Annotated in this window: 212 protein-coding genes, 4 pseudogenes and 1 riboswitch (1 of these 217 running past the window's edge); of the genes and pseudogenes, 100 read left to right on the top strand and 116 right to left on the bottom strand. The window is 58.5% G+C overall.

All coding sequences use genetic code 11. From position 1 onward, the window contains the following. The 4 genes in view from ACIQJ2_RS25415 to ACIQJ2_RS25400 are tightly spaced (at most 41 nt apart) and all read left to right on the top strand, a layout consistent with a single transcriptional unit that may run on beyond the window. On the top strand, nt 1–986 hold the 3' portion of the coding sequence (locus ACIQJ2_RS25415; RefSeq protein ID WP_400671348.1) for an aldo/keto reductase. The gene continues 4 nt to the left of window position 1, outside the view; 986 of the gene's 990 nt are visible here — the last part of the coding sequence; its start codon lies off the left edge, out of view; the stop codon is at nt 984–986. A 26-nt stretch (nt 987–1,012) separates the two neighbouring features. Continuing rightward, the gene (locus ACIQJ2_RS25410; protein ID WP_400671351.1) at nt 1,013–2,218 is read left to right on the top strand and encodes an arabinose transporter; all 1,206 of its coding nucleotides are present in this window, start codon (nt 1,013–1,015) and stop codon (nt 2,216–2,218) included. Further along, nucleotides 2,215–2,955 carry an SDR family oxidoreductase gene (locus ACIQJ2_RS25405; RefSeq protein ID WP_400671354.1) on the top strand — a complete coding sequence of 247 codons (741 nt, stop codon included), beginning with the start codon at nt 2,215–2,217 and terminating at the stop codon, nt 2,953–2,955. Before ACIQJ2_RS25410 ends, ACIQJ2_RS25405 begins: the two co-directional genes overlap by 4 nt. A gap of 41 nt (nt 2,956–2,996) precedes the next feature. After that, nucleotides 2,997–3,707, top strand: coding sequence for a carboxymuconolactone decarboxylase family protein (locus tag ACIQJ2_RS25400; RefSeq protein WP_400671357.1), 711 nt, complete (start codon nt 2,997–2,999; stop codon nt 3,705–3,707). 436 nt (nt 3,708–4,143) lie between these two features. Here ACIQJ2_RS25400 and ACIQJ2_RS25395 read toward each other — a convergent pair whose 3' ends face one another. After that, nucleotides 4,144–4,512, bottom strand: coding sequence for a VOC family protein (locus ACIQJ2_RS25395; protein WP_199144349.1), 369 nt, complete (start codon nt 4,510–4,512; stop codon nt 4,144–4,146). Between the two features lie 497 nt (nt 4,513–5,009). Between ACIQJ2_RS25395 and ACIQJ2_RS25390 the strand changes: the two genes are divergently transcribed. Next, nucleotides 5,010–5,714 (top strand): helix-turn-helix transcriptional regulator, encoded by a 705-nt coding sequence (locus ACIQJ2_RS25390; RefSeq protein ID WP_400671359.1) that lies wholly within the window; start codon nt 5,010–5,012, stop codon nt 5,712–5,714. A 254-nt stretch (nt 5,715–5,968) separates the two neighbouring features. On the opposite strand, the gene ACIQJ2_RS25385 is transcribed toward ACIQJ2_RS25390, so the two are convergent. Next, the gene (locus tag ACIQJ2_RS25385) at nt 5,969–6,436 is read right to left on the bottom strand and encodes a hypothetical protein (protein ID WP_199144345.1); all 468 of its coding nucleotides are present in this window, start codon (nt 6,434–6,436) and stop codon (nt 5,969–5,971) included. 935 nt (nt 6,437–7,371) lie between these two features. Between ACIQJ2_RS25385 and ACIQJ2_RS25380 the strand changes: the two genes are divergently transcribed. The 5 genes from ACIQJ2_RS25380 to ACIQJ2_RS25360 are packed head-to-tail and all read left to right on the top strand — an operon-like array spanning nt 7,372 to nt 12,626. Next, on the top strand, nt 7,372–8,373 hold the full coding sequence (locus ACIQJ2_RS25380) for a 3-oxoacyl-ACP synthase III family protein (protein ID WP_400671364.1): 1,002 nt from the start codon (nt 7,372–7,374) through the stop codon (nt 8,371–8,373). 5 nt (nt 8,374–8,378) lie between these two features. After that, nucleotides 8,379–9,362: an NAD-dependent epimerase/dehydratase family protein gene (locus ACIQJ2_RS25375; RefSeq protein WP_400671367.1), complete on the top strand. Its 984-nt coding sequence runs from the start codon at nt 8,379–8,381 to the stop codon at nt 9,360–9,362. Beyond that, the gene (locus ACIQJ2_RS25370; protein ID WP_400671370.1) at nt 9,359–10,183 is read left to right on the top strand and encodes an MBL fold metallo-hydrolase; all 825 of its coding nucleotides are present in this window, start codon (nt 9,359–9,361) and stop codon (nt 10,181–10,183) included. The genes ACIQJ2_RS25375 and ACIQJ2_RS25370 overlap by 4 nt, the downstream gene beginning before the upstream one ends. After that, a complete protein-coding gene (locus ACIQJ2_RS25365) occupies nt 10,180–11,478 on the top strand; it encodes a F390 synthetase-related protein (RefSeq protein ID WP_400671373.1) in 1,299 nt (432 codons plus the stop codon). The genes ACIQJ2_RS25370 and ACIQJ2_RS25365 overlap by 4 nt, the downstream gene beginning before the upstream one ends. Beyond that, on the top strand, nt 11,475–12,626 hold the full coding sequence (locus tag ACIQJ2_RS25360; protein ID WP_400671376.1) for a hypothetical protein: 1,152 nt from the start codon (nt 11,475–11,477) through the stop codon (nt 12,624–12,626). Before ACIQJ2_RS25365 ends, ACIQJ2_RS25360 begins: the two co-directional genes overlap by 4 nt. 10 nt (nt 12,627–12,636) lie before the next feature. On the opposite strand, the gene ACIQJ2_RS25355 is transcribed toward ACIQJ2_RS25360, so the two are convergent. The 10 genes and pseudogenes from ACIQJ2_RS25355 to ACIQJ2_RS25310 form a co-directional block, all read right to left on the bottom strand. Then, nucleotides 12,637–13,629: a Rieske 2Fe-2S domain-containing protein gene (locus ACIQJ2_RS25355; RefSeq protein ID WP_400671379.1), complete on the bottom strand. Its 993-nt coding sequence runs from the start codon at nt 13,627–13,629 to the stop codon at nt 12,637–12,639. Beyond that, nucleotides 13,626–14,633 (bottom strand): GNAT family N-acetyltransferase, encoded by a 1,008-nt coding sequence (locus ACIQJ2_RS25350; protein WP_400746621.1) that lies wholly within the window; start codon nt 14,631–14,633, stop codon nt 13,626–13,628. The genes ACIQJ2_RS25355 and ACIQJ2_RS25350 overlap by 4 nt, the downstream gene beginning before the upstream one ends. Before the next feature lie 798 nt (nt 14,634–15,431). Then, nucleotides 15,432–15,896 carry an anthrone oxygenase family protein gene (locus tag ACIQJ2_RS25345; protein ID WP_400671385.1) on the bottom strand — a complete coding sequence of 155 codons (465 nt, stop codon included), beginning with the start codon at nt 15,894–15,896 and terminating at the stop codon, nt 15,432–15,434. A gap of 288 nt (nt 15,897–16,184) precedes the next feature. Continuing rightward, nucleotides 16,185–16,382, bottom strand: a pseudogene (locus ACIQJ2_RS25340) (AraC family transcriptional regulator); the annotation flags it as partial. A gap of 213 nt (nt 16,383–16,595) precedes the next feature. Then, nucleotides 16,596–17,363: a DJ-1/PfpI family protein gene (locus tag ACIQJ2_RS25335; RefSeq protein WP_400671388.1), complete on the bottom strand. Its 768-nt coding sequence runs from the start codon at nt 17,361–17,363 to the stop codon at nt 16,596–16,598. A gap of 1 nt (nt 17,364) precedes the next feature. Further along, nucleotides 17,365–17,967 carry an SCO family protein gene (locus tag ACIQJ2_RS25330; RefSeq protein WP_400671391.1) on the bottom strand — a complete coding sequence of 201 codons (603 nt, stop codon included), beginning with the start codon at nt 17,965–17,967 and terminating at the stop codon, nt 17,365–17,367. Beyond that, complete coding sequence (locus tag ACIQJ2_RS25325; RefSeq protein WP_400671394.1) at nt 17,964–18,650, bottom strand: copper chaperone PCu(A)C; 687 nt, start codon at nt 18,648–18,650, stop codon at nt 17,964–17,966. The genes ACIQJ2_RS25330 and ACIQJ2_RS25325 overlap by 4 nt, the downstream gene beginning before the upstream one ends. An 89-nt stretch (nt 18,651–18,739) precedes the next feature. Beyond that, nucleotides 18,740–19,147 carry a hypothetical protein gene (locus ACIQJ2_RS25320; protein WP_400671396.1) on the bottom strand — a complete coding sequence of 136 codons (408 nt, stop codon included), beginning with the start codon at nt 19,145–19,147 and terminating at the stop codon, nt 18,740–18,742. A gap of 374 nt (nt 19,148–19,521) precedes the next feature. Beyond that, entirely contained in the window at nt 19,522–19,839 is a 318-nt protein-coding gene (locus ACIQJ2_RS25315; protein ID WP_400671399.1) for a putative quinol monooxygenase, read from the bottom strand. Between the two features lie 13 nt (nt 19,840–19,852). Beyond that, on the bottom strand, nt 19,853–20,233 hold the full coding sequence (locus ACIQJ2_RS25310; RefSeq protein WP_400671402.1) for a hypothetical protein: 381 nt from the start codon (nt 20,231–20,233) through the stop codon (nt 19,853–19,855). Between the two features lie 168 nt (nt 20,234–20,401). Here ACIQJ2_RS25310 and ACIQJ2_RS25305 point away from each other — a divergent pair, with 168 nt between their 5' ends. Together ACIQJ2_RS25305 and ACIQJ2_RS25300 are read left to right on the top strand one after the other, a co-directional pair. Next, nucleotides 20,402–21,193, top strand: coding sequence for a helix-turn-helix domain-containing protein (locus ACIQJ2_RS25305; RefSeq protein ID WP_400671404.1), 792 nt, complete (start codon nt 20,402–20,404; stop codon nt 21,191–21,193). A gap of 306 nt (nt 21,194–21,499) precedes the next feature. Further along, a complete protein-coding gene (locus tag ACIQJ2_RS25300; RefSeq protein WP_400671406.1) occupies nt 21,500–22,387 on the top strand; it encodes a GyrI-like domain-containing protein in 888 nt (295 codons plus the stop codon). 150 nt (nt 22,388–22,537) lie between these two features. Here the strand turns inward: ACIQJ2_RS25300 and ACIQJ2_RS25295 are convergent, their stop codons facing one another. Next, the gene (locus ACIQJ2_RS25295) at nt 22,538–23,179 is read right to left on the bottom strand and encodes an NrsF family protein (RefSeq protein WP_400671409.1); all 642 of its coding nucleotides are present in this window, start codon (nt 23,177–23,179) and stop codon (nt 22,538–22,540) included. Beyond that, on the bottom strand, nt 23,166–23,723 hold the full coding sequence (locus tag ACIQJ2_RS25290) for a sigma-70 family RNA polymerase sigma factor (RefSeq protein WP_400671411.1): 558 nt from the start codon (nt 23,721–23,723) through the stop codon (nt 23,166–23,168). The genes ACIQJ2_RS25295 and ACIQJ2_RS25290 overlap by 14 nt, the downstream gene beginning before the upstream one ends. A 259-nt stretch (nt 23,724–23,982) precedes the next feature. Here ACIQJ2_RS25290 and ACIQJ2_RS25285 point away from each other — a divergent pair, with 259 nt between their 5' ends. From ACIQJ2_RS25285 to ACIQJ2_RS25275, 3 genes are all read left to right on the top strand, one after another. After that, nucleotides 23,983–24,594, top strand: coding sequence for a hypothetical protein (locus ACIQJ2_RS25285; protein ID WP_199144302.1), 612 nt, complete (start codon nt 23,983–23,985; stop codon nt 24,592–24,594). A gap of 128 nt (nt 24,595–24,722) precedes the next feature. Then, nucleotides 24,723–25,583: a cytochrome b/b6 domain-containing protein gene (locus ACIQJ2_RS25280; protein ID WP_400671415.1), complete on the top strand. Its 861-nt coding sequence runs from the start codon at nt 24,723–24,725 to the stop codon at nt 25,581–25,583. Further along, complete coding sequence (locus ACIQJ2_RS25275; RefSeq protein WP_400671418.1) at nt 25,580–26,356, top strand: molybdopterin-dependent oxidoreductase; 777 nt, start codon at nt 25,580–25,582, stop codon at nt 26,354–26,356. The genes ACIQJ2_RS25280 and ACIQJ2_RS25275 overlap by 4 nt, the downstream gene beginning before the upstream one ends. 695 nt (nt 26,357–27,051) lie before the next feature. Here the strand turns inward: ACIQJ2_RS25275 and ACIQJ2_RS25270 are convergent. Together ACIQJ2_RS25270 and ACIQJ2_RS25265 are read right to left on the bottom strand one after the other, a co-directional pair. Further along, entirely contained in the window at nt 27,052–27,702 is a 651-nt protein-coding gene (locus ACIQJ2_RS25270; RefSeq protein WP_400671421.1) for a ChrR family anti-sigma-E factor, read from the bottom strand. Beyond that, a complete protein-coding gene (locus tag ACIQJ2_RS25265) occupies nt 27,699–28,277 on the bottom strand; it encodes a sigma-70 family RNA polymerase sigma factor (RefSeq protein WP_400671424.1) in 579 nt (192 codons plus the stop codon). Before ACIQJ2_RS25265 ends, ACIQJ2_RS25270 begins: the two co-directional genes overlap by 4 nt. A 218-nt stretch (nt 28,278–28,495) precedes the next feature. Here ACIQJ2_RS25265 and ACIQJ2_RS25260 point away from each other — a divergent pair, with 218 nt between their 5' ends. Continuing rightward, nucleotides 28,496–28,993, top strand: a complete 498-nt coding sequence (locus tag ACIQJ2_RS25260) for a TspO/MBR family protein (protein ID WP_400671427.1) — start codon at nt 28,496–28,498, stop codon at nt 28,991–28,993. A 249-nt stretch (nt 28,994–29,242) separates the two neighbouring features. Continuing rightward, nucleotides 29,243–29,392 (top strand): annotated as a pseudogene (locus ACIQJ2_RS25255) (ISKra4 family transposase); the annotation flags it as partial. Between the two features lie 49 nt (nt 29,393–29,441). On the opposite strand, the gene ACIQJ2_RS25250 reads toward ACIQJ2_RS25255, so the two are convergent. Next, on the bottom strand, nt 29,442–30,152 hold the full coding sequence (locus tag ACIQJ2_RS25250) for a GntR family transcriptional regulator (protein WP_199144290.1): 711 nt from the start codon (nt 30,150–30,152) through the stop codon (nt 29,442–29,444). Between the two features lie 263 nt (nt 30,153–30,415). Here ACIQJ2_RS25250 and ACIQJ2_RS25245 point away from each other — a divergent pair, with 263 nt between their 5' ends. From ACIQJ2_RS25245 to ACIQJ2_RS25225, 5 genes are all read left to right on the top strand, one after another. Further along, on the top strand, nt 30,416–31,504 hold the full coding sequence (locus tag ACIQJ2_RS25245) for an ABC transporter ATP-binding protein (protein ID WP_400671431.1): 1,089 nt from the start codon (nt 30,416–30,418) through the stop codon (nt 31,502–31,504). A gap of 38 nt (nt 31,505–31,542) precedes the next feature. Continuing rightward, nucleotides 31,543–32,844 carry a PotD/PotF family extracellular solute-binding protein gene (locus tag ACIQJ2_RS25240; RefSeq protein ID WP_400671434.1) on the top strand — a complete coding sequence of 434 codons (1,302 nt, stop codon included), beginning with the start codon at nt 31,543–31,545 and terminating at the stop codon, nt 32,842–32,844. A 103-nt stretch (nt 32,845–32,947) separates the two neighbouring features. Next, nucleotides 32,948–33,850, top strand: a complete 903-nt coding sequence (locus tag ACIQJ2_RS25235) for an ABC transporter permease (RefSeq protein ID WP_400671767.1) — start codon at nt 32,948–32,950, stop codon at nt 33,848–33,850. A gap of 1 nt (nt 33,851) precedes the next feature. Beyond that, nucleotides 33,852–34,670: an ABC transporter permease gene (locus ACIQJ2_RS25230; RefSeq protein WP_400671437.1), complete on the top strand. Its 819-nt coding sequence runs from the start codon at nt 33,852–33,854 to the stop codon at nt 34,668–34,670. Further along, a complete protein-coding gene (locus tag ACIQJ2_RS25225; protein WP_400671439.1) occupies nt 34,667–35,431 on the top strand; it encodes an aspartate/glutamate racemase family protein in 765 nt (254 codons plus the stop codon). Before ACIQJ2_RS25230 ends, ACIQJ2_RS25225 begins: the two co-directional genes overlap by 4 nt. A gap of 599 nt (nt 35,432–36,030) precedes the next feature. On the opposite strand, the gene purU is transcribed toward ACIQJ2_RS25225, so the two are convergent. Genes purU through ACIQJ2_RS25205 form a run of 4 tightly spaced genes read right to left on the bottom strand, consistent with a single transcriptional unit; the run spans nt 36,031 to nt 41,135 of the window. Next, a complete protein-coding gene (gene purU, locus ACIQJ2_RS25220; RefSeq protein ID WP_400671769.1) occupies nt 36,031–36,915 on the bottom strand; it encodes a formyltetrahydrofolate deformylase in 885 nt (294 codons plus the stop codon). Between the two features lie 41 nt (nt 36,916–36,956). Continuing rightward, entirely contained in the window at nt 36,957–37,886 is a 930-nt protein-coding gene (locus ACIQJ2_RS25215; RefSeq protein ID WP_400671442.1) for an electron transfer flavoprotein subunit alpha/FixB family protein, read from the bottom strand. A 27-nt stretch (nt 37,887–37,913) separates the two neighbouring features. Next, nucleotides 37,914–38,663 (bottom strand): electron transfer flavoprotein subunit beta/FixA family protein, encoded by a 750-nt coding sequence (locus ACIQJ2_RS25210; protein WP_400671444.1) that lies wholly within the window; start codon nt 38,661–38,663, stop codon nt 37,914–37,916. A 30-nt stretch (nt 38,664–38,693) separates the two neighbouring features. Next, the gene (locus ACIQJ2_RS25205; RefSeq protein WP_400671447.1) at nt 38,694–41,135 is read right to left on the bottom strand and encodes an FAD-dependent oxidoreductase; all 2,442 of its coding nucleotides are present in this window, start codon (nt 41,133–41,135) and stop codon (nt 38,694–38,696) included. A 92-nt stretch (nt 41,136–41,227) separates the two neighbouring features. On the opposite strand from ACIQJ2_RS25205, the gene ACIQJ2_RS25200 reads away from it, so the two are divergent. Beyond that, nucleotides 41,228–42,172: a LysR substrate-binding domain-containing protein gene (locus tag ACIQJ2_RS25200; RefSeq protein ID WP_400671449.1), complete on the top strand. Its 945-nt coding sequence runs from the start codon at nt 41,228–41,230 to the stop codon at nt 42,170–42,172. 317 nt (nt 42,173–42,489) lie between these two features. On the opposite strand, the gene ACIQJ2_RS25195 is transcribed toward ACIQJ2_RS25200, so the two are convergent. The 6 genes from ACIQJ2_RS25195 to ACIQJ2_RS25170 form a co-directional block, all read right to left on the bottom strand. Beyond that, nucleotides 42,490–43,635, bottom strand: coding sequence for an aldo/keto reductase (locus ACIQJ2_RS25195; RefSeq protein ID WP_400671452.1), 1,146 nt, complete (start codon nt 43,633–43,635; stop codon nt 42,490–42,492). A gap of 30 nt (nt 43,636–43,665) precedes the next feature. Then, nucleotides 43,666–44,400 (bottom strand): aspartate/glutamate racemase family protein, encoded by a 735-nt coding sequence (locus tag ACIQJ2_RS25190; protein WP_400671454.1) that lies wholly within the window; start codon nt 44,398–44,400, stop codon nt 43,666–43,668. 62 nt (nt 44,401–44,462) lie between these two features. Further along, complete coding sequence (locus tag ACIQJ2_RS25185) at nt 44,463–45,302, bottom strand: transporter substrate-binding domain-containing protein (RefSeq protein ID WP_199150863.1); 840 nt, start codon at nt 45,300–45,302, stop codon at nt 44,463–44,465. 22 nt (nt 45,303–45,324) lie between these two features. Further along, nucleotides 45,325–45,987 (bottom strand): amino acid ABC transporter permease, encoded by a 663-nt coding sequence (locus ACIQJ2_RS25180; RefSeq protein ID WP_400671456.1) that lies wholly within the window; start codon nt 45,985–45,987, stop codon nt 45,325–45,327. Continuing rightward, a complete protein-coding gene (locus ACIQJ2_RS25175; protein WP_199150865.1) occupies nt 45,987–46,631 on the bottom strand; it encodes an amino acid ABC transporter permease in 645 nt (214 codons plus the stop codon). Before ACIQJ2_RS25175 ends, ACIQJ2_RS25180 begins: the two co-directional genes overlap by 1 nt. Next, on the bottom strand, nt 46,628–47,392 hold the full coding sequence (locus tag ACIQJ2_RS25170; protein WP_400671458.1) for an amino acid ABC transporter ATP-binding protein: 765 nt from the start codon (nt 47,390–47,392) through the stop codon (nt 46,628–46,630). The genes ACIQJ2_RS25175 and ACIQJ2_RS25170 overlap by 4 nt, the downstream gene beginning before the upstream one ends. A gap of 854 nt (nt 47,393–48,246) precedes the next feature. Between ACIQJ2_RS25170 and ACIQJ2_RS25165 the strand changes: the two genes are divergently transcribed. The 4 genes from ACIQJ2_RS25165 (at nt 48,247) to dhaL (ending at nt 53,535) form a co-directional block, all read left to right on the top strand. Beyond that, nucleotides 48,247–49,191 (top strand): substrate-binding domain-containing protein, encoded by a 945-nt coding sequence (locus tag ACIQJ2_RS25165; protein ID WP_400671460.1) that lies wholly within the window; start codon nt 48,247–48,249, stop codon nt 49,189–49,191. 77 nt (nt 49,192–49,268) lie between these two features. Next, nucleotides 49,269–50,780, top strand: coding sequence for a sugar ABC transporter ATP-binding protein (locus ACIQJ2_RS25160; RefSeq protein ID WP_199150868.1), 1,512 nt, complete (start codon nt 49,269–49,271; stop codon nt 50,778–50,780). Beyond that, complete coding sequence (locus ACIQJ2_RS25155) at nt 50,770–51,732, top strand: ABC transporter permease (protein WP_199150869.1); 963 nt, start codon at nt 50,770–50,772, stop codon at nt 51,730–51,732. Before ACIQJ2_RS25160 ends, ACIQJ2_RS25155 begins: the two co-directional genes overlap by 11 nt. 36 nt (nt 51,733–51,768) lie before the next feature. Next, on the top strand, nt 51,769–53,535 hold the full coding sequence (gene dhaL, locus ACIQJ2_RS25150) for a dihydroxyacetone kinase subunit DhaL (RefSeq protein WP_400671463.1): 1,767 nt from the start codon (nt 51,769–51,771) through the stop codon (nt 53,533–53,535). 12 nt (nt 53,536–53,547) lie between these two features. On the opposite strand, the gene ACIQJ2_RS25145 is transcribed toward dhaL, so the two are convergent. Then, nucleotides 53,548–54,504, bottom strand: coding sequence for a sugar-binding transcriptional regulator (locus ACIQJ2_RS25145; RefSeq protein WP_400671465.1), 957 nt, complete (start codon nt 54,502–54,504; stop codon nt 53,548–53,550). Between the two features lie 579 nt (nt 54,505–55,083). On the opposite strand from ACIQJ2_RS25145, the gene ACIQJ2_RS25140 reads away from it, so the two are divergent. The 5 genes from ACIQJ2_RS25140 to ACIQJ2_RS25120 all read left to right on the top strand — a co-directional run bounded on the left by ACIQJ2_RS25140 (nt 55,084) and on the right by ACIQJ2_RS25120 (nt 60,160). After that, the gene (locus ACIQJ2_RS25140; RefSeq protein ID WP_400671467.1) at nt 55,084–56,208 is read left to right on the top strand and encodes an ABC transporter ATP-binding protein; all 1,125 of its coding nucleotides are present in this window, start codon (nt 55,084–55,086) and stop codon (nt 56,206–56,208) included. A gap of 37 nt (nt 56,209–56,245) precedes the next feature. Continuing rightward, on the top strand, nt 56,246–57,379 hold the full coding sequence (locus tag ACIQJ2_RS25135; RefSeq protein ID WP_400671469.1) for an extracellular solute-binding protein: 1,134 nt from the start codon (nt 56,246–56,248) through the stop codon (nt 57,377–57,379). Nucleotides 57,380–57,439: 60 nt separating this feature from the next. Continuing rightward, nucleotides 57,440–58,264 carry an ABC transporter permease gene (locus tag ACIQJ2_RS25130; RefSeq protein WP_400671471.1) on the top strand — a complete coding sequence of 275 codons (825 nt, stop codon included), beginning with the start codon at nt 57,440–57,442 and terminating at the stop codon, nt 58,262–58,264. A gap of 83 nt (nt 58,265–58,347) precedes the next feature. Beyond that, entirely contained in the window at nt 58,348–59,109 is a 762-nt protein-coding gene (locus ACIQJ2_RS25125) for an ABC transporter permease (RefSeq protein ID WP_400671771.1), read from the top strand. 10 nt (nt 59,110–59,119) lie between these two features. Then, on the top strand, nt 59,120–60,160 hold the full coding sequence (locus ACIQJ2_RS25120) for a LacI family DNA-binding transcriptional regulator (protein WP_400671473.1): 1,041 nt from the start codon (nt 59,120–59,122) through the stop codon (nt 60,158–60,160). Between the two features lie 526 nt (nt 60,161–60,686). Here the strand turns inward: ACIQJ2_RS25120 and ACIQJ2_RS25115 are convergent. From ACIQJ2_RS25115 to ACIQJ2_RS25095, 5 genes are all read right to left on the bottom strand, one after another. Next, entirely contained in the window at nt 60,687–61,739 is a 1,053-nt protein-coding gene (locus tag ACIQJ2_RS25115) for an ABC transporter ATP-binding protein (RefSeq protein ID WP_246762485.1), read from the bottom strand. An 18-nt stretch (nt 61,740–61,757) separates the two neighbouring features. Next, nucleotides 61,758–62,558, bottom strand: coding sequence for an ABC transporter permease (locus tag ACIQJ2_RS25110; protein WP_199151429.1), 801 nt, complete (start codon nt 62,556–62,558; stop codon nt 61,758–61,760). A 10-nt stretch (nt 62,559–62,568) separates the two neighbouring features. After that, on the bottom strand, nt 62,569–63,453 hold the full coding sequence (locus ACIQJ2_RS25105; protein WP_400671477.1) for an ABC transporter permease: 885 nt from the start codon (nt 63,451–63,453) through the stop codon (nt 62,569–62,571). Between the two features lie 5 nt (nt 63,454–63,458). Then, nucleotides 63,459–64,499: an ABC transporter substrate-binding protein gene (locus ACIQJ2_RS25100; protein WP_400671480.1), complete on the bottom strand. Its 1,041-nt coding sequence runs from the start codon at nt 64,497–64,499 to the stop codon at nt 63,459–63,461. Between the two features lie 91 nt (nt 64,500–64,590). Further along, nucleotides 64,591–66,060: an aromatic amino acid lyase gene (locus ACIQJ2_RS25095; RefSeq protein WP_400671482.1), complete on the bottom strand. Its 1,470-nt coding sequence runs from the start codon at nt 66,058–66,060 to the stop codon at nt 64,591–64,593. Nucleotides 66,061–66,339: 279 nt separating this feature from the next. Between ACIQJ2_RS25095 and ACIQJ2_RS25090 the strand changes: the two genes are divergently transcribed. Continuing rightward, nucleotides 66,340–67,104 carry a DNA-binding transcriptional regulator gene (locus ACIQJ2_RS25090; protein WP_400671484.1) on the top strand — a complete coding sequence of 255 codons (765 nt, stop codon included), beginning with the start codon at nt 66,340–66,342 and terminating at the stop codon, nt 67,102–67,104. A 2-nt stretch (nt 67,105–67,106) separates the two neighbouring features. Here the strand turns inward: ACIQJ2_RS25090 and ACIQJ2_RS25085 are convergent, their stop codons facing one another. The 3 genes from ACIQJ2_RS25085 to ACIQJ2_RS25075 form a co-directional block, all read right to left on the bottom strand. After that, a complete protein-coding gene (locus ACIQJ2_RS25085; RefSeq protein WP_400671486.1) occupies nt 67,107–67,985 on the bottom strand; it encodes an amidohydrolase family protein in 879 nt (292 codons plus the stop codon). Between the two features lie 81 nt (nt 67,986–68,066). Continuing rightward, nucleotides 68,067–68,876, bottom strand: a complete 810-nt coding sequence (locus ACIQJ2_RS25080) for a hypothetical protein (RefSeq protein ID WP_400671489.1) — start codon at nt 68,874–68,876, stop codon at nt 68,067–68,069. 10 nt (nt 68,877–68,886) lie between these two features. After that, complete coding sequence (locus tag ACIQJ2_RS25075) at nt 68,887–69,537, bottom strand: flavin reductase family protein (RefSeq protein ID WP_184708868.1); 651 nt, start codon at nt 69,535–69,537, stop codon at nt 68,887–68,889. Here ACIQJ2_RS25075 and ACIQJ2_RS25070 point away from each other — a divergent pair. Together ACIQJ2_RS25070 and ACIQJ2_RS25065 are read left to right on the top strand one after the other, a co-directional pair. After that, nucleotides 69,536–70,576, top strand: a complete 1,041-nt coding sequence (locus ACIQJ2_RS25070) for an HpcH/HpaI aldolase/citrate lyase family protein (protein ID WP_400746618.1) — start codon at nt 69,536–69,538, stop codon at nt 70,574–70,576. The genes ACIQJ2_RS25075 and ACIQJ2_RS25070 overlap by 2 nt on opposite strands. Nucleotides 70,577–71,072: 496 nt before the next feature. Further along, nucleotides 71,073–71,780, top strand: a complete 708-nt coding sequence (locus ACIQJ2_RS25065) for a nucleoside deaminase (protein ID WP_199150147.1) — start codon at nt 71,073–71,075, stop codon at nt 71,778–71,780. A gap of 288 nt (nt 71,781–72,068) precedes the next feature. On the opposite strand, the gene ACIQJ2_RS25060 is transcribed toward ACIQJ2_RS25065, so the two are convergent. The 8 genes from ACIQJ2_RS25060 to ACIQJ2_RS25025 form a co-directional block, all read right to left on the bottom strand. Further along, complete coding sequence (locus ACIQJ2_RS25060; RefSeq protein ID WP_400671494.1) at nt 72,069–72,695, bottom strand: hypothetical protein; 627 nt, start codon at nt 72,693–72,695, stop codon at nt 72,069–72,071. Between the two features lie 270 nt (nt 72,696–72,965). Continuing rightward, nucleotides 72,966–73,631 carry an HD domain-containing protein gene (locus tag ACIQJ2_RS25055; RefSeq protein WP_400671496.1) on the bottom strand — a complete coding sequence of 222 codons (666 nt, stop codon included), beginning with the start codon at nt 73,629–73,631 and terminating at the stop codon, nt 72,966–72,968. Nucleotides 73,632–73,643: 12 nt separating this feature from the next. Beyond that, nucleotides 73,644–74,291 (bottom strand): HAD family hydrolase, encoded by a 648-nt coding sequence (locus ACIQJ2_RS25050; RefSeq protein ID WP_400671499.1) that lies wholly within the window; start codon nt 74,289–74,291, stop codon nt 73,644–73,646. Then, nucleotides 74,288–75,391 (bottom strand): ABC transporter ATP-binding protein, encoded by a 1,104-nt coding sequence (locus tag ACIQJ2_RS25045; RefSeq protein ID WP_400671502.1) that lies wholly within the window; start codon nt 75,389–75,391, stop codon nt 74,288–74,290. Before ACIQJ2_RS25045 ends, ACIQJ2_RS25050 begins: the two co-directional genes overlap by 4 nt. A 10-nt stretch (nt 75,392–75,401) precedes the next feature. Next, nucleotides 75,402–76,661, bottom strand: coding sequence for an extracellular solute-binding protein (locus ACIQJ2_RS25040; protein ID WP_400671505.1), 1,260 nt, complete (start codon nt 76,659–76,661; stop codon nt 75,402–75,404). Nucleotides 76,662–76,690: 29 nt separating this feature from the next. Continuing rightward, nucleotides 76,691–77,536, bottom strand: coding sequence for a carbohydrate ABC transporter permease (locus tag ACIQJ2_RS25035; protein ID WP_400671507.1), 846 nt, complete (start codon nt 77,534–77,536; stop codon nt 76,691–76,693). Further along, nucleotides 77,533–78,456 (bottom strand): carbohydrate ABC transporter permease, encoded by a 924-nt coding sequence (locus tag ACIQJ2_RS25030; protein ID WP_400671510.1) that lies wholly within the window; start codon nt 78,454–78,456, stop codon nt 77,533–77,535. Before ACIQJ2_RS25030 ends, ACIQJ2_RS25035 begins: the two co-directional genes overlap by 4 nt. Continuing rightward, nucleotides 78,453–79,289, bottom strand: coding sequence for an MBL fold metallo-hydrolase (locus ACIQJ2_RS25025; RefSeq protein ID WP_400671774.1), 837 nt, complete (start codon nt 79,287–79,289; stop codon nt 78,453–78,455). Before ACIQJ2_RS25025 ends, ACIQJ2_RS25030 begins: the two co-directional genes overlap by 4 nt. A gap of 134 nt (nt 79,290–79,423) precedes the next feature. Between ACIQJ2_RS25025 and ACIQJ2_RS25020 the strand changes: the two genes are divergently transcribed. Next, nucleotides 79,424–80,350 (top strand): LysR family transcriptional regulator, encoded by a 927-nt coding sequence (locus tag ACIQJ2_RS25020; RefSeq protein WP_400671513.1) that lies wholly within the window; start codon nt 79,424–79,426, stop codon nt 80,348–80,350. A gap of 411 nt (nt 80,351–80,761) precedes the next feature. Here ACIQJ2_RS25020 and ACIQJ2_RS25015 read toward each other — a convergent pair whose 3' ends face one another. The 3 genes from ACIQJ2_RS25015 to ACIQJ2_RS25005 all read right to left on the bottom strand — a co-directional run bounded on the left by ACIQJ2_RS25015 (nt 80,762) and on the right by ACIQJ2_RS25005 (nt 84,916). Further along, entirely contained in the window at nt 80,762–82,192 is a 1,431-nt protein-coding gene (locus ACIQJ2_RS25015) for an NAD-dependent succinate-semialdehyde dehydrogenase (protein WP_199150137.1), read from the bottom strand. A gap of 403 nt (nt 82,193–82,595) precedes the next feature. Then, on the bottom strand, nt 82,596–83,765 hold the full coding sequence (locus ACIQJ2_RS25010; protein WP_400671517.1) for an ABC transporter substrate-binding protein: 1,170 nt from the start codon (nt 83,763–83,765) through the stop codon (nt 82,596–82,598). A gap of 218 nt (nt 83,766–83,983) precedes the next feature. Continuing rightward, on the bottom strand, nt 83,984–84,916 hold the full coding sequence (locus ACIQJ2_RS25005; protein ID WP_400671520.1) for a LysR substrate-binding domain-containing protein: 933 nt from the start codon (nt 84,914–84,916) through the stop codon (nt 83,984–83,986). 179 nt (nt 84,917–85,095) lie between these two features. Here ACIQJ2_RS25005 and ACIQJ2_RS25000 point away from each other — a divergent pair, with 179 nt between their 5' ends. From ACIQJ2_RS25000 to ACIQJ2_RS24990, 3 genes are read left to right on the top strand one after another with little or no spacing between them, the layout of a single operon-like run. Beyond that, complete coding sequence (locus ACIQJ2_RS25000) at nt 85,096–86,250, top strand: FAD-dependent oxidoreductase (protein ID WP_400671523.1); 1,155 nt, start codon at nt 85,096–85,098, stop codon at nt 86,248–86,250. Nucleotides 86,251–86,305: 55 nt separating this feature from the next. Further along, on the top strand, nt 86,306–87,094 hold the full coding sequence (locus tag ACIQJ2_RS24995; RefSeq protein WP_400671525.1) for an alpha/beta fold hydrolase: 789 nt from the start codon (nt 86,306–86,308) through the stop codon (nt 87,092–87,094). Nucleotides 87,095–87,117: 23 nt separating this feature from the next. Then, on the top strand, nt 87,118–87,993 hold the full coding sequence (locus tag ACIQJ2_RS24990; RefSeq protein WP_400671528.1) for an alpha/beta hydrolase: 876 nt from the start codon (nt 87,118–87,120) through the stop codon (nt 87,991–87,993). Between the two features lie 60 nt (nt 87,994–88,053). Here ACIQJ2_RS24990 and ACIQJ2_RS24985 read toward each other — a convergent pair whose 3' ends face one another. Then, nucleotides 88,054–88,965, bottom strand: coding sequence for a LysR family transcriptional regulator (locus tag ACIQJ2_RS24985; protein ID WP_400671531.1), 912 nt, complete (start codon nt 88,963–88,965; stop codon nt 88,054–88,056). A gap of 335 nt (nt 88,966–89,300) precedes the next feature. Here ACIQJ2_RS24985 and ACIQJ2_RS24980 point away from each other — a divergent pair, with 335 nt between their 5' ends. The 8 genes from ACIQJ2_RS24980 (at nt 89,301) to ACIQJ2_RS24945 (ending at nt 96,316) form a co-directional block, all read left to right on the top strand. Further along, the gene (locus ACIQJ2_RS24980; protein ID WP_400671534.1) at nt 89,301–90,254 is read left to right on the top strand and encodes a dihydrodipicolinate synthase family protein; all 954 of its coding nucleotides are present in this window, start codon (nt 89,301–89,303) and stop codon (nt 90,252–90,254) included. 41 nt (nt 90,255–90,295) lie between these two features. Further along, the gene (locus tag ACIQJ2_RS24975; protein WP_199147080.1) at nt 90,296–90,841 is read left to right on the top strand and encodes a 3-hydroxyanthranilate 3,4-dioxygenase; all 546 of its coding nucleotides are present in this window, start codon (nt 90,296–90,298) and stop codon (nt 90,839–90,841) included. Nucleotides 90,842–90,902: 61 nt separating this feature from the next. Next, nucleotides 90,903–92,072, top strand: a complete 1,170-nt coding sequence (locus ACIQJ2_RS24970) for an ABC transporter substrate-binding protein (protein ID WP_400671537.1) — start codon at nt 90,903–90,905, stop codon at nt 92,070–92,072. A gap of 67 nt (nt 92,073–92,139) precedes the next feature. Then, entirely contained in the window at nt 92,140–93,054 is a 915-nt protein-coding gene (locus tag ACIQJ2_RS24965) for a branched-chain amino acid ABC transporter permease (RefSeq protein ID WP_199147077.1), read from the top strand. A 17-nt stretch (nt 93,055–93,071) separates the two neighbouring features. Beyond that, a complete protein-coding gene (locus tag ACIQJ2_RS24960; RefSeq protein WP_400671540.1) occupies nt 93,072–94,055 on the top strand; it encodes a branched-chain amino acid ABC transporter permease in 984 nt (327 codons plus the stop codon). Then, nucleotides 94,052–94,810: an ABC transporter ATP-binding protein gene (locus tag ACIQJ2_RS24955; protein ID WP_400671543.1), complete on the top strand. Its 759-nt coding sequence runs from the start codon at nt 94,052–94,054 to the stop codon at nt 94,808–94,810. Before ACIQJ2_RS24960 ends, ACIQJ2_RS24955 begins: the two co-directional genes overlap by 4 nt. Then, nucleotides 94,804–95,505, top strand: a complete 702-nt coding sequence (locus tag ACIQJ2_RS24950; RefSeq protein WP_400671546.1) for an ABC transporter ATP-binding protein — start codon at nt 94,804–94,806, stop codon at nt 95,503–95,505. The genes ACIQJ2_RS24955 and ACIQJ2_RS24950 overlap by 7 nt, the downstream gene beginning before the upstream one ends. After that, nucleotides 95,492–96,316, top strand: coding sequence for an aspartate dehydrogenase (locus ACIQJ2_RS24945; RefSeq protein ID WP_400671549.1), 825 nt, complete (start codon nt 95,492–95,494; stop codon nt 96,314–96,316). The genes ACIQJ2_RS24950 and ACIQJ2_RS24945 overlap by 14 nt, the downstream gene beginning before the upstream one ends. Before the next feature lie 177 nt (nt 96,317–96,493). Here ACIQJ2_RS24945 and ACIQJ2_RS24940 read toward each other — a convergent pair whose 3' ends face one another. Continuing rightward, entirely contained in the window at nt 96,494–97,201 is a 708-nt protein-coding gene (locus ACIQJ2_RS24940) for a YitT family protein (RefSeq protein WP_400671552.1), read from the bottom strand. Between the two features lie 186 nt (nt 97,202–97,387). After that, nucleotides 97,388–99,124: an amidohydrolase family protein gene (locus ACIQJ2_RS24935; RefSeq protein ID WP_400671555.1), complete on the bottom strand. Its 1,737-nt coding sequence runs from the start codon at nt 99,122–99,124 to the stop codon at nt 97,388–97,390. Between the two features lie 194 nt (nt 99,125–99,318). Here ACIQJ2_RS24935 and ACIQJ2_RS24930 point away from each other — a divergent pair, with 194 nt between their 5' ends. Beyond that, nucleotides 99,319–100,221, top strand: a complete 903-nt coding sequence (locus ACIQJ2_RS24930; RefSeq protein ID WP_199147068.1) for a LysR family transcriptional regulator — start codon at nt 99,319–99,321, stop codon at nt 100,219–100,221. A gap of 12 nt (nt 100,222–100,233) precedes the next feature. Here ACIQJ2_RS24930 and ACIQJ2_RS24925 read toward each other — a convergent pair whose 3' ends face one another. Together ACIQJ2_RS24925 and ACIQJ2_RS24920 are read right to left on the bottom strand one after the other, a co-directional pair. Next, nucleotides 100,234–100,404: a hypothetical protein gene (locus ACIQJ2_RS24925; RefSeq protein ID WP_400671558.1), complete on the bottom strand. Its 171-nt coding sequence runs from the start codon at nt 100,402–100,404 to the stop codon at nt 100,234–100,236. Between the two features lie 228 nt (nt 100,405–100,632). Beyond that, nucleotides 100,633–101,067, bottom strand: a complete 435-nt coding sequence (locus tag ACIQJ2_RS24920; RefSeq protein ID WP_400671561.1) for a VOC family protein — start codon at nt 101,065–101,067, stop codon at nt 100,633–100,635. Between the two features lie 81 nt (nt 101,068–101,148). Between ACIQJ2_RS24920 and ACIQJ2_RS24915 the strand changes: the two genes are divergently transcribed. Next, nucleotides 101,149–102,066, top strand: coding sequence for a LysR family transcriptional regulator (locus ACIQJ2_RS24915; protein ID WP_400671564.1), 918 nt, complete (start codon nt 101,149–101,151; stop codon nt 102,064–102,066). Between the two features lie 262 nt (nt 102,067–102,328). Here the strand turns inward: ACIQJ2_RS24915 and ACIQJ2_RS24910 are convergent, their stop codons facing one another. After that, entirely contained in the window at nt 102,329–102,730 is a 402-nt protein-coding gene (locus ACIQJ2_RS24910) for a heme-binding protein (RefSeq protein WP_199147062.1), read from the bottom strand. Continuing rightward, nucleotides 102,723–103,499, bottom strand: coding sequence for an SDR family oxidoreductase (locus ACIQJ2_RS24905; protein WP_199147059.1), 777 nt, complete (start codon nt 103,497–103,499; stop codon nt 102,723–102,725). Before ACIQJ2_RS24905 ends, ACIQJ2_RS24910 begins: the two co-directional genes overlap by 8 nt. An 86-nt stretch (nt 103,500–103,585) precedes the next feature. Here ACIQJ2_RS24905 and ACIQJ2_RS24900 point away from each other — a divergent pair, with 86 nt between their 5' ends. After that, on the top strand, nt 103,586–104,494 hold the full coding sequence (locus ACIQJ2_RS24900; RefSeq protein ID WP_400671568.1) for a LysR family transcriptional regulator: 909 nt from the start codon (nt 103,586–103,588) through the stop codon (nt 104,492–104,494). A 222-nt stretch (nt 104,495–104,716) separates the two neighbouring features. Here the strand turns inward: ACIQJ2_RS24900 and ACIQJ2_RS24895 are convergent, their stop codons facing one another. The 4 genes from ACIQJ2_RS24895 to ACIQJ2_RS24880 all read right to left on the bottom strand — a co-directional run bounded on the left by ACIQJ2_RS24895 (nt 104,717) and on the right by ACIQJ2_RS24880 (nt 108,164). Continuing rightward, entirely contained in the window at nt 104,717–105,058 is a 342-nt protein-coding gene (locus ACIQJ2_RS24895) for a hypothetical protein (protein ID WP_400671571.1), read from the bottom strand. A 192-nt stretch (nt 105,059–105,250) separates the two neighbouring features. Beyond that, nucleotides 105,251–105,382: a cytochrome bd-I oxidase subunit CydX gene (gene cydX / locus ACIQJ2_RS24890; RefSeq protein WP_199147056.1), complete on the bottom strand. Its 132-nt coding sequence runs from the start codon at nt 105,380–105,382 to the stop codon at nt 105,251–105,253. A 19-nt stretch (nt 105,383–105,401) separates the two neighbouring features. Further along, complete coding sequence (gene cydB, locus ACIQJ2_RS24885) at nt 105,402–106,556, bottom strand: cytochrome d ubiquinol oxidase subunit II (protein ID WP_400671573.1); 1,155 nt, start codon at nt 106,554–106,556, stop codon at nt 105,402–105,404. Between the two features lie 24 nt (nt 106,557–106,580). Beyond that, nucleotides 106,581–108,164 (bottom strand): cytochrome ubiquinol oxidase subunit I, encoded by a 1,584-nt coding sequence (locus ACIQJ2_RS24880; protein WP_400671576.1) that lies wholly within the window; start codon nt 108,162–108,164, stop codon nt 106,581–106,583. 101 nt (nt 108,165–108,265) lie between these two features. On the opposite strand from ACIQJ2_RS24880, the gene ACIQJ2_RS24875 reads away from it, so the two are divergent. Genes ACIQJ2_RS24875 through hemN form a run of 3 tightly spaced genes read left to right on the top strand, consistent with a single transcriptional unit; the run spans nt 108,266 to nt 112,811 of the window. After that, nucleotides 108,266–109,870 (top strand): ATP-binding cassette domain-containing protein, encoded by a 1,605-nt coding sequence (locus ACIQJ2_RS24875; RefSeq protein ID WP_400671579.1) that lies wholly within the window; start codon nt 108,266–108,268, stop codon nt 109,868–109,870. Further along, entirely contained in the window at nt 109,867–111,468 is a 1,602-nt protein-coding gene (locus ACIQJ2_RS24870; RefSeq protein ID WP_400671582.1) for an ATP-binding cassette domain-containing protein, read from the top strand. Before ACIQJ2_RS24875 ends, ACIQJ2_RS24870 begins: the two co-directional genes overlap by 4 nt. Beyond that, on the top strand, nt 111,465–112,811 hold the full coding sequence (gene hemN / locus ACIQJ2_RS24865; RefSeq protein ID WP_400671585.1) for an oxygen-independent coproporphyrinogen III oxidase: 1,347 nt from the start codon (nt 111,465–111,467) through the stop codon (nt 112,809–112,811). The genes ACIQJ2_RS24870 and hemN overlap by 4 nt, the downstream gene beginning before the upstream one ends. Before the next feature lie 186 nt (nt 112,812–112,997). Here the strand turns inward: hemN and ACIQJ2_RS24860 are convergent, their stop codons facing one another. Together ACIQJ2_RS24860 and ACIQJ2_RS24855 are read right to left on the bottom strand one after the other, a co-directional pair. After that, nucleotides 112,998–114,920: a PAS domain S-box protein gene (locus ACIQJ2_RS24860; RefSeq protein WP_400671587.1), complete on the bottom strand. Its 1,923-nt coding sequence runs from the start codon at nt 114,918–114,920 to the stop codon at nt 112,998–113,000. A 19-nt stretch (nt 114,921–114,939) separates the two neighbouring features. Further along, a complete protein-coding gene (locus ACIQJ2_RS24855; protein WP_400671589.1) occupies nt 114,940–115,689 on the bottom strand; it encodes a Crp/Fnr family transcriptional regulator in 750 nt (249 codons plus the stop codon). A gap of 134 nt (nt 115,690–115,823) precedes the next feature. On the opposite strand from ACIQJ2_RS24855, the gene ACIQJ2_RS24850 reads away from it, so the two are divergent. Both ACIQJ2_RS24850 and ACIQJ2_RS24845 read left to right on the top strand, forming a co-directional pair. Next, nucleotides 115,824–116,549, top strand: a complete 726-nt coding sequence (locus ACIQJ2_RS24850) for a response regulator (RefSeq protein WP_400671591.1) — start codon at nt 115,824–115,826, stop codon at nt 116,547–116,549. Nucleotides 116,550–116,802: 253 nt separating this feature from the next. Then, on the top strand, nt 116,803–117,498 hold the full coding sequence (locus ACIQJ2_RS24845) for a CBS domain-containing protein (RefSeq protein WP_400671593.1): 696 nt from the start codon (nt 116,803–116,805) through the stop codon (nt 117,496–117,498). Between the two features lie 195 nt (nt 117,499–117,693). Here the strand turns inward: ACIQJ2_RS24845 and ACIQJ2_RS24840 are convergent, their stop codons facing one another. Next, nucleotides 117,694–118,530: a universal stress protein gene (locus tag ACIQJ2_RS24840; RefSeq protein ID WP_400671595.1), complete on the bottom strand. Its 837-nt coding sequence runs from the start codon at nt 118,528–118,530 to the stop codon at nt 117,694–117,696. 224 nt (nt 118,531–118,754) lie between these two features. Between ACIQJ2_RS24840 and ACIQJ2_RS24835 the strand changes: the two genes are divergently transcribed. Beyond that, on the top strand, nt 118,755–119,423 hold the full coding sequence (locus ACIQJ2_RS24835) for a CBS domain-containing protein (protein ID WP_246761920.1): 669 nt from the start codon (nt 118,755–118,757) through the stop codon (nt 119,421–119,423). A 77-nt stretch (nt 119,424–119,500) separates the two neighbouring features. Then, entirely contained in the window at nt 119,501–120,016 is a 516-nt protein-coding gene (locus tag ACIQJ2_RS24830; RefSeq protein WP_400671598.1) for a GNAT family N-acetyltransferase, read from the top strand. 27 nt (nt 120,017–120,043) lie between these two features. Here ACIQJ2_RS24830 and ACIQJ2_RS24825 read toward each other — a convergent pair whose 3' ends face one another. Beyond that, a complete protein-coding gene (locus ACIQJ2_RS24825) occupies nt 120,044–120,940 on the bottom strand; it encodes a DMT family transporter (RefSeq protein ID WP_400671600.1) in 897 nt (298 codons plus the stop codon). A 168-nt stretch (nt 120,941–121,108) separates the two neighbouring features. On the opposite strand from ACIQJ2_RS24825, the gene ACIQJ2_RS24820 reads away from it, so the two are divergent. Together ACIQJ2_RS24820 and ACIQJ2_RS24815 are read left to right on the top strand one after the other, a co-directional pair. Next, nucleotides 121,109–121,996, top strand: coding sequence for a LysR family transcriptional regulator (locus ACIQJ2_RS24820; RefSeq protein WP_400671603.1), 888 nt, complete (start codon nt 121,109–121,111; stop codon nt 121,994–121,996). A gap of 378 nt (nt 121,997–122,374) precedes the next feature. Further along, nucleotides 122,375–123,169: a hypothetical protein gene (locus tag ACIQJ2_RS24815; protein ID WP_400671605.1), complete on the top strand. Its 795-nt coding sequence runs from the start codon at nt 122,375–122,377 to the stop codon at nt 123,167–123,169. 238 nt (nt 123,170–123,407) lie between these two features. Here the strand turns inward: ACIQJ2_RS24815 and ACIQJ2_RS24810 are convergent, their stop codons facing one another. Further along, nucleotides 123,408–124,091: a helix-turn-helix transcriptional regulator gene (locus tag ACIQJ2_RS24810; RefSeq protein WP_400671608.1), complete on the bottom strand. Its 684-nt coding sequence runs from the start codon at nt 124,089–124,091 to the stop codon at nt 123,408–123,410. 74 nt (nt 124,092–124,165) lie between these two features. Between ACIQJ2_RS24810 and ACIQJ2_RS24805 the strand changes: the two genes are divergently transcribed. After that, complete coding sequence (locus tag ACIQJ2_RS24805) at nt 124,166–124,594, top strand: DUF1761 domain-containing protein (protein WP_400671611.1); 429 nt, start codon at nt 124,166–124,168, stop codon at nt 124,592–124,594. 121 nt (nt 124,595–124,715) lie between these two features. On the opposite strand, the gene ACIQJ2_RS24800 is transcribed toward ACIQJ2_RS24805, so the two are convergent. Beyond that, entirely contained in the window at nt 124,716–125,105 is a 390-nt protein-coding gene (locus tag ACIQJ2_RS24800) for a winged helix-turn-helix transcriptional regulator (RefSeq protein ID WP_400671614.1), read from the bottom strand. A gap of 46 nt (nt 125,106–125,151) precedes the next feature. Here ACIQJ2_RS24800 and ACIQJ2_RS24795 point away from each other — a divergent pair, with 46 nt between their 5' ends. Then, nucleotides 125,152–125,961: an SDR family NAD(P)-dependent oxidoreductase gene (locus ACIQJ2_RS24795; protein WP_400671617.1), complete on the top strand. Its 810-nt coding sequence runs from the start codon at nt 125,152–125,154 to the stop codon at nt 125,959–125,961. Nucleotides 125,962–126,438: 477 nt separating this feature from the next. On the opposite strand, the gene ACIQJ2_RS24790 is transcribed toward ACIQJ2_RS24795, so the two are convergent. Beyond that, on the bottom strand, nt 126,439–127,503 hold the full coding sequence (locus tag ACIQJ2_RS24790; protein ID WP_400671620.1) for an MFS transporter: 1,065 nt from the start codon (nt 127,501–127,503) through the stop codon (nt 126,439–126,441). A gap of 413 nt (nt 127,504–127,916) precedes the next feature. Between ACIQJ2_RS24790 and ACIQJ2_RS24785 the strand changes: the two genes are divergently transcribed. After that, entirely contained in the window at nt 127,917–128,600 is a 684-nt protein-coding gene (locus tag ACIQJ2_RS24785) for a CatB-related O-acetyltransferase (protein WP_400671622.1), read from the top strand. Nucleotides 128,601–128,860: 260 nt separating this feature from the next. On the opposite strand, the gene ACIQJ2_RS24780 is transcribed toward ACIQJ2_RS24785, so the two are convergent. The 5 genes from ACIQJ2_RS24780 to ACIQJ2_RS24760 form a co-directional block, all read right to left on the bottom strand. Next, on the bottom strand, nt 128,861–129,712 hold the full coding sequence (locus ACIQJ2_RS24780) for a transporter substrate-binding domain-containing protein (RefSeq protein WP_400671624.1): 852 nt from the start codon (nt 129,710–129,712) through the stop codon (nt 128,861–128,863). A gap of 52 nt (nt 129,713–129,764) precedes the next feature. Further along, entirely contained in the window at nt 129,765–130,541 is a 777-nt protein-coding gene (locus ACIQJ2_RS24775; protein WP_199147088.1) for an ATP-binding cassette domain-containing protein, read from the bottom strand. A 2-nt stretch (nt 130,542–130,543) separates the two neighbouring features. Further along, complete coding sequence (locus tag ACIQJ2_RS24770; RefSeq protein ID WP_199147039.1) at nt 130,544–131,266, bottom strand: ABC transporter permease subunit; 723 nt, start codon at nt 131,264–131,266, stop codon at nt 130,544–130,546. Further along, on the bottom strand, nt 131,266–131,985 hold the full coding sequence (locus tag ACIQJ2_RS24765) for an ABC transporter permease (RefSeq protein WP_400671626.1): 720 nt from the start codon (nt 131,983–131,985) through the stop codon (nt 131,266–131,268). Before ACIQJ2_RS24765 ends, ACIQJ2_RS24770 begins: the two co-directional genes overlap by 1 nt. Nucleotides 131,986–132,078: 93 nt before the next feature. Beyond that, on the bottom strand, nt 132,079–133,503 hold the full coding sequence (locus ACIQJ2_RS24760) for a M20 family metallopeptidase (protein ID WP_400671628.1): 1,425 nt from the start codon (nt 133,501–133,503) through the stop codon (nt 132,079–132,081). Between the two features lie 166 nt (nt 133,504–133,669). Between ACIQJ2_RS24760 and ACIQJ2_RS24755 the strand changes: the two genes are divergently transcribed. Further along, the gene (locus ACIQJ2_RS24755; protein WP_199147036.1) at nt 133,670–134,320 is read left to right on the top strand and encodes a GntR family transcriptional regulator; all 651 of its coding nucleotides are present in this window, start codon (nt 133,670–133,672) and stop codon (nt 134,318–134,320) included. Between the two features lie 466 nt (nt 134,321–134,786). Here the strand turns inward: ACIQJ2_RS24755 and ACIQJ2_RS24750 are convergent, their stop codons facing one another. From ACIQJ2_RS24750 to ACIQJ2_RS24735, 4 genes are all read right to left on the bottom strand, one after another. Next, complete coding sequence (locus ACIQJ2_RS24750; RefSeq protein ID WP_400671630.1) at nt 134,787–135,983, bottom strand: NAD(P)/FAD-dependent oxidoreductase; 1,197 nt, start codon at nt 135,981–135,983, stop codon at nt 134,787–134,789. A 103-nt stretch (nt 135,984–136,086) separates the two neighbouring features. Next, nucleotides 136,087–136,878, bottom strand: a complete 792-nt coding sequence (locus ACIQJ2_RS24745; RefSeq protein ID WP_400671632.1) for an amino acid ABC transporter ATP-binding protein — start codon at nt 136,876–136,878, stop codon at nt 136,087–136,089. A gap of 3 nt (nt 136,879–136,881) precedes the next feature. Further along, a complete protein-coding gene (locus tag ACIQJ2_RS24740; protein WP_400671634.1) occupies nt 136,882–137,625 on the bottom strand; it encodes an amino acid ABC transporter permease in 744 nt (247 codons plus the stop codon). A 16-nt stretch (nt 137,626–137,641) separates the two neighbouring features. Then, a complete protein-coding gene (locus ACIQJ2_RS24735) occupies nt 137,642–138,559 on the bottom strand; it encodes a substrate-binding periplasmic protein (protein WP_400671636.1) in 918 nt (305 codons plus the stop codon). A gap of 151 nt (nt 138,560–138,710) precedes the next feature. Here ACIQJ2_RS24735 and ACIQJ2_RS24730 point away from each other — a divergent pair, with 151 nt between their 5' ends. Then, nucleotides 138,711–139,385, top strand: a complete 675-nt coding sequence (locus ACIQJ2_RS24730; protein WP_400671638.1) for a GntR family transcriptional regulator — start codon at nt 138,711–138,713, stop codon at nt 139,383–139,385. 670 nt (nt 139,386–140,055) lie between these two features. On the opposite strand, the gene ACIQJ2_RS24725 is transcribed toward ACIQJ2_RS24730, so the two are convergent. Together ACIQJ2_RS24725 and ACIQJ2_RS24720 are read right to left on the bottom strand one after the other, a co-directional pair. Continuing rightward, the gene (locus ACIQJ2_RS24725) at nt 140,056–141,063 is read right to left on the bottom strand and encodes an alpha/beta hydrolase (RefSeq protein ID WP_400671640.1); all 1,008 of its coding nucleotides are present in this window, start codon (nt 141,061–141,063) and stop codon (nt 140,056–140,058) included. Next, complete coding sequence (locus tag ACIQJ2_RS24720) at nt 141,056–141,949, bottom strand: MBL fold metallo-hydrolase (protein ID WP_400671643.1); 894 nt, start codon at nt 141,947–141,949, stop codon at nt 141,056–141,058. The genes ACIQJ2_RS24725 and ACIQJ2_RS24720 overlap by 8 nt, the downstream gene beginning before the upstream one ends. A 91-nt stretch (nt 141,950–142,040) precedes the next feature. Between ACIQJ2_RS24720 and ACIQJ2_RS24715 the strand changes: the two genes are divergently transcribed. Both ACIQJ2_RS24715 and ACIQJ2_RS24710 read left to right on the top strand, forming a co-directional pair. Continuing rightward, a complete protein-coding gene (locus tag ACIQJ2_RS24715; RefSeq protein WP_199147087.1) occupies nt 142,041–142,976 on the top strand; it encodes a LysR substrate-binding domain-containing protein in 936 nt (311 codons plus the stop codon). A gap of 221 nt (nt 142,977–143,197) precedes the next feature. After that, on the top strand, nt 143,198–144,184 hold the full coding sequence (locus ACIQJ2_RS24710) for a GlxA family transcriptional regulator (protein WP_199147023.1): 987 nt from the start codon (nt 143,198–143,200) through the stop codon (nt 144,182–144,184). 198 nt (nt 144,185–144,382) lie between these two features. Here the strand turns inward: ACIQJ2_RS24710 and rtcR are convergent, their stop codons facing one another. After that, nucleotides 144,383–145,987 (bottom strand): RNA repair transcriptional activator RtcR, encoded by a 1,605-nt coding sequence (gene rtcR, locus ACIQJ2_RS24705; RefSeq protein ID WP_400671646.1) that lies wholly within the window; start codon nt 145,985–145,987, stop codon nt 144,383–144,385. A 300-nt stretch (nt 145,988–146,287) separates the two neighbouring features. Between rtcR and ACIQJ2_RS24700 the strand changes: the two genes are divergently transcribed. The 3 genes from ACIQJ2_RS24700 (at nt 146,288) to ACIQJ2_RS24690 (ending at nt 149,049) form a co-directional block, all read left to right on the top strand. Continuing rightward, nucleotides 146,288–147,694 carry an RtcB family protein gene (locus tag ACIQJ2_RS24700; protein WP_400671776.1) on the top strand — a complete coding sequence of 469 codons (1,407 nt, stop codon included), beginning with the start codon at nt 146,288–146,290 and terminating at the stop codon, nt 147,692–147,694. A gap of 656 nt (nt 147,695–148,350) precedes the next feature. Then, nucleotides 148,351–148,773, top strand: a complete 423-nt coding sequence (arr, locus tag ACIQJ2_RS24695; protein WP_199147019.1) for an NAD(+)--rifampin ADP-ribosyltransferase — start codon at nt 148,351–148,353, stop codon at nt 148,771–148,773. Nucleotides 148,774–148,896: 123 nt separating this feature from the next. Next, nucleotides 148,897–149,049 (top strand): hypothetical protein, encoded by a 153-nt coding sequence (locus ACIQJ2_RS24690; RefSeq protein WP_400671650.1) that lies wholly within the window; start codon nt 148,897–148,899, stop codon nt 149,047–149,049. Nucleotides 149,050–149,080: 31 nt separating this feature from the next. Here the strand turns inward: ACIQJ2_RS24690 and ACIQJ2_RS24685 are convergent, their stop codons facing one another. From ACIQJ2_RS24685 to bioB, 5 genes are read right to left on the bottom strand one after another with little or no spacing between them, the layout of a single operon-like run. Continuing rightward, the gene (locus ACIQJ2_RS24685; protein WP_400671652.1) at nt 149,081–150,067 is read right to left on the bottom strand and encodes a beta-ketoacyl-ACP synthase III; all 987 of its coding nucleotides are present in this window, start codon (nt 150,065–150,067) and stop codon (nt 149,081–149,083) included. After that, nucleotides 150,064–151,344, bottom strand: coding sequence for an adenosylmethionine--8-amino-7-oxononanoate transaminase (locus ACIQJ2_RS24680; protein WP_400671654.1), 1,281 nt, complete (start codon nt 151,342–151,344; stop codon nt 150,064–150,066). The genes ACIQJ2_RS24685 and ACIQJ2_RS24680 overlap by 4 nt, the downstream gene beginning before the upstream one ends. Beyond that, nucleotides 151,341–151,982, bottom strand: a complete 642-nt coding sequence (gene bioD / locus ACIQJ2_RS24675; protein WP_400671657.1) for a dethiobiotin synthase — start codon at nt 151,980–151,982, stop codon at nt 151,341–151,343. Before bioD ends, ACIQJ2_RS24680 begins: the two co-directional genes overlap by 4 nt. Beyond that, entirely contained in the window at nt 151,979–153,124 is a 1,146-nt protein-coding gene (locus tag ACIQJ2_RS24670) for an 8-amino-7-oxononanoate synthase (protein ID WP_400671659.1), read from the bottom strand. Before ACIQJ2_RS24670 ends, bioD begins: the two co-directional genes overlap by 4 nt. Then, nucleotides 153,121–154,122 carry a biotin synthase BioB gene (bioB, locus tag ACIQJ2_RS24665; protein WP_400671661.1) on the bottom strand — a complete coding sequence of 334 codons (1,002 nt, stop codon included), beginning with the start codon at nt 154,120–154,122 and terminating at the stop codon, nt 153,121–153,123. Before bioB ends, ACIQJ2_RS24670 begins: the two co-directional genes overlap by 4 nt. Nucleotides 154,123–154,264: 142 nt before the next feature. Here bioB and ACIQJ2_RS24660 point away from each other — a divergent pair, with 142 nt between their 5' ends. After that, nucleotides 154,265–154,912 carry a GntR family transcriptional regulator gene (locus ACIQJ2_RS24660; protein ID WP_400671663.1) on the top strand — a complete coding sequence of 216 codons (648 nt, stop codon included), beginning with the start codon at nt 154,265–154,267 and terminating at the stop codon, nt 154,910–154,912. A 331-nt stretch (nt 154,913–155,243) separates the two neighbouring features. Here the strand turns inward: ACIQJ2_RS24660 and ACIQJ2_RS24655 are convergent, their stop codons facing one another. Next, nucleotides 155,244–155,396 carry a hypothetical protein gene (locus tag ACIQJ2_RS24655; RefSeq protein ID WP_400671664.1) on the bottom strand — a complete coding sequence of 51 codons (153 nt, stop codon included), beginning with the start codon at nt 155,394–155,396 and terminating at the stop codon, nt 155,244–155,246. Between the two features lie 677 nt (nt 155,397–156,073). Between ACIQJ2_RS24655 and ACIQJ2_RS24650 the strand changes: the two genes are divergently transcribed. Continuing rightward, on the top strand, nt 156,074–156,472 hold the full coding sequence (locus ACIQJ2_RS24650) for a DUF1236 domain-containing protein (protein WP_199147001.1): 399 nt from the start codon (nt 156,074–156,076) through the stop codon (nt 156,470–156,472). 354 nt (nt 156,473–156,826) lie between these two features. On the opposite strand, the gene ACIQJ2_RS24645 is transcribed toward ACIQJ2_RS24650, so the two are convergent. After that, the gene (locus ACIQJ2_RS24645) at nt 156,827–157,477 is read right to left on the bottom strand and encodes a hypothetical protein (protein WP_400671667.1); all 651 of its coding nucleotides are present in this window, start codon (nt 157,475–157,477) and stop codon (nt 156,827–156,829) included. Nucleotides 157,478–157,761: 284 nt separating this feature from the next. On the opposite strand from ACIQJ2_RS24645, the gene ACIQJ2_RS24640 reads away from it, so the two are divergent. Together ACIQJ2_RS24640 and ACIQJ2_RS24635 are read left to right on the top strand one after the other, a co-directional pair. Continuing rightward, nucleotides 157,762–159,195 (top strand): sensor histidine kinase, encoded by a 1,434-nt coding sequence (locus tag ACIQJ2_RS24640; RefSeq protein ID WP_400671779.1) that lies wholly within the window; start codon nt 157,762–157,764, stop codon nt 159,193–159,195. After that, the gene (locus ACIQJ2_RS24635; protein ID WP_400671668.1) at nt 159,192–159,836 is read left to right on the top strand and encodes a response regulator; all 645 of its coding nucleotides are present in this window, start codon (nt 159,192–159,194) and stop codon (nt 159,834–159,836) included. Before ACIQJ2_RS24640 ends, ACIQJ2_RS24635 begins: the two co-directional genes overlap by 4 nt. Here ACIQJ2_RS24635 and ACIQJ2_RS24630 read toward each other — a convergent pair. Next, complete coding sequence (locus tag ACIQJ2_RS24630) at nt 159,830–160,414, bottom strand: hypothetical protein (RefSeq protein ID WP_400746630.1); 585 nt, start codon at nt 160,412–160,414, stop codon at nt 159,830–159,832. The two genes, ACIQJ2_RS24635 and ACIQJ2_RS24630, sit on opposite strands and share 7 nt — an antisense overlap. Nucleotides 160,415–160,825: 411 nt before the next feature. Here ACIQJ2_RS24630 and ACIQJ2_RS24625 point away from each other — a divergent pair, with 411 nt between their 5' ends. Continuing rightward, nucleotides 160,826–161,071: a hypothetical protein gene (locus ACIQJ2_RS24625; RefSeq protein WP_246762374.1), complete on the top strand. Its 246-nt coding sequence runs from the start codon at nt 160,826–160,828 to the stop codon at nt 161,069–161,071. Between the two features lie 401 nt (nt 161,072–161,472). On the opposite strand, the gene ACIQJ2_RS24620 is transcribed toward ACIQJ2_RS24625, so the two are convergent. Beyond that, complete coding sequence (locus ACIQJ2_RS24620) at nt 161,473–162,939, bottom strand: MFS transporter (RefSeq protein WP_400671783.1); 1,467 nt, start codon at nt 162,937–162,939, stop codon at nt 161,473–161,475. A 127-nt stretch (nt 162,940–163,066) separates the two neighbouring features. On the opposite strand from ACIQJ2_RS24620, the gene ACIQJ2_RS24615 reads away from it, so the two are divergent. The 7 genes from ACIQJ2_RS24615 (at nt 163,067) to ACIQJ2_RS24585 (ending at nt 172,257) form a co-directional block, all read left to right on the top strand. After that, nucleotides 163,067–163,684 (top strand): TetR/AcrR family transcriptional regulator, encoded by a 618-nt coding sequence (locus ACIQJ2_RS24615; protein ID WP_400671672.1) that lies wholly within the window; start codon nt 163,067–163,069, stop codon nt 163,682–163,684. Between the two features lie 514 nt (nt 163,685–164,198). Continuing rightward, complete coding sequence (locus ACIQJ2_RS24610; protein WP_400671674.1) at nt 164,199–165,413, top strand: ROK family protein; 1,215 nt, start codon at nt 164,199–164,201, stop codon at nt 165,411–165,413. A 112-nt stretch (nt 165,414–165,525) separates the two neighbouring features. Next, nucleotides 165,526–166,803 (top strand): ABC transporter substrate-binding protein, encoded by a 1,278-nt coding sequence (locus ACIQJ2_RS24605; protein ID WP_400671676.1) that lies wholly within the window; start codon nt 165,526–165,528, stop codon nt 166,801–166,803. Between the two features lie 74 nt (nt 166,804–166,877). Further along, nucleotides 166,878–167,771 (top strand): carbohydrate ABC transporter permease, encoded by an 894-nt coding sequence (locus ACIQJ2_RS24600; RefSeq protein WP_400671678.1) that lies wholly within the window; start codon nt 166,878–166,880, stop codon nt 167,769–167,771. After that, nucleotides 167,768–168,664, top strand: a complete 897-nt coding sequence (locus ACIQJ2_RS24595; protein WP_400671680.1) for a carbohydrate ABC transporter permease — start codon at nt 167,768–167,770, stop codon at nt 168,662–168,664. The genes ACIQJ2_RS24600 and ACIQJ2_RS24595 overlap by 4 nt, the downstream gene beginning before the upstream one ends. A 121-nt stretch (nt 168,665–168,785) precedes the next feature. Then, complete coding sequence (locus ACIQJ2_RS24590) at nt 168,786–171,182, top strand: hypothetical protein (protein WP_400671682.1); 2,397 nt, start codon at nt 168,786–168,788, stop codon at nt 171,180–171,182. Between the two features lie 64 nt (nt 171,183–171,246). Beyond that, nucleotides 171,247–172,257 carry an ABC transporter ATP-binding protein gene (locus ACIQJ2_RS24585; RefSeq protein ID WP_400671684.1) on the top strand — a complete coding sequence of 337 codons (1,011 nt, stop codon included), beginning with the start codon at nt 171,247–171,249 and terminating at the stop codon, nt 172,255–172,257. A gap of 421 nt (nt 172,258–172,678) precedes the next feature. On the opposite strand, the gene ACIQJ2_RS24580 is transcribed toward ACIQJ2_RS24585, so the two are convergent. Next, nucleotides 172,679–172,882, bottom strand: a complete 204-nt coding sequence (locus tag ACIQJ2_RS24580) for a CsbD family protein (protein WP_163991165.1) — start codon at nt 172,880–172,882, stop codon at nt 172,679–172,681. 985 nt (nt 172,883–173,867) lie between these two features. Here ACIQJ2_RS24580 and ACIQJ2_RS24575 point away from each other — a divergent pair. The 8 genes from ACIQJ2_RS24575 to ACIQJ2_RS24540 all read left to right on the top strand — a co-directional run bounded on the left by ACIQJ2_RS24575 (nt 173,868) and on the right by ACIQJ2_RS24540 (nt 179,766). Then, on the top strand, nt 173,868–175,052 hold the full coding sequence (locus tag ACIQJ2_RS24575) for a lipase (RefSeq protein ID WP_400671687.1): 1,185 nt from the start codon (nt 173,868–173,870) through the stop codon (nt 175,050–175,052). Then, nucleotides 175,049–175,645 (top strand): protein-S-isoprenylcysteine O-methyltransferase, encoded by a 597-nt coding sequence (locus ACIQJ2_RS24570; protein ID WP_400671689.1) that lies wholly within the window; start codon nt 175,049–175,051, stop codon nt 175,643–175,645. Before ACIQJ2_RS24575 ends, ACIQJ2_RS24570 begins: the two co-directional genes overlap by 4 nt. Next, entirely contained in the window at nt 175,642–176,283 is a 642-nt protein-coding gene (locus ACIQJ2_RS24565; protein WP_400671691.1) for a lipase, read from the top strand. Before ACIQJ2_RS24570 ends, ACIQJ2_RS24565 begins: the two co-directional genes overlap by 4 nt. Before the next feature lie 381 nt (nt 176,284–176,664). Next, complete coding sequence (locus ACIQJ2_RS24560; protein ID WP_400671694.1) at nt 176,665–176,892, top strand: DUF982 domain-containing protein; 228 nt, start codon at nt 176,665–176,667, stop codon at nt 176,890–176,892. 847 nt (nt 176,893–177,739) lie between these two features. Further along, complete coding sequence (locus ACIQJ2_RS24555; RefSeq protein ID WP_199150332.1) at nt 177,740–177,961, top strand: Sf3a2-prov protein; 222 nt, start codon at nt 177,740–177,742, stop codon at nt 177,959–177,961. 385 nt (nt 177,962–178,346) lie between these two features. Continuing rightward, complete coding sequence (locus tag ACIQJ2_RS24550) at nt 178,347–178,685, top strand: metalloregulator ArsR/SmtB family transcription factor (protein ID WP_199150331.1); 339 nt, start codon at nt 178,347–178,349, stop codon at nt 178,683–178,685. Next, nucleotides 178,682–179,122, top strand: coding sequence for an SRPBCC domain-containing protein (locus ACIQJ2_RS24545; RefSeq protein ID WP_400671697.1), 441 nt, complete (start codon nt 178,682–178,684; stop codon nt 179,120–179,122). The genes ACIQJ2_RS24550 and ACIQJ2_RS24545 overlap by 4 nt, the downstream gene beginning before the upstream one ends. After that, the gene (locus ACIQJ2_RS24540) at nt 179,119–179,766 is read left to right on the top strand and encodes a glutathione S-transferase family protein (protein ID WP_199150329.1); all 648 of its coding nucleotides are present in this window, start codon (nt 179,119–179,121) and stop codon (nt 179,764–179,766) included. Before ACIQJ2_RS24545 ends, ACIQJ2_RS24540 begins: the two co-directional genes overlap by 4 nt. Before the next feature lie 256 nt (nt 179,767–180,022). Here ACIQJ2_RS24540 and ACIQJ2_RS24535 read toward each other — a convergent pair whose 3' ends face one another. The 7 genes from ACIQJ2_RS24535 to ACIQJ2_RS24505 form a co-directional block, all read right to left on the bottom strand. Next, complete coding sequence (locus ACIQJ2_RS24535) at nt 180,023–181,384, bottom strand: NAD-dependent succinate-semialdehyde dehydrogenase (RefSeq protein WP_400671701.1); 1,362 nt, start codon at nt 181,382–181,384, stop codon at nt 180,023–180,025. A gap of 142 nt (nt 181,385–181,526) precedes the next feature. After that, nucleotides 181,527–182,378, bottom strand: coding sequence for a DUF2182 domain-containing protein (locus ACIQJ2_RS24530; protein WP_400671703.1), 852 nt, complete (start codon nt 182,376–182,378; stop codon nt 181,527–181,529). Then, nucleotides 182,366–184,342 carry a primary-amine oxidase gene (locus ACIQJ2_RS24525; protein WP_400671705.1) on the bottom strand — a complete coding sequence of 659 codons (1,977 nt, stop codon included), beginning with the start codon at nt 184,340–184,342 and terminating at the stop codon, nt 182,366–182,368. Before ACIQJ2_RS24525 ends, ACIQJ2_RS24530 begins: the two co-directional genes overlap by 13 nt. Nucleotides 184,343–184,448: 106 nt before the next feature. Then, nucleotides 184,449–185,495, bottom strand: coding sequence for an extracellular solute-binding protein (locus ACIQJ2_RS24520; RefSeq protein ID WP_400671707.1), 1,047 nt, complete (start codon nt 185,493–185,495; stop codon nt 184,449–184,451). Nucleotides 185,496–185,522: 27 nt separating this feature from the next. After that, complete coding sequence (locus tag ACIQJ2_RS24515) at nt 185,523–186,332, bottom strand: ABC transporter permease (protein WP_199150324.1); 810 nt, start codon at nt 186,330–186,332, stop codon at nt 185,523–185,525. Further along, nucleotides 186,332–187,201, bottom strand: a complete 870-nt coding sequence (locus ACIQJ2_RS24510) for an ABC transporter permease (RefSeq protein WP_400671709.1) — start codon at nt 187,199–187,201, stop codon at nt 186,332–186,334. The genes ACIQJ2_RS24515 and ACIQJ2_RS24510 overlap by 1 nt, the downstream gene beginning before the upstream one ends. 11 nt (nt 187,202–187,212) lie before the next feature. After that, a complete protein-coding gene (locus ACIQJ2_RS24505) occupies nt 187,213–188,214 on the bottom strand; it encodes an ABC transporter ATP-binding protein (protein ID WP_400671786.1) in 1,002 nt (333 codons plus the stop codon). 572 nt (nt 188,215–188,786) lie between these two features. Between ACIQJ2_RS24505 and ACIQJ2_RS24500 the strand changes: the two genes are divergently transcribed. Then, a complete protein-coding gene (locus ACIQJ2_RS24500) occupies nt 188,787–190,073 on the top strand; it encodes an ROK family protein (RefSeq protein ID WP_400671711.1) in 1,287 nt (428 codons plus the stop codon). A 116-nt stretch (nt 190,074–190,189) separates the two neighbouring features. On the opposite strand, the gene ACIQJ2_RS24495 is transcribed toward ACIQJ2_RS24500, so the two are convergent. The 4 genes from ACIQJ2_RS24495 to ACIQJ2_RS24480 form a co-directional block, all read right to left on the bottom strand. Further along, nucleotides 190,190–191,197 (bottom strand): ABC transporter ATP-binding protein, encoded by a 1,008-nt coding sequence (locus ACIQJ2_RS24495; RefSeq protein ID WP_199151094.1) that lies wholly within the window; start codon nt 191,195–191,197, stop codon nt 190,190–190,192. A 45-nt stretch (nt 191,198–191,242) separates the two neighbouring features. Further along, nucleotides 191,243–192,127: a carbohydrate ABC transporter permease gene (locus ACIQJ2_RS24490; RefSeq protein ID WP_400671715.1), complete on the bottom strand. Its 885-nt coding sequence runs from the start codon at nt 192,125–192,127 to the stop codon at nt 191,243–191,245. A gap of 12 nt (nt 192,128–192,139) precedes the next feature. Next, complete coding sequence (locus ACIQJ2_RS24485) at nt 192,140–193,027, bottom strand: carbohydrate ABC transporter permease (protein ID WP_141683720.1); 888 nt, start codon at nt 193,025–193,027, stop codon at nt 192,140–192,142. A 91-nt stretch (nt 193,028–193,118) separates the two neighbouring features. Then, nucleotides 193,119–194,384 (bottom strand): ABC transporter substrate-binding protein, encoded by a 1,266-nt coding sequence (locus ACIQJ2_RS24480; protein ID WP_400671718.1) that lies wholly within the window; start codon nt 194,382–194,384, stop codon nt 193,119–193,121. 185 nt (nt 194,385–194,569) lie between these two features. Between ACIQJ2_RS24480 and ACIQJ2_RS24475 the strand changes: the two genes are divergently transcribed. The 5 genes from ACIQJ2_RS24475 to ACIQJ2_RS24455 all read left to right on the top strand — a co-directional run bounded on the left by ACIQJ2_RS24475 (nt 194,570) and on the right by ACIQJ2_RS24455 (nt 200,048). Beyond that, nucleotides 194,570–195,607, top strand: coding sequence for a Gfo/Idh/MocA family protein (locus ACIQJ2_RS24475; protein ID WP_400671720.1), 1,038 nt, complete (start codon nt 194,570–194,572; stop codon nt 195,605–195,607). Continuing rightward, on the top strand, nt 195,607–196,371 hold the full coding sequence (locus tag ACIQJ2_RS24470) for a GntR family transcriptional regulator (RefSeq protein WP_400671722.1): 765 nt from the start codon (nt 195,607–195,609) through the stop codon (nt 196,369–196,371). Before ACIQJ2_RS24475 ends, ACIQJ2_RS24470 begins: the two co-directional genes overlap by 1 nt. Before the next feature lie 128 nt (nt 196,372–196,499). Continuing rightward, nucleotides 196,500–197,504, top strand: coding sequence for a hypothetical protein (locus ACIQJ2_RS24465; protein ID WP_199151090.1), 1,005 nt, complete (start codon nt 196,500–196,502; stop codon nt 197,502–197,504). Nucleotides 197,505–197,517: 13 nt separating this feature from the next. Next, a complete protein-coding gene (locus ACIQJ2_RS24460) occupies nt 197,518–198,417 on the top strand; it encodes an N-acetylglucosamine kinase (RefSeq protein WP_400671725.1) in 900 nt (299 codons plus the stop codon). 449 nt (nt 198,418–198,866) lie between these two features. Next, nucleotides 198,867–200,048: a diguanylate cyclase gene (locus ACIQJ2_RS24455; protein WP_400671727.1), complete on the top strand. Its 1,182-nt coding sequence runs from the start codon at nt 198,867–198,869 to the stop codon at nt 200,046–200,048. 409 nt (nt 200,049–200,457) lie between these two features. Here ACIQJ2_RS24455 and ACIQJ2_RS24450 read toward each other — a convergent pair whose 3' ends face one another. Together ACIQJ2_RS24450 and choX are read right to left on the bottom strand one after the other, a co-directional pair. After that, on the bottom strand, nt 200,458–201,282 hold the full coding sequence (locus ACIQJ2_RS24450) for an alpha/beta fold hydrolase (protein ID WP_400746627.1): 825 nt from the start codon (nt 201,280–201,282) through the stop codon (nt 200,458–200,460). A gap of 2 nt (nt 201,283–201,284) precedes the next feature. After that, a complete protein-coding gene (gene choX / locus ACIQJ2_RS24445; RefSeq protein ID WP_400671789.1) occupies nt 201,285–202,199 on the bottom strand; it encodes a choline ABC transporter substrate-binding protein in 915 nt (304 codons plus the stop codon). A gap of 131 nt (nt 202,200–202,330) precedes the next feature. Here choX and betI point away from each other — a divergent pair, with 131 nt between their 5' ends. Then, nucleotides 202,331–202,939: a choline-responsive transcriptional repressor BetI gene (gene betI / locus ACIQJ2_RS24440; protein WP_400671731.1), complete on the top strand. Its 609-nt coding sequence runs from the start codon at nt 202,331–202,333 to the stop codon at nt 202,937–202,939. A gap of 470 nt (nt 202,940–203,409) precedes the next feature. On the opposite strand, the gene ACIQJ2_RS24435 is transcribed toward betI, so the two are convergent. The 4 genes from ACIQJ2_RS24435 to ACIQJ2_RS24420 form a co-directional block, all read right to left on the bottom strand. Next, nucleotides 203,410–204,543 (bottom strand): NAD(P)/FAD-dependent oxidoreductase, encoded by a 1,134-nt coding sequence (locus ACIQJ2_RS24435; protein ID WP_400671734.1) that lies wholly within the window; start codon nt 204,541–204,543, stop codon nt 203,410–203,412. 34 nt (nt 204,544–204,577) lie between these two features. Further along, on the bottom strand, nt 204,578–205,585 hold the full coding sequence (locus ACIQJ2_RS24430) for a Gfo/Idh/MocA family protein (protein ID WP_400671736.1): 1,008 nt from the start codon (nt 205,583–205,585) through the stop codon (nt 204,578–204,580). A gap of 17 nt (nt 205,586–205,602) precedes the next feature. Beyond that, a complete protein-coding gene (locus tag ACIQJ2_RS24425; protein WP_400671738.1) occupies nt 205,603–207,132 on the bottom strand; it encodes an amino acid ABC transporter permease/ATP-binding protein in 1,530 nt (509 codons plus the stop codon). A 68-nt stretch (nt 207,133–207,200) separates the two neighbouring features. Beyond that, on the bottom strand, nt 207,201–208,034 hold the full coding sequence (locus tag ACIQJ2_RS24420; protein WP_199150014.1) for an ABC transporter substrate-binding protein: 834 nt from the start codon (nt 208,032–208,034) through the stop codon (nt 207,201–207,203). Nucleotides 208,035–208,258: 224 nt separating this feature from the next. Here ACIQJ2_RS24420 and ACIQJ2_RS24415 point away from each other — a divergent pair, with 224 nt between their 5' ends. Together ACIQJ2_RS24415 and ACIQJ2_RS24410 are read left to right on the top strand one after the other, a co-directional pair. Next, a complete protein-coding gene (locus ACIQJ2_RS24415) occupies nt 208,259–209,347 on the top strand; it encodes a LacI family DNA-binding transcriptional regulator (protein ID WP_400671791.1) in 1,089 nt (362 codons plus the stop codon). Nucleotides 209,348–209,955: 608 nt separating this feature from the next. Continuing rightward, on the top strand, nt 209,956–212,055 hold the full coding sequence (locus ACIQJ2_RS24410; protein WP_400671741.1) for an NAD(P)-binding protein: 2,100 nt from the start codon (nt 209,956–209,958) through the stop codon (nt 212,053–212,055). On the opposite strand, the pseudogene ACIQJ2_RS24405 reads toward ACIQJ2_RS24410, so the two are convergent. The 4 genes and pseudogenes from ACIQJ2_RS24405 to ACIQJ2_RS24390 form a co-directional block, all read right to left on the bottom strand. Continuing rightward, a pseudogene (locus ACIQJ2_RS24405) lies at nt 212,028–212,385 on the bottom strand (DDE-type integrase/transposase/recombinase); the annotation flags it as partial. The gene ACIQJ2_RS24410 and the pseudogene ACIQJ2_RS24405 overlap by 28 nt on opposite strands. Nucleotides 212,386–212,437: 52 nt before the next feature. Next, nucleotides 212,438–212,938 (bottom strand): flavin reductase, encoded by a 501-nt coding sequence (locus ACIQJ2_RS24400; protein WP_400671744.1) that lies wholly within the window; start codon nt 212,936–212,938, stop codon nt 212,438–212,440. A 296-nt stretch (nt 212,939–213,234) separates the two neighbouring features. Next, nucleotides 213,235–214,263, bottom strand: coding sequence for a methionine synthase (locus ACIQJ2_RS24395; protein WP_199150017.1), 1,029 nt, complete (start codon nt 214,261–214,263; stop codon nt 213,235–213,237). Nucleotides 214,264–214,290: 27 nt separating this feature from the next. Beyond that, nucleotides 214,291–215,274, bottom strand: a complete 984-nt coding sequence (locus ACIQJ2_RS24390; protein ID WP_400671746.1) for a DUF1852 domain-containing protein — start codon at nt 215,272–215,274, stop codon at nt 214,291–214,293. A 329-nt stretch (nt 215,275–215,603) separates the two neighbouring features. Continuing rightward, a riboswitch (cobalamin riboswitch) is annotated at nt 215,604–215,814 on the top strand. Between the two features lie 195 nt (nt 215,815–216,009). Here ACIQJ2_RS24390 and ACIQJ2_RS24385 point away from each other — a divergent pair. Then, on the top strand, nt 216,010–216,897 hold the full coding sequence (locus ACIQJ2_RS24385) for a LysR family transcriptional regulator (RefSeq protein WP_400671749.1): 888 nt from the start codon (nt 216,010–216,012) through the stop codon (nt 216,895–216,897). Nucleotides 216,898–217,669: 772 nt separating this feature from the next. On the opposite strand, the gene ACIQJ2_RS24380 is transcribed toward ACIQJ2_RS24385, so the two are convergent. Continuing rightward, nucleotides 217,670–219,454 carry an APC family permease gene (locus ACIQJ2_RS24380; protein ID WP_199150020.1) on the bottom strand — a complete coding sequence of 595 codons (1,785 nt, stop codon included), beginning with the start codon at nt 219,452–219,454 and terminating at the stop codon, nt 217,670–217,672. A 243-nt stretch (nt 219,455–219,697) separates the two neighbouring features. On the opposite strand from ACIQJ2_RS24380, the gene ACIQJ2_RS24375 reads away from it, so the two are divergent. Beyond that, a complete protein-coding gene (locus tag ACIQJ2_RS24375) occupies nt 219,698–222,067 on the top strand; it encodes a DUF1989 domain-containing protein (RefSeq protein ID WP_400671751.1) in 2,370 nt (789 codons plus the stop codon). Here the strand turns inward: ACIQJ2_RS24375 and ACIQJ2_RS24370 are convergent. The 7 genes and pseudogenes from ACIQJ2_RS24370 to ACIQJ2_RS24340 all read right to left on the bottom strand — a co-directional run. Further along, on the bottom strand, nt 222,064–222,663 hold the full coding sequence (locus tag ACIQJ2_RS24370) for a PAS domain-containing protein (RefSeq protein ID WP_400671753.1): 600 nt from the start codon (nt 222,661–222,663) through the stop codon (nt 222,064–222,066). The genes ACIQJ2_RS24375 and ACIQJ2_RS24370 overlap by 4 nt on opposite strands. A gap of 120 nt (nt 222,664–222,783) precedes the next feature. Beyond that, nucleotides 222,784–224,121 (bottom strand): NAD(P)-binding domain-containing protein, encoded by a 1,338-nt coding sequence (locus ACIQJ2_RS24365; RefSeq protein WP_400671755.1) that lies wholly within the window; start codon nt 224,119–224,121, stop codon nt 222,784–222,786. Nucleotides 224,122–224,186: 65 nt separating this feature from the next. Further along, on the bottom strand, nt 224,187–225,227 hold the full coding sequence (locus ACIQJ2_RS24360; protein WP_400671757.1) for a heme-dependent oxidative N-demethylase family protein: 1,041 nt from the start codon (nt 225,225–225,227) through the stop codon (nt 224,187–224,189). 29 nt (nt 225,228–225,256) lie between these two features. Then, on the bottom strand, nt 225,257–226,222 hold the full coding sequence (locus tag ACIQJ2_RS24355) for a PDR/VanB family oxidoreductase (protein WP_400671759.1): 966 nt from the start codon (nt 226,220–226,222) through the stop codon (nt 225,257–225,259). Then, entirely contained in the window at nt 226,219–226,824 is a 606-nt protein-coding gene (locus ACIQJ2_RS24350) for a dimethylamine monooxygenase subunit DmmA family protein (RefSeq protein ID WP_400671761.1), read from the bottom strand. The genes ACIQJ2_RS24355 and ACIQJ2_RS24350 overlap by 4 nt, the downstream gene beginning before the upstream one ends. Nucleotides 226,825–226,834: 10 nt before the next feature. Next, a complete protein-coding gene (locus ACIQJ2_RS24345; RefSeq protein WP_400671763.1) occupies nt 226,835–227,968 on the bottom strand; it encodes an aminomethyltransferase family protein in 1,134 nt (377 codons plus the stop codon). 112 nt (nt 227,969–228,080) lie between these two features. Then, nucleotides 228,081–228,308 (bottom strand): annotated as a pseudogene (locus ACIQJ2_RS24340) (bifunctional methylenetetrahydrofolate dehydrogenase/methenyltetrahydrofolate cyclohydrolase); the annotation flags it as partial.

Genomic DNA, 228,308 nt, shown 5'->3' with positions numbered 1-228,308 from the left:
AGAAGCGTAAACTTGGCCAGGGGCTCGAAGTCTCGGCTCTTTCCCTCGGCGCCATGGGCTATGGCAAGGCCCGCGCCATTCCGGACCGGCCGGAAATGATCGACTTGCTGCGCCAGGCTGTCGATCTCGGCATGGACTTCTTCGATACCGCTGAAGTCTATGGCCCCTGGACTAACGAAGAGATGCTCGGCGAAGCCTTTGCCGGAATGCGCGACAAGGTCAAGATCGCCACAAAATTCGGCTGGGACATCGACCAGACGACCGGCGAGCATCGTGGTGGGGTCAACAGCCGGCCGGCCCAGATCCGCAGCGCGGTCGAGGGCAGCCTCAAGCGTCTGCGCACCGACTATATCGATCTCCTCTACCAGCATCGGGTCGATCCCGATGTGCCGATGGAGGATGTCGCGGGTGTCGTGAAGGGTCTGATCGCCGAGGGCAAGGTGCGGTATTTCGGGCTGTCGGAAGCCGGCGCACAATCGATCCGCCGCGCCCATTCGGTCCAGCCGGTCGCCGCGTTGCAGAGCGAGTACTCACTATGGACCCGCGAACCAGAAGCCGAGATCATACCGACACTCGAAGAACTTGGCATTGGCCTGGTTCCGTTCAGCCCGCTCGGCAAGGGTTTTCTGACCGGCAAGATCGATGCACGCACCACCTTCTCGGAGAATGACTTTCGCGGCCAGATTCCGCGCTTCACGTCCGAAGCCCGCGCGGCCAACCAGGCGCTGGTCGACCTGATCCGTGCCATCGGCGAGCGGCATGCCGCAACGCCAGCCCAGGTCGCGCTCGCCTGGCTGCTGGCAAAGAAGCCGTGGATCGTGCCGTTATTCGGAACACGAAAGCTTGCGCGCCTTGAAGAAAATCTCGGCGCCCTGTCCCTCACTCTGGCGGACGATGACCTCAGGCAGATCGAAACCGGGGCAGCGGCGATCAGAATCGAAGGCGCACGATATCCCGACGCGATCCTGCAACGCTCCGGACTGTGACGGGCAGGGAGCCTGAGGAAAAACATATGTCCATGACGATGCCCCGACGGTCGACCTCTCCGGCCGACAGGTCGCTGCCGTACTTGATGGCCTCGGTCTTCACGGTTTTCCTGGTGACCGGCGCCGCGCTGCCGGCGCTGCCACTTTACATCCATGACCATCTCGGTTTCGGCCCTTTCATGATCGGCCTTGTCTCCGGCGCGCAGTTCGCCGCGTCCCTGATGTCCCGCTTCTGGTCGGGCACGGTCGCGGACCGGCGCGGCCCGAAGCAGGCGGTCACGGCGGGGCTGGTCATGGCGGCGCTCGCCGGGCTGTTCTATCTGCTGTCCCTGTTCTTCCCCGGCAACCCGGTCCTCTCGGTCACGATCCTGCTGGTGGGCCGCGTGTTCCTTGGCGGAGCGGAAAGCTTCATCATGACCGGCGCGCAGAGCTGGTGCCTGGCGCTTGCCGGTCCCGGCAACGCCGGAAAGATGATCGCCTGGATCGGCACGGCGATGTTCGTGGCCCTGGCCGCAGGCGCCCCGCTTGGAAGTTTCCTCCATGCCAACTGGGGTTTTGCCGCGATCGGATTGGCTACCGTCGCCGGTGCGGTGGCAACGGTTGCGCTGGTCGCCACCATTGCCGCCGTGAAACCTTCGCCAAAAAGCGAAAAAGCCGTTGCGCGCGTTCTGAGGGCGGTCTGGCTTCCCGGTATGGGCATGGCCTTTGCCGGCCTTGGTTATGGCACCATGACCGCCTTCGCGGTGCTGCTCTTCGTCCAGCGTGGCTGGCAACCCGCATGGCTGTCCTTCACGGCTTTTGCCGTGGCGCTCATGGTTGCGCGCTTCTTCTTCGGACCGCTGCCCGATCGCCTCGGCGGCGCCAGAACCGCGATGATCTTCGTCGTCATCCATAGCCTCGGCATGGGGCTGATCTGGCTGTCGCCCTTCGCCTGGCTCGCTTTCGTCGGCGCGTCGATAGCCGGCTTCGGTTACGCCCTTGTCTATCCAGGCTTCGGCATGGAGGCGATCGCCCGGGCGCCGTCGGAGTCCCGGGGACTGGCCATGGGCATCTACAGCGCCTTCATCGATCTGTCGCTCGGCATCCTCGCGCCGCTGCTCGGCCTCGTCGCCAATCTGGCGGGGCTCGGATCGATCTTCCTCATCAACGCGCTGCTTGCGCTCTGCGCCGTGCCGATCGCGTTGCGGCTGCGTTCTCACCATCAACCGGAACAGGGAAGGATCCCATCATGACCGAGAACATCAACCACAAGGTCGTCGTTATCACCGGCGCCAGCAGCGGGCTGGGCGAAGCTGCCGCCCGCCGCCTTGCCAACGACGGCGCGAAGCTGGTTCTCGGCGCGCGTCGCATCGATCGTCTCGAAACATTGGCGAGGGAGCTTTCTCTCGGCGACCGTGCCGTGCTGAAGACCGACGTCGTCGATCGTGACCAGGTCAAGCAGCTGGTAGACCGCGCCTTCGCGCTTCACGGCCGTATCGACGTGCTCATCAACAATGCTGGCCTAATGCCGCAATCGCTCCTCGAAAACCTGAAGGTCGACGAGTGGGATCGGATGATCGACGTGAACATCAAGGGCGTACTCTACGGCATCGCCGCCGCGCTGCCCTATATGAAGGCGCAGAAGAGCGGACACATCATCAATGTGTCCTCGGTCGCGGGCCACAAGGTCGGCCCCGGAGGCGCAATCTATTCCGCCACCAAACACGCCGTGCGGGTGATCTCAGAAGGGCTGCGCCAGGAGGTGAAGCCCTACAACATCCGCACGACCATCATTTCGCCGGGCGCGGTGGCAACCGAACTCCCCGACACGATCACCGATGCCGAGGTCGCTGGCCGCGTGCGAGAGCTCTACGACCAGGTCGCGATTTCCCCCGACTCCTTCGCCCGCTGCGTGGCCTTTGCCATCGGCCAGCCCGATGAGGTCGACATCAACGAGATCCTCTACCGGCCGACCGCGCAAACCTATTGAAACGGGACGGCGGGGCCGCGCAGACCATGAAGGAACCGATCATGCCTATCAATGAACCCACACTTGTCTCCGACGATGTCCTCTCGGTAGCGCCGGCGCTGCGAGACTATATGCAGGACGACGTTCTCGATGGTCTTTGGAAGCGGCCGCAGCTGTCGCCGCGCGACCGCAGCATCGTGACATTGTCGGTGCTGATAACCCGCAACCAGATGCTCGACCTGCCCTTCTATCTCCGCCTGGCGCTCGACAGCGGGGTGAAGCCGGCGGAGATCTCGGAAATCGTCACGCATCTCGCCTTCTATGCCGGGCTTGGCAATGCGAGCGCCACGATCGCCATCGCCAAAGTCGTCTTCAGCGAGCGCGGCATCGGCAAGAGCGATTTGCCGCCTGTCAATCCGGCGCTCCTTCCGCTTAATGAAGCCGCCGAGAAGATGCGTGCGGCGAATGTGGAAAAGAACACCGGACCGATCTCGCCTGGCCTCGTGCAGTTCACGGCGGACGTCCTGTTCCTGAAACTTTGGCTGCGCCCCGACCTCACACCCCGCGACAGGAGCCTGGTGACGGTCAGCAGCCTGATGGCTGCAGGACACACGGCCCAGATCACTTTCCACCTCAACAAGGCGATGGACAACGGCCTGACGCAGGAACAGGCCGGTGAAGTCATCGCGCAGGTGGCCTTCTATGCCGGCTGGCCGAACGCCTTCTCCGCCGTCCCCGTCGTCGGTGACGTGTTCAAAAGCCGTGGCCAGTAGTCGGCTGCCCCCCGAATGGCGATGCGCTGAATGGAGACGATGATCCCGATCGGAAGGGTCGGCCGCCCCGGAGGCGACGCAGGGCCATTGGAAAACAATGGCCTTTGCCGGAGCATTGAGCCCTGCGGGAGTGACCGCTCTGTTTGCCTAAGATGGCGCCATGAGCGGTAACATCTTCCTTGCCTACATCGGGCAGGCGCTGGAGCGGTACCGTCGATATATCGAATGGGGTACTTTTCAAATGAGTAGATTTTCGGAAGGAAAAACACTGAACTTCCGAATATCCCGATGATCAATGCCAACTCCCCAGGCATGGGACACATCGTTCCGCTCAACCGCGACCCAGAATTTGAAGCGCCGAGGAGCTGCGCTGCTGCCCTGGCGCCTCGGCCTTTAGAGTGACTGTACCCTCCGTGTCTACTAAGTCGGCCGGAGGCTATTTGTCGGGAGTACAGACACGAAGACGGTGCCCGTCCGGATCGAGAGCGACAAAGGTGCGCCCGAAATTCGCGACGCTCGGTTCTTGCTCGATCGAAATGCCGGCGTTGCGCCATGTTTCATAAAGGCGGTCCACCGCCGCATCATCCGCTACGATGAACGCCAGTTCCGAGCGATGGCCCGTTCCCGAGGACACGAAGGCCGTGGCGTTGACAGACCAGAGGCCGAGGTTGAGGCCATTGGCGAATTCGAAGGCCGCGTAAGTTGGGAATGATGCCAAAGGCGCTTTCCCGAGCAGCTTTTCATAGAATTGGCTGCTGCGTGTGGGATCTTCAACATACAAGAGCATGAGATTTGGGGTTGTCATCAGGATCGTCCTGTTTCGGTTGCAAGACGACCATACGCAATGTGACTACCAGGATTTGACAGTGTCGGTGCCTTTCCATCCGGAAATCTTTGCGGCTTTCTCGAAAGGACAGAAATCTGTCAGTCCACAGAAGCGTTGGACGTGACGAGTGATCCGAAGGACGGACGCTTTGTCCCATCCGCCCCCATGCCGGCGGGGTCAGAACACTATCGCACGGTGGAGCGAGGCGGACGGCTCGGAGCAGACTGTGATCGGCACAGGATATACTGTCATATTTTGGCAGGGTGATGACTTACTGAGATCTTGTGAACAGGGAGGCCCGATGCGTGTCGCTTGCCGACCTTGAAAGGAAATATGATGAATCGTCAACTCTTGCTCTTAGGAGGATCGCGCGCATGGGTGTCGGTATGATCCTTCAAGCCGTGCATAGGGATTTCGACCGTTTTCGGCGGGATGCTTGGACCCGAGATGACAGCCATAGTTTGGCGGCGTGACGCATGGTCCGATCCGAACGGTTACTGGCTCTTCTGCAGGAGTTGCGGCGATACAATCGGCCGGTGAGTGGGGCACGGCTGGCCGAGGAACTCGGAATCAGCATTCGTACGCTTTATCGAGATATCAAGACGCTTCAAGCGCAAGGCGCGGACATAGAGGGCGAGCCGAGCATGGGCTATATTCTCAAACCGGGCTTTATGCTGCCGCCGCTGATGTTTTCTCAAGCGGAGCTGGAAGCCCTGGTGCTTGGCTTTCGTTGGGTCGCCAAGCTTGCCGACGAGCCTGTCACCAGAGCTGCATCGGATGCGCTCGCGAAAATCTCGGCTGTGTTGCCGAAAGCCTTGAGGGAAGGGCTTGAAGATACGGCCCTTCTTGTCGGGCCAAGGCTGATCCGTGACGTCGAGACCTCAGATCTCGGCCTCGTTCGAACCGCAATACGCCATCAGCAAAAGCTCAAAATAGTTTATGTTGATGGGGCAGGAAATCAATCCGAAAGGACTGTTTGGCCCTTCGCGCTTGGTTATTTCCAAAGCGGGCGGATCTTGGTCGGTTGGTGCGAGAAGAGGGCGAGCTTTCGGCATTTTCGAGCAGACCGGATTAGGAGTTTGATTAATCTGGAAGAACGTTACCCGAGGCGTCGTTCGGAATTGCTTCGAGAGTGGCGAAAGACGCAAACGGACCGACCCTATATGCCCGATACGCAGTAGAATAGGCTTATTGAATGCGTTTCTATGCCTCACCTGCAGCCGAAGGAAGCAGTCAGCTTCCACCATCGCAGGTCGTGTGTGTTTGAGCATCCAGGCCCTGGTTTGATGGACGCTCTGTTTGCCGGTCAGCTATGATCAGGATCGATCCAACGCAATGCGTGCAGCAACTCGACGAGCGAAACACGGAGCTCGGGCTGACCACAAATTTGGCGGGTACCATGGTACCCGCCATTTTACTCGCAAATTGGTGCGGCTTAGTTAGCGGCCGGCGCCGCTTGGGTGGTCATGCATTCGGACAGACCCATGAAGGCCTTCTCGCCGCCCTCGAGGCTGAAATCGACAGTGGTGCTGTTGGCGGTCAGGCTCAGCGACTTGCCGCTGGTCAGCGCCGTAACGGCCTCGGTCGTGTTCGGGACGTCGATCGTCGCCGTCGCTGCCGTGTCAGCAGTCGAGGAGAAATTCGTGGCGGAGCCGCCATCGATCGACCAGGAACCGGTCACCTGATCACCCTTGGCGAAAGTGAACTTCGAAGAATTGGCAAACAGGACGACCTTGTCGCCAACGGCGAGAAGGCCGACGCCTGTCGCGCTGTTCTGAGCGAGGCAACCGGTGAAGCTGTCGCCATCTTTCAGCGGCGTGATGGAGAAATCGGCGGCATCGACGGACGCAGTGGTCAGAAGCATGGCGGCGAGGGTCATGGTTGTCAGGTGAAGTCTGTTCACGGCATTTCCTTCATGAGCGCTTAAAGGGATTGAGTGCTTGGTTACAAGACCTCCCATCCCGGTTTGGATGGGGTCGAGAATCTGCGTTCGGCGAAACGAAAGCCTCGCCAAAACCTTCAGGAGTTGTCGCCCGGATTGTCGTTTCCACTTGCAACCCCGGCAAAATGATTTCACTCCGCTCCTTAAACAGAAAGTACGGATATTTTCGCGGTTCATTTCTGGGCTGACCTGTTATTTTTGATGGTCGAACGCGTCTCCAGGGAACGACGAGCCGGAGCCTCCATGGCCTGTAAACAGGCGCGGAGCACCAGCCCTTTTAAAAGGGCCCGACAACGATTTGAAATCAACAGCAAACGGATGTCATCTGTAGGCCCATCACCGGCGCCGATTGTGACCCTGTTAGCTCCTAAAGCCAAACTTTTTCAATAGCTTCAGCGCCTCTCGGCATAGTGCATCTTCGAGATGGACTCGCAAGCAATCCGCCGGCTGCCCACATCTCGCAACGTCGCGATGTGGGCTGGACAACCCATCGGACCCGGAAAAACTCCTCCGTGGCCTAAGATTCGGGCGTAATGCCCGCGTTGTCTTCCGCATCACCGATCCGATCCCACCTGAAAACACCAAGGGCATGGTTCCATTAACAGCGTCAGAGCCAGGCGACGCTTGTCTCAGACCTGCCGCTACAGGCTCCCACTGATTGGCCTCCAGCGGACGGCCCGCCACTTCACCGGCCGTGGTCGAGCGGATCGAAGCCAATCATCAGGTCATTGACATGCTTGATGAGGTCCTCACCGCGCCTGGCCGGAAACCGCATGCAGGGATTTCTCCCCAGCCTATGCTCCCCAGCATCCCTTGGAAAACTCGAATATTGGGCATTCTTGCAGGCGCAGATATGATACAGCAACAAAATCTGATTGCTGACACCGAGGAAGTGGATGCCCTCCAAATTTCGAGGAATGAAGATCCTTGGCTCCGGGCATGCCTTGCCAAAGGCGAGATTGCTGTCGACAGACATCGATACCCGCCTTGGGCGCCCGCAAGGCTGGACCGAGCGGCATACCGGTATCGCGTCACGTTATGTTTGCGAGACCGAAGACCAGATAGATCTCGCCGAGCTGGCAGCCTGCCGGGCGCTCGCCGCTGCCGGATATGTTGCAACCGATGTCGACCTGCTGATCTTCGCGGCGGCCGTTCCATACCAATCCATTCCCGCAACCGCACCACTTCTGCAGCGGCGGCTTGGCATTCCCGATGGTCGATGTGCCGCCTTCGACGTCAACTCGACCTGCCTCAGCTTTCTGACCGCAAGCGACATCGCCGCCTCATTCCTCGCCGGCGGCAGCTACAGCTGCTGTCTGGTCGTCTCCTCGGAAATTGCCTCCCGTGGGCTACCATGGGAGACGGATCCTCTGGTTGCCTCCCTATTTGGCGATGGCGCCGCAGCCGCGCTGCTCACCCCGGGAGACGGAACGGCGGGCGTTGTTGCTGCCCGCATGGAAACCTATCCTTCCGGCTACGAAGATTGCGCACTGGGTGCCGGCGGCACGCGCTATGATTTTCATAGGGATCCTGCGATGTTTGCCCGCCACGCGGTCTTCGAAATGGACGGGCGCGCGCTCTTCCGCCATACGGTTTCCTTTTTCGGGCAGTTCCTTGAAAGGCTACTCGATACGGCCGGGTGGCGGCGCGAAGATGTCGATCTCGTCGTCCCGCATCAGGCAAGTCCGATTGCTCTGTCGCATCTGGCTCAGCGGTGTGGGTTCGGTTCGCAGAGCATCGTCAACATCATGCATGATCATGGCAATCAGATTGCTGCGTCCATTCCAACCGCCCTTCACTTCGCCCGCTCGTCGGGGCAGCTGGCGGATGGCATGAGAATGCTCATGTTGGGCACATCGGCCGGATTGTCATTCGGCGGCCTTGCCATGATCGTCTGATTTTCATGCGGGTGATCGTCAGCGGCGCAACGGGATTTCTGGGAAGCAGGCTCTGCGCCTATCTGCAGGGGAATGGCCATGAGGTGATCGGTCTTGGCCGGGATGCCGACAAGGGCGGCTATCTGGAGACTTGCGGAACGCGATTTGTCAGCGTCGATATCAGCGTACCGCCAGCTCAGTCCATGTTGAAGAGGCTCGGCCGCGCCGATGTCTTCGTACATGCTGCCGGGCTTTCTTCTGCCTGGGGATCGAGGGCCGCCTTCCTGCAGGCGAACGTTGTGGGCACCAGACATGCGCTGACGATGGCCAGAGCGGCAGGGGCGGAGCGCTTCGTCTTCATTTCTTCACCCAGCGTGACCTTCCGTTTTCTAGATCAGAAGGATTTGCGCGAAGACGTCCCGCTTCCAAAACCCATCAACGCCTATGCGCAAAGCAAGCAGATCGCCGAACGCGACGTGCTCGCCGCCTCCGATCTTGCGCCGATCATCTTGCGACCCCGGGCCATTTACGGTTACGGTGACGTGGCGTTGTTGCCGCGGCTCATCAGAGCAGCCCGGAACGGCCCGCTTCCTCTCCTGCGCGGCGGTCGGGCCGCGACCAATCTCACCTATGTCGATGATGTCGTGCGAGGGATCGTCTGCGCGATGGACGCGCCCAGAAACATAGCGGGTCGCACCTACAATATTGCCGGCGATGAAGCGCTGCCGTTGCGCCTCATTATCGAAAGTGCGGCAAAGAAAGCCGGCATTGAGGTGCGATGGCGTTCCATTCCCTGGTCTTTGGCCTTGAGCGCCGCCCGCCTGGCCGAACTGGTGGCGCGGCTGCGGCCCGACGCGCGCGAGCCGGTCATGACAGCCTATGCACTCGGCACTCTCGCCTTCACTCAGACGCTGGACATCTCCGCCGCAAGGCAGGAAATCGGCTTTGCGCCACAAGTCCGCTTCGAGGAGGGCCTGCATCGAACTTTCCCTGGAGACTTCACGCCGTGAGCGATCCCCTGTTCTTCAGCAGCGCTGTCGTGCGGGCGCCCGAGCGCCTCGTTCTGCGAGGCGGCCGATGGTCATTCGTCGACATACCGGTGCGCTATGGCCTATGGCAGCACCGGCAGTTCGGACCGGTCCTGATCGACACGGGATACACGAGCCGTATCACCGAGGGCAGAGAGCGCTCACTCAGCTTGAAACTCTACAGCGCCATCCTTGGACCGCGCCTGATCGAGGCAACATCGCCCGTCGCAAACTTAAGGCGCTACGGATTAGCGCCGACGGATGTCAGCCATATTATCGTCACCCATTTCCACGCCGATCACATTGCCGCTCTGGCCGACTTTCCGAAAGCGCGGTTTCTGGCAAGTGGCGCAGCCTATGAGGCGCTCGCCGGCATGACCTTGCGTCAAAAATTGCACAACGGCTTTTTTTCGGAGCTGCTACCGGCTGATTTCCGCGAGCGGCTCATCTCGATCGACGCCCGGCCATCCGTCACACTCCCCTATGATCTGGGCAGCGGCTACGATCTCTTTGCGGATGGCTCGTGCCTTGCCGTGCCGCTGCCCGGCCATGCGCTCGGCCATTTCGGGCTGCTTTGGCCGAACGCGTCACGACCGCTGCTTTATGCAACAGATACACAATGGGTGCTGCAGGCAATCATTGAAGACCGCGCACCATCGGGACCAGCGGGATTGATCTACAGCGATCGAAATGCTGCAGCGGCTTCCCTGAAGAAGGTCAGGCAATTCGCCAGGCACGGCGGCAGGGTTGTGCTTTGTCACGACCCATACGATCACACTGCTTGCGCTGAGTCCGCACAATGAGGCGTGTCCTTCGGCATGCGCCCATCTTCCGATTGATCTGCGCATTTGCACGTACGCGCTTGCTTGCACGGCGCCTGAAAACACGGCTGGACGTCGAGGCATGGCAGCAGCGACGGATCTCTCGCTGGCTGCGCGGCGCGGTGGGCTCAACGGATTTCTATCGTCGTCACAATGCCGCCAAGCTCAGTAGCCTGCCCATCGTCGACAAGGCGCTGGTGATGGCTGCTTTCGAGCAGTTTAACACCGCAGGATTATCCAGCGCCGAAGCGTGGCAAATGTTTGAAAGCGGCCGGCAACGCAAGGGATATGTCGTTGGTGCCAGTACCGGCACCAGCGGCAATCGTGGACTATTCGTTATCACCGACGCCGAGCGATACGAATGGCTGGGCGTGATGCTCGGCAAGCTATTGCCCGCCTTCCCATTTCAGAAGGCGCGGATCGCGCTGATCTTGCCGCTGCATACGACATTATATGATTCCGCCAATCGCACGAGACGCCTTCATCTCGAATTCTTCGATCTGCATCGCGGTGTCGCCGCAATCGCACCGGAGATCGTCGACTTTGCGCCCGATACGATCATTGCGCCACCGAAGGTCCTTCGCTGGTTGGCCGAACATGATCACTCGCTTGCGCCAAAACGGCTGTTCAGCGCGGCCGAAGTTCTTGACCCCGTCGATCGCGACATCATCGAGAAGCGCTACAAGATGCGGCTCGGCGAGATCTACATGGCAACCGAGGGTCTGCTGGCCACCAGTTGTGCCCATGGGACCTTGCATCTGGCCGAGGATGTCGTGCATTTCGAGCTGCAGCCTGTGCAGGATACCGACCTAGTGTCTCCGGTTATTTCCGACTTTACCCGCCAGACGCAGATCATCGCGCGGTATCGGATGAACGACCTGTTGCGCATGAAGACTGATCGCTGTCCCTGCGGCTCGCCGCTTCGGGCCGTCGCGGAGGTGATTGGCCGCAGCGACGATGTTTTCGAGCTTCCGCGGGCGTCGGGGACCGGGATCGTCCCGATCACGCCGGATGTGCTGCGCAACGCAATTCTCGATTCAGATCGAAGCATCACTGATTTTCGCCTGATCCAAATCGATCATAACGATCTGAGCTTGCTGCTGCCCGATACGATTTCTTCGTCTGCTGCAGACGCTGCCGAAACGGCGCTGAGACAGCTGCTCCAGAGCATCGACACCCACCCCCGCATCTCGCTTTCGCGACAAGCCCTATCACTGCCGACCACCAAGCTTCGCCGGGTTGAACGGCGCTGGTATCGAGCCGGGAGCAGCACATGAAGACCGTTCTGATTACCGGTGCGCGCGCGCCCGTTGCCCTGCATTGGGCCCGACTGCTGCATATGGCGGGCCATCGCGTCATCCTTGCCGATAGCCACCGCTTTGCAATGGCGCGGGCAACACGGTTCAAGGCCGCCTATGTTCAATTGCCGCAACCTCGCGGCGCCCTCCTTCCCTATGCCCGGGCAGTCGAGAGCGTGGTTCGCGGGTTTGGTTGCGACCTTGTCCTGCCCACCTGCGAGGAGATCTTCTTTCTAGCCGCAGCGCGCGACCACATCGGAGCGAAAGTCCCGCTTGTCGCGCCCCCCTTTGCACTTCTCGCGCAGGTGCACGACAAATTCCGCTTCGCCATGATGGCCAGAAGCTTCGGCGCCGATCCACCGGCCACGACCCTCCTTTCCAGCGTGAACGACCTTGAGGCCTGCCGTGCAACAAGCGAAAACCTTGTCTTCAAACCCGTCTGGTCGCGATTTGCCGAGCGGGTCCTGATCAAGCCCAGCCCCTCGGATCTCGATCGAATTCGGCCCTCCCCGACCGACCCGTGGGTGGCACAAGCATTCCTGCCCGGCGAGGAATTATGTTGCTGGGCGTTGGCCCGGGACGGCAATGTTCAAGCTTTGCAGGCTTACCGGCCACTCTACCGAGCAGGCAAAGGCGCAAGCCTTGCATTTGAACCCGTCGACCATGACAAGATCCGCCAATTCGTGGCCGGCTTCGTTGCCGCCAAGGCGTGGACCGGACAGATTTCCTTCGATTTTCGTCACGACGCGCAAGGCCGGCTATCGGTTATCGAATGCAATCCGCGCGCGACGAGCGGGTTGCATTATTTCGGTGGCGCGGATGGTCTGGCCACTGCCCTTATTTCCGGCGGCACGGCAAAAGCCTCGCTCGCCGGGCCGATGACCCTGCCACTTGCCATGCTTTGCTACGGCATGCCAACGGCAATCCGCAAGCGCGCGCTTAGACAATGGTTCAACGATTTTCGCACCATGGGCGATATCGCCGCTTGGCCCGGCGACCGCCCCATGCTGCCAGCACAATTACGGGCCCTCGCCGAAATATTCTGCATCGCGGCCGTAAAGCGCATCGGACTGAAAGCCGCTGCGACAGCGGACATCGAGTGGAACGGAGAACCGCTCGGCGGGTAGACTGGACGCGTTAGAGTTCCATGACCAGCACGACCGGCTTTTCGGCCACTTCGGGTTTCTGACCGGCGAGAATGGCATCGATATGCGGACGCATGATATCGAGCGGCCCAAGCATCTGCCGGCGGCCACCAAAAAGCCTGCGGTTTTTCTCAGCCGCATTCAGAATATGTTGGTCCTGGCGCAGGGCAATACGGAAGAATGGTTTGAACAACAGCGCTTTCAAATAGCCGAGATTTCGTTGGCGCGGACCCGAAAGGATACCGAAGCCATGCACCGTATCTTCGGTCTCCTGACGCAAATGGAAGGTAGTCGCCAGATTGATCGACTTTGCGCCCCAGAATTCCAGTTCCGCGATGCCGGGATAGCGAAACCGCCCGATTCTGATCGAGCGCTCACCTTCGAGAAGCCGGCTAACAAGTCCCTCCTGTTTTGATTCGCCGACATAGCGCGCCTCCACCCAGCCATCACCGCCGGTCACGGTCACCGTTACCTTATAGCGTTTGGCACTCAGGCCCCGCAGAATTCCCTTATGCGTGAAATGCGTGTGTGTTGCGTCGAGAATGTTTTCCGCAACCTCGGCCAGCGACGACGTCACCCGACTTTCGACCGTCATTGAAACCGTATCGCCGGCGGCAAGCGCAGTTGTGTAGGGATCCGAGTTGACGGCTTGCGCCGAAAAGAAGACCAGTCCGTCCTTCTCGCAAACGGCGTAAGACGGCACGAGCGTCCGAGGTATTGGTCCGGTCAGGCCTGGCATTGCCTTGCACAGACCCGCTCCATCGAATTGCCAGCCATGATAGGGGCATTCGATCGCACCATTTACGATACGACCGCCAGACAGTGGTGCGGAACGATGCGGGCAGATGTCGGCAAGACAATGAAGCCTGCCATCCGCACGAAACAATACGAACGCCCTTCCTGCGACCAAGACCCGCAAGGGTCTCGCCCGGATGGCCTTCGACCTGGCAATTGCGACCCAGCCCTCGATTTTGCGATCGCTCAAAGCCTGTAGTTCCTCATGATGGGAATGCCTATTTTCTGCAATATCATCCGCACGACGGCGGCAGCTGCGCGGTTCATCCATGGCAGATGCCGGTTGTACACTGCACTATATTCGATCGCGGCGACACCGCCACGGTTTCTCTTGAAGGCTGCGGCCCCAGCGCTCATGTTGAACAGAAGCCGACGGTCCCTTGCGCGCTTAAGCCCGATCGCCATCAGACGACGATAAAGTCCCGCCTGTGGATTGATCGTCGTGTCATAGCCGACCACCGGCGCCGACATGACGTCATCCCGGTCGAAAAATCCGACAATGCCATCCAGTTGTCCCTCGCGATTGCGAAGGCCGTAAAAGTGCAGAATGCCAGCCTCGTGCATATGTTGCAGCCACAGGGCCGAGTACTGCGGATTCAAGTGCGTGTACTTCAGAAGATAAAGTTTGGCGTAGAGGGTCTCGATGCGCTGGAAATCCGTGACTCTGATCTCGCGGGGTCCAACGAGGCTGAAATCGGACTGCGCCAAGAGCGACAGATCACGCTTTTCGTCCCGATGGATCTTCACCGGTTCTTGCCGGCAGTCGAACAGGTAGACTTGCCGGGCGGGATAGAGCCCGTAGTCGCAATCGCGAAAAGTGGCAATCATCTGGCGATCGCTTACGTCATTCAGCGATCGCCAGATGATTGCCTTGTCGGGGTGAACTGCAAGCAGACGCCGCGTCACCTCGCGTATCTCGGCAATGCCGGTTGCGCAGCCAATATTGGTCGCCATTAGCCAATTATTGGGCTGGACCTGATGGTCGAACCCTGTCGCTCGCATCAGGGGTGCCGCAAGCCGCAGCAAACCGTCCATTATCTGCTTTGTCGCCGGACTTTCAGCCAGATTGCGCAGCTCCTCGCGGGCATAATCAATATAGGCCACGCTCGGGCAGCAAAGATAGCAAGTTGGCGACAGGCGCCGATCGTTGATCGTCACCGGCAAAAGCGCAGGGCCGACCTGGAGTGTTGTCACGATCGTATCAAGGTTGCCAATCAACGCCGCCGCGGGATGGGCCGCGAATGCTCGCTCCATCTCTTCAGTCTGGATAATTGTCGCGCCCGTTAAAATCGCCGCCTCACCAAACTCCATGAACACAGACGGGCAAGACATTATAGTGCTGCCTTGTGTTTCCGGCGCGCCTCATCGACCTCTTTGCGTAGATCGTACCTCTCACCCATATAGAACATTGCCTGGCGGAGGAAAACTAGCCTTGAGCCGTGGCGCCAGCGATTTGGGAATCTACTTTGTCAAAGTGATCTAAGCATCAAGGTCGAGCTGTACGGCACTCACCCCAAGCTTAGCCTTCGGTTTCCTGGGCGAGCGGGCCTTCGTGGGTTTAGCGGCGAGCTCTGGAAGCCCAGCAAGCAACATCCCGTTTTCTACAGAACTCTCGGTCGGATCTGTCGGCTTTGCGGACATGCCGATTGGAACGTCTAATGTCCCCTTCAATGGGGCGGCAATATGGGCCGTAGTTTTATTGCTCTGAGCGACGCTTGTGGGAACTGGCTGCGGTGCAAATCGAATCATGGCTGGTGGCTCCTTATTGTTCCCTTTATGTTCCTATTGCAAGGGAAGTCAACGAGAGGCGGCAAGGAAGACAAGCGCAAATGTCCAATGCCTTCATGGTGAGCCCCCTCCGGCGCTGAGCGGTGGTGTTTTGATATGACAAAGTGTGCAAGGCGCCGCGCGCACTTCGGACGGAGGTGTAAGATAATCGAGGGGCTGAAATCCCAAGGCGCTTAACTTCAAAACGGCGAATAGAAAAGCCCGTTAAATTGCGCGGAAGAACAGCAGAGCGGTTACAAGCGCTGCGACCAAGCGCACCGCGTTCGAGCAATGGAACCGGCCAATCTGCAGGCGCGTATCAGATGGGACCTCCGCCAGGGTCCAAGCATCCACCGCCTTGTAAATCGGCAGATTGAAGAACGCCGTCCATAAAAAGAAACCAACGAGGAATATGCAGCCAGCAATGTAGGCGTATTCGACCCGCGCGCCCGCCGGTTTCGTCACGAACGCCATGACGAGTGCAGCGATGACCGGAGTGATTGACATTGTCGATAGGATTCGATTGGTCGCAGCATATTTAAGGAAGTGCTTGAAACTGGCGGCGGCGGCGGCATCATTTTGCTCGCGCCAGATTTTGCTCATGACAGTTGCGAGCATCGTCATCAATCCGGCGAGCATGAGGGCGCTCGACAGCGCCAGAAAGTCGCATATTTCGTAGGCGTGTCGCATTCTTGTGTTTTCCCAATCGAGAGCCGGCACCTGCCTCCTTGGCCTCATCTGCGTCACCCTGCGAACTTGTCAAGCCGCGATCTCAAACATGCGGGACCCGCTTGCGGCTGGCAGCATACACCTTCGCCGGAAGGGCGTCGAACCCTCTGGATGACTTCGAACGGTTTCGGGATCTGCTTTCATTCTGCTTTCCGAGGCTTGCCCTCACGCAAGTTGGGTCCGCAGAGATATAGGTCCATCACCTTGAAAGGCTCTTCTCCCTCGGCATGCCAGCGCGGACATCACTCAGACAAATAGGGGTTCGGCCATTGCCGGAACAGGAAAGGGCTGCTGTGCCTTCAGGCGTGAAAGCAGCTGCACGAACATGTCCGTCCAGGCGGCGCTGCCCCCGCTAACGAGCGTTCTTCCGGCAATGTGTGATTCCAGCCCGATAGGTGAGGTTCGAAAGGGGGCTGAAGTCCCTTCTTCGTGGCTCTTAAGTGTCATGATGGCTTCGAGTATGGCAAGCTGCGTCCAATCGAGATCGTGCATCGTGCCTACCCTCCGGGGAATCATACCGACGATGCAGGCGATAAGCCCAGCGATTTCGACACGTCCCGCACCTAAAGCGCACATGATGAAGCCAACCTGCCACCGCCCGACTGATCGGCAGCGCCTGTCATAGACATGCGCAGATTGGCTTCACTTCCGTACACGCTGTCAGATCTTGACAGCTACCCGTTCGGCCGTGGCCTTCGCGGCCTCGAGCGCCGGGGCGCGGCGGGTCAATACGGCAGCGGCAAGCACGCGCCCCGCCTCTTCCGGTGAACCCGCCTTGAAGGGTGGTTGCGGGTCGTATTCCAGCAGCAACTGGATGAACTTGGCCGTGTCCTCGCCACGAAGCCGGGCTACAAGTGCCAGGCCAAAATCAATCCCCGCCGTGACGCCGCCGCCAGTGATCACGTTGCCATCCGCCACGACGCGCTCCTTGGTCGGTGTTGCACCGAACAACGGCAGGAGATCGCGCGTGTACCAGTGCGAGGTAGCGCGCTTACCTTTCAGCAGTCCGGCCGCGCCAAGCAGGAGTGACCCCGTGCACACGCTCGTCACGTAACGGGAACGGGTGCCGCGAGAACGCAGGAAGTCGACCACATCATCATCTTCCATCATCGTGGTCGTGCCGCTAAGACCGCCCGGCACAAACAGTACATCGGCCTCTGCCGGGCATTCGGCAAAGGTCGTTGTTGGCGCAACGGTGACACCGGCATCAGTCCTTACCGGATCCATTGTCTTCCAGACAAGGTGAACGTCGGCCATCATCATATTGAAACATGTCAATGGTCCAACCAGATCGAGCAGGATCATTCCGGGATGGATGAGTGCGATGACGGTGAGGCGCTTTTCCGCGTCGCCGGCGGCACCCGCCGATCGGGCGACCAGTCCAAGGGATGTCATCGCAACGAGCGAGTTGAAGTCTCTGCGGTTCATCCTACGCTCCATTTGAATGTGTCAACAGGACATCACGGATCTTGTCCAGCGCCTGTCCACGATCCATGCCGTATGGGATCAGGCCCTTCAGTCTCCCATCGGCACCGATCAGCAACAGGGAGACCGTATGGCTCATGTGATAGTCGTTGTTTTCGCTTGGAAGCTTTTCTGCATGGATGATCCAGCCATCAGCGACTTTCTTCATCTCTTCCGGCTTACCGGTGATGCCGGTGATACGGTTGCTGAAGGCATTGACGTATTCATGCATGACCTCTTGAGTATCGCGCTCCGGATCAATCGAGAAAAAATAGGCCCTAAGGGGCTTGCCCTGCTCTCCAAGGGTATTCATCCAGTCGGCAACCTCATAGAGCGTGGTCGGGCACGCCTCCGGGCAATGCGTGTATCCGAAGTAAACAAGTGCTGGATGTCCTTTGAAAATCGACTGATCGACCGGTCGCCCCTGATCGTCGATCAATGAGAAGTCCGCATCGAATGGAACGGCTCTCGGGGTTTCGATATAGATGGAAAACATCAGAGCTAGGAGCGCTCCAACGAACACCGTGGCAGCGGACGCAGCCACGATTGCAAGGGCTTTCGGCTTCATTGTGCGTGCCCCTGATGGTCGCCATGCGCCTTGCCACCGGCCTCGTTGGTCATGTCCATGTCAGGCATGCTCATGGCCCCATGATTCATGGTGCCATGGTCCATCTTGCCCGCCACACCACCGACATCATCCAGCGGTCCAGCAATCTTGCCGACGGCAAAATTGACGTCGACCTCTCCCGCCTTTTCGAAACTCACTACCGCTTTGATCGTCTCACCCTGCTTGAAGGGTTTCGCGATGTCCTGGAACATCAGGTGGTAGTTCGGCTCCAGCGTTACGGTTTGACCGGCGGGAATGACAAGGCCACCCTTCAGCTCGCGCATGGTCATGACGCCGTTATCCATGCTCATCTGGTGCAGTTGCACGGTCTTCGCACGCGCAGAGCTTGCGCCAACCAGCCGGTCGGGCTCGGTGCCCGTATTGGTGATCGTCAGATAGCCGTCGCCGACCTTGGCACCAGGAACCATGGCATGGGAGGCTGCATGATCGATCCGAATGCTGCCGGGGGCTTTGTTCTCAGCTCCCGCAGTTGCTGCAAACAGTAGGGCAACGAGAAAAGAAACCACTGCACTTCTGGTCTTGTCCTTCGCCGCAAGGAAGGAAGCCCCGCGCGAGGAGGCGGGATAGAGCGAGATGCGAGCTAGCGCCCGCACTGCCGAATAGGCAGTCGTATTGGTCGACATGATAATTGATCCGAATCCGCGGCCGACTGCGTGAAGGCAGCCAGGCCAAAATTGTAAACGCGCGCTGCGACGCCCGCCGCAACGCCGGCTCAGCTAAGGATCGGATCTGCGGGCGGTGCTCTGGGGCCGGTGTTGGGTGGATAAAGCTGGCGATGAATGGCTTCGGCACGGCGGGGTAGCTCCACCGTGAACGCAAAGCCGATTGGTGCGCCGACGACATCGGCAGGCACCGGAAGCACGACAGACGCGCTGATGCGGCACGCTTCGCAGCCAGTAAGATGGCCGACCTTGCCGTGCTCCTGTCCCGCACCGTCGATGACGGTGACGCAGAGCGTCGGGAGCGTGCCGTCGGGAAGAATATATTGTGCAAGTTCTGCCGGCGAAAGCTGTTTGGCTGGCAAAGCAGGAACCTGATGCGCGAACCCAACCAAAAGCAAGGAGAGCGCACATAGAGTACGCACTACCCACTGTTCGATCTGCTTTGTCAGCTGTTGCAATCAATTCCCCAGCCAAAGAGGCAATATTGATCCCATATCGACATTTGCCGTTGCTCTCAATGCGACAAACCGCGTCAGGCAAGGGGCGCCAGGCTCGCTATTCGACAAACTGTCCGTATGACTTTAGTCGCGGTTCGACGGTGATTGATCACCCCGCTGACACAGCACGAAGATTGCCGTTGGGGCAGTTCTCCAACTCCATAAGACGTTCGCCCCATTTGCCATTTCACAGCAAGTGTGAAAGCGTCCGTCGCCTTCAAGAGCCTATTGCTCATGAAGGGAGCAAACCCGCGGCCCATCGGATTTTCATGAGCAGCGCAGGTGCACTGCACGCCTTGCAAGACTATGCGAGCAGCAATATCAGCATCAGAAGGTCATGATCGCCGCCACGCGCGATCCGAGCGAAGAGGCTTCCAGATCGTAATATCGCGGTCTCTCTCGAGCAATTCGGGTAGTGCTTCATGCCAGGCCTGCCTGTAGGGCCGCTTTATTTGCGCGTTCAGCACGTCCTCGTGATCTTCCCATGTCTCGTAGAGCATGAACCGGCAATCGGACGCCGGATCGGCATGAAGGACGGCTTCATGGAACATGGGCTCGGATCGCATGGCGTCGAGCACGCCTTCAAGCAGCGAAAGGAAGCGGAACCGTTGCTGAGGGACGACATCGAACCTGATGACATAGGTGACGGACATGGGCAGCTCCTTGTCAAGCTCGCGTGAGCGGCTCGGTGAATTGATGGTCGGAGGCGATACGGCCGCTCTCATCCAGGCACAGGACGTCCGAGCCAATAGCCTTGATAGCATTCGAGGTCGGATCGACCATCACCCAATAGAACTTGACGACGCCGTGATGTCCAAGAGGCTCGCCCGACACTCGGAAGACAAATCCCTGGTCTCGAACGAACTTGTTATGCGACTCCTCAACCCGGGCTTCCAGCGCCTCATAGCCTTTGACTTCGCGGGTGGGGGTGAAATGCAGGCCGTCCTGTAGCCATAAGGTTTCGATACCGTTGCGGCGCTCCAGTTGATCCGGCTCATTCCAGACGGCGACATACCGGTTCGCCAGTTCATCAAGATCGGTCGACATATCGCTTTCCCTTCTGCGAAGTTGCGTTGCAAGCCGATAATGGGACACTGTCGAACATCAAGTCAGCTACCTGAAAGGTAGTTTTCTCGATGACATTTGGGCTCTATTCACTCTCTCGTTTTGGGGAGGTATGATTTCCTTCCCCGATCACGGAAAGGTCAGACAGAGATGCTGCAAACGACCGTGAGCTTCGGTAAGCACCTTAGCGAATGGCGCCACCGGCGAAGGCTCTCGCAACTCGATCTGGCATTGCGGGCAAACGTGTCTGCGCGCCACCTGGGTTTCGTGGAACTGGGTCGCGCCGCGCCAAGCCGTGGACTGCTGCTACGCCTGGCAGAGGAATTGGACATTCCTCTGCGCGAGAGAAATGTCTGGCTGGTCGCGGCAGGCTTCGCTCCTGTCTTTCACGAGACACCGCTTCATGATTCTTCGTTCCAGCCGTTGCTGTCCGCCATCGAGCGCACCATCGAGGCGCACAAGCCGTTTCCCGCATTTGCGATCGATCGGCAGTGGAATGTGGTGGCGTCGAATGCCGCCCTTCAGGAATTATACGAGGGGGTAAGTGCCAAGCTGCTGGAACCGCCCGTCAACGTTATGCGCCTATCGCTAAGTCCCGATGGTCTTGCACCACGAATCCTCAATCTCGACGCCTGGGCGGATCATCTTCTGACAAGATTGCGACGCGAGGTCGAACTGACGGCCGACCCGCGACTGTACGACCTGCTGAAAGAGGCCGAGACACTGCAAAGGCCATCAAGAAGGCTAGCCCATCCAGACCTCGCATCCGCGCTCGCGATCCCGCTTCGCATTCAGACCAGGCTTGGCCCTCTGTCATTCTTCAGCACGGTTACCGTCTTCGGCACACCTGTGGATGTGACGGTCTCGGAAATCGCGCTCGAAATGCTCTATCCCGCCGACCGCGAAACTGATGTGGCTGTCAGAGCTGCATCAGGATCTTGAATTTCATGGGAAGCCCACCTCGGTTTCGATTTCGCGATCGCCGCAGAAATTCGAGATACCCACGAATTTTTGTGCCTATTTCCGCCTAACGGAGCTACGGAAGCACCGATTTCTTACAAATGCGAACATCCCTCGGCGTGCTTGCCAATGTCCGTTTCCCACCTCATTGTGATCGTTCCGCGGCTGTCGGCGATCTCCAATCAGCCGTCGTTGCGCGTCTTCCGATAACCCAGCCAAAACCGCAAGATCGGTCGAGCACGCTATGGCCGACAATGGCTAGATGGTGTCGCCACGGAGCAATGGACGATGAAGACCGCGTTTCAAAACTATCATGCCCGGATGCAGCGAGTGCTGGACCATATCGACCGGCATCTTGACAGTAATCTGGATCTTGAAATGGTGAGCCGGGTCGCAGCCTTTTCGAAATTTCATTTCCACCGGCAGTTTACGGCGATCCTCGGTTTGTCCGTGCATCGCTATGTCCAGCTCGTCCGCTTGAAGCGCGCAGCGCACCAGCTGGCCTCCAAGAACGTGCCAAGCGTCACGGACATAGCCATGGACGCCGGTTACGATGCCCCGGATGCCTTCGCCCGCGCCTTTCGGCAACGGTTCGGGCAATCGCCCTCGTCGTTCCGCAAGTCTCCCGATTGGGGGGCGTGGCTTTCGGCCTTCGGGCCTTTGGACAACGCAAGGAGCAAGCTCATGCAGATAATTTTCGACTGCGAGGATGTAATCATCCGCGATGTACCACCGACGCCGGTGGCGATGATAGAGCATCGGGGCGACCGTGCTGCGATCCCCGCTACCAGAGAACGGTTCCTGGCCTGGTCAAAGGCGCATGGCTTGTCGCCTGAGACGGGCCGCCCCAGTTTCATGATCTTCCGGTCAGAAAGAGAGCCCGCGAACCCGGCCGATTACAGCATGGACCTCTGTGTCGGAACCGACCAGGCAATCGCCGCGAACGACGAAGGGGTAAAGGCCGACGTGATACCCGGTGGACGCTACGCGGTGCTGCGCTATCCCGGCAATACCAACAATCTCGAACCCGCTGCACTCTATCTCTATCGCGAATGGCTTCCGGCAAGCGGCGAAGAAGCCCGCGACTTCCCACTATTTTGCAAGCGTTGGCTATCGCCTGTCCCCGAAGCGTCCGCACATGAAGTTGTCGCAGAGCTATTTCTGCCGCTGAAATAGCGATCTGGTTGGCGGCTTCTCCGCCCCAGTTGTAAAAAGCGGACGGGCCGCCGACCACGTAGCTCGGACATTTCCACATCCGTCATGTAATAACCGCTACGGGCCACAAGCGAGTAACGATCTGCAGCGCCTATGCAGGTGGAAACGAAGCTACCAACGCAGACTGAATTTGCCGACCAGGCTTCCGACCAAGCCGCCCAGCAAGATGCCGAGCGTGTACCATATCGCAATGAATGGAATGCCGTTTTCGACGCAGGCCCATGAGTAGACCCAGCCGCCAACGCCGCTGGCACAAGCGCCCGCAACGAAACCGGCAAGTGCCGGGCGCGTGGGGGCTGCACGCCTGAGAAACCACATGTTGGCGCAAAAAGCGGGAATGCCGAACGCCACGATCAGGAATGGGCAAAACGACGCCGAATATCCGACGATTAAACCCGGATAGGATGAAGCCGGCGACAGTGCGAGTTGAGTGATGGCCAAAAGCACGACGATGCTGAATGCAACGACCAGAACCCGAACCATACTCCCAATCGAACCCTCCGGGCGCGCAACTCGTTCAAGGGCCGCGATCGTCGCAGTCATCAGGACGGCGGTATATAAAAACTTCACCCAAAATGCCGCCACCGTCACGTGGTGCAGATGCGGGCGAAAGCTGAGCGATATCAGCAGTGCGATAGCCGCGCCGATCACGCCGATCATGATTGTAAGTGCAAGCCGCACTCGCAGCGCATGATGGCGAACCGGAGTGAGATTGCTTACCAGGGCCTCGATAAACTCATCATTTTTCGTCATTGGCAAAACCCAGCTTGCGTCCAATCGCGCGCATTCCGCGGTGAATGCTGACGCGAACCATTGCTTCAGACTGCCCGCTCTCCATCGCGGCTTCAGCGGTGCTCTTTCCGGCGATCTTTACCTGACGCAGCAGCTCTCGCTGTTTGGCAGGCAATTGATCGAGAAGACGGTCGATGTCGAGGTGAGCAAAGAGTGCCTCCTCTCGAAATTCAGCCGCGATCTCATCTCCCAAAGCAATTTCGGCGCCTCTTTTGCTGCCATTTACCCTGAAGTGGTCGATCAGCTTGTATTTCGCGATCTGGAAAAACCACGCGGTGAATGGCCGTTCCCGATCATAGGTAATGCGCCGGCTATGCACCGCCAACAGCACTTCCTGGACCAGATCCTCGGCGTCACGGTCTGCATTCGATCCAAGCCTCCTTCGATAAAATGCCAAAAGCAGATCTCGCAAAATGACGAGCAAGCGCCTGTATGCAGCTTCATCGCCGTCAAGCGAGAGAAGCATCAAGCCTTTCAGGACCTGTTCCGATACCGATTTCGTCATTCGTCTGCAGTCATTCGTTGATCGGCGCTATTTGTTACATCCTGAACCGAATTTTTTGTCGCCTTTCCTGCGATCACAACGGCGTGATGTCTGTAACGCATTCACACAAGCGCCGAATGAGGGGACGGAATTGAGGGACAATCGATTGTCGCAGTTAGACGCCATAGCCACCTTGCCTCATTTCCAAAGCGATCGCCCTATCCGCTCCAGACAGCCGGATGGGCATCATATCGAAAAGATGAAGGATATGGAGAGCAGAATGTCGCTCACGAAGTTGAAGATCATGGGGATGGTGCTGGCACTTGGAGCCGTGACCACACTATCCGCACAGGCTGCTGATAAGGCGCGCGTTCGCGGGGTTGTGGAAAGCCTCAGCGGCGATACGCTGACAGTCAAATCGCGCGAAGGCAAGGACGTGACCATCAAGCTGAAATCCGGCTGGGCCGTCAACGGCATCGTCAACGCCTCCGTGACAGACATCAAGCCCGGGGATTTCGTCGGCATCGCGTCCGTTCCGACCGACAGCGGCGTCAACGGGGCGCTCGAAGTGCTGATCTTCCCGGCCGCGATGAAAGGCACCGGCGAGGGCGATTACGGCTGGGATCTGAAGCCGAAGAGCTCGATGACCAATGCGACGGTTGCCAGCGCCGTTACCTCAGTCAATGGTCCCACCCTGTCGCTCACCTACAAGGGCGGCGAGAAGAAGATCTCGGTCCCGCCGGGCACGCCTGTCGTCACCTTCGGCAAGGCCACGAAGGATGACATCAAACCCGGCGCAGGGGTCATCATCAACGGCACGACCAATGCAGACAACACGGTCGAATCCGACCGTGTTGTGGTCGGCATAAACGGCGTCATCCCGCCAATGTGACGCACCCATGCCGACATCACGCGGCTGCCCGGTTGCCGATCGCATCCGGGCAGCTGAACGAGCGGTGATAGCATCGCAGCACATGATTTCGGACGCCGCCTTCCGGCGGCACGTCAGGAGAATTATCCATGACAAGCATCGAGCAGACAGGCACCGCGCCGCCATCTCCCCCCACCAAGATCTTCATTCGCCGTCATTCGGTTTCGACGCGGATAACACATTGGATCAATGTGCTGTGTCTGACCTTGCTGCTGATGAGTGGCATGCAGATCTTCAATGCCGATCCACAATTACACTGGGGAAATTACGGAGCGGTTGAAGATCCGTCGTGGTTCGAAATCGCCAGCATTCCGGCTGGCGACAACATCACCGGAACAGTGCGCATCGGCCGCCTCTCGATCACCACAACCGGCATACTCGGTGCTTCCACAGCCGACGGTGAAATGATGCCGCGCGCGTTCCCGGCCTGGGCGACGATACCGAGCTACCAGGACCTTGCAGCGGGCCGACGCTGGCATTTCTTCTTTGCGTGGCTCTTCGTCATCAACGGGCTTGTCTACCTCTTCTACGGCCTGGTCGGCGGTCATTTCCGCCACGATCTCGCACCGACGGCTCAAGACATCGCGCCCAGAAATATATGGCATGAAATCAAGGACCACGCCCGGCTGCGCTTCCCGCAAGGCGAAAAGGCGCGGCACTACAATGCGTTGCAAAAGCTGACCTATCTCATCGTAATCTTCATCCTGCTGCCGCTCATGATCGGTTCGGGATTGACCATGTCGCCCGCGATGGACGCCGGCTACCCCTTCCTGCTCGATATTTTCGGTGGTCGCCAATCGGCCCGGTCCATTCATTTCATCACCGCCTGGAGCCTGGTGGCTTTCGTCGTCGTGCATATCGCGATGGTTATTCTCTCCGGCCTTTGGAACAACATACGGTCCATGGTGACCGGCCGCTACGCCATCATCAACGAGGAGACCGACCGATGAGCTCCATCTTCACACGCCGCCGCTTTCTCATCGGCTCAGCCGCCAGTCTGGGTGCCATCGGCTTGACCGGCTGCGACGACACTACTCAGAGCCGGCACGTCCAGCAGGTCCTCTCTCTGGCTGAGCGGCTGACCATGGGCACACAGCGGCTCATCGTTTCTCCGCAAGCGCTTGCCCGAGAATATACCGACGCGGACGTGTCGCCGAGCTTTCATCCGAACGGATCAACCCAGCCCAACAGCGCTGAATACGTCCAGATGGTGGAAACCAAGTTCGCCGACTGGCGGCTCAAGATCGACGGTATGGTCAATCGGCCGATGGAATTTTCGTTGGCCGACCTGAAGAAGCTGCCTTCTCGCACCCAGATCACCCGCCACGACTGCGTCGAAGGATGGAGCGCCATCGGTAAATGGCAGGGCGTTCCTCTCGGCTTGATCCTGCAGACTGCCGGATTGAAGCCAGGCGCTCGCTACGCCGTCTTCTATTGTGCAGACGAACTGGAACAAACACTCGATGGCAGCGGCCGCTACTACGAGAGTGTTGACCTGATCGACGCCTTTCATCCGCAGTCGATCCTCGCCTACTCGCTCAACGGCAAGGATCTGGAAGTCGCACACGGTGCTCCCTTGCGACTGCGCGTTGAGCGTCATCTTGGCTACAAGCACGCCAAATACGTCATGCGCATCGAAATCCGTGAGCGGTTCGACGATCTTTGGGGCGGTAATGGCGGGTTCTGGGAAGATCGTGGCTATGAATGGTATGCCGGTATCTGAGATCTCGTACCAGACGAAAACGGCCGGCCACCTGGTGAGCCTGAGGCGCGCTATCCTGGGATGCCTGGGCAAATAGACGACAGCGACCTCGCCCAATGAGCTCGATGGTCGGGCTTTGTTGTAGTCATGCTTCTGTGCTCCCGACGCACTGGCTCTCTAGAACTCCGACCACGGAATGATGTTTGAGATCGACCATCTTCGTGCCGCCGCTGCTGGCATGCCGAGCCGATGCATTCGGTCTTCACGCGAGCGACCGCACATCCTGCGGCCAATCAAATACACAATCTCCGCCATCCGTTTAGCTCGTCGCATGTTCGGTAAAGCAATCTCTGGCAACCTGTCGCTGAAGGGTCATCGCCCGCATTCCCGGTGTCTATGCTGCCACCGGTTCAGTGCGAGTTTGATTTTCACAAACTGACTTTGAACAGGCAAGTCCTGAAGGCGGCGGTTATGCCGGCCATGTCAGTGCCAGCTTGGCGTCCCGCAATCCGGGCAGATACCGACAGGTTTCGTTGTGGCGGAACAATCCAGATTTCTTCAGTCTGAAGGGCGATACCCAGACCTTCGATCCGTGGGCCCGTTGACCATATCAATTGCGTTGGCATCTCCCTAGAGGGCAAGCGCGGCGCCAGAGAGATCGAAGGAGATCCCGGTCAAACACAAAAGGACATATCGGCAAAGCGCTCTACCCTGCATCAAAGGCCTATAAAAGGCTCAAGCAATCTTCCAAAAAAGCCACGGAAGCGAACATGTCCTTCGATCGCTGCGAGTGAAATACATTCGCCTTCGCTGCCAATGACCGGACTGTGATCGGTATCATCGTCACCCTCGACGAAATCTCCCGGCTGATAGCGATTGCCAGAATCGGAGAAGGAGCCTTTCAGCACCTGCGTCACTTCGAGATCCGAATGGCCATGAGCTGGCATGCGCCTATTTGCCTTGACTTTGAGGAGGATGACATTCGCCGCCGGCGCATGGGGCATCGTGACGCGGCTCAGTTTCACCCCTGGCCCGACGGTGCGCCACGGGCCAACCTTGCAGTCGTTTAGCGTCCTTGGGAGAATGAACCCATCGATGGAGGCAGGCTGTGGTGATGGCGACGCTAGGGGTGCCGGCTCGCTCGAGTCCAGACGGTTCAAAGTGCGCTCCAGAGCTCCGTCTGAAAGGGCTGCCGGCCGAATCTCCGTCAGGATCTCGCCGCCTGCGGCTTCAAAGGTGGCCACGCGCCTCCGGCAGAAAGGACAACCGCTCAGATGCGTGGCAACCACAAGCATGGGCCCCGCTGGTAATGTGCCGGCGGCAAAGCGCATGATTGTCAGGTCACTAGGGTGATAGTTGGCGGTCATAGCGTCTCTTCCAACAAATCCCGCAACCTCGCGAGGGCACGCCTGATCCGGGATTTCACTGTCCCAAGCGGCAGATCCAACTCCCGGGCGATTTCGGAGTGAGGTCGATCACGGAAAAAGGACAATCTGATGATCTCCTCTTGTTCTGAACTGAGCGCCTGGAGCGCGGCTCGAACCCGTTCTTCATCTACCCTGACGAAGAGAATTTCCTCCGGCGTCGGTTCCGTTGCCTGCAAACCGTCGGCTTCGCCCTCATCGACATGCTTGGACGACTTTGATTTCCGCTGGAAGTCGATACGTAAGTTCCGAGCGATCGCAAAGATCCATGTCATTGCACCGGCACGGGCCGGATCGAAGTAGGCCGCCTTGCGCCAGACGAGCAGCATCGCTTCCTGGGCTATTTCCTCGGCGAGTTCGGAAGAGGATCCCGAACGCATCATAAATGCCTTGATCCGCGGTGCAACAAAATCAAAAAGCGCGGCGAAGGCTTGACGATCCTGCCTGGTTGCGATTGCCAATAGCAGCTGGTTTACCGCTTCCCGCGACAGTGCTTCCCGATCCGACAATGTCTTCACCGCCCGTCTCCTGCCAGAGGAGAGGATGCTCTTCGATTTGCCACGGCTATCAGTCGACGGTGCTGAAACATTCATGCGCTTTCTACGTCAGGCGGCGCCGTTTGGATCTCTGTGATCCATCTGGGAAAAATTCACGTATCAGATCTAAAGAATAGGAAGAAATACCTCGCCCTAGCAAGACCTCGCGGAAAACAGCGACCTTCAGAAGTGAGAGCACGATGCCGCGTGAAACAATGAAACGATACGACACCTGGGCTAGGGCCGGTCTCGCTCTCGCACCAGTCATCATCGTCCTGCTGCTCGGTCAATGGGCAACTTTCCCAAACATTGCCCCCTGGTATGCAAGCCTCGTCAAGCCGACCTTCAATCCGCCCAACTGGATCTTCGGGCCGGTCTGGACGTGCCTTTACGCGCTCATGGCCTTTGCCGTCTGGCGCATATGGATGCTTCCGTCCCACCTGCAGGGACGGTCGGTCGCGCTCATTTGCTTTTATGCGCAGCTCGCTCTCAATGCGGCATGGTCATGGGCATTCTTTGCGCTCCACAACCCTGCACTCGGCCTTTTCGACATCATTCCGCAATGGATTTTGATCATCGACACGATCCGTAGGTTCCATCGCCTGGATCGGGTGGCCTCTTACGGCCTGCTTCCGCTCGCCCTCTGGGTCGGCTTCGCGATCGCACTCAATTTCGAGATTTGGAGGTTGAATAGCTAAAGCCAGGCTCGCGTTTCGTCCCCACATGGGGTGAGGCCCATCGCGGTGCCGCGCGCGCTCCGCAAAATTTCCGCTAGCATACGTCTGCAGCTTCGAAACCGCCGGCGTCCGGAAGCAAGGCAGCTGGGATGGTTGAAGCGGCGACCTCTTGTATCCTCGGTTAAAATTGGAACCGGTCCGTTATCCCGATAACTGGGCCGAAAAGCCGGTGTTATAAACGTGGCCACCATATCCGTCGTATTTATGCCACCAGCGCACGCCTTAGCCAACAGCCTTATGAAGGCCCGCATGAACAAGAAGCGTCAGCGGCGCTGGTCGCCGATAGGCGCTCATCGGGTTCTACATGTTCGAGTGGCCGTTGGTCGTCTCAAGCAGGCAAAGCTCAGCCTTGCAATATAACCCGCATTTTTTCCACTCCCGGCTCTCACCAAACTTGTCGTGGTGAGGGTCACGTCACCAGCGCATCCTTAAGACTAAGGCCTTCGCTGATACGCAAGTCGAGGTCTGCCTCGATGTGGGTAATATGCTTGAGCATAAGCAAGCAGGCCTGTTCAACGTCAGCCGCTTCAAGCGCATCAAGGATTGCGGCATGTTCATTATGGCCACAGCTTGATACGCCCGAGCGGCCGTAAAGTGCGATGACAAGTGAGGATCGCGCAACCAGCTCGTCCATGAATTTCAGCAGGACAGCATTGCCGGCATGACTGGCGAGCATGAGGTGGAAATCGCCAGATGCCTTGATTTCCGCCCGACGTGCGGTCGGTCCGCGCTCGTTCATGAAGCGCGATTCCTGCTGGAGATGGACTCGAAGTGCCTTGATGTCGACGGCGGTTAGGCGTTCGGCGGCAGTGCGCAAGATGCCGGGTTCGATCAGCCGGCGAGAATCGAAGACTTGCCTTGCCTCCTCGGGCGTCGGGCTGGCGACGAAGGCACCGCGATTGCGCTCTATCCTGACCAGTCCCTCGTAGGCCAGCATTTGCAGCACCGAACGCGCTAGCGTGCGAGAGACATCGAATAGCGTGCCGACCTCGTGTTCGGCGAGCTTGGCGCCGGGGGCGAGGCGGCGGTCGATGATGGCATCGCGGAGCGCATCCCTGATCGACTGCGTACGATCTTCCTGGCTCGGATCCGCCGCTTCCAGCTTTTCGACAACGTTCATGAGTCAGACCTCGATTGTATGTCCTTGTAGCCCGAAGCCGCGTGGAGAGGAAATAGAGGGATGCATAGAAATCTTCTTCTCATTGCATGCATATCCGCCATCTGATTGCACACAATCGCCTGTTTTTTATCCAGAGCGGCGAATGGCTTTTTGGCCTCAACCCATAATGCACGAAAAAGGTGATATATATCAATACCTTACCGCGGCGCACACAAATTGGCATGGCGAATGCATGGCTAAAGGCGATCCAGAGGGAGCGCCGCATGACGAAAGCCGCAGAAATCGACATCGTCTCAGTAACCAAGATCTACGGGCAAACGACCGCCGTCCAGTCGGTCAGCCTGAAGATCCCACCGGGCACCTATTGCTGTCTGCTCGGGCCCTCCGGATGCGGTAAGACGTCAACGCTCAGGATGATTGCCGGGCACGAGACGATATCGAGCGGCGATATCCGTCTTGGCAACAAGGTTGTGACCGATCTGCCGCCTGCAAGACGCGGCACGGCTATGATGTTCCAGTCCTATGCGCTTTTCCCTCATCTCGACCTCATCGACAACGTTGCCTTCAGCTTGAAAATGAAAGGCGTGGAAAAGGCAGCGCGTCAGGGAAAGGCGCTCGACATGCTCAAGCTCATGCAGCTTGAGCCTTATGCTACGCGGCGGCCCGGCCAGCTTTCGGGCGGTCAGCAGCAACGCGTGGCGCTTGCCCGTGCTTTGATTACCGACCCCGAGGCGCTGCTGCTCGACGAACCGCTTTCCGCGCTCGACCCATTCCTAAAGATCAAGATGCGAGCGGAACTGAAAAGGCTGCAATCCTCACTCGGCATTTCCTTCGTCCACGTCACCCACAGCCAGGAAGAGGCGATGGCGCTTGCCGACCTGATCGTCATCATGAACGACGGTCGCATCGAACAGGCCGCAACGCCGCGGGGAGTATTCGAGCAACCAGCAACCGCCTTCGTCGCCCGTTTCATGGGCGACCACAATGTCATCTCCGGCCGCGCGACGGAAACGACCGCCATGGGGATAAAGCTCGAAGTCGCAGGCGGTGGCGAGTTTCTGGCAACAGGCCGCAGCGTGGTGACCGGACAGCCGGTCGACATCGCGGTCAGGACCGACCGCGTCCGCATCGGCGAAAGCGCGGCGCCGGGCCTCGGTTTCACTGGCATCGTCTCCAACATCGAATATCGCGGCTCGACGGTGAAGCTGTTGCTCACCGGAGCCGGCATTGAGGATTTCACCGCCATCGTATCGGACGGCGATTTCTTCAATCGATCCATCTCGGTCGGCGCGGCCGTGCCGCTTTCCTGGGAGCCTCGGGACGCCATCGTGCTTGGCCGCCTCGACAGTTGAACAACCAACAACAACGACGACAAGAAGGAGAACAGTGCATGTCTGACGCGACCAACACCACGCAGCCCCAAAAGGCCGGCCTCACCCGGCGCTCACTTCTGAAGACCGGTGCCGCCGCCGTCGGCGCTGCGGCCGGCTCCGGCATCATCACCGGCTTCCCGACCATCTGGGCCCAGAGCAACATCACGCTCCGCCAGTTCGGCACCGGCGTCTCGAACATCAATGCCATCGCCGAGAAGTGCAAGGCCGACCTCGGCATCACGCTCGAAATGACGGCGACCGACTCCGACGCCGCCGCCCAGCGCTCGGTCACCCAGCCGAATTCCTACGACATCGCCGACATCGAGTACTGGATCCTGAAGAAGGTCTATCCGACAGGCGTGATCCAGCCGATGGAAACGAAGAAGCTCAAATATTACGACAAGGTCGTACCCCTATTCAAAACCGGCAAGCTGCTGCCAGACAGCGTGATCGCGCAAGGAACCGCGCCGCACACGGTCGGCTACGTCGAAAGCGCGAGCGCAAAGACCTTCGCCAAGGGCGAAACCGAGTTCTTCACCATGATGCCGACGATTTACAATGCCGATACGCTCGGCATTCGCCCGGATCTCGTCGGCCGCGACATCACCACCTGGGCCGACATCATGGACCCGAAATTCAAGGGCAAGACCTCGATTCTCAACATCCCTTCGATTGGCATCATGGATGCCGCAATGATCATGGAAGCGCTCGGCAACATCAAATACGCCGACAAAGGCAACATGACGAAGGAAGAGATCGACAAAACGATCGACTTCCTGATCAAGGCAAAGCAGGACGGCCAGTTCCGCGCCTTCTGGAAATCGTTCGACGAGAGCGTCAACCTGATGGCGTCGGGTGAAGTGGTCATCCAGTCGATGTGGTCGCCGGCCGTCGCCGCCGTCCGCTCCAAGGGGATCGCCTGCAAGTACCAGCCGCTCAAGGAAGGCTACCGCTCTTGGGGCGGCGGACTTGGCCTCGCTTCCCATCTGAAGGGCGCACAGCTCGACGCAGCCTACGAATACATCAACTGGTACACGTCCGGCTGGGTTGGCGGCTACCTCAATCGCCAAGGCTACTACTCCGCCTGCATGGACACTGCCAAGGGCTTCATGTCCGAGGACGAATGGGGCTTCTGGATCGAAGGCAAGCCCGCCAAGGGCGATATCCTGTCGCCCGAAGGCAAGGTCATGGAAAAGGCCGGAGCGGTGCGCGACGGCGGCTCCTTCCAGGACCGCATGGGCAAGGTCGCCTGCTGGAACTCGGTCATGGACGAGGACCGCTACATGGTCCGCCGCTGGAACGAGTTCATCGCCGCGTGAGGTCAACTCGACAGGTTCCCTCCCCTGGCGGGGAGGGAACTCCGCCGTACCAAAACCCTATCCCAGCGAGAGCCGACCTGACGAGGAGCAAGCCATGGTAGCAATGTCCGAAACAGCGATCGCCGACGTGCCGATCCGCAAGCGAAAGCCCGGCAGCCTCATCGCCGAATTCGCCGCCTATCTGCAGGCCTTGCCGCTCCTGGTCATCCTTGGCGCCTTCCTGCTCCTGCCAATCGCCATGATCACCGTGGTCAGCTTCTGGGACTATGATTTCGCCCAGATGTATCCCGGCTTCGTCACCTTCAACTATACTGAAACGCTCGGCTCCTGGGTGACCTGGAAAACCTATCTCAACACGCTGAAATTCGCGGCGATCGTCTGGGGTCTCACGCTCACCATTGGCTTCTGGGTCGCCTATTTCCTGGCCTTCCATGTCCGATCCACCGCCATGCAAATCGTACTTTTCCTCATCTGCACCGTGCCATTCCTGACCTCGAACATCATCCGCATGATCTCTTGGATTCCGGTGCTTGGCCGCAACGGCCTGATCAACTCCGCATTGGTCGGCGCCGGCATCGTGCCGCAGCCGATCGAATGGCTGCTCTACTCGGATTTCGCCGTGGTGCTGGCCATGGTCCATCTCTACACGCTCTTCATGGTGACGCCGATCTTCAACACGATGATGCGCATCGACAAGTCCCTGATCGAGGCGGCACGCGATGCCGGCGCCTCCAGCCTGCAGGTGCTTACGAACGTTGTTCTGCCGCTCTCCAAGCCCGGCATGGCGATCGGAACCATCTTCGTCGTGACGCTGGTGATGGCGGATTTTTCCACCGTGCAGGTGATGTCCGGCGGACAGAGCGCTTCCGTGGCATTGATGATGAAGAATGAGATGTCGCTGCTGCAATATCCCGCAGCTGCCGCCAATGCGGTGGTACTGCTGATCCTCGTTCTCCTGATGGTCGGCGGCATCCTGCGCGTCGTCGACATCCGCAAGGAGCTCTGACATGCAGCGTGAACCCCGCTCCCGAGAATTCTACATTCTTGCCGTCTTCTTCACGATCTTCGTGCTTTTCCTCTACGGGCCGCTGTCGGCAATCCTGATCCTCTCCTTTCAGGGGCCGAACGGGGGGCTCACCTTTCCGCTCAACGGCGTGTCGCTGCACTGGTTTGCGAACCTTTTCGAGAAGCAGGCGGTCGGTGACTTTGGCGGCTCCCTGCGCCGCTCGCTAATGCTCGGGCTGATGGTGATGGTGACGACCGTGCTCGTCTCGCTGCTCGCCGGCCTTGCCTTTCGTCGCAAGTTCCTCGGCGCGACCGCTCTCTTCTATCTTGCGGTCGCAAGTCTCGTCGTACCTTCGATCATCATCTCGCTCGGCATCGGCGTCGTCTTCTCGCAGCTCGGCCTGCAGCCCGCCTGGTACAGCTCCGCCTTCGGTGCGCACCTTACCTGGACGCTCCCATTCGGCGTGCTCATCATGTTCGCTGTCTTCAACCGCTTCTCGCCGGCCTACGAGGAGGCGGCTCGGGACCTTGGGGCTACCTCGTGGCAGACCTTCCGCCATGTCCTTCTACCGATGATCGCGCCAAGCCTGATCGGCGTCGGCCTGTTCGGATTTTCGCTCTCCTATGACGAGTTCGCCCGTACGCTGATGACTGCCGGCACCTACAACACCCTGCCGCTGGAGATCTATGGGATGACGACAAACGTCACGACCCCGGTGCTCTACGCGCTCGGAACAGTGACCACCCTCTTCTCGTTCCTGGTGATTGGCGGCACGCTCGGGCTCATCGTCTTCGTCAACCGTCGCCGGGCGCACGCATGACAGCAAAACTCGATCCCCGCATCCTTGTCGTCAATCCCAACACGACAACGACGATGACCGCAACCATCGCCGACGCCGCGCGCCGCGTGAAGTCGACCGCAACCAGGATCGTCGCCGTCACCTCCTCCATGGGCCCAGTCTCGATCGAAGGCTACTATGACGAGGCCTTCGCCGTGCCCGGCATGCTGATCGAGGTCGCCAAGGGCGAGCGCGAGGGCGCTGATGCAGCCATCATCGCCTGCTTCGACGACACCGGGCTCGACGCGGCCCGCGCGCTCGCCGGCATTCCGGTGATCGGCATCTGCGAGGCGGCTCTTTCTGTGGCCACTTTCATCGCCCAGCGCTTTTCCGTGGTGACGACGATGGAGCGCTCGCGCCTGCCGCTCGAGCATCTTGTCCATCGCTACGGCATGGCCGGACGCTGTAAGGTGCGCGCCGCCGACATCGCTGTGCTGTCACTGGAGGATCCGAATTCTGGAGCCAAAGAACGATTGAGACGCGAGATTGCCCTTGCGCTTTCCGAAGACAAGGCTGAGGCGATCGTGCTTGGCTGCGCAGGCATGGCCGATCTCGTCCATGAACTATCCGGGGAATTCGGTATTCCGGTGGTGGATGGGGTGGCTGCAGCGGTCAAGCAGGCCGAGAGCCTGGTGGCGCTGGGGCTGACCACGGCGAAACGAGGGGCTTATGCCACCCCCGTTAGAAAGCCCTATGCCGGCTTGCTTGCAAACTTCGCGCCGCAGGCCATGATCGACGTATGAGCATCGATAACTGGCCTGCGGCATCGAAGCCACTTGAGGCGGCGAACGCAGGATCAGAGGCATTGTAGACCTAAGCCGCATGGGAGAAACGAGGACATGGATTGTCGCCTCGGAGGCTGGGAAGTCGAGCGATTTCGCTCCCGGTCCGCATGGCGGCATCCCTCAGATCCCGCTGATGGCTGGAGAAAATGTCGTGGCAGGGGAGGTCGAACAGGTTGCCGCTCGGCCTCTCCGCCTAACACGCCGCAAGTTGTTTTCCAATTTCGATCCGAACACATTCAGGGTTCTGTCAGGCACCTGCTGTAGGGCACAGCCGTGCGAAAGGCGCCCCCAATCGAATTTTCGCATGAAGTGCGCAACTGCGCTTCAGCTCTGCCTCACTCTAGGGGCAGAGCTTTCCTTATCAGCGTCCCGTTCGATCGCGTCTCCCTGGCTGCGGATTCGAATGCGCTCGACGGATGCGAGGGTTGCTTAGCTTAGTCTGCCGCTTCAGAATTTCTTGGCGGCATCGATTTTAGGCCCGACGGATTTCTGGTCATCGCCCTCGATGTTGAAAAGCACACTGGCGTCGAGCATCCAGAAGTTCTGCGCCTGCAGGCTCACCCCATCCGTTCGGATGCGTATGAGCCGGGGCTTGCCGGGAAGACGACGGTGCGGTTGCCGTTGAGGAAGGTGCGGAAATGGATATGCGCATGGATGGCGCGGGCCAGAACCTGGCTCTCCACATCCCGGCCGATCGAGACATAGTCGTCGGCAGACTGCGCATGCGTGATGCGCGCCGTGTCCTGCTCGATGATCGGACCTTCGTCGAGATCCGCCGTCACGTAATGCGCCGTCGCCCCGATCAGCTTCACCCCGCGCTCATAGGCCTGCTTGTAGGGGTTCGCCCCTTTGAAGGACGGCAGGAACGAGTGGTGGATGTTGATGATGCGCCCCGACATCTTCCGGCACATCGCATCCGACAGAACCTGCATGTAGCGCGCGAGCACGATCAGCTCGGTGCCGGTCTGCTCGACCAGATCCAGAAGCTGAGCTTCCGCCTGCGGCTTGTTCTCCTTCGTCACCTTGATGTGGTGGAAGGGGATGTCGTGATTGACCACCACTTTCTGGTATTCGAAATGGTTGGAGACGACACCGACGATGTCGATCGGCAGGGCGCCGATCTTCCAGCGATAGAGCAGGTCGTTGAGGCAATGGCCGAAGCGCGACACCATCAAGAGCACCTTCATGCGCTTCTTGCTGTCATGGAACTCGGCGACCATGGCGAACCTGTCGGAGATCGGCTTGAAGCCTTCGACCAGCGCCGCCTCGCCGACACCCTCCTCGGAGATGAAGGAGACGCGCATGAAGAACATGCCGGTGTCGAGATCGTCGAACTGGCTGGAATCGACGATGTTGCAACCCTGCTCGGCAAGATAGCCGGTGATCGCCGCGACAATGCCGCGCGTCGATTTGCACGCAACGGTCAGTACATAGTTCTTTATCATGCCCTGCCACACCTCAAACTGGAATCCGAAACGATGGCCTATGACGCCTTTTGCAGTTCCGGCAGTGCTTCGAAGAGGTCGGCGACGAGACCATAGTCGGCGATCTGGAAGATCGGGGCTTCCTCGTCCTTGTTGATGGCGACGATGACCTTCGAGTCCTTCATGCCGGCCAGGTGCTGGATGGCGCCGGAAATGCCGCAGGCGATGTAGAGCTGCGGTGCCACCACCTTGCCGGTCTGGCCCACCTGCCAGTCGTTCGGCGCATAGCCGGCATCGACGGCTGCGCGCGAGGCGCCGACGGCTGCACCGAGCTTGTCGGCGACGGGCAGGATGACTTCCTTGAATTTCTCAGCAGAGCCGAGCGCACGGCCGCCCGAGATGATGATCTTGGCGGAAGTCAGTTCCGGACGATCCGATGTCGACAGTGCGTCGCCGACGAAGGAGGACAGCGCCGGGTCGGCCGCCGCCGAAACGCTCTCGATTGCCGCATTGCCGCTTGTATCCGCCGCCGCAAAGGAGGCCGTGCGTACGGTGATGACCTTCTTGGCGTCGGTCGACTGCACGGTCTGGATGGCATTGCCGGCATAGATCGGCCGCTTGAAAGTATCGGCCGAAACCACCTCGATGATTTCCGAGACCTGGGCAACGTCGAGCAGGGCGGCAACGCGCGGCAGCACGTTCTTGCCGACCGAAGTGGCCGCACCGAGGATGGTGTCGTAGGAACCGGCAAGCGATACGATCAGTGCTGCCAAGGGCTCGGCCAGATTGTTGGCAAGGCTTGCATCCTCGGCAACCAGCACCTTGGAGACGCCGGCAAGCTTGGCAGCCTGTTCGGCCGCAGCCTTGGCACCGGCACCTGCCACCAGCACATGCACATCGCCGCCGATCTTGGCAGCTGCCGTCAGCGCCTTGGCGGTCTGATCGGAGAGGTGGGCATTGTCGTGATCAGCCAGAAGAAGAATGGCCATGATATCTAACTCCTCGTTCGGACTGGATTACAGGACGCCAGCTTCGGTCTTGAGCTTTTCGACGAGCTCGGCAACCGACTTGACCTTGACGCCAGCCTTGCGACCGCCGGGCTCTTCCGTCTTCATCACCTTCAGACGCGGCTCGGTGGAGACGCCGAAATCGGCCGGCGACTTCTTGTCGAGCGGCTTCTTCTTCGCCTTCATGATGTTCGGCAGCGAGGCGTAGCGCGGCTCGTTCAAGCGAAGGTCCGTGGTGACGACGGCCGGCAGCTTGACTTCGATGGTCTGCAGACCGCCGTCGACTTCGCGGGTCACCTTGGCCTTGCCGTCACCGATCTCGATCCTGGAGGCGAAGGTTGCCTGCGCCGTGCCGAGCAGTGCCGCCAGCATCTGGCCGGTCTGGTTGCTATCGTCGTCGATCGCCTGCTTGCCGACGATGATGAGGCCCGGCTGTTCGGCATCCGCAACACCCTTGAGGATCTTGGCAACGGCCAGCGGCTCGACGGCATCGTCGGTTTCCACGAGAATGGCACGATCCGCACCCATGGCGAGCGCCGTGCGCAGCGTTTCCTCGGCCTTGGCAGGTCCGATCGATACGACCACCACTTCCTCGGCCTTGCCCGCTTCCTTCAGACGCAGCGCCTCTTCGACCGAAATCTCGTCGAACGGGTTCATCGACATCTTCACGTTCGACAGCTCAACGCCAGATCCATCCGGCTTCACGCGGATCTTAACGTTGTAGTCAACAACCCGCTTAACTGGCACCAGTATCTTCATGCTGCTTCTCCTGAACTTGTCTATCGCGGATCACATGCGGCCGCGCAGGGCTTCGGGATCGTAGGGCGATTCCGGGATCACGCGCGCCTTGCGCATCTCTCCGAGGATCAAAACCTCGAGTTCAGTCCCGGGATTGCCGAGTTCGACAGGGAGCAGCGCAAAGGCCACATCGCAGCCGAGCGTGTAGGCGTAGCTGCCCGAAGTGATACGGCCAGCCAGTTTACCATTGTGATAGACGCCTTCATGAATGAGCGAGCTCACCCCATCCGTCTCGATAGAAATGGTGACTGATCTCTGTTTGACACCTTCCTCCTTCTGCCGGAGGAGAGCCTGCTTGCCGATAAAGTCACCCTTGTCCAGCCTGACGAAGCGATCAAGGTTGCTTTCCCAGGCGGTGAGCTCGGGATTCATATCGCGATACATGGCGCGATAGGACTTCTCCAACCGAAGCGATTCCAGTGCATGCAGACCGATCAGGCGCAGGCCATGCGGCGCGCCAGCCGAAAGCAAAGCTTCCAGGAGGTGCCGCTGGTAGCAAAGCGGATGATAGAGCTCCCATCCGAGTTCACCTTCGTAGTTGACCCTCAGTAGGCGCACATCGCTTGCAAGGCCGACCGTGCCTGATTTCACTGCAAACCATGGGAACCCTTCATTGGAGAGGTCCATCTCGGTGAGGCTCTGCAACACCTCGCGCGCCTTGGGCCCAACGATGGTGAAGCAACCGCGCTCGTTCGTCACGTTCCGCAACTGAACCGATCCATCCTTCGGCAGGAGTTTCGAAAGATCGTCGAAATTCCAGCGCTCGGCCCGCGGTGTGGAAATCAGATAAAACGTACCGTTCTCGAGACGTGAGACGATATACTCGGCCTGAACGCCGCCGGTCTTCGTCAGATGATGGCTGAGATTGACGCGGCCGATCTTTGGCAGGCGATTGGCGAGAATGCCGTCGAGCCAGGCTTCAGCCCCAGGACCGGAGACTTCGAACTTGGTCATCGGCGTCATCTCGACAAGGCCTGCGGCATTGCGCACCGCGTGGACCTCTTCGCCGACATATTTGCCCTTTTCCGTCCAGCGCCAGCTATATTGATCCTTGGCCTCGACGCCATCAGGCGCAAACCAATTCGGCATTTCCCAACCGTTGAGGACACCCCAGACGGCGCCGTGCCTGGACAGGATATCATAGGAAGGCGCCGTCTTCTGCGGTCGGGCCGCCGGCATGTCCTGGCCCGGATAATGTAACTCGGCGTGAGTACCCCAGCTTTCGCGTACCTTCTGTCGCGTCCATTCCTTGTTCGCATAGTCGCCAAAGCGGCGCGGGTCGAGCTCGGACGTATCCAGGCTGTTTGCGCCTTCGACAATGCGCTCCGACAGATAGTAGCCGATCGCGCCACCCCAGAGGATGCCGCCGGGCACGCCTTCGGCGATCCAGACATTCTCCAGTCCCCAGGCAGGCCCGACCAGGGGAAGTTCGTCCGCCGTCATCTGGAATGGGCCGCGCACATTCGCCTTGATGCCGACCCGACCAAGAGCCGGAACGAGCTCCATCGCACGTTCCCAGTTCCAGGAAACGGAATCGAAATCCTCTTCCAGCAGGTCCGCGCCGAACCATTCGGGAACCCCGTTCTCGGCAAAGAGTTTCAGGTGCTCCGTCTTTTCATAGGGGCCGAACATGAGACCATCACCCTCTTCGCGGAGATAGCCCTCGAAAGCCTCGTCGCGCAGGATCGGCATTTCCGGCAGCCCCTGGCGTTTGCGCTCGACCACTTCCGGCACCGCATCGGTGATCCAATATTGATGGACGATCGGGATCGCCGGAATTTCAAGCCCGAGCATGGCGCCGGTCTGGCGCGCATAGTTTCCCGTTGCCGAAATGATGTGCTCGCAAATGATGTCGCCATTGTTGGTGAGGATTTTCCATTCGCCACCCGGCAGGCGTTCAAAGCCGCGCACCTCGGTGTTGAGATAGATCTTGGCGCCGCGATCCCGTGCCCCCTTGGCCATGGCCTGCGTGACATCGGCGGGCGCTATGTGGCCATCATCGGGATGATAAAGGGCTGCCAACATCTCATGATTGTTTTCGAGCAATGGCCAAAGCTTGCGGGCTTCCTGCGGTGTCACCAGCTCCGCACGGATCCCCTGTACGGCGGCGACGCTCATGTAGCTCTTGTATTCGTCCAGACGGTCGCGCGTATTGGCGATGCGCAGCTGCCCACATTTGTGCCAACCGACATGCTGACCGGTTTCAGCCTCCAGACCCTCGTATATCTCGATCGTCTTGGCGATCATCCGGCCGATGTTGATGCTGCGGGCGTAGGAAGGGATGAGGCCGGCAGCATGCCAGGTGGAACCCGCCGTGAGCTGGGTACGTTCGAGCAGCGCGACGTCTGTCCAGCCACGTTTGGTCAGTCCGTAGAGAATGGCGGCGCCGACGCAACCACCGCCGATGACAACGGCGCGAGCATGAGTTTGCATGAGGAGTTCCCGAGTTGATTTCGAGCGAGACTAGCGGCGGCGACTTCGGTTGTGACGTTGCAAAAAATTACAAAGGGGCATAACTTCAGATTATGCATAGACTTCGATCGCTCGTGCCTTCCGCCAACTATCTGTTTGTCTTCGAAGCTGCGGCGCGGCGGCGAAGTTTTACGGCGGCCGCCGAGGAACTGAATGTGAGCCAGCCGGCCGTCAGCAAGACGATCAGGCTTCTGGAGGAAGCCACAGGGCTGAAGCTGTTCCGTCGCGAACATACTCGCCTGGAACTGACTGCCGAAGGCCTGAAATTCTATCGGGAAACCCAACAGGCCTTCGACCATCTCCATATGGTTTTGACATCGTTGCGCAAGAAACATTCCAACGACACGGTGAGAGTGTCGTTCTCCGCTTCTTTCGTGCAATTGTGGCTCTTGCCGCGTCTTAAGGATTTCAAGGCAAAGCATCCCGACATCGCTCTTCGGATCGAGGAGAGCAGTCGAGACGATCAGGATCTGAACGAGGAAAACATCGATCTTTCCGCACGGCTCGGCCTCGGCAAATGGCCCGGAATCCATGCCTGGCATTTCGTGACCGAAGAGGTCATCCCTGTTTGCAGCCCTGACTATCTGAGGGAACACGGCCCGATAGGCGAAGCTTCCGATCTGCTTAACCACCGGCTCCTCCACTTCGAGGAGCGGCATCGCGTCCGGCTTGGATGGCCGGAATGGTTGGCTCAGCATTCCGTGCCGGTGGCGCGCCTCAATCAGGACTTTATCTTCACGGATGCGCTGAGCTCGATTGAAGCAGCCGTTCTCGGTCAGGGCATTGCGCTTGGCTGGAAGCACCTTGTCCACGATCACGTCCGTGCGGGCCGTCTGGTCTATCCCCTCGATGCGGTCTATCGCTCCGGCCAGACGATACACGTCATCATGCCGGCGCAGCGTCCGTCAAAGCATGGTGCGATGCTCTTCCGGGACTGGCTGCTCGAGCAGGGTGCCGATGCTCCGGTTTTCGAGGGGCCTAAAGCCACCACCAGTTGAATCTCTCCCAGGACAAAAGGGACCGGTAGAGCATGGTCTTCCCCGCCCGATTTTAAAATGAACCGTCTTTCTGATCGGAGGTCCGGGCACGCCTGCGCTTGTCCTTTCCCATGAGAATTAGCCGCCTGGAAGGCTTCGCACAGAGTTGCCGCGTGCATCCCTACGGCAATCGCCATCGACGAGATCCAAGATCCTCCCGTCGAAGCAAGTCAGGGCCTAAACGAAGAGAAGTGCCCGTGCCGGCGCCATTGCTGCCTAGTCCTCGAGCGGAAACGCAGACCATTTAAATGCAAGGACCCGTCCAGCCCACGGCACGGTCAACCGAGGTCTTTGCCCTTCGATTGCCCGAAGACATAGTCTGCGGCCTTCGGCAACAAGACTTCCCCACGATAGCCGGAAGGCTTGTCGCCAACCGTCGTGCCCGCATTCAGAATCCCCGCCTGATAGTCATCAGCAAAAAGTGCGTAGGGATAAGGTGCTTCGATCGCCGTGGCGCGCTCCAGCGCCGAACGAAACTCGGCTGGAATCGTGAAATCCAGGGCCGCAAGATTGTCGTCCAATTGCGATAGGCGGCTAGCACCGATGATGGCTGCCGCGATGCCCGGTCGGTTGACGCACCAGTTCAGCGCCACTTGCGCCATGCTACGCCCCATGTCGGCGGCGGCCTTTTCCAGCACGGTCAGGATGCGAGCATTACGTTCGGTGAACAAGCCGAGGCCTCCACCGGACGCATCCTGCGAAAGCCGTCCCTGTCCTGCGGAGCCAGGACGATATTTTCCGGAAAGAAGCCCCATCGCAAGCGGGCTCCAGGCGGTGATGCCAAGTCCGAGCGCGTCGGCGAGCGGCACGAACTCATGCTCGATGCTTCGTTCCACCAATGAATAGGGCAGCTGCAAGCAGATAGGCTGGGTAAGCGCATGCGCCTCGGCCCAGGTCTGAGCCCGCGCGGCGTACCAACCGGGAACATCGGACAACCCTGCATAACGGATCTTTCCTGCCCGCACGAGATCATCGAATGTTCGCATGACTTCCTCCGCCGGGGTCATGCGGTCCCATGTATGAAGCAGATAGAGGTCGATATAGTCCGTCTTCAGGCGCTTCAGCGAAGCGTCCACCGCCTGCATCATCGCCTTGCGGCCGTTTCCGCCAGCATTCGGATTGCCCGGAGACAGGCTGTTGGAGAATTTCGTGGCGATGACGACTGCGTCGCGGATGCCAGCTTCCTTCACGAAGGTGCCGACAATGCTCTCACTCAATCCTGCCGCATAGGAATTGGCAGTATCGATGAAATTTCCGCCGGCAGCGATATAGCGGTCAAAAATGGCTCTGGCCGTCGCCTCGTCGGCCCCCCAACTTCCGCCGATACCGCGAATGCCGCCATCGCCGAAGGTCATCGTCCCGAGCGCCAGCCGACTGACCCGAAGGCCCGAACGCCCCAGCAGATAATATTGATCGAGGGACATGTCTGATCTCCGGTTCGAGTCGATCGCGCGTCACATGCTGCCTGCGTAGGGCCGGCGGGCGATGCTTTGCTGGACGTAATTGATCATCGTGATAAAATCAAAGACAGGACGCCCCGTTACAGCTTGCACCGCATGGGCGTAAGGAGGCAGATCGCTACATTCAAGCAGGATCGAGCGAACGTCGGGATGTTCTTCCACAAGTCGGCGCGCAACCTGCGTCACCTCGCTTTCGATTTGCGCTGAGTCAAGCGTTCCCCTTTCCTCGAGGATCGCCTGACGAAACTCGGTCTGCTCTTCCATGCCGGCAACAGCCAGCGAAATGCTGTCAGGCACGTTGCAGGCCTTGAAATGCCGCGGCGTAAGTCGTGATGCATTGGCGGTAATGACACCGACGCTACCGCCGCAGAGTGCATGCATGAAAGGGATCTGCATCAGGCTCGAGAGAAAGACGGGAATGTCGAGCGCAGCCGCCACCTCCTCCTGAAAATAGGCCATGAAACCACAGGCGCCGGTAATCGCCTTGACGCCGCGGCCCTGCAACTCCAGCGCAGCCTCTACGAAGACCTCTTTCAAGGCTGGGTCGCGCTGATTCAAAAGCCGATCGATCGAGGCACCGCGAACCTCCTGGAACCGAACAGGATAGGTGTAGGTCGTCGCATTCCCGACATTCCCGGGAACGCACGGATAGGCGGCATCGAGGATCAGAATGCCGATCTGCTCACCGTACCAGGACTGCGTCTTGCGCGTGACCTCATAGACTGTCAACGTTATATCTCCCAAGTGTGTTGGCGAGGGCCGGGAAAGATCGCCTCCCCGGCCGGCAGGCATTATTGCACCAGACGCGGAGCGCCGGTTTCAGCTGCGGTTCCATCAAGGCCGTAGGACTTGAGAATCTTGACGATGGTTCCGTCCTTATGCATTTCCTCAATATCGCTATCGAGCGCCGCACCGAATTCCTTGGCCTTCAGTGAATATGGGAAAGCGGCCTGTGCGGCTTCCTTTGTCGCCTTCACGCGGGGATCGGCGGCGGCGACAGCAACCTTGACGTCCTTCAACGCCCCTTTCTGCGCGGCGACCACTCCCGTCGAGTAGCCGTCCACCGCCACGTCGATACGGCCGGCAAACAGATCCTGCTGCATGTTGACGGAGTTCGGATAAAGCTTCAGCGACGCGCCGAGCAATGTTTTGAGGTCGGCGACCCAGAGATAGCCCTGAACAGTGCCAACCTTTTTGCCTTCAAGATCGGATACATTCTTGAAACCTTGCTTGGAGTAGATCGCCATCTGGTCGGTATAAAGCGGCGCGGACAGGTTCATGGCTTTGGCTCGTTCGGCGGTGCGATACCAATCACCCGTGGTAATGTCGGCCTGGCCCGAAAGGACATACTGGATCGCCGCAGCGGGATCGACGGCCACGGCCTTGACTTGCAGGCATTCGCGTTTGGCGAATTCGGAAGCGATATCGCCGTCTATTCCCTTCATGTTCCCGCCGTCGTCCATGTAGGAATGCGGCGCATAGGTGGTCACCGCAACGGTCAAAGTGCCCTGCTGAATGGTCGTAAACTTGTGCTTTGGCGTGCAATCGGCGGCCTGTGCAGCCTGGCCAGACAGGAGCGCACCGAGAATGCCAGACAGAAGAAGATAAGTCTTGGACTTGAATACGGGCATGCCGGAATTCCTTCTTATGGGGTTAGCGTTGGGCATAGAGGCTTGCGCGCCTCTCCACGTGACTGACGAGGAGAGCCGCGGGTATCGAAATGCAGGCATAGAGAACGCCCGCGCAGAGCAGCGCCGGGAAATAACGGAAGGTGTTGGAGCCGATCTCGTATGCACGGCTCACCAGCTCCGGCAGTGCAATCGTGAAGCAGAGTGAAGTGCCCTGAAAGATAAGGATCGAGAAGCCGAGAAGGGCTGGCAGCGCGACACGCAAGCCTTGAGGAAGCAATACGAAACGCAATTCGTCGACCCGACTGAGACCGAGCGCTTCAGCCGCTTCGCGTTGGCCGTGCGCAATGGACTGGAGGCTCGCCCTGATGATCTCGCTGGTATAGGCGCCCGTGTTCCAAGCAAGCGCGATGACCGCTGCCGCGAAAGACTCAACCGTCAATCCAACACTTGGCAAGCCGAAGTAGATGAATTGCAGCAGCACCAATGCCGGTGCGCCTCGACCAACTTCAACAAGGAAAAGCGAAGCGTACCTCAGGGCCTTGCTGCGCGCCAACACACCCAATGCGAGGACAAGACCGAACGGGATGCCGAGGATGAGGCTGAGCAGAGTGACCTGTACGCTGATGGAAAGCCCGCCGAGAAGGTCGGGCATCCACGTCACCAATTCGTCATAGCTTGGAAACATCAGCGTGCCACCTTGGATCGGAGATGAGCATCGGCGAGGCGCGACAACCAGGCGACCGGCAGGCTGAGGAAGATGTAAAAGAGCCCGACGATTGCGAAGACCTCCAGACCGCGGAACGTCAGCTGCGAGAGCTGGTTGCCCTGGTAGGCAAGTTCCGTGACACCGATCGTCGAGGCAACGGCCGTCTCCTTCATCAGACCGATGAGATAGCTCGCGGCAGAAGGGAGCGCCACTCTGAGGGCTTGCGGAGCGACCACGTCCTTCATGGTGTGCCAACGGCCAAGATCGAGCGCGGTGCAGGCTTCCCACTGGCCATGATGAATTGAACTCAAGGCGCCACGGTAAATTTCCGCCATGTTCGCCGCCGCAATGAGACCGAGGCCGGTCAGGGCCGCCGCAAACGGATTGATCGGGAAGTAGCTCATCCCAAGACCAAAGAAGATGATGAACAACCATAGGATCGGCGGGATGGCACGGACGATCTGGATCATGACGGCCGCGCAGATGCGTACCAGCGTGAAGCGGCTCCGTCGCGCCGCCAGAAGAGGAACCGCCAGGATTGCACCAATGATAAAGGAGCCGGCCGTCAAGGCTGCCGTCCAGACAAGACCTCGAAAGAAGAGCAGGTAATCGGCAGCGCTCATCGATCGTGCACCGCGCGAAGGAAGCGGCGGGTCCGTTCGTGCTGCGGATTGCGCATGACCTCGGTCGACGGACCTTTTTCCACGATCTGGCCATCCGCCATGATCATGACGGTATCGGAGACATTTTCCGCAAAGCCCATCTCGTGGGTCACGACAACCATGGTCATCCCGCTGGTGGCCAGCTCCCGCATGACGGCCAGGACCTCGAGCCCGAGTTCGGGATCAAGTGCGGAAGTGGGTTCGTCGAACAGCATGACCTCCGGGTCGAGCGCGAGGGCACGAGCGATGGCAATCCTCTGTTGTTGACCTCCCGAACAACGGCCAGGAAATTGCCCCGCCTTCTCGGCAAGACCGACACGACTTAGCAATTGCATCGAACGCTCATCCGCCTCTGCTCTGCTGCGGCCAAGCACCCGCTCTTGGGCGAGGCTGACATTGCGAAGCACGGACATATGGGGAAAGAGATTGAACGATTGAAAGACCATGCCGACGCGTCGGCGCAGACTGGAAAGCTCGGCGCGAGAGACGGGTTGGGCTGCATTGATTACTGTCGAGCCAACCGTGACCGTGCCGTCTGTCGGCTGCTCGAGGTAGTTGATGCAACGAAGGAGCGTACTCTTTCCAGATCCGCTAGGACCGATGATCGCAAGAACCTCGCCGGAAGAGACCTCCAAGTCGATCCGGTCGAGAACAATGTGCGTTCCGTAGTGCTTGCTGAGCGAATGCAAGCCGATTTGCACTTTTCCGGAATGAGACTTCATGTGTGACACAGGGTTGCGGCACCCGCGACGCAAGTCCGTCGAACGCCGTTTGCAACTAAAGCCGTCGCCAAGGTTATTGGCCTCCCGATGCTGTTCGCACTCGACCGGCGGCGCGAAGACGCTGGCTGAAGGCGACATGATTGTTTGCTTTGTCGGTCGCCCCATCTGGAGACGCCGTGTTCCCGATCTTTGTTGACCGAACTGTAACAACGGCGGACGTGGATGGGAGTCCAAAAAAAATGTGACATCTGATAACTTGAAGTTATGGCGGGGCTATCGGGGACGAAAGCGGCAAACAATGACGGCGTGAGGAATGCTTGGATTGCCTGATCGGCCGGCGGATAACTAAACGCCAATGGTCCATCGCCACCCCCTGCGCGCGACGTGCCGCAATCGCAGCATCCACTGACAGGATGCGACCGAAGAATTCCGGTCGTACGCGATTTTCCAGCCATGAACACAGATAGGCGCCCGGGCCGCGTTGCGGCGCGTCATGGGGAATTCTGGCCGAGCTGAATTGGTATCGGCGTTTCGCCGATAGGATCGTTTACGATCGACCGGGAACCGTGTGCAACGGGTGACCGCGAGCGCAACGCTTAAGCTACCTCCCAGGCGTTCCTCCGCAAATCTCGAAAACGACCACAGGCATCCAAAGCCGTAGGCATGAGCGCGGCCTCCGTCTCCGGCGCGCCATAACGAGGGTTCATCCGCAGTCACAATTACTATTGTAAAATTAAAAATACATCTGTATGCATTCATCTGCGGGCTTTGAGTTGTGGGAACGAGCCCCTCGCAAAGCCCTCGTTCCATTACTCGGGCGGGAGGAAATTTCGCCTGCACCTAGGGAGGTCATCATGAAGAAAATTGCCGCATTGCTGGCATGTGCTGCACTTGCAATTCCCGGCGCCGTTTGGGCGCAGGACGCCATCGGCACCACCAAAAAGGACAGCTATCGCTTCGTCGTCGTACCGAAGGTCGTTCACCCGTGGTTCGATAAGGTGAACAACGGCGCGCAGGCAGCCGCCGCTGCCATCAAGGCGCAGACGGGTGCGACCGTGGAAATCGTCTACTCGGCGCCCCAATCCGCCGACGTTGTCCAGCAAAACCAGATTATCGACAGCGCGCTTGCAACCCGGCCGGACGGTCTGGCGCTCGACCTGCTCGACCCCTCCGGCAACCGCGCGTCGCTGGAAGAAGCGCAGGGCCAGAAGATCCCTCTGGTGATCTTCGATTCCGTGCCGCCGGAAGGCATGGAAATCCCGCATATCGGCTCCGATTTCTGCGAACAGGCCAAGATCGCCGCCCGTCGCCTCGTCGAGGTCCTCGGCGGCCAGGGTGAAGTCGCCATCATGCAGGGTGTTCCGACCGCACCGAACCATTCGATCCGTGCCGATTGCCATCGCAAGGTCTTTGCCGAACATCCCGGCATCAAGGTCGTTGCCGAAGGCATCGACAATGACAGCATCGAGACCGCCCAGCAGCAGGCGGCGGCAATCATGCAGGCAAATCCGAACCTCAAGGGTTGGGTCGCATCCGATGCGGCTGGTCCGATCGGTATCGGCCAGGCTATCGTTGAAGCCGGCAAGCAAGGCAAAGTGACCCTTGTCGGTCTCGACAACCTGCCGGAAATGCTGGACATGATCCGCAACGGCGTCGCCGACAGCTCGTCGGCCTCGCAGCCGGAACTTCAGGGTTACTGGTCGGTCATGCTGCTGTGGGCCCAAGCGACCGGGGCTCCGGTTCCGGGCTACCTTGATACCGGCAACGCATTCCTCACCAAGAAGAATGTAGGCGGCTAATCGACATGATCGGATTGCTTTGAGGCGCGGGGGACACCCCACGCCTCTTTCAGCTCGATCCTGCGTGTAGGTGTAAAATGGCTTATCTCGAAACACGGGGCCTTGGCCGGGATTTTCCCGGCGTGACCGCCCTTAACGGCGTCGATCTTTCGATCGAGCTTGGTCGTACCCATATTCTCGCCGGTGAGAACGGCGCCGGAAAATCGACGCTGGTCAAGATCCTTACGGGCACGGATAGGCCCTCCCGTGGAACAGTGCTGATCGACGGGCGCGATCCCACCGGCAATCCGGCGCTTTACAAGAATGTCGCCTATGTTCCCCAGGAGCTGAACCTGTTCCCGCAGATGAGTGTGGCGGAAAACCTGTTCATGCCGTTCGATCGAACGGGACACGGCGGTCTTCTGGTCGACCGCGGCGCACTTGTTCGCGAGGCGAAGAGCTTTCTCGAGCGCTTCGGTATCGAAGCCGACCCTCGTGACCTCGTCGCAAATATTTCGGTCTCCGATCAGCAGTTGCTGCAAATTGCACGTGCCTGCACCAATGCCAATATGAAAGTGCTGATCCTGGACGAGCCGACATCGTCGCTGACGCGCGTCGAGGTCGACCGCGTGTTCAAGGTGATCCGCGGCCTGCTGGACCGCGACCATGCGATTGTCTTCATCAGCCACAAGATGGATGAAGTCTTTGCCATCGGCGACGACTACACCGTGCTGCGCAATGGCGAAAAAATAGAAAGCGGGAAGATCGCCAATATCAAGGAGACAGATCTCATTCGCTCCATGTCGGGTCGCGATCTCGCGATGGACGAACATTTTCGCCCGCAGGTGCCGGTCACGGACACGGACACGGACACGGTCATGGATGTGCGCGCGCTCTCCGGAGCAAGGTTCAAGGACGTCAGCTTCGAGCTTCGCCGTGGAGAGATCCTCGGCTTTGCCGGGCTCGTCGGCGCCGGACGATCCGAAGTGATGCAAACCATCTTCGGCTTCCTCAAAGCGACTGCCGGACAAGTGACCGTCGAAGGCCGGCGCTGGGTGCTGAATGATACTTCGTCTTCGGTTGCCGGCGGCATGCTCTATCTGTCGGAAGAGCGCAAGCATCACGGCATCTTTCCGCTCCTGTCGCTGCGCGAGAACATCGGTATCTCCATCTTGTCGCTGACGAGGGGCCCATTCGGCATCAGCGGCGGGCGCGAGCGCGACGCCGTCCAGGCGATTATCGATGCCTATGGAATCCGCACCGCCGGCATGGGCAAGCGGATATCGCAGCTTTCTGGCGGCAACCAACAAAAAGCGATCATCGGTCGCGCCATGGCGACGCGCCCTCGGGTGCTGATCTTCGACGAGCCGACGAAAGGCATCGACATTCGCACCAAGACCGAGATCTATAAGATCATGAAGGGTCTCGCCGAGGAGGGCGTGGGTGTCATCCTCGTCTCCTCGGAACTGGACGAGCTCAAGAAATGCGCAAGTCGCATCATCACGATGCATCATGGTCGCATTACCGGCGAGTTCGACACGGCCACCACCAGCAATCAAACACTCATAGGCGCCATCTTCGGCACGGAGGCGAAAGCCGATGCAATCTAATTCCCTTGCGCATCTGATGCGCAGCCCGCTCGCCGGCGTCTTTGTGGCGCTGGCGGTTATCTTCGCGCTGTCCGCGCTGATCTCTCCCTATTTCCTGACGCCATACAATCTCTCGGTCATCGCCCGCGGCCTTGCCTTTGTCGGGCTCATCACCATTGCGCAATCCATGTTGATGGTGCTTGGTGAACTTGATCTGTCGCTCGGCGTCATCGGCGGGCTTTGCGGCGTGATTTCCGGCATCTTGATGATCCGGCTCGGCTTCGATCCATATTCCTCGATGCTGCTCGCGATCCTGCTTGGCGCTTGCCTCGGGCTGCTGAACGGCCTGCTCGTAACGGTCCTCAAACTGCATTCCCTCGTATTGACCATCGGCACGGCCGGCATATTCGGGGGCGCCAATCTGGTACTGACGCGCGGCGTTGCGATTACCGGCATCCCGCGTGAAATTCAATTTCTGGGCCGCGGCGATATTCTAGGCATTCCCGTACCCTTCCTCATCATGCTGGCCGCACTCCTGGTCGCCACCTTCGTCATGCTGAAGACGCCGTTCGGCCGTTACATGTATGCAATCGGCAACAATCAGGCCGGTGCCCGAATGCTCGGCATTCGCGTTGATCGCGTGCGGCTGATCGTCTTTGTGTCCGCCGGTGCTATTGCCGCTCTCGCCGGCGTCCTGATGGTCGCTCGTCTCGGCACGGCACAGCCATCGATTGGCGACACCTGGGTGCTCGCCCCAATCGCTGCCTCCGTCATTGGCGGTGTGGCAACAACCGGCGGCATCGGCAGCCCGATCGGCGCGATCTTCGGTGCCGGCATCATTGCCATCATCGAGAACATCATTGTGCTCTTCGGCGTGTCGCCCTATTGGCAGGGCATCGTCTCGGGCGCGATTGTCGTGCTCGCCATCTCCTTCGACGCCATTTCCCGCCGCTATCTGCGGCGTGACGCGTAAGCAATCGCCCGCATCGATATGACGAAAGAAAGCAGAATGAACCAGGAAGTCAAAACCAAGAAGCTCATCAATGCGCCGGAAAACATCATCGCGGAAATGATCGAAGGCATGGTGGGCGCCCATCCCGACATGCTGCGTGTCGAGGGGGCGACCGGACGCGCTGTCGTTGCCGTCGACGGGCCGCGCGACGGCAAGGTCGGGATCGTTGTCGGCGGCGGCTCGGGGCACGAGCCGGCATTTGCCGGCTACGTCGGGCGTGGCCTTGCCGATGCCGCAGCCGTTGGCAACGTCTTTGCGTCGCCTTCGCCTGCTCATATCGCTGACGCCGCCCGCGCGGCAGACGGCGGCGTCGGAGTGTTGATGCTCTATGGCAACTATACCGGTGACGTTCTGAATTTCACGATGGCGGCCGAGGAACTGGAACAGGCAGGCATCGCCGTTCGTCATATCGCCGTTGCCGACGATGTCGCCTCGGCCCCGATCGAGCGCAAATCCGAACGGCGCGGTATTGCCGGGGATTTCTTTGTCTTCAAGATCGCCGGCGCTGCCGCCGATATCGGCGAGCCGCTGGCTCGCGTCGAGGCTCTTGCCCAAGCCGCCAATGATGCGACCCGCTCCATCGGCGTTGCGCTTAGCCCTTGTTCGCTGCCGCAGACCGGCAAGCCGAACTTCACCATCGGCGACGAGGACATGGAAATCGGCATGGGTCTCCATGGCGAACCGGGCATCAGGCGCCAGAAGCTGGCACCGGCGGACGTTGTGGCCGACGAGCTGATGGACGCGCTCTTGAAAGAACTCGAGCTCGCGGCCGGCAATCGTGTCGCCGTCCTCGTCAACGGTCTTGGCGCGACCTCGCAGATCGAACTCTACGTGCTCTTTCGTCGCGTCAAACAGCGTCTGGACAGCCTCGGCATCGAAATTCATGCGTCTTGGGTCGGGGAATATGCGACTTCGTTGGAAATGGCCGGCGCCTCCGTAACACTGATGAAGCTCGATGGCGCGCTTCAGGCCCTTCTCGACCATCCCTGCCGCACCCCCGCGCTTGTTGTGGGGACTTTCGACAAGTCCGATGGCATTGCCGCACGCAGCCGCAAGGCGGCGCGTGTCGCCGAGACGGCGGCAAAGGTACAGGACAAGCCTCGGGAGCTTCTGGCGGACGGCGACGTGACGCCAGCTATCTTTCGCACGATGATGCATACTGTCGGAGAGCAGATCATCGCCGAGAAAAACTGGCTATCCGAACTCGACGGTATCATTGGCGACGGCGACCATGGCGTTACCATGGAGATCGGCTGGAAGGCCGTACAGCATGCGCTGGAAGACATCCAGGACGACGAGACGATCGAGGGCATCTGCAAGCGGATGGCAAAGGCGTTTCTCGATGCCGTCGGCGCCTCTTCCGGCCCTCTTTACGCAACCGCCTTTCTGCGCGCGGGCATGGCGGTCAGCCACCGTCTCAATCTTGACGGCGCCGGCATGGCGCAGTGGTTGAGTGCCGCATGCCAGGGCATCCGCGATCGCGGCCGCGCGGAGCCCGGCGACAAGACGATGATCGATGCGTGGGTGCCCGCCGTGGAAGCGGCCTCGCAGGTCGCCGAAAATGGCGGTACTGTCTTGCAGGTGCTGATGGCCGCCCGCGACGGTAGCGAAGCAGGCATGAAGGCGACCGCAGCCCTGGAGTCGCGTCGGGGCCGGTCCGCCAAGCTCGGCGAACGCTCCATCGGCCACATCGACCCTGGCGCCGCATCTACCTTTGTCACGCTTCGGGCCATGACGGCAGCGCTGCAGGAAGCCCTCGCCTGAGCGAGCACGAGGTCAGCGCGGACCCTGCAACAGGGCCCGCGCGACGCTCTCATTGGTAACCAGCCTGTTGACGTAGCCGGCGCGCAGAACCGCTCGGATGATCGGGATCTTCTTGATGCCGCCGGAGACAAGAATGGAAATCGGCTTCAGCTTCAGCTTGTCCGGTGGCAAAGCTATGATTGATTCATTGAGGAAATGATCGATCGGGTACCCGCGTGCATCCAGAAAGCAGCCCATGAATTCGCCGACCGCCCCGCGTTTCAAAATAGTATCGAGATTGTCCTTCACGACGCGGATCTGCGTCAATGACGTATCCTGCGTCAAGGCACCGCAAGACACGATGCCGATGTCGGCAATCTCCGTTCGTGCCAAGACGTCGGTCAACTCGTCATTGAGCAGCACCGCATTGCGGCTTTCTGGATTTGCGCAATAGATCGGCGCCGTCAGATAGTGGCACTCGACATTCAGTGCCCTGGCACAGGCCGTCGCCACCTCGAATGTATTGGTAGACGAACCGCTCGTCACACCGCCGGTAAGGCCGACAACCCAGCTTTCCGACCTCGGCCGTGCATGGAGGCTGCGAACGGCAAAACTCAAGGTCCGTCCGGAGCTGATACCGATGCCCATATCCCGCTCATCGACGAGCTTGCTTGCAAGCGACCCCGCTGCTTCGCCAATCACCCGCTTCTGCTCGATATAGTCGTCAAGATCGGGAACGACGACCGCTTCGAGGAGCTCGTAGCGGCGAGAGACCTGGTCGGCAAGTTCTATGCAATCGGTCAAAGGCAGGCTTACATTGACCTGAACGCTGCCGGATTCACGCACCTGACCGATGATCTTGTTCACCTTCAACCGGGTGATATTCATGCGCTGGGCAATTTCCTGCTGCGTCTGGCCACCGATGAAGTAGAACCAGGCAACACGCGCCCGTTCCAACTCCTCATCGAAATCACCCAAATCTTCACTCATGCAATTCGAAATCCCCAATGTGTTGATTTTCGATACGTCAATTCGCACCGGATCGGCAACTGCAATGAGACGGAAAACTGCCGAGGCGACCGCCCGGGACGAACAGAGCGTCCTTCGACTTGACGGTGGACGAAATGGAGACGGGCAAGCCAGGGAGTTGGAGCTGGCGATCACGCGCTCTGCATCCTGTCGCTTCTTCACAGCACCGCAGCCCAAAGACCTCTGATGGCCGTCGGGAGTGGTTTGCAGCCTGTCGAGATTTCCAGTGCCGAACACGCAGTCCCCGGCTGTCGAAGCCGGCATCGCGAGGCTGCGGCACATCGAGCAGGCCTTAGAAAGCATCAGGCGGCGCCCAGTTCGCTGATGTCGAGACTGTGAGGTTCCCTGATCCGGAACAGCTGTTTGCCCCGTTTCCCCCTGGTTCGCTTGTTTTTATGCGTCCAGGCTATGGTCTCCGGCTGCATCTGGCCCCTCACAACCAATACGGGACAAAAAAATATCATCTGTCATCTGGCCGTTAAGCAAACATTTTATTAGGCTCTCAATCAGATTGCACAGCCGTGCAATGGAGGAGTAAGAATGGAACAGAGCCCGTTTCTCGAGCTGAATTCTGTTGCCTGCCGTTACGGCAACACACAGGTTCTGAACGATATCAATCTCAGCATCGCTCGTGGCGAGTTCGTTGCGCTTCTCGGCTCGTCAGGCTGCGGAAAGACGACGCTGCTGCGCGTCGTTGCGGGTTTTATCGCGCCCTCCTCAGGCGTCGTCGTTGTAGGCCGTAAAGACATCACGCATTTGCCGCCGGACAAACGCGGCATGGCGCTCGTCTTTCAGTCCTATGCGCTCTGGCCGCACATGACCGTGGCACAGAACATTGGCTACGGATTGAAACTCAAAGGCGTCGCGAAGGCGGAGATTGCAAGCCGTGTGGCCGCCATGCAGACACTTCTTGGTCTCGATGGGCTGGGAGCACGCAAGCCGGCAGCGCTGTCAGGCGGCCAGCGCCAGCGTGTCGCACTGGGACGTGCGCTTGCAGTCGACCCCGAGATCCTGCTGCTTGACGAGCCATTGTCCAATCTCGACGCCCGTATCCGGCTGACCGTGCGCCATGAATTGCGCGCGCTGCAGAAGCGCCTTGGCATTACGGCCATCCACGTCACCCACGACCGTGAAGAAGCCATGGTCATGGCGGATCGCATCGTCATTTTGAATGCCGGAAATATCGCACAACAGGGCACGCCCGAGGAGGTTTACAACCGCCCCGCATCAGCGTTCGTCGCGGCTTTCATGGGCGCGGAAAACGTCCTTCATCTTGAAGGTGCGCCACAAGGCGGCAATTTCAATATAGCGGCTGCTGCCTCGAACGCCGCCGGATATGTGCCGATGCTTGGCCGCGATCTTCGCGCCGGCGCAATCGAGGCGCGTTTCCGCCCGGAAGCAGCACAGCTTTTCCATACGGACACGCCGATCGCAGCCCCGGGCATGACATTTCTTGGAGACGTCACGGCCGTCAGCTATCCGGGTGGCCATTGGCGTCATTCGGTTCGCCTTGGCGACCGTGAAATCATGGCGGATGCATCACGGGCTTTCGAGCCCGGCGAGCGTGTCCAGGTCCATGTCGCGCCAGACGCGCTCTTCCTTTTCAATTCGCCGGGCCCAAACCCGGCCATATCGATTTCCCGGTCCGCAGCCGGGAAAGCTTGAACCTGACTTTATTCATTGAACCCATGGAGATGTACTCATGAAGAGACTGACCTATGCCGCTTTCGCCATTACTCTTGCTGCTTTCCCTCTGAAGGCCGAGGAACTGACGGTTGCAACCGCGGGCGACCAGAACATGGTCGACTACGTCAACCAATATCTCGGACCGCTTTTCGAAAAGACATATCCGGGCAACACCGTTCGCGCCGTTGGCACAGGCCCCGGCGACGCCGGCTCGCAGAAGATCCTGGAGCGGTTTGACGCTCAGCAGGCAGCTGGCAGCGCTAAGTGGGATATCGACGTCGCCGTCGTGCACGAGAAGTTCGCTGGCCCGATGGTCCAGAAGGGCTACCTCGAAAAGTACCGCGCCAACATCGACACCGGCAAGCTCGTTTCGCGCAGCAATGCCAAGAACGCTCTCGGTGCCGACGTCGATGGCTACGTCATGCCGATGTTCAACAGCCAGACGGCAATCGCCTACAATCCCACGCTGGTTCAAAGCCCGCCGAAGAGCTACACGGAACTCGCCGCATGGGCCAAGGAGCATCCGAAGCAGTTCGGCTATAACGGCATCAAGGGCGGCGCTTCCGGCGTTAGCTTCGTCATGGGCTGGATCTACGCTTTCGGTAGCGGCGATGCCAACAACCTGATGACGGGCCCCTTCAAGAAGGAAGAAACCGCCAAATGGGGCGACGCCTTCAAGAGCCTCGCAGACTTCACCAAGAATGCGACCCTGACGCCCGGCAACGCCGGCACGCTCGACCTTCTTTCTCGCGGCGAAATCGCCATGGGACCGGTCTGGGTCGACATGTTCTACTCCTGGCAGGCGAACGGCCAACTGCCGCCCGAATTGAAGCTGTTCCTGCCCTCCCCGGGGATGCCCGGCCAGCCGATGCACTACGTCGTCCCGGCCAAGGCTTCGCATAAGGAACTTGCCGAGAAGTTCATCGCTCTTGCAACCAGCCCTGAAGTTCAGGCCGACGGCATCGTCAAGAAGTTCAACTGGTATCCTGGCATCGACGCTCAGTTCGTCAAGCCGAAGCTCGACGAAGCGACCTGGAACAAGCTTTTTGTCGATATCACACCGGATGACCTTGCCTCCAAGGGCAAGCCTTTCCCGATCGCGCCCTACAACTCCGCGATCCTGGAAGCCTACGAACAGTCCGTGAAGTAAGCCGCACCGCTCCCCGCCGGAAACGGCGGGGAGCATTTTTCTCGTTGACGAGGTCGACTCATGTCCAAACGCCTCTTCGGTCTATTGCTGGTACTGCCGGCGCTGGCGGTGATCGCCTTTCTCTTCATTCTGCCGCTGATCATGTCGGCGGTCGGCGCTTTCCGCGTAGACGGCGGAGCCTTCGGTTGGGGTAATTTCTACAAGACCTTCGATCTCTACACGAATGACATCATATTTACGGTCGTCATCATTACCATCTCCACAGCGCTGATCGGTATTGGCTCGATTGCCATCGGCGGATATCTGACGCTTGGAGAGCACCCGGTCGCCGTTGCCATTCTGCGTTGGCTCTACCGCTGGCCGATGTTCATTCCCTTCATCGTCGTCGGCCAGATCCTGCGGACATTTCTGGCGAAAAGCGGCCTCATGAACAGTACGTTGATCAGCCTCGGCCTGCTGTCGCCGCTTAGCGCCCAGAGCTATCTCGACTGGCGCGGGATCGTCATCGCCTTTGTCTGGAAGCAGACGCCGTTCGTCGCGCTGCTCGTCGCAGGCGCCATGGCCTCCATCAATCGCGACACGATCGAGGCTGCGCGCAATCTCGGCGCCTCGCGCCTGCGCGTTCTCTTCGAGATCGTCGTGCCGCAGGTGTCGGTAACGCTCACGGTTGGTCTCATCCTATCCTTCGTCACCATGATGTCGGTTCTGTCCGTGCCGCTGATGATCAATGCACAATCGCCGACCATGCTGACGGCCGACATCGCCTTCCGGGTGAACGCCTACGGGGACTACGGGGTCGCGAACGCGCTTGGTCTCGTTTCGCTGGTACTCGCCTCATCGGTCGCATGGATCTATCTTCGCCAGAGCCTCAAGGAGCGAGCATGACAAACGCTGCCGTAGGTGTCACAGCCACACAATCGCATCCCTTGACCGTGCTCTGGTGGATCCCGCGCACCATCATCTTCGCCATGCTGGCTTTCTTCATTTTTGGGCCGCTCGCCAACCTGCTTCTCTGGACGGTTGCCGAAAAGTGGTATTTCCCGCACAGCCTGCCACTTGAATACGGCTTCGGCAGTTGGGCCCGCGTATTTGCGCCGCGTGGCGGAGCGGCTCAGTCGCTCACCAACTCACTGATCGTCGCCTTCCTGACGGTGGTGCTCTCGCTTCTGCTTGCAATTCCTGCCGGTTACGCGCTCGCTCGACTGAAGCTGCCTTTCCGGGCGCTGATCCTGCTCGCCTTCCTGATCCCCCAGGCCTTCCCGAATCTCACCGTTTATGTGAACGTCGCCCGCATCTTTTACGAAATTCGCCTCAACGGCACGATCTTGGGCGTCGTGCTGGTGCACGCCTCTCACGGTCTCGTTTATGCCGTGTGGATTGCGACGGCGGCCTTTTCGGCGATCGACGAGGAGTTGGAACAAGCGGCGCGCTCGGCAGGCGCTAGCGCATTGCGGGCCTTTCTCGATATCACGCTGCCACTCGCAGCCCCCGGCCTGATGGCCAGCGCGATCTTCGTCTTCCTGGAAAGCCTCGACGAGTTCACCGGGAGCTATTTCGTCGGCGCGCCCGATGTGAATATGCTTCCGTTGCTACTCTATACCGCAGGGTCAGGCGGCAACTATCAGATCGCCTCCATCACCGCCCTCTTGCTGCTCGTGCCATCCTTGGTGTTTATGTTCATCGTCGAGCGATTCCTGAAGGCGGACGTCCTGTCACGAGTGGGGCACTAGAGAGATTAGCATGAACGACGGGTCGGGACGCGATGGAAAGACCCAACGCAAGGAGCGGATGCGCTTCGTAAGCGCCGAGCAGGTCGCTCGACTTGCGGGCGTATCCCGCTCGGCGGTTTCCCGAACCTTCACACTCGGGGCCAGCGTTGCGCCGCTCACCCGGGAAAAGGTGATGAAGGCGGCTGAGGAACTCGGTTACCACGTCAACGATCTGGCACGCGGCGTCCTTGCCAATCAGAGTCACCTTGTCGGTATCGTTGCCACCCGCCCCGAAGTCGGCTTTCGTGCCCATCTGGCCGCCGCTCTCTCCAAGGCGCTCATCCAGCGTGGCAGCATTCCGATCCTCATCAATACGGGCCAGACGGAAGAAGAACTGCTGGCGGCGCAGAAGATGTTGATCGGCCATCGTGCGGAGGCGACGATCATCCTGTCGGGTTCGCCGCCTGCTCAGTTCGTCGAATTGGCGCGCCGAAACGGCCAGCCGCTGGTGGTGATCGGACGCTCGGAACCGGATGCCGACCATGTGCGTGCGGGAAACTCGGAGGCATCCCGAAAGGCCGCCGCCATCTTCTTCGAAAAAGGCCGCCGTCGCCTGGCGGTTGCCGGATCGCATTCGGCAACATCGAGCATTGCGGAGCGCGAGACAGCGTTCATGACAACGGCCGTCGCACTCGGCGCGAGCGTCTCGATCGGGCGTGGCAAGGATTCGGACTATGACAGCGGCATTGCCGCGGCGCGGCAACTCTTCTCGCAGCCGGAGCGCCCCGACGCCGTCTATTGCGCGAACGACCAGATCGCCTTTGGCCTGATGGATTACGTGAGGACCACGCTTGGTCTAAGGATCCCTGAAGATATCAGCGTCATCGGTTTCGACGACGTGCCGGAGGCTGCGTGGCTCAGCTATCGCCTGACGACCTTTCGCCAGGACCCGATCGTCATGGCAAAGCAAGCCATTGAGCTCATCGAGAAACGGCTCGCCAATCCGGATCTGCCACCGGCCCACGAACGCGTGATTCCCGAGCTGATCATTCGCGACAGCTTCAAGCCGTGATCAAAAGAGCGCGCCATCCATCGCGAATTCTCGGATGATGCAGGTTTCTTGCGTGCTGCTTAACTCCAGCGTCCGCCGTTAACGCGTGCTCCCTCGCTTGGGATCTGTCTTCACTGGAAAGTGCCCACACTGTGCGAGCGCAAGACCTTGTCCGTATTATTCACTTCTTGCAGATGTGTTAGATGGGCTTTTGAAGACAGGTCTCTCCCGTCTGGCCGAGGCGTTTGCCCGCTGGCTTCGGGCACTCTCTCCGCTCCTCAGAAGGAAAGCCGCGCGTCTGGCGCTTCCTTGTGAACCGCACTGCGACAAGGGCGATCCCTTGCGAGACCCAAGAAGCCATAGAGGGTAAGATGACCCCAAACTTGCCGAATACCTTCGGCAATCTGCCGGTGAACCCGGCGCCACCATCGAAGTCAGAATGACACTCATGGGACCTCCCTCCCAGAGCAACAAGCACGATCTACCCTGCCTCATAGACCGATAGTCTGGCTTCAGGCATCAACAAGGACACGAGCCCGCTGAAACACTACAACAGGGAGGGTCGGCCTTTGGATATATCGGCGACTTGTTCGTCATTCACAACGATGTGTTGATTTTCCATGTTCCAGACGGCGAGCACTTCTTCGCCGCGCTGAAACTGCAGTGGGTTTCCAGCGGTGATCAAAGACGAACCGGTCTCGCCACCGGAGAAGGCCAATCCCACTTTGAGGTGGGCACCCGCGAAGGCGATCTCCGTAATTCTCGCGGCCTTCGAAAGCTCATTTTCGCAGAGCCTGTTGGTCGGCATCTTCAGATGAACATGCTCCGGACGAACAACAATGCTCGTTTCCCGGCTTGATCCCTCCATAATGTTGGATTCCCCGAGGAATTTTGCGACGAACAACGAATTCGGACTACGATACAATTCCGTCGGCGTGCCGACCTGCATTATTTTCCCGTTGTTGAAAACCGCGATGCGGTCGGAGAGCGTAAGCGCTTCCTCCTGATCGTGCGTCACAAACACGAATGTCATCCCAAGCTCACGGTGCATACGGGCGATCTCAAGCTGCAAGCGATCGCGCAGGCGCTTATCAAGGGCGCCCAGCGGCTCGTCAAGCAACAGCGCTCTCGGCTCGTAGACAACGGCGCGCGCCAGTGCAACGCGCTGTTGCTGTCCGCCCGAAAGTTGCCGCGGCAGTCGATGCGCGAAGTCGCCAAGCTGCACGAGGTCGAGCACGCGCTTCACCCTGGTTTCGATTTCCGCCTTCGAAACTCCCCTTTGACGAAGCGGATAGGCGATGTTCTGAAACACTGTCATATGCGGGAAAAGCGCATACTGCTGAAAGACGACCCCGAGGTCGCGCTTGTGCGGCTTAAGGTTGGTGATGTCCCGGCCATCGATTTCGACCGAGCCGGCATTCAGGCCAACGAAACCGGCGATAATGGACAGCAGTGTTGTCTTGCCGGAACCGCTGGGACCCAGAAACGTCATGAACTCGCCGGGCGCAATGTCGAGCGAAATATCGTCGATGGCGGGCTTTGCAGCACCCGGATAGTAACGGGTTGCGTTCGAGATTTTGATCGAGTGCTTTTTCATCATTGTTACGGAATCGCGTTTCTACAACTTGTTGCCGGCTCTGAGCGAGACGAACAGGAAGATAAGCGTCGTTGCGACGACAATCACACTGGAGGCGGCAGATATGGTTGGATCCATGTCAAGGGCGATCGAGTTGTACATCTGGACCGGCAGCGTTCTGAGTTTTGGAGTCTGCAGGAAGAGCGCAACGACAAACTCGTCGAAGGAGCTGACGAATGCGAAAAGGAAACCTGAAATCACGCCGGGCGCAAGCAGCGGGATCTTGATCCGCAAAAGCGTCGTGACACTTCCAGCCCCCAGACTGGATGACGCAAGATCGAGCGTGTTGTCATAGCCAGTGAGGCTGGCGGCAACCGTCGTGATGACGAATGGGATGGCAAGCGCGGTATGCGCAAGAACCAAGCCCGACAGGGTGCCGGCAAGATGCCACTTGAGGAATACGGCATATATGGCGATCCCGATCACCACGCTCGGGACAGTCAACGGGAGCGAAAAGAAAACTCTTAAGGCCGCACCCGTCCTGCGCGGAATGCGCGTCAACCCGATCGCCGCAGAGACACCGAGAACGGTGGCCAAAATCGCCGTAAGTGAGGCGATCTGCAGCGACTGCAGTAGAGACGAAAGCCAAACGCGCGACGTGAAGAAGTTTTCATACCACCGCAGTGACCATTCCCGCGGTGGGAATTGGAACGTCTCGCCGGCGGTGAAGCTCGCCGGAATAACGACGAATGTCGGCAGGACAATCAGGATCGCCGTCAACAGCGTCATGAGCCGCAGGAAGAGGCCAGGACCGCCTTCGCGACGCGTCGAGAAAGGAGACATCGCCCTCACCTCACTTTCCAGCCGTATTGGGTTGCAGATCGAGACGGGCATTCAGCCGGCCGATCAGCGCCATCAGTGCTGCGGCGACAAGCAGAACGATAACGGCAAGTGCGCCGGCGCCCCCAAAGTCGAGCAATGTGTCGACTCGCGTCGCGATGAGCTGCGAAACAAGCGCCTCCTGTGGTGACCCGAGGATCGCAGGGGTAACATAGAAGCCAAGAGCGATAACAAAAACGAGCGACAGGCCGGCAAGTATACCGGGTAACGACAAAGGCAGATAAATCTCCAAAAATGCTCGCCATCTCGGCGAGCCCATGGAGGCCGCAGCGTCCAATAGGCGCCGGTCGATCCCGCGCATGTTGCTATAGAGCGGGAGGATCATGTAAGGCAGCAGAACTTGCGCCATCGCGATCGTCACGCCGGTCGATGTGCGGACCAGCACCATGCCGGGCAAGCCGACCCAGGAGAATGCCGTTTCAATCAGGCCGCCCCGCTGCATCAACAATGTCCATGCGAAGCTCCGAGCGATAGCCGAGGTCCAGAATGGCAGCAGCGCAACCGTCATCAGTACGGCACGCATGCGGGGTGTGACCAGCGTCAACATGTAAGCATAAGGAAAACCTATAAGCAGCGTTACGACCGCAACAATGGCAGCGATACGCAGGGTTCTCAAAATGATGATGATGGAGATGTCGTCGGTCAGGAGCGATGTGTAGTTCTGTAACCCCAACTCAGGGTCGGTAAAGCTCCTAACCGCGATGGAAAACAACGGATAGAGGAAGGTCGCGAGCAAGAGAACGGTCGATGGAAGCAGCAGCCAGACAGCAATATTGATTGGCGCCACCGTGATTTTCCGTCCTTCAGAGGCGCGGTTGTCGATAACTGCTTCCATCATTTGACCTATCGGGACATCCAGGGAGTGACCTTGGCGATGACCGAGTTGAGATTCGCCGACCACCATTTCACATTGGAAAGCAGTACCTTGTCTCCGGTTTCGTCATGCAGACGTGGATTGAACGTCTTGTTGAGGTCGGAGTAGTCCGGCGTCGCCTTGCTTGTTGCAGCGATGACACCTGCGAGTTCCGCAAAGCGCTTATTCTGTTCGGGATGCGAGACGAACTGGACGAAATCCATCGCCGTCGCAAGATTTGCAGTGCCCTTCGGGACGATCAGTGCATCCCAGCCGAGGATCGTCTTGTCCCAAACGGGAGCGATCGGCGCGCCGGCCTTGGCTGATGCCATGACGCGGCCGGTCACGGCAAACCCCATATCGGCCTGGCCGTCGACGAGGGCCTGCTGAAGCGCGCCATTCGTTTTGGTGAAGATAATCGACGATTTGATCGTATCGAGCTTCTTGAGCGCGCGATCCACATCGATTGGATAAAGGTTCTTGGAATCGACGCCGTCCGCCATGAGGGCATATTCGAGCGTGCCGAGGCTGATGTCGGGCGGCAATACGCGCGTTCCGGGGAAGTTCTTCAAGTCGAAGAAATCGGCAAGTTTCGTGGGCGGATGATCTTTGTATTTCTCAGTATTGTAGACGAATGTCAGGGCAAAGAAATAGACAGGCACACCGCAATCGCTCACGGACCCCTCGGGAAACTGCGAGGTATCGATCTTAGAAAAATCTAGCTTTTCCAGAAGCTTACCGCAGTTCTGCTCGGCGAAGGCAGCGCCCTGATCCATGACATCCCAAGAAACCGCGCCGGCTTCGACCATCGCCTTCAGCTTCGCGCCGTCGGGTGGCGAATCGTTTTCGAACTGAACGTTCTTGCTAGCAGTATAGGGTTGCTGCCAAGCCTTGATCTGCGAATCCTGCAGGGTGCCCTGATAGGAAACGAAGGTCAGAGACTTGTCCTCTGCGCGCACCTGGTCGAGCGCGACGACCGCGCTCGTGGCGCCAATGAGCGCGGCAAACAACGAGTTTCTTATCTTCAACATGAGTTCCTCCTCCTTCTTTGTATATGTTTTCCGGACCACGTCGCGCGCACCTTGCGCACCAAACCTCCATCGCCCGCGCGGCCGCCTCCGGCTAATTGCTCGCTGCAATCATGCTATCGACCGCATCGCGATTGCTTTGCAATTGCTCCAGTAGAGGCTGCACGTTTGGCGGCCTTTGCCCTGCCGCGGCGAAGGATATCGTCTGCCGCGCAAAGGCAAACAACTGTCCTGTGACATTTCCAAGCGGCGTCCGTCCACGCAACTCGGCGGCCTGTGCGGCGACCATAAGCTCCATGGCAATGATAGAGGTACCCAACTGCGCCAGTTCCAATCCACGCCGGCCGCCCAGCGCAGCGAGGGACGCCCGATCCATCACCCCGTTCGAATGGCTTGAGCTTGCCAGCTCACCTGCCAAGGGGGCCGTCAGGAGCCTCGCTTCCGATGTAATCGACTTATGGAAAAGCGCGACCCCATTGAAGCCGGGGGCACCGATGCCGTCTTCCTCGATGAGGCCGATCGCAAGGCCGGACCATGTCGTGTCGACGAGCTTTGCAACCCTCTCGGTCGAGCTGGTGAAAACCGGGGCGAAGGCAAGCCGCATTACGTCGAGCGCCATGCAAAGCGTAACCATATCGAAGTTTGCTACCGCAGCGAGACTGCCATGTTCCAGCGATATCACCGGGTTGCCCTGGCTCGCGTTCAACTCACGCCCTATCTGCTGCCTCGAAAAGGCAAGACTATCCTCGGCGGCGCCGTGGATTAGCGCCATCGAGCGGAAACACAAGGGATCCTGCAGATTTCGAGGACCGCCGGCCGAAAGGATATAACTGCCCTCGACATATTTTCTGATCGCCGAGCCGTGCCGGACAAGACCGTCGAATGGGCGAGACCGCAGCGCGATCTCGGAAACGGTCGAAGGGTTGGCAGCGTACCCTTCCATGCTAAGCGCGCCAACGAGGGTCGAAAGCTGCAGCAGGCGATGAAGATCGACGAAAGAAAGCACGGCAACTGCCGTCGACATGGCACTCGAATTGAGAAGCGCGAGAGCCTCCCCGGCCTCCAGATCGATATCGTCGAAGACAGCAAGCGCGACGTCGGCCATCGATGACATATCGCTCTGCCCCATGGATCCCCAAAGATGCATGGCGATCGGCCGATCCGCGTTCAGCGCATCCACCAGGCGTTCTGCCAGAACCGGCCTTGCGCCCGTGGTGCCGCTTGCCAACGAATGGAGAAGATGGAGTACGGTGGCGCGCGTAACATCCTTGGCCGCGAGCGGTCCATGCCCTGCATTATGGGTACGAAGCAAGCGCCGGCTGAATTCGGCGGTGTTTGCCTGACTGATGCTGGCTGTTGTCTTCGGCCCAACGCTGGTGGTCGCGCCATATATTCTTTCGCCGCGCGCGATCGCCTCTTCCAATATGCTGCGGCCGCGCACCATGCGCTCGATCGCGTCGGGACTTACAATGACCTTGGAACCGCTTCGGGATACGGAAACGACCTGCTCCATCGCCAGGTGCTGGCCGGTAATCTCGACGATATCTTGGCGCAATGATTGCATATGGAACGGCCGCCCGCCTTACCGTGGAATGATCTGTGCGGGACTTTCACCCTCTTGCGCCGCCGAGATTCACCTCATGCGCTATCGTGGTCGATGGGTAGGCCATTCAACGACTGCGGACAACTGCATAATCGACGCGTTTCAAACAATGAAACGAACACCGATCCGTTCACACCGCCCTTGCGCGGCGTTGGGGTAAAGATCTAATCGAGATCGGAAGGCCGATTTGAGCGTATGACTCGTCAGTTCGTACGATCTTATCGGCGATGGGAGGTTTAGATGACGTTCGCGCCTGTTCAAGCGGTGACGAAAGCTCTTGCAGTTCTTGCAACCGTAAACCAAGGCGGTCTCGTGAGCGTAAAGGAAATACATTCCCGAACCGGCATTCCGAAGCCGACCGTCGTACGGCTTCTGCAAACGCTGATCGCGGCTGGATATGTCAATCAGGACGAGAAAACGCGCGGATATCACGTAACGTCGGCAATCGCGAATTTGAGCTCCGGGTTTCACGGTGCTCCCAAAGTCATCGAGGTGGCGCGCTCTTTCGCCGACAGGCTGACCAAAGAGATCTTGTGGCCCTGCGCCATCTGCACCCTGGATATCGATGCGGTCGTGATCAACTACAGCACCATTCCGGATAGTCCGATTTCGCCCTTCCATGCCTCGCTCGGGCGCCGACTGAGTCTAGGCGGTCGCGCGCTCGGCCGAGCCTATCTCTGTTTCTGTCCGCCGGAGGAGCAGCGAATTCTGCGCGATGTCATGCGGGCTTCCAAGGATCCGGAAAACAGCCAGATAGGTGACAGCACTTTCGAACGGATGATCTCGCGCACGCGGGCGAAAGGCTTTGCGGAACGAAATCCCGAACTCGAACCGAGAAGCTCGGGAACGATCGCTTTTCCAATCCGGTCCGGAGAACGCGTGCTCGCGACATTCGGCGTCACCTATTTCAGGTCTGCCTTGCGCGGAAACCAGAATCGGAAAACCATCATCGAAGCCCTCCGCGAAACGGTCACCGCAATTGAGGCACAGCTGCAAACGCCGTAGGGTCAACGTTGAGCCAAAGAAGCTTCAAATCCGTATCGTTCCAGGGGATTGCGCAACAGGATGCGCTTCTTCAACTCGCTATCGGTAACCCAGGCGTCGAACAGAGCCAGCAATTGAGCGCTCGTCGGCGGCGTCCCGGCGAACCGTACGAACGGGAAGTCCGTAGCCCATAAAAGACGCTCGCTATTTGCTTCCACCAGCGCATCATGAAACGGCCGGATTGCATCATAGCCAATGCCGGCCGCGCGCCGGCATACGGCCAGCTTGACCCAAACGGCTCCATCCCTCAGCAAGCCGAGAAGGCGCTGGAAATGCGGATGCCCAAGACCAAGTTGAGGATCGAAGCCGCCCATGTGATCGAGTACAATCGGAACTTTCGCCTTCTCCACGGCCCGCCACTGCTCGAGCATCACCGAGAGCGGCGCCCACACCTCCGCATGCATACGAACCTCCGCCAAAGCCGGTGCAAGCTTCTGAAGGAAAGTATCGAGGGGCACGGTTCCCGGCATGCGGCTGCCGTCGGGCAGCAGGTTCTCGACAAACCGCAACCCGGAGACCCCCTCCTCCTTGAGAGCGGCGAGACTTTCTACGGCACAGGATGCATCGGCCACGCCGACACCCCTGGCCCTGGAACCCAGCGCCTTCAACGTCGCCCTTATCAGATCAAGATTTCGGCCATAAGGCGTCGGCTGGACGAGGACGACGTGCGACACGCCTGCCTGATCGGCGTTCGTTATGAGGGCGCTTGCCGGAGAGAAAGGTGGCTTATAGGCCGGGGTAGTCTCGAACGGAAACGCCCGCGGATCGTCAAAGACGTGAACGTGGCAATCACAAACGCTATGTTCGAGGACGGGCTGATTTATCGGCGTCTCGGCCGTCATTGGGGGCGTCTCCATCTGAACGAAGGTTGCTTGGTGATCTGGGATGTGGGCTCCTCGGCAAACGAAGACCCGATTGCCTAATCAAGCCTGGTAATCGCCCGCATTGAATACCCAGCCCTTTGCGATGAAGTCCGCCCGCGGCGGGGCGAATACGTCAATCAAGATATGACGCCCTGGTCCGACGCCCTCGGTTGTGTGGATGAGTTCGGGGGGAATAATCGCCATACTGCCAGCCGAGGCCTCGATGTGCTGATCCTCGCGCCATTCCTCGGCATTGGACACCCATGGGGTACGGATATGGTGTACGAAATCACCTGCAATCGCGAGAGATCCCTGCTCGAAATCCTCATGCGCGTGCGGCGACAACTTCGTCCGGTCCCGCTGTCCTTCATATTCGACCCAGTTGATACTCATCGTCGAACTCTGAAAGAACTTCAGCCTGGGATTTCCTTCGGGAAAGGGGATGTCATCCACCTGATAGACGCGAATGCGATCGGCATCCTTCTCCAATCGCACCATTGGCTTTGCTACCGGGATCACACGTCCATCCAGCACCTTATAGTCGTCGGCATTGACGACGTTGCGAGAGTCCATATCTCGGCGGGCCGTCGTCAGGGCAAACGCCCTTGCACCGCGCGGTAGGTGAAGTTGGAACGCACCGGCCGGCACGACAGCGATGGACCGGCTTGCTATTTCCACCCTTTCGGAATCCATCGTCAGCGACGCTTCGCTTTCGGGAATGAGGAGAATGGTTTCATGATCGCTATGAATGATAATGTCCGCGCCATCGGCACCAGTGACACATTCGACCGTGAAATTCTGGCCTCGAATGATTGAACTTGGGGCGGACGTCTTGGCGAAATACGAGAGCGAAACGGGGCGTAAAATCATTGTTCGGACCTCAATAGGTGGCCTCGTCGGCGCGGGTAAACTGTCGCTGCAGCTCGAAGCTTGGTTGGGAAATGGCATATTCGGCACCGCCCAAACGCGTTACGGGCTGTGCGAGAGCCGTATTGAAATACCCACCTTCCTCAAGGAAGCCGGGCTGAATGTGCATGCCGACCACCTTGCCGAAGGTGACATTGACGTTGGCGTTGCCCGTTTCGTCGGTCAGTCTGACAATCTCGATGACCTTGCACTCCAGGGCGGCCGGCGATCGGGCAACGCGCGGTGCCTTCACATAGATGCAGTTCGCTTTTTCGAGCCCGGCATACTCGAACTCGTCCATTCCGGCCGGGATTGGCGCGGACGTCATATTCATCTCTTTGACAAGGTCGTAGCTCACCAGGTTGAATACGAACTCACCGGTCTCACGGACGTTTTTTAGCGTGTCTTTCGCGGTACGATCCTCCGGCGTGTTGCAGGAGAATGCGAGGATCGGCGGCTCGTTGGACATGATGTTGAAGTAGGAATAAGGGGCCAGGTTGGCATTCCCTTCACTATCCACCGTACTCATCCAGCCTATCGGTCGCGGGGCAATAATCGCGTTCAAAATGCCTCGCTTGTAGGCTTTCAGCGCGATGTCGACAAAGACGGGCTCGGTATTGGGCATGAACAACTCTCCAGCTGAGGCGATGCCCGGCTTACGCTGTGATCTCATCGTCCGAGACCATTTTGCAACCGACCCATGGGGCTTGGCATCGTTTTGGCGGACGCTATGCAAGTCGATATTTCAGGACAAGTTGAGAATATCGTCGTTTCAACTGCTGAAATGCCACCAGAAATCAGACACGCTCCCGGCCACGAGGTGTATTCCTGACTTTCAGAGTTCGGCGATATCCTGGAGTACGAGCATGGATGAACCAAATCCTCATCTCACCTTAAGAGCACGGATTGCAGACCATCAAAGGCTGCTGGGCACCTTCGTCAAGATTTCCGGCCCATCTACGATCGAGATATTGGCGGGAGCCGGTTTCGATTTTGTCGTTATTGATCAAGAGCACGGGGTGTTCGACCGCGCCGCGACAGATTTGGCTCTCCTCGCCTGCAAGGCATCTGCGATATCGGGGATTGTCAGAGTTCCCGCCCTGGCACCAGATGGCATACTTTCGGCTCTGGACTGCGGCGCTGCCGGCATTCTCGCCCCGCATATCGATAGCGCTGGTCGGGCGAAAGAACTGGTCTCGGCATGTCGCTACCGAGGCGGCCGTCGTGGTTTCTCTGCCGTAACACGCGCGGGCGGTTACGGCGCCAAATCCATGTGGAAACATGTCGATGAAGCGGACGCCGGCGTGGCGGCAATTGCCATGATCGAAGATCCAGCCGGTGTTGACAACATCGAGGACATCGTCTCCGTCGAGGGGCTGGACGCGGTGTTCATCGGCCGCGGAGATCTGACTGTTGCCTATGGCGCGGGCTCAAGAGAGCATCCCACGATCGTGTCGGCGGTCGACAGGATTATTGATGCTACCCGTCGCGCCGGCAAGTCCGTGTGGATGATGGTTGAGACCGGCCCGGATATTGAGCCTTTGGCGACCAAGGGCGTGTCTTCCTTCATCGTGTCCTCGGATCAGGGCATGCTTCGCAATGCCGCCCGGAATATCATGGACGGATTATCATCGTTTGCCGGGGACAAGCGCGGCTCTCTTTGAAGAGCCGCATAGCAATCCTCCATATCCCATCGCGACAAGGCGCTGCCTGCGCTTAAAACAGCCTTGTTGCAAAACGCCGTCTACAGCCGAAAGAGCGTCCAAGGTTTTCCGCGGCATTGTTGATGGGCGATTTCAAAGAGCGCCATTTTGAATGGCCAGGCTGCGTGACGGCAAGGAACACTTGAGGTCGCCAACCAATCAGAAATTCTGCAAAAGAGCTGCAAGACGGAGGCAATCACACCTTAAGCGCTAAACGAGAACGGCCTCAGACATTTTCCAGCGCAACATTCAGCTCCACCATCTCGCTCCTTCGCGCAAGAGTCACGAGGTTGGCCCACGATCAAAATGGGCGAATAATCTATCAAAGTAATGCCAGCATAATCGCAAATATTATTTCCATTCTTCCAATATTATTCAGCAACTTAACTCATTTTTCACGGCGACTATGATCTACCATGATCATTCTAGGCCATCTGTTTTATTAGGGAGTAGTCGAATGGGTAAATTCATTTGCGACGATCCGATCGCCACGGATCGCAGGAGATTTCTTGCTACGGCCGGCGCAGCCGTCGCGAGCACGTGGTTCCTAGCCTCGAGCGCTGAGGCATCTGGAGAGGCAAAGCCCGTCGAAGCCACACCTGAGAAGAAGGCCTTCATGGCTGAGGCCACGCGCCTTGCCATCGAATCGGTCGAGAAGGGCTGGGGTGGCCCCTTCGGTGCGGTCATCGTGAAGGATGGGAAGGTCATCGGACGTGGCCAAAACCGCGTGCTGCTCACGGGTTGCCCTGTGTTTCATGCCGAGGTAACGGCGATCATGGATGCTTCCGCGACGCTCAATCCGAAGGCGCTACTCGGCAGCGATTACGCCGCCGGCACAATACTGGAGATGATCCCCCGCGAGCCTGGCTCCCCGGACCCCGTGCCGGAGCGGGCCAAGATGCTGAAGGGCTGCGAGATCTACATCAATGGCGCACCCTGCCCCATGTGTATGAGCGCAATTTATTGGTCGCGCATTGACCATGTCTATTTTGCCGCCAGCCTTGAGGACACGAGCAAGATCGGCTTCGACGACGCCTTCCAGTATGAAGACTTCCAGAAGCCATGGGACCAGCGCCGCATTGCCGTAACACCCGGTTTCGAGCGCGAGGAGGGCCTGAAAGCCTACCGGGCCTGGTCCAACAAGGCGGACAAGCATCCTTACTAGGCCCTTTCCAGAGAGGCTTTATAGAGGGGTCGCATTCCTGATTCGAAGTCGCTTTCAGACGGAGGCGGCTTTGCTTCGCGTGCTGAGCTTCGCGAGATTTTAGCCCTGATGCGTTTCGCGCTAAGCCTTCGAGCCGGATCGAACCCTTCGAAAAGATCTATTGTTCGGATATGTGATCGGGTCGCGACGAAACGCAAACGCGGCTCAGCCATCACGCACATCATCGGCAAGTGCGCCTTCGGCATTGATCGATGCGCCATCGGCGTGACGGATGACAATTCCGGCCGTTTAATAGCCAAGTGAAGGCAGAAGACTCTCAATGTAGAACGACACGATCTTGCCGGTCATCGTGAGTGGGTTCAGCCCTTGGTCGCCGTCCGCAAGCATGGCGGATAACGTGCTTTCCGATACAGGACTTGGGCCGCCTGTTACTATATCGGATATCACGCCGCACTGAACGGTGCGGATCTGTCTCCCGGCGGCATTCTCGCTCGAGGCGGCATAAAGGTGAGCGCTGTCCAAGTTGACAATATCGCAACCCTCGCGGCGAAAGCTGTCCAGCAGTTTATCGTCTTCACGATAGATCGCGTCCCCGGTTGCCGCCCGGACGGTCACGATTGGCGGACTGGCATCGCTCTTTATCCACCGCGCTTGGGTTTGACTGACCAGTTGACGGTTTGCAGAGACAATACGATCTTGCGAATAATGGCGTGTCGTTCCATCAGCCGCCAATGCGTCCTCGACGAGATAAAAGGCACCCATCTTCAGCCCCTTGGTGCCAAGTCCCCCGGCAAGTCCGTAGGCGAGAATCAGTTCGATGCCGTAGTAGGCCAACTCCTCGACAGTCGAGGAAGAAACAGGTCCTCCATAGACATGAGCGAGCGAGAGATACTCTCGCCCGTCATTGCGCAGCATGCGCACACTGTCCGGCGAGACGTGAATGAAATGTTGTTCCTCGAACCGGCGGGGGTGGTAGTTCTCGAGCGCCGGCGGCGGTGGGCAATAACCGATGAGAGCGACTTTTACGGGACCGAATACGTCCGGCGCGAAGCGGCGGCCAACCAGCTTTGCCGGCGTCAGATGCGGAGCTTTGGGATTATTCAATTCGAAACAACCTTATTGATCTGGCATGGTGCCTTCAGTTTTGCTCGACCAGCGCGCTGCTGCATCAGGAGCGCACGGCCATTACCGCGCATTTCCCCACGGCGTGTCACTTCCGAGTTCAGACGCTAGGCTGCGCAGGAAGCTCCGCATCACGTCTGCGCGCTCCTCCGCCATGTTCCGGCCGGCCGTCGTCTGCATGGTTTCGGGCAGACGCAAAAGCTTCACCTCAAAATGATCGACAGCATAGCGGCGGTCATCCAGCGGACGGTTCTTGGCAAACGGGTCCTCTCCATTGAACAGGGAGGAACCGAGCTGGCCGGCGATCGAGAAGACCCTTGCAAGGCCGATAGCTCCCAGGGCCTCAAGCCGGTCTGCATCCTGTAGCGCCCGCGCCTCGAGCGTCCGCGGCGCAATATTGGCCGAGAAGCTATGTGCGAGAATAGCATGGCAGGTGGCCTCGACGCGGTCCGACGCAAAGCCGATAGAGGCCAGGATCGGCCTTGCGGCATCTGCCGAAAATTCCGAGGCGCGCGACCGGTTCGGATCGTTTTTTGGCAGGTTTACCCAGTCGTGCAGATAGGCGGCGGCGATGATGACCCCCTCGTCGCCGCCGCCTTCAGTGGCCGCAATCCGCAGTGCAGCACGCATGACCCGTCGGGCGTGATTGATATCGTGGCTTGCATCACTACCATCGTCATGGGCGATGAATTCGGCTTCGAGCCGGGCGATCAGGTCTTTGTGCGGCATTTCCATCTGCTTCTATCTGGTTTCGAGGATCAATCGGGAGGCATCGGCCAATGTGTCGACGACAGGGGCACCCGTCGCGACCAATGCGGCGCGCGCCTGCATGCCCGTGGTCACCAGAACGGTGCGAATACCAAGCCGGCTCGCGGCATCGAAATCGTCAACCGTGTCGCCGATCATCCAGCAGCGGTCGGTCGCAACGCCGAGCGCCTCGCAGTGAGCGACGAGGCTGTCACGTTTCGAAGGATGTCCGGCGCCGGCAAAGCCCTGGATCAGTCTGAAATGCTCACCGAGACGATGATGTTCGATCAGCGTCGCGATCTGCGGATGCGGCGCCATCGACAGCAAGGACTGGCTGGCAAAAGGGGCAATGGCCTCAAGCGCGTGAACGGCATCGACGGCTAGCGGCTGATCGTGCATCGCCGCATCGTAACGCGTGACATAGCTATCACCGAGATGTTTCAACTCATGAGACAGGGCCGTGCGACCGAGGAGAGCGTCGAAATATCTGGCGAGCGGCCGCTGATAGTGCTCGCGGATATCGGCCTCCGTCACACCCGGGCGACCGAGATCGCCAAGCGCATCGATGGTGATCCGCGCCGTGATCGTAAAGTCGTCGAGGAGGGTGCCGTTCCAGTCCCAGATGACATGCTTTTCTATCAATTCCCAATCTCCATGCGGTGGCCATCAGTGTTAAAATAATGAAGGCGCTCGGCGCCAACGAAGAGTTCCACCGAACTGCCGGGTTCCAGCGCCTCGGCAAGGCGCGCGCGAAAGCGCCAGTTGCCGCAGTCCAGATGGATGAGCCGCTCGACGCCCATCAGTTCGGAGCGCCGAACAAAAGCTGAGAGGCGCAGCCCCTCGCCCGTGGCGCCAAGCGTGACATCCTCGGCGCGAAAACCGAGGATAAACTTACCTGGCAGATCCGTGGATCTCGGCAGATGGATGGCTCGGTCGCCGCCAATCTTCACCCCCGCCCCCTCGATCTCGACTGGCGCCAGGTTCATGGAGCCGAGGAAATCGGCGACGAAGCTGTTGGCCGGCTGCGAAAAGATGGCTTCGGGCCTGCCTTGCTGTTCGATATGCCCGTCACGCATCACCACCAGATGGTCGGCAAGCGCAAGCGCTTCTGTCTGGTCATGTGTTACATAGATGGTCGTTGCACCAATCTCCCGCTGCAGGGCGGCAAGCTCAGCGCGCATCTCGATCCGCAATTTTGTGTCGAGATTGGAAAGTGGCTCATCCATCAGAAGCACGCCCGGTCCGCGCACGATGGCGCGGGCGATGCCGACGCGTTGACGCTGGCCGCCGGAAAGCTGCGCCGGGAGACGTCCCAACAGCGCATCGATGCGCGCAAGCTGCGCGGCTGCAAGCACACGTTTCTCGATTTCTGCCTTCGTGACGCCAGCCATGCGCAACGGAAAGGCAATATTCTCGAACACCGTCTTGGCGGGATAAAGCGCATAGTTTTGAAAAACCATCGCCACCCCGCGGCGCTGCGGATCGACATGGGTCACCTCACGCTCGCCGAAACGAATGGTGCCGGCAGTCGCTGTCTCAAGGCCGCAAAGGCAGCGCAGAAGCGTGGTCTTGCCGCATCCGGAGGGGCCAACGATCACGGTAACGCCGCCTGCCGGACAATTGACATCCAGCCGGTCAAAGACCGGGCGCTCGGCGCCCGCCCAGAGTTTCGTCAAGCCATGGACGGTAACGGCCTGTGGTGCGAGGGCAGTTGTTGCCCTCGCTGTCATGGCAATGGTCATGAACTTGTCCTCACTTCGCGCCGGTCAGGTCGTCCATGATGCCCGAGAGGCGCTTCATGCCGTCCTGAGCTGAGGCCGCACCCGTCAGGATTTCGTATTGGATGTCGCCGAAGTTGGATTGGAACTCGTTGTTGGCCTTACCCGGCACGGTGTACCAATTCTGGCTCCTCTGCGTATTGATGACCTTCAGGTCAGGGTTCTGCTTATAGAAATCTCCAAGCAGTTCCGGTTTTGCCACTGCCGTCGTGTTGATCGGCGACGACGCAGTTGCCTTGACGGTCAGCGCAACGCTTTCAGGTGTTACGAGCGACAGAAGCGCCTTGCAGGTTGCCTCCTTGCGCGCCGGGTCGGTCGCCAGCATGACGAAGCCGTTGCCCGACGCCATGGTCACGGGTGCTGCACCGTCCTTTGCCGGCATCGGCGCCAGCGCCACCTTGAATGAAGCCTTGGAAACCAGGCTGGTATAGCCGGAGGAAGAGCTCAGCAGCATCGCCACCTCGCCGGCCTGAAACATGCGGCCCGCCTCACCCCAGAACGTGCCGGGCGAAACGGCCGGCATGTAGCCTTTCTCGACCAGGCCGCGCATATAACCCATCACCTCAACGCCGGCCGCACCACCGACACCGGACTTGCCGTCCGCACCGATCATGGCGCCACCGGTGGATGCGAGCTGGCCCTCAAACATGTAGGTATTGGGCATGTACGTCAGCACACCGAACTTGTTGTTGGCTTTGTCGCTGAGTTTGGCGGCCGCCGCCTCAAGCTCCGTCCAGTTTCTCGGCGGCCTCGCCGGATCGAGACCGGCTGCCTTGAAAGCATCGGTGTTGATGAACAGCGCCGGCAGGGTGACATACCATGGCATGGCATAGAGCTTGCCGTTGACACGGAAATCGTCGAGCAACCCCTTGTCCAGCTGTGCGGCAAGGTCCGGCGCTGATGCCAGGCAATCGTCAAGCGGCTGCGCACGACCGGAATCGACGTAGGGACGCAGTACCGCCCCCGTGACACGTACCGCGTCTGGCGTCGTGCCGGCAACGATATCGGCAAGCACCTTCTGCGTCGTGTCGAGGTCAGACTTGTTGTCGAGTTCGAGCTTCACCGGAGAGGACGGCTTTGTGCCGTTATAGGCTTCGAAAATCTGTTTCAACACCGCACCGTTCTGCTTCTCCTGACCCGAGACGAAGCGAAGCTCTCCGGCCGCAGCCGAGAATGCGGGAAGAAGTGCGAGTGAAATGGTGGCGATGGCAGTGGCCGAGATCAGGCGGATCATTGATAACACTCCAGAGTAAAAGGGAATTTTCAGTCGACCTGGCCGGATGTCATCGACATTCCGGCAATGAATTGCCGCTGCGCCACGAGGAAGCCGAGCAGCAATGGAAGAACGGTGAGCGTCGCGGCGGCCATCTGGGGCCCGTATTCCGATCCAAGCTCCTGATCGAGAAAACGGACGATGCCGAAGGGCACGGTTGCCGCGGTGTCGTTGCGCAGCACGAAGGACGGCCAGAAATAGTCATTCCAATGCGACACGAAGCTGAAGATTCCGAACGTCGTGATCGCCGGCCGCGCCATTGGAAAGACGATGTGCCAAAGGATGCGAAAAGGTGACGCGCCGTCGAGCCGAGCAGATTCGAACACCGATTGCGGGATCGACAGGAAGAACTGCCGCAAGAGGAACACGCTGAACGCGGAACTGAGGAAGGGCAGGATCAACGCGCCGTAGCTGTTGACGAGGCCAAACTGCGACAGCAGCACATAAACAGGAATTGCCGTGACCTGATAAGGCACCATCATCGCTACAAGCACCAGCCAGAGGCTCAGAGCCTGTCCCGCAAAACGAAGCCGGGACAAAGCATAGGCCGCGGGCACACAGACGGCGACCTGCCCGATGAAGATCGCGACAACCACGACGACACCGTTGAGATAGTAGCGCAGGATCGGCACATCCTCGAAGACGCGCACATAATTTTCCAGCGTAAAGGCAGGCAGGGCGAACAGGTTGCCGCGGAAAATATCGTCGGGCGGCGTAAAGGATGTGCGCAGCATCAGCCAGAACGGCAGCAGCATGAACACGGCCCCGATGGCAAGGGCCAGATGAATGGCGCCCTGTTGCACGAAATTGCGGCTGCGAGAGGAGGTAAGGGTCATCGGGAGCCTGCCTTTTCGAGCCGAGCCGTCAAGACGCGTTGAAGGAAGGTGGCGATCAGCGCCAGCGCCACAAGCACCAGTGTGACGACCGAACCACCGCCGATGTCGAAGAAATAAATGCCGCGTTCCCACATCAGATGGGCAAGCGTTTGCGAGTGACGCGACGGGCCGCCACCAGTCATGGTCGATACGCTGTCGAAGACACGCATGGCGTTGACCGATGTGATGATGCCCGCAAAGACGGTGGTCGGTCCGATGGCTGGCCAAGTGACATGCCAGAAGCGATGCCAGCCATTGGCGCCATCGACACGCGCCGCCTCCAGCTGATGGCGCGGCACGGCGGCAAGCGCGGCAAGATAGAGAATGGCGATGAAACCGATCTGCTGCCAGTTGCCGACAACAGCCACAGCGGGTAGTGCAAGCGCCGGCGAATTCAGCCAGTCGGTCAGGCCGGTCATCGGCCCGAGCATGTGGTCGATTAGGCCGCGGCGGCCGACGAACATCCAGCGCCAGACGATGGACATGGCGACCAGGGTCGCCGCTACGGGCAGAAAATAGACGGCGCGCCAGAATACCCGGCCATGGCCGAGATTATTGATGCCGAGCGCCACCAGCAGGCCGAATATCATGGAGGTGGGCACGGTCAACGCCATGTAGAGCAACGTCACACCGATGCTGTTGACCAGATCGCCCCGCGCAAAGGCTTTGGTGAAATTCGAAAAGCCGACGAACCTGATGGTACCGGCAAGAATATCGGTTTCGAAGAAGGCCAGGATGAGCGTCAACAGGCAGGGCAGAATGGTGAAAACGACAAGCAGCGCCAGCATCGGCCCTACCAGCACGAAAGGTGCGGCGCGTTCGCCGATACCGGGCGCCGGCGCTGCGATCGGCGTCAGAAGACGGGCGTTCGACTGCTTCATAACCGGTACTCCCGCGTGTCGAATGCCACGTGAATTTCACCGGCGAAATGAGCAGCGGCCGCCTGCCGTGCCGAAGCGCCATCTTGCGGCGCGCCGAGATGGCACAAGACCAGCCTCTTTGCGTAGGCGATCGCCGCAAGTCGTCCGGCATCCGCCGGCGTCATATGCAGGCCGCCTGGAGCTTTCGGGCCTGAAAAATGCGCGTCGACGAGGAAGAGATCAGTGCCGGCGGCAAAATGGCCAAGCGCCGGCAGAAAGCGGGTGTCGGCCGAATAAACGAAATCCATTCCTTCGAGCGCGATGCGCATCGCCGCCGTCGGAACGCGGTGATCGACCGGAAGCGTCGCGATGGTCGTCGTGCCAAAGGCGATATCCTCGCCCGGCTCGTACTCATGCGCATCAAAAACCATCAGCAGCCAGTCATGGCCGCGCGCCAGAGCCGCGCCAAGCGCCCGGTATCCGGCACTCCCTCCCTCTTCCGCGAAACGCCAGTTGCGATGGCCGAAGAGATCGGAAAACCTCTGCAAGAATTCCAGCCCGCCCGACGGCACGAAGAGCGGTACAGGCTGGGTCCGACCTTCCGTCAGCCATTCCGTCATCAGCGCGTAACCGAGCGGGATGAGATCGAGCACATGGTCCGGATGCAGATGACTTATGACGATGCCGTCGATGCCGGCCTTTGCATCGGCGCCGATCAGGGCGCCCGCAATGCCAGGTCCGCAATCAAGCAGCAGGCTCTTCCCGGCGATGCGAGCAAGATAACCTGAGCAGGCGAAGCCCGCGATCGGGAATCCTCCCGACGAACCCAACACCGTCAATGATCCGTTTGTCACAGCCAAGCTTGCATCCTCTGTTCCGCAAGCGGCCTCTATGGATCTACGATAACCGCATCGTGACAGTTCGATCGTTTTCACACCGGCTTCATAGATGCTATCTATAAATCAGACGCCTTCCCCGGAGATGCAAAGTGGCCAATCCGACCTTTACTCCCGCCATGCTGCAACGCCTAAGACGGCTCAGTCTGCGGCAGTTGATCTATTTCATGGAACTGGAGCGCTACGGCGGCTTCAGCCGGGCTGCGGCGGCTCTTGCCATCAGCCAGCCAACACTCTCTCAACAGATTTCCCAGCTGGAGGGCGAACTCGGTGTCAAGCTGATCGATCGCACCACAAGGCGCTTCGTGCTGACCACAGATGGGCGAGAGCTGCAAATTCGATTGCGGCGCATCATGAAACAGCTTGGTGACGCTGTTTCCGAAGTCTCCTCACACCATCATGGCGAAGCGCTTTCCATAGGCATCCCCAATTATACAACCTATCCCGTCATCTCGGAGACGCTCCGCCGGTTCATCGCGGCTGCGGCAGGCACTATGCCGCGCCTGATCGAGGTATCGGCCGAGGAAATGAGCCAGTTGCTGAATGATGGCGAACTCGATGCCGGCTTCATGACGATGCCCACTCCGGTGCGCCTTGCGCCCCGCATGGCAAGCCTTGTCGCCTGGGAGGCACCACTTTTGTTCTGCCTGCAGAAATCGCATCCCTTCGCCGCATTGCCGGCCCTTTTGCCGGAACATATCGCCGCACTCGATATCGTGCTGGTGCCGCGCGACTATCATCGCGCTCATTACGATCACCAACTCGGCTGTCTGCGCTCCCTTGCAATCGAGCCCCGTCTCGTTGAGACCGAAGTTACCAATATCCAGTCGCAGATGGCGCTGACATCCGCCGGCATCGGCGCTTGCCTGCTTTCGGCCGATACTGCGCTCCTACCGCCCGACCTGGTGTTGAAACCATCGCTGCCGGAACTGGGCCGGCACCAGCTGTCACTGTTCTGGGCTGACGACAATATGAAGCCGCAACTACGGCAGTTCCGTCGCTGCATGATCAACGCATAGTGAATTCCGCACCGGCTGAAGCCAGATCGGCCCGTTGTTCGAACCGCTATACTGCCTCGAGATCATCGCCCGGTTCCGGGTATGCTCGTTCCAAGCATCGTCCGTCACACTGCCGCTCTTGCGAACCGAGGAACCTAGGTCTCACAGGTTGCCCTTGTGCGAACGATGGCGCACGACCTAGCGCGTGGCGATCTGCCCGCGACGGGCCTTTGAAGACAGCTCATTCCATGGGGCCGTCGCAAAGGGGCTCAAAGTGCGAGACGAGCGGCATCCTTATCCGCTCGCTGCGATAGGTAGGATCGTTTGGCCCGCATAAGCAGCCCAAACGCTTGTCGCAATTGCAGATCTAGCATCCCGGAGGAGAACGGCTCGCACGAAACTTGCCGTTGATCCACCATTCAAAAAACCGGTTCAATCGATCTGATGGGAGATGGTTTTGACGACGGTGTAGTGGGTTAGTCCCTCCGCACCGCCCTCGCGGCCGATCCCGCTTTCCTTTACTCCGCCAAACGGCGTCTCGGCCACAGATGCTTCTAGGGTGTTGATCGAAAGATTGCCGCTTTCTATGCCTTGCATCAGTCGATCCACATTGGCTGCCGATCGGGTGAAGCCATAGGCCGCCAGACCAAAAGGCAGCGAATTCGCCTTATCGATCGCTTCTTCGATGGATGACACGGGATTGATGATCGCGAGCGGGCCGAATGGCTCTTCCTGCAGCGCGCGGGCATCATCCGGCAATTCGGCGATGGCGGTCGGTGCAAAAAAGTAGCCGCGATTGTGCAGGCGGCTACCGCCGCAGAGAATTTGAGCGCCCCTTGCGCGCGCATCATCGACCAGGGCTTGCAGGGCCTCGATGCGACGACCATTGGCGACTGGCCCCATCTGCGTCGAGGCTTCCATTCCATCGCCGACCGTAAGCGATCGGGCTTTCTCGACAAAGGCGCTCTTGAACCGGTCATAGATACTTTCATGGACGAAGAAGCGCGTGGGCGACGTGCAGACCTGCCCGGAATTGCGGTATTTGCGCGTCGCCGAAGCGATGCCGGCGGCAACCGGGTCGGCATCGTCGCAGACGACGACCGGTGCATGTCCGCCGAGTTCCATCAGAGCGGGTTTCATGTAACGCGAGGCCAGCTCGGTCAGGTGCTTGCCGACGGCCGTCGAACCCGTGAAGGCTACCATCCGCATCTGAGGCTGCGGAATCAGATATTCCGAAATCACCGCCGGAACGCCAAAAACCAGGTTGAGGACGCCTGCAGGCAAGCCGGCATCTTCGAGGGCCTTGGCGATATGGACGACACCACTCGGCGTCTCTTCCGATGCCTTGATGATGATCGAGCAGCCAGCGGCGATCGCGCCGCTGATCTTGCGCGCGGGCTGGCTCATCGGGAAGTTCCACGGGGAGAAAGCGGCAACGGCGCCGATCGGCTCATGCAGCACGATATAGCGGATCCCCGGCGCACTGGGGATGACGCGACCATAGTGGCGAGTGCACTCGCCAGCGTCCCATTCGAAAAATTCGCAACCTCGAATGACTTCGGCGCGGCCTTCCTTCAGCGGCTTGCCGTTTTCGAGGGTGATCGAGCGGGCTATTTCCTCCTGCCGCTCGCGCATCAGCGCCGCAGCCTTCAACATGATGGCGGCGCGCTGGGCCGGCGAGGTCCGTTTCCAGATACGGAATCCTTTCTCTGCCGCTACGACCGCGTCGTGAAGATCGCTGGTGCTTGCGACGGCTACCTGGCCGATCACATGCTCGTTTGCGGGATTAACGATCGGCAGCGTGTCTGCAGTCTGCCTCCATTTACCATCGATGTAGAGCTGAACGTTGTTATCACTGCTCATAAAGTTCTCTCCGAACTCTTGGTCTTCTGTGGCGTCCCGAGTGTGAGATCGCCACGTCCTATGGTCTGGATCATTCTGATGCTACTCATTTTCCCATAGTTCAATGTAGATAAATCGGATCAATTTATAAGAATTGCGTATATATCTACGGCTCCAGTACCGCATGATTGGAGAAGCCGCGATCCATCTCGAACGGGGGCGCTAAAGGTACGATTTCGCGAGGGAGGCCGCAGGCTAAAGCGGCATCGATATCCCGCCATTGCGGGGCTCCGCGCGACGCGCATCAGCCGCGTTGGCGAAGCCGCCGCAGTCCCGCAACGATCCGCCCCAGGGGTGGACGACAGGACGGTCCGATCGGGTGAAGCTGGCGGCTCCTCACTGCCGCCAGCTTGTTTCCATGATGCTATTTGGCGGGCATTTTACAGTTGGCGGCGTACACGTCCCCATGCGCCGTCAGGACCTTGCCTTCCGTCTTCAGGGCAAGCTTGCCATCCGTGCCTTTTTCGGCCTTCAGGGAATACCAGTCCTGGATCGGATGCTGATTGGGGCCAAGCTTGAACGATCCTCGCACACTTGGAATGTCTGCGCCGAGGATGGCCTTGCGGAAATCCGCAGCATCGTCTGGAGTGGCCTTTTCCAGACCAGTGCCCATCATCAAGGCGGCATCATAACCCTGCGCCGCGTAATATGTGATCGGACGGTCGCCGAATTTCTTTTTCCACTCCGCGACGAACTCCTTGTTCACCGGATTGTCGAAGTCGTCGTTCCAGTGGCTGGTGACACGGACGCCCAGAGCGGCATTTCCGACCGCACCGACGATGACCTGATCGAGGGAGGCCGGGTGAACCACCATCGGGATTTCCTTCAGCAATCCCGCCTGATCATATTGCCGCATGAAGGCAATGCCCAGGCCGCCCGGTTCGAACTCATAGACGACATCGGGCTTGGCGGCGCGAATCTGCGCGATTTCCGGCGCAAAGTCGGTCTGGTCGAGGCCGGTATAGACCTCGCCTGCGACTTCGCCCTTATAGAAGCGCTTGAACGCGACCATGGTTTCCTTGCCGGCCTGGTAGTTGGGCGCGATCAGGAAAGCCTTTTTGTAACCGAGCGATTGTGCAAGCGCACCCGCGCTTTCGCCCTGGCTGTCGTCCTGCCACGAGCTGACGAAATAGTTGGGATTGCAGTCCTTGCCGGCAAAGGATGCCGAAGCCGTATTGGCACTCACATATATGCCATCACCGTCGAGAATATCAGGAACGGCGGCAAAGGCGACGTTTGCAAAAACGATGCCGGTAAATAGCTTTATGCCTTGGTCGGACAACATCTTGTCGGCGATTTGCTTGGCATTGCCGGGCTTCAGGCCATCATCCTCGACAACCAGGGAGACCTCCTTGCCGCCGAGCTTGCCGCTATTCTTGTCTACGGCAAGTTGAAAGCCGTCGCGAATGTCTTGCCCGAGATAGCCGGCGGGACCCGACAGGGTCGTGATCATGCCGATTTTCACCGGCTCTGCGAGGGCGACACTTGCCGAAAGTGCGAGTGCCATCGCGGTCAGAATTCCCCTGTAGCTCATCAAATTGTTCTCCTCCCATTGTGATGCGCGCGTGCCATCGCTCTCGCCGCGGGGTCATCACGCCGCAGTCGCCAATGGCAAGCGAAAGTTAGATCACTGAAGTGCCGCTCTCTCCCTCGGCACGTCCAGGCACCAAGCTTGGCGCAACGGAAAATTCCGTAAATGGAAAAATCGTCGTGTGGGTATAACGCATGAGAATATCAGCGCCCGTTTGATATTTACGCCAGCTGCGAAAGCTCCTTTGCCGTACTCCTCAACATCTCCACCAGAACTTCGGCGGCCGGGGACAAGCGGGCATTGGCACGGGTCGTAATTCCTATCGGGATCGCCGTGGTCCGCAGTGCCACCGGCAGAATGGTGATGGCGCCGGCGGCAGCCTCGCGGCGGGCGACGGCCGCCGGAAACACACCAAGATAGTCGGCATCTACCAATAGGGCACGATTGGTCAGCAGCGATACGGATTCGACCGCATGCGTCGGCGGTTCCAGCCCTTCCTCGTTGAAAGCGATGTCGATCTGGCGCCTCAGGCTGGTTTCCTGCGGCGGCAAGATCCACTCCCAGCCGGCTAGGTCCGCCAAATGGAGGGGGCCACGCTCCGCCAGCGGATGACCACGCCGCACGACGACGAGTGCGATATCATTCATCAGTACCTCCTGGACGACGCTGGGGCGATCGGGAAGTTCGGAGAGGCGCCCGACGACAATGTCCAGTTCACCCGCCCGAAGCGCCGGAATGAGGACGTCGTTCGTGCCTTCCACGATCTTGACCACAAGCTTCGGGCGCTCCCGCCGCAGCCGAGCAATTGCCGTCGGCAGAAGTTCTGCCGCCGCCGACAGCAGGGTTCCTATGGCAACACGGCCGCCTGCGCCGTCACGAAGATCGGCCAAGTGCTCTTCCGCATGGGCAAGCTGCGCGATCACCAGCCGGGCATGCTGGGCAAGGGTGTCGCCGAACATCGTCGGTACGACGCCGCGGTTGGTGCGGTCGAACAATTTTGCCTTCATCAGGGCTTCAATTTCCTGCAAAGCCTTGGTGACGGCAGATTGCGTCATGTTGAGCCGCTTGGCCGCTCGAACGAGATTCCCTTCCTTTTCGATCGCCACCACCATGCGGAGATGTCTGATGGTGAGACGGCTGGTCAGAAGCTTCATCTCGTATCCTTTCAAGCGGTTGGTCTGCCCTTGATATTCCAAATTGTCATAGACAATGCCAGAGAATTCACTTGCGCACATTTCCAATCGTTGGAAATTCTCTCGGCTGGGACGAGAAGAAGATGGGACCGCTTTGTTTGGTAGGAAGCAAACGCGATCGCCCATGGGAGGATTTTGGAATGAATGCAAAGAGTGGCGCACCCCGCCGGGCTGAAATCGCCGGAGCCGGAATTGGTGGTCTGACGACCGCCGCCGCGTTGGCACAGCGAGGCTGGTCAGTCGCCGTTCACGAGCGCGCGCCGACCTTGCGCACGTTCGGAGCAGGCATCTATATCTGGAGCAACGGCCTTCGGGTCTTGAAGGCTCTCGGTGCGCTGGAGCAGGCAACGGTCGGAGCCCATATTGGGCCGCAGTTTCACACCCGCGATCACATCAATACGACGATGGAGGAAATCCCCATCAACGGCGACGGCGACGCCCGGCTCGTCACCATATTGCGCGAGCAGCTGATCGGTACCTTAGTCGATACCTGCCGCAAGGCGGGTGTCGAAATCATCACGAATTCTGAAGCCGTCGCGGCAACACCGGATGGCGAGTTGCTGCTCGCCGACGGTTCGAGGCGCCGGGCGGATCTCGTTGTGGGTGCCGATGGCATCAATTCAAAGGTTCGCGACTCTCTCGATCTGATGATGTACCGCAAGCATCTCGGCTACGGGGCCATCCGCATGTTGATCTCGCGCGACGATGCCGACGTCCCCGCCGAGGATCGCGAGCGCTACATCGAGTATTTTACCGGAACGCGGCGCATTCTCTATACACCGGCAAGCGCCCGGGATCTCTACGTGGCTCTGTGCTGCGCAGCCGATGATATAGATGCGCTTAAGGTGCCGGCGGATCGCGATCTGTGGACTGCATCCTTCCCGCATCTTGCCCATCTCGTATCGCGCCTTGGCGATACCGGCCGTTGGGATGCCTTCGAGGTCGTCAAGCTGAAGGCGTGGAGCAAGGGCAAGGTGGCCATCCTCGGAGACGCTGCCCATGCGATGCCGCCTTATCTCGGACAGGGGGGTGGCTGTGCGCTGATGAACGGACTGGCCCTTGCGGCAGCAGTCGACGGTGCGCCCGATGTCGCGCAGGCATTGGTCGAATGGGAAGACCGCGAACGGCCGATTACCGAACATACGCAGGATACGGCCGAGCGGCTCGGAGACATGAACTTCTGGCCCGATAATGTGCGCTCGCAAGTGATGAAGATCACCGGAAAATGTGCCGAGATCGGCATGGAACGGATGAAGACTGCCCGCTACGCCCCGACCGCGACGGAACCGGTCTGAGCCAGCATGAAATCAAAGGCGAGGCTTCGAGCTTCCAGAGACGGAGACATATTGCATGAATTCGATTGAGATTGGCGCCAACGCCTTTTCCTATGACGAAGCCGGATCCGGTCCCGTCATCCTTCTCTTGTCGGGTTGGTGTCAGGATCATCGACTGTTCAAGACGCTTGCTCCCGAACTTGCCAAAACGAACCGTGTCATTCGCCTCGATTGGCGTGGCCACGGCGAACATCGCGCGCATGATGGCGACTTTACCTGCGAGGACCAGGCAGCGGATGTGATCGCCTTTCTGGACAGATTGGGTATCGAGCAGGTCCTGCCGGTTTCCACGTCTCATGGAGGCTGGGCGAACATCGAGCTGGCAGACCGCCTTGGTGCTGGGCGCATCCCGCGCGCAATCGTGATCGACTGGATACAGACGACCCCGAACGAAGATTTCTTCCGGATGATCGATCATATCCAGGAACGGACCAATTGGGAAAATGGCCGCGGCGACTTTTTCAACTATTGGATCGGCGATACCAAGAACGAGGACATCATCAACCACGTCAACAACGAGATGGCGAATTACAGCTTCGAGATGTGGGCGCGCTCGGGCCGGGAGATCGGCAAGGCCTATCGCAAATGGGGCAATCCGATGCTGCGCATGGCAGCCCTCGCTGAGAAGCGTCCGATCACGCATATTTATTCCCAACCGTTCGAGCCGGAATATACGCAGGCCCAACTCGCCTTTGCAGCGGAACATGATTGGTATAAGCCGACAAAATTGCCGGGCAGAACCCACTTCCCGACGCTGGAGCAGCCGAAGGTCGTGGCAGACACCATCCGCGCTTTCATCGCTTGAATCATGTCAGATCGGAGCCATCCATGAAATCACTCGCCGAAGAAGCCAGCTGGCCCAAAGACATCGTAGACCGGGACTACAATGCCCGCGCGACCGTCTCGATCGAGCGATTTGAGGCGGAGATGCGGAAATACCGCGACCGCTCGGAGGATATGCGCAGCCTGGGATCGCGGTTTAACGTCATCTATGATGCCGAAAGCGGCCAGACGATCGATCTTTACGGTGCCGGAACAGGCGGCGAGCGGCGGCCGGTTTTCATCTTCATTCACGGCGGTTACTGGCGGGCATTGTCGAAGAATGATTCCGCCTTCATGGCGGGGATGCTCGCGCGCCACGGCATTGCGACTGCGGTGGTCGACTATCGTCTGGCGCCAAGCGTTTCACTGGACGAAATCGTGCGCGAGGTGCGGGCCGCTGTCGCATTCATTTGGAAGAATGGCGCCGAACTCGGTATCGACAACGATCGCATCTATGTCGGCGGAAGCTCCGCCGGCGGTCATCTGACCGGCGCGGTTCTGGCAGGCGGCTGGCGCGAAGATTTCGGGCTTCCGCCGGATCTCATCAAGGGCGCGATGCCGATCAGCGGGCTCTTCCATCTCGCGCCGATCGCCGCTTCCTTTGCCCAGGAATGGCTCCAGCTCGATGAAAACGCAGTCTGGCGGCTAAGCCCAATGAATCATCTGCCAGAGGTTGGATGCCCCATCGTGGTTGCCTATGCCGATGGCGAGGCCGCCGGCTTTCGGCGTCAATCGGTCGAATATGACCGGCTTTGGCGCAAGGCAGGGTTTCCATCCCGCCTGATCGAGGTCGCCGGCCGAAACCACTTCGACGTGTTGCTCGACCTTGGCGTGGACGATTCCGAGCTCTCGCGATTGCTGGTCCAGCTGATCAACGGATAGCTTATTTCCGCGAGAGGTGCTTGGTTGCTCTTCGAATGGAGCCCGTAAAAATCGACATTATCAATCGGTTTCGCGTGGCGTGAGACGCTGGACGTAGCGTGCCACGATTGCCGAGAAAGACGTGACGGCTGGCGATGCCGACCGTCCTGCCGCCCGTATCAGCGATATCTCTCGGGATATGTTGGGCTCGCCGAGCGGCTTGCCGATCACCTTGCGGTTCCTTGCCGCGGCCAGCGCGTAGGTCGGCAGGACGGCAACACCGAGACCGGCCTCGACAAGTGCAATGGCGGTCGCGACCTGGGTCACTTCGTAAGCCGGACGAAACGGGATCTCCGCCATTTCGAAACCGACCTCGACCAGAAGCCGGATGCCGCTGTCACGCGTCAGCGTCACAAGCGGACGATCCTCCAGATCGCGCCAGCCTACCTTTTCGGTGGCAATCAGCGGGCTCTGGTCATGACAGAACACCATCAGGCTATCGCGAACCAGCGACATGCGCTCGATGCCGTCTTCTGCGGGCGAAAACGTGCCGAGCCCGCAATCCGCCTTGCCGCTGCGCACGCTTTCGACAATCTGCTCCGTGCCGACGTCCAGAAGCTGGACGGATATTCCGCCGAAGCGCTTCTGGAATTCGGCGATCGCCCGCGGCAGGACCACGGCGGCCAGAAGCGGGGGAGCTGCGACGCGCAACCGTCCGCGCCGTCGTTCTGCGAGCTCATGCACGCCCTTTATGGCGCGCTCCAGTTCGTCCAGGGCCTTCGCTGCCGAGTTCTGGAATTCCTTGCCCGCCTCCGTCAGCTCCACCCGCCTTGTCGTTCGATCGAACAGGCGCAGAGACAGTTCCCCCTCCAGATCCCGAATCGCTTGTGAAAGCGCAGGTTGCGCCATGTTCAGGCGTTCGGAGGCACGCGAGAAATTGCCAAGTTCGGCGGCGGCGAGAAAGCACTCGATTTGCCTGATCGTGATTTTCACGGCATTCCCATTTTATAATTAAATCCTATTAATTCATACATCAAATAACGATTGCCGTATAGATGAAGATTGTGCTCTCTGCTGCATAGAGAGGTGCGTCAATTGTTGCGCGACGCGGAGGAAATTTTGGGCACAGGCGAGGAGGGCGACGAAAAGTCGAGCCGCTTTGACGGGCTACGCCTGTCATCGAAAGAGGCCGGTCTGCCGTATCCTCGATACTGCTTAAGAACATCGTCCGGCATGGAAAGCGCCTTCAAGAGTCTCGTTTGCAGAATGGCTGACCTGCCCGCTCTCGCAAGGGCGCATGCAGCCTGCTCCAAGGATATGGGTGTCGTATGAAATACGTGAAAAAGGACGCCAAGGCGCATGCCAGGGCAACAATGAAGGGGATATGGGCAGCGGCGCTGATGCCCTTCTCCGGCGACCTGTCCATCGATGCCGATGGCTTCCGCAGCAATATCGATCACTGGATCGACGATCTGAAGATCGACGGCTTCTTCATCGCGGGGAAGCAAGGCGAATTCTTCTCGATGTCGATAGAGGAGCGCAAGCGCAGCTTTGAGCTTGCGGTCGATGCCTGTGCCGGTCGGGCGCAGACGATCATGTCCTGTTCGGATCAAAACATGGATGTGGTCATCGATCTAGCCAGGCACGCGCAGAAATGCGGAGCGGACTATATCGTCGTCCACGCGCCCATCCTGCATTTCTTCAAGGAGCAGGACGAGACGCTCCTGAACTACTACCGAACCATTGCCGACAAGGTCGATATCGGCATAGCGCTCTGGAGCCATCCCGACAGCGGCTATCTGATGAGTCCGGAGCTTTGCAACAGGCTTGCCGATATCGAAAACGTCGTCGCGATCAAATATTCGGTGCCGCGTCCCATGTACAAGGAGCTGACAAGGCTTGCGGGCGACAGAATTCTGGTCAGCACGGCCTCCGAAGAGGAATGGCTTGACAATATCCTCGAGCTGAACTGGCAGCTCTATCTCTGCTCTTCGCCACCCTACCTGATACAGACCACGGCCGATCGTCGCATGCGGGAATACACTGATCTCGCCTTTGCGGGAAAAGCAGAGGAAGCCCGCCGCATTCGCGACAGTCTTGACCCGGTACGCGAGGCTCTCAAGTCTACGCGGCCTGCGGAGAAGCCACATTCCCATCAGAAATACTGGCAGGAGCTGCTCGGGCAGGTTGGCGGGCGCGTCCGTCCGCCGCTTCTCGAACTGACCGAACGGGAGAAATCCGCGACACGCAGCGCCTTCGAGAGCTGTGGTTTGAAGATCTGACACCAGACTAGCGTCCGCACAAAACTTCAGGAGGAACTACAATGACCAGACGCCTCTCCGCCTTCAGCTTTTCAAAATGGATCGACGAGCACGCGCATTTGCTCAAGCCGCCCGTCGGCAATCAGCAGATCTGGGAGGATGCGGATCTGATGGTGACTGTGGTTGGCGGCCCGAACAAGCGCACCGACTATCATGACGATCCGGTTGAAGAGTTTTTCTACCAGCTCAAGGGCGACATGATGCTCAAGGTCGTCGACAACGGCAATTTCTACGATGTGCCGATCCGTGAAGGCGAGATCTTTCTCCTGCCGCCACATGTGCGTCATTCTCCGCAGCGGCCGCAGGAAGGCTCGATCGGCCTCGTCGTCGAGCCCAAGCGCAACCAAGACCAGCATGACGCTTTCGAATGGTACTGCTTCGAATGCCACGAACTCGTCAAGCGTGTCGAAGTTTCGCTGAAGAGCATCGTTCGCGATCTGCCGCCGATCTACCAGGCTTTCTATGCGGATGAGAAAGCGCGCACATGCCCGAAATGCGGTTCGATCCATCCCGGCAAAAGTCCGCCGGAAGGTTGGGTAAAGCTTTAAGCAGAATCAATAAGGTCTGGCCCGTGGAGGAATAGCGGGCCCTTTAGCTGGGAGATTGGGTATGCGACTGAAGTCTTTGCGCTTCATTTGGGCGGCGCCGCTGTTGTTTGCGTCGATGGCATCGGCGCAGGAGCCGGTCAAGATTGGCATGATCACCACGCTTTCCGGGCCGGCGGGTTACCTCGGCCAGGATGTTCGCGATGGTTTCAAGCTTGCCATGGACGAGGAAGGCGGCAAGCTCGGAGGCGTACCCGTGCAGCTTGTCGTCGAAGATGACGGCCTGAAGCCTGGCCAGGGAAAGCAGATCGCCGAGCGCTTTCTGAACGAGGAAGGCATCAAGCTCTTTACCGGCATCGTCTTTTCCAACGTCGCCGGTGCGACGGTTCCCGACATTCTCGATGCAAACGCCTTCTACGTGAGCCCGAACGCCGCGCCATCCAACATGGCCGGCAAGGATTGTGACAAGAACTACTTCGTCGTGTCCTGGCAGAATGACAGCCTGCATGAAAGCGCAGGTCAATATGCCACCAATCTTGGCTACAAGACCGCTTTCGTGCTGGCGCCCAACTATCAGGCCGGCAAGGATGCCATCGCCGGCTTCAAGCGCTATTTCAAGGGCAAGATTGTCGGCGAGATCTATACAAAGCTCGATCAGACCGATTTCGCTGCAGAGATGGCGCAGGTACGCGCCGCAAAGCCAGAGGTGGTCTTCCAGTTCCATCCCGGTGGTCTGGGCATCACTTTCCTGCGTCAATATCAGCAGGCGGGTCTCATGAAGGAGATTCCGATGGTGGTGGCAGAACCGTCCATGGATGGCGTGATGCTGGCCGCCGTCGGTGACATTGCGCTCGGTCTGAAAGTCAGCAGTCACTGGAATGCTGACTTCGACAACGCCGCCAACAAGAAGTTCATGGCGGAGTGGAACAAGACCTACCATCGTCCGGTCACCACGTATGCGAGCCAAGGTTACGACACCGCGCTTGCTTATGCGTCGGCCCTCAAGGCCACGGGAGGTGACCTCAAGAATGCGGACGCCTTCCGCGAAGCGCTGCGCAAAGCCGACTTCCAGTCCGTGCGCGGCAAGTTCGCCTTCGGCCCAAACCAGCATCCGGTACAGAACTGGTACGCGCTGTCGGTGGAAAAAGGTACGGATGGCAAGCCGGAGCTGAAGACGGTCGGCGAGGTTTTCAAGGACCATGGCGACGCCTACGCAGCTGAATGCAAGATGTAGGGCCTTACGCGCACCGAGCGCATCAGATCTCCGCCGGTGCGCCCCGCAACTCTTCGAATGGCATCCGATGACGCTCTTTCTCGAACAATTGTTGAACGGCCTGCAGTTTGGCGTCATGCTCTTTCTGATGGCCGCCGGCCTGACGCTGATCTTCGGCATCATGGGCGTCATCAATCTGGCGCATGGTTCGCTCTATATGATCGGCGCTTACGCCGGAACATGGGTGGCAACGGAAACCGGCTCCTTCTGGTTGGGGGTGCCGGCCGCGCTTGCGGCCGCAGCTCTGTCTGGAATAGCCATCGAGGTCCTGGTCATCCGACGGCTCTATCGCCGCAATCACCTTGACCAGGTGCTCGCGACCTTTGCCCTGATCCTGATCATCAACCAGACCGTTACGATCCTCTTCGGGAGACAACCCCTCTTCGTGTCCATGCCGTCTCTGCTGGATGGCTCCGTCGAACTACTGCCCGGGCTGGTTTACCCGACCTATCGCCTTGCTATCATTCTCGTCGGTCTGCTGGTGGCAGCCGGCCTCTATCTGCTGATCAACAAGACGCGCATCGGTATGCTTGTGCGCGCGGGTTCGACAAATCGGGATATGGTGCGGGCACTCGGCGTCGACGTGCGGCTCCTCTATACGCTTGTCTTCGGGCTCGGCGCATTGCTTGCCGGTCTGGCCGGCTATATGGCAGGCCCTGTGCTCGCCGTACAGGTCGGCATGGGCGAACAGATATTGATCACAACCTTCGTCGTCGTCGTCATCGGTGGGGTCGGCTCCATCCGCGGCGCTTTCTTCGCCAGCCTGGTGCTCGGCGTTGCCGACACCGGTCTGCGTGCCTATCTGCCCGGATTGCTCAGGCAGATGATGGTTGGTCCGGAGGCCGACGCACTCGGCGCCGGTATTTCTTCGATGGGCATCTACTTGCTGATGGCGATCGTCCTGCTCATCCGGCCCAAGGGCCTATTCTCTCCGAATTCGTGAGGCGGCATTTCTCGATAATGGATACCTCAATCAAAAAAGCTGTCGCGCTCCTCATTCTGGCGATTGCCCTTGTGGCGCTGCCGCTAGTGACGGAAGCAGCTGGCTATAACGCTTTGACCACGCTGGCGACGCGGGTCCTGATTTACGGGATTGCCGCCGCGAGCCTCAATTTCGCGCTCGGATACGGCGGTCTGATCAGCTTCGGCCATGCCGCCTTCTTCGGCATCGGCGGCTACACCGTCGGTATCCTCTATCAGCATTATTCACTTGATGAGCCGCTCTTTGGTTTCATAGCAGGCACCAATCAACTGTTGATCACGGTTCCGGTGGCGATCATCGTCAGTGGCCTCTTTGCCGCACTGATCGGAGCCTTGTCGTTGCGCACGGGCGGCGTCCAATTCATCATGATCACGCTTGCCTTCGCGCAGATGCTATTCTTCCTGTTCGTGTCGCTGAAGACCTATGGCGGCGATGACGGACTGATCATTCGCCGAAGCAACGAGTTTCTCGGCCTCAACATGCGTGACCGCACCAATATGTATTATGTCTGCCTCGGCTTTACGGTGGTCTTTTTCGCGCTTCTCTGGCGGATCGTGAATTCGCGTTTCGGAAAAGTCGTCGTCGGTTTGCGTCAAAGCGAGCGTCGCATGGCGGCGATCGGTCTGTCGGCCTATCGCTATAAGCTGGTCGCGTTCATTCTGTCGGGAATGGGCTGTGGCCTGGCGGGAGCGCTGATGGCCAATTTCCTGCGCTTCGCCAGCCCCGACATGCTACATTGGACCCGTTCCGGCGAGCTGATGATCATGGTCGTTCTCGGCGGCGTGGGTACCCTGTTCGGTCCATTCATCGGTGCGGCCGTCTACACGGTTCTCGAAACGACATTCGCGTCATGGACCGAGAACTGGCAGCTCGGCCTGGGCTTCATCCTGCTTCTGGTCGTGCTCCATACCAATGGCGGCGTGCAGGCACTGATCGGCCGCGTCAGCGGGAGGCGCCAATGACCGCTCCCATTCTGAACGTCACGGGCCTTGTGAAACGCTTCGGCGGATTGCTTGCAACCGACCACGTCGACATCACGGTCAAACCCGGTGAGATCCATGCGCTGATCGGCCCCAATGGCGCTGGCAAGACGACGCTGATTTCGCAATTGATGGGCGAAATCAAACCCAACGAGGGCAGGATCGAGATCAACGGCCAGGCCGTCGATGGCTTACCGACCGCAAGGCGTGTGAAACTCGGGCTGGCGCGAACCTTCCAGATCAGCTGCCTGCTACCCGATTTCACGGTACGGGAAAACGTTGCGCTTGCCGTGCAGGTCCGCCGGGGCAGCAGCTTTCGTTTTCTCGCCGATGCGAGCCGGGACGAGGCGCTCTTCGAAGAGGCGATGACATTCCTCCGCAAGGTCGATCTGGAGCGCTGCGCTGGCGAATTGGTCGCCAATCTCTCGCACGGCGATCAGAAGCAGCTCGAGCTTGCCGTGGCACTCGCGACGAAGCCGCAATTGCTGCTGCTGGACGAGCCGATGGCGGGGCTTGGGCTGACTGAGAGCCAGCAGATGATAGAGGTGTTGCGCCAGCTCAAGAGCGAGGTATCCATGCTTCTTGTCGAACACGACATGGAAGCCGTCTTCGCACTTGCCGATCGCATTTCGGTCCTCGTCTATGGACGCGTGATTGCCAGCGGAACCGTTGACGAGATCAAGGACAATCCGGAGGTTCAGACGGCCTATCTGGGTGAAGGAGACGAGGTTTGCTGAGCGTTGCCAAACTGCAATCCGCCTATGGGCGCAGTCAGGTTCTGTTCGACGTCGCGCTCGAAATCGGCGAAGGCGAAGTGGTGACGCTGCTCGGTCGTAACGGCATGGGCAAGACGACGACCGTCAAATCAATCATGGGCCTGCTCAAACCGCTCTCCGGCGATGTTCGCTTCGGTGGCCACGAGGTCTGTGGCGCAACACCGGAGGCGATCGCTCGCCTCGGCGTCGGGCTCGTTCCGGAGGGGCGGCAAACGTTCCACACGCTCACCGTGCGCGAAAATCTCGTCGCGACCGCTGCCAATCGTCTCGGCCGCTCCAATCCCTGGAACCTTGAAAAGGTCTATTCGCTGTTTCCACGATTGGCGGAAAGAGCCAATCAGACGGCCGGCACCTTGTCGGGTGGCGAGCAGCAGATGCTTGTCGTCGGCCGCGCCCTGATGACCAATCCGAAACTGCTCATCCTGGACGAAGCGACCGAGGGCCTTGCCCCGGTCATTCGTGCCGAGATCTGGGCCTGCATCGCGCGGCTCAAGGCTGAAGGTCAGTCTATTCTGCTGATCGACAAGAACCTTCATGTGCTGAAGCGGCTCGCCGACCGGCATTATGTGCTGGAAAAGGGCCGCACCGTCTGGTCGGGCAACAGCCAGGATCTGATCGACAATGCCGAACTGGTGCATCGCTATGTCGGCATCTAAACGTTCCGCACGCAGGCTGCGGCTCGGTATCATCGGATGGGGCGCGATCGCCTCACGGGTCGCTCAGCTCCTTGCCGAGCGGCAGAGGGATGACATCGAGATTGCCGTCGTGGCCGTGCGAGATACAGCGCGTGATCGCGGCTTGCCCTCGAACGCACGGGTGATCTCGCATCCGGACGAGCTTTCGGACCTGGATCTCGACATGATCATAGAGGCGGCCGGGCGACCGGCGGTCGAGGTTTGGGGAATGGCTGCGCTCCGCCATGCGCGACGTTTCGCGGTGTCCTCGACCAGCGCCTTTACCGACGAGGCCCTGCTCGATCGTCTGCTTGCGACGGCGCGCGAAACGGGAAGCCGTATCGTCGTCCCCTCGGGCGCTCTCGGAGATCTCGGCATGCTGGCTGCCGCGTCCATATTGCCGCTCGACGAGGTAACCCATTCCATCGTCAAGCCTCCCCGTGCCTGGCGGAGTACCAAAGCCGAAGAGTTTGTCGATCTCGACGCACTTGCAGCCCGTACAGAATTCTTTGCGGGCACGGCGCGGGAAGCGGCGGCCGCATTTCCGCAAAACGCCAATGTCGCCGTCATTACTGCCCTCTCGGGGATCGGCCTTGACCGAACGAGGGTCGTGCTGGTGGCGGATCCTTCCATTCTGCGCAATGTCCATGAGATCAGAGCTTCGGGGGCGTTCGGCAAGCTTGAGCTCAAGCTTGAGAACGAGCCGCTGGCGGCAAATCCGAAATCGTCGGAAATGACCGCGCTCAGCCTTGTGCGGCTGATCGAGAACAGCGTTGCCGCTCTCGTCGTCTAGGCTCTCGAATGGCTTGAGTATCGCTGCGACCTGCTAAGGGTCTTCAGCCATGTCGTCCGTCGCGCGCGGGCATTCCCGCAGCCAGACACCCTCCGAGAATGTCTGGCTGCTCGATTAGGCATGTTGCGGGTAAAGGCCGTAGAGCACCCTCCTGTATCCGTTCCGCTTTCTGCTTACCTACTTTGCCGCTTCGAGCTTTTCGGGTATGGACGTGAGTGCTTTCCCTTTCAACTTTTTGAACAGAAAGAAGTAGAGCTTGATGTATTGGCCAACGAGGATCGCGTTCAGGATCGTGCCTTCGCGGATGAACTTGATCTCGCCCAGGAATGCGAGGCCGATCAATGCGGCGGTCACAAGCAAAGTGCAGTCGAAGCCGGTTTTGATGTTGCCCCATTTCCAGCCGGTTCGCTTGAAGATCGTGTTGACGAACATGTCGATCGGCATCAGCACGAGATTGGCGCGGATCATGAGAAATAGACCGAAGGCAAGCAAAGCGTCACCTAAGGCCAGCAATGCAATCCTGAGGTAATAGGTATCGAGTTGCAGGAATTCCGTCAGTTTCAGATTCAGATCCAGGCAGCTTGCCAACACGAAAGCCGGGATCAGCGCGGCGAAACTCTTCAGCGTGAAATCCTTCGGGAGCACCAGATAGGTGAGGAACAACATAATCAGTTCCAAAAGGAAGTTGTATGTCCCTTGGCTGAGCGCAGGATAGACCAGCGTCATCGTGCGCGTCAGACTGCTTTGCGGCGATATGCCAACACCGGCACGGATCGCCAGGCTGACGCCGACGGTCAGGATATAAATGCCGATCACATACATGATCCAGCGTCGCGTCAGGCTACCGGTTTCGACGAGTTGGGCTTCTGTCGCCTCATGTGCCATTATGTTCCTCCCTTATTTCTTCTCAGCCGTTTCGCAAATAGCCTCTCTCGTGTCCGCCCGAGGCTATATCTGCGCAATTGAATTCATTTCGTACCGGCGTTGCGAAGCTTTCGCCTTCGCATTTGCCATACGACCGCTTCGGCAACGGACACTATGTGCCTGTTGCCGAAGGTCTCCCCTGCCGCGTCAAACCATGAAGCGGAAGCGATGAAGCGAGATGAACAGGCTCAGCAGCTTGTTCACGACCGGCTCGCCTTCGTTGCGGTTGCCCATCTCCTCCAGGGCAGCATCGATGGCACCGGCGGCAGCCGTCAGTTCCGATACGGTCATGTTGGCCATGACACCATAGATCTCGAGGGGCATCACCGCCTTCTCCACCCGGTTCTCGCTCACGATACAGGCGCCGGCATGAGCGTCGACCTTTCTTGCGCAATGACACATTTCTGCGCTGTCCTGTCCGACGACGACGAAATAGGGCTTCGGCGCCGGCCAAAAGGTGGCGACCGCGCCGCGATCGACATGGACACCCTTGAACAAGCCGTTGACCACATGACGCTTGCCAGTGGTATAGCGTTGTATGACCGACAGGCGGCTGAGCTTGATGCCGCCCACTTCCGGCACGACCTTGCCGTCCTTGAACGGCACCCAGACTTCCTCGAAGAATTTGGCATGGCCGCGCCCGTAGACGTCGAACAGATAGACTTTGGCCTGCGTACCGTCTTCGGAAATCTCCAGCGGCACGATGTCAAGTTGTTCCGGCGTCAGGTTGTCGAGCCCGGGAACGCCCGTCTTGCACATATCGGAATAGTCGATCTCGACGTTCTTTAAAAGCTTGCGATCCTTTGCAACCAGCTCGCCGTCCTTGAAGACGTAGAGCGGATTGATTTTCGAGAGGCTGTCCGTCAGCACGATATCCGCGAAGCGCCCCGGCGTCAGCGAACCGATCCTGTCCTCCATATGGAAAGAGCGCGCGGTGTTGTAGGTCGCCATCTTGATGGCATGGATCGGATTGATACCCATTTCCGCACAGAGCGAGATGATCCAGTCCATGTGTCCCATGGTCAGAAGACGCTCGATCGAAATGTTGTCCGTGCAGAGCATGAAATTGTCGGTCGGCCATTTGCGATCGACAATGGCACGCAGCAGAACCTTGATCACTTCGCTGCTGCCGACGCCGAACTTGATGTGCGTGGCAAAACCGTAGCGGATGCTCTTTTCAATATCCTTCTCGTTCCAGACATCATGGTTGTTGGAGCAACCGATGGCCGGCAGATAGTTGAGGATCATGTCCGAAAGTGCAGTGACGCCCCAGTGACCGTTCATGAAGCCGCCCTTGGCCCGCACCCAGGCGGCCTTGCGGAAATCATCATCATTGCCGGAGCTGTAGGTGAAATGCTCGAACTCGCCGAGGCCGATGACGGGTTCCATTTTCAACACGGCTTCGGTCACCGACGCTGCTGTCTTCTTCCCGGGCGCAAAGGCATAGAGCCGATAGGGCAGCTTGTCATAATCCTTGAACAGGCTTTCGGCGGCCTGCACGCCTTCCTCGCCCGCCGCGCTCAGCAGATCAAGGCATTCGGAATAGATCGTCGTCGTCCCACAGGGCACCATCGCCTCGGCAAGCGCAGTTGGATGGGCGAGCTGCGATTCAAAATGGATATGAGCGTCGATCAGGCCTGGAATGGCATAGAGACCCTGGCCGTCGAATACCTCTTTCGTCTTCACAAGGCTTTCGTCTGGATTGAGCGCGACGATCCGCTTGTCATGGACGAGGATCGAGCCCTGATAGACAGTCTCCCCGTGCACGTCGAGAATGTTGAGATTCTTCAACAGGAGATCGGCCTCGCGCTCTCCGCTCAGAATGGCAAAGATCGTCCGTACCTTGTCATAGTGAACGGCTTCAATCGGATTTATCGAATTCACAATTTTCCTCCATGTCGGTCCCGTGGCTTCGCCGAAGCGAAATGCCTGTGATTGTTTGGGAATAAATCCCGGAGGGGGCGACGATCGGCCGCCAACCTCGTTGACGACATAGGACGCGATTGCGCCGTTTCCGAAAAGCAGTATTTTCTGCGCATATCGTACGCTTTTCGAGAACGGTTCATGGGAGGAAACGGATGCTTCATTCGCGGGTGTTGCGTTACATTGATGAGGTTGCGCGGTCCGGTTCGATCCGAGCGGCCGGCGAACGGCTGAATGTCGCGCCTTCGGCCATCAACAAGCATGTTCTTCTGTTGGAGGAAGCGATCGGCGAACCGCTGTTCGAGCGACTGCCGCGTGGGCTGCGGCTAACGCCCGCGGGTGAGATACTCGTCGCTCATGTCCGGCGCACGATGAAGGAGTACAGCCAGGTCGAGGCGGAAATTCGGGGCATCAAGACGCTCGAAAGCGGCGAGGTGATCATCGCCACGATGAATGGCCTGGCCGGCGGCATCGTCCCGAAGGCCGCCGCCCGGTTCGGCGCACGCCATCCCCGGCTCAAAGTTTCAATTCGCGTGATGTTCGTGCGCGATATCGTCCAGGCGGTGATAGACGGCGAAGCCGATCTCGGCCTTGCCTTCAATCTGCCGTCGACGCAGCAGCTTGAAACTCTTTGGAAGATGGATACGCGGCTTGGCGCCGTCGTTTCGCCGGAGCATCCGCTCGCCGGCATGGAAACGGTGCCGCTTGCCCACTGCGCGCCCTACCCGCTGATCTTTGCCGACAAGTCGATGCTGATCCACGGCATCGTCGCGGACGCCTTTGTCGAGGCTGGGCTCACCGTCGAGGCGGCGTTCCTCTCGAACTCCATCGAGGCCATGAAGTGCTTGGCCGGCGCCGGGGACGGCATTGCCTTTCTCAGCAAATTCGACATTGCCGAGGAATATCGCAACGGCGTGCTCACCTATGTACAGATTCGCGACCGGACCTTTGGAAAGAACGTCCTCTCTCTGGTGCAGAGAGAAAAACGCAATCGCGGACTTGCCGCCACGATGTTTGCCGAGGAGATCAAGCGCGGTTTGCGCGGCATCACCGACTGAGCTTCAATTCTGCTACCCTCGTGCGCCGCGATCATGGCCTGTCAGCGGCGCCTGGATCATCGGCGGCATTGCCTTGTGACAGGTGTGCTGGGTCAGACGCTCCACCACGGTCAGCACGATAAGCACGCATGTCGCTTGACGGCGCCAGCCTGCCTGAAAGGCACCCGTCATATCGTGCAGCACGGCGACGATCCTCGGCGGGAGGCTCCGTCGCAGATTAGAAGTCGAGACGCGAAAATGCCGGCGTAGTTTTTACGCGGCCAAGATTTCAAATCGATCGACACGTGACGTACCGAATTGCCGGCGTGCCTCGCATGTCGTTTCCGCATGATGTGAACCGGTGATGGCATATTGTTTCATCACCGACCACACGGGTGCGGCTCGAGTGCCAGCAAGCCGTCGGGCGCGTCGTCAGGTTGCGCGCCTTGTGGTGAACGCGATCTCCTGTCCGAAAGACAGCTCGAGAGTGTTTCCATCGGGATCGGCAATGTAAGTCCAAAGGCCGACGGGAGCTCCGTCGTCCCGGGGCTTGGACCTCAATATGCCAAGGCGATCGGCCTCGGCCGCTCGCTCAAACACCTCTTCCCGCACGCCGCAGGCAATACCGATGTGTCCGAAGGGTCCCAAAGGCGTGTCTTCAAGGCTTGTCGATGCAACGAGGACGAGCGCGAAGGGGCGCAGTCCGTCCGCCAGCCACGCCACCTCTTCAATGGCGCCTGCTGCTGCTCTGCGGTGGATAAGCTTGAGATGAGCAAACTCCTCGTAGAAGGCGATGCTCCTTTCGAGATCGCGCACGAGAAGCGCGACATGCGAAAATCCAAGATCTTTTTCGGTTGATTGGCTCATGGTCCGTTCTCCTTTCTTTTCATCCTGGATCATCGAAATTACGAATGGAAATCGAAAGATCTTATATATATCATGCACAGCATGAATAATATTGCGTCCTCCGATCTGAACCTATTGCTGGTTCTTGAGGCCCTGCTCGAAGAGCGTCACGTCTCGCGAGCCGCGTCACGTCTCAATCGTTCACAACCGGCCGTCAGCCATGCCTTAGCCAGGCTGAGAGACATCTTTGATGATCCATTGCTGGTGAGAAGCGATGGGGGCCTGCAGCTCACCGCGCGGGCGCTTCAACTTTCAGAGCCGCTCGCAGAGGCCCTGGCGCTCGTGCGTTCGATGGTAGACCACAAGGGGCTCGACATGAGAACGAGCACCAGTCATTTTCGGCTGTCGCTGTCCGACTATGGAGCAGCCATCCTTTTGCCAGCTCTCGTCTCGCGGCTGCGACAGTCCGCACCACTCGCCGATCTTTCAGTCGTGTCTTACGGCAGAGATCGAGCGCTGGCCGCGTTGATGGAAGGAGAAATTGACCTGGCCGTCGGCGTCTATCCTGCACTTGAACAATGGAGGTCCAGCCACCTCAAAAGCACGGTTCTTTTCGAGGAGACATTCGCGTGTCTGATCGATGGATCGTGCGGATATACTCCGCTGGATCTTCCGGAATATCTCGCACGGCCTCATATGCGGGTTACGGTTGGCCTGCAGGATGACAGCGAGATCGACATGGGCCTTGCTCGATTGGGCCACAAGCGTCGCATCGCCGTTCAGATCCCGCATTGGTCCAGCGCACCCGAGCTGGTGAGAGGCACGGACCTCGTGCTGACCGCGGCCCGGCGCAGCATCGAGCGTCTGGCGAATGGCAGCCTTCAATGTTGCGAGGTACCGTTCCAGCTGCCGAGCTTTCCCTTCGTACAGACCTGGCATCGCCGGCGCGAAAAGGATGTGTCACATCGCTGGCTTCGTGACGAGATCGAGGCGATCGTGCGCGCAAGATCGCAGTTGTAGACGCATTCTCAGACCTCGACTTCTTCCCGCCGAACCGAGCCAATGTTGCTGGCAACAGCTCTGAACCATATTGCGCTCCTCCGGGGGAAGCGTCGAAACGAAGGCAGATCTACCTTAATCGTCGCAGAAAGGAGTTCTTCCTATGATAAGGTTAGGACTGCCATTGCTTAGTTGTGCCGCCGGACTTGCCGGCGAACGCAATCCTCACAACCAAAAGGGGAAGCAAGCACACGACTGTGTTTGCTCCAGACCGATAGGCACCCTATATGCCCGCAGCCGCACTGGCGATGGCGGCATCTTGCTCGGGAGCGCCGCCGGACACTCCAAGAGCACCGACCAACTCGCCACTGGGGTCGAACAACGGCACACCTCCGCCAACGAGAAGCAGGCCGCCCTGGTGGATGTGATCGAAGTGCAACAAAGGCTTGCCTAGCTCCAACGGTGCACCGAGTGCATCCGTTGGCGCCTGAAACATCACCGACGTACGCGCCTTGGCGATTGCGAGCTCGTTGGAGGCCAGCCATGCGCCATCCATGCGCGAGAATGTCACCAGGTTCGCGCCCTTGTCGAGGACGGCAAAGACCGCGTTCATGCCGGCATTCTTTGCCGCGGCGCGGCCCTTGGCCACAAGGGCCTGCGCATATTCAAGCGTGATATCAGGCATCTTGTGTCCACTCCGTCTCTTGCCATTGCTTTGCCGTATCGATCGTGGCGAGCGGGCGCATCGTTCGATAGGAATGTTCGTCGGCGGGAATGATTTCGACCATGGCGTCGATCATCTCCTGCGGGTCGAATTGATCGGCTAGAGCAGCCGTGAAGTCCGGCATCGGCACGACCGCGCGATCGGCATCATACCATTGCGTGTGGCTCTCGGCGCCGGTGTCGTTGAAGCCGGTACCGAACACGCCGGGATTCACCGTTGCGACCTTGACGCCATAGGGTGCCAATTCGGCCCTCATGGAGCCGGCTATGGCCTCGATCGCATGCTTGGTGGCACAATAGACACCAACGAATGGGATAACGAGAATTCCCCCCATCGACGAGGTCCAGACCACCTTCCCGGCCTTGCGCGCCACCATCTTCGGCACGATACCTTGTACCAGCTTGATGTGACCGAAAAGGTTGATCTCGAAGGATTCACGGATCCGTTCCATAGGAATATCGATGACCGATCCGCTTTCCATCACACCGGCATTGAGCACCAGAATGTCGGGGTCGTAGCCCGCGGCATGTGCAATATCGATGTCATCGAGGAGGTTGAGCTTTATGACGTCAAGCTCGACGCCGGCATCGGCTGCCTCCGAGCGCAGGCTTCGAACCTGGGGCCAGGTTTCCGCAGCCGCGATCACCTTGTGTCCACGACGGGCAAGCTCGATCGCTGCGCCCCGACCGAAACCCGAGCTGGCGCCGGTCATCAGGATTGTTTTTGGCATGGTAGCATCTTTCTGTTTGGCTAGGTTGAATTCAAGGCTAGCCAGTGTTGACTGCTGCAACAATCCCAGCAATCTTTGATGCCAAGATGAGAGATGTTCATCAATCGATAGACGGCGATCTGTTCGCCCTGAATGTGTTCCTGGCGATCGCCAACCATCGCAGCTTTCGAGCGGCAGCGCTTGAGCTTGGCGTAACGCCTTCGGCCATCAGCCATTCCGTGAAGAGCTTCGAGCATCGGCTCGGGGTTCGCCTGTTCAACCGAACGACCCGCAGTGTCTCGCTCACGGAGGCAGGGGAACGGCTGGCAGCCAAACTTCGTCCGGCGATGTCGTCAATCACCGAGGCATTGAGGGAAACGAATGACCTTCGCGGCGTTCCCGCCGGGACGGTAAGGATCAATGCCAGCGACGTGGCGATCCGCATGCTTCTGTTGCCGATATTGGCGCGCTTCCGGCGCAACTATCCGCAGGTGCATCTCGATATCGTCACGGATGGCAGGCTTGGCGACATCGTCGCTGAAGGGTTCGATGCGGGAATTCGGCTTGCCGAGGCCGTGCCACAGGACATGATAGCGGTTCGCCTTACGGAAACGACCAGATTTGCGGCCGTTGCGTCGCCTGCCTATCTCGCTACGCGCGACAGGCCTGCTGTGCCGCAAGATCTTTATCAACATGATTGCATTCGCTTCCGCTTCGAAAGCGGTGCGATCTATCGCTGGGAGTTCGAACGCAATGGCGTTGCCGAAATCATCAACGTCAACGGCCCACTGACCTTGACGGATCAGACCTTGATGGTGGAGGCCGCGATTGCGGGGCTCGGAATTGCGTTTGTGCCGGACTTCCTGGTGATCGATGCTATTCAAATGGGGCGACTTGAGCGATTGCTCGACAGCTGGTGCCCGCCCTTTCCCGGCGTATGTCTCTACTATCCGGGTCGGCGCCATGTTTCATCTGGCCTGAGAGCCTTGATCGAGACGATCAAGGGCGAGCGTTGATATACCGCCGAGCACACCGATTTCGCAAAGCGGCAGCGTCAGTCGCGATCAAGCGGTTTCGAGAGCGGCAAATGATAGATCGGTTACGAGCGGAGAGCGAATGTGCGGTTGTCCGGGCCGGCAAACGAACCGATCATGACTATGGGCTTGACGATGCCCCCGCCAGCTTTGCTCCTGGCACCCCGGCCGCGATTGGACAACGCCATCGGGACTGCCTCAGCTCTAAGCCTGCTTTGGATCGTGCCCGTTGTCTGGAGTCGACATATTTTGCCTTGCCTCATCCAATTTGTTGTATGCGGCCTGAATAATATCGATATCGGAAACATGTCCGATTGCAGCCAGCTTATACATCACATTCCCGACAGCGATATCTATGCGAGTTGGCTGATCTGAATACACTTTCTCGGCGATCGGTTGAATCGATTCCCATTCGCCACCCATGGCATAATATAACTCCAACGACCGACGTATGAATTCCTCCCTTCGGTCTTTGGCGTTCAGCAAGGATTCCCTCCCTGCTTTCAAATCCATCAACTTGACTGCATTGTTCTGATATTCGCTCATCTCGCCCTACAAGGAATCATCTTTCCTTTCATTCAATATTCAAATCGTAAACATACTCTATAGGTTGAACGAACCGGCATCTTTGAGCAGTTGAGCTTGCCGGGTGACCACGGCATACGAGCGGGTTCCGGCCATCGCTCAGGCGTGAACGACGGCCGGGGTTACGTCAATCCTCTCGCGAATATGCCATCCTCATGGTGTGGGCAGCGGCAGGGTCTCGTCGGCGGGATCTTCACGCAAGATACGCAGCTCGTACCAAAGCGCATTCAAGATGCCCATCGATGCCGCCAGTCCCAATCCAAGAACCCATGCGAAATACCACATAATATTTCTCCTTTTTCGTTCAGTAAGCTGAGTGTCCGGCCTTCTCGATGCTCTTCTCGCTCACCTTCCCCCACAGAACGCGGTAGACCCACGCCGTGTAGAGAAGGATGATCGGCATGAAGATAGCGGTTGCGAGGAGCATGTTGCGCAGCGTCGCACGGCTGGACGATGCATCGAATATGGTCAACGAGTGGCTGGGATTGGTGCTTGACGGTAGTATGACCGGGAACATTGCAAGGCCGACCGTCGCTATGATCATGGCGACCGACAGTTTCGATGCGATGAAGGTCAAACCCTCACGGCGTGTGTGGAAACCCAATGCCACGAAGAAGGGGCCGACGATGCCGATGGCAGGCACCAGCCACAAAACGGGGTGAGCAGCGAAATTGGCAAGCCAGGCGCCCCCGTCATGGGCAACGGTCTTCAGAAGCGGATTTGACGGCCCATCCCATTTGATGGCCGATGTGACGCGGTAGCCGCCGAGCTGCCCGAGCCAGACCAACACACCACCTCCGGCAAAGAGCAGGCCAGCGGCAAACGCGGCCTTCGATCCGATCGCCTTCGCCCGCTCCGCAACCATGCCCTCGGCCTTGAAAGCAAGCCACGCTGCCCCGTGCATGACGAGCATCGACAGGGAAACCAAGCCGCAATAGAGCGCGAGCGGATTGAGGAGGCCGAAAAGTGTCCCTTCGTAGATCGGGCGCAGATCAGAGGTGAAATGGAAGGGCACGCCCTGGAGCGCGTTGCCAACGGCAACGCCAAAGATCAGCGAGGGAACCGCGCCTCCCACGAAGAGCGCCCAGTCCCATCGGGCGCGCCAGGCTTTCTCCGGTCTCTTTGAGCGATATTTGAAGGCGACCGGGCGCAGGATGAGCGCGAGCAGCACGAGGAACATCGCAAGGTAAAAGCCCGAAAAGCTCAGCGCGTAGAGCGCGGGCCACGCCGCGAAAATGGCGCCGCCGCCGAGAATGAACCAAACCTGGTTACCCTCCCAGACGGGCCCGACGGTGTTGATGGCCACCCGCCGCTCGATATCCGTCTTGGCGACGAACGGCAGGAGCGTTCCCACGCCCATGTCGAAGCCGTCCATCACGGCAAATCCAATGAGCAGCACACCAAGCAGGATCCACCAGGTGACGCGCAGCGTTTCATAGCTGAGGAGAAATTCGATCATTGATTTGATCCTTTCGGGAAGGGGTTATTCGCCTGGCTGCATTGCCGGCTTCGCTTCTCTGAAGCCGGTCGAGGGTTTGCCAGTGATCATGTCAGCGATTTCGGGGCCCTTGCGGATCGCGGCCAGCATCAATCGCACTTCGATGACGGCAAGCACACCGTAGACGAGGCTGAAGCCCGCAATACTGAGGATGAGATTGTAGACCCCAAGCTCCGACGTCGCGAGGAAGGTTGGGAGCACACCATCGATGATCCAGGGCTGTCGGCCGAACTCGGCGACGAACCATCCAAGCTCGATCGCGATCCACGGCAGCGGCATGGCAAGGACCGCCATGCTGAACAGCCAGCGTGGCGCGCCCTTTTCTCGCATCGTGTACCAGAGCGAGGTGCAGAAGAGGACGAGCAGGGCAAAACCGCACGCGACCATGATCCGGAACGACAGGAAGAGCCACGGAACCTGCGGCACCGAAGACCAAGCGGCGTCCTTGATCTGCTGTTCACTGGCTGTACGCGGATCCTCGACATATTGCTTCAGAAGCAGTGCATAGCCGAGATCCTGGGACTTTGCGTCGAACGTGGCGCGCGCAGCTGTGTCACCCAAATTCACCTTGAGCTTTTCAAGCGCATCATAAGCGCCCAAACCGTTGCGAATGCGATCTTCCGCCTTCGCCACCAACTGATCGATACCTGGAATTTCCTTGTCTATCGACCGGGTGCCGATCAGGCCCATGACCCAGGGGATATGGACGGCATAGTGGGTCTTGCGATCTTCAAGGCTCGGGATCCCGAAGGCCGTAAAGGATGCGGGAGCAGGCTCGGTCTCCCACATGGCTTCGATGGCCGCAAGCTTCATCTTCTGGTTATCAGTCAATGCGTAACCGCTCTCGTCGCCCAGCACGATCACCGAGAGGGAGGACGCAACGCCAAATGCCGCGGCAACGACGAATGAACGTTTCGCAAGCGCGACATGGCGGTTGCGAAGCATGTACCATGCGGAAATGCCGAGGACGAAAACCGCGCCGCAGACATAGCCGGCCGACACGGTATGCACGAACTTTGCCTGCGCGACAGGATTGAACAAGACCGCCATGAAATCCGTGACTTCCATGCGCATCGTGTCGGGATTGAAGGCCGAACCCACGGGATTTTGCATCCATCCATTGGCAATCAGGATCCAGAGCGCGGAGAAATTCGTTCCCAGCGCCATCAACCAGGTGACGATCATATGCGCGCGTGGCGAAAGGCGATCCCAGCCGAAGAAGAACAGACCCACGAAGGTTGCCTCCAGAAAGAAAGCCATCAAGCCTTCGATCGCAAGCGGAGCGCCAAAGACATCGCCGACATAGTGGGAGTAGTAGGCCCAGTTCATACCGAACTGGAACTCCATGGTTATGCCGGTCGCAACGCCGAGCGCGAAGTTGATGCCGAAGAGCACGCCCCAGAATTTGGTCATGTCGCGCCAGATGGTACGCCGCGTCATGACAAAGACCGTCTCCATCATCGCGATCATGATGGATAGGCCAAGTGTCAGGGGTACGAAGAGGAAATGGTAGAGTGCCGTCAGGGCGAACTGAAGCCGTGACAGGTCGACAAGGAGTGGGTCGAACATCGGAGGATCCTTTCTTGGTCGACATCTGTTAGCGCGACCGATCCTCTCGCGAGTTGATCTAGATCAACCTCACGCACGTCGATCGATGCCAAAACAGCAGCATGAACAAAGAAAAGCCGCCAGAGACAGACCCGGAATGCCTCCGCCGCGACGCCGGCAAGATCGACATGTTCGCGCTTGCCCGCGATAGCGCAAGAATAAGCTTGCGGCGCGTGCTCACGATCCAGATCGCGCGCACCGCCTTGCGACTGGCCTTCTCGGCAACGGCCGCCATGGTTGCTGGTCGGCTTGTGATGGATCAATCGGTCGATCCGTGGCTGCCGGTGCTTGCGATCGGCCTGCTTGCCGGCTCCTCTATCCTCGGATTGCTGGGCGACAGGGTGCAGGCAACGGCCGAAACCACCGTCGCAACCGGCTTGCGCGATGTCGCAAGCGCAAGGTTGGCTGCCATGTCGCCGCGCCAATCGAATCAACTTCCTGTCGGAACTCTTGTGGTGGCTATGCAGCGTCATCCCGCGTCAGTGGCGTCGCTTGTGATAGGCCATCGCATCGCGTCGATGATGATGGCGACCGGCCCACTCTTGGCGGCCGCGATGCTCTTCCTCATCTCCTGGCAGGCGGCAGTTCTCGTCCTCTGCCTGACGCCTGTCATGATCGTGTTCTTCGCGTTGGTCGGCGATGCAATTCGACGTCGTGCGATAGCCCAGGAGAACGCATTCGGTCGTCTCGCCGGACAATTTGCAGATCGCATTCGCGCGCTGCCGACGATTCTTGCCAACCACGCCTTTGCGCGGGAGGAAAGCAAACTGGCCGACCGGCTGGAGATCTATGCACGCGAGACAATGGGGGTTCTCGGCATTGCATTCATAAACGCCGGAATCATCGATTTTTTCGCATCGTTGTCGATCGCGTTGCTCGCCGTCTTTCTCGGCCTCGGGCATCTCAAATTGATGATGATTCCGGGCTTTTCCGACCTCGCGCTCTGGCAGAGCCTTTTCATTCTGATGATCGCGCCAGACTATTTTGCGCCCTTCAGGCGCTTTTCGGAGCAATATCATGCCAAGGCCGAAGGGCTCGCCGCGGCGAAGTCACTCGACAAGCTTCTCAACGTCGATCTGCCCGAAACCGTGTCCGTTCCCGCTCTTGAGAGACCTCACACGCCACTTCCCGAAAGGGGCCTCGTGGCAATCGTTGGGCCAAGTGGATGCGGCAAGTCCACCCTGTTGCGTCGGATGGCTCGATTGGAACCGCAAACGAACGCTGTCCCGCGTCTTTCCGGGAGCGTCACATGGGTTTCGACCGAGAGCTTCGTGGGAGGCCGCAGCATCGGCGAGGCGATCTGTTGGAAGCTTCCGCCCGTTTCGGTCTCGCAATTGTTTGATGCGGCAAATGCGGTGGGCTTGCTGGACGACGCATTCCTGCCCGCCGGGCTGGACACGCCGATCAGCCGCGGCGGCGGCAATCTCTCGGGCGGCCAGAGGCTTCGCGTCTCGATTGCGCGCGCACTCCTTTCCGGGCACACGGTCATTGCGGACGAGCCGACGGCCAAGCTCGACGCGACAACAGCCGCTCTCGTCCGGCAAGCACTTCTTCACATCGCGCACTCGCAGCTTGTGATCGTGGCTACGCATGACAAGGACCTGGCAAATGCGGCTGGGCATATGATCGATCTGACCATCAATGGCATTATCGAGGTGGCGGCATGACGAGCGATCCTCTCACCACCAGCCGGAAATACTGGCGCCGGGCCACTCTCCTCAGCTGTTGTGCTCTTTGTTGCGGCATTCTGCTGGGCGGGGTATCGGCATGGTTCCTTGGCGCGGTGGCGGCAGCAGGCCTGACAACTGCGGCGGCCACCTTCAACTTCCATGTTCCGGCAGCCTTCATTCGCCTCTTCGCTATTGGACGCACGGCGGCACGTTATGGCGAACGTTTCGTCGGCCACAAGGCGGCAATCGGCGACCAGACCTGGCGGCGCATTGGGCTTTTTGCATCCATGGCGGAGGCACCTGCGGTCCGCAAGGCGGGCTGGCAGCTCGGCGACGAGGCACGGCTGACTGGCTATCTCGATGATGTGGAAGACATTGACTACGCCCGCCTGCGCGCCCATCTTCCGTCGCTGACGATGGCAATCGGCGCGGCTGCCCTTGTTGCAAGCTCTGCGATCGTTGCGCCGCTTTCCCTGCTGCCGATCTCTTGCTTGTTGCTGATCGGCGTCTTCGCCAGCCGCCGCCTTGCCATGAGCGGGGCTGTTACCTGGCAGCAGGTCAGACGGCAACGAAAGGACGGGGCAGAACGATTGGGCGCCACCCTAGCGTCTGCCGTTTCCCTCAAGGCGGAAAGACTGTGGGACGAAGAATGCCGCGCGGCGATGACCGCCCTTTCGCAAGCAGACGATCACACCCTGGCATTGCGCCGCCTTCAATCCGGGTTTGACCTGCTCGCCTCTCTCGCCGGCCCGATCGCTGGCATCAGTGTCGTTGCGGCCGCCTGGCTGTCGGGCTATCGCGGCGTCGCGATGCTCTTGCCGGTGGCGCTCGCATTCGCCTGGCTTGCGCTTGGCGAGGCAATGAACGGCGCATCCCGCATTCTGGTGGCGAAGCTGCGGCGGGACGCCGCCCAATTCGAGATCGGGCAGTGGATACGGGACCGGGAACCCGAAGCGGCAACCTCTGACCTGGTTGCGATGAGACTGCTTGAGCTTCGACATGCGGATCTTGGGCGGATCACCCCCGCCGGCATCCCGATCGGCAGAGCTTCTGTCTCCCTGTGTCTGCGAGCAGGATTTCCGACGATCCTTGTCGGTACCAGCGGCAGCGGAAAGACGAGCCTGCTGAAACAGATCGCAGGCTGGGTCGGCGAAGATACATTCGATGGCCCTTACGGAAGCTTTTCACCCCAGGAACGGCGCGCTTTGATAACGCTTTGCCTCCACGATGCAACGGTTCTGAACGACACGGTCCGCGCCAATCTTTTCGATCCCGACAGTCCGGACGCGGCAATATGGCAGGCGCTCGAAGCCGTTGAGCTTGACGCGCGCATCCGCAGCGCAGGCGGACTTGATGCGTGGATTAGGCAGGACATGCTCTCCCTTGGCGAGGCGCAACGGCTCAATCTGGCGCGCGCCTTCCTGGCCCGCACTCCCGTTGTCCTGCTCGACGAGCCAACCGAGCATCTCGACACCGCGCAGGGCCAGAGGATCATCCTCCGCCTTACCGATCATCTGGCCGATCGTATCGTCGCAATCTCCACTCACCGCCTGCTGCCAATCCGCAACGGCGCAATCCTGGAACTACAAGCATGACAGCCGTCCCCAATCACCGCCTCATCGATGCGAAGGTTCCGCGCTACACCAGCTATCCGACCGCACCGCACTTCCACGACGGGATAACCTCGGACACCGTCAGAAGCTGGATAGAAGCAGTCCCGGCCGATGAACCGATTTCCCTGTACCTGCACGTTCCCTTCTGCGATCGACTATGCTGGTTCTGCGCCTGCCATACGAAGCAGACGCTGCGATATGCTCCCGTCGCCGACTATCTCACAATGCTTCATCGGGAGATTGCCATGCTTGGCGGGCACCTCGCCGGGAAAGGCATCGTGCGCGCAATCCATCTCGGCGGAGGGTCACCCACCATGATCCGACCCGTCGATCTGCGAACACTCTTCCGGCAATTGCATGCCGGATTTACCATTGCGGCCGACGCAAGTGTCAGCATCGAAATCGATCCCAACGACATGGATGATGCGCGGCTCGATGCGCTGGCGGAAATTGGAACGACACGCGCCAGCCTCGGCATCCAGGATTTCGATCCTCGCATCCAAAAAGCCATCAACCGCGAGCAAAGCTTCGCTACGACCCAGCGGGTGACAGAGGGGTTGCGGACAAGGGGCATCGGGTCGATCAATGTGGACCTCCTTTACGGCTTGCCCCACCAGACGCTGACAACGCTCGGCGAGACCATAGATCTGTCCCTGTCGTTGCAGCCCGATCGCATTGCAACCTTCGGCTATGCCCACGTCCCATGGTTTAAAAAGCATCAGACCATGATCGACGAGACGGCCCTGCCTGGCCCTGACGAGCGGCTCGAACAGGCGAACAGCGCCGCAGCGCTCGTCCAAAGCGCCGGCTATCAGCCAATCGGCATCGACCATTTTGCCCTTCCCACGGATAGCCTTGCCATTGCGGCCCGTCACGGCCGTCTGGCAAGGAACTTTCAAGGCTACACTGACGACCGCTGCGAAACACTGATTGGCCTTGGCCCATCATCGATCAGCCGCTTTCGCCAGGGCTATGCGCAAAATTGCCCTTCGACCGCCACTTATGGTCGCCTGATCGAGGCGGACAGCCTTCCGATCGGTCGTGGAGTTTCGCTCTCCGAAGAAGACCTGATGCGCGGCTGGGTGATCGAACGCCTCATGTGCGACTTCCGCTTTTCCACCGATGCATTGCGAACCCGCTTTGGCGAGACGGCCGAGCCGCTCTTGCGCGAGGCCCGCCTGCTTGCACAAGCTTCACCACATTTTATCGCGCATGATGATGGGTTCTCCATCGCGGCGGGCAGTCACATGTTCGCACGATCGCTAGCGGCTCAGTTCGACAGTTACCTGAATTCGGGCAGGGCACGCCATTCCGCAGCGATATAGCGGTTGCGCTGCAACCGGTGAGCATATCGGGCGCCGAATCGAGGCAGCTGCCGGACGGATCATGGAAAGGAGACTGGTGAATAGGGCCAAAAGCCGGAAACATCTGGAGATTTCACCGGATAGCCAGACCGCGATCTCCGCTCCTGTTTCCGACGAAAGGCGTCGAGACAGCCGACCAAAACCGCTCTAGTCGAGAAGCTCCCGCAATCGTTGCGCCAGTTCGCGCGCCGTATAGGGTTTCTTCAGCCATGTGCCGGATTGAGCAAGCTCGCGGCCGGCGATCGTCGGCTCAGCATAGCCGGACGTAAACAGGATCTTGATCTCCGGATTCATCGCTCGCACGATATTGGCGAGTTCGTCACCGGCCATGCCGCCGGGCATGACGATATCCGTGAACAGCAATGCGACATCCGGATTTTCTTCCAACCGGTCGAGCGCCTCCTTCGCGCTGGCCGCCTCGACGACCTGGTAGCCGGTATCGACAAGCCGGGACACGGCGACGCGGCGCACACGCGGATCATCCTCAACCACGAGAATTTTTTCCGAGCCGCCTGGAATGGCCTGCGGAGGCTCCTCTCCCTTTTTCCGTTCGTCGCCCTCTGCATTCTCCTTTTGCGCGGCTGGAAGAAAAACGCGCACGCTTGTTCCCTGCCCCATCTCGCTATAGAGCTGGACGTGGCCGCCGGACTGCCTTGCAAAACCATAAACCATGGAGAGGCCGAGCCCGGTACCGGCTCCAACACCCTTGGTCGTAAAGAACGGCTCGAAAGCGCGCTGTCTTGTGTCCGCCGACATGCCATGGCCGGTATCTGTCACTGAAATCAGGACGAATTCACCGGTGCGTACCTGGGGATACATCTGCGCATAGTCGACGTCGAGATGGACATGCGAGATTTCGATTGAAAGCCTTCCGCCACGGGCCATCGCATCGCGCGCGTTGAGAACGAGGTTCAGCAGTGCGTTTTGCAATTGCGACGCATCGACCAGTGCGTTGTTTGCCGATCCCGAGACGACGGTACGAAACTCGATTGCCTCGCCCAGCGTGCGACGCAAGAGATCGGAGAAACCCGAGACAAGCTGGCCGACGTCGACGAGTTTTGGATTGAGTGGCTGTCGACGACCGAAGGCAAGCAGTTGTCCGGTCAATTTTGCGCCATCTTCGGCCGCGTCCTGCGCTTCCCGCAACAAAGGGCTGAGCTTTTCGTCGTGCAGTCTGTTCTCGATCATTTCGAGGTTGCCGCTGATGACTGTCAGCAGGTTGTTGAAGTCGTGCGCCAAGCCACCCGTCAGTTGCCCGATCGCCTCCATCTTCTGCGCCTGCCGCAGCTCCTCCTCGATCTTGTGACGGCTCGTCAAATCGCGGATGAAGCCCGTGAAAATGCGTCCACCCTTGGTGACTGCCTCGCCGACGGAGAGTTCCATGGGAAACTGCGATCCATCCTTGCGTTGCCCTGTCACGACCCGCCCGTAGCCAATGATGCGGCGCTCGCCGGTCGTCAGATATCGCGAGATATAGCCGTCATGTGCATCGCGATCAGGTTGCGGCATCAGCATGCGCACGTTTTTGCCGCACACCTCGGCCGAAGAATAACCGAACAGTTTTTCCGCCGCGGCGCTGAAGGAGGAGATCACTCCGGCAGCATCGATGACGACCATCGATTCAGGGACGGTGTCTAGAATGGATCGTAAATGCGCTTCACGTTCGGCAAGATCGTCCTGCGCAATTTTCATGTCGCTCACATCATTGTTCGTCTGAATGATCAGCGCCTTGCTATCGGCATCAGGATTGACGAGCGCCCAACGCGTCGCAACGAAGAGTATGCGTCCATCCTTCCTGCGATGGACGACTTCGCCCTCCCATGCACCGTCACGCCGGACAATATCGCGGATTTCCTCGAGTGGCCGTGGGAAGCGGGTCGACAGCAGCTCATGAACAACGCGTCCGATGGCTTCTTCGCGTGACCAACCATAAACAGCTTGGCAGCCGCCGGTCCAATGGCTGATGATCCCGTCGAGGCCGTGGACGATCAAATTAACCCCGTCGAGCAAGCGGGCGATTTCGTCCATCTTGTTTCCGTTCAAAACATCACTGACGGTATTGCTGCTCATAGGATCTCTTCATCTGCGCTTAGTGGTGATTACCCGCAGCGTAGGAGATTTGGCGACAGCCGTCGCTAAAATATTCACCGTCCCCGGAAAGCTGGACGAGAACGCCATGCTTCAGAAGCTGGACCGCATGGCGACCGACCGGACAGATGATACCCCGTTGCGTCAGCTTGGTTATCGTTCTGGAGACCGTCTCGATCGTCAGGCCAAGGTAGTCGGCAATATCAAGCCTTGTCATGGGCAGCGCGACAATGCCGGCGTTCGCGCGAGCACCGGGCGCGGCTTCCGCCTGTCTGAGCAGGAAACTGCAAAGCCGCTCTTCCGCGCTCTTACGGGACAGCAATACCATCTGGTCCTGGGCATCAGCCATTTCGTCGCGAAGGAGCGAAAACACCTCCGACTGCAGCTCTGGAGACTTGGCAACCTCGGCATCGAATAGCTTGCGTGAGATACGGCGAATACGCGTATCTACCACAGCCTCAGCGCTGTAGAGATAGTTGCCTGTCATTGAAACACCCGCCATGTCGCTAGCGTGCAGGAAGCCGGTGATAACCCGGCGTCCGTCGGAAATGATCCTGAAGATGCGCAGGCTACCCTCGACCACCTCGAAGAGATGTCTTGCGGCATCGCCTTCAAGAAAGAGGGATTGGCCGGCACACAGGTGCTCGACGGGCTGCCTCCTGAAAAGCCCCTGCAGCGAGTCCGGCGCAACACCGAACAACACCGGATTCGTGACATCCTTGAGATGATGAACATTATTCGCCTGCAGCATGGCCGATCCTTTGAGCTGTGATTGGGAACAGATGACCTCTCACAGGTGACACCGGGATGCTGCGCGTGTTAAAGACGGTGCTGTTTGGTAACAGTCTGTAACAAGGGCGGTTTAATACATTGATTGGATCGACGATGGCGGCGCTCCACCATCAAGCGCATCTCCTCGTCGTGGACGACGATTCCCGCATCCGTCAAATGTTGACGCGCTACTTCGAGGATGAAGGCTATATTGTTTCGTCCGCTGCGGACGGAAATGAAATGCGCGTCCGAATGCGGGCGCAGAGCTTTGACGCCATTCTGCTCGATCTTGTCCTTCCTGGCGGCACCGACGGACTTGACCTTGCCCGCGAAATTAGAGCGCAGTCGGACGTGCCGATCATGATGCTGACGGGTCGCGATGATGTCGTCGACCGGATCGTCGGACTTGAAATCGGCGCAGACGACTATATCGCCAAGCCTTTCCACCTGCGTGAAGTCCACGCCCGCCTCAAATCGATACTGCGGCGACGTCAACCTCCCGTCCGCGTTTCGGAGCCGGGTGCCGAGGAAGTCGTTGGCTTCGAGGGATGGAGGCTGAATGTCAGCCGACGCCAGGTTTTGGATCCGGAGGGGCGCGACGTCGAACTGACGACGGGCGAATACGAGATGCTGACGGCATTCGTGCGAAATGCGGGACGTGTCCTTACCCGCGAAGTACTCATGGACCTGACGAGAGGCCGCAATCTTGAAGCGTTTGATCGCACGATCGACGCACAGATCGTCCGGCTTCGCCGTAAGATCGAAACAGATCCCAAGAAACCGCAATTCATCAAGGCGGTCCGCGGGGTCGGCTATGTGTTCACGGCGAAACTGGACTGAGTGGCGGCGGGGACCGCCCGGCATCGGCGCATGACACCTGTCACCTTGCGATCAAGCACCGGAAACACCGTTCCGGCAAGAATATTCCCAATCGCTTCCATCGTCTGATCGCATCGTTGAAACGCCGAGCGATCCGTTACCGGCGACACAGGATTCTTTGATCGTGATCAAAGTGGAATTTCAGAGTGGCCCTATTTTGACGGAGGTAGCCGGATTCCACCGGCATACGCCACCTCAAAGGAGTGCGCTCAACATGCTTGTCCATGCGATCATGACCTCACCTGCAATCGTCGTTCACCCCGAAACTTCCATTGCGGAAGCGGCCAAGACTATGCTCGACAATCATATCAGTGGTCTGCCCGTGGTCGATGCGTCGGCCAGACTGGTCGGGATCGTCAGCGAAGGCGACTTTATAAGACGCAGCGAATTGAACACCGAACGCAAACGTTCATGGCTGCTCGAGCTTCTCACAAGCCCCGGCGCGCTTGCTGCGGAATATGTGTCGACGCATGGCCGCAGTGTGGAAGATGTCATGACCTCCGATATCGTCACGGTAGCGCCCACGGCCCGTCTGCAGGAAGTCGTGGAGCTCATGGAAAAACATGATGTCAAACGCATCCCCGTCGTCGCACAGGGTCGGCTCATCGGCATCGTCTCTCGATCGGACCTTCTAAAGGCTCTTGTTAAGACCCTTCCCGCACAGGTGACAGATAATAAGGATCAGGAAATCGAGGCAGCGATCATCAACGAGCTGGCAGCGCAGGACTGGAGCCGCGGCGGTTCCATCCGCGTCAAGGTGGTCGACGGTGTGGCGGAGCTCACCGGCAGCATCATGGATGAAAGAGAGCGCCAGGCGGCAAAAGTCGCTGCGGAAAATGTTTCAGGCGTCCGGGCGGTCTTCGACAATCTCGTTTACATCGATCCCTATATCGGCGTTGGCATAGTCTGAGCAATTTCGCTCGGCGGCGACGGACGACACCGAACTCTGCGGCGGCGCCCGTCGGCTCCGGTCCGATGAGGGCGCAAGCCCAGTCGCGATGTCATGGGCTCTCCTTGGCCTCGTGACTTCGCGTCGGGCGAGACAGGAATTTGCAGGAGATGAGCCGGCGATGCGGACAGCCCATCTCCGAGCGGACAGCAGCAACTAGCGTGCCGTCAGAATCGGCAAAGTGCTTTGCCGGAACATGCCTCGTGTGACTCCACCGAACACTCTCTCGCGCGCACGCGAGTGCCCATAACATCCCATAACGACAAGATCGGCGCTCAGGTCGCCGGCATGCTGAAGCAGCACATCGTTGATGCGGCGCGTGCCACTGGCAATCACGTCGATGGACACCTCTATTTGATGGCGAGCCAGGTAAGCGGCTATATCGGCACCGGGCTCCTCGCCTTGGCGTCCTGATAAGGCAACGGGATCGACCATGGTGACATGCACACGCTCCGCTGCTTTCAGAACATCGATCGCCTGATGAACCGCGCGACCGGCTTCGCGGCTTGAATCCCAGGCAATCAGCACCGTCTTAGGTGGCCAGGCGACGGAGCCTTGTCTCGGGACGATCAAGAGCGGCGTGGGAGAGTGAAACAACGCTCCGTCAATGGCAAACCCGTTGAGATGCGGGTCCGATGCCATCTCGCCCGCAATCAGCGTGATGTCGGAATATAGCGCGCGTTGCCCAAGCAGCTCCGGTGCCCAGGGAAAGTCACAGAAGAATTCCTGCGCCTCAAAGGATATGCCGCTGGCTGCAAGTCTGGCTCTTGCGGCGCCAACCTTTTCGTCGAGTTGCGCCAGTTCGCGATCCCTCTCGTCGATCCAGATACTGGCCGAGGCATCGCCATAGCCGCTATAGGGAGGCATGGCGCCGAACGCGAGGACGAGCAGCACGAGATGTGCGTTCGTCGCTTCGCAAAATGAAATTGCGGTTGCCAGATCTTCGTCGCCATGCCTTGAGGACATGATGCTCAGAACAGTTTTGTAAGACATTGAGGGATCTCCTTGTCGCCGATGATGTCCGATCTGGAAACTACGCCGTTGCCTCACCGCAGCATTGATCAGCGTCAAGAACCTCGTCATGCAATCTGCAATCTCATGTTGGCGAGCATGTCCAACCCTCGTCAGCGAATTTGACGCCGATCAATGTCGGCTTGATCAATCCAGGCGAAGCTCCGGACATTCTCGACACAACCCCATCGTTCGGAGTGATTGCCATGCAGACAAAAGACATCATGACAAAGAAGATCATTTCGATCGATCGTGACGCCAATATTCGCCACGCTATCCAGCTCATGCTCGAAAATGGAATCAGCGGCCTTCCGGTGGTCGATCAGCTGCAAGGTGTCTGCGGTGTGGTGACGGAGGGCGACCTCCTGATGCGATGCGAAATCAGCTCACTCAGTCAGTCTTGCGCCGATGTCACAAGAGCCGATGGCGCTCTTCTGACCTATATCAAGAGCAAAGCATGGCGTGTCGGCGACGTCATGACGCCCAACATCATTGCAGTAACACCGGATACACCGATTTCAACGGTAGCAGAGCTGATGGCGACCCATCGCATCAAGCGCGTTCTCGTGCTTGATGAGGGCGCGCTTGTCGGCCTTGTCAGCCGCCGCGAGGTGCTGCGCGCCATTGCCTCCATACCGGCTGATAAAATAGCACCGGGCGACGAAGCGATCAGGCTTGCCGTCAGGACGCGGCTGAGAACCGAACTCGGGCTTGCTGGCGACCGGATCTGCGTTTCGGTACGCGACGCCCAGGTTAGATTGACCGGGAACGTTGTCTCCGATCTGCAGCGTCACGCAATCAGAGTTCTCGTCGAACGCATCACAGGCACCCGTGGCTATGTCGACGAGCTGCAACTCGCGCCACAGATCGCTTGAGCGGTCACCAAAAAGGCCCCGCCGGATCCCCAGGCCATACCCGCAAACGACATTCTATACGAACAAAGGAGACTGCCGTGTCTGAACAAAAATGGAGTTTTGTCACAAGAGAGGGATTGCAGGTCTCCGTGCGAATAGCAGGTTCTGACGATGAGGCCCTCCTGGTGGAGCTCTTTGATCATGTTAGCCCGCAAGACCTCCGTTTTCGCTTCCTGTCGGCCATGAAACATGCCTCGCGCAAGCAGATTGCGGAGTTGATCGGCATCGATCATGGCGCTATCAAGAGCTACATTGCGTTTGCCAGAGACGCCGCAACGCCGATCGCAACAGCCGTTCTTGCCTGCGACGCCGAAAAAAAGCGCGCCGAGACAGCGATTTCCGTTCGCAGCGATTTCAAGGGCCACGGGCTTGGCTGGGGTCTTCTGAAGCTCATGGTTCAGGAAGCCGAACGGCAGGGCATGGAGAAGATCGAATCCATCGAAGATCGAAGCAACTATGATGCGTTGGAGATCGAGCAGAAACTGGGCTTTGAAACCTACCCCTACCCTGATGACCAGCGGCTCTTGCTCTTGTCGAAGCCACTTGTGGCATAGAGCTGGCGTACGGAATATCTCCGACCCCTAGGCACGAGAGGTCATCCAAACACCTGCCATCGTCACCGCCAGACCCAGGAACATCGGTGCCGTCAAAGGTTCGGAAAACAAAGCCCACGCCCAGAGCATCGTGACGGGAGGGCTGAGGTAGATCGCGGCGCTGACCTTGGCGACCGGGTATAGCCGCAGGCAGGTATAGTAGACGGCATAGGCCGCAAACGTGGCGACGAGCACGAGCCAGACCATACCGATAGCGAACTCGCGGGTGAGCGGCGGCATGAGATTTCCCTGAAACCATGCGCAAATGAAGAAGAGGAAGGCCGCCGTCAGCGTGTGAATGCACAGGCTCTGATGCACCGGCATGCTCACTCGCCTGCGGCTGCGATAGACGACCGAAGCAAATGCAAAAGCCAGCATCGACCCAACGGTAGCCCCGTATGCCCATAGCGGAGCCGTCCCGAAGCTCAGGCTATCATAAGAGACGATGAGCACACCCGACACAGCAAGCGCCGTACCGGTCCATTGCCGCGGGCTGAGCCGTTCACCCAGCACAGGCTGCGACAGGGCTGCGATGGCGAGAGGAACCAGATCCGCGATAAGGGCGACAAGTCCCGTCGGCACGCGCTGTTCGATGGCAAGCGCGAACCCTCCAAGATAGAGAAAGACCGACATGACGCCGAACAGCATCTGCCCGGCAAGTGTCCGCAGTTCGACTCTCGGTCCGATCAGCAGCGCGAATGGCAAAAGAAGCAGACCGGACAACAGGGTCCGCCAAAACAGGATCAGCGTGACGCTGACATCGTTGCTCGCATAGCGGATGCCGACGAAGCCGGAACTCCATCCGACGATCAGCAGACCTGCCAACAATGGCCACAGAAGGGGATGGGCGCCTTGAGGGCGAGCTGATGCGGCTTCGTCTGTCATCGCGAACTCGATTATCGTCTGGCCACAGCAGGTAGACCTTGGGGGCCTTCAACGCACATGACAAAAATCGATACAGACATGACATTCATGCCGATTTTGTCATTTGGCCTTGAAGATGGCTGAAACGGCTCATAGGGAAATGGAGACCCATCGACCGAGTTCATCGCCTTGACCGACATCAAGAACCGCCGCCTGGACATTGACGCGCTTCGTGCCATCTGGGCGATCAGCCATCATGGCGGCATAACCCGCGCGGCCGACGCCTTGGGCCTCTCCCAATCGGCCGTCAGCCACAAGATCCGAAGGCTCGAGGCGAGCCTCGATTGCGCGCTGCTGAACAGAAGGCCGGGAGCATCGCTTTTTACGCCGCCCGGCCGGGAACTCCTGGACTATGCAGTACGTATTCTCGGCCTGCATGACGAAGCCTTGCTCAGCCTGTCGAAAACACAGCTTGCAGGGCGTATCGCACTTGGATTGACCGAGGATACCACCTGCAGCGACCTTGCCCGGATACTCGGGCGGTTCCGTCGCCTGTATCCTGATGTCGCGGTTCGCACCAAGATTCGAATGAGCCTCGTCCTTCGCGAGATGCTGGAGAGGAACGAGCTCGATGCGGCTATCCTGCAGCTGTTCGCCCACGAAGTTCGGCCGACCGATGTCGTTCTCTTCCGAGAAAAGCTTCATTGGGTGAAGCATCCGGACCTTGCTCTTCCAGACAGCGGCCTCCTTCCTTTCCTCTCCTTCGATGACAAGTGTTTTTATCGTCAATGGGCCTATGACATCGGCCAGGATAGCGGGACCACGCTTGAAACCGTTTTCGAGTGTTCGGCCGCGGCGGGCATCGTCTCGGCGGTCACTGCGGGACTTGGCATCGCCCTCCTGAACGAGCGGCACCTGCGTCCGGAGATGCTGATCATTGACGGTCGCCTGACCGCACCTCCTGCCCTTGCCTACGTGGTTCGCCGATCGAGAAAAGTGCGCAATGCCGCACTCGATGCCTTGGTGGCAGAAATCAGGAATGAAACAAGCCGACACGGCTTGACCCTTGCGAGTTGAAGACGGCCCTTCGCTTGCCACTCCATGACGGCGAGCGGACGCCACAGTCACAATGCGCCTGTCGCCGGGACTATTCTGCCGCCGTCGTCATCTGTCGGCGCGCGGCCGAAGTCTCCCACTGTAAGACAGCCGGGGACCATTGCGCTGCCTCAGATCGATCTACCGCTGTAAATCAGATGGGATTTCTGCGCCGAGATCTACGATAACTCTCTGTAAATCCCGGTGTTGAGAAGTCGCTTGTCGGTGCAAAATCACAATGCTGCCGAACGGTGATTGACCCGAACCTGGCTTTCGGAGACTTTCCATGGATCGGGGATGTTTTCTCGAGAGGGGACGCAAAGATCCTGCTCATTCACGATTTCGGATACGGAGGCGCTCTTGTTCAAACTGTTTATCATAAGCGGTTGCTTGCTTTGTCAGTTCCTCGTTCCCGTCCACGCGACCGAAATCTCCCCCACGTATCTGTTTGACAGCAATCCGAGCATCGACCGAGGCGGCCCGATCGACGCTGCCATTCAATTTGGCTACTATGCTGCGAACCTGATCCTGGTCCAAAGATGTGATATCCAACGACATCACCCTCGCCGCCAATGGGAAAACCGCATCGCTGTCGGCGTTCTGAATTATGGCTCGCGCTATCGGCTGTCAGGCGACGTGCGAACTGCGGCCGAAGCAGAAGCGCGAAAGCAATTGGAGGTCATTCTGCGGCGGGGAAAAATCCCACTTGATATGTGCAGGAACGCTGACGCCATGTTCAGCAAGGCGCTTGTCTCTAACATGGAGCCACCGACCGGAACACTGGCGTCAAACGACGCAGAGATGAAAAACGAAGGGCTCATCGATCAGCTCAAAGACGGCTTTCCGGGCTCAGTTCGATTGAGAAGGAAGATCCTCTCTTTCACCGTCGACCATTTCACGCGCGTGGATCATCATAATTTTGAAGCCGTCATCCACTGGAAAGGCTCAGGAGCAGCCAACGTCATCAAAGGACATGTCAGCGGCTACGAGCAATTGGTCTGGAAAGAAACCGCATCGTTGGGTGGAAGCAGGTCACAGCGGGAATACGTCTATGTTCTCAATCGTCGCAGTCCGATGGCGATGGCAGGAAGCTGGGGTGATCGCACCCGCGGCGGTTTTGTTGAGATCAGCTTGCCGGCAGCTGAGCCGGAATGAGACTGTGTGAGGCAGACGCGATAAATCGGTACTGCGGCATAGACCCTAGTTCGTCGGCCGCATTCCCGGTGGCTACATTGCCACCGGTTCAGTGCATGTCTGATTTTCACAATGTGGCTCTGAACGGGCAAGTCCTGGACGCGGCGGCTGGGCGATGACGCAGTCCGTGCGACCAGCCCTCATTCGTTTTGCGGTCCGTCGAATGTGAAGCGCCGCCAGTCGCGCCGTCCGTCGCTGCTCAAGCCTGCCGCAATTCCGAGAGGTATTCTCGAAGAAGAACCGCTCGTCGCGGCCTGAAACTATCTCCTGTGCGTTCAACGCTGCTCATCCGTGCGACGCTGAACATCCTGAACGCCTCCCTTAGGCAGCACCATGCGAGCAACGTCAACGACCGCTCGGTGTAGACCATGGACAAGGGCAAAACCGTTCGCGAGGTCTGCGCGCCGCTCTTGTCCTCATAACGGATCGTCAGCGCCTCCTCCGTCCAGCACGCCTGTCGTACGGCATCGGTATGCGGCGGGGCATCGAAGCGCGCGACGGGTCGGTACACCTGGGAGACCGCATGGAAGAGCTGCTGTTCACGGTGATCCGACAGGGTCGCCGAAACCTTGGCGAGAACAGAGGCCGCGGACTTCGCGAGCGTCGCATCGCCCATGCTCCTGACCTCCGCCATTCCGAGCGCAATGGCCTCGATCTCTTCGCGGCTGAGCGCCTGGGGCGGCAGAGCGTAATCCTCCGTCAGTCGGTAGCCATACCCTCGCTCGCCGTCGATCCGCGCTCCCGCGGCGCGCAGGCTGTCAATGTCCCGATACAGGGAACGCAGCGACACCCCTGTCTCCTCGGCCAGACGTGCGGCCGTTATCGGCGCGGCCATGGTCCGCATCGTCTGGAGAAGTCTGAAAAGCCTGTCGGTGCGCGCCATCTTCCAACTGCCGTAAATTGTCAGTTGGTCGACGGTATAACCGTTCCATGGACAATGCCAACAGAGGAATCAACATGTTCTCAGCCTTCGCCGAAATCCACTGGCTCGCGGTGGCCGCCGCGACCGTCGCCTCCTTCATTCTGGGAGGCCTCTACTTCATGGTGCTGGTGCCGAAGCAATATCTCTACGTCACCGGACGAGAGAATCTGCCGAAGGAGCAGCAGGCGGTATCCGGTACGATCTTCATGATGGGACCACTCGTCTGCTCCCTGATCACCGTCATCACCGACGCCTATCTCATCAAGGCTCTCGGACTTTCATCGGCGTTGGACGCCGCGATGCTTGGTCTCATCGTTGGCCTTGGCTTTTTGGTGCCGATGACCTTCAACATCGCGATCAATCCGCTGTTCCCTCGCCCACTCCAATACGGGTTGCTGAACACGCCCTATTTTCTTGTATCGAATGTGATCGCCTGCCTGCTGCTGATCCTCATTCCATTCTGAGCGGAACTGATGATGCATTCCATGGCCTGGGCATCCGAGGATCGCGAACTGCCACGCCTGCCGATCTTCAGGCCCAGGTGCCTACTGGTTTCGCCCTGCGTCAGACGGCCGTAGGTCTCGCTCAGTCCGCCTGACCGGAATTTGGATGGTCCCTGGAGAACTCTCTAGCCGACATGAGGAGCGGCATAAGCGCAAAACCCGCTGCTGTCAGCGAATACTCGACCCGTGGCGGCAGCTCCTCGAAGTCGCGCCTTTCTACGAGGCCGTCGCGCTCCAGTTCCCTGAGGTGCTGGGTCAGCATTTTCTGCGAGATGCTGGGGATGTCGCGCATGAACTGCGATGCCCTCAGACGAGGGGTGGCGAACAAGCGGAACAGGATCGGAAGCTTCCAGCGTCCGCTGATCATGCGCAACACTCGCGCGACATGCGCGACGGAACCGTCCGCACCGAGGCAGACATCCCTGTCTTCGACGGGTACAGGTACTTTAAAGTGCGTAATTGCCTCGCTCATCGCATCGTCCAATATGCCTCCGACATCTGGATATGGAGCACGGAAGATGGACTTACAACTCGACGGCAAGATCGCGCTGGTCACGGGTAGCAGCAAGGGTATTGGCGAGGGCGTCGCCAAGGGCCTGGCCAAAGAAGGTGCCGTTGTCATCGTGCATGGGCGCAACAAAGCCAAAACCGAGGACGTCGCACAAGATATAGCGGCGGCCGGTGGAACGGCCCATGTCGTGCTCGGCGACTTAACGCAGGAGGCCGCTGTCAAGGCGGTCGTTGACCAGGCGAAGGCGCCGCACGGCTCGATCGACATCCTGATCAACAACGCGGGCGGTTCGGCAGCCCCCGAGAACTGGACGACGACGAAGGCCGATACCTGGGCAAGCGTCTACGATCGGAACGTCGTCGCCGCGGCGCGGCTGATCTCCATTGTGCTTCCCGAAATGAAGGCGAAACGATGGGGTCGGATCATCAACATCTCAAGCCTGGCCGCCCTGATGCCTCCTGCGACTCGACCCGACTATTCGGCGGCCAAGGCGGCGATGATCGCGATGACTGCCTCGCTCGCGAAGGATTGCGCAAGGGACGGCGTGACCGTCAACACCGTCTCGCCGGGAACGATCCAGAGTGTCAGTCTGGAGACAGCCTTCCGAAAAGCGGCTGCGGACAAGGGGCTGGCGATGGACGCTCCGTGGGTCGAGGTCGAGGGACTGGCGCTACCGTTGTTCGCGCAGGTGCCGATGGGCAGGGTCGGGACGATCGAGGAGATCGCAGACGCTATCGCTTTTCTTGCCAGCCCGCGGGCAAGTTATATCACGGGAGCGAACCTAAGGCTCGACGGGGGGATGTGGCCCGGACTCTAATTTCAGGTGCCGTATTGCTGGCTCCGGGTTTCGCCGAAACGCGGTTGCCAAGCGTCGATGCGAGACCCGCCTGACCCAGGGAGCCTGGTCAAGAATTGGCGGCCCTGTTGTTACAAACACTATCGGCCCGAAATTCCTCAGTGATGAACATCGGCTTCGCCCGCATGGAATAACCGATTTGGGGTCGAGAGCAAACCGTCAGCCTACAAGATCCAAATCACCATGGCAGCCCTTGTCGGCAAATCCAGAGAACGCGGCTTCTGACCTATTTTGGATGGTCGCCAACAAGCAGTTCGCGTCCAAGGCAGTCGTCTCGCTTGCGATCCTAGTCTGACTTGGCGCCTAGATAGCGACGTTTTCGGCGGTTGCCCGCTTAGCGCGATGGCGGAGAGTCAACGCACAAAGCGTCGCCATAGCAGCGAGAGAGAGTGCCATCGCGACCCCCAGCGCCACGTTGCTCCCCGCACCTGCGAGAATTTAGGCAAAGAGTGGCGGTGCGCAGGCGAAGGATAAGTTCATCGGCAAGGCTAACATCGACGAAGCCCGTGCATAGGCCGCGACGGGAAACAGGTCGAGCGTCATGGTCGAGCGAGCTACGGCCAGAACGCCGCTCGTAAGGCCATAGATGATCGCAAACAGGCCGGCAGCCAGTTCGCCACTTCCAAGCATCAGGATTGCAAAGCTTATTGGCAAGCCGAAACCTGCCATAAGGCCCGTTGCCAAGCTGTTCCAGCGACGGCTGGCCACGAAATCGACCAGACGCGCGGCAAGGGCGGCGACGCCTATGAAGGACGCCGTCAGGATTGCTGTTGCGTGACTAAGTCCACGCGCTTCAAACAGGGTAATAATTGTGAGCGAAAAACCCCATGTCACTATGCCGTTTGAGGCTGTGCTAAAGGCCAGCAGACCAAATGCGATCCAATCGAGTTGATAATCCGGATTGCTTTTCACAGCCGCTGAAGGTGTGGCTGGACGCTTCGCGAGCAACAGCCAGTAAATGGGCGCAACGACCGTTAGCAGCGCCGCGGCGCCGATCAGCGTTGCCATCCGCCACCCAAAAGCTGCCTGGAGACCGCCAAGCAACGGCCAACATAGCGTGGTGCCAAGGCCGCCGAAAACCATCAGCGCCCCGACGGTTGCGCGCGCACGGGCGCCGAAAAGTTCTGCAATCGCAATTTGCACGGCAGTCGTCAGCATGCCTGCACCAGCAGCGCCGATAACGCCCCAGCCCAAAAAATATGTCCAAGGTCCTGTTGCTAGACCGACCACGACCAGACCAAGCGCGCCGAGCGCGACACTAGCCGTCATGACGAGCCGGGCTCCAAAGCGCTCAAACAATCTGAGCAGCGGCACCGCGATCAGTGCCATCACCACCAGCATCACGGTCGGTCCCGCCATCACCACGACATAGGGCAAGCCTAGGGTCTCTCCCATGGCGCGACCCGTGATAGCCGACAGGTTGAAGGTCATGCCCCAGCTAACTGCCTGCGCGAGCGCTAGCAAGCCGACAACAAGAGGCAGGTGAAAGGGGGATTGGCGCATGTTATGTCGTCCGTGGAGCCCGGCCTAGTAACCACCGCCGCATTTCAGAATTGTGACGGTTTACGCGCTGAACAGCGTATAGGCGTTTGCGGTACGAAACCGCCGTCCCGGCCGGCCTCCACCAACGGCTTTGCACACCTCCTGCGCAAAGGCAGCCATTCCGCCAGCCACCCGAAACTGGACATTCGGCCCGCATGAAGAGCCGAGTCCTCCAAGCCGCTCTCGACCACATATCGGTCGAAACGGCGGCTTAGCTTCTCACCGCAAGCGGCTATTTTAATAGTGTAGATATTGAGCACTTCGTGCCGACACCGGCCATAGCTCTCGAGCTGGCACTTCGCTATTAACGGAACAACGATTCTGCAGGGACACGCTGTCCCATCCCAGCTCAGCGAACAGAAAGTCGATGCATCATGACATCAACAAACGCGCCGACCAAGCACTGGTCAATTGTGGAACTCCTGCATGAGACGGTAAAAAATCCGAACATTCACGTTCGCGGAACCCACAGCTACTACAGCAACGCCTGGACGGGTTCCTTCGAACAAAGTGTTGTCCGCTACCACTATGGCGACGAATTCAGCATGAAGGCATGGGAGCCCTTGTGGCCCATTGATCAACTTTATATCGGCGACTACGTCTGCATCGGTGCCGAGGCCGTCATCCTGATGGGTGGCAACCATACGCACCGAACGGACTGGTTTAGTCTCTACCCGTTCCTCGATGTCATTCGCGAAGCCTATATCGGCAAGGGTGATACCGTGATCGACAACGGAGCCTGGATCGGAATGCGAGCGATGATCATGCCGGGCATCACGATTGGAGAGGGTGCGGTGGTAGCTTCCGGTGCCATCGTCACCAAAGACGTCGCGCCCTACACGATTGTCGCCGGCAATCCCGCCGCGCCTATTCGACAACGGTTCCCCGCTGCCGCCGTGCAAAAGCTCCTTGAGCTTGATATGTACAAATGGACCGAGGCCAAGTTCGAAGCTCTGAGGCGTTTCATCACCGCAGCGGATATCGACCACCTCATCACAGCCTCTGCCGACTACGATCAGCAACATGGGACAATCATTCCGGGCGGAAACAAGACATGATGACGGTCATCTGAAAGCCAGCCCTCGCCGAGGACCCCGGGTCTGTGCTCTTCGGCCGCAGGCCGATCCCAGGCGGCAGCAAAGCCGAGCAGACGCTTTTCCGGACAATGTTGTGGGATTCCAAACTGTCGTGACGTGCATGAGCGCTGCTAACAAGGCTGAGTTCCCCACTAGGGCTCTCCAACGATACCATGTCATCACGTCGTGAAAGGCGTCACCGGCCGAGCGGAGAGCGCCTTTCCATCGGAGGAAAAAAGTTCCTATTGCGGCGTCAGGTCAAAGCCGAACCACTTTTCGGAAAGACGCTTGATCGTGCCATCGGCCTTTGCCGCCATGATGGCATCGTCGAACATCGCCTTCAGTTTCGTATCGCCCTTGCGCAGGCCGACAGAGCTGCCGGCACCAAGAAATCCACCCTGGAAACGCGGGCCTACGATGATCATGTCTGAATTTGCGGGCTTTTCGACGGTGGTTTTCAGGTATCCCATCGATGCCATGACAAAATCGACACGACCGGCCAAGAGATCGAGATCATGCTGCTCGGTGGTCTTGTACTCGCGAACCTGAACGACACCCTTTAGATACTCATCGATGAAGCGGGCGGCAATCGATGCGGTTTGGACACCGATGACCTTGCCTTTGATGATCGGCTTTAGTTCTTCCACGGCCTTGCGCGCGCCCTGCTCGTTTGAAGCCAAAGAAAAGAGCTCTCCCTTCAGCGGAAGGCTTTCAAGCTCGTTGCCCTTGATCGTCGCGAAAGCCTGGCCTGTACTGCCATAGGAGATCGAGAAGTCGATCACCTCCTTGCGCTTTTCCGTCGCCGACATGCCAGCCATGATGGCATCGAACTTGCCGGCATTAAGCGCTGGGATCATGCCGTCGAAAGACTGCGAGATCACGGTGCATTCGACCTTCATGTGATCGCAAAGATATTTGCTAAGTTCGATTTCGTAGCCATCAAGGGTGCCGTCCGCCCTTGTCAGATTGTAGGGCGGGAAAGCGCCCTCCGTGGCAATGGTAATTTTCGTGACGTTGCTTTCTTCTGCTTTGACGGCCGGCGCCAGAAGCCCCGTTGCGATTGCGATCGCCATGAGCACGGTCGTTTTCTTCATTGTGATGTTCCCTTTTTTTGGTGTTTGCGTGACGGCTGCAGCAAATCGCGTCTCAGTTGCTGATGAATTGCCGGAAGCGTTCAGATCTGGAGTGTTTGAAGATTTCGTGCGGAGGTCCCTCTTCTTCGACTGCCCCCTTGTGCAGGAAGACGACACGGTTGGAGACATCGCGAGCAAATCCCATCTCGTGCGTTACGACCAGCATCGTCCTGCCCTCCTCGGCAAGCGCGCGCATCACACGCAAGACTTCGCCGACGAGTTCCGGATCGAGGGCCGACGTCGGCTCGTCGAAGAGCATCGCCTTTGGTCGCATTGCAAGCGCGCGAGCGATTGCGGCACGCTGCTGCTGACCGCCTGAAAGATGGGACGGATAATGGTTGCGCTTGTCCGCGATGCCGACCTTGGCCAGGAGAACTTCTGCTTCGTCCATTGCCTCGCGACGCGATCGTTTCAACACGTGAACGGGCGCTTCAATGACATTCTCCAGTATGGTCTTGTGGGACCAGAGATTGAAACTCTGGAATACCATGCCGAGCTCGGAGCGAATTCGGTCAACCTGAGCCAAATCCGCCGGTCGGCTTTTGCCGCCGCGTGTCGCCTTGAGGCGGATCTCCTCGCCGGCGACGGCAATGGAGCCGGAATCGGGTATCTCGAGCATGTTGATGCATCGCAGCAGTGTGGACTTTCCCGATCCGGAAGAGCCGAGGATCGAAATCACCTCGCCCTCCCCCGCATTCAGGCAGACCCCCTTTAATACCTCGATGGCTCCGAAACTCTTGTGGAGATCACGGACACTGATAGCGTTGGACGAGGCAAGCGTAGCGGTCATGGTCAAGCTGTTTCTCCCTTGAGTTCGCTGTTGATCGGCAGGGGTTCGCGCTGATGTGAGCTCAACCGATACTCAACCACGGCAATAAGCCGAGTAAGCAGGATGTTGATGGCAAGATAGATTGCGCCAGCGACGACGAAGACCTCGGTCACACGGTAGCTCTCCGATATGATCTTTGCGGCAACGCCGGTGATCTCCATGAGGGTAATGATCGAGGCAAGTGAGGTCGCCTTGATCATCGAAATCATCTCATTGCCATATCCTGGCAGGGCCTGGCGGATCGCTAGCGGCATGACGATGCGACGCAAAATCATGATCCGCGGCATGCCGCAGGCGCGAGCGGCCTCGACCTGTCCATGCGGTACCGACAAGAGGCCGCCGCGAATGATCTCGCTCGCATAGGCTGCCGTATTCAGCATCAAGGCCAGGACGGCGCACCAGTAAGGGTCGCGCAGAAGCGGCCAGAGCACGCTATGGCGGACGGAAGAAAACTGGCTGAGGCCGTAGTAGATCAAAAAGATCTGGACGAGCAACGGCGTACCGCGAAACACAAAAACATAGAGGCGCGCGAACCAGTCAAGCGCGACAATGCCCGAGAGGCGCGCGGCGGCAAGTGCCAGAGCAAGCAAGGCACCGAGGGCGATCGCGGTGACTGCAAGTTCAAGTGTCAGGGGCAAGGCCGCGAGGAGGCTTATGAAGGTCTCGGTCGCAAAGGTGACGTCCATCAACCTCTCCTCACGCCGCGCGAGAGCCGGCGTTCCGAACGATTGAGAAAGCCCCCCGAGACGGTAGAGATGACAAGATAGATCATCGCCGCGATGAAGTAGAAATCAAAGGGCAAGCCTGTCGATCCGGCGCCGATCTGGGCTTGCCGCAGAAGTTCGACGACGCCCGTGACCGAAACGAGTGCCGATTCCTTCAAGGCAACCTGCCATACATTGCCAAGGCCGGGTAGCGCATAGCGCAGTGTCAACGGCGCGGTTATGCGGCGGAACTTGAGAAAACGACCCATGCCGCAAGCCGTGGCTGCCTCCAGTTCCCCTGGGTGCACCGCACGGAAGGCTCCGCGAAGAACCTCGGTCTGCTGCGCGCCCGAGGTCACCCCAACAGCAAGCGCACCGGCAACGAAGCCTGGAAAGCTGACGAAGCCCTGGGCGCCGAAGGCATGCCCAACCGCGGTGACAACAGCGCTTCCCCCAAAATAGAAAAGGTAGATCACCAATAGATCGGGAATGCCGCGCAACACTGTCGTATAGGTTTCGGCAAGCACCCTAACCAGCCAACCGCCGGAGATTTTTGCCCAGGCGGCGAGAGTGCCGATAAGGCTGCCGATCGCAAATCCGGCGAGCGCTATCAAGATTGTCATCCAGGCGCCGGCTGCGAGCGCGTGCCCCCACCCATCGGAACCAAAGCTGATGATGTCGAGGAAACCGGGATAGCTCATCGATGGGACGATCCTTGGCTGAAAGCGCTAACAGTAGGCTGAAGGCTCTCTAGGTGGCGACGGTCGAACAAGTTGGCCAGGCGACTTGGTTGCTCAGACATCGTGCTTCTCCGGTAGCGGCGGATCCACATCGTTCGGGATCGGATTGACGAAGGGTGTGGAGTCGAGTCTTTCCCTGAGCTCTTGCTTGGCTGCAGCGACGAGATCGGGATCGCACAGCAGATCGACGGCAAGACTGGCCATGGCCTTGGCGGCGTGAGCCATACCCTTATGTGCAGCGGGAAGCTTGCCTTGCGCAACGAGCTGCCAGGAGTGTCCGGGCGTGCCGATCGCGTAGGTGGCACCGCGCATCTGCACCGTCGGCACGACCCAACTCACGGTTCCGACATCCGTCGAGCCGACAATGCTGCCATCGCCGGAATAAAGGGGATAGATGAGATCGCAGAGCGACCTGTCCTTGCGAGGTTTCAACCCGAAGCGAGCATAGGATGCGGAGATGTCGTCTTGAGAAAGGGTTGCCTGGAATTCTCTCGCGACCTCTTTGTCCTTGCCGTCGAAAAGGGTTGGCCCAAGGCGCTCCAAATGGGATTGCAATCGCTCCTCCAACGCAGCATTGCCGACCAGATTGGCATCACCGCTGACGACCTCGTGGCGCACAGTCGTCTCCGTCATGAGCGCCGCGCCATCAGCGATCTTTTTGACCCGTTCGACGAGATCGAGAAGCTCGGGCAAATTGCGGGCGCGAATGAGATATCGAACAGTCGCCTTGGCCTGCACGACATTGGGAGCGCCACCACCCGCGTTGGTGATGGCGTAATGAACACGCGCGCTCGACGGCATATGCTCACGCATGTAGTTCACGCCAACATTCATCAGTTCGACAGCATCAAGCGCGCTTCGGCCGAGATGCGGGGTTGCAGAGGCATGCGATGCGCGGCCATTGAAGTGAAAGTTGATCTCGTTACAGGCGAGCGATATCGGATTGTTGACCCCTGTGAACGCGGCGGGATGCCAGGAGATGGCGATATCGACATCGTCAAAAGTCCCGGCTCTGACCATGAAACCCTTCGACGAGCCGCCTTCCTCCGCGGGGCAGCCGTAGTAGCGCACCCGGCCCTTCAACCCGTTCTGCATCAGAAAGTCCTTGACCGCCGCTGCGGCCAACATGGAGCCAGCGCCCAACAGGTTATGGCCGCAGCCATGTCCGTTGCCGCCGTCGACGAGCGCGCGTTGGCTGGCGATCCCTGCTTCCTGGCTCAATCCCGGTAGCGCGTCGAATTCCCCTAGAATGGCGATCACGGGGCCTGCATCACCCGCCTCGCCCATGACGGCGGTTGGCAATCCCGCAACATGGCGCGTGACACGAAAGCCCTCAGCTTCAAGCAGACGAGCGTGTTCGGCGCAGGAGGTGAATTCTTCGTAGTTCGTTTCCGGAGCATCCCATACGCGATCGCTGAGCTCAATGAATGCTGGTGTTTTCGCATCTACGATCGACCAAACCGCGTCCGAATTTTTCACAACCTTCTCCTAACGATCCACATAGTATCCAAAATTGGCGCCAATTTATGTTACAAAAAAGAATTGCGCAACGACCAGCAGTGAATATTTTTGTCGCCATATCCTGCTTCGATGAGAATCGGCGTTGCAGGACATTGGTCGCCGATCAGATGGAACAGGAATATTCATGAGTGACATTCACAATGAAACAGTTGCGCCCGCTGTGGAGCGGGACGTAACGGATCTCGTTCTCCAGGACATCTTGACCGGTATGCTGCCTGCGGGCACGTGGCTGAAGCAGATCGATCTGGAGCGTCGGTACGACTGCACGAGACCGGAGGTGAGACGCGCACTCGACCGCCTGTCTCAAAAGCGCCTTGTCGAGCACGTGCCCAATCGTGGTTACCATGTCTATCAGCCCGATGGTCGGCGAGCTCAGGAGATCAGCGATATTCGCGTCATTCTGGAGACGGCCATCGCCGATCAGATGGTTGCGAACGCAAAGCCGGACAGCATCGAAACCTTGCGCGGGCTTGCCCGACATTTTGACGACATGACGCAGAACGGAACTGTGTTGGAGCACTACGAGGCCAATCTCGCCTTCCACAAGGAGCTTTTGCTTTTAGCAGGCAACCAGGAACTGGTCGATCTTATCTCTGAAATTCGGCAAAGGACGTCGTCAGCCCCTGTTTCCCAATGGCGAACGAGAGCAAGGGTCGAGCAGTCGGCGCGTGAACACCATCTGATGATTGATGCGTTGGAAGCCGGCGACACTGCCGAATTGAGGCGGCTGATTGAGGCGCATATACGCCAGACCGCCCGTCTCGGACAGCGATGAACGCGAAGTGACCAGCCTCACCGTGCCGCGAAACTCGACCGGATATGAGCCTTAACCGCAGCGGTTCGAGATATGCTGCATCGGAACTCGGCCCGCTCATCGCGGTTTCGAAATAGTAGAGATCGCCATCGATCATGCCCGAGTCTGCACGACATCCGTGTTGAGAAAATTGAGCGCCAGGACCTGTTCCATGTCGACCTTGACCTTATGGACGCCGGGCGTTTTGAAGCCGCATGGAAAGCTTTATTCGCTCAACTATCATGTAGGCTTGGTTCCCCACCATAAGTTGACGGTGCTCGGGAAAGAGCCGGAACCGTTGTCCCTGCCATTTGTGAACGCTATCCGTTTGAACGTCCTTGGCAACGGACATCCACCTTGTCTGCATGATTTGGCTGCCCTCGGTCCAAATTGCAAAACCTCGCTTTTGGTCCTTCGGGCGAAGCCGAAAACGACGCCATGCCGATTTTCAAGCGGCGAGGATCGCGCTGACCATCCGGGCTGTGCGCGGTGCCAGCGTCAGCCCGATATGACCGTGCCCGAACGCGTAGACGATACTTTTCCCGGCTTTGGATGGACGTATCACGGGCACCGAATCCGGCATTGACGGACGAAATCCGAGCCAAGTGCGGCTTGGCGCACCCAGATCCGGGAAAATGCGGCGTGCATTGGCCAGAAGAACCTCCAGCCGGCGCGGATTGACGGGAGCGGTAAGGCCGCCGAGTTCAACGGTGCCGGCAATGCGCAACCGCCCTTTCATCGGACAAAAATAGAAGCCGTGGTTCGTCGGACAGACCGGCCTTTCAATCGGCAGATCGCTCATGTCGAATTCGAGGTGATAGCCACGTTCCGTATCAAGCCGAACGGGGTCGCCTATCTCGGCCGCGAATTTGCCGGAATGAGCGCCTGCCGCCACGACAGCCGTCTTTGCTGCGATAATATGGGGCGGGGCGGAGATGCGCACGCCGTCGCCTTCCCTAGCAACGCCCGTCGCCATCGCCTTTATAAATATGACGCCCGCCTTTTTCGCCGAAGCAGCCAATATCTGCATGACCTCACCCGGATCCGTGAAGTTGATGGCGTTCGGAAAAAAGAGGCCCCCTCCCTCGACGGGCGGCAACCGCGGCTCGAGGCTTGCGACCTCATCCGGCGACAACAGCTGCTGAGCGATCCCATAGTGCCGTCGAAGCTCGACATCGGCCGCCGCTGCCTTGAACGCCTTGGGTGTCTGGTAGAGATATAGGCATCCCTTGGCGCTCAGGAGGTCCGATGCACCGATTTCCGCGGCGAGATCAACCCATTCCGTTGCGGCGTCCGACAAGAGCGCGGCGATTTTACGGGCATTGTCGCGATAGCGATGTGGCATCGCCTCATAGGTAAATCGCATGAGCCACGGGAACATGGCAGGCATCGCAGCCTTGCGGATTGCCAGCGGGCTGTCGGCATTGAACAGCAGCGAGGCGATATTCTTGAGGACTGCCGGCGTACCGACCGGGATGATCGCATAATCCGCAATCGTGCCCGCATTCCCGTAGGAGGCGCCCGAACCCGGATCGTTGGGCTCGATCACGATAACCTCGCGACCTTCGGCCCGCAGTCTCAGAGCCGTCGTCAGCCCAATGACCCCGCCGCCTATGATCGCGATTTCTGTTTGCATTCTAGTCATCTGATCTGCGTGGACCTTTTGTCGAGGCGGCGACCATCAGGCAACGGCAACCCTTGGCAGGTCACCGCGTTTGGCTTTCGCCGCAATTCGGATTGGATATGCATTAGGCCGGAGACGCATATCGGCCGACATAGGCGGCTGTTCGAGCCTCTTTCGGCCGCTCAAGTACTTCGGCGGGTGACCCTTGCTCGATGATATGACCGCCATCAACGAAGATGACCCGGTCCGACACGTCCTTGGCGAATGGAAGTTCGTGTGTGACGATGATCATCGTCATGCCATCGGATGCGAGCTCCGACATGACGCGGAGAACCTCTCCGGTTGATTCCGGGTCCAGTGCAGAGGTGGGTTCGTCGAACAACAATACCGTCGGGCCCAGCGCGAGAGCACGAGCTATCGCAACACGTTGCTGCTCGCCGCCGGACATCTGTTCGGGGTAGGCCATGGCCCGTTTGGCAAGCCCGACCCGCGTCAACAGCCGAACGGCCCGCTCGACCGCTTCGCGCTCGCCGACCGCAGCTGCATGCATCTGCGCCAAAACCACATTCTCCACCGCGGTCAGATGCGGGAAGAGATTGAAGCGCTGGAACACCATGCCAACACGCTGACGCAGCTTTGCAAGTTCGCGGCAGACCAGCTTGCCGTCATCAAATATCGTTTCCTCACCGATGGAAATGGTGCCGTATTCGGGGCGCTCAAGAAGGTTGATGCAGCGCATGAGGGTGGTTTTGCCGCCGCCGCTCTGGCCGATGATGCTGACGATCTCTCCTCTTGAGACAGCAAGGTCAATTCCGTCGAGAACAAGCCGACCGTCAAACGATTTTCGAAGTCCGGCGATTTGAACGGCAGGCCGCGCGATAGACGACTTCGGAGCCTGCATCTCTAGTGACGCCATGAACTATGTCCTCCCCTGAGCCAGGAAGCTCTTTGCCATCCTCAGCCGCCGCCGTCTCGCAACGGTGAGCGGCACGCCCGCATGGATCTTGCGTTCCAAGACCAACAAACACTGGGATACCGGATAGCAAATCGCAAAATAGACTGCCGATATGACCAGATAGACCTCGAGCGAACGAAAGGTCTCTGAGGCTATCAACTGCGCCTGGGTCATGAGTTCCGCAGCGGAGATGGTGACCAGGAGAGACGTCGACTTGATCAGGTCCACGAACATCGTGTTCGTTCCAGGGAGCGCGAGACGTACTGCTTGCGGCAGGACGACATGGGTAAACGTCTTCGTCCGGCTAAGCCCCAGAGCCTCGGCGCCTTCCTGCTGACCGCGATGAACACCCGATATCGCGGCACGGAAGATCTCGGACAGATACGCCGCATAGAACAGGATCAGGCTAAGCACACCCGCCTCGAAAACCTCGAATCTCACCCCGACCGCCGGCAAGCCGAAATAGGTCAGAAAGATGATCGCCAACAGCGGCACATTCTTGAAAATCTCGGTGTAGAACGCTGCCAGTATGCGCAAGATCCGGAGCCGATTGAGCCGCATCAAGGCAATCGCAAGCCCGAGTATCGCGGCGCCGACGAAGCTGGCGATCGTATAGCCGAGGGTTCTGAACAAACCCTCACCTATGTTGCTGACATAATCGCTCCAGGGAACCTGAAACAGGCCGGTCAAGACTGAAAACGAGCTCATCTCCTTGCGCCCGTTCTTAGTTCTGGATCGACGGTGGCGCCCAATCCGCTGGGCGGTCGATACCACGACGCTGCGCCGCCATCTCCGGTGAAGGGACAAGGAACTGCTTCGGGTCACCGCCCCATTTGGTGATCAGGGATGCCAGAGAACCATCCTTGTACATTGCGTCGATCTGGTCGGAGATCGCCTTCTCCAGCTTTAGCGATTGTTTCGGCAGATAAAAGCCGGTCATGTAGGCTTGGAAGTATTTATAGTCGGGATGGGCGGCGACCTGCTCTGCCGTTGGCGGAGTCAGATATTCGATGCGAACTTTCATATCGGGTCGCTGCTGCTGCTGGTACGTGATCAGCAACGGATCAAGAAACCCGACATCCAGCCGCCCGGACGCAAGGTCAGAGAACACGCTGTCGGCCGCAGGGTAGGAATGCGGCTTGGCGTTCGGGACCTGGGCAATCGATTTCGCCCAGACATAACCGGTAACGGTACCGAGGTTCTTTCCTTCAAGACTTGCGACGTCAGGGAATTTTGCATCCTCACCCACGGCCATGGCCGGCGGCGAATAGTATGGGGGATCCGTAAACAGCCCGACTTTTTGACGGGACTCGGACCAGGCGATCCCACCGATCGTGATATCCGCCCGCTGGGCTTGAACCGACCCGAGCATTCCGTTGAAATCAGTGACGCTGAATTCGACCTTGAGGCCGAGCTTGTCGGCAATCGCTGCCAGTATGTCGCTGTCGAGGCCTACAAGCTTGCCATCCTTGACCGCGGTATAGGGCATATACGGCTGGATCGTCACGGACAAAGTTCCGGATTTCAGGAGTTCGAGATCCTGTGCGCTGGCTGTCGCCGACGGGATGGTTGCGGCAAAGCCGAAGCCGATGACGCCAATCCCCAAAAGCATCGATTTGCCCATTGACCAAGATTTCACCATCTTAAGCTCCTCCTCTTATATATTGGTGATATATCGGTAATATATTGACCATATATCCAGATGATGCGATGTCAAGAAGATTCATTTTTGCCGGTTTGCGAACGAGAGCGACTCGGCGCAAAAAGCACATGAAACGAAGGAAGTCTTGAGAATGCTCGCAGCCGAAACGGACTATGTGGCACCTGAATCGACGCTTGCGGAACGCACTTATGTGCGCTTGCGGGAAGACATCATCACGACCGAACTGGCGCCGGGAACCTTGCTGAAAGAAACTGATCTCATGGATCGCCTGGGTGTGGGCCGCACTCCGGTCAGGGAGGCCTTGCTTCGCCTCCAGTGGGACGGCTTCGTCGTCGTCAGTACAAGGCGCGGAACATTTGTCAGCAAGGTGGATCTCAGCGATCTCACCGCCGTCTACGAGGCACGCGCACGAATAGAGTCCTGGGCAACCCGCTTGGCGACGGAACGTCTCCGTGAATTCGAGCGGGCAAAAGCATTAGAGCTCATAAAAGAGCTCAAGGAAACGACGGGGCCAATGGAGCTCAATGAAATCCTGGCGCTGGACCGCCGTGTCCATCGCTTCATCTATCAGGTTGCCAAAAACCCCTATCTTCGCGACACTCTCGAGCACTATCACAATCTATCGCTGAGAATATTGTATGTGTCGATGAAGCAGTTTCCGGTACTCGTGCCACGTCTGGAAGATGTACTGCGGCAACAAATACTGATGCTGGAGGCCGTATGCAGCGGAGACGCCGCAACCGCTGAGCAGATCGCAATGGATCACGTCCTCACCTTCGAAACCGAGGTGCGCAAGATTATTTGATAATCCCCACCCATAGCGCACTTGATGGGATTCGAACGGGCGACGGGTCATATAGTCACGTAGCAGGGGATCAGTGCCTTCGCTTGGGATTGCGAGATATCTGCGGTAGCTGAAAGCGGGCCACGCCGGCGACCTATCACCTCCTCGACAATCCCCGATCGCTCCAAGTCAGCGAGCGCAGCATTGACGTTCGGCGCGGAAAGGGCATGTCACCTCAACGGTCTGGCTTGCCGCATGAAAGAGTTGGGCTGAAAGGGGTCGTGAATACCAAGGGCTGATCCGGCTCTGTCGAGCACCGTTCTCACAAGGGTCTCAACAACAGAGTGGAAAATGCTCATATGCCCCTGCTAAAAGAAGAACCTTCGACACAGGGTTTCCGAGCATCCGGCAGCTTGCAGCGGTTCATCCCGATCCTTGCTGCGCCTCGAAGTCTCTTAGTCACCCCAAGTCACACACGATCCGTGCCCCACATTCATTGCATTCGTGCAATGGCGCACCTGAACGCAGTCACCGGCGCAGCCAGTCGATAGCAGATTGCCTGCGCCAAAGACTACTCGTCGCTAGACAACGTGACAACTCCGTCGACCGTAACAGCTAAGTAGAACTGCGCGGCCAGGCTGGCGAGGCAGCAGGCCCGGGAATCTGATCCCGAGCCCTTTTTGTTGAGATCTTATTCCGGTTCGAAGGATTCTGCGAAGAAACTGGCAATCTCGGAATAGACCTGCATGCGGTTGCTTTCCATCAGGGCCAGATGCGTCGCCTCTCCGATTTCAACCCATCGCCGGTAAGCGGCGCCGGTAAGCCGCCTGAAATAGGACTGAGCCAAATCGAGCGGAACATCAATGTCCCATTCCCCGTGCAGCAGCAACACCGGGCAGCGGATGTCGCCTGGCTGATAGTAGGGATTCTGGGCTCGCCAATAGGTGCGAATATCCTGAATAGGCCCGTTGGTGGCACGGAGCTTTCCTAGCTGCCGATCGACCTTAGATGTCTCTTCGGCAAGGGTGTATTGTGCCCAGAGATCGAACCAACCTTCAGGAACAAGACGTTCGCGGGCGTATTCAGGTGCAGTACCCAGCCAACGATTGAGAGCTGCGTGGACAGGAACCAGCCGATATGAATCCAAGGGGCCACCCTGGTCGATGGGAATGGGCACGTCGCTCAGCCATTGCGGCGCGAGAAGCGCGAGCTTTACGACCTTGTCACCATTCGATGCGGCATATGCCCCTGCGACCGTACCGCCCCACGACATCGCGAAAATGTTGACAGCCTTGAGGTCGCGAAAACGCAGAACGAAATCGACGGCGGTTGCAAAGTCCCTGACGCCGGTGTCGGTGGCAACATGGGGAGGATTAAGATCGGGCTCTACCAGCATTTCCGCCGGACGACTGGATCTTCCATAGCCACGAACGTCGACCGCAAAGACATCGAAACCTTGATAGGCGAGGAAATCGAGGAAGGACATCCCGTTGAAAGGCACGTCATAAAGACTTCCGGATGAGAAGGTTGCCCCATGCACCATCACGATCGTCTTTTCGGCAAGAAAGACCTTATGGCCTTTCCGCCTCTTGTTGCGGACATAGAGCTTGATGCCAGCAGTGTCGCTCTCGATGTGGTGCTCTTCGAACAGGATCTCGTTTGTGTCGAATTCTCGAGATGTGAGCTTGTTTCTAGGCATAGGTCCACCTGAATTTTTCGCCTTCACGGGTGACGTAACCCGCAGACGAGCCGGGGAAATGAGTGGAGAAGTACGTCGCGCGATTGTTGACCGCGAATTCAAGGACGCGGCGCCTGGACTGAACGGCTTGGTCCGGAAACTCGCAAAAGACGGTGTTGAGGTCGGGACGACCCACCTGGACTGGATGGTTCATGACATCCCCGCCGAATATCGCCGCTTCATTGTCCAATTCCAGTAAAACGGACATGTGACCGACGCTGTGCCCGGGGGTTGGCAGGAAGGTAAATCGATCCAGAAAAGGACCGCCCGTGCAGTCGATGAAATCGGCAAGCCCAGCCTCGATCACCGGCCGCACACTGTCCTCGTAGACGCCGAGGCTGTGCATATTGGCGTCGTTGTGGCTGGCCACCGACGAGTAGTATTTCTGCTCGGCGCGCGGAAAGATGTAACGAGCATTCTTGAATGTGGGGAGCCATTTTCCATCTCGCAGCACAGTATTCCAGCCGGAGTGATCGACGTGCAGATGCGTGTTGACAACGAAGTCGACCTCCTCCGGCTCAATGCCCGCATCACGCAGCCTGTCCAGAAATGGAATGGCCTGATGGTGGAATATCGGATTGCTGGGCCGTTCCTTATCGTTACCGGAGCCCGTGTCGATGAGGATGACATGGTCCGGCGTCCTGACGAGCCAGGTATGGATGCTCACGACGAGGGTATCTCGGTCCTCGTCCATATCGACCAATGCCAGAGCTGGCTCCAGCGCCTTGATCTCTTCGGATTTGGCAGTTGGATACAGGAAGGAAGGTGGAACATGATGCAGGTATTGCTCCTGCACCTTCCTAACCGTCGCGCCGGCAATATGATACTCTTTCCCAAGATCGCTCATGGAACGTCCCCTATTGAATTGAACTGAAGCCGCGGGCAGCGCTGTCCGACGGCTATGGACAATAGGCGTGTTTCATGTAACGATCAAATCGATGAATGAAATTGCCTCCATCGATCATTTCAATTTATGGTCTTTCGACCTAAACCTGCTTGTCGCCTTCGATGCGCTCATGAAGGAGCGCAGCGTGACAAAGGCTGCCGTTCGGCTGAAGATCCAGCAGCCTGCCATGAGCCACAATCTCGCGACTTTGCGGACGTTGCTCCAGGATGAGCTATTCGTTCGCGTCGGTCAGGTCATGCAACCGACCCATCGGGCACTCAATTTTGCCGATGCCGTAGAGCAAATACTTAGCCGCACGCAGCAGGCAATCGTAACTCCCACGACCTTTGAACCCGATCGAGCAGAGCAAATCTTCCGCATCGGCTTTTCCAGTGAGCTGGAAGTGCTGCTCGTGCCACGTCTTGCCGCCATGTTAAACGAGACGGCCCCCGGTATCAGGGTGCTTGCCCGCTCAGCCGATCCGCAGCTGGTTCACAAGCTTCTCGACGATAACGTCATTGATCTTGGCGTCGGCTGCTACGACGACGGCAACAACAGGCATCGACGGAGCGTTTTATTTGAGCAGTCACTGATGTGTTGCTACAACCCGAACCTTCTTCACCTTCCCAGGAAATTGGATCGCGACACCTATATTGGGTTGAAGCACGCGCTGGTTTCGCAAAAGGATGCCATCGAAGGCTGCATTGACGATGCACTGAAGCGCATAAATGTCCGGCTCGATGTATCTGTGGCCGCGCCGGAGTTTTTGACTGTGCTGACCGCTGTCCTGGAGGCACCTTTAATCGCGACCCTGCCGACGAGGATCATCAAGCGATACGCAGGCCTGTTTGGCCTGGCAACGGCAGATGCTCCTCTGGATTTAACGGTGAGCCCAATATCAATGGTTTGGTCCGTCGCGCGCGATAATGATCCCGCCAATCGATGGATGCGATCTGAGGTGACACGGTTGGTTTCTGCCTACAGCTGATCTTGTCTCATTGCCTCCCTACCCGCAAGCATCAGGCAGGAGGCAATGTTTCAAGGCAGCTGCCGTCAAGGTTTGCAGCAACGGCCTCAAGGAACGTGTCGCCCAGAGCGTTGGGGCCGGGCACGGATCAGCGGGCACAACACAATCTTCGTCGACGATCGCGATCCCTTGGCTTATGGTTTCCAGATAAAATAGAAGAGCTTGGCCGGGCGAGGCGTTTTATGAAATCCGTCAAAGATGAAACTAGACATAGTCCCCTGAAAGTCGGGTTCGTCCTTGCGCGATCATTTACTCTTTCTGCCTTCGCGCTGTTCGTCGATACGCTGAGATTGGCAAGCGACGAGGCCGACAAATCCGGCCGGATTCTGGCCGACTGGCAGGTATTGGGCAGCACCCGGCATCTCATTACCTCGAGCTGCGGTGTGCAGGTCGCGCCGACTTCGGATTTTATCGATCCGCACGAATTCCATTACATCGTCGTGGTTGGCGGGCTCCTGAACTCCGATGTCACCATCGACGACCAAACTTCAGACTATCTGAAGAAAGCCGCAGCGCAAAAGGTGCCGCTGATCGGGCTCTGTACCGGCACATTTATTCTGGCCCGATTGGGGCTTATGAAATCGCACCAAACCTGCGTCAGCTGGCTGCACTATCAGGCATATCGGGAGCAGTTCCCAGGCCATCCGGTTCGCTCGGACCGCCTGTTCAACCTTGATCGGAACCGCGGCTCCTGCGCCGGCGGTAGCACGGCGGCTGACATGGCTGCTTTTCTGGTCCGGCGACACATCAGCAGGGACGCGGAGCGGAACGCTTTGGAAGTGCTGCAGATCGAGCGGGCACGATCCGGACTGGACATACAGCCACGCAAGCCGCTTGACATCCAATGCCAGGATCCGCGCCTCAAAGCCGTGTTGATAACGATGGAAAGACATACCGAAGATGTCGTGCCGACGGAAAACCTTGCCGCATCCGTCGGGTTGTCGCGGCGACAGCTCGAACGCTTGTTCATGGAGGAAATGAAAACGTCTCCCGGAATTGTCTACAAACGCATTCGCATGGAACGCGCCCGGCAGATGGTCCTGCAAACGAAGGCGCCGCTCATCGAAATCGCATTGGAGGTGGGCTTTGACAGCGCTTCCCATTTTGCGCGACTGTTCCGCCGGCTTTACGGTCAGTCGCCGACTGAGTTGCGTCGCGCGCATGCCTAGGGCACCCGCCGGAAACCCATCTCGCTAAACAGTTGAAATTATGGCGAGGTGACCGTTGTCGGCCTCGAAGGTATAGGCGCAGCCGGCCCGGCATCTCAATCAACCCACAAGCCCGCTATGGCTTTGAGAATGACACGTTTTAGACCGAGCGATGAAACTCGTCTGTCGACGTTTTGGATCGAAGCAGAGTCTGCCACCTCATCGTTGTTTGACGTCCTCAAATCGAATGCCGAAGCGGGCGAGATATTTCGTCAAACGATCCGCGTCATTGCTGCTTTTCTTTTCCTGGCGTGAAATCGCAAACAAGGCTCTGCCCGCAGAGCTGGCCGTCGCATGCTCGCGGCAGGTGCGAAGCACTGACGCAAGCTGCACCATATCGAAACGATCAAGGCGGGCGGCCGCTTCTGCACCCAACAGGTCTTCAATAATCGTACCGGTTCCATCATCATCGGTCGCGCGGCGCCAAAAGGCGTTCAGGCGCTGGACTTCATCATCAACGACCTCTGTCGTGATGCGTCCGTGGGGCGCGAGTGTCGCCATGCGTGTCACTGAGGCGGACAGATCCCGAAAATTAGCGCTCCAGACAGCCTGTGGACCGGTGGCAAACGTCAGGTAGCGTTCACGAGCTTCCTTGTTGAAGGTTATGTTTTCACCTTCCCTCTCCAGATAGTGCCTGAGTTCGAAATCGAGATTGGGCTCTATGTCCTCCCTGCGCTCTCGAAGAGCCGGTAGCCGGAAAGTCCAGAGATTGAGCCGGGCATAGAGATCCTCGCGGAACCGTCCCTTGCGAACATCCTCGCCTAGATCTCGGTTTGTTCCGGCGAGCAATTGAAAGTCTGCGGACGCTTCGCGGTCGGCCCCTACTGGCAAAAATCTCTTCTCCTCGATTGCACGAAGGCACATGGCCTGCTCATCGAGGCCGAGTTCGCCAATCTCATCAAGGAACAACACGCCCTTGTCGGCAGACTTGAGTAGGCCAGCTCGCTCGCCGGCAGCGCCGGTGAAGGCGCCCTTCACATGGCCGAACAGCGCGGACATCGCTTGGTCGCCACGTAATGTTGCGCAATTGACCTCGACGAAAGGCCCACTGATTTTCCGCTGGTTTTTCTTCAATTCGTATATCCGGCGGGCAAGCTGTGACTTGCCGGCGCCAGTTGGACCAGTCAGGAGCACGGGCGCAGTGGACCGGATCACCACTCTCTCGATCTCGTCGATCATTTTGTTGAACGCGAAATTGCGGGTCGATATGCCTGATTTAAGGAAGGAAGCCGCATCTTCGCGCTCGGAGGCGAAGCGCTTGGCAATCTCATCGTATCGGGAAAGATCCAGGTCGATAATCCGGTACGTGCCGACAAAATCCTGCTCAACCTCTCGATCGCGCGGCGGTGACAGCTGCAACAGGCGGCCAGGGATAATGCGGGCCTCGGTCAGCAGGAACCAGCAGATCTGCGCCACATGGGTACCGGTCGTTATGTTGACGAGATAGTCTTCCGTGTCCGGGTCAAAGCTATAGCTGCGCGCAAAGTCTCTGAGATTTGTGTAGACCTCTGAAAAATCCCAGGGATCGCGGAAGTTAATGATATTGCTACGCACCTCCGTCGCCGGAGACACTGTTCCTATGTCACTCGTGATCCGATGGCTGAGGGACTGCGCGTGATCGTCGTGGATCAACTCCAGCCGATCGACAAAGAGGCTCGGTTGTTGGCAAAGCGCGACGGTGGGACGCCAACGACTCCAGCGATTGTCCCATTTCCCCGCATCGAGGGTTGTTCCCAATATGCTGATGGCAACCCGTCGCTTCATGACCTATCCAATTTTATAAAGTCCTATATGAAATAATAATAATCTCCAGAGGCTAAATTTTGCAACCACAGACCTCAATGCATTCAACTGAAATATTTTCGCAATTAAAACAGATGGATAAGAGATTTATTCGCTTACCTCACGCTCGCTCGATCAAACTGGCACGCCACTTGAAATGTATCAGGCACGAACCGGCAGAGAGCAACTATCGCGGTCCCTGCAAGTTTGTCGCCCAAGCGGTGTGAAAGGAAGCAACTCAACAGAAGGACTGCAGACGCAGGAAAGACAATGACAACGGTAATGAGCGGACAGGATTTGATCGATGCCGGCATGAGCCAGGGAAAATGGTTTCGGCCAGCCCTTGACGCTGCCAATGAGATACTGGGCAGGGGCGGTTCGATGACGGATGCGCTGGAGGCGGCAAAGACCTTCCAGCCTGGGCCGACACTCGCCCTCAGGGCCGACAACGATATTGAGATCTATTCGAACATCCGCGCCGAAAACACCTTTGAGCAGGACAACATCGAAAAGGTCAACGCGACGATGCGAGCTTTGGTGCGCACCCCGGTTGTCCGTTCCGCGGCCATCATGCCGGACGCTTGCCCTGCTGGTCCGATCGGCACAATCCCCGTCGGCGGTGTGGTCGCCTCCGAAGCGATTCATCCCGGCATGCATTCGGCCGATATCTGCTGCTCGATGGCGATCTCGATTTTTCCGGGCGTCGATCCGAAAACGCTGCTGGACGCAGTGCATGCCGTGACGCATTTCGGTCCGGGCGGCCGCCCGCGCGGCGGACAGTTCAAGCCGTCCGAAGCGACACTATCGGCTTTTGAACAGAACCCCTATCTGCGCGACGGAGCGTTGAGTGCTAGCATCGAACACTTCGCGACCCAGGGCGACGGAAATCATTTCGCCTATGTCGGAACGATGAAGTCGACCGGCGAAACGGCGCTTGTCACGCATCATGGATCACGAGCTCCGGGTGCGAGGCTCTACGACAAGGGCATGAAGGTCGCCAATCGGTTCCGCGAGCAGATCTCACCGGAGACCCATCGCGAGAATGCCTGGATTCCGGCTGATACCGAGGAGGGCGACCTCTATTGGTCGGCGCTGCAGACGATCCGTCAGTGGACGAAGGAAAACCACTATGTCCTTCACGACATGGCGGCGGAAAAGCTTTCGGCCAAGGTCTCCGATCGCTTCTGGAACGAACATAACTTCGTTTTCCGGAAGTCGGACGGGCTGTTCTATCATGGAAAGGGCGCGACCCCTGCGTTCGACAACTGGGCACACGACGCGACTGGTCTCACCATCATTCCGCTCAACATGGCGGAACCGGTGCTGATCGTTCGCGGAACGAACGCCGCTCACGGGCTTGGTTTCTCGCCACATGGCGCCGGCCGCAACATATCGCGTAGTGCGCATATGCGGCAGTTGTCGGCGGAATATGGGGCAGATTCGCGTGGGCTCAGCCCGAACAACATCGCGGCAATTCTGGAGGAGGAGACAAGCAGTCTCGATGTTCGCTTCTTCTCCGGCTTCGCCGATGTGTCGGAGCTACCGAGTGCCTACAAGAGCGCCGCCAACGTGCGCGCGCAGATCGAACATTACGGCCTTGCCGAAGTGGTCGATGAGGTGATCCCCTACGGAAGCATCATGGCGGGCGACTGGCAGAAGAATGCGCCTTGGCGCAAAAAACGTCGGTAAACCCGAGGGAAGGTAAGCGAATCTCTTGCCTTCTCTCGAGCCCATCATACCTGCGGCCACCGCGACACGGCGTGTTTGTCTTCAACTGCGTTCGCTGTCTCGGTCACTTTAAAATATCGCATAATGTGTGAACGCGTGCGGGGGCCGGTCCACTCCCGCACGCAATTCAAGGGCATTTGCCACGATGGTCTTCTGAGTTTCGCGAGCCGACACAACGACCCCGAATGGTTATTGGGCTTCAGGTCGGTAGGTCGCATTCCCCAAAGAACTCGGCGAACGCCAAATTCGATTCAACTTGGCGAGCTTGACAGTGGCCCAGACAACGCCGCAGTCAGTCTTTCCGCAAGGCCAATTAGCGCATATCCAAAAAAGCCACCGCGTCTCAGTCCCATCTTTATCCTCCATACGTTCCGGACGCCATGCAGCTTGAAAGATTATCTCAATCAGCACCGCAGTGCCCACCGAGAGCACATCCTTAATTTGTCAGGGGGGATTGACCGTTTTTGAGCGGATAGCCAATTCCAACGGGAGACCGCTCTGCGCCAAACGCGGACATGTCTCAACATGTTCGTGAAAACCTACTCCCAACCCATCGCGGACGTGGCACCGCTTATCTAACTGACGACAAACAGACTCTCGAGATGAGGACAATCACGATGGCCGAATTGCTGGACGACGGACCTTTCTTTCATGGCACAATCGCGGATTTGCGCGTGGGTGACTTCCTGACCGCAGGATACCGGTCGAACTATCGTCCCGAAGTGGTGATGAACCACATCTACTTCACCAGCATTGCGGACGGTGCCGGGCTTGCCGCTGAAATCGCGGCTGAACTCACCGAAGGTGACGCAGTCCCCCGTGTTTACCTCGTAGAGCCGACCGGGGCATTCGAAAACGACCCGAACGTGACCGACAAGAAATTTCCCGGCAACCCCACCCGGTCGTATCGCAGCAGCGCACCGCTCAAGATTATCGGCGAAATCACGCATTGGACCAGATTGACACCTGAAGCGCTGCAGATGTGGAGAGAGCGACTGACCACACTGCGCTCAGAAGAACGAGGCGAAATCATCAACTGATGCGAGGCGACACGCATCCTTTGCTCATCACACGATCAAATCACTAAGAGGAGACGGTCTCCCTTCCGCCTCGATCAGACCTCTCCAGATGAGTTATGGAACGCCCGCGTTGGGAGACAGGCGGTGAGCGCGGGCTTTCAGTTGATGCGCTGGATGATCGGCTCGCATGCTCTCATCGATCCCGAGCCCGATGAGAGCGCAGCGCTTCTGGCGCAGGCTTTCGACCTGATCATGGGGCCACGTGTCTCCACGCCGCCGCGAAAACGAGTGGGTTAAAATACTGCAGCTATTCTCATGCGCTCTGACATTAAGCGTTGCCGAAAACCACCGCTCCTCCAGTCATTCCGGCCCCCGCGGCCGCGAGCAGCAGGCGCTCGCCGGGCATGAAGGGCCTCTCCAAATTGGCAAGCGACAGAGACAGGGGAATCGTCGCCGCCGAGGAATTCCCGAACTCTTCGATTGTTCGAACCGTAATTGCAGGGGGTAGTCCAAGCTGATCACTCACCGCATCGACGATCCTCATATTCGCCTGATGCGGGACGAAGCGGTGAACGTCAGAGATTGCAAGTCCGGCGCACTGAATAGCCTTGTTCGCAGCCTGCGTCATCATGCGTACGGCCTCGGTAAACACCGTCTTGCCGTCTCGCATTGTCATCTGCAGTTCACGCGTATCCATATTGGGATGAAACGGATGCGCGCTACCGCCCGCTGGAATTGAAATCTGATCGTAGAATTTTCCGTTGGAAACCAACTCAGCACCCAAGATCCCATCCTGCGGCTTGAGAGAAGGCACAAGCAAGACAGCGCCGGCGGCGTCGGAAAAGACCACTGAACTGGCTCGTTCCTCAATATTTATACGCCGGCTTAGGATGTTGGCTGCAACGACGAGCACAGGCTTGCCGTGTGTTCTGACGAAACCGTCGGCAAGCACGAGCGCGTAGACAAAGCCGGAGCAAGCGCCTGCCAGGTCGATCGCTCCTGACGCCGGCAGGCCGAGTTTCAGGGCCAATAACGGGGCGGAAGGCGGCAGCAGATGATCGGGAGTCGAGGTCGCAAGGAGCGTCAACCCGACGCTGCGACGATCCACGCCGGCGTTGTCGAGCGCCATCGCTCCTGCTTTCGAGGCAAGGTCGGTTAACGTTTGATCCTGCGCCGCCCAACGTCGCGCTCGGATCCCTGTCCTTTTTTCGATCCAACCGGGTTCGAGACCAAGGCGCCCTTCGATTTCAGCATTATCGACACGGTGTTCGGGCACATAGTGGCCAAAGCCCGCCATCCGGCTGGAGACCGTCATCGCCAAGTCCTCCCGATGACGTCCGCCGCCTCATCGATCGCCTCATAAGCCCCATCGAGATCACCCGCGGTTACACAATAAGGCGGCATCAGATAAATGACATTTCCGAGCGGCCGGATAAGGACGCCTCGTTCGCGAAAGAACGCCCTCAACAGCGGCCCGACCTCGGAGAGATAGCCCGTCGTCGTGACAGCAAGATCGAGTGCGGTGATCGTGCCCTGTTGCCTGACATCGACAAAGCGAGAATCGTCTCGGAATTTAGCCAACCTGTCGCTCTGCATTCCGGCGAGCCCATAGATCCGCTCGTCCATCGGCTCCGCACCCCAGGCGGCGAGATTGGCCAGCCCTGCGGCGCAAGCGATGGGATTGGCGGTATAGGAACTGGAATGGTAAAACATCCGGCTGCGATCCTGCGAGAGATGCGCCTCGAATATCTCGGGCTTGCACAGGGTGGCGGCTAGCGGCAATGCACCCCCGGTGATCCCTTTGGAGGTGCAAAGGATGTCTGGTGTCAGCTTGGCTTGTTCGCATGCAAAAAGCGTCCCGGTTCGACCCCAACCCGTCATCACCTCATCGGCAATTAGCAGAGTTCCATGCCGCTCGGTTATTCGCCGGAATTCCTGCAGCAGCCGCGGCGCATACATCTTCATGCCGCCGGCGCCAAGAACGAGTGGCTCGATCAGAAGGGCGGCAACATTGTCGTCACGGCAGAAATGCTCGAGCACATCGATTGTCTCCTGCTCTCGTCCGGGGCCGGGAAACGGGATCGTGTCGACATCAAAGAGCAGCGGCGCATAGGCCGTATTAAAGACGCCGCGCGCACCGGCCGACATGGTGCCGATCGTATCACCATGATAGCCGCCTTCCATGACCACGATCCGCGACCGCTCCGAGCCGCGATTATGGAAGAAGCCCAGCGCCATCTTCAGGCCGACCTCCACCGCGGTAGATCCGCTGTCGGAATAGAACACATGCGTCAGTCCGGGCGGAGCCAGCCGGATCAGGCCTTTCGCCAATTCCTCTGCCGGCTCGTGCGTGTACTCGGCAAAAATGACCTGGTCGAACCGGTCGAGCGCTCCCCGGATCGCCTCCGAAATGAGCGGATGGCGATGCTGATGGGTAATCACCCACCAGGAAGATATCGCGTCGAGAATGGAACGACCGTCCTCATCGATGAGATACGCTCCATCCGTCTGGACGATTTTCTTGAAAATCGGCTCGATCTGATGCTGGGTAAAAGGATGCCAGACGGGTGATGTTGTCGCTGGAGACATCATATCAGGATGGCCTTCCGAAACATTGCGATGTCGAAATGGTCGGCGAATGCCCGGCGAAGAGCATCAGGGGTCAGCGGGTCCAGATGAGGCAGGCAGCCGAGGTCTGCGACATCGCCCATTTCCCCAATGATCTGCCGGGTGTCGGGACGGTCCTCGCCGATGTAGACGACGCCAAAAACCGGAACCTGCCGCCGCCGCATCGCCTCTAACGACAGCAGCGTGTGATTGATAGTCCCGAGCTCGGTCCTTGCGCACAGGATGACAGGTTGGCGCCAACGCGCAAACACGTCAGCGAAAGTCGTCCGGTTGTTCAACGGCACGAGCAATCCGCCGGCACCCTCGACTACAACCGGCTCGTCTGTATGTGGAAGCACTAGTGCCTCCGGATCTATCGCAACTCCGTCCAATTGGGCCGCAAGGTGGGGCGAAACGGGGGTTTGCAGTCGCCATGCCTCTGCTAAGAGCCGGTGCGTTGGGATTCTCCCAAGGCGAGTTGCGACTTCGGAATCCGTCTCCTCTTCCAATCCTGATTGGATGGGCTTCCAATAACAGGCACGGAGAGCATCGGTGAGGGCGGCCGCAAACACAGTCTTGCCGATCCCGGTGTCCGTACCCGTGATAATGAGGCACCTGCTCATACACCTTCCTCCTCAATAACTTCGGCGAGCCGGTCGATCATCCGTTCGATCGTTGGCGCGTCGACATTCAACGTGACGGTGATGCGCAGCCGCGAAGTCCCTATGGCAACCGTGGGGGGCCGGATGGCTCTTATATCGTATCCGGCAAATTGCATTCGCTCGGCGATACGCGCGGCCCGCTCACTGCTGCCTACAATAACCGGCAGAATCTGCGTGCCACTGCCGGATCTGCCGAAGCGCTCGGCAAACCTCCTGTTGGCAAAGGAGACGAGCTCGAGGAGCTTGGCGCGTCGCTCCGGCTCCTCTGACAGAATGGCCAATGCTTGGCGAACACTGGCAGCCTGCAATGGCGATGGCGCCGTGGAATAGATGAAGGGGCGAGCACGATTAACGAGATAATCGCAAATCATGCGACTTGCGCCGACAAGCGCGCCGGCCGCACCGAGGGCTTTGCCACAGGTGTGCAGAACGACCACGTTGTCGCGGCCCTCAAGCTCGGCGGCATATCCAATTCCGTCAGGGCCGTGAACGCCAGTTGCGTGGGCCTCATCGATGTAGAGGAATCCGTCGTTTCTGTCGGCGATCTCCATCAAGTCGGATAGCGAACTGCGGTCGCCATCCATCGAGTACAGGCTTTCGACGACAATCCAGGGAGCGCCGTTCCCCCCACCACGGCGCCAGTCACGGATTGCGCTGTCGATCGCATGCACATCGTTGTGCGGCACCGAAACCACCTGGGCCCGACCAGCTTTCATTCCCTCAAGCGCGCTCGCATGCACGAGTGCGTCATGTATGACGAGGTCTCCCCGCTGCGGCAGTGTCGAAAGCACAGCAAGGTTTGCTGTGTATCCGCTGCCGAAGTAAAGCATCCGCCGTGCGCGGAAAAAGCAAGCGGCCTCTTCCTCAAGTAGCTCGTGCTCGGCGTGATTACCCCGCAGCAGACGCGATCCTCCCGCACCAACCGGTACACCGGCGTCGATCGCCGAGAGCAGGGCATTTCGCATGCGGGAAGAGCTGGCGAGGCCAAGGTAATCGTTTGACGTGAAGTCAAGGCCTGCCTCTCGGTTGAGTGCCCGCAGACGCCCCTTCCTCTGCAACTGCGCCAGCTTGGTGTCGTATCGGGCGAGATTCTGGGAGATCATCGGGCGTTTCCCGTTTCAGCCGTGGAGAGACCCAGCCGCTGGAGCAGGTCCGTGTCGCGATCGTCGCCGGGATTTGGTGCTGTCAGCAATGTGTCACCGATAAAGATCGAGTTGGCGCCGGCAAAAAAGCAAAGTGCCTGCATTTCGTCGCTCATAGCGGTGCGGCCAGCCGTCAGACGCACGGACGATTGCGGCATCATCAGGCGAGCAAGTGCAATGATCCGAATAAAGGCGATTGGATCGACCGGCGACGCCTCCACCAGTCTGGTGCCGGGTACCTGGATCAGCATATTGATAGGGACGCTTTCGGGTGGCACCGGTAAATTGGCAAGCGTTACCAGCATGTCGATCCGGTCATCAACGGCTTCGCCCAGACCCAAAATCCCGCCGCTACAGACTTTGATGCCAGCGTCGCGGACATGTTCAAGCGTCTTCAGACGGTCGTCAAAGCTGCGCGTTGAGGTAATCTCGGGATAAAAGCGCTGAGACGTATCGATATTGTGGTTGTAGTAGTCGAGGCCCGCCGCCGCAAAGGTCCCGGCTTGTTGCGCCGACAACATTCCGAGCGTCATGCAGGTCTCCAGGCCCAGGGACTTGACGCCCTGCACCATTGCGACGATCGCTGCCTCGTCTCGAGGCTTGGGACTGCGCCACGCCGCGCCCATACAGTAGCGACTAGCGCCACCCTCCTTCGCCTTTCGGGCTTCGATCATAACATCCTCAAGCCCCATGAGCTTTGAGGCCTTTAAGCCCGACGCGTGGTGCGCCGACTGACTGCAGTAGCCACAATCCTCTGGACAGCCGCCGGTCTTGATATTGAGCAGCTTGCTGAGCTGAATGCTGTTCGGATCGAAATTCGCCCGGTGTGCGCTGTGCGATTTGAACAACAGATCATTGAACGGCAAATCATAAAGCAGGCGCGCCGATTGCAGCGTCCAGGCCTTGCGGGCGCTCGAACCATTCAAGTCTTCCCCTAGTGCAGCTTCCAACATTTGCATTCTCCAGGCTCGATCACCGGAAGGCAGCGACCAGTATTCGCTTGAATAATATATTATCTATAATTATGCTGCCCTCCTGTCAGAGTACGGCGATATTTCGCCTTAAACAATCAATTTTATCATAGATTATCTATAGTTTGTCATGGCTGAGACAGTTGCAGAACGAATTGCCCGGATCATCGGGGAAAGAATTGTGGCGGGAGATCTCGCCGCGGGACAGCCTCTTCGCCAGGATCGTATCGCCGAGGAGTTCGAGGCCAGCCACGTGCCAGCCCGTGAAGCCTTTCAGTTGCTCCGAGCTCAAGGGCTTGTTGTCAATGAACCTCGCCGCGGCATGCGCGTAGCACCACTGGATCCTCTGTCGATCCAAGAAACCGTCGAGATCCGCGCATCTCTGGAAACACTCGCTTTGAGATTCGCCGCGCCGCGGATGGGTGCCGCCACGTTTGAGAGAATTGAGCTTGCGCTGACAGCCGGCGATTACGCAAAAACCATAGAGGAATGGGAGCGGTCGAACCGCGCATTTCATCGGGAGCTTCTTGCGCCTTGCAGGATGCCCAAGCTGCTGAGCATGCTTGACGACCTTCAACTGGCGACCTCACGCATCATTTTCTCCGTGGCGCGCGGGGAAGGCTGGCGACCCGGCTCAAGCCATGCTCATCGACAAATCGTTGATGCGCTGAAGAAACGTGACGCTGCAAAAGCCGTTGCGTTACTCGACGCCCACATCCGGAGGCTCGAGCGTGCGACAGGCGATAGCAACGGAACAACCAACGGCTTTAAGCCATAGCCATTTTTGATTGGGTTCGCTGCAGACCGGCAGATGTCCTCACATTGCGCGAAATGTTACAGTGGATGACTTCAATGCCCATCCACTTCTTGTGCCGTTCATGGTGGCATCGCCGCGAATTCCGTTTGATCGACTGCCCGATGCACGCCCCGCGATTGTTATGGAATGGGTCGGATCACCAATATCGCAACATTTTGTGGCAAGCTCCATTGCAACTCTCGGGTTTCCCATTGGCATCCCTCACAAGCCACATGCAGGTTGGCCTGCTTCATGTTCAGCGATCTGGGCATCGGAACATCGTTCCTTTGCGAAACCGCAGATAGTCCAATTTTCACCTCGCCTTATTCCAGTCCGTCGCCAGGGCCACGGCTGAACGATCTGCCGGTTTGACTTTGGCTGGGGAGTGGGCGCTTTTGATGCCAGACGGACGCTTCATCCCCTTCTTCTCGAACGCTTTATCGACCTGAGACTTCAGGTCATCCATCTTCCCTTCGCATTCGGCTTCATCTTCTTGATCGCAGCCATCGCAATGTCTTTGACCTGCCCAGGCGTGGCGTCCGGCCCAAGATTTTTGACGGCTGCATCCACCTGTCTGTGGACATGGTATGATGCTTCTGCTGGTTCTCGCCGCATTTGAGTTTGCCACACTTGTCAAACTTGCATTTGTCTTCCGGCGGACAATTACCCGCTGCACAGGTGGCGGTGCCGGCCCGGCGCACGCTATAGCTCTCCGATGAAACTGACACATGTCAATACGCCTGCATCGTCACGCTGAACTCAAGCGACCACAGCCAAATCAGGCGAAGCGCGCAAGCGCGCTATGTCGCGCGCCGGAGGCTCTCCAAAGTGTCGGCGATATTCGCGCCTGACCTGAAGACCAGCGGACTCGACACTCGTTGTAGCTGATGTATCCGAAGTCCCTGGTCATCAATCTGCATCGGAGCAGACTTCATTCCACAACTGCCGAAAAGTTGCTCCGATCTGGATGACGTTCCCCCAGCCGGACGGGAGCCGTACATCGGACTTTGGTCCATGCGCGCGCCAGCCCCACGTCCCACCTCGCTCGACTGAAGCCCAAGGAAGGGAACGAACCGGGACGACGCCCTGTTTTACTGGCAGCTCCGTCGATGACGGACGAGTAGAAAGTGAAAGGAGATTATGATGAAAATGAAAGCACTTAGCATTGCCGTACTCGCGCTCGGCCTGACCGCCGGAGGCGCATTTGCCCAATCGTCAACTGTCACCGGCGCCGCGGGTGGCGCGGTTACTGGAGCAGTTGTCGGCGGACCGGTCGGTGCCGCCGTGGGTGGCGTGGCTGGCGCCATCGTCGGCACGGCTATCGACCCACCACCTCAGAAGGTCGTCACCTATGTGCGCGAGCAGCCCCTTCCAGACGAAGGAACTGTCGTCCAAGAACGGGTCGTCGTCGGCCAGTCATTGCCCGATACGATAGTTGTGCGAACTGTGCCGGAAAATCCGCGATATGCCTATGCGATGGTCAACCACGAACGAGTGATCGTTGAGCCTTCCTCGCGCAAGGTTATCCGGATTCTGAACTAACGACCTTGGAGAGCGGGAAGCCGCTCTCCACCCCTCCCCGGATCGCCAGTGCCGTAGCCCGCTCAGGTTAAAACGACGAGGCAGCCGAACAGTCTCTTTCAACCCTTCGACTTTGCCGCACGAACTTCATAGATATCTGTCGGGCTATAACGCTTGCCTAGCGCCGGATCGGGCAACATCTGGGGGCGGAAGGCCCGACCCGGCGATAGAGCCGGTGGGCGGACCGGCTGCGTATCGGCGTCTGTTGACGCCGAACTATGAACCCAAACTTGTAAACGATGATCCCGCAACCTTGTCGTCGTAGGCGCCTCGCGATCGATACGCTCACTCGATGACGCCGCTGACGCAGCGCCTTCAATCAGCGGCGACCGTACCGCTCTGAGACGTAGTGCTGGTTTCGGACTTCCTTTCCAGCGCATGGCGAACGTCTGTGATTTTTCCGCTGTTTGTTCCAATGCCGAGAATGCTCTTCGCTTCGGCAAGCGTCCGATCCGTCGCTGGTTTGTTCGATAGTTGCGCCAGCGCCGAGCGCAAGGCGTTGTCGCTGAGGGCCGGATCGGTAGGCACTGCCGTTGTTCCATATTGCATTTCGAACTCTGCATATGCCTTCACATAGGCTGAGAGGGCGGCCATCTTGGGATCCTTGGAGTTCAAATAGGCATGGTAGTCTCTGCGGAGCGAGTTCAGCCTGCCTTCATCGGGCTTTGAGACGTGTGTCTTTGCGCTAGCACCGTGCGCTTCGGAGTGTTTGTCCGGGTGATGAGCCCGCAACGTCGATGAGGCACCCTGCGCTGTTGCCGTATTCGCAGATGTGCTGCCTGTGTCGCCGCCGGCCTTTTCATGACCGGAATTTCCTTCGCCATGACCTCCACCATTGCCATTGCCGCCACCGTTTCCGCCCTTGGCGAATGCCGTCTGCGCAAAGCCGATGGCCGTCCCTCCCAACGGAGCGACGGCGAGCGCCAGGCCGAGGCTTGCGGCACCAATGATGACACGAATTCTCATGCGCATTTATCCTTCACAAATGTCCGCCGCCCAAGGCGGTGACCACGATCGTATCGGCAAATCATTGCGCACTAGAATATTGCCGAAATCCCATGTTGCTACACCCCTCGGACCTATGCCTTGGGCGTTTAGACCATAGTCTGATTGATCGCACCCGATGGTCTCGTATATCGCACAGGCCAAGTGACGATGCCTCGCGCGACAACGCGAGCGGCACCAACAGGCACCAGTTGACACTTGGTCCCGCAGGGATAGCTATAATGGGTTGGGAGATCGGTGCGACCATGTCAGTTCCGCGAGTAATTCATAAGTACAAGCTATCTCTGGCAAGTCTCATCGAACGCTGGAACTCGCAATCCTTGGCCAGGCAGTTCCTGCTCGCCGGCGGTTTCGTTGCGACTTGCGCGATGCTGGTTGTCGGCTCCCTCGTTGCCAGCCTCATCGAAAATGCTGTGACACGCAATTCCGCGGCAACCACAGCCCTTTATGTCGACAGCGTCATTGCCCCGCTACTCCCCGATATGCAAACCACTCAGGCCCTCGATGACACGGTAGCACGGGCACTGGACGAGACACTTGGCCAGGGCGCGCTTGGCACGCGCCTATTTTCGTTCCGTCTATGGCGCAATGACGGGACGATCCTCTATTCCAACAACAAGGACCTCTCCGGCAAACGGTTTCCGCTCTCCGACAGCCTGCGAACGGCTTTTTCCGGCCAGATGGTCGCCAAATTCAACCGGATCGACGATGTGGAAAGCGTTGCAGAGCGCAATAGCGGCAAACCGCTCCTGGAAATCTACAATCCAGTGCTCCAGCCCTGGTCGGGCAAAGTCGTCGCCGTCTCAGAGTTTTACGAGGTTGCCAACGACTTCGAATGGAGTCTTAGTCAGGCCCGCGTGTTGAGCTGGCTTGTGGTCGCTCTGTTTACGCTGACCTTCTTCTCGCTTCTGTCGATCATCGTCCTACGTGGCAGCCGAACCATCGACAATCAGCGCAAGGCACTCAACGGCCGCATTGGGGAATTGTCGACACTTCTTCGACAGAACCAGGCGTTGCGGGCGCGCGTTCAACGAGCGACCCAGCGCGCAGCCGCTCTTAACGAGGGTTATCTGCGTCGCATTGGCGCTGACCTCCATGACGGCCCTGCTCAGTTGATCGCCTATGCGTCTTTGCGTCTGGACAGCCGGACCCTGACAAGCCCCAAAGCGTCGTCTGTCGAACGTGACGCGTCACTGCGCGCTATCAAGACCAGTCTCGGCGACGCCATGGCGGAAATCAGAAGCATCTGTAGCGGGTTGATGTTGCCACATATCGAGACGGACAACTTGGCCGATCTCATCAGGCGCGCAATCCGCGAGCACGAACGGCGCACCGGTGTTACAGTTACACTCTTGATGGGCACGACGGCGACAGACCTTCCCACCTCCGCCAAGATATGCGTCTATCGCTTCGTCCAGGAAGGTTTGAACAATGGCTATCGCCATGCCGGGGGGATCGGACAGAAGGTTATGCAGTCTTTGGATGACGAGCAGATTGTCGTCGAGGTTTCTGATGAAGGCCCAGGATTCGACCCAAAGGATGTCGGACCGCAAAAGCTTGGCCTTGCCGGCCTTAGAGATCGCGTCGAAAGCCTCGGTGGCACTTTTCAGCTTTTGTCATCGAGCCAGGGAACTACGGTTCGAATGTCCCTGAGCATCGAGGAAATGGAGCAGGCATGACAGGTGCAATCAGCTTGGGAGTAATAGACGACCACCCGCTTTTCAGGGAGGGCGTCATTCGAAGCCTGACCGAAATGGACGAGTTCAACATTGTCGGCGAAGGTAGCAGCAAGGAAGACGCGTTTCGCATAGCCATGGAACATCGTCCAGACATCTTGCTGCTCGACATTTCCATGCCAGGAGGGGGATTGGACGCCATTCCCCTCATACTCGAGCAGATCCCCAGCCAGAAGATTGTCATGCTGACCGTCTCCGAAGCAAGCGATGACCTGATGACGGCACTGAAGAGCGGCGCCAAGGGCTACGTTCTCAAAGGCGTCGGGTCGCAGACATTAGCCGACATTATTCGCAGCATTGCCGCCGGTCACAGCTATGTCGCACCGACCCTGTCGGCTCGTCTCATTTCGGAAAGCGGATCGGGCACCCGGAGCAATCCCTTCAACGCATTGACGGATCGCGAACGGGAAGTGCTGGAACTGGCTTCCGCGGGTTTGAGTAATAAGCACATTGGCCTGAAGCTTGATCTGCACGAAAAGACCATCAAGCATCACATGACCCAGATCTTCACCAAGCTCGAAGTGAGCAACAGAACGGAAGCTGCAATGGCGTACCGCGATGAGCTTGATAGGCGTCGTCAGTGAAGGAAAGATTTGAGCCGTTGCTCGTCAGCGATCGTTGCGTCGCGGTTGACAATCATGCGGCCCTTTGAATCCCTCATCATATAGCGTCCGCTCTGTATTTTCTCGCTCATCCCGTCCTTGTGATGCACGGTGATTGAGCCATTTCCGTCGTCGGCAGACTGATTGGAATCGACCTGGCTTTGCGTTTCGCTCTTGGCGCTCGACGACTTTCCGTTGGCGTTTCCCTTGCCATTCCCATTGCCATTGCCATTGCCGTTTCCACTTCCGTTGCCGCTATTGCCGCCGCCGTTTCCTCCGCCGTTTCCGTTTCCACCGCCATTGCCGTTTCCGCCACCGTTGCCATTTCCACCACCGTTGCCGTTACCCCCTTTTGCTTCCGCCATCTGCTGCCCAAATGTCGCCGTGGCGCCATGAACTTTGACGGTGTATGGAAGTGCTGTGGTGACTAAGGTCAACAGCAGGCATGGCAGGGCAGCAATCAGCTTTCGACGCAATGACACTATGGCCTCCTGAGGCTTCGAACGGATCAGGCGACGAGCAGATATCATCCCCCGGCACGAAAGCACCGCCACTATCACCAATTGGCAACGTTCTGATCACCATATCAATTCGCCACAACGCTGCGAGGGGTCAAGTCTTATCGAACAGAGAGGGTCAGACTTGGACTTCAGCAATCGCGCCTGACGCCCTTCGCCACCATACGGTCAGACCAACGTCTGAGAACGAGACCGACCGAAGCCCAATTGCATGATTGCGATATTGAAAGCCACCTCCCCCGACCGATATGACTGGCGACACTCAGGGACCCCGCCATGGCAAATGCGATGATCGCGAATCCGGCGATGTCTGCAAAATCAGCGGATGCTACGTATGAGCGCTCGCACGAACGATCCTAGGAAAGGGGTGCCGCGATGAACCAACACTGGAAGAGGTTTCTGGCTCGCTCCACTCCGCCGGGTGCAATATTGAATTTCTCGGTCGACGAATTCATGCTTGAGGTCGCCATCAATTTGCGGCATTGCCTCAATCTCGTCCAACCTACACAAGAATGCATCGACTTGGCCGAGCTCGTCTTACTGCGTGCTAAACACTATGGCGAAGCCAGGATGAGCGATAAATCGCGATTGTTTGCAGAGGCGGAGGATGCGCTTGCCCAGGCAACGAGGCTGCTTGAGATCGAGCTTGAATACTGCTCGTCACGAGGCGTGAAAAGCAGCTGCAAACAAGTCGCCTGACATTTCCACCAAACCATCCGCCTTGGCAGCCATTGGTACCCCAAAGGACCAGCAGACCGAGAATCCGAGCAAAGTGGGAATTGCGATGCCACCCGTCGCAGTGAAATATCTCATTGCAGAAAGAGCGCTTGCATTCACTACGCCGCGATTGGCGAAACGGGCGTGTTTGTCCGCGTTTCTGCTTTGCGACAAAGGGGCGCTCCGGAAAATCAAATGGCCAGCTATTCGCTGGCTCAAAATCGAAAAGTCGAATGCGTAAAGCCCCACATCGATAGGATTTGAACCAACGACCCCTTCGCGAATTCGGTTGGCATGTCCGTTTGATCAGCGTTGGCAGCGCCTAGTCGATCGCAAGTTGCTCGTGATTTCCCGACACCCCTTTGCGAGCGTGGCAGTTTGAGTCAATCCTCCGGGCCTCTCGGGAGGCAAAGCCAGGCGACGATACCAGCAATCAGCGTGAGCAGCCCACCCGCACCGGCCGCGATATGCAGACCGGCAACGAACGCTTCCTTGGCCTGCGTGGCAGCTTCCGGTGTGATGCCCACATGGTCGAGCGTTTCGTTAAGTGTTCCGCTAATGCCCGGACCGAGTAAGCGGAAGGAGAGCGCGGCGAGCGAGCCGAGAAGAGTGATGCCAAGCGCATTGCCCAACTCGTTGCTGGTTTCCGCAATCGAGGCCGCCGCACCGGCTCTTTCGATTGGAACGGCCGATACCGCCACCTCGGCGACCAGGCTGAATGATAGCCCGTAGCCGACGCCTGCAACAATCGTCGAGGCAATGAAAACAAGGACACCGGCTTCAGTACCGGTAAGCAGAAGCATGAACGCGCCAGCGCTGATGAGCAGATGCGTTGCCGCGAGAGCCACCTTCCGCCCAATCCATTCCACGATTCTCGCCGTGCCAACGCATGTTACGGTTAGAACGCTCGCTCCAGGTAACGTAAATAGCGCCGTGGTGAACACGTCGAAGCCGAGCACCGATTGCAGATAAATACCGGACAGGAAGCCGGCAGCGGACCAGACGACGAGGGACAAAAACCCTGTCAGGATCGCGATGGAGAAGGTGCGGTCCTTGAACAAGCTGAGATCGAGCAGCGGATAGTCGATGCGGGTTTGACGACGCAGGAACAACCAAAGCGCGAAGATACTGATGCCGCCGCCGGCTGATTGTGCGGCCGTAAAGCCCTCTGCGGCGCCAGTCTTGAGCGACCAGGTGAACAGCAGGATGCCGACGAGCGACAGCGCTAGGCTCGGGAGGTCAATTCGACCATAGGCGGTTGAGCGGACTTCACGCAGCAGGATCGGCGCGACGATAAGGAAGGCGAACATCACCGGAACATTGACGAGAAAGACGACGCTCCATTCGAACTGACGGAGCAACATGCCGCCGATCAAGGGACCAATGGCGAAGCCCACCGCAAACGTCGCCGCGAAGATGCCGATAGCTCGCGCCCGTTGACGTGCATCAGGAAACAGTGCGCTGACAATGGCCAGAGCAGACGGCAGCAGCGTCGCACCGCCCAGCCCCATGAGCGCGCGCGCGGCGATCAGCATTAGGGGCGATTGGGCATAGGCCGCACCAAGTGATCCGGCTCCGAAAACGACAGCACCGCCCATGATGAGCTTAAGCCGCCCGTAGCGGTCACCGATATTGCCGAAGGTGATCAGCAGGGAGCCGACCACGAAACCGTAGATATCGAGTATCCAGAGCGCCTGATCGGCCGTCGGGGTGAGAGCCGATGTCACATGTGGCAAGGCAAGGTAGAGAATGGAACCATCCATGGCGACGAGCAGGACGAGCGGCAGCACGGCCATGAGCCCGAGCCACGCTTTTCGGTCAGCGGATCTTGGGAGTGTCGTTTCGGTCATCGGCATAAGTCCTCTCCGGGCGGAGCGCAGGCGCACCGCCTCGTTCGCCGGGACGAGGCCCGGCGGATAGTTGCATTCATAGGATCTCATCTATATACTTTTAGTAAGTTACTTTTGGTATATAGAAATGTCAACCATGCCCAAGAACGCATCAACTCCGGAAAAACGGGTTCGGCTAAGCCGCGAGCAGCGCCAGCGCCAACTCCTCGATGTGGCGTGGCGGCTCGCCCGCGAGGAAGGCACAGATGCCTTGACGTTGCCGCGGATGGCCGAAGAAGCTGGCGTGACCAAGCCACTGATTTATGACCATTTCAGCACACGCAATGGCCTACTGACCGCGCTCTATCAGGATTTTGATGAGCGTCAGACGGCGCTGATCGACGCCGCGCTCGAAGCGAGCGAACCGACCTTGGAGGCAACTGCGCGGGTTATCGCCACGTCCTATGTGGAATGCGTGCTGAGCCAGGGACGCGAGATTCCCGGTGTACTCGCCGGGCTTGCCGGCTCTCCGGAACTTGAGGCGGTGAAACGCGACTATCAACTGGTTTTCATCGAAAAATGCCGGAATGCGCTGGCCCCGTTCATCAGGCCGAAGAAAATCCTGCAAGCCAGCTTCTGGGCGATGCTCGGTGCTGCCGATGCGCTGTCACATGCCGCCGCGACGCGAGAAATCACAGTTGAGCAGGCGCAGACCGAACTCTACGAGATCATCATGGCTATCGTCGGTCGACAACCGCCTGCTTAACCTCGACGCTGTTCAGTTTCACAACGCTTTCATCCAGATTTGCGTTCCAGGCTGATCCGTTCGGTCTCGAAGATGCCATTGACGAACATGCGAAATCGGCATCCTGGCGGGGTCGCGATCAAACGCAAAACGGGTGAAGTCTCGACACAAATGAAATGCCAATGCCTTCCTAGCCTTGTCAGCCCTTCCCAGATAAACGGCGCCGTTTCCTGTGAGCGCCGATCGATAGCTGACTTGCGCCTTTTAGTAACGAGAATGCCCGAAACCTGGCTCTGTCGCAAAGTCCAGCTGAAAGTCTTCGCCAGTCTTTCGGACATCATCAGCATTTTTACGACAGAGCCAGATCGAGGATCATGCCGACAGGTTCTGGTTCGCGAGAGGGTGGGATCGGAAGCCGGGAGCCTAGCGGTCTCACCAATGCTGGTCTAATGTAGTCGACAATAGACTGCATGATGCGCTACAGGCTACAGCGGGGATAATATAGCTCGGTTGCAACGACAGAGTACGAGATCGAATGCGTCGTGGAACAAACTTATCGGCCATCGGCGCGTTCAATCAGACGGTGATACTCGAAATGATCCGGCGTGCGCCGGAGGGAATCAGCCGGGCGGACATTGCTGTCCAAACTGGCCTCGTTCCGCAAACGGTGTCGAACGTCGCAAAGCAGCTCCTCGAACAGGGCCTGGTGATCGAAGCTGGCAAAGTCATCCAAGGCCCAGGGAAACCGGCCGTCATTTTGCGGCTGGAGCCGAGGTCGCGTTTTGCCGTTGGCGTGCACATCGATCCGGGATTCATCACCTACGTCCTGCTCGACCTAGCAGGTCAGATCGTGGCCCGGTCCACACATCAAACGCCTTCTCCTCAGGACCCTGACGCAGTTGTCGATGAGATCGCCAGTCAAATCCAGTTGCTCGCAAGCACGGCCGACGTTGAAAGGAACCGGATCCTTGGTGTGGGTTTGGCTACTCCCGGCCCAATCGATGCCCTTCGCGGAGTGATGATTGATCCGCCCCTGATGACAGGTTGGCTGAATGTCCCGATCCGCGACGCGGTCGCCCGCGCAACAGGGATGAATGTCGTTTTCGACAAGGAAGTCATTGCCGCAGCAGCAGCGGAGGTCTGGTTCGGTGACCGCGGAAAACAAAACTTCGCCCTCCTCTATCTCGCCGCCGGCGTCGGCACGGGCCTTGTGCTTGATGGCAATGTATTGCGAGGCGTGACCGGGAACGCAGGCGACGGCGGTCGCATCATTGTCAACGATAGTGGCGTTCCAACAGCCCCGAGCCAGCAGTTGGGCCATCTTGTTACACCCGAATATCTTGTTCGACAGGCGATCGAGGAAGAAGTCCTATCGCCTGACGGGGACACTGAAACTCTATTCGGACGTCTGCTAACGCGAGCCGAACGTGGCGAGCCAGGGGCTCTTGCTATCCTCCATCGCGCCGGACGCAATCTCGCAGGCGCCGTGTTGACATTGATCAACATTCTCGACATTCCGGAGATCGTACTGGCCGGCCCCCACTGGGAGCGCCTGAAACCGCTCATCCTTCCAACGATGGTCTCCGTCGTGCAGACATCGCCGCTTCGCAGCACACGGCACACGATTAAGTTCAGCCTGTCGCGGGTTGGCTTTGAGGTCGGTGCCGTCGGCGCAGCCTGCCTAGTTCTCGATACAGTGCTTTCCCCCCGCCTATCGTCGCTCCTGATCACGGATTTGGACGCAGATTGACCCCAGCTTGACGAGGATCACCTTGTGATCTATGGTCCGAAAATAATTAATCCATCGATTGGATATATTAAGATCAGGTGTTGGTTCAATTGCGCTCATCGAGGAGGATGAAGTGAAACTATCCCGATTGATTTCTGCCACGGCGCTTGCCGCTGGCATCATCATCACGTCTGGCACAGGGGCCAGCAGCGCGCGGGCCGAGGACACCGCGCTGACATTCATGACATTCGAAACGCCCACACTGGATGCCACTTTCTGGGACGCCTCCATCGAGCGTGCGGCAAAGCAGGTGCCCGGCCTCACGGTTAAAAAGATCGTTTCACCCAATGCTGATCGTAACGCCTACGCCAAGCAGCTACAGGCAAGCGGCCAATTGCCGGACGTCCTTGCCTCGATCAACCCCAAGGATTTCCTGGAAGCCGGGCTGCTGCAACCCTTCGACCAGGCATGGCTGGATGAGAACTTCATCCTTCCAGGTGGCAACGCGATCGGAGGCAAAATCTACATTCCTCCGACCAATGCCCAGATCATTCCGCTCGTCTATTACAACAAATCGATCTTCGCCAAACACGGCTTCGATGTGCCAAAAACCTGGGACCAGTTCGTCAAGATCGTGAAAGCACTGCGGGCTGATGGCGTGACCCCGATGGAGCTAGCAGGGGCCAATCCTTGGTCCGCGAGCATGCCGCTGGTGGCCCTTGCAAGCGCAGATGTGCTTGGCAAGGATCCGGCGTGGATCCACAAGCGATTTGCCGGCGAGGTTCACTTCTCCGATCCATTGTTTGCGCACGCGATGCAAAAGGCCGTCGATCTCGTGCAGATGGGAGCCTACGATCCGGCCGCTCTCAGCGTCGACTTTGCCACCGCCAACAAGAATTTTCTTGATGGCAAGAGCGCGATGTATGCGCAAGGCAGTTGGTTCACCGGATCGGGTTACGTTGACGCTCAGCACGCTGACAATATCGGAGTTTTCCCTTGGCCGACCGATGATGGCACGATTGTAATTCCGTTCAACGTCGGAGGAACAACATCAGTCAGCTCCGCATCAAGGAGCGTCGACAAAGCGATCGAGTTTAGCAAGGCGTGGTCCCTCGATCCGCGCAATCTTGCGGTGCTGGTCGAAACGGACGGCGCTTTCCCGATGATGAAGAAGCTCAAGCTGGCGGATTTCAGCGTCAAGGTGAGCACACTCTTCGAGAATGCCTACAAGCTTTCGACCGCCGACAACACCAAGGTGTCCGCATTCGGATGGACGAACAATGACGACGCGCTTGCGCCAGGCATCAGCGACCAGTTCTACGCCTTGTCGCAGGCGGTGTTCTCAGACACCGACATTGATGCCAATCTGAAGCAGATTGATACCGACTGGGATGCCGCGATCGGCAAGTAGGTTGCATCACTTAGAAATTCGGTGCCCGCCAAAGGGCACCTTCATTCCGTAACCGTGCCTCAAAAAGGACTGCCATGACCAGTCAGCTAGCCACCACCTGGCGCCGATCGATTGGCCTTGCCTCTATCGCCTCGTGCGCAATCGGGCTTTATGCGATTTTCCTCATCTATCCAATTCTACAGAGCTTGCTGACCAGTTTTACGGATCGCAATCCGCTGCGGCGAGAGAGCTCCTTCATCGGTTTCCAGAACTATATTGACCTTGCGCACGATCAACGCTTGTTGCGCAGTCTCATCTTCACGCTGACGGTTACCGTCTTCGTCGCAATCGTATCGAACGTGCTGGGGCTGCTTATCGCCTTGCTCCTCAATCGCTCCACAGCCAATTACAAACTGATGCGCACGCTGATTTTTTTGCCGCAGATTCTGTCGGGAGTTATCGTTGCCTTCATCTGGCGGAGCATTCTGACCCAGAACGGGCTGCTGAACGTCACACTACAGAATTTGGGCCTTACCGATACAGCCATATCCTGGATCGGAACTCCCTCCCTCGCGACCCTCTCGATCTGTGTCGTGGTCAGCTGGACCACCACGGCATTTGCGACCGTAATCTACACGGCCTCACTACAATCCGTGCCGTTGGAGCTCTACGAGGCCGCCCGCATGGACGGCGCCGGAGCATTGAACCGCTTTCGGCACGTCACGCTACCAATGATCGCCCCCGGCATGACGATCAGCGTTACCCTCAGTCTCATAACGACGCTGAAACTCTTCGATGTCATCGCAGTGTTGACGGGCGGAGGCCCCGCAAACGCGACCAAGTCCATCGCATATTATCTCATCGACGTTGCGTTCACGGGCAACCGCCTGGGTTACGCAAGTGCCATCGCGATGCTGCTGCTCGTGCTGACCGCAGTGATCTCATACGGAACGTCAGGTATTCTTCGGCGCCGGGAGGCACATCTGTGAACGTGATCTTGAAGCATGCGGCGGCAAATTTATCTGCACCCGATGAGCAACGCACGACGGCCGGGCAGCGCAAATTCTTCGGTGCCGGGCACCTGGCAATTTCTTGGCTCATTACCTTCGCCTTCGTCATGCCGATCTACATTGCGCTGGCGAGTGCGTTCAAGAGCCAGGAACAAATCCTTGCTAATCCGTTGGCACTGCCGTCACCGTTCACGCTCGACAATTTGATCAAGGCACTTTCACGACCAGACCGATTTGTTCAACTCGGGTTGATGAACTCAGCGCTCGTGACAGGCATCACACTCGTCATCCTCATTCCCTTCGCGGCGGCTGCCAGCTTTTGGATTTCGCTGCAGCGCGCCGCCGTGAAGAGCGCACTTCTGGCCCTATTTGCGCTCGGGCTCATGGTGCCGCCACAGGTGGTGTTGCCGCCGATCGTCACCCTTTTGCGTCAGCTGGGTCTCGCAAATTCCTATTTCGGCCTGATCCTTTCCAACATCGGTGGCGGCTACATGTCCTTTGCAGTTTTTGTCTATGTGGGCTTCCTCCGAACAGTGCCACGCGAACTCATCGAGGCGGCGCGCATGGATGGCGCAAGCGATCTGCGCATCTGGTGGACCATTATCATGCCGCTCATTCGTCCGGCGACTGCAACCGTCGGCATCTTCATCGGTCTTTGGGTGTGGAACGACTTCCTCAATCCGCTCTTTATTCTCGGCCCGCTCCAGGGCCAAACCATCACCACGGGCATCTATCAAGCGCTTGGAACCTACTCCACTGATTACGGACAGGTGTTTGGGATCATGTTCCTCGCCGCTGCCATTCCCGTGGCGGGTTACCTGCTTGCACAGAAGCAATTCATCGCAGGCCTCACCAGCGGCGCTGTGAAGTGAAGTCAGGCTGATCAAGCCCGACATTCCGGTTCCTCCGGACCGGCGTCAACAATTCGATTCCAACCAGCCAGTCCTCAATTGAGACTGACGGGCCACTGCGCATTTTCGCATAGGACAAAAGATGCCACTTAAGGAAATCCTGGTACTTCACCACAGTCACTTGGACGTCGGCTATACCCACAGCCAGCCTATTGTCTGGGAATTGCATCGCGAATACATCGATCTCGCGCTAGAACTGCTGGAGCAAACTACCGACTGGCCCGAGGGCAGCAGGCCAAAGTGGACATGCGAGGTGACTGCGCCTGTTCTAAAATGGCTTGAGACTGCCAGCACCTCCGACGAGGCACGTTTCAGACAAGTGGTCGCCGACGGCCGTCTTGCCGTTGGCGCCATGCAGTACAATGTCACTGCTCTCAACGGCGCCGAGCAACTCGCTCGGCAATTGGTGCCCGCGACTGAGCTTCGGCGACGGCTCGGTGCGCGGATCAACACCGCTCTTCAGCATGACGTCAATGGCGTACCCTGGCCCCTGGCCGACCTGCTGCTCGACAACGGCGTCGACCTGCTCATCATGGCCGTCAACCGGCATCTCGGCAATCATGTCGCCCCTCGACCGGGCATCTTCCGGTGGCAGACACCGTCGGGGCGCGAATTACGCGTCATGAACGGCCAACACTATACGATGTTCGATCAAATCCTGCTCACCTGGGAGCGCTCGCTGGAATCGATGGAGCGCGGTCTGGCGGAGTATGTCGGACACCTCGAACGGATCGGATATCCGCATGATTTCCTCTATCTGACCACAACAGCCGCGCCGGAAATGTGGGACAACGCCCCCCCCAATCCGGCCGTCGCAGGCCTCATCCGCAAGTGGAACGAGACGGGGCGCGAGCCCAAAATTCGATATATCACCAGCGAGGACCTGGCGGAGCGAATCCGTATCATTCCGAGCGATGAGTTACCACTCCTTGCTGGAGATTGGACTGACTACTGGAACTTCGGCTGCGCCAGCACAGCATCGCTCGTCAGCCGGTCCCGCGCGGCGAAGCGCGCACTCGCTACTGCCGATCAAATCTCTGATGACAACAGGTCTCGCGCGGTGACGCGTGCCGCCAATCGCGCCCGCGACCTGCTGGACCTTTTCGACGAGCACACCTGGACCTACTGGGACACGCATGGGCAAGGCGATGCCTGCTCGATCCAGGATCACCTGAAAGCGGCTCCCGCTTTCGAGGCAGGTGAACTGGCAAAATATGTACTCGTTCATGAACTCGACACACTCGCGAAAAATCCACCTCATTCCGAAGTGGCACCAGACCACGCCCTCGTCTTCAACCCATCACCTCTCCCGCGCACCGAATATGTCGAGATTCCCTCTGCCTGGCGCAAACCCGGGCCGCGCCTGCGGACCGAGCGGTTCAAGCCGGACCCGATCGGCGAAGTGGATGTATATGGTCCCTTCGAGGTTCCCGCCAACGGCTTTGTGCGCCTGCCACTGGCCGACCTTGAGCCGGCAGCAGACGACCCCGGCATCTTCCATGAGGATCGACGAACGCCGGCAAGTTTTCGGGCGTTCAACAACGTTCGCCTGGACATCGCACGGACCGGGCACGCCGTGATAGAATCGCCGACGCACAGCCTGGCCTATGATCCCGTCACCGGACGCATTCTCAGCTTGCACGACAAGGTCCTCGATTGGGACGTGTGTCCCGCAGGTGGTGATTATGAGTTCTTTGATTTCGTGCGTGAACGCCCCGATGCATTGATCGACGGTCGAAGGGAAGCCTACTACGATCGCGACCTTGATCGCGAAATGCTGGACCAATCCTGCTGGAAGCCATGGCGGGCAGTGCGCGAGCGAGCGGCAAGACTTCGCCGATGCGAAGTGACGCGAACCCCTTTCAGCGTCACGTTGCATCGCTGGTTTGACGCGCCGAGCACCAATGGTCTCTACCAACGGATAACATTGCGCTCCGATGCTTCAACCATCGCCGTAGAATGTGAGATCGATAAGGTTGCCTACGCCAATCCCGAAGCGATCTATTTTGCGTTTCCCCTTAATCTCGCTTCCGGTTGGGCCTGCCATTTTGACACCGCAGGGCTCCCCATCGCGCTCGATGAAGAGCAATTGCCTGGCGCCTGCCGAAACTGGTTTACGACCGAGTCGTTCGTTTCGATCCATACACCGACTCGCGGCGCGACATTGTTCTGCCCTGATGCACCCATGGCAATGGCGGGATCGTTCCACTTCGGCCCACCCCTCGACACCATCCCGCGCAGCGCAAATCCGCTGTTGCTGGCCTGGCCGATGAACAACTACTGGAACACCAATTTTCCGCTCGTCCAACAGGGTCTCCACAAGCTGAGATACGGGATCCTGACACATGGCGCTTTTGATCCGGAACAAGCCCGTGTTCACGCTTCGGCTTTTGCGAACCCCGTCATCGTCCATCCCGGTTTCGCGGCCGAGGCGAAATACGAGGTGTCGGGGGCTCGGACAAGTTCTTCGACAACATAGTGCGCCGCACGCGACCGCTCACAGAGATGAATCTCCCGAATAATCAAAGCAGTGAAAGAAAAAAATGGGTAAAATCCAGCTCCGCAAGCTCACCAAATCCTTCGGGTCTCTGACGATCATCCCCAGCGTCGATCTCGACATCGACGACGGAGAATTCGTCGTGTTTGTCGGACCTTCGGGTTGCGGCAAATCCACGCTCCTACGCCTTATCGCCGGGCTGGAGGCGCCCACAGGTGGTAGTATCTGGATCGATGGCCGCGACGTCTCCCATGAGGCGCCGGTCAAGCGCAAGCTCGCAATGGTCTTCCAATCTTACGCGCTCTACCCGCATATGACGGTGGCGCAGAACATCGCCTTTCCACTGAAGATGGCCGGAGAAAGCCATGCGGATATCGACAGGAAGGTCAAGGATGCGGCACGTGTTCTCAACCTCTCCGACTATCTGGAGCGGCGACCAGGTCAGCTCTCCGGTGGTCAACGTCAGCGTGTTGCCATTGGCCGGGCGATCGTGCGTCAGCCATCGGCATTTCTCTTTGACGAGCCATTGTCCAACCTCGATGCCGAGCTACGAGGCACGATGCGATTGGAGATCGCAGAATTGCATCAACATTTGAAGAAGACGATGATCTATGTGACTCACGACCAAGTGGAAGCCATGACGATGGCAGACAGGATCGTCGTGCTCAACCGCGGGAACATCGAACAGGTTGGATCTCCGTTGGACCTTTATCGAAGCCCGAAAAATCTCTTTGTCGCTGGTTTTATCGGGTCTCCGAAAATGAATTTCCTGAGAGGCCCAGCTGCAGACAGGTACCGAGCGACGACCATCGGCGTGCGGCCAGAGCACGTCATCATCTCCAGAGACCGGGGTGACTGGCAGGGAAAGGTAGGCGTAACCGAGCGTCTTGGCTCGGACACATTCCTGCATGTGCATACCGATCACGGGGCGATCAATGTGCGCACCGACGGCGAGATTGAGGCAACCCACGGTGATACGGTTTACCTGACGCCGTCAGTCGGCAAAGTGCATAAATTCGATGCGAATGGAACGGCATGCCCAGATGAGCCGGCCTAGGTCTTGGGGCCGTCAATGCTATTGATAGCATTCGAACCGGCAACCCGTTCGCGCATCACAGCGCTTAATTATGTATTCCACCATTCACCGAACGGCTCTCGGGAGACTCTCTTCCTTGGCCGTTGAGGCGATGCGGATTCATGTCAGCGCGCAACCATGATAGCCGCCGCAAACCGAGAACTCCTACTCAACAAATTGCAAACAGGCCTGCAAATTTTCAGCGTGAACACTTCGGCGCCATCGTTGACAACCTATCGGCTGAAATCCAGCAAGCGGATGCACAAGGCGCCGGATCCGATTGTGCCCTTATTCCAAGTCATAGATCTCTTAGAAGGGATAAGCAGCGACATCCGGATCTCATACCTCCGACGAACGTTCACCCCGGTGAAAAGAAGGCCGGCATTGCCGGCCTTGATATTTGTTACCATTTCTGGCGGCCATACCAATCGTCGATGTCCGACTTTGCCCGATCCTTCTGAAGGCCATATCGTTCCTGGAGTTTGCCTTCGAGCTGGTCTCGTTTGCCGGCGATCTTTTCCAGATCATCATCTGTCAATTTGCCCCACTGCTCCTTGATCTTGCCCTTAACCTGCTTCCAGTTACCTTCCACGCGATTCCAATCCATAAGTACTTCTCCTTTTCGGTTGCATATCTCAATGCGCGAAGCCTCGGATTGTTCAGTATTTATCTGGCCGCTTCAGCAGCCGGCAGGATTACTTCCCGCCCTTCTCCAGAAATTCAGGCACGCTCAAACGCGCGGGCTGTCGCCGACCGGCACCGAGTGAGAGAAATGGCCGAGAGCATTTTTAATCTGCCTTATCGCGCCCAAACCGATTAACAAATTTAAATGCGATCAGACCCGTAAGAGACCTAGAAGACCCTATCCGCGGCGGGCACTTCCAATACGGATGTGGGCGGCACGCCTCGATTTGCGTCATTCCAGTCCAGGAGACGACAGCGGAAACTACAATGCGGCTCAGGACGCGCGGATGTGCAACATGTCACGCGCGCTTATCGGGAAGCGCGAGCCGCGATGAAGGATGACGAAGGCCCAAGGTGGTTTCATGACGCGGCTATGCCCCAAAGGTTGCGCTGGGAACAATTCGAAATATCGCGTGTTGACGGCGAACGGGGAGCTGCGCTTGACACGCCCTCTTTCCGCCGAGAGCCGGCAGACCGGATACAGGCTGGCGATCTCGACTCGAAGCAGCAATTGAGGGACGAATGGCCAACGGCAGAGCGTTTGAATTGGAACAGAAGGCAAGCAATGTGGCCGCAGCAGAGGCGCTCATCGCTGGTTCGATCACTGGCAAGTCCAGATTTTTCGGAAAGCGGCATTGCGATGTCACGAGCACCGATAGCAGTCGTCAAGGTGTCGCGGACAGGACTTGGCGTACCGTCCTTACCAAAGCGGGTCGACCGTTTGGCTCGGCGCGACCCTTTGTTGTAGCGAACGCGGATAGCACATACGATTGGCTCGTTGCCGCGCCGCCGGAAATTGACGGCAGAACGGCTATCATAGTCCCGCCCGCCTGTTTGCCGTTACCCTCCCCTCGCCGTCATCAGCTTGCGACCTTGACGGTGCTGGATCGGCTGATTACGGTTTTCAAATGAATCAGCCGGTCCAAAAGCGAGCCGTGTTCTTCATTGGCGGCTACGACCCGAAAACGCCAACAGCCTTTTTCGATCGCCTGCGCAAAGAAATCTCCCGGTTCGATACGCTTTGGGGATATCAGACTGTGGTTTCCCCCGTTCTGGATGGTGGAGACAATGCCGTCGGAAAGGTCGCCATCGTCACACACGCGCCGAAGGATGGATGGTCGACGACGACCGACTTCAGTTTTCTATGTCTTGATGAGATGGTGCTTTCTGACTTCGCGCGACCGCTGCCCGTCAGGTTGCTCCGCTATCTATGGACATTTGCGGACTTCGTAATTTCAGGAGCGGCGCTGCGGTTCCTTGCTCGAGCCTGGCGCTTTGGCCTTTATTTTCTCTATCCATTTATCATGCTCGCATCGTTCTTGTTTGCCGGCTACGCGGCAAGGCAGGTCACAGTCCGAGGGCTCGGATCGACAAGTTGGCTGGTCGGAACATTGGTCTTTGGCGTGGCGCTGTGGATCCTCGGAAAGCGATGGGCGGTCAGCCATCTGATGGACTTATGGTCGTTCTCCCTCGATTTCATCCGCGGCAGGCGGCCGGACGCTGATGCGCTCCTTCAACGTTTTGCCGAAGAGATCGTTGCTCGCGTGCGTGCCGGCTCCTACGACGAAGTCATTCTGATCGGGCACAGCACCGGTGGCATGCTGATGATTGATGCGGCCGCTCGCTGTCTCTTGATTGACAGCCTGTTTCCAGACCTTGCCGGTAGGGTCGTACTCCTGACATTGGGATCGACGGCATTGAAAGCCGGATATCATCCTGCGGGCAAGAATTTCCGGAAAGCGGTGGAACGCCTGGCCGACAACGACAAATTCGGATGGGTTGAGATCCAATGCCTGACCGACGCGATCAATTTCTATAAGACCAACCCCGTCGAGGAAATGGGGCTGAAGTCTAAGGTCGATGGCTCTTTTCCAATCGTTCGAACGGTGAAAGTAAGAGACATGGTTGAGCCTGACACCTATGAGCGGATAAAGAAGAATCTCTTTCGGGTGCACTATCAATACATATTCGCGAATACGAGACCCTATTGGTATGATTTCTTTCAGATTTGCTGCGGCCCGATTGACTTGAGCACGAGAGTGCAGGGCTCTATTGTCGGCGGATTGCTGAGGTGCAAGGATAGCGTGGAATGACGCCAAAATTGGCAATCATCATTTGGGCGATCAGCCTTATCGCATGGGTGGCCATTCGTGTCCCGCATCAGAACCGGGCTCGCAAAACAAGGGTGGCCAGCAACGCCAAAACGCTGGGGGATCGACTGGCTCTTGCAGCGGCAACGATCGGGCTGTCTGTCATTCCGATCATTTTTGTCGCGACAGGCTTTCCGGCATTTGCCAGCTATCCTTTTCAACCATGGCTTAGTTGGATCGGTCTATTCGTTGAAGCCGCGTTCCTGTGCCTGTTTTACGCCAGTCATCGTCAGCTTGGGAAAAATTGGTCGGTTACCTTGGAGATTCGCCAGGAGCACAGGCTCGTAACGGACGGACTTTACAGATATGTCCGGCATCCGATGTATCTTTCGTTCTGGTTGTGGGCAATCGCGCAAGCCTGTCTTTTGCCCAATGCGATCGCTGGCATGGCCGGTCTGGCCGGGGTTGCCGTTCTCTATTTCTCGCGTGTTCCCAATGAGGAGGCCATGATGCGTGCGGCGTTCGGTGCATCCTATGACGACTATGCGAAACACACCGGTCGCATCCTTCCGAAACCGTGGTCGCCCATCCGATGAAAAAGCCGAAGATAGCCCTAGAGCCTGCAGCAACCCGCCGATCTCTGCTGGTTTCAACTCTTGCCTTCGCATTCCTGGGCCTGGAAGCCCACGCAAACCCGAAATCGAAGATTGCACTGGGTAGGAGCAGCAATCGAGGGCAGCCGGAAGTCTACCTGCTGCGCGGCCTGGCGAACATTTTCTCGACAGGCCTCGACGAGATCGGCAGGAAGCTGCAGGCGGCAGGCATCGATGCGCATGTCGAGGCATTCACGGCCTGGCGATCGATTTCGGAAAAAATTGTCGCCGATCGCCGGAAATACGGAAGGCAACCTATTGCTCTTGTTGGCCACTCACTTGGAGCAAACGCTATCGTCTCTTTGGCTGAAGCGCTGGAGAAGAATAATATCCAGGTCGATTACATCGCGTCATTTGCTGCCACCAGCCCCGATCCACTGCCGGGAAATGTGAAACGCGCGGTAAATTTCTATTTCGCCAGCCGCAGCTGGGGGCTTCCATTATCAGGCGGTCCCCGTTTCAAGGGAAGGTTGGACAATCGTGACTGCTCTGGCGACTTGCGCGTCAATCACTTCAACATTGAGAAGCAGCATGCTCTCCAGGATGCAGTCGTCCGTGATATTCGTCGTGTTGCCAAATAGCTTCCGCTGTTGGGATGCCAACCGATCGCGCCTGGAGCCCAGAACTAGGTGACCACCGCCCCGCTCTTTGAGATCTGCGAGTTGAGCACCGCCAATCTGTTCGATCGGGCTCGTGATCGATTGAAGGGAAGCTGGGGCTATCCGACATTGCGAGGCTGATCACTCGGCCGCCTCTTGCCAGCGGCACCGCTGGTGGCCGACCAATGGGCAAGTTGCGGCTGCGGCTGGCGGATACTTTCTGCCTCTGCCACGGCGACAGCGTCGAGGCCTGGCGATGATCGCTCAAAACGAGAACCATGAAACGGGAACCGCGGGGAACCGAATTGAACGGCGGCCGTTCTTCCTGAAAGGAGCATCGCGATGCAATGGTGGAAACGATCCGTGACTGTCGAGACGAACGAGGTTGGCCAGAAGATGGTCATCGAGAGCACCGAGGGCGCGACCGATTTTCTGCTCAGCCATTGGCCAAGAAATTCGAGCGGTCATGCTTTCACCACCGCCAAGGCTGTTCTCCTCGAGGCTTTTGACGGAAAACGCGAATGGATCGATGCCCGTCGGGCGTTCATTGCAGCATTGAATGAAGCGAGCATTGCATTTTCCGAAGACTGAGGACGACAGCGTATCAATTCGATCGAAGCCGTCACGGCGCGCAAGAAACGCGCCGCCTCCCTCGTGCTCCAATGCTCGCTGTATGTGAACGGGGCGTCGGGACAATATTCACGTCTGGAGAGCCCTTCAACGTCAAGAACGGGAATCGCTGCCCCAAACATTGCCGTAAGGCGTCCGAGGCACGATAGCTTTCAAAGCCTCCCGCAACCTGCCGAGGGGAGCCCCAAGAAGAATGACGACTTTCGCTTTAGGTGTGAAAAGCTCGTCCATCGTGATCTGTTTCCGGAGATGAAAATGGGAACAGCACTTGAGAGGGAGGCATCGGGAGTTCGATCTAGACCTCATGATCGGCCGCGCGCAATCGATAGTCTCGGCGATGCAATTGTCCATCTCAACTGGGAGGCGCGGGTATACAACGTGAGAGGACAGGTGATGCTCGCGTAGTCTGCGGTCCTGCGGGGAGAATTGGCGAATGCGGGTATCCAACCGAGAATGTCAATTCTTTCCTATGTACGAAGGTTTGGAAACGATATGAAAACTACGGCATCCAAACCATTCCTCAGCTGGTCTGGAACCTTTGATACGGTCAGAGGTTATATATCGGAGGAGTGCTGCGATGAGCAATGGTATCAACAGACAGAAGCCAGACCTTAGAACGACTCCTGAACCACAGCAGCCCTGGATGTCCTGGATCGCGATAGGCATTATTATCGTTGTTGCGGCGCTGAGCTGGAGCTTCTGGCCACATATCACCCCCACTTACTCCAACCTTCCAGCAAACACAACTACGCCACACGCCGCCACTACAGCGGCACCCGCGCAACAATAGTGGGAAGAGGATAAACCCATGACAAAGCAAGAAAAGCCAATCGAACCGAGCACATCGGATACAAAGCAAATTCGCACGAGCAATGCCGCGGCATATGAGCGAGGCGCGGACGCCGGCAAACAAAGGCATCCGAAAGAGGGAAATCCTTATCCCGAAGGAAGCGGCGCCGCCAAGTCGTTTGAGCACGGCCAGCTAGACGCACAAAAGATCAGAAGCAACGATAAGCCACCGGGACGATAGGCTGATGGTCTCAGTCGAGACGGCTTGATCACTGATCGGCCTAATTTATTGGTTTTTGGTTTATTGCCGGAACGCCCGGCGGCCGCGATTGTGGTGGCAGTTAAGACCAATCCGCTCGGCATATGTTTTCACGCTGGGGGATCGCCCAGGGCAAATTCCCCGCATATCGACATGAGCTATACTAATTTTGAAATGTTGGTGTAGCGCAAGCCGCTCATTTTCGAGAGCGAACTTCGAGCCCACAACTCGCGCTGATTCCGTTTGGCAAAGACGGGACGACGAAGTGCTTCCGGATGCGCTCGATTGACCGTCGCCAACGCGACTGATTTTGGTGAAGACATTCCTAGGTTGACATCACCACCGCAAATGATCAATACTTCGCTACATGGCGAAGCATCAGATATCATCCATCGACCGCACGTTTTGGGCACTGTCCGATCCAACCCGGCGTGGCGTCCTGCAACACCTGATGGACCAGCCAGGACTTTCAGTCAGTGAGCTTGCCCAGTCATTTTCGCTGAAACTACCCGGCATGACGAAGCATTTGGACGTGCTGACCGATGCTGGATTGATCACACGGACCAAGACCGGCCGCACCGTTGCTGTGAATCTCTCGGTCGCACCGATGCAGGAAGCCATGGCCTGGCTCAACCAGTACGAGCGCCTTTGGGCCGTTAGCCTTGATCGGCTCACAACGCTCTTGGAAGAGGATGATACGAAATGACTGACCGCCTTCCGAGCGTTACGATCGTGCGTCGGATCAGGGCCACCCCTGCAAAGGTCTGGGCGGCCATCACAGAACCTGAGCTCATGATGCAGTGGTGGGGGCCCGATGCCGGTCCGACCCTTAATGTCGTCGCCGACGTCCGCCCGGGTGGCCGCTTTAGCGTGGTGTTCCGGCTCCTCAACGGCGACGAGCATAACCCGACTGGGATTTATCAAGACGTCATTCCCGAGAAACTCCTAGCATTCACCTGGGATTTGCCCGGAACCTCCAACCCGAAATCGCTGGTGACATTCCGGCTTGAACCATTCGACGCAGGAACCGTGCTGACCCTAACCCATGAGCACCTGCCCGACGAAGAAGCCCGCACAAGTCACGAGGACGGCTGGAACGGCCTTCTCGACAAACTTCCCGTCTTCCTTGGAGTTGATCGATGACCGACCTGATCCTGACAACATACGACTGGGTGCCCGAACTGCCGCGCGGTCTCGTGCGCGACCTGCGGGTGAGATGGGCGCTGGAAGAGGCTGGGCTGCCCTATCGGGTGAAAAGCACGCCGTTTCGAGATCGTGGCCCTGACCATTTCGCTGCACAACCCTTCGGCCAGATCCCGTGGCTGACCGACGGAGACCTCACTATTTTCGAAAGCGGCGCGATTCTTCTGTACCTCGCCGAAAAAAGCCCGGCGCTCATGCCCACCGATCCTCGCGGACGAGCCGAAGTCTTGGAGTGGGTTATCGCCGCGCTCAACTCGGTCGACTTGCCGAGCCAGCCGTGGGCACTGTTCCGGTTCATGGGCTTTCCTGGCGAAACGCCCGAAGCGAAGTTCGTCGACGACTTCCTGAAAGCGAGACTTGATCGAATGGAGACAGTGCTCACCGGGCGCGAATGGCTGGTCGGTGGCCGATTTTCCGTGGCCGACCTGCTGATGGCGGATGTAATGCGACAGGTCGAGCGGTTCGACGGGCTCACAAATCATCCGGCTTGCGACAAATACGTCAAGCGCCTGGTGGCCAGGCCGGCTTTCATGAAAGCATACGACGATCAGATGGCTCACTTCGCTGCAGCAGACGCCGCTTGAACCGTGCGCTGCCCCGTCATTCGTCGTTTTCTATTGTCCACGTCGACCGAAGATCCCAGCCACCAGCGTGATCCGTGCCCCGATCTCGCTAGTGGCGTCCGTTATAGTCGGAGGCGGCCGGTCCGATGGAGCGACTGAGTTCATTTCGGTCACTGGGCTTAGCCGGTATTTCAGTGCTTCGGTTCCTTCCCCAACGGTTCAGTTGGGCCGAAACGGCAATATGCTCGTCTCGGCCGATGACGCGGGAAAGCGGGCGTTAAGCGCCTTTCCAAACGAGCTTTGCATTTGTCAACTCACGCGCCCCGAGGCCGCCGAGTTCACGGCCGAAGCCGGATCCTTTGATCCCGCCGAAAGGCGCGCGAGGATCGGATCGGACGAAGTCATTGATGAATACGGCTCCGGCCTCAATCTGCGCAGCGACACGTTCGGCTCGTGCGGAATTGCCGCTCCAAATGGTCGCTCCGAGACCATATTCCGTGTCATTGGCAAGACGGATGACATCCTCCTCGTCCTTGAACGTAAACAGCATTGCAACCGGCCCGAAGAACTCCTCCCTGGCGATCGGAGCGTCATGTGGAAGACCTGATAGCACCGTCGCCTCATAGAAATTTCCAGGTCCTTCAATTGACTTGCCGCCCACCAGCACTGTTGCGCCCGCCTCAACTGCATCCTTCACCTGACGCTCGACGGTCTGGTGAATATCCCTACGCGCCAGCGGTCCGAGCTTCGTCTCCGATCTCATCGGATCGCCCACCGGGATCCTTTTCACAGCCTCGAAAAAGGCGGCGATGAACCGATCTGCAATCCCCTCCTGCACAAAAAGCCGCTTCGCGGCAATGCAGCTTTGCGCATTATTGGAGTAACGCGAGACGACGGCCATCTGCACGGCCTTATCAAAATCCGCATCGGCAAACACGATGAACGGATCCGAACCGCCAAGTTCCAGCACGACCTTCTTGCCGAGCGTACCCGCCTGTTGCGCCACAGAACGCCCTGCTTGAGTACTGCCAGTCACGGTGACGGCCGCGATGCGCGGATCGCCGATAATCTGCGGCGCCCGACGACGATCGATGACGAGATTTGTGTAGAGGCCTGCGGGAGCACCCGCATCGAGGATAAGCTTCTCGATCGCCGCTGCGGAGCCTTGCACGCTTTCGGCATGCTTGACGACGACGGTATTTCCGACCAGTGCCGCAGGGATGAAGAACCGCAACACCTGCCAGAACGGCAGATTCCAGGGCATGATGCCAAAGATTGGGCCGATGGATTGATAGACGATCCTGCCAGGTGTGCCGGGAATGGCCTCATCTGCAATATAGGCTGGACCATCGCTTGCGAAATGACGTGCACCGAAGGCCGATTTCTTCACTTCGCCCACCGCTTCGGCCAGCGGTTTACCCATCTCCGACACGATTAACGCGCCATATTCCTCGGCGCGGCTTTCCAAAAGATCGGCAAGTCGAATGAGGAAGGCACAGCGTTCTTCGATCGGCGTCTTGGACCAGCTCCTCCAGGTATGATGGGATTGTTGCAGCAGCCGCTCGACGTCGGAAGCGTCATGTTCCGCATAAGTTCCGATGAGTTCGCCGGTTGCGGGATTGTAGGATTGAAAGCTCATTTATGTTCTCCTCCGAACATCGTTGGTCCCTACTGTTGAAAATCATGAAGAAGCAATCGGCGAGGGCCAGAGCCCATTCCAGCCGGTTGCTTGCGGCGACGCCTTCTGATCGGGGCGGGATGACGCCGCACGAATATGCGGCTCAAGATACCCCCCTCAGACAGAGGCCACCTGCGACAAGCAAGGTTGTCCCCGCCAGTATGGTGACATGCTGCTTCCAAGGCAGAACCGCTTCGACCACCATCCAGGCAGTCAGAAACATCATCCAGCCGATATTCATTGCGCCGCCAGCGAATTGCAGACAGATCATGCCGATGCAACGGCCGAAACAGGTGCGGCCGTGCCGCAAACCTTCGCCTATCGCGGCCCGACCGACCGCGTCGCGAGCGGTTGATATCTCGCAAAACGGTTGTGCTCTGCGTATCGGGGAAAACAGTTGATAGAGCCCGACAGCGCAGAGCAGAAGACCACCCGGCAATGGGCGTGGCATGGTCGTCCAGTCGATCACTGCGCCGGTCGCCTCTAAGGCCCATTGCACCAGTGCAGCCATGATGCCGCACGACAGGATGATCAGAAGGTATCCGCTGGCAAAGGACGTCGCGGTCGCATAGGCCATTCGCTCGCCACGATACGGCCAGGACGCCCGTATTATCGCACGCGCAGCACCAGGCAGCATCATTGCCGGCGTCATGATGCTCCACATGCCAAGCAAACTCGACATTCGGCTCATGCTCCACGCCGGTATATCTGTTCCGATACCATTGCTGCCGCAAATGACGATGCCATCCATCGGCATTGTCACGATCAGAAGCCACCAGCAAAACGCAGCCACAAGAGCGATCCCAAACAGGATCGCCTGCATCTGCGCGTCGCGAAACATCATCGTCGAATGCATCGAAGTATCATCCGCAATTGGTGTCGGGCACATGGCGGCTTCGTCAGGCGAAGCCGCCATGTGAGCTGCTGCCTTGTTTGAGGAGATCAGCAGCAGCATCCTTTCGAGCCATCCGCCGCAAGAACGCTCGCATTGTTGACCGTGTCAGGCAGGTTGTTCGAGGGGTTCACCTCGAAAAACCCGGCCGGCGCCAGGGAGAAACCGCAGGAAATGCAGGGTTGTACCGGGAAATCCTCGGGGCGCACGACGTGGTGCAGGCCGAAGGAATGCCAAAGAACGATATCGGTATTTTCAACCGGACGATCCTGTTTGACGATTTCGGCGAGACCACCTGAACCATCCGAATTCGCAACGAACTCGCCCGCCGGATAGCGCTCGGTCTCATCATAGGGCGTGACCCAGATATGGTTGCGGATGAAATTCGAACGGACACCCGAAGGGCCATCTTCCTGGATCATGGGCGTCACGCAATTGGGTGCATGGAGCTTGTATCCCACCGGCCTACCGACGTGGTTGAGCTTGTTGGGATTGACTATCTTCCAGCTCCGATGGGTGGAAAGGTCCGCTCTGCGGGCGGCGGCGCGCTCCGTCTTCAAGACGGTATCCTCCGCGTGGAAGGCATTGCCGTAAGGGTTTGTCTCGCTTGTCGGCTCCATATAGGAGTTGGTCTCCACGACGCTGTTGCCGGAGCCATCAACCGCCATATCAAGGCGAGCGCAGAAGATGTGCTGGTGGATCGGCGCGCCGAGGCCCGGCTGGATCTCCGTCGAGTATTTATCCGGCTGACCTGGGTGGCAGGCATTTGTATTGACGATGCCGGTCGCCTTCATTTCGAACTCGATCTCGCCTGCGAGATCGAGATACCAGTATTGTGCATACTCGTAATTGCCGACCGTGCAGATAGAGGAGATGACCAGCTTGCGACCGCGCTTCAATACGGTACGACCGGTGCGGAAGTCCCAGTGTTTCCAGAGAATTCCCGCATCTTCTTCGTGAATGCACACGGCCTTTTCGATGGTAACCGGCTCTCCCTTGATGCCGTTCACCTCGGCGTCGAGATAATGAATAGTGCCGAGGCAATCGCAACCGAGTTTCAACGAGTTGGTGAGCTTGCCGAAGCCGTATTCGCCGACATCGAAGATGTTCTGTCGCGCATGACCGTAAAGCGGCGAGCCATAGGGCACGACCAGCTCCGCAATGGCGGCGCGGCGAACGACCGAACGCCCATCATAGCGGATGTCATGCAATACTAGGCCCTCGCGCGGCGTAAACCCGATGGCGAGCGTCCATTTGTCCCAGGCAATGGCATGACCGTCGATCGTGAAACTCACACCCTCCGGCTGCACGACATTGAGTATCTTCAGCGGGGTTGCGGGCGCGGGCAGAAATTCTGGATCGTAGTCATGGCGCGTCATCGGGATCGGCGGATGATCGGGATAATCGTCGACACGCAGAACCTCCCCGGTCTTGACGTCGATGACGGCATTCAGCCCCTCGATCGGATGGGCATAGTAGTTTCCGAACTCGCGGACGCGCAGCCAGGAGAAGGTATGTGAGATCAGCCGGCCTTCTTCATCCTTATGCCCGAAATTGCCGCCGGACCAGGAATCGACGATGACGCCGGTCATGTCCTCGATTCCGCGTTTGCGGCACGCTTCGATGAAGCGCGGATCGTTCTTGACGTTGACCTCGACGCTCAGCATCTGCTCGACCATAAAGCCGGCGCGCGCCGTTGGAAAATGCTTGCGGCCGACGATCGACCTGTCGGTCAGCGAGACGATCAGCTGCCAGACGCCCGGACGATCGAGATGATTGACGTTGACGCGAGCCTGGCGGGGCAGCGTCTGGCCCTCCAAATGGGCGCGATACTCTGCCGGCGTCGGCTCGCGCAGGTCGATGTTTTCGAACAGCGCATCCGGCCCCAGCTCCGGATCCGCCTTTATCACAGCCGTGACGACGCGAATTTCATCCGCCGTCAGCGGCGAGAGAGCCTGGAGATAAGCTGGCGGCGGCGGCGCGGCAACACCGGCTTGCGCTATGGCGGAGTGAACTGTCTGATTCATATTTCTGTCCCCTTAATCCTCTCCGGTGGGCGGCCGACATGTCGGTCGTCCGATGCGGTTCTTGATGGCGGCAGGCCGCACCGGACGGCCTGCCGAGTGTTCGATTTCATTGGCGCAGGTTGGTCCATATCCGATCGTAGGCGCGCGTCGCCTTCTCAGGGCACGAAGGCGCGAAGACGATCTTTAGATCAGCCGGTGGATTGAATTCCGGCGAATTGCCGACTTCCGATGGCAAGAACTTGTTCGAGCCCGAGACCGCGCTCTGGTAACCAGTCGACTTCTGCTGCAGAGCGATGTTTTCGGGATCCATCAGAAAGTTCAGAAACCTCTTGGCGTTTTCAACGTCCGGTGCGCCCTTCGGGACGGCGACATTGTCCATCCATCCAATCGCGCCCTCCTTTGGGAAGACGTATTTGATCGTCGGCTTCTGCTGGCGGGCGGCCAGGGCCTTGCCGGACCATTGCTCATGCATGACCGTCTCACCGGAAACCTGCCGCTCGGTCGTGCCGTCCGAATTGTAGACCTTCACGAAAGGCTTCTGCGCCTGAAGCAGCGCGTCGAGCTGTTTCAGGTCGGCCGGATTGGTGTTGCATTGTTCCTTGCCCAGGTAGAGCAGCGCCAGCGACATGACCTCGCTTGGCGAGCCGAACATACCGATCTTGCCCTTGAGATCGGCAGCGGGCTCGAATAGCGCCTTCAGGCTGTCGGTCGGCCCTTTATAAAGAGCGGCATCCACGGAGTAGGACGTCGTTCCCCAGACCCAGGGAACCGAGTATTTCGCGTCAACATCCCATGGGCGCTTTTGCCATTTGGGGTCGAGGTTCTTGAAATTCGGCATGGAAGCCACGCTGACATCCTGCAACAGCCCCTGATTGACGAAGATCGGCACGAAGTCGTTGCTGATGATCATCACATCGTAGCCGGAAGCGCCGGAGCTGATCTTTGCAAGCGCGGTCTCGTTGGAATCATACGTGTCTATCGTTACCTTGATGCCGGTTTCGGCTTCGAACTTCTTGACCAGCTCGTCGGATGTGTAATCGGTCCAATTGTAGATGTGCAGAACACCGGCGTCAGCGAAGGCCGCATGCGGCATTGCAAAGGCGGTTGTGGCCAAAAGGCCGGTGGCGAGAATTGTCTTCTTGAATTTTGTCATGGTTCCCTCTCTGTTGTTTTCTAGAGATTATTGTTCCGCCATCTGACTTCGTCGTCCGAGCAGCAACGACGCGGTGACGAAGATCAGCGAGACGAGCAGCAGAATGGTGGAGATGGCATTGACCTCTGGCGTCACCCCAAGTCGCATCATGCCGTAGACATAGACGGGCAACGTCGTGGAGCCAGCTCCCGACACCATCAGACTGATGAGAAAATCATCCAATGACACGACGAAGGCCATCAGAGCGCCGGCCGAGATCGCCGGCATCAGCAACGGCAGCGTCACACGCCGGAAGAGCTGCCATTCACTGGCATAGAGATCCCTCGCCGCTTCCTCGAGCGTTCCTCCCATGTCGCGCAGGCGCGCCTGCACCGGCAGCAAGGCAAACGGTATGCAGAAAACGGTATGCGCGATCATGAGATTGACGAGGCCGTTGTGCATGCCGATCATCGAGAAGAAGATCAGCGTCATGATCGCCACGATGATTTCCGGCACGATCAGGGGCAGTGCGATCATGGCCGTCACGGTCGCCCGACCGCGCCGCAGCTTGCCGCGCTCCAGCGCCAGGGCACCGGCCGTCGCAATCAGGGTCGACGCAATCGTTGCTGCAACGGCGATGACAATGCTGTTGATTGCCGCGCGGCGAATATCGGCGTTGGCCGAGACATCCACGAACCAATGAAGACTGAAGCCGCTCCACACTGTCACCAGCTGATTGGCGTTGAAGGAGTAGATCACCAGGATCAGCAGCGGTGCATAGAAAAATGACATGATGATCGCCGTGAAGGCGGAGAGGCCCGGCGTGTGGCGCCAGTCAAACGGTCGTATGTTCCTCATCAACGCCCCTCCTCCTCTACCTTGCGTGAGCGGACGAGAAAGATCAGCAGCACGCCGATCGTCACGACGATCGAGAGCGCCGCGCCGAACGGCCAGTTGCGCGACGTGGTGAACTGCATCTGCACGAGGCTGCCGATCAATAGCTTCTTGCCACCGCCAAGAAGATCGGGTGCTAGGAATGAGCCGAGAGCCGGTGCAAAAACAATACTGGCCCCGACCAGCGCACCAGGTTTTGCGAGTGGCCAGATAATCCGGCGGAAAACTGCATAGCGATTAGCGTAGAGATCGTAGGCGACTTCGATCAATCGTGGATCTATCCGCTCCAGCGTCGAATAGACAGGCAGGATCATGAAAGGCAGGAACGTGTAGATGAGGCCGAGCAAGATTGAACCGTCATTATAGAGCAGCGGCAGAGGATCTGAAATGACGCCAAGAGATTTCAGGAAGTTGTTCGCAAGCCCCTCATCGCGCAGGATGAGCACCCAGCAATAAGTGCGAATCAATGTATTGATCCAGAACGGCAACGTGACGAAGAAGAGTAAGATGCGGCGGCGCTCGGATGATTGACAGACAATGTACCAGGCGACCGGCAAGCCAAGCGCAAGGCAGAAGATGGTCGTTACCGCCGCAAGATAAATGGAGCGGAGGATGATGATCACGTAGCTCCATGAAAACATCAGGCTGTCGTCGAAGTCCCGTCTAAACAGGAACTGGACATAGGCATCGAAGGTCAGTGGCATGCTGACGCCACCATAGGGATTGGCAGTCATGAAGGAATAGATGACAGCAATGCAAAGCGGCAGCACCATGAATATGCCGATTACCAGGAACGCTGGAGCAATCAGGGCGAGCGTGCGGTTTTCATTCATCGACCGGCTCCTCAATCGACCAGGTGGCGCTCGACATCGCTTGACCAATCGACGATGACGGACTGGCCGGCAATCAGCGGTGGTTCGATATCGCGACACCGGCTGCGCACATTGCTGCCGCCATCGAGCGCGATCTCGTAAAGCGTATCAAGGCCGAGAAAGGTGACCGAGGCGATCTTTCCCTTGGCCCGCCCCAGTCTCGTATTCACGGCAGGCGAAACGACAATTCGCTCCGGCCGAACGGCAATCACGACGGCTGGATCGCGGCCGAGAACAGCGCCGGGGATGACGTTCGACTCGCCGATGAAATCAGCCACGAAACGGCTTTGCGGATTGTCATAAATGCCCCTTGGTTCGCCGACCTGCAGGATGTTACCCGCCGACATGACGGCGATGCGGTCTGACATTGCCAGCGCCTCCTCCTGATCATGCGTCACCAGTACGAAAGTGATACCTGTTTCCTGCTGCAGACGTTTCAGCTCCGACTGCATCTCCTTGCGGAGCTTGAGATCCAAAGCAGATAGCGGCTCGTCAAGCAGGAGTACCTTTGGGCGCGGAGCAAGCGCTCGTGCTAGCGCGACACGCTGCTGCTGGCCACCGGACAGCTGACGGGGACTGCGCGACGCATAATTATTCAAGCGAACCATGCTCAGCGCTTCACGCACCCGCCGATCGATCTCTGCCTTCGATACCCCCAGCATTTCCAGGCCGAAGGCAACGTTCTCGGCAATTGTCATATGCGGAAAGAGCGCGTAGCTCTGAAACACCGTGTTCACGGGCCGCTTTTGCGGGGGCAGCGAGGCGGCATCGATGTCGCCTATGCGGATCTCTCCCGTCGTCGGCGCCTCGAATCCACCGATCAGTCGCAGCAGGGTCGTCTTTCCGCAGCCGGACGGCCCGAGCAGCGTGAAGAATTCATTGTCGCGTATCGAGAGATTGACCGTGCTCAACGCGGTCACGAGACCAGCGGCCCGCGTCAAGAAGGACTTCGATACATCCACGATGTCGATCATAGACCGCATGCCGCTGCCCCTTTTTCTCGTTAAATAACTATTTGGTGAATAGCTAACAGCGGTAATTTTCGTCTGTCAAGCGGCGTATGACCATCTTCATTCAAAATCGAAAAGCAGCGTACGCCAAGGCACGCCTCAAGGCTTAGCGCAGCAAAAGAGGCTCAACGCTAAACAGTTATAGCATTGATATATCGAATATTTTTTACTGACATCACAGGGAGACCCCCCAGAGTCGGCCACGCTCGCGGGCCGGAGGAGATCCCCGTTCCTGACATTTTGACGCGCGGTCACAACCCCTCGACGCGCCTGACGAGGTCGAGAGGTTAAATCATATATAACTATCTAGTTACTAAATATTTTCGGAAACAACGGCCATGAAATTGATCCTCCTCATTCAAGATGGACAGCTGTATGTCTTCAATTTGGCAGGTCGAGCTTTGCTCGTTCGCCCGCAATTTCCTTGCGCTGCCGACGGTTCCCTTCGCAGGCATTCGCACCCTTAATAACACAACACTTTTTAATTAAACGGTTTTTGAATATCTTGCAACCAAAGCTTTGACGAGAGAGTAGGCATGCTCAATTCAACGGACCGCGACGGCGCACTGCCCGGCACAAATCTGACCCAGACCAGGGCGCTCAATCGCCGCGCGGTTTTCGACGCGGTTCGTCGCAACGGCCCCATCACCCGCATGGAGCTGGCACAGAGGATCGGCCTCACTGTGCAGGCGATTTCCAACATAGCATCCGAGCTTGAAGTGGCAGGGTTGATCCGTCAGCAAGGCAAGAGGGTCGGACAACGCGGCCAGCCGGCCGTTGAATTGTCTCTCGACGCGACAGGAGGCTATACGATTGGCCTGTCCCTCGCCTACCGCCGGGTGTCCGGTGTCCTTGTCGATCTTGCCGGCGACATCATCGCCAGCGAAGACTACGATCTCGTTGAGCGCGAACCCGGCTTGATTGCCGAGATACTGGCCTCATTGGCCAACAGGCTGCTCAAGACCTCCGGGCTCGGACGGGATAGGATCTGGGGCATAGGCTGCAGCGTGCCTGGCACGGTAGAAAACGGCACCTTCTGGTACGACAAGGTGCAGGAAGCTGATGAATGGACCAAGTTTCCGCTGGTGGCTAAACTTGAAGAGCTTACCGGCATCAAAACCTTTGTCGAAAACGATGCGACCGTGGCAGCCATTGGCGAAGGGCTTTACGGCGTAGGGCGCATCGCCCGCAGCTTTTTCTACCTGCATTTCAATCTTGGCGTCGGCGGTGGCCTGGTCATGGATGGTCATCCCTATCGCGGTGCGTTCGGCGGTGCCGGTGAAATCGGCCATATGATCGTCAAGCCCGGCGGGCGGCTTTGCCCCTGCGGCAGCCGCGGCTGCCTGGAACAATATGTGTCGCTTTATGCCGCGGCAGAGACAATCTGCGGGCCGACACGCACCCCAGACGAGGTTCCCACGGAGGAACTGGTCGCCTGCAGCCGTTCGGGCGACGCGCGCCTCCTGGCCTGGCGGCAGGAGGCGGGACAATATTTACGCATCGCCATTCGCAATGTCGAAGCTATGTTCGACCCCGACACAATCGTCATCGGCGGCGGCCTGCCAGCCGAACTTCTGGACGGCCTCATCACGGCGGCAACACCGCTGCTGCCTTCCATGACACACCGGCATTCCAGCAGCCAACCACGCCTGATGCCTGCCGAACATGCCGCGGACATGCCGGCACTGGGCGCCGCGGCGCTGCCGATTGCCGTCGCCATGCTCCCGGGCTCTTCGAGCACCTCATGGCGGGCGACGACGACCAGGACACCAATGGCGGCCAATCCGGCTTTGGCCGCTTTAGGCTTCGATTCCACATGGTAGTGGAGAGGTTGATTCGCAGGTAATTATCAAAGTGCGTTTCAATAATACCCGCTCAAATCGTTGGACGGCGCGGGCGACATTCGACCAAGAGGCGCGGCCGAGCAATGGTCGGTCACTCATTGCGCAATCGGCCGACCGCCGGCATCGAAGCGATGATAACGGTCGTCCTTTGGCGAGAACGAGAGACGTTGGCCGGATCGATAGTCCGATTTGCCTTCCTGGCGGATGATAACAGGCTTCACGCCACCCATATCGATATAGATGTAGGAGTCGGAGCCGAGGTTTTCCGAGTGCATGACCGTGCCCGACCATACTCCGCCTGACTGCTCGACGGTCAGATGCTCCGGGCGAACGCCGACGGTCTCGGCCTTATAGGCCTTGGCATCCTCACCGGTCATGAAGTTCATTTCGGGCGAGCCGATGAACTTGGCGACAAAGAGGTTCTGCGGGTTTTCGTAAAGCTCCAGCGGCGAACCGACCTGTTGCACCACGCCGTCCCGCAGCACGACGATCTTGTCCGCCATGGTCATGGCCTCGACCTGATCATGGGTCACATAGATCATCGCGGTATCGGAGAGGTTCTTGTTGAGCTGGGCGATCTCGATGCGCATCTGCACGCGCAGCGAAGCATCGAGATTGGACAGCGGTTCGTCGAACAGGAAGACCTTCGGATTGCGAACGATCGCACGACCGATGGCGACGCGCTGGCGCTGACCGCCAGACAAGGCTTTGGGCAGCCGCTTCAGGTAGGGCACGAGCTGCAGCTTTTCCGCGGCCGCCATCACCATCCTCTCGATCTGGTCCTTCGGCAGTTTTTGAAGCTGCAGCGAATAGGCCATGTTGTCGTAGACAGTCTTGTGCGGATAGAGCGCATAGGATTGGAAGACCATGGCGATGCCGCGCTGCGAGGGACCAATATCGTTGACGACCCTACCGCCAATCTCGAGCGTTCCGTCGGAAATCTGCTCCAGACCGGAAATGCAGCGCAACAGGGTTGACTTGCCGCAGCCGGAAGGCCCGACGAAAGCGACGAACTCACCCGATTTGATATCGAGGTTGATGTTCTTCAGGACTTCGACCGCGCCATAGCGCTTGTAGAGATTGCTGATTTTGACATCGGCCATGGGGTACTCCACTTCAAAATTTTATGAGGATGACGATGCGAGGTGCTACTTGCCGACACCCTGGCTCAGACCTTTGATGAACTGCCGCGAGAAGATCACGTAGAGCAGGATCAAAGGCACGGCGCCGAGCGTCAACGCCGCAAGCAATGCCGGATAGTCGCTCAGAAACTGGCCGACGAACTGCTGGACGCCGAGAGTAACAGTCTGATTGCTCTTGCTGGGCGCCAGCACGAGCGGGAACCACAGATCGTTCCAGACAGGTAGCATCGTCAGCGTCGCCACCGCGGCAAGTCCTGGCTTGACGACGGGAAGCGCGATCAGAAAGGTGCGGAATTCACCTGCGCCATCGATACGCGCCGCCTCCTTCAGTTCGGTCGGAACCGTGCGGAAATAAGCAACCATCAAGGTGACCGCGATCGGGATGCTCATCGCGGTATAGACGAGGATCAGCGCAGTCAACGTGTCGATCAGGTTCCACGAGATCATGATCTCAAGGATTGGCACGGTGCCAAGGCGTATCGGCAACATGATGCCGACGATGAAAAGACCAGCCAGCACCGGCGCAAGCCGCACCTTGTATTCGACAAGGCCGTAGGCAGCGAGCGTCGCAGTGACGATTGTGAGTACGATCGTCACCACAGTGACGATCAGGCTGTTCTGATAGTTCAGAAGAAAATTCCCGCGCGTGAAAACGCGCAGATAGCCATCGATGCCGAAGGTCCTGGTCGTCGGCAAATCGAACGGGCCGCCGAAGATCGCCGGCGTCGTCTTGAACGAATTCATGACGACGAGGAGGATCGGGCCGATGGCAAGCAGGACGAAGAAGATCAGCAGCGCATGCACGACGATGCGGTCAGCAGTCCATGCTCGCCCATCTCCACTTTTGCGGGCTGTGTGCGTAGCGCTCTCATCGGATAATGTTATGGTCATGCCTGATCCTCCTCAGATCTGGTGGGGCTTCAGGCGGCGCTGAACGAGCCAGAAATAGATCGCAGTCACGACGAGGATGATCAGGAAGATCACTGTTGCAACCGTTGCACCGAGGTCGATATCGGCGACCTGGCCGCTCGACCCGAAGAAGGTGCGATAGAACAGAGTGCCGAGAATATCAGTGCTGTAGTTCGGCCCGGGTGCTGCGCCGTTGAGTGCGAAGACGAGGTCGAAACCATTGAAGGTCCAGATATAGGTCAGGATCACGATCAGCCCGAATTGCGGTGCGATCAGCGGAAACTTGATGCCCCAGAAAATGCGCCAGTTGCTGGCGCCATCGATGCGGGCGGCCTCGACAATATCCTCAGGCACGGCAAGCAAGGCGCTGTAGAGAAAGATCATCGGAATGCCGACATATTGCCAGACCGACATCAGCGAGATCGTCGGTAGCGCCGTCAGTTCATTGCCTAGCAGTGGAAAGTGCACGAGACCCCAGAGTGGATTGATGATCAACCGCCAGATAAAGCCAACAATGACGACGGAGAGCGTGGCCGGAATGAAGAGCAGCGTGCGATAGACGCCTTCAGAACGACGCAGCAGACCTGAGGTCAGGAGAGCCGCCATCAACAGGCCGATCGGCACCTCAACGATCAGATGGATCGCGAAATATTCGATATTGTTCAGCAGCGCATTCCAGAAGCGGGCACTCGTGACGGGATGCGTGAACAGATAATAGTAGTTCTGCAATCCGACAAAGATACGCCCCGCAGAGCTTTTGGTATCGAAGAAGCTCATCAGGATGGAAAGGGCCAGCGGCAACACGGCAAAGGCGACATAGATCGTCAGAGCCGGCAAAACGAACAGCACCAAGCTGATGCGCGCGGTTGTTGGGCGTATCACTCGGAAGGCCTCCCATTCCTGTATGAACGTCTTAGATGCGAAAAGGGCCCGCCTGTCTTCCCGCGAGGGACGGCGCGCGGGCCCAAGAGATTTACTTCTGTGGCTTGTACCAGGAGTCGAGGCCCTTCTGCAGCTCGGCGGTGGCGGTATCGGGCGTCAGCTTGTCGCTGGTCATCATCACCTGCAGCACCCGCCAGATCTCGTCGTCGAGCGGCGGGTTGCCGGCGCTGAGCCGATCGAGAGCGAGACGCGGCGTAAGCTCGGCACCCTTCTTCAGATCGGCGAATTTCTGCGCCAGCTCGTTCTTGTAGGTGACCGGCTTGGAGCCCATGGCGAAGAAGCCAGGTGCCTCGTTGACATAGAGTTCCTGGAATGCGGGGCTGGCGAGCCAGGTCAGGAATACCTTGGCGGCATCCTTATGTTTGCCGGCGGCATTGAGGCCGATTGCCATATCGGGCATTTCCTGCAGATAGCGCTTGCCACCGGTGGTCGCCGTCGGCGGACCGAAAACGCCAACATTGAGCCCGGTTGCCGTCACCTGATTGATGTTCCAGGAGCCGTCGGGCAGGATCGCAGCGCGGCCGATCGTGAACAGCTGCGTCATGTCGGCATATTGCAGGCTGGCTTGGCCATCGGGCATGAACGGACGCCAAGAGGCGAAGGCCTTGAAAGCAGCCACAAAATCCGGATCTGTCAGTTTTTTCGTGCCGTTGATCAGACCTTGGCGGCCTTCCTCGCCCTTCCAGTAGGAAGGACCGACATTGTAGAGGCCGTTATAGGCAAGCTGCCAGCTTTCGGCAGAGCCATAGGCGAGCGGCGTGTATTTGCCGTTGTCCTTGATCTTCTGAAGGACTTCAGTGAATTCGGCGGCCGTCTTTGGCGGCTCCAGGCCCAATTCCTTGAAGATATCGACATTGTAGTAGAAGCCGGCGAGGACAGCGGCAATCGGCAGGCAGAAGGGCTCGCCCTTGGCATCGGCCCAGGCCGCCTTTGACGTATCGCTGAAATCCTTGATCGGAGCGAAATCCTTCAGTGGCTCGAAATAGCCGCGCCGGATCCATTCGCGATTAACGTCGAAGGGGCGGCAAGTCATCAGATCCGGACCAGCGCCGGCGTCGATCTGCGACTGGATGGCGGCATTGTATTCGTTGGTATTGATCGGAGCGAACTCGACCTTGATGTCCGGATGCTCTTTTTCGAAGGCCGGGAGCAGCTTGTCCTGCCAGACGGCGATATCTTCCGTACGCCAGCTGCCCAATTTGATTGTTACAGGCTCCGCGGCAAGCGCGCTGCCGGCCGCAAGTGCCAGGCCTAGCGACGCAACCGCGCCCTTAATGCAAGCATGCTTTGAACGCATCTGAAATGCTCCCCTCTTTTTGTGCTTGGATTGCGTGCGCCCTCGGAGCTCGCAACGAACGCCGGGAAGATACATCTCAATACAATATGTGACAACAAGTTTTTTCTCTTCCCATTTTTGTCTTATGTGGTATTCATCGATCACATATGACGGTTCGCAAATTTGGCGCCTAGGGGGAAGCTTTGATGATTGGTGTTGGGATCTTGGGGTCAGGCTTCATCAGCGATTGTTATGCGGATGCACTTCTTGATGTGCGCAATGGCCAACTGGTGGCCTGCTATTCGCGCAGCGGCGAGCGCGCCACCGAACTTGCCAGAAAATGGGGACCGGGTGTTACGGCCTATCAAGACATGGACGCGCTCTGCGCCGATCCGGCAGTGCAGCTTGTCGTGATCGCGCTTCCGAACGAAGTGCATCTCGAGGCCGTGAGGATCGTCGCCCGTCACGGCAAGGCCGTCGTCTGCACGAAGCCACTTGCGCGCACCGAAAAAGAAGCCGCCGAAATGCTGAAGGTGGTGATAGACGCCGGCATCTGGCACGGCTATGCCGAAAGCTCGGTGTTCTCTCCCAATATTGCCAAGGCCTATCAGATGGTGCAGGCGGGTGGTATCGGCGACCTCCTGACCATGCGGGCGCGTGAAGCGCATTCGGGTCCGCATGCGCCGCATTTCTGGGACGCCGAAACGGCGGGTGGTGGCGCCTTGCTCGACATGGGGTGCCATACGGTCGAATCGGCGCGGCACTTCTTTGGCAAGGACAATCCGGTCGTCGAGGTTATGGCCTGGGGCGCAACCCTTGCCCATTCCGACAAGACGACCGGGGAAGATACGGCAATCGCGCTGCTGAAATTCGCCGGCGGCCAGCTCGCGACAATCGAATCCTCATGGATCGAAAAAGGCGGCATGCAATTGCGCCACGAATTGGTCGGCTCCGCTGGCCGCATCGTCACCGATAGTTCCGTCGGCCCGGTCTGGGGTTTCATCGAGAAGCCAGTCGGATATCTTGTGGAAAAGTCGAGTGCCGATACCGGCTGGGTCTATCCCGTTCCCGAGGAAACGCGTGCCTATGGATTCTCGCAACAAATGCGCCACTTTGTTGATTGCTTTGCCGCTGGAACTCAGCCAGTGGAGACCTTCGAGGACGGCGTCGTGGTCAACCGCATCCTGGACGCCTGCTACCGTTCGATGCGGACGAAAATGTGGGAAAAGGTGACGATAAGCTAATGGTCAAGATGGACGGCGCGGTCGCCCCACTTCAATCGGACTCCCCCGAACCGCTCTGGCAGCAAGCTGCCAAGGCCATTACCCGTGAGATCAATGCCGGAAAGCTTTCACCGGGCAGCCGCCTGCCGCCGGAACGCGACCTGATCGACCGCCTGGCGATTAGCCGCGTGACGCTTCGGCGCGCTTTGCAGAGCCTCGTCGGCAGCGGTGTGCTGGTGTCCTCCCACGGCCGCGGCTGGTATGTGGCGAGCGAAGCGCATCAAGAGTTTCCCCAGACGCTGGAATCCTTCAGCGAGACCGCGGCCCGGCTCGGCCTGAAGGCATCGTCGGAAGTCTTGAAAGCGGAGGAAGCCTCGGCCACGCTCGATCAGTCGGAGGAGCTTTCGATCGCCCCGGGTTCAAGGCTGTTTCACCTCGTGCGTATCCGCAAACTCGATGGTGTACCCGTTGCCGTCGACAGCTCCTATTTCCCAGCCTTGAACGAGTTGAACCTCTCGTCAGCAGACTTCGGCTCGGCCTCGCTCTTCCGTCTCATGAGCGACGCCGGCATCGAACTCAGCCGGGCGGAATCGACGATCGAGGCGCAGGAGGCGGATCTTGTGACCGCCAAACATCTGGGGATCGAGGCGGGGATGCCGATCCTCACCATGTATCAGCTCATCGAGGATAGCGCCGGAAAGCCGCTGATATCCTCGACCATACGCTATGCCGGCGATCGATATCGCCTTCGGACCTCCTTCAGCCGCGTCAAGACAGGCGGATAGGCTGAGAGAAGGAAGGATCAAAGAAACGGCAGGGTGAAGCCTGCCTTCGCAACAATCGACGACGGATGGTCGCTGGCGCCTTGCGCCTGCAGAAGGCCTCGTTTTGTCTATAAGCAAGGAGAGACCATTTGCCCAAAGGATATATCCCGCTCGCAGAAGCCCGTGCCTCACAGGCCGATGCTCTGGCCAAAGCCATCGCTGCGATTTCAGCAGATATTGAGCTTTTGCAAAGCCGCGGCATCCTTGAAGGACCCGGCCCCATATTCCTCGGCATAGGCGCAAGCTTTGCCGCCAGTGCGGCAGCCGTGTGGACGCTGAGGAGCCGCGACATTCACAGCTGGCGTCTCAATGCCGGCGAGCACCCACTTCCCTTCCCTGCCACCCCCCACCCTCTGATCGGCGTTTCGCAGAGCGGCAAAAGCTCGGAAACCCTGGCGACACTGAATACGGTCGAAAAGCGACTGCGCTTCTCCGTCGTCAACGCCAAAGATTCGCCGATTGAGGAAACCTCCGCCGTCAGCATATCGCTGGGCAATATCCCTGACAGCTATGCCTCCACCATCGGCTATACGGCGACGATCGCTGCTCTCGGCATGGTCGCCGAAGCCTGGGACGGCGGCTCGATCGATGTCGGCTGGCCGGCCGTTTCTAATGCTCTTCGCGCTACGGAGAAAAACCTCGCGAGCCGGATAGCCAGCCTGATCGCCCCGCTTCAAACGGCCCAATATGTCGATTGCGTGGGAACTGCACCGTCGGTGGGCTCGGCAGAGGTCGGCTCCCTGTTGCTGCGCGAGATCGCGCGCATCCCATCGACGGGCATGTCCACACGGCAATATCTGCACGGCGCGATGGAATCGGCCGGTCAGGGCGTTCACATCATCTTCGGCGAAGAGCGTGAACTCCAGCTTGCTCAGAAGCTCGCCCGTGCCGGTCACCATGTTATTCTCATAAGTCCACTCGATATCGATGAGGAAAACCACCTGGCGCATATCGCTATCCCCTCCCTCACGCCGGCGCAGCGCCCTATTGTCGAGGCATTGGTCATGCAGACCATTGCGGTCGAGACCGCGATTGCACGAGGGCTCGATCCCGACGCCTTCGTGTTCGAAAACAACGATACCAAAGTCGCCTGAGAGGGGCTCGAACATGACGGATTGCCTGCTTGCACTCGACATCGGCGGCACCAAGACCCATCTGGTCATCGAGGATACCAACGGCACGCGCCTCCTCGATACTATTCTGCACAGCCGTGAATGGGATGCCGAGCCGGCAGACCTTGCCGCTGAATGGATAGCGGAGCGTATCACACCACATATCCCGGCGGGCGCCCATATTGCGGCCATGGCTTTCGGTGCCCAGGGCATCAACCGTGCCGAAACGGCAGAGGACCTGCAGAAAGCACTTGCCACGCGTGGCCTGCGCGCAAGCATCGTCAATGACGCCTCGCTGATCGCGCTGGCCGCCGGCTTTCCTGACGGCATTGGCATCATCGCCGGAACCGGCGCGATTGGCGTCGGAATAGATGCTTCCGGTGCGCATCTCGCAACCGGCGGCTGGGGACCGGTCATCGGCGATGAAGGTGGGGCAGCCGCCTTGGTGCGCGAGGCCACCCGCGCGGCACTGCGCGCCCTCGATGAGGGCAAGCCCGACGACGGCTTGCTCGGCGCACTGATCCGTGATTTCGGGGTCGCGGATGCCGAGCGGCTGACACGCAAGGTCAACGACGAGCCAACGTCGGAGAATTGGGCGCCGCATTGCCCGGCAATCTTTGCCGCCGCCGCCGCCGGTTCGGCTCTTGCCGCCCGCATCATCGACGAAGGCGGGCAATATCTGGCGGCGCTGGTTGATCAATTACTCGCGCGAGGTGCTGTCGGAACAGACATCGTTGTCGCCGGCAGCGTCATCGTCAACCAACCACCGCTCTTGGAAGCCTTCAAGCATCACGTATTCGCCCGGCACGGCCATTTGCGGATCCACAAGCTGCCGGTTCCACCGGTGGAAGGCGCGGTATTCCTCGCCCGTCAGCGGTTGTCGACTGGAAAATGACGGCAAGGCTTTGCCCCAGTCCAGGCCGGGGCGAGATTTCGAGCCGTCCGATGACGCCGTTTCGACTATCCTGACAAGCTGCAATTTGAACGGTGTCGGGTGCCGCCGATGTTGCATGATCCGGATCGCACGTTGATGCCCGGCATGAACAAGCCGTTCACGCATATTTTTTAGCCTACCGCACGTCAGGATGCGAGCAGCCGCCGGCAATCGAATGGCAATCCATGGAGCTTGGCCGGGCAGCCGGGTTCATCGAGCCTGCCAATGCGTTCGTCACAACGCCAGATGGGATGCGTCTGCGATTGAACGATTCAATATCCGCATCGACCTCGAGGATGTTCGCCGTCCGGCGCTCGAGGCATGACCTTGAGTTAGCCGATCGATCTTCGCAAAATATTTAATTGTGAGAGGTAGAGCAACGCCAACGTTTGACCCCGTTTTGGTGCTCGATGATCAACGAACTGGATATGCCAACAGTCCTCTTTCTGCAGAAGACGTCCTATATCGCGGGCGCCTTGACCCTGGGATATCTGCGGCTGACCTCGGCTGAGAGCCGCGGGGTCGGACTTCTGGCGGCAAGTTTTGTTGTGCTCGCCGGGGGCTCGACGCTTGCAGGACATGCCGAGATTCATCCCGCCCTCTATGGGCCCCTGAGCCTGGTGAACATCGTCCTTGCTGTCCTTGGATATTGTCTGCTGGGGTTGGCCTTTGTCGTGATCAGCAACCCCGATCGAAAAATCCGGACCTGGCTCGTTGTTTTGCCCGCGGCGGCGACACTTGTCGTTGGTTTGATCACGGCCTTTCACTTGAATAATACATATCGGGCAACAACTTTCACGTTTCTCGGCTGTTTGACGATGGCTGCAACTGCAATCATTGTCCTACTCGACGCCCACCGCGAACCCCTTCCAATTCGCAAACTGGTTGCGGCGATACTGGGCTGCGCCAGTATTCTCTCATTGATAATGGGGCTGGAATTCGCGTTCGACACGTTTCCGCTGCTTGACGTAGCGAACGGGTTTTTCCTGATGATCCTGTCCAAGTTCGTGCTCGCCATCTCAATCGTCATCTTCATCAGTGAACGCCAGCATCTCAAGATCAGATGCCTGGCCGATCGTGACGCTCTCACGGGTCTTTATAACCGTCGCTTTTTCAACTCGACCGTGCCCAGCCGGCTTCGTCTTGGCGATGCGATCCTCTATCTCGATATTGATCATTTCAAGCAGTTGAACGACCGTTGGGGACATGCAGCTGGCGACGAAGTTCTCCAGATAATGGGGCAAGCGGTGCAGGCAACCCTACCGCAATTTGCTCTTCTTGCGCGGCAAGGAGGCGAGGAGTTTATTGTCTTCCTTCCAGCTGGAGGCGAAGATGCGATGTTTCATGCAGAGAGAATCCGCAAAACGGTTTCCGACCTTCGCTATCCGTCCATCCCAACAGACATTGTCGTTACTGCCAGCATAGGTGTCGCAAGAGCCTCGCAGGCGGGAAATGAATTGGCCTACCTATGCCGGGAGGCCGATCGGGCCTTGTACTTGGCGAAAGCCTCCGGACGAAACCGTGTGTGCGATGCCGATATCGACATTTTCCCCCAGGACCAGCAGCGATCGGCCGCTGGTGTTTCCAACTGACGTGTGAAATCGTGCAAACGTCACAATGACGACGAAGGCCTTTGTTCCACCGGAGAGAGCTGCCGTGTCTGCGGCGACGTCACCTTATCCTCGGCTTCATTGCTCACGGATAATTGAGCCGAGATCATCCAGTGCGCAATGACCTACTGTAAATCACCACGGCGTCTCCAAGCCGATACCTACGCCAACTCTTTGTAATACCTCATGCGCTGGGGTCATTTGTCGATACGCAATAACAATAGCCGTCCGCAGTCAGCGGGTCGAGCGGGGCAGCTCCGAGGACTTGGATGGCGCAAAATGCCGACGCGGCGGCACCGGCGATTTGCCCACATTCGTCATCGAGAGAGCTCTAGGGTATAGCGCACGAGGCCCGAATGGCGCCGAAGACGCGACTGTCTCTGAGATAAACCTATGGGGATGGTTCGGATCTACCCACCTCCGAGAGGAACGACAGGATCAGTGCAGAAACTTTCTCTGGATCTTCCCAATGCGGGTTATGTCCATATCCCTCAAGCGTGATCGATCGAACCGACTGAAATGCGCTTGCGAGCGCCTGGCGATGCGGGTCACCGAAGAGTGGATCGGCTGAGCCGGCAATGCAAAGTACGGGTGCCGTGACGCACGACGCACTGTGCCGCAAATCGGTTTCGTTGAAGCCGTCCAGAATGCCTTGCCATGTTGCTGCTGGCATCGCGGCCGCATCCAGCTTCATCTTCGACAAGAAGTTTGAATCGACAGGTCGGCTGCAGGCATACCAATCGCGAAGAAACCGCCCTGAGGGATCGATAGGATCTCCTAATGCGCGTATGTCGCGCGAAATCGGGCTCTCGGCATCGAAATCCGGCCGCAGGCTGGCGGACAGAAGAATGAGCGCGCTGACCTCATGTCGACGGCGGGCGGCGAGCTCTATAGACGTCATCGCCCCCATCGAATGCCCAACGAGTGCGATATCTTCAAGGCCGAGGCGCTCGACAAGCCGGTCGATGCTCGTGGCGAAATCGTCGACACGCATTCCCTCATCCAGAACAGATGCCCCGTGCCCCGGAAGATCAGGAAGGATCAGTCGAAATCGCGAGAGGAAGGGTTCGAGCGTAGCAAAGCTGCGGCTGGTGTCCGAAAAGCCATGCAACATAAGAAGCGCCGGCCTATTTCCCCCGCTATCGATAAGAGCGATAGGCCTGCCTCCCGGCGTTTCCACGTAACGTTTACGGCGATGCCAATCGTCCTGGCGCATCTTCATTGGAGCCCGAGAGCACTTTTGACCGCAGCAAGCCCCGGCTGGCCGCTATATGTCGACACTCCCGCCAACCAGGCATCCAGACGAGCCGGTTCCTCCTTGATTGCCTTTAAGGCGGCGGCGTCGGGTTCGAGACCATCGTTCATGATGTAAGCCATGCCGCGGTTCTCGTAATTGATATCGAATGTCAGGTTATTCAGGAGCTTCGCCACATTGGAGCACTCTTGGAGATAACCCTTGCGCACCTGCGTCGATACCGTCGCCGCACCGAAATTTGGACCGTAGAACTTGTCGCCCCCGGTAAGATATTTGATGTCGAAGGCGGTGTTCATCGGATGAGGCGCCCATCCTTGAAACACGATGAATGATTTGGCGCGTGTTCGGCGACTGACTTCCGATAACATGCCCTGCTCACTTGACTCGATGACGTCCCACCCCTGAAGACCCAAGGCCGGTTCTTTGGTGGCGTCGATCATCAGTTGGTTGGAGCCCGGTTCAATACCATAGAGCTTGCGATCGAATTTATCGGCAAATTTCTGCAGGTCGGAGAAATCCTTGACGCCGGCGTCCCAGACATAGGTTGGAACCGCGAAGGTGTATTTCGCACCTTCAAGGTTGGTGCGGACCGTCTCCACCGAGCCATCCTCTTTGTACGGTTTGTAATAGTTGACCATGGCGGGATTCCAATAACCGAGGAATACATCGAGGTTCTTGTTCTTAAGGCTGGCGTAAATGACGTCGATGCCCAGGAGTTGGCTCTGGGCTTCATAGCCCAGAGCCTTCAGGAGGGTAGTGCCGATCCCTGTCGTGAAGGCCAGATCATTCCAGCCCGGTTCCGCCAATCTGACGGCCTTGCAGCTTTCGGCTTCGCCGGCGAAAGCATGCGCGGTTGTGGCCAGGAACATTATCGCCATTGTCCCCGCTCTCAGTGATGATTTCATGGTTATTCCCCTCATATTGTCCATTCGGATATTTTATTGTCCCATGGGTCAATAATTGACCTGAGCGGAAAGTTTGTCAATATGCGCTCCAACCAGGGGGTAAAATGAGACTCGCGAAGATCAGCGACATTCGAAAGCGCGAACTCAGGCGCGCTGCATTTGAAGTCTTGCAGCGGGAGGGCATGGCAGGAGCAACCTTGGAGAAAGTTGCCGCACAGGCCGGCGCTTCCAAGGGCATCGTGCTCCACTATTTCAAGAACAAGCAGGAACTGTTCGAGCATGCGATGCGAGAGGCAAATGCCGTGTTGCGGGATGCCGTCATCGAACGGCTCCGCCGCGCCAGTAGCCCTCTAGAAAGACTGGAGGCGATTATTGAGGGCAATTTCGAAGAACGCTTTTTCCAGCCTTCCGTTTGTCACGCGTGGTTGGCGCTTTGCGCGGAAGTTCCGCGCGAACCGCAATTGGCACGCATCCAGAAGGTCATACATGCACGGATGCGGTCAAATCTCATGTCGGCGTTGGTCCAAATTCTGCCACAAGGCGAAAGTGAGGCCGTCGCACTTGGCATTACGGCACTGATCGACGGCCTTTGGCTGCGATTGGGTCTGCAGACTGAGGGTATGACGCGTAGAGATGCTATTGGCCAGATGCGCGATTATCTATCGCACCGATTGCCGTCCGTCGCTGCGCAACTGTCCCTCGCCGGGACCTAGGGCGGCCTTTCTGCTGATTCCTGAACACCGCCAGCGCAATTTTGCCTGTCGAAGCACAAAACAATGAGGCCACGCGCCATCGCCTGGCGACCAAGGACTTCTCGGCATCGCGCCTTCGAGCTGGCAATCGCGAAAAGGAGGCATTCGAAGCGCCCCCTTAGAGGCTCAGGATCGCCTCCCAGTGGTTGTCGGATATGTCGAAAATGCTGGGAAGCCTGCGACAAAGGCTAGGTTGGCTGAAGCCGTCAGGAATAAGCTCGACGCACGATCTTCTAATAATCTCCTCCAACCAAACCGGAGGCCGGTCGGACTTCCTTGAGATATTCTCTCAAGGTGCGTAGCTCTTTCCACGGCGGGAGTTCTTAATGCTCCCCCCGTCGAGCATGCGATAGATACGGCGCACCGTTACTCTTTTAGATCGCCGCACAAGACCAGCGCCCAGCGGGCTCTGCATGTGATTGTGAACCCGGTCAACGTTCCTGAATAAAGCGCTCTGGGCGGAAGGTTGCAAGCATCGGATGCTCTTTGCCGGTCGCGATCTCGTAGGCGAGCAATTCACCGACAATTAGACCGAGTGTCGCGCCACTGTGGCTGAAGGCAACATAGTAGCTTGGGATCGCTTTCAGAGCGCCAAGCACCGGCTCTCCGTCGCCCGGAATCGGCTTTCCGCCGACACCGATCGAGGCAACTTCGATTTTCGGATTGCCATCCAGCACTTTCGAGGCCTCGTCCAGCAGTGCCTCAACCACCGAATGATCGACTTCATACGTCCCGTCCGGCTTGACCTTCACACCCTGATCGGCGGCCCAATCGGCATCGATTGACAAAGTACCGCCGGGTGCTGGGCGAACGGCGACGCGTGGCGTGTTCAGTACGGCGGCCAGAGGATGGCCGAGAGGCTTGGTCTGCACCAGAAGTGCGATCGGCGTGTCATCCCCGATCGTCTGGCCAGCATCGGCCGCCATTTTCGGCACGTGATGGCCGGTGGCGAGGAGCACGGCATCGGCCTCGTAACGCTTGCCCTTAGCAGTTTCGATCCCGGCGGCGCGACCGCCTTCGACAATAACTCTTGCCTTGCCCTCATCCGCGACCATACGGCCACCAAGTTCGGTAAATTCCTGCAGCAGATGGCCGATGAGCTTAGGCAGGTCGACCCATCCCTCACCTGGATTGAAAATCGCTCCGCACGAGGTCACCGCATCGGCATCGACACCGGGCGTCGTGACAGCAACCTTGCCGGGCTCGAGATGCCGTGCATCATAGCCGATCGAGACTTCGTAGTCGAAGACGCGCGCGATGTCGTTGCCCTTGCCCTCTGCGTCCCAGGTCAAGCCTCCGTCGAAACGCAGCCATTCCACACCGGGATTGCGTGCCGCCAGGGTCCGATACCGATCAATCCCTGCGACGCGCAGGAGATGATAGGGTTTCGACCGCATGCGTGCCGAATTGAGCCAGGACAACGACCGGCCGGACGCGCCATTGGCGGGCGGCCCGTCGTTGACAATCGTGACCTGGACGCCGCGCCGGGCCAGTTGCACGCCCGTCGAAACCCCGAAAATGCCCGCACCGACGATGACGGCCGAGGTGATGATATTGTCGTTCATGAACGTGCCTTTCCAGTTTGTCGAAGATGATCGTTCAGGGAGCTTCCCAACGTCCCGTCGTCGTTGAGCGCAAGAGTGCATCGAGCGCCCTCATGTTGGCGATCGCATCATTGAGGTCTGCAACGAGCGGAGCCCCGGTCAGAATGGTCGTGGCAAACGCATCGGCCTGCTCGCGATATTGGTCCACCGCATCGATGACGATTTCCTGACGCCCGCTGCCTGCAAGATCCTCACCGCTATCGATGACGATGGTCGTTTGCGCGTCCGACGGCGCATTGAATGGGACCTCAAGCTCCATGCGGCCCCTCGTGCCGAGAATGGTGACCTTTTGCGTCAGCGCGAGCTGCGTCGCACATGTAAAGACAAGCTGCCGACCACCGGGAAATTCCATGAGGCCGCTCGTCAGCCGGTCGGTCTCAAAGACCGGGTCGCGCTCGAGCGCGGCGATTGCCCTCACCGGCTCCGCACCGAACAGCAATCGGGCGGTGTTGACCGCATAGCAGCCGACGTCGAGAAGCGCGCCGCCACCGATCGACGCCTGATTGCGCACATTATTCGGGTCTTCCAGATAGTAGGAAAATATAGCCTGAATTGCCCGGACCTCGCCGAGATGCCCCGCCATGGCGAGCGTGCGTGCCATCTTCCACTGGGGATGGTGGCGGACCATGAAAGCTTCGGCGACAGGCAAACCGGTTCTTTTCTCGACTGCCGAAAGCTCCTCGGCTTCCTGCGAACTCAGCGCGATCGGCTTTTCGCAAAGAACCGGCTTGCCATGCTCCAGGGCTTGACGTGTCAGCGGCACGTGGAGGTGGTTTGGCAGCGGGTTGTAGATCGCATCGATGTTCGGATCTGCAAGCAGTTCCTCATAGCTTCCATAGGCGGTGGGGATCTGAAAAGTAGCTGCGGTTTGCCTAGCCTTGTTGAGGTCGCGGGAGGCAATGGCCGTAACCCGGCCGAACTTGCTCGACTGGATTGCGGGTATGACCGCATTGATGGCGATCCCTGCGCAGCCAAGCACGCCCCATCGAATTGTTCGTGTCATGTCGCAACCTTCTCCAATCACAGGACTTCCGCCAGGAAGCGCTTCAGCCGATCACTTTGCGGATTGTCGAAGATCTGCTCGGGTGGACCGACCTCGACAATGCGGCCCTCGTCCATGAAGACGACCTGGTCGGCAACTTTGCGGGCAAAGCCCATCTCATGGGTTACGACCGCCATGGTCATTCCCTGGCGCCCGAGATTGGCCATCAAGTCAAGTACACCCTTGACCAGTTCCGGGTCGAGCGCGCTTGTCACCTCGTCGAAGAGGACGACTTCCGGATCCATGGCGAGGGCGCGGGCGATGGCAACACGCTGCTGCTGGCCGCCGGACAGACCTGCGGGGCGGTGACCCTGGCGTCCGGCAAGACCGACCTCCGCCAGGCGAGCCTCGGCCGTGCGACGGGCTTCGCGCATTGGCATCTTCTTGATCTTCGTCAGTGAGAGCATGACATTTTCAAGCGCGGTATGGTCTGGAAACAGGTTGAAGTGCTGGAACACCATGCCGACGCGCCGGCGCAGGCTTTCCGGCTTCATCAACAGGATGCTTTCGCCATCGAGGGCGATGTCGCCCCGCTTCGGCTCCACGAGACGGTTGAGGCAACGCAGCAATGTCGACTTGCCCGAGCCGGAAGGGCCGATGATGCAGGTCACCGTGCCGCGCCCGATATCCAGGTCGATGCCCTTCAACACTTCGAGGTCGCCATAGGCCATGCTGAGATCGCGGATCTTCACGGCGCCTCCCTTGAAGCGCGCAGCCTTGGTCTCACCGGTTGCCGGGTCGGTCGATGCAGCGGCCAGTTCGTCGACCTCGACTAAGCCGCTTGTCGTGCCGCTGCTCCGGCCCTGGCGGCCGAGGCGCAGGCGCGCATCGATGAAATTGACGAGGTGCGTCAGCGGAACGGTGATCACCAGATAGAAAATGCCAGCCAGCAGGAGCGGCGAGAGGTTTCCCGTGACGACGGCCTGGTCCTGGCCGACACGGAAGATTTCGCGCTCGGACGCCAGAAGGCCGAGGAAATAGACGAGGCTCGAATCCTTGACGTTGCCGATGAATTGATTGACGAGCGCTGGAAGAACGCGCCGGACGCCCTGCGGGATGATGATCAGCCGCATTCCCTGCCCATAGCTCATGCTGAGCGCCCGGCAAGCTTCCAACTGGCCCCGTTCGACGCTCTGGATCCCGGATCGAAAGATTTCGCCGATATAGGCCCCTGCGATCAAGCTGAGCGCGATAATGCCGAGTGGAAAAGGTGATGGACCGAATAGTTCGCGGCCGATGCGCGCAAAGCCTTGACCAATGATGAGAATTGTCACGATCGCCGGCAAGCCGCGAAAGATGTCGGTATAAATACGCGCCGGCAGACGCAGCCAGCGGGACTGCGAGATGCCCATCACGGCCAGTATCATCCCGATGATGACGCCGAGCACAGTGGAAGCCGCGGCCAGGATCAGTGTATTTTTCAGTCCGACCGTGATCATGCTCGGCAGGACTTCGGCCATCGCATCCCAGTCAAGGAAGCTGCGACGGAGGTTCTCAAGCCAATCCATTCAATTCCCCTTGAAACTCTCAGGCGGGTTAATTGCCGCCGCCCGGCGCGCCGGGCGGCGGCGTTGCCTTACTTCTTGGGAAGATATTGATCGGGCATCGGCGAACCGGGGAACCACTTCTCATAAAGCGTCTTCCAAGTACCGTCCTGCATCGCTTCATGGAGCGCCTTGTTCAGCGCCAGTCGAAAGGCATCGTTGCCCTTGTGGACCACGAAGCCCGCAGGTGCGTCAAACGAGGGTATGTTGACGGCAATTTTCAGAGACTTGTATCGCTCGCCGTATTGTTTGGCGGCTTCGTAGTCGAGGAAATGCGCATCGATCGTGCCGTTGTTCAACGCCGCGACGGCCGAATTATTATCAGGGAACTTGACGAGATCGGTGCCTGCGAAGTTCTTAGTGGCATAAACCTCCTGGAGCGTGCCCTGAACGACGCCCAGACGCTTGCCCTTAAGGCCATCCGCGTCCTTGATAGAAGCGTCCGAGGTCAAAACCGACAGATAGCCGGCGAGATAGCCATCCGAGAAATCGACCGTCTTCTTACGTGCCTCGGTGGTTCCGATGGCAGCGACGGCGACATCAAATCGCTGGTTGGCTACCGAGGGCAGGAGAGCCGAGAACTCCTGGCCGGTAAACGTAACCTTGTCGCTCGAGAAACCCATACGCGAGGCAACGTTCAAAAAGAGCTCGATATCGAAGCCGGTAAATTTCCCGTCTGCAGTGGTGAAGGTGTAGGGCTTGGAATCGCCCATTGTCCCGACACTGATAACGCTCGGGTCAATGAGGTTATAAGGGTTTTCGGCCGCTAGCGCAGGTACGGCACTTGTAGAGAGGCCAATCGTGACGCCGACCAATGCGGCGCGAATTCGATCGAGATTGCGAGCAATCAAGCTGGGTAGGTTCATTTCTTTATTCTCCTCTGGCGGTTTCGTTCGCGATTTTTAGTCGCAGGGGTCCCATCCGGACGGCAGCGTAAGTGCACGTCCAGCCCCTGCAGTCGCATGCAGGTATCAAGTGCATTTTCTTTGCGAGACCGGTCTCTTTCTAAATTGAGACCGGTCTCTTTTAGTTTTATCAATTGATATCTTCGCATTTGCAACTCGTCAATATCTCTTGTAAAGCTGCCTTCATGGACCCGATAACGCGCCTGAAAACCTCTGCTACCGTTGCCGACGTCGCTCGAGAAGCCGGTGTCTCAAAAGCCACGGCGGCGCGAGTTTTAGGCGGATACGGAACTGTCAGCGACCGGGTAAAAGAGGCTGTAACTGCTGCGGCTAGAGCCTTGGACTATAGGCCAAACGAGCTAGCTCGCAGCATGACGACCGGTCGCTCCGGAACCATTGGGGTCGTGGTTGGCGATATTGAAAACCCGTTTTTCAGCCTTGCGGTTCGAGGCATCACAGACGTCGCAAGGCAGGCGGGCTTCACGGTGATCCTCACCAACTCGGGGGAAGACGTGTCGACTGAGAGGGCCGCAGTCAAAACACTGCTTGCGAAGCGCGTCGATGGGTTGATTGTTTCGCCCGCAAAGGAAAGCGATGTGGAGCATCTTCGCGATATTGCGCGCTCCGGTCGGCCCCTCGCGCTCCTCGACCGCGGCATCGACAATTTCGATGTCGACACAGCAATTGTTGACGATCGCCATGCTGCAGAAGGTATCACCCGTCAATTGATCGAACTTGGGCATCGCCACATCGCCTATCTGACGGCGTGCGACACAAGTGACCACCGCTTCCGCCAGCTGAGCGACATCAACACGGGATCTGTGCGCAGGCGAGTTGAAGGCTTCCTGGAAGTCTGCCGAAAAGCTGGCCTTCCCCCGATGGAACAATGGGTCCGCATGGGCGCCTCCACACCTGAGCTGGCACGTCAGATATCGACGCAGATGCTTAACGCACCGGATCGTCCAACAGCGATCATCGCTTCCGACAGCCTGATTGGCTTGGAGGTCTTCAAGATCGCGCGGATGATGGATCTTTCAATCCCGGACGATCTGTCTCTGATATCTTTCCACGATGCCGACTGGACCGCGGTCACCTCCCCTCCCGTTACAGTCGTCAGTCAGCCCGTATATCTCCTTGGGGAAGCAGTCGCGAAATTGCTAGTCGAGCGATTGGATGGATCCGTCACATCAGCCCGGCGGATCATCCTTCAAACTGAGGTCATCGCGCGGGCTTCGGTAGGTTCAGCGTCGACCACGAAGGCGCGAGCTCAATAGGAATATCATCGCTCCAAATCGCGCGACACAATCAAGATCCGGCAGAGCTTCGCTAGGAGCCCCCAGCCGGCAAGCGACGCACATCTCCGGGGGCTTTCGCTCAACAAGCCGGACACCGCGTCGATTTCCCCGACACGGCGCTTTGGAGCACTAAAAATCAGGATTTCGCACATGCAAGCGTTAGCCCTGTCCGCCCAGCCCAAGACCTGCTCATCCACGCTTATCCCTGAACGTTTCATCGTGGCCGCGACGACAGCGCAAGGGACGTTTCAGGTCGCGACGCTCAGCGCTCCCTCCATTTCCAGGAAGATGACCCGCGGGCTGAATATTAGCGTAATTCTTGTTCCCGACCTGCGAAATAGACCTGGGCAGATTGCAGTGAAGGCGCCTTGTGTTGGCATTGTCCTATGGCGAAGGAAACCCTCACCTAGCGCTCCGACGTACCTCCTTATTCCTTCGCCTCTGGCTCGCAGCCCTCTTTCGAATAATGTCTATATCGCGGAGGATGGGGCCTGAGGTCGCACAGTGGTAAAGCTTGCCCATCTGTGTAAACGATCAAGTCTAACGGTCTTCGCCGCCCCAAGAAAATTCATTTGAAGGTAATTGCCATGTCCCGAGATCCGCGCTTCGATATTCTCTTCGAACCCGTCAAGATCGGCCCGGTCACGGCGCGCAACCGCTTCTATCAAGTACCGCACTGTTCGGGCATGGGGTACCGTTACCCCAATGCAGAAGCCCAGCTCCGCGGCATGAAAGCAGAGGGAGGTTGGGCCGTCGTCTCGACTCAGGAGGCGGAAATTCATCCCACCTCGGACCTGACGCCGGCCAACGAAGCCCGCCTGTGGGACGAGCGCGACCTGCCAGCACTGTGCGCAGTCACCGAACGCATTCATCACCACGGGAGCCTTGCGGCCGTTCAGCTCGTGCATAACGGCTTGCATGTTGCCAACCGATTCAGTCGGATGATCCCGCTAGCCCCATCGCATGCTGTCGGCGACGGCCTCGATCCCGTGCAGGCGCGCGCCATGGACAAATCGGATATCTCCGACATGCGTCGCTGGTATCGCAACGCGGCTTTGCGCGCAAAAGAGGCCGGCTTCGATATCATTTATGTTTATGCCGGACACGACATGAGCATATTGCAACATTTCCTATCGCGCCGTCACAATGATCGCACCGACGAGTATGGCGGGTCGTTTGAAAACCGACTGAGGCTATTCCGCGAGATCCTGGAGGACACGCGGGAGGTGATCGGCGACAGCTGTGCGCTCGCCGTCCGTCTGGCGGTGGACGAATTGATTGGCCCCTCAGGGATCACCAGCGAGGGTGAAGGCAAGGATATCATCGCAGCACTTGCCGAACTTCCAGACCTATGGGACGTCAATCTGTCCGACTGGTCCAACGATAGCCAGACTGCCCGCTTTTCTGAGGAAGGCTACCAGGAGCCCTATATCCGCTTCGTCAAGTCCGTCACAACAAAGCCGGTCGTCGGCGTTGGACGCTATACCTCGCCGGACAGCATGGTGCGAGCGGTGCGCCAGGGCATCCTCGACTTCATCGGCGCGGCACGGCCATCGATCGCCGATCCCTACCTTCCGAAAAAGATAGAGGAAGGTCGTATCGACGACATCCGCGAATGCATCGGTTGCAATATCTGCGCATCGGGCGACAACACCAACGTACCCATGCGATGCACGCAGAATCCAACGATCGGCGAAGAATGGCGCAAGGGTTGGCATCCGGAAATCATAGCATCGTCGCCGGCACCCGAACCGGCCCTGATCATCGGGGGTGGTCCGGCGGGGCTCGAAGCGGCTCGGGCCCTTGCCCAACGCGGTGTCGATGTTTTGCTTGCTGAAGGAGGCAAGGAGTGGGGCGGCAGGGTCGCGCGAGAATGTCGCCTGCCAGGACTTGCGACATGGGGCCGCGTTCGCGACTGGCGGGTCGGTCAGCTGAGCGCACGGGCCAATGCCGAACTCTATCTGCACAGCGCGCTAAGTGCCGACGACATCCTGCAGTATGGTATTCCTCACGTCGCGATCGCAACTGGATCGAAATGGCGATGCGATGGCGTCGGCCGCACTCACCGGCAACCCCTTGCATTTCTGGAGGCAGGTAATCTCCTATCGCCTGATATCCTTCTTGACGCAGGCGCTTCGGCGGTCGCTGCCGGCGGTCCGGTTGTCGTATTCGACGACGATAGCTTTTACTTGGGCAGCGTGCTCGCAGAATTGCTCTCCAGGGCCGGCCGGACCGTTATCTTCGTGACGCCCGAAGCCCAGGTTTCCCCTTGGAGCAAGAACACGCTCGAACAGGCACGGGTTCAAAAGCGTCTTATCGAGCTCGGAGTGGAGATCATCTGCGCCATGGCACTTGCCGACCGCACGAAGGATTGGCTCGAGCTCTCCTGCATTTATAGCGGGAGGAGGCGACAAATCGATTGCGACACGCTTGTTCCAGTCACCGCGCGCCTGCCCGATGAAACATTGTGGCTTGACCTGAAGGCACGGGAGGCGGACTGGGCCGATGCCGGCATCAAGTCCGTAGTCCGGTTGGGGGACTGTCTGGCCCCTGGTATCATCGCGGCAGCTGTCTATTCGGGTCACGACTATGCTCGAACGTATCAAGAGCAGATTGACAGGGATTCTCCACCCTTCCTGCGCGAGGACATTGCAGCGCTCTACGCCGGACCGGTGAAACGGAAGTAAGGCAATGCGATGGCGCGCAGACGGTGAGTGTGGGTGGCCAGGGTTGAGCGTTTTTGATGCGGCGCGACGTAGAGATCTCTGACTGGCGAGAAGATCGATACGAGATGTTGTAAGCCGCTCGCCGATCGGCATTCCTCCGTCATCCGTTCGCGTTTTCGAAGCGATAGGTGAGAATTCTTCGCTCGATCGTTCAGACCTTTTTGCGATCGATGGTCGGCACTTGGCATGACCTCCCGTTTCGTAGCGCCATATGAACGCAATTTGTCGGTGATGATGCATTGGCATCAGGCCCTTGTTCTTGAGCAGCCTGACCAGCAATCTGTTGGTAGCTCAGTCCGCTTGATGCGCGACCGATAGCGCCGGGGAATGCGGTCCTGATGATCTAGGCGCTGATGTAGCGGCGCATGCAATAGAGCAGCGTAGCCCGTTCTTCGTTTTCACGAATATCGATAACGCGCCCGAAGAGGATGCGGTGGGTTGCCTCGTCGACGGCATTGGTGAGCTCGCATTCGAAGCTGACTGAGGCGTTGGAAAGGACTGGGGCACCCGTGAGACCCTCTCTCCATTCGCCAAGCGCGAATCGATCCTCCACCAGCGTCTTTCCGCCAAAGTGTTTCGAAATGTGCTCCTGACCCGGCATCAACGTGTTGACGCAGAAATGGCGCGCGTTTGCGAAGGCATGAAAACACGAGCTCGCACGGTTGATGCAGACGAGAAGCGTTGCCGGCGTGTCGCTGACACTGCAGACCGCCGATGCCGTAAAGCCGTACCGCTTGCCACCTGATCTGGTGGTGACGACGTTGACTGCGGAACCGAGGCGCGACATGCCATTGCGAAACCTGGCCTTGTCTACGATGTCGAAGCGATGATCCACTATGCTCATATCGGCCTCTCGAGCGCGTTCTGGATGGGTAAAACCGAGGCGGTTGCACAACGTCCGCGGTTCGTAATCGGTGCGGCAAAGCCCCCTCGCACCCAGGATCGGCAACATCCGAGGGTGCAGCAAAGCGCCGGGTGACAACATGCGGCGCCATCAGGCGGTAGACGTCACGAAGCGACATGTTTCTTCGCCGCCCCTTCTCGACATCATGAGATAGGCAGGGGTTACCTTTGATATGGATTTCGATCCAATCAGACTGAAAAGATAACCCCTCTACACCTCACTATATTCTGCTGGCACTAGGCCGAGAGTTCTCTTCGCACGATTTCGGCGCCTGCAGCCAAAGCATTCAGCTTGCCTCTCGCCACTCGGCGAGGGAGAGGTGCCATGCCGCAATTGGTGCAGGGGCACAGTTTGTCGGCATCGACGAATTGCAGTGCCTTTCGCAGAGTAGCGGCCACTTCCTCTGGCGTTTCGATGGTATTGCTTGCCACATCGATGGCGCCGACCATCACTTTTTTACCTCGGACCAGCTCAATGAGATCCATTGGAACGTGCGAGTTGTGGCACTCCAGGGAAATCATACCGATACTGGATTTCTGCAATTTGGGGAAGGATTCCTCATATTGCCGCCACTCCGACCCCAGGGTCTTTTTCCAATCCGTATTGGCTTTTATACCGTAGCCATAGCAAATATGGACGGCCGTTTCGCACTTGAGCCCTTCGATCGCCTTTTCCAACGTGGCAACGCCCCAATCATTCACCTCGTCAAAGAAGACATTGAATGCGGGCTCGTCGAACTGGATGATATCGACGCCGGCAGCCTCCAATTCCCTCGCTTCCTGATTGAGGATCTTGGCGAATTCCCAGGCCAGCTTTTCGCGGCTTTTATAGTGGTTGTCAAAGAGCGTATCGATCATCGTCATCGGACCCGGCAGAGCCCATTTGATGGGCTGCTTGGTCTGCTTACGCAGGAACTTGGCGTCTTCGACGAAAACCGCCTTTTTGCGAGACACCGCGCCGACGACCGTAGGGACGCTCGCATCATAGCGATCCCGAATTCTGACGGTCTCGCGTTTTTCGAAATCAACCCCATCGAGATGCTCGATGAAGGTGGTCACGAAATGTTGGCGCGTCTGCTCGCCGTCGCTGACGATATCGATCCCTGCCTGCCGTTGATCGTCCAAGGATAAGCGCAAGGCGTCCTGTTTGCCCTCGATCAATTCCTCATCCTGCAATTTCCAGGGCGACCAGAGTTTTTCCGGCTCTGCAAGCCACGAGGGCTTTGGCAAGCTGCCGGCGGTTGACGTGGGCAACAGTGTTTTCATGATAGGCGGCCTTATGTTTCTGGTTCGTCAAATGGCGTGATTGGCAGACCATTGCTCAAGAACGGTCTTGTATGGTTTGATGAAGTGCTCCTCAGCAAACCTTCCCTGCTCAACAGCCAGCCGGCTACGCTCTTCGCGATCGTAGACAATACGGGTCAGTGAATAATCCTGATGCTTGAGACTTGGCTGATAACAGGCCCCTGCCGCGGAATTGGCGTTGTAGATCTCGGGCCGGTAAATCTTCTGAAAAGTCTCCATCGTACTGATGGTGCTGATGAGCTCGAGATTGGTATAGTCATCGAGCAGATCGCCGAGAAAATAAAAGGCAAAAGGCGCAACGCTATTCGGCGGCATGAAGAAGCGAACCTGCAGCCCCATTTTTTGGAAGTAGAGATCGGTCGACGACAATTCATCCTGCTGGTATTCGACGCCCAATACAGGATGCTGATTTCCAGTCCGACGGTATGTCTTGCTGCTTGAGGCGCTCAGACATATGACCGGCGGCTTGTGAAAATGCTCTTTGTAGGCATCAGAATTCACAAAACATTTGAACAGGTTGCCATGCAACTCGCCAAAATTCTCTGGCATGCCGAATGCGGCGCGATCCTTGTTGTACTCCGGCAGAACGACGCTGAAGTCGTAATCTCGGACGTAAGAGGAGAAATTATTCCCGACGATACCCTCGATGCGTTCGTTGGTCTTTCGATCAACGATGTTCGTTTTCAATATTTCGATCAGGGGGAAGGCATCATTGTTGCCTTCAGTAGCAATAGCCATTTCAACCGAAATGATTTCGAGTTCGACGCAATAGCGATCGCCTTTGGGATTATCCCAATGCGCCAGGGCGTTGAAACGATTATCAATCATCTTCAGGGCATTGCGGAGGTTTTCCTGACGGCTCTCCCCTCTCGCCAAATTGGCAAAGTTGGTCGTGATACGCGTGTTTTCTGAGGGGCGATAGTCCTCATCAAAAGTAATTCTCTTAATATTGAAATTGAATCGTTTATTCATCGCGATCGGACGTCCTATATCCCGATATAGATCCTGAGTCTTTTGATACATGATTCAGGATACACCGGATATTATTTGCCATTGCTTCAGCCGGCAGCCTTTGTGCTATCCGGACTTGAGAGCGTTGTGCGTTTTATGCCTGACACATCCATTAAGTAACAATGGTATTATCTCACGGAAGCATGAGCCGTGTTCATGATTTGCCGTAAGAGCCGCCTTAAAAGACGGCGCAGATAAAGGCGGACAGAAAAGTCATCCGCTTCGAACCCCGTAACAATCACTTCCTTGTATTCCGGTGATGAACGCCTTGACCACGCAAGCGACATAAGACATTGGTTCGTCATCGTGGTTCTGCGGACGGGAGTCCGGAGCTAAGAGGGAATTCGGTGAGGGTTTTGATCACAGCCTGAATCCGAAGCTGCCCCCGCAACTGTAAGCGGCGAGCGAACGTCCATCCATGTCACTGAGGCGCGCCTCGGGAAGGCGGACGAAAGCAACGACCCGCAAGCCAGGAAACCTGCCGCGATAGATAACGTCCACGGGCGGGGTGTCCCGGAGTGCCGCTTTCGCGTTCGGTACCCCTGTGCCGTCGTCTCTGCGTCATGCCGCCGCCTTGCCGAAACTTATGGTAATGCCAATGACAGAGACCGCGACGATAGAAAAGCCTGCCCAGCCCGCCTCGACAACCAAGCTCGTCGATACCGTCCTTCCCATTGGCGAAGGGCGGGCGTGACAATGCTGGACAGGCAACATCTGTCGATCCTGCGTGAAGTCGACCGCATGGGCAGCCTGACGGCTGCAGCGGAGCGGCTGAACGTCTCCCAGTCTGCCCTTAGCCACACGATCCGCAAGCTCGAAGAACGCTATGGCGTGGCGATGTGGGAAAAGGATGGCCGCACCCTTCGTCTCACCGAGGCCGGCCGCTACATCCTGACGCTTGCGCAGCGCGTTCTCCCCCAGATCGAAAGGGCTGAGGATGTCCTGTCGGATTATCGCCACGGCCAGCGAGGCTCTCTCAAGATCGGCATGGAATGCCATCCGTGCCACCAGTGGCTTATGGGTGTCACAAAGCCCTATCTCATGGAATGGCCGGATGTGGGCCTGGAGCTGACGACATCATTTGCCTTCGGTGGCGTTGCCGCTCTCACCGGATACGAAATCGACATCCTGATCACACCGGATCCGATCGAGATGCCCGCAATTCACTATCTGCCAGTGTTCGACTACGAATTGGTGCTTGCCGTTCCGGCCGACCATCCGCTGGCGCTGAAGCGTCATGCCGAACCTGCTGACCTGCTGGATGAGACGCTGTTCACCTATCCGGTACCGCCGGAGCGGCTGGATGTCTTCACGCAATTCCTAGTGCCCGCCAATTGTCGCCCGCGCCATCATCGGAATGTTGAAACGACTGAAATGATGCTTCAACTCGTGGCGGCAGGTCGCGGGGTTAGCGCCATTCCTGACTGGTTGGTGCGTCGGGAGGCGGCAGCACTGGGTGTCCGGCCAGTCCGCATCGGCCAGCACGGCATCAAAAAAAGCATCCACCTCGGATTAAGAGATGGCGACGACACTGTCGATTTCATCGCCGGGTTTCTCGCGACGTCGCGCCAGGCATCGGCCTAAAGCTGCAATAGTCATGACGGCATCGGCGCAGTGGAGCTTGCCGATCTCGATCGGTTCGCCACCTAGGCTGCGCCGATGACTTTGGCTATCGCGGGAGGAGTAGATCCAGCCGCCATATTCCAATGGGCAAACACCTCGAGAGTGCCGATTTCGATAAGCCGTGACAAACCGCCGGCGCATTCATCGGCCGGCCGTGTTTTTCCGGCAGGAAGTGCGAGGCAATCTTATGATGGCCAGGACCCCGCGTTCGTCGGCATAAAGAGCCGCGGGTTCGCAATGCATGTCCAAGCCACATGGTGCGACAGGTGTTCCCCCGGAAATGGATATCCGGATCGCACAAGACGGTACAAGTGTGATTGAGACAACTGCTCTCTAAGGAGTTCGAACCCCTGGCCCGCTGGTCATGCGGCAGGATGGCGGTGCTCAGTGTTTGAACGCTTTAGGCCAACGCGGGCGACCGCAACAGCTTAAAGAATATCTTCTCTCAAGGTTGCTCCATCGTCTTCTGCGACGACTCCCACGGTTCACCTCCTCCACCATCCGCTGGCTCGGCGGAAATGAAGCCGCACCGCGTGAACGATGATGCCGGCTCGAAAGCGATGCCGGCGGTAGATGGGTCAAGATCTCTCATCCCCATCATCGCTGATCAGATTCGAAGTTCCTATAAGGTTGGGATGTCAGGTAGTTCATGTCCCCATACAAAGACAGGATCCTATAAAGCCTGCTCCGCTGTGGCGAGCCACAGCGGAGCAGTCGTTATCATTGCTCTATTTCAAGCCGGCAATTGGAAGGCCCAATTGGCAATCAGCACGATGGCGAGGCCTCCAACCAGGGCCAGATATGGCAGAATTCCCGCCTTCTTCACGCCGAGGTCCTGGCCAACAAGACCCAGATCGTCCATAGCCCCGGCCGGGAATTTGCCGCCGTCACGCACATAATGCCGGTAGGCGAACACTGGCAGGATCAGGGCGGCAAAAGCAAAGCCGATCCAGAGTGCGTTGGCATAGCCCCAAACCTTGGCGCCTGCACCGAGGAAGAGCGCGTTGACGAAAGCCAGAACGGTGTTGAGACCGATCAGCCAGGACGGTGCCTTCCACGGACGCTCGACATGGCCGGAATCCATGCGGTGGATCCAGCCGGAGTTGAGATTGAGGAAGTTGAAGATGATGTAGCCGACGTTGGAGACGGCAAGTACGAAGAAATAGCCACTTGTGTCGGATGCAATGGCGAGAAGGGAGAGGTTGAAGGCGAAGTCCGTCCACATCGCCCTGGTCGGTGCACCATGCTCGTTCACGTGATCAAGATATTTCGGCAGCCATCCGTCCTTCGAGCCCTGATAGAGCGTGCGCGAAGACCCGGCCATTGCGGTCATGATGGCCAGGAACAGTGCCATGATCATCAGGATCACGAGGAGCTGGGTGACTATGCGGCCGGCACCGATCAGGCCGCCGAGCGCTTCGGCGACACCGGTGCCGTCGACGATACCGGGCGCCAGCATGCCAGCGTGGCCGAGCACGCCCTGGAAAGCAAAGGGCACCAGGAAGAAGAAGATGCAGCAGGCAAGACCCGAATAAAAGATCGCCTTGAAGGTGTCGGTCTTCGGATTTTTAAGTTCTCGAGTGTAGCAGACCGCGGTTTCAAACCCGTAGGTCGACCAGGCGGCAATGTAGAGACCACCCAGGAAAAGCGTCCAGCCACCATTGCTCCAGGTTCCATCTGTCCCGGCATAGGCGGCCGTCGGCGGCACCAGACCGGTGACGTTGCTGGAGACGATCTGGCCGCTGACAATTGGATAGATGCCAATGATAAGCAGCGGGACGAGGACGATGATCGCCAGCCATTTCTGCACACTTGCCGTCTCGGAGATACCGCGGTGCTGGATTGCAAATATGATCAGCATCAGAATGCCACCGATGAAGAAGGTGGCGTTGATGTTGGCCATTGCGAGGAATGGAATATTGAAGCTGACGAGAGACCAGTTGCGAATGGCAGGCGTCAAAGCGGCGACGCCATCGGCGCTCAGTAGCGCTTTTACTGCATCTTGCGGCGATGTGCCGGCATGGGCCGTAATGTATTCGGCGACACGCGGGCTATCGACTGCAACCGACGTCGCATGGGCAGTGATCCAACTCAGCACCGCTTGCGAATCCGCGGCCGGGATCGGGAAAAAGGCATTGAGAATATAACCGGCTGCGATGGCACAGCCGAGCGACAGCACCGGCGACCATGCGAACCAGTTGCACCAGACCGAAAGCGGCGCGATGAACTTCGAATAGCGCAGCCATGCCGTTGCGCCATAGACCGATGCACCGCCTGACTTGTTGGCGAACATGCCGGCAATCTCGGCATAGGTAAAAGACTGCAGGAACCCCATGACCATCGAAATGATCCAGACGACGAAGGCAAGCTTGCCTGTCGTGCCGGCGATGCCGCCGATGGAGAAGAGAACAAGTGGCGGCACGCCCGCAGCCACCCAGAACGCGCCCTTCCAGTCGAGCGCGCGTATAAGCTTACCTTCGGTGCCAGCGGAAACGCCGGCGTCCACAATATCCGTCATTGGTGATATTCCCCATCTTTGTTCCGGACGTATCTTCGTACGTCTCCCTGAACGTGCCTCCCATGGCATTACGGGGCTTGCTGGAGGTTTTCATGAGCCGAGTCTGTGCGCGGGTTCCAGATGCATGCCCTTTATGCATAGTGAAGATATTTTCTTTTTAGTCAACATCACTTTACTTTCGGACGGCATTTTGTCAGCATGATTCCAGTGTGGTGAGGCACATCAATTTCCCGAGAGGGCTATATGCGAGATCTCCATCCGCCGATCGCCGGAATTCGGCCCGTGTCGGCAAGTACTATCCGCTATCCAGGCATTTCGACACTGCCGCACGACACCGAACGCTATCGTTGCAAGGGGGGTGGTACGCTGGTCTTGCGTGTGGAACCCGGCGATCGCGCAACACTGCGCGACTGCGAGGGCGGCCAGGTATGCGAGCTCGCCTTCCTCGACGATAAGGGTCGTTTTCAGTCCGAAGGATTGGGTACCGCCTTTAACTGCGAAGCCGAGGGATTGAAATCCATCCTGTCCTCCGGAGAGGAGAGCGCCTCACGTGTGCGTGCGGCGCTGCAACGACGCGGCGCCGATATCGCCTCTGCGGGGGCACTACGCCTCTTCGGCGAAGCCTCTCCGCCGGGCAGCCGGGCCGAGTTCACCATTGCTCTCAAGGGTTTGCTGATCGTCTGCGCTCCCGGGGCGTCCATGTCGCCGGAGGCACAGGACACGGCAACACCCGTTGAAGTGAGGATCAGGCGTGCGACGATCCTGCGGGATTACATCTCCGCCCTGCCCGAACCGCTCGCCGACCCGATAGAGGATATCCGCATCAGAGCGGCAACCGCGTCAGCCTATTTCGTGCGTGCCGGAGAATTCATCCAGATCATCGATGTCTACGGGCGGCAATGCACGGATTTTCAGGCCTTTTCTGCCCGCAAGGTGGACAAGGGGTTGGACCTTGCGCTCGACTCCACCGTCACCCGCACCCTGCTCGGCCGCAGCTATCCGACACCCGGCCTGCCGTCCAAGGCCTTCGACCGCGATTTTGAACCGCTGGTGGAAATCGTGCAGGATACAGTCGGTCGGCATGATGCGTTCGCGACGGCCTGCAATTCCCGCTATTATGACGACATGGGCTATCCGGGCCACGTGAACTGCACCGACAATTTCAACGCGGCGCTCGCGCCCTATGGTATTGCCGGCCGCAAGGGTTGGGAGGCGCTCAACTACTTCTACAACACCAATATCGATCACAACAATCAGCTATATCTCGACGAACCCTGGTCGAGACCGGGCGACTACGTCCTGATGCGCGCACTGACCGATCTTGTCTGTGTCTCCTCCTCCTGCCCCGACGATATCGACGCGGCCAATGGCTGGGACCCGACTGATATCCACGTGCGCACATTTTCCGGCAAAGAGAAATTCACACGAGCGGTGGCCTATCGCATGACCCCAGATGCTGATCCCGAACTGACGCGCGAAACCGCGTTTCACCCGCGCCTTTCCGCCATGACGCGCGACTATACCGAATATCGCGGCTTCTGGCTGCCGAACCGCTTTTCCTCCGAAGGACCGGTTGAGGAATATTGGGCCTGTCGCGAGCGCGCAGTTGTCATCGACCTGTCGCCACTGCGCAAATTCGAGGTGACCGGACCGGATGCGGAAGAGCTTCTGCAATACTGCCTGACCCGCGACGTCCGCAAACTGTCGACCGGCCAGGTCGTCTATTCCGCCATGTGCTACGAACATGGCGGCATGATCGACGACGGCACGCTGTTTCGATTGGGCGACAAGAACTTCCGCTGGATCGGCGGTGATGATTATAGCGGCATCTGGCTGCGTGAGCAGGCTGAGAAGAAGGGCTTCAAGGCCTGGGTCCGCTCGTCAACGGATCAGATGCACAATATCGCACTGCAGGGTCCGAAGAGCAGGGATATTCTCAAGGAGATCATCTGGACGGCACCGCGCCAGCCGACAATCGGCGAACTGGAGTGGTTCCGTTTCACCGTTGGCCGTATCGGCACCTTCGAGGGCGTGCCGGTCGTCGTCTCCCGCACCGGCTATACCGGCGAGCTTGGCTTCGAGATCTTTTGCCACCCGAAGGATGCAGGAACCGTCTTCGACGCCGTGTGGAAGGCTGGCGAACCCTATGGTCTGAAGCCGATGGGCTTGGAGGCGCTCGACATGGTGCGCATCGAGGCCGGCCTGATCTTCGCCCATCACGAATTCGACGACCAGACGGATCCTTTCGAAGCGGGCATCGGCTTCAGCGTACCTTTGAAATCCAAGCAGGATGATTTCATCGGGCGCGAGGCTCTGATCAGGCGCAAGGAGAACCCGCGTCACCTGATGGTCGGGCTCGATATCGAGGCCAATGAGGCGGTCGGACATGGCGATTGCATCCATATCGGCCGTGCGCAGATCGGGGTAATCACCAGCGCAACCCGCTCGCCGATCCTTGGTAAGACGATCGCGCTCGCCCGTATCGACGTCACGCATGCGGCCGTTGGTACCAAGGTCGAGATCGGCAAACTCGATGGCCATCAGAAGCGGCTTCCGGCCGTCATTGTGCCGCTATCCCACTACGACCCGCAGAAGACGCGGCCGCGCTCTTAATCTGCCCGCCTCTGCGTGTTCGAGATCGCGCGCGCAGCCTCTTCCGACGAGTTGGCAAGCGTGCGCATCTCCGCAGCCAGCACCGCAAATCCCGACCCTGCCGTCCCCGCTCTCGCCGCCTCGATGCCTGCATTGACGGCAAGCAGCTTCAGATAGCGGAGCGACTGCAGGATCTCGTTGGTTTTCGAAGCCGTCACCCGCATGCCGGCGGTCTGCTCATCGATGCGCTGATAGAGCGACTCGATATTTATGATGCTGCCCTCGAGATAAAGCAGCGTACCGGAAGCGTCCCAGACGCCGCCGCCGGTTTCCGTCACCCAGACGAGATGGCCGGCACGATGGCGGATCCGATATTCCATCGTCCAATCGGTACGCCCTTCAAGCGCTTGCCCGACCACCTCATCCATCAGCGGAACGTCCTCCTCATACATGATGGAGGTGAAGGTTCGACTTCGGTTGCCGATGATCTCGTCGGCGGCATAGCCAAAGACGCGCTCGATGCCATCGGTCATGTCGAGCATCGTGTAGTTTTCGTCAGCGCGGCAGCGATAGAGAAAGCCGCTCATGCGGCCGAGAACACTGGTTTGAAAATCCATGAAGACCATATCCGATGAAAAAGTTGCCGATCAAATCGCCTCGTCTCAACTCAGACAGACAGGCAGGGGCTGCCTCGTGCCTCCCCTGCCCGTTTACGCGGAAATGTGCCTGGTACATTATTAGTTGCGCAGATATTCCTCCATCGAGTCATCGAGCGCATCGACCCAAGGCGTATGGTGCCTGGGCGACATGTTGCCGGTCATTAGCGACCGATAGGCGTGATCACGGAAGCCCATGATATTCTCCGCCTTGTGGTGTTCCCACTCCATGAAGGTCTTGTTCGTCCCTTCGATATCGAAGCTCGGATAATCCGTCTCGGCGAGCAGCTCCTTCACATAGTCGCCCTGATACCAGATCATCTGCTCGGCATCCTCAAGTGTCTCCTCACGCGCGCGCCACTTGTCGAAATTCGCTTGCAGCTCGGCCTCCGGCGGCAGCTTGATGCGACCCATGATGACATCGCGCGCCCACCAGGCCTGCACGTCGAACATGTTGAAGGTGTAGAACTGGTCCTGCATGCCGATATAGAAAAGCTGCGGGTTTCCATCGAAAATCACACCTTTGTAGAGGTGGTCGGCCCAGAGGCGATTGGCCGTCTTCAGGCGCAGGTCATCGGGCAGGAAGGGGAAGTGATGCTGATAGCCGGTGCACAGGATCAATGCGTCGACATCTTTCGACGAGCCATCGGCAAAATAAGCCGTCTTGTTCTCCAGCCGCGTTAAAAGTGGCCGCTCCTCGAAATTGGCAGGCCATTTGAAACCCATCGGCTTGGAGCGATAGCTCGTCGTCACGGATTTCGCCCCGTACTTCCAGCATTGCGAACCGATATCCTCGGCCGAGTAGCTGCGGCCGACGAGCAGCACGTCCTTGCCCTTGAACTCCAGCGCGTCGCGGAAATCATGTGCATGCAGCACACGGCCGTTGAATGTCTTCACGCCCTCGAAATAGGGCACGTTCGGCGTCGAGAAGTGACCTGAGGCAACGACGACATAGTCGAACACCTCATCATACATCCGATCTTGGGTGCGATCATGCGCTGTCACCGTGAACGTCTTCGTCTCTTCATCGAAACGGACCATGCGCACCGGCGTGCTGAAACGTACCCATTTGCGCACATCGGCTTTCTCGACGCGGCCCTTGATATAGTCCCAAAGAACGGCGCGCGGCGGATAGGAGGCGATCGGCTTGCCGAAATGCTCCTCGAAAGAGTAGTCGGCAAACTCCAGACATTCCTTCGGGCCGTTCGACCAGAGATATCGATACATGCTGCCATGCACGGGTTCGCCATATTCATCGAGACCCGTGCGCCAGGTGTAGTTCCAAAGGCCGCCCCAATCCGCCTGCTTTTCGAAGCAGACGACCTCGGGGATATCAGCACCCTTTTTTGCGGCCGATTGAAAGGCCCTCAACTGGGCAAGGCCCGAAGGGCCGGCACCGATAACGGCAACTCGTGTCATGAAGCATTCCCCTTCTCGATTGTATCGAATTTTTATCGTATGCAGTCGTTGGGCGCGGCCCGGTATCAATCCGGGAAGATGCCGGGGCTCGTCGGCGCCCCATCGTCATAGGCAGCAAGCCAGTCGATCGTCGTTTCGCGATAGCGCGTCAGTCCCTTGTAGTCGATGAGCTCGGGAGGGAGTGTGCGCAGCACTCGCGGGAAGCGGCGCGCCCACTTCGGCACCGTCACCAGCTCGTCCATGTTCATCAGATAGCAGCGGATGACGAAGAGGATGGCGTTCGAACGCGGCAGGCGCCAGAGGCTTTGCAATTCCACACGAAGGTGCACCTTCTCGCCGACATTTTCCGGAGTGACTGTGGTGCGGTCGGGACCCCATTTCGGATAGTTTTCGGGGCTGGTATCGAGACGGGGGTTGATGGTCATCGTCCAGTTGAGACGGCGCGTCGGCTTGCCCTGTTGCAGGTTCAGGAGGAATTTCAGCGCGCGGTCGAAGATGCCCTTCTGGTGGGCAAGCGGCACCGGGCCATGCCATTCCATGAAGTTCATGCCGATATCGAAATCGAGCGACCAGTCTGCCTGGGTCGTCACCATCCCGGCATCCATCCAGAGATTGCCGTCGCGTTGGTCGACGATGCAGAAATCTCCCTGCGCCTGGCGCGTGATATATTCGAAGGGTTCGTAAGGCAGCGTCGACGCATCGCCGAATGTGAAGGTGTCGTCGATGCCGAGAGGACGATTGATCCAGCGCCACTCATCCCCGTTCCTGGTCAGCGTGAAGTGCTCGGGATAGCCGGCAGCCTGCTCCTCCATCAAGAGCTCCAGTGTGTCCCATTGCGCGGTCATCATATGCGGCAGCGCTTGATAGCGCAGAGGGTCCTCCTTCAGCACCAGCGCCCGATCATGCATCTCCGCGACATAGTGCTCATCGACGTCGATGAGACTCTCGAAGACCGTGTCCTTCTGCCCCTTCACATGCGGTTCCATGTTGACGGAATACATGTATTCGTCGCGATCGAACGGGAACGGAAAGCGCCGGATGTTTTCCGGACTGTTGCGATAGCTGAAATCGTCGCGAAACGTTTCCTGCTTGAAGGCGATAGCCATGTCCGTTCTCCTGGGTATCGGCCAGATGCCTAGAGGTCGAGATGCAGCATGCTCCCCTCAAAGCGGGAGACGCAGATCATGACCTTTCGGCCAGAGGCCTTTTCTTCATCGTTCAGATAGACGTCATTGTGCAGAAGCCTGCCGTTACAAACGGCAACGCCGGTCTCGCACTGGCCGCAGGCACCGCCGCGACAGAGAAAGGGAGGATCAACCCCGGCAGCTTCGATGGCTTCCAGCATGCTTTCATGATGGCCGACATGCACTGTCTTGCCCGATCGGGTCAGCACGATGGAAAAAGGCTTGCCGGGTTGCGACGACAGGAAGCGTTCCGAATGCAGGTTCTGCTGCGGCCACCCGGCTTCGATGCCCGTCTTCAGCACGCCGTCGATCATGCCGGCAGGTCCACAGACATAGAGATGCGTACCGAGCGGCTGACTTTCCAGCAGTCGAGCGACCGGGATGAAATTGCGATCGGCATCGCAATAGATCTTGATCCGCTGCGAGCCATATTGCTCGACGAGCTCGCGGCAATAGGCGCCGCGATCGAGCGAACGCACGGCATAATGCAGCTCGAAATTGGCGCTCTCGCGGGAAAACTGCTGCATCATCGCAATGAATGGGGTGATGCCGATGCCGCCGGCGATCAGGAGATGCTTGCGGCCACGCCAGTCGGGTTGAAAGAGATTGACCGGATAGCTGACCTTGAGCTCATCGCCTTCACGCACCCTCTCATGCATGAAGGCCGAACCGCCGCGCGATTCCTCAACGCGCAACACGCTGATCTCATAGGCCGAACAATCATGCGGTGGTGACATCAGCGAATAGGCGTTGCGACGGACATGCCCGTCATCGTTCATGGAGACGATCACATGCGCGCCGCCGGAAAAATAAGGCATCGGCTCACCGTCGAGACGCTCAAAGCGGAAGCGCTTGATGCGATCGGCGACTGGCGTCACCCTTGCAACACGAACCGGAATTTCTGTACCACCGCTCACAGGAACAACTCCTCGGGATCGGGCGCGCTACCCGGCTCTTCCGCATCGATGTTGACGCCCTGAAAGGCGCCGAGACGGCGCGAATAATGGTCTCGAACCAAAAGCGGCAGGCCGCAATGGCTGCAGGCAAACGGGGAATGCATCACATCGTCGGTGGTGCCCTTGCAGTGGACGCATTGCACGCGCCTTGCGAGCGAGCCGCGATGCTCCGTCATGATCGAGGCGTAGTCCATGCCCAGATCCAGTGCCACCATCATCGCCTGGCCGATAAAGCCTTCAGTGCCCGCTATATAAAGCCGCGTGCCCATGTGAGCCGTCGAGAGCGAGCCTCTCAAGCGAAAGAGCAAGGTACCGATGGTCGGCGCCGTGAAGAACATGTCGGCGCCGAGCCCGCGCAAGGCGTCGTCATGCCCTTTCCCTTGCGAACCGCGCGCAACATAGAGGATTTCGCTGCGCGACAGCGTTGCATCATCAAGCATGGAGCCTTGATCGAGAAGAGCAAGAGCGCCCTCCCCTTCAAGGACGAAGAGATGCCAACGGGCATGCGGCTGGATTGCGAGACCATGGTAAACCGGTCGGCTCTTGATGCCTTCGACAAGCATGAGCGCCTCCTTAGCCGATGGCCGTCCTCTTCTTCTTCTCCGGATCATCGAATGGCAGCGTATGGGCAATCGCGCTTGCCTTGAGGCTCTTGCCTCGCACTTCGAGCTTTGTCCCTTGCACGGCCTTGTCGACGTCTAGGCGCGCGATCGCCATCGATTTCTTCGTCAGCGCAGAATAGCAGGGACAGGTGATGACACCAACCTTCTTGCCGTCGGCATAGACCTCGTCGCCGAGATCGGCCGGGCCATCGGCATCGATCAACATGCCGAAGATCTTGAAGCGCTCCTTGCCCTTCAGGCGCGCGTGTTCCTCGGCGCCACGAAAGCCGGTCTTGCCTGGGCTGACGGTGAAATCAAGGCCGAGCTCCCAGAGACTGTCGCCGGGCGGCTGGTCGGCAAAGGGATACATTTGCGAGTTATCATAGGGGTAGAAGAGCAAGTAGCTTTCGACGCGCAGCATGTCGAGAACGCTGAAGCAGCAGGGAATGATCCCCATCTCCTTGCCTTCCGCGACAATGCGATCCCAGACCATAGGAGCATCCTGACCACGCACGAAGATTTCGTAACCGCGCTCGCCGGTATAGCCGGTCCGCGAGATCATCACGGGCGCGCCGAACAGCGTCGTCTGCATGTGATGGAAGTATTTGAGGTCGCGGATACCGGGCACATATTTGGCCAGATAATCGACGGCGACCGGGCCTTGCAGCGACAGGTCATGCAGATCGTCGTCGAAGAGAACCGCACAGTTGCGCCCCGCTGCCTGTTTCAGTACTTCCTCGTGACCGGAGCCCGAGCCATGCACCAGCATCCAGGAATTCGGGCCGGTGCGGTAGACGATGCAGTCATCGGTGAAGTAGCCACGATCGTTAAGCATCGCGGCATAGACCGAGCGGCCGGGATAGATTTTCGACATATCGCGGGTGGTGATATAGTCAAGCACGGCAATGGCGTGCGGCCCGACCAGATGCACCTTCTTGAGGCCGGAAACGTCCATGATGCCGGCCTTGGTGCGGATCGCGACATGCTCGTCCGACATGTCCTTCTCGTAAGTCCAGGCGGTTCCCATACCGCTCCAGTCTTCGAGTTTCGATCCGAGAGCACGGTGCCGGTCCGCCAAGGCGGAGAAACGCCATGATAATGCCATTTCGTTCCCTCTTTTTCTTCTATGGAATATTTATTTCCTGACTATAATCGTCTTTCATGCCTTGGCAAGTCGATCCGAAGGGTTTTTTCTCATCCCACGGACCGCATTTCATTCAAAATTTCGGCGGCACTTTGCCATCCGCATGGTGGGCCGCAATGACGGTATTGGCCATCAGCATGGCGATCGTCATCGGCCCGACGCCGCCCGGAACCGGCGTGATCGCTCGTGCGACTTCGGAGGCCTCAGCAAAGGCGACATCGCCGACCAGACGGCTCTTGCCCTCGCCGCGCTCCGGCGCGTCGATGCGGTTGATGCCGACATCGATCACCGTCGCCCCCGG

The sequence above is a fragment of the Rhizobium sp. NPDC092011 genome, assembly GCF_044756305.1.
Taxonomy (GTDB): domain Bacteria; phylum Pseudomonadota; class Alphaproteobacteria; order Rhizobiales; family Rhizobiaceae; genus Rhizobium.
This window is presented reverse-complemented; position numbering and strand designations above follow the sequence as displayed.

Bases quoted from the DNA above. Each gene is read 5' to 3' on its own strand.
- ACIQJ2_RS25410 (WP_400671351.1), top strand. From the start codon at position 1,013: ATGTCCATGACGATGCCCCGACGGTCGACCTCTCCGGCCGACAGGTCG.
- ACIQJ2_RS25405 (WP_400671354.1), top strand. From the start codon at position 2,215: ATGACCGAGAACATCAACCACAAGGTCGTCGTTATCACCGGCGCCAGC.
- ACIQJ2_RS25400 (WP_400671357.1), top strand. From the start codon at position 2,997: ATGCCTATCAATGAACCCACACTTGTCTCCGACGATGTCCTCTCGGTA.
- ACIQJ2_RS25395 (WP_199144349.1), bottom strand. From the start codon at position 4,512: ATGACAACCCCAAATCTCATGCTCTTGTATGTTGAAGATCCCACACGC.
- ACIQJ2_RS25390 (WP_400671359.1), top strand. From the start codon at position 5,010: ATGGTCCGATCCGAACGGTTACTGGCTCTTCTGCAGGAGTTGCGGCGA.
- ACIQJ2_RS25380 (WP_400671364.1), top strand. From the start codon at position 7,372: ATGCCCTCCAAATTTCGAGGAATGAAGATCCTTGGCTCCGGGCATGCC.
- ACIQJ2_RS25375 (WP_400671367.1), top strand. From the start codon at position 8,379: ATGCGGGTGATCGTCAGCGGCGCAACGGGATTTCTGGGAAGCAGGCTC.
- ACIQJ2_RS25365 (WP_400671373.1), top strand. From the start codon at position 10,180: ATGAGGCGTGTCCTTCGGCATGCGCCCATCTTCCGATTGATCTGCGCA.
- ACIQJ2_RS25360 (WP_400671376.1), top strand. From the start codon at position 11,475: ATGAAGACCGTTCTGATTACCGGTGCGCGCGCGCCCGTTGCCCTGCAT.
- ACIQJ2_RS25345 (WP_400671385.1), bottom strand. From the start codon at position 15,896: ATGCGACACGCCTACGAAATATGCGACTTTCTGGCGCTGTCGAGCGCC.
- ACIQJ2_RS25335 (WP_400671388.1), bottom strand. From the start codon at position 17,363: ATGAACCGCAGAGACTTCAACTCGCTCGTTGCGATGACATCCCTTGGA.
- ACIQJ2_RS25330 (WP_400671391.1), bottom strand. From the start codon at position 17,967: ATGAAGCCGAAAGCCCTTGCAATCGTGGCTGCGTCCGCTGCCACGGTG.
- ACIQJ2_RS25325 (WP_400671394.1), bottom strand. From the start codon at position 18,650: ATGTCGACCAATACGACTGCCTATTCGGCAGTGCGGGCGCTAGCTCGC.
- ACIQJ2_RS25315 (WP_400671399.1), bottom strand. From the start codon at position 19,839: ATGTCCGTCACCTATGTCATCAGGTTCGATGTCGTCCCTCAGCAACGG.
- ACIQJ2_RS25310 (WP_400671402.1), bottom strand. From the start codon at position 20,233: ATGTCGACCGATCTTGATGAACTGGCGAACCGGTATGTCGCCGTCTGG.
- ACIQJ2_RS25305 (WP_400671404.1), top strand. From the start codon at position 20,402: ATGCTGCAAACGACCGTGAGCTTCGGTAAGCACCTTAGCGAATGGCGC.
- ACIQJ2_RS25300 (WP_400671406.1), top strand. From the start codon at position 21,500: ATGAAGACCGCGTTTCAAAACTATCATGCCCGGATGCAGCGAGTGCTG.
- ACIQJ2_RS25295 (WP_400671409.1), bottom strand. From the start codon at position 23,179: ATGACGAAAAATGATGAGTTTATCGAGGCCCTGGTAAGCAATCTCACT.
- ACIQJ2_RS25290 (WP_400671411.1), bottom strand. From the start codon at position 23,723: ATGACGAAATCGGTATCGGAACAGGTCCTGAAAGGCTTGATGCTTCTC.
- ACIQJ2_RS25285 (WP_199144302.1), top strand. From the start codon at position 23,983: ATGTCGCTCACGAAGTTGAAGATCATGGGGATGGTGCTGGCACTTGGA.
- ACIQJ2_RS25280 (WP_400671415.1), top strand. From the start codon at position 24,723: ATGACAAGCATCGAGCAGACAGGCACCGCGCCGCCATCTCCCCCCACC.
- ACIQJ2_RS25275 (WP_400671418.1), top strand. From the start codon at position 25,580: ATGAGCTCCATCTTCACACGCCGCCGCTTTCTCATCGGCTCAGCCGCC.
- ACIQJ2_RS25270 (WP_400671421.1), bottom strand. From the start codon at position 27,702: ATGACCGCCAACTATCACCCTAGTGACCTGACAATCATGCGCTTTGCC.
- ACIQJ2_RS25260 (WP_400671427.1), top strand. From the start codon at position 28,496: ATGCCGCGTGAAACAATGAAACGATACGACACCTGGGCTAGGGCCGGT.
- ACIQJ2_RS25250 (WP_199144290.1), bottom strand. From the start codon at position 30,152: ATGAACGTTGTCGAAAAGCTGGAAGCGGCGGATCCGAGCCAGGAAGAT.
- ACIQJ2_RS25245 (WP_400671431.1), top strand. From the start codon at position 30,416: ATGACGAAAGCCGCAGAAATCGACATCGTCTCAGTAACCAAGATCTAC.
- ACIQJ2_RS25240 (WP_400671434.1), top strand. From the start codon at position 31,543: ATGTCTGACGCGACCAACACCACGCAGCCCCAAAAGGCCGGCCTCACC.
- ACIQJ2_RS25235 (WP_400671767.1), top strand. From the start codon at position 32,948: ATGTCCGAAACAGCGATCGCCGACGTGCCGATCCGCAAGCGAAAGCCC.
- ACIQJ2_RS25230 (WP_400671437.1), top strand. From the start codon at position 33,852: ATGCAGCGTGAACCCCGCTCCCGAGAATTCTACATTCTTGCCGTCTTC.
- ACIQJ2_RS25225 (WP_400671439.1), top strand. From the start codon at position 34,667: ATGACAGCAAAACTCGATCCCCGCATCCTTGTCGTCAATCCCAACACG.
- ACIQJ2_RS25215 (WP_400671442.1), bottom strand. From the start codon at position 37,886: ATGGCCATTCTTCTTCTGGCTGATCACGACAATGCCCACCTCTCCGAT.
- ACIQJ2_RS25210 (WP_400671444.1), bottom strand. From the start codon at position 38,663: ATGAAGATACTGGTGCCAGTTAAGCGGGTTGTTGACTACAACGTTAAG.
- ACIQJ2_RS25205 (WP_400671447.1), bottom strand. From the start codon at position 41,135: ATGCAAACTCATGCTCGCGCCGTTGTCATCGGCGGTGGTTGCGTCGGC.
- ACIQJ2_RS25200 (WP_400671449.1), top strand. From the start codon at position 41,228: ATGCATAGACTTCGATCGCTCGTGCCTTCCGCCAACTATCTGTTTGTC.
- ACIQJ2_RS25195 (WP_400671452.1), bottom strand. From the start codon at position 43,635: ATGTCCCTCGATCAATATTATCTGCTGGGGCGTTCGGGCCTTCGGGTC.
- ACIQJ2_RS25185 (WP_199150863.1), bottom strand. From the start codon at position 45,302: ATGCCCGTATTCAAGTCCAAGACTTATCTTCTTCTGTCTGGCATTCTC.
- ACIQJ2_RS25180 (WP_400671456.1), bottom strand. From the start codon at position 45,987: ATGTTTCCAAGCTATGACGAATTGGTGACGTGGATGCCCGACCTTCTC.
- ACIQJ2_RS25175 (WP_199150865.1), bottom strand. From the start codon at position 46,631: ATGAGCGCTGCCGATTACCTGCTCTTCTTTCGAGGTCTTGTCTGGACG.
- ACIQJ2_RS25170 (WP_400671458.1), bottom strand. From the start codon at position 47,392: ATGAAGTCTCATTCCGGAAAAGTGCAAATCGGCTTGCATTCGCTCAGC.
- ACIQJ2_RS25165 (WP_400671460.1), top strand. From the start codon at position 48,247: ATGAAGAAAATTGCCGCATTGCTGGCATGTGCTGCACTTGCAATTCCC.
- ACIQJ2_RS25160 (WP_199150868.1), top strand. From the start codon at position 49,269: ATGGCTTATCTCGAAACACGGGGCCTTGGCCGGGATTTTCCCGGCGTG.
- ACIQJ2_RS25155 (WP_199150869.1), top strand. From the start codon at position 50,770: ATGCAATCTAATTCCCTTGCGCATCTGATGCGCAGCCCGCTCGCCGGC.
- dhaL (WP_400671463.1), top strand. From the start codon at position 51,769: ATGAACCAGGAAGTCAAAACCAAGAAGCTCATCAATGCGCCGGAAAAC.
- ACIQJ2_RS25145 (WP_400671465.1), bottom strand. From the start codon at position 54,504: ATGAGTGAAGATTTGGGTGATTTCGATGAGGAGTTGGAACGGGCGCGT.
- ACIQJ2_RS25140 (WP_400671467.1), top strand. From the start codon at position 55,084: ATGGAACAGAGCCCGTTTCTCGAGCTGAATTCTGTTGCCTGCCGTTAC.
- ACIQJ2_RS25135 (WP_400671469.1), top strand. From the start codon at position 56,246: ATGAAGAGACTGACCTATGCCGCTTTCGCCATTACTCTTGCTGCTTTC.
- ACIQJ2_RS25130 (WP_400671471.1), top strand. From the start codon at position 57,440: ATGTCCAAACGCCTCTTCGGTCTATTGCTGGTACTGCCGGCGCTGGCG.
- ACIQJ2_RS25125 (WP_400671771.1), top strand. From the start codon at position 58,348: ATGCTGGCTTTCTTCATTTTTGGGCCGCTCGCCAACCTGCTTCTCTGG.
- ACIQJ2_RS25120 (WP_400671473.1), top strand. From the start codon at position 59,120: ATGAACGACGGGTCGGGACGCGATGGAAAGACCCAACGCAAGGAGCGG.
- ACIQJ2_RS25115 (WP_246762485.1), bottom strand. From the start codon at position 61,739: ATGATGAAAAAGCACTCGATCAAAATCTCGAACGCAACCCGTTACTAT.
- ACIQJ2_RS25110 (WP_199151429.1), bottom strand. From the start codon at position 62,558: ATGTCTCCTTTCTCGACGCGTCGCGAAGGCGGTCCTGGCCTCTTCCTG.
- ACIQJ2_RS25105 (WP_400671477.1), bottom strand. From the start codon at position 63,453: ATGATGGAAGCAGTTATCGACAACCGCGCCTCTGAAGGACGGAAAATC.
- ACIQJ2_RS25100 (WP_400671480.1), bottom strand. From the start codon at position 64,499: ATGTTGAAGATAAGAAACTCGTTGTTTGCCGCGCTCATTGGCGCCACG.
- ACIQJ2_RS25095 (WP_400671482.1), bottom strand. From the start codon at position 66,060: ATGCAATCATTGCGCCAAGATATCGTCGAGATTACCGGCCAGCACCTG.
- ACIQJ2_RS25090 (WP_400671484.1), top strand. From the start codon at position 66,340: ATGACGTTCGCGCCTGTTCAAGCGGTGACGAAAGCTCTTGCAGTTCTT.
- ACIQJ2_RS25085 (WP_400671486.1), bottom strand. From the start codon at position 67,985: ATGACGGCCGAGACGCCGATAAATCAGCCCGTCCTCGAACATAGCGTT.
- ACIQJ2_RS25080 (WP_400671489.1), bottom strand. From the start codon at position 68,876: ATGATTTTACGCCCCGTTTCGCTCTCGTATTTCGCCAAGACGTCCGCC.
- ACIQJ2_RS25070 (WP_400746618.1), top strand. From the start codon at position 69,536: ATGAACAACTCTCCAGCTGAGGCGATGCCCGGCTTACGCTGTGATCTC.
- ACIQJ2_RS25075 (WP_184708868.1), bottom strand. From the start codon at position 69,537: ATGCCCAATACCGAGCCCGTCTTTGTCGACATCGCGCTGAAAGCCTAC.
- ACIQJ2_RS25065 (WP_199150147.1), top strand. From the start codon at position 71,073: ATGGGTAAATTCATTTGCGACGATCCGATCGCCACGGATCGCAGGAGA.
- ACIQJ2_RS25060 (WP_400671494.1), bottom strand. From the start codon at position 72,695: ATGCTGCGCAATGACGGGCGAGAGTATCTCTCGCTCGCTCATGTCTAT.
- ACIQJ2_RS25055 (WP_400671496.1), bottom strand. From the start codon at position 73,631: ATGCCGCACAAAGACCTGATCGCCCGGCTCGAAGCCGAATTCATCGCC.
- ACIQJ2_RS25045 (WP_400671502.1), bottom strand. From the start codon at position 75,391: ATGACCATTGCCATGACAGCGAGGGCAACAACTGCCCTCGCACCACAG.
- ACIQJ2_RS25040 (WP_400671505.1), bottom strand. From the start codon at position 76,661: ATGATCCGCCTGATCTCGGCCACTGCCATCGCCACCATTTCACTCGCA.
- ACIQJ2_RS25035 (WP_400671507.1), bottom strand. From the start codon at position 77,536: ATGACCCTTACCTCCTCTCGCAGCCGCAATTTCGTGCAACAGGGCGCC.
- ACIQJ2_RS25030 (WP_400671510.1), bottom strand. From the start codon at position 78,456: ATGAAGCAGTCGAACGCCCGTCTTCTGACGCCGATCGCAGCGCCGGCG.
- ACIQJ2_RS25015 (WP_199150137.1), bottom strand. From the start codon at position 82,192: ATGAGCAGTGATAACAACGTTCAGCTCTACATCGATGGTAAATGGAGG.
- ACIQJ2_RS25010 (WP_400671517.1), bottom strand. From the start codon at position 83,765: ATGAGCTACAGGGGAATTCTGACCGCGATGGCACTCGCACTTTCGGCA.
- ACIQJ2_RS25005 (WP_400671520.1), bottom strand. From the start codon at position 84,916: ATGAAGCTTCTGACCAGCCGTCTCACCATCAGACATCTCCGCATGGTG.
- ACIQJ2_RS25000 (WP_400671523.1), top strand. From the start codon at position 85,096: ATGAATGCAAAGAGTGGCGCACCCCGCCGGGCTGAAATCGCCGGAGCC.
- ACIQJ2_RS24995 (WP_400671525.1), top strand. From the start codon at position 86,306: ATGAATTCGATTGAGATTGGCGCCAACGCCTTTTCCTATGACGAAGCC.
- ACIQJ2_RS24990 (WP_400671528.1), top strand. From the start codon at position 87,118: ATGAAATCACTCGCCGAAGAAGCCAGCTGGCCCAAAGACATCGTAGAC.
- ACIQJ2_RS24980 (WP_400671534.1), top strand. From the start codon at position 89,301: ATGAAATACGTGAAAAAGGACGCCAAGGCGCATGCCAGGGCAACAATG.
- ACIQJ2_RS24975 (WP_199147080.1), top strand. From the start codon at position 90,296: ATGACCAGACGCCTCTCCGCCTTCAGCTTTTCAAAATGGATCGACGAG.
- ACIQJ2_RS24970 (WP_400671537.1), top strand. From the start codon at position 90,903: ATGCGACTGAAGTCTTTGCGCTTCATTTGGGCGGCGCCGCTGTTGTTT.
- ACIQJ2_RS24965 (WP_199147077.1), top strand. From the start codon at position 92,140: ATGACGCTCTTTCTCGAACAATTGTTGAACGGCCTGCAGTTTGGCGTC.
- ACIQJ2_RS24960 (WP_400671540.1), top strand. From the start codon at position 93,072: ATGGATACCTCAATCAAAAAAGCTGTCGCGCTCCTCATTCTGGCGATT.
- ACIQJ2_RS24955 (WP_400671543.1), top strand. From the start codon at position 94,052: ATGACCGCTCCCATTCTGAACGTCACGGGCCTTGTGAAACGCTTCGGC.
- ACIQJ2_RS24945 (WP_400671549.1), top strand. From the start codon at position 95,492: ATGTCGGCATCTAAACGTTCCGCACGCAGGCTGCGGCTCGGTATCATC.
- ACIQJ2_RS24940 (WP_400671552.1), bottom strand. From the start codon at position 97,201: ATGGCACATGAGGCGACAGAAGCCCAACTCGTCGAAACCGGTAGCCTG.
- ACIQJ2_RS24930 (WP_199147068.1), top strand. From the start codon at position 99,319: ATGCTTCATTCGCGGGTGTTGCGTTACATTGATGAGGTTGCGCGGTCC.
- ACIQJ2_RS24920 (WP_400671561.1), bottom strand. From the start codon at position 101,067: ATGAGCCAATCAACCGAAAAAGATCTTGGATTTTCGCATGTCGCGCTT.
- ACIQJ2_RS24915 (WP_400671564.1), top strand. From the start codon at position 101,149: ATGAATAATATTGCGTCCTCCGATCTGAACCTATTGCTGGTTCTTGAG.
- ACIQJ2_RS24910 (WP_199147062.1), bottom strand. From the start codon at position 102,730: ATGCCTGATATCACGCTTGAATATGCGCAGGCCCTTGTGGCCAAGGGC.
- ACIQJ2_RS24905 (WP_199147059.1), bottom strand. From the start codon at position 103,499: ATGCCAAAAACAATCCTGATGACCGGCGCCAGCTCGGGTTTCGGTCGG.
- ACIQJ2_RS24900 (WP_400671568.1), top strand. From the start codon at position 103,586: ATGAGAGATGTTCATCAATCGATAGACGGCGATCTGTTCGCCCTGAAT.
- ACIQJ2_RS24895 (WP_400671571.1), bottom strand. From the start codon at position 105,058: ATGAGCGAATATCAGAACAATGCAGTCAAGTTGATGGATTTGAAAGCA.
- cydX (WP_199147056.1), bottom strand. From the start codon at position 105,382: ATGTGGTATTTCGCATGGGTTCTTGGATTGGGACTGGCGGCATCGATG.
- cydB (WP_400671573.1), bottom strand. From the start codon at position 106,556: ATGATCGAATTTCTCCTCAGCTATGAAACGCTGCGCGTCACCTGGTGG.
- ACIQJ2_RS24880 (WP_400671576.1), bottom strand. From the start codon at position 108,164: ATGTTCGACCCACTCCTTGTCGACCTGTCACGGCTTCAGTTCGCCCTG.
- ACIQJ2_RS24875 (WP_400671579.1), top strand. From the start codon at position 108,266: ATGAACAAAGAAAAGCCGCCAGAGACAGACCCGGAATGCCTCCGCCGC.
- ACIQJ2_RS24870 (WP_400671582.1), top strand. From the start codon at position 109,867: ATGACGAGCGATCCTCTCACCACCAGCCGGAAATACTGGCGCCGGGCC.
- hemN (WP_400671585.1), top strand. From the start codon at position 111,465: ATGACAGCCGTCCCCAATCACCGCCTCATCGATGCGAAGGTTCCGCGC.
- ACIQJ2_RS24860 (WP_400671587.1), bottom strand. From the start codon at position 114,920: ATGAGCAGCAATACCGTCAGTGATGTTTTGAACGGAAACAAGATGGAC.
- ACIQJ2_RS24855 (WP_400671589.1), bottom strand. From the start codon at position 115,689: ATGCTGCAGGCGAATAATGTTCATCATCTCAAGGATGTCACGAATCCG.
- ACIQJ2_RS24850 (WP_400671591.1), top strand. From the start codon at position 115,824: ATGGCGGCGCTCCACCATCAAGCGCATCTCCTCGTCGTGGACGACGAT.
- ACIQJ2_RS24845 (WP_400671593.1), top strand. From the start codon at position 116,803: ATGCTTGTCCATGCGATCATGACCTCACCTGCAATCGTCGTTCACCCC.
- ACIQJ2_RS24840 (WP_400671595.1), bottom strand. From the start codon at position 118,530: ATGTCTTACAAAACTGTTCTGAGCATCATGTCCTCAAGGCATGGCGAC.
- ACIQJ2_RS24835 (WP_246761920.1), top strand. From the start codon at position 118,755: ATGCAGACAAAAGACATCATGACAAAGAAGATCATTTCGATCGATCGT.
- ACIQJ2_RS24825 (WP_400671600.1), bottom strand. From the start codon at position 120,940: ATGACAGACGAAGCCGCATCAGCTCGCCCTCAAGGCGCCCATCCCCTT.
- ACIQJ2_RS24810 (WP_400671608.1), bottom strand. From the start codon at position 124,091: ATGGCGCGCACCGACAGGCTTTTCAGACTTCTCCAGACGATGCGGACC.
- ACIQJ2_RS24805 (WP_400671611.1), top strand. From the start codon at position 124,166: ATGTTCTCAGCCTTCGCCGAAATCCACTGGCTCGCGGTGGCCGCCGCG.
- ACIQJ2_RS24800 (WP_400671614.1), bottom strand. From the start codon at position 125,105: ATGAGCGAGGCAATTACGCACTTTAAAGTACCTGTACCCGTCGAAGAC.
- ACIQJ2_RS24795 (WP_400671617.1), top strand. From the start codon at position 125,152: ATGGACTTACAACTCGACGGCAAGATCGCGCTGGTCACGGGTAGCAGC.
- ACIQJ2_RS24790 (WP_400671620.1), bottom strand. From the start codon at position 127,503: ATGCGCCAATCCCCCTTTCACCTGCCTCTTGTTGTCGGCTTGCTAGCG.
- ACIQJ2_RS24785 (WP_400671622.1), top strand. From the start codon at position 127,917: ATGACATCAACAAACGCGCCGACCAAGCACTGGTCAATTGTGGAACTC.
- ACIQJ2_RS24780 (WP_400671624.1), bottom strand. From the start codon at position 129,712: ATGAAGAAAACGACCGTGCTCATGGCGATCGCAATCGCAACGGGGCTT.
- ACIQJ2_RS24775 (WP_199147088.1), bottom strand. From the start codon at position 130,541: ATGACCGCTACGCTTGCCTCGTCCAACGCTATCAGTGTCCGTGATCTC.
- ACIQJ2_RS24770 (WP_199147039.1), bottom strand. From the start codon at position 131,266: ATGGACGTCACCTTTGCGACCGAGACCTTCATAAGCCTCCTCGCGGCC.
- ACIQJ2_RS24765 (WP_400671626.1), bottom strand. From the start codon at position 131,985: ATGAGCTATCCCGGTTTCCTCGACATCATCAGCTTTGGTTCCGATGGG.
- ACIQJ2_RS24755 (WP_199147036.1), top strand. From the start codon at position 133,670: ATGAGTGACATTCACAATGAAACAGTTGCGCCCGCTGTGGAGCGGGAC.
- ACIQJ2_RS24750 (WP_400671630.1), bottom strand. From the start codon at position 135,983: ATGACTAGAATGCAAACAGAAATCGCGATCATAGGCGGCGGGGTCATT.
- ACIQJ2_RS24745 (WP_400671632.1), bottom strand. From the start codon at position 136,878: ATGGCGTCACTAGAGATGCAGGCTCCGAAGTCGTCTATCGCGCGGCCT.
- ACIQJ2_RS24740 (WP_400671634.1), bottom strand. From the start codon at position 137,625: ATGAGCTCGTTTTCAGTCTTGACCGGCCTGTTTCAGGTTCCCTGGAGC.
- ACIQJ2_RS24735 (WP_400671636.1), bottom strand. From the start codon at position 138,559: ATGGTGAAATCTTGGTCAATGGGCAAATCGATGCTTTTGGGGATTGGC.
- ACIQJ2_RS24730 (WP_400671638.1), top strand. From the start codon at position 138,711: ATGCTCGCAGCCGAAACGGACTATGTGGCACCTGAATCGACGCTTGCG.
- ACIQJ2_RS24725 (WP_400671640.1), bottom strand. From the start codon at position 141,063: ATGCCTAGAAACAAGCTCACATCTCGAGAATTCGACACAAACGAGATC.
- ACIQJ2_RS24720 (WP_400671643.1), bottom strand. From the start codon at position 141,949: ATGAGCGATCTTGGGAAAGAGTATCATATTGCCGGCGCGACGGTTAGG.
- ACIQJ2_RS24715 (WP_199147087.1), top strand. From the start codon at position 142,041: ATGAATGAAATTGCCTCCATCGATCATTTCAATTTATGGTCTTTCGAC.
- ACIQJ2_RS24710 (WP_199147023.1), top strand. From the start codon at position 143,198: ATGAAATCCGTCAAAGATGAAACTAGACATAGTCCCCTGAAAGTCGGG.
- rtcR (WP_400671646.1), bottom strand. From the start codon at position 145,987: ATGAAGCGACGGGTTGCCATCAGCATATTGGGAACAACCCTCGATGCG.
- ACIQJ2_RS24700 (WP_400671776.1), top strand. From the start codon at position 146,288: ATGAGCGGACAGGATTTGATCGATGCCGGCATGAGCCAGGGAAAATGG.
- arr (WP_199147019.1), top strand. From the start codon at position 148,351: ATGGCCGAATTGCTGGACGACGGACCTTTCTTTCATGGCACAATCGCG.
- ACIQJ2_RS24685 (WP_400671652.1), bottom strand. From the start codon at position 150,067: ATGACGGTCTCCAGCCGGATGGCGGGCTTTGGCCACTATGTGCCCGAA.
- ACIQJ2_RS24680 (WP_400671654.1), bottom strand. From the start codon at position 151,344: ATGATGTCTCCAGCGACAACATCACCCGTCTGGCATCCTTTTACCCAG.
- bioD (WP_400671657.1), bottom strand. From the start codon at position 151,982: ATGAGCAGGTGCCTCATTATCACGGGTACGGACACCGGGATCGGCAAG.
- ACIQJ2_RS24670 (WP_400671659.1), bottom strand. From the start codon at position 153,124: ATGATCTCCCAGAATCTCGCCCGATACGACACCAAGCTGGCGCAGTTG.
- bioB (WP_400671661.1), bottom strand. From the start codon at position 154,122: ATGCAAATGTTGGAAGCTGCACTAGGGGAAGACTTGAATGGTTCGAGC.
- ACIQJ2_RS24660 (WP_400671663.1), top strand. From the start codon at position 154,265: ATGGCTGAGACAGTTGCAGAACGAATTGCCCGGATCATCGGGGAAAGA.
- ACIQJ2_RS24655 (WP_400671664.1), bottom strand. From the start codon at position 155,396: ATGGATGACCTGAAGTCTCAGGTCGATAAAGCGTTCGAGAAGAAGGGG.
- ACIQJ2_RS24650 (WP_199147001.1), top strand. From the start codon at position 156,074: ATGAAAATGAAAGCACTTAGCATTGCCGTACTCGCGCTCGGCCTGACC.
- ACIQJ2_RS24645 (WP_400671667.1), bottom strand. From the start codon at position 157,477: ATGAGAATTCGTGTCATCATTGGTGCCGCAAGCCTCGGCCTGGCGCTC.
- ACIQJ2_RS24640 (WP_400671779.1), top strand. From the start codon at position 157,762: ATGTCAGTTCCGCGAGTAATTCATAAGTACAAGCTATCTCTGGCAAGT.
- ACIQJ2_RS24635 (WP_400671668.1), top strand. From the start codon at position 159,192: ATGACAGGTGCAATCAGCTTGGGAGTAATAGACGACCACCCGCTTTTC.
- ACIQJ2_RS24625 (WP_246762374.1), top strand. From the start codon at position 160,826: ATGCTTGAGGTCGCCATCAATTTGCGGCATTGCCTCAATCTCGTCCAA.
- ACIQJ2_RS24620 (WP_400671783.1), bottom strand. From the start codon at position 162,939: ATGACCGAAACGACACTCCCAAGATCCGCTGACCGAAAAGCGTGGCTC.
- ACIQJ2_RS24615 (WP_400671672.1), top strand. From the start codon at position 163,067: ATGTCAACCATGCCCAAGAACGCATCAACTCCGGAAAAACGGGTTCGG.
- ACIQJ2_RS24610 (WP_400671674.1), top strand. From the start codon at position 164,199: ATGCGTCGTGGAACAAACTTATCGGCCATCGGCGCGTTCAATCAGACG.
- ACIQJ2_RS24600 (WP_400671678.1), top strand. From the start codon at position 166,878: ATGACCAGTCAGCTAGCCACCACCTGGCGCCGATCGATTGGCCTTGCC.
- ACIQJ2_RS24590 (WP_400671682.1), top strand. From the start codon at position 168,786: ATGCCACTTAAGGAAATCCTGGTACTTCACCACAGTCACTTGGACGTC.
- ACIQJ2_RS24585 (WP_400671684.1), top strand. From the start codon at position 171,247: ATGGGTAAAATCCAGCTCCGCAAGCTCACCAAATCCTTCGGGTCTCTG.
- ACIQJ2_RS24580 (WP_163991165.1), bottom strand. From the start codon at position 172,882: ATGGATTGGAATCGCGTGGAAGGTAACTGGAAGCAGGTTAAGGGCAAG.
- ACIQJ2_RS24575 (WP_400671687.1), top strand. From the start codon at position 173,868: ATGAATCAGCCGGTCCAAAAGCGAGCCGTGTTCTTCATTGGCGGCTAC.
- ACIQJ2_RS24570 (WP_400671689.1), top strand. From the start codon at position 175,049: ATGACGCCAAAATTGGCAATCATCATTTGGGCGATCAGCCTTATCGCA.
- ACIQJ2_RS24565 (WP_400671691.1), top strand. From the start codon at position 175,642: ATGAAAAAGCCGAAGATAGCCCTAGAGCCTGCAGCAACCCGCCGATCT.
- ACIQJ2_RS24555 (WP_199150332.1), top strand. From the start codon at position 177,740: ATGACAAAGCAAGAAAAGCCAATCGAACCGAGCACATCGGATACAAAG.
- ACIQJ2_RS24550 (WP_199150331.1), top strand. From the start codon at position 178,347: ATGGCGAAGCATCAGATATCATCCATCGACCGCACGTTTTGGGCACTG.
- ACIQJ2_RS24545 (WP_400671697.1), top strand. From the start codon at position 178,682: ATGACTGACCGCCTTCCGAGCGTTACGATCGTGCGTCGGATCAGGGCC.
- ACIQJ2_RS24540 (WP_199150329.1), top strand. From the start codon at position 179,119: ATGACCGACCTGATCCTGACAACATACGACTGGGTGCCCGAACTGCCG.
- ACIQJ2_RS24535 (WP_400671701.1), bottom strand. From the start codon at position 181,384: ATGAGCTTTCAATCCTACAATCCCGCAACCGGCGAACTCATCGGAACT.
- ACIQJ2_RS24530 (WP_400671703.1), bottom strand. From the start codon at position 182,378: ATGCTGCTGCTGATCTCCTCAAACAAGGCAGCAGCTCACATGGCGGCT.
- ACIQJ2_RS24525 (WP_400671705.1), bottom strand. From the start codon at position 184,342: ATGAATCAGACAGTTCACTCCGCCATAGCGCAAGCCGGTGTTGCCGCG.
- ACIQJ2_RS24520 (WP_400671707.1), bottom strand. From the start codon at position 185,495: ATGACAAAATTCAAGAAGACAATTCTCGCCACCGGCCTTTTGGCCACA.
- ACIQJ2_RS24515 (WP_199150324.1), bottom strand. From the start codon at position 186,332: ATGAGGAACATACGACCGTTTGACTGGCGCCACACGCCGGGCCTCTCC.
- ACIQJ2_RS24510 (WP_400671709.1), bottom strand. From the start codon at position 187,201: ATGAATGAAAACCGCACGCTCGCCCTGATTGCTCCAGCGTTCCTGGTA.
- ACIQJ2_RS24505 (WP_400671786.1), bottom strand. From the start codon at position 188,214: ATGATCGACATCGTGGATGTATCGAAGTCCTTCTTGACGCGGGCCGCT.
- ACIQJ2_RS24500 (WP_400671711.1), top strand. From the start codon at position 188,787: ATGCTCAATTCAACGGACCGCGACGGCGCACTGCCCGGCACAAATCTG.
- ACIQJ2_RS24495 (WP_199151094.1), bottom strand. From the start codon at position 191,197: ATGGCCGATGTCAAAATCAGCAATCTCTACAAGCGCTATGGCGCGGTC.
- ACIQJ2_RS24490 (WP_400671715.1), bottom strand. From the start codon at position 192,127: ATGACCATAACATTATCCGATGAGAGCGCTACGCACACAGCCCGCAAA.
- ACIQJ2_RS24480 (WP_400671718.1), bottom strand. From the start codon at position 194,384: ATGCGTTCAAAGCATGCTTGCATTAAGGGCGCGGTTGCGTCGCTAGGC.
- ACIQJ2_RS24475 (WP_400671720.1), top strand. From the start codon at position 194,570: ATGATTGGTGTTGGGATCTTGGGGTCAGGCTTCATCAGCGATTGTTAT.
- ACIQJ2_RS24470 (WP_400671722.1), top strand. From the start codon at position 195,607: ATGGTCAAGATGGACGGCGCGGTCGCCCCACTTCAATCGGACTCCCCC.
- ACIQJ2_RS24460 (WP_400671725.1), top strand. From the start codon at position 197,518: ATGACGGATTGCCTGCTTGCACTCGACATCGGCGGCACCAAGACCCAT.
- ACIQJ2_RS24455 (WP_400671727.1), top strand. From the start codon at position 198,867: ATGATCAACGAACTGGATATGCCAACAGTCCTCTTTCTGCAGAAGACG.
- ACIQJ2_RS24450 (WP_400746627.1), bottom strand. From the start codon at position 201,282: ATGCGCCAGGACGATTGGCATCGCCGTAAACGTTACGTGGAAACGCCG.
- choX (WP_400671789.1), bottom strand. From the start codon at position 202,199: ATGGCGATAATGTTCCTGGCCACAACCGCGCATGCTTTCGCCGGCGAA.
- betI (WP_400671731.1), top strand. From the start codon at position 202,331: ATGAGACTCGCGAAGATCAGCGACATTCGAAAGCGCGAACTCAGGCGC.
- ACIQJ2_RS24435 (WP_400671734.1), bottom strand. From the start codon at position 204,543: ATGAACGACAATATCATCACCTCGGCCGTCATCGTCGGTGCGGGCATT.
- ACIQJ2_RS24430 (WP_400671736.1), bottom strand. From the start codon at position 205,585: ATGACACGAACAATTCGATGGGGCGTGCTTGGCTGCGCAGGGATCGCC.
- ACIQJ2_RS24425 (WP_400671738.1), bottom strand. From the start codon at position 207,132: ATGGATTGGCTTGAGAACCTCCGTCGCAGCTTCCTTGACTGGGATGCG.
- ACIQJ2_RS24420 (WP_199150014.1), bottom strand. From the start codon at position 208,034: ATGAACCTACCCAGCTTGATTGCTCGCAATCTCGATCGAATTCGCGCC.
- ACIQJ2_RS24415 (WP_400671791.1), top strand. From the start codon at position 208,259: ATGGACCCGATAACGCGCCTGAAAACCTCTGCTACCGTTGCCGACGTC.
- ACIQJ2_RS24410 (WP_400671741.1), top strand. From the start codon at position 209,956: ATGTCCCGAGATCCGCGCTTCGATATTCTCTTCGAACCCGTCAAGATC.
- ACIQJ2_RS24400 (WP_400671744.1), bottom strand. From the start codon at position 212,938: ATGAGCATAGTGGATCATCGCTTCGACATCGTAGACAAGGCCAGGTTT.
- ACIQJ2_RS24395 (WP_199150017.1), bottom strand. From the start codon at position 214,263: ATGAAAACACTGTTGCCCACGTCAACCGCCGGCAGCTTGCCAAAGCCC.
- ACIQJ2_RS24390 (WP_400671746.1), bottom strand. From the start codon at position 215,274: ATGAATAAACGATTCAATTTCAATATTAAGAGAATTACTTTTGATGAG.
- ACIQJ2_RS24385 (WP_400671749.1), top strand. From the start codon at position 216,010: ATGCTGGACAGGCAACATCTGTCGATCCTGCGTGAAGTCGACCGCATG.
- ACIQJ2_RS24380 (WP_199150020.1), bottom strand. From the start codon at position 219,454: ATGACGGATATTGTGGACGCCGGCGTTTCCGCTGGCACCGAAGGTAAG.
- ACIQJ2_RS24375 (WP_400671751.1), top strand. From the start codon at position 219,698: ATGCGAGATCTCCATCCGCCGATCGCCGGAATTCGGCCCGTGTCGGCA.
- ACIQJ2_RS24370 (WP_400671753.1), bottom strand. From the start codon at position 222,663: ATGGATTTTCAAACCAGTGTTCTCGGCCGCATGAGCGGCTTTCTCTAT.
- ACIQJ2_RS24365 (WP_400671755.1), bottom strand. From the start codon at position 224,121: ATGACACGAGTTGCCGTTATCGGTGCCGGCCCTTCGGGCCTTGCCCAG.
- ACIQJ2_RS24360 (WP_400671757.1), bottom strand. From the start codon at position 225,227: ATGGCTATCGCCTTCAAGCAGGAAACGTTTCGCGACGATTTCAGCTAT.
- ACIQJ2_RS24350 (WP_400671761.1), bottom strand. From the start codon at position 226,824: ATGCTTGTCGAAGGCATCAAGAGCCGACCGGTTTACCATGGTCTCGCA.
- ACIQJ2_RS24345 (WP_400671763.1), bottom strand. From the start codon at position 227,968: ATGGCATTATCATGGCGTTTCTCCGCCTTGGCGGACCGGCACCGTGCT.